The sequence below is a fragment of the Leptospira broomii serovar Hurstbridge str. 5399 genome, assembly GCF_000243715.2.
In the GTDB taxonomy this organism is placed as follows: domain Bacteria; phylum Spirochaetota; class Leptospiria; order Leptospirales; family Leptospiraceae; genus Leptospira_B; species Leptospira_B broomii.
The window spans coordinates 2,200,343-2,431,028 of record NZ_AHMO02000008.1 but is presented as its reverse complement, the minus strand read 5'-3'; the positions used below and the strand labels follow the sequence as shown (position 1 = coordinate 2,431,028).

The window sequence follows — 230,686 nt, the reverse complement described above, 5'->3', positions numbered from 1 at the left end:
ACTTACGGAAAATTTAGAAACATTCGCTTCTTCTAATCTTTCTAAATATAATTTTAATGTAAACCGACGCTTCATTGACAAAATTAAGGATGACGCTTCATAGGCAAATTCCGATTTAGAATCCTCAGAATCCTCGGGCCAGAATAATAATTTCTTTCCTATTTTCCAATTTTATGATATGATTCCCTTCGCATGTAATCCTTAATTTAGCGGGCAACGGCTTTTTTATGTCTCCCAATAAGAATCCCATCGTCGGTCTAGCGGAGTATAAATCCGAGTTACGGCAAAAAATTTTTCTCTGGAAGAACGTACCCGCTTTCTTTGAAGAGGTGTGTAAGTTAGCTCTTGAGAACGCAGTTTTTCAAAAAGCGATCATAATAGAATCGGACGAAAATAACGGAAAGTCGGCGATACGCATTTCAAAGTTATCGCCCAAGGAAGAGACCGCACCTCAATTGGTGAATTCTTTGATACGATTAGTGACAAACAAATGCGATTTTTCCTCCAATAAGCCGATTCTTTTATTCGGAAAAGATCAATTAGATGGAATTGAAAATCTAAGATCCGCCGTCTTTATACCTATTTTTGCAGCACATATGAAATTTCATGTCGCGTTACTTTTGCTTTCGGACCAGGAAACCGAATTCAACGCCGAAACCGAAGAATTATTATTGGATATTTCCTATTACCTTTCGTATTCGTTTGCGAATTTATTAGAGCAGGAAGGGAAAATTAGCGCGCTCAACGCGATGGACATCAGCGAAAGAAAATTTCTCGTCATTTTCGAAACGGTCGTTGATGCGATTATTTTGATAACCGAAAAAGCCGATATCCTAATGTTTAATTCCGCAGCGGAGAAAATGTTCGGATATCTTGAAGAGGAGGTAACCGGAAAGAACGTTCGAATACTAATGCCTGACCCGTTTCATAGCGAACATGATTCGTACGTAAATCGATACGTAAATACTTTAGAAAAAAGGATTATAGGAATCGGGAGGGAAGTATTAGCCCAGAAAAAGGACGGTCATATTTTTCCGATAGAACTTGCCGTTTCCGAAGTCTGGCTGGATGGTTCGAGATTTTTTGTCGGAGTAATCCGTGATATCACACGAAGAAAGAATGCGGAAGACAGCCTCGTTGCGAAGAACGAAGAATTGGCCACCTTAAACAAGAATTTAGAATTAAGAATAGAACAGGAAATGCACCTCAGGAGAGAAAGGGAGCGGATCTTGGAGGCGCAATCCAGAATGGCCGCAATGGGGGAAATGATCGGAAACATCGCCCATCAATGGCGTCAACCCCTGAACGCGATATCAATATTGGTCCAGGAACTGGAATATACTTCTCTTAACGATCAACTCGACAACGATTACATGCGGAATACGAGCTTACGCATATTCGATCTTTTGCAGTCAATGTCTCAGACTATCGACGATTTTAGAAATTTTTATAAACCCAATAAGGCAAAAGAAAATTTCAGCTTGAAAAATATCATCGAAAAAAGCTTGTCCTTGGTTTCAGCGAGTATGAAGCATCAGAATATTCGAATAGAGACTCATTTTGCCGGAGAAGACTCGGCTTACGGCTATCCGAACGAGCTTGCGCAAGTTTTATTGAATATTTTATCCAACGCTAAGGATGCCATCCTTCAACATAACCCGGAGGAACCTGCCATTCAGGTAAAAATATATTCCGAACTAGGAAAAAAAATCGTAAGCGTCAAGGATAACGGAGGCGGATTTGCGAACGAAATCAGCGAGAAGATTTTCTTACCGTATTTTTCCACAAAGGAACAAGGTTCCGGAGTCGGATTAGGTCTTTATATGTCAAAAACGATCGTCGAAAAGAATATGGGCGGGAGGCTATCCGCTCATAGCGACGGAACAGGCGCCGAATTTCGTATAGAGTTACCATGAAAAAGAGACCGATCAAAATTCTATTCGTTGAGGACGAGCTAATCGTCTCGATTTCGCTATCTAGAATTCTTGCGGGAACTTTTGAGGAAGTCATTACTGCGGATGACGGAGTAAAAGGATTACAAGCCTTTCAAAAAAATTCCCCGAACATTGTTCTTACCGATATCCGAATGCCCAAAATGGACGGTTTGGAACTTTCAAAAAGAATTAAGTTCTTAAATCCGAAAATTCCGATCATCGGCATCACAGCCTCTAACGAGGAAGAAACTTTATCCGCCTGTCGATCCGTAGGAATGACCGAAATTATCATAAAACCGTTAAATGCAACCCTGCTTATCAGCAAGATCTTACAGTTATTACCCGATTAAAGTTTCCAACGACCGAATTTTTATCCAAAATCGCTCCGAGTTACGATCGAAAGAGAAAATCGAACTTCTATCCTTCCTGAAGAACTTCCAAATGTTCGCGTGAAAGAATCCAAAGGGTCGTTGCCGGATCGATTACGACTCCGGCGATTTCCTTATTCCGTAGTCCCGTCCACCAAAGATCCCGAGCCGAAAGTCGAATCGTCGGCGTTTCTTTTCCGAAATACCGAATCACTTCTTTAGGATGTGAAAATGCCGGTAGGAAGATGCGCCCATTCTCATCGCTCACATAAAGTAAAACGATTTCATCCGCTTCCTTTTTCTTTTTCTTTGCGGGGGCTTTCTTCTTGGGTTTAAGTTTCTTTTTTTTCCCAGGAGGAAGTTTTCCGGCCTCTAAATGCGGAACGAGAAAGGAAGACTTAGTAAGCTCTTCGGAGAGCTTGGCTAAATTTTTCGGGTTTTTCTTTTTCCCATACTGCATCATCGCATAACGGAATGCGGAATCATCAGCCTCGGAATCGGAAGCATTAGGTGTCTCTCCCTTTAATAACGAGAGAATTTTTCTAAAAAAAGACATTCTTATTTTTGAATAGACTCCGATCGGCGCTCGAGAGTTATATTAGTCAGGTCCTTAGGTTGTAAAAAATACCATCCGACAAGAATAAAGACGAGACTCAGACCCGAGACGACGACGACTCCGTAGCTCGGCCTTACTTTTTCATCCTTGGAAATCTCTCCCGTTTCGGAACTCATGTATGCGGAAATTCCGACCTTCGCATAGTAATAAAGAGCCAAGGCCGAATTTGCGATGCCACCGATCAATAATAGCCTCGCTAAATTATTTCCTTGTTCCGCAATTTTTTGGAATAGGAATAGCTTGGCCCAAAATCCTCCCAAAGGCGGAATACCCGCTAAAGAAAGAAAAAATAGAAACAAGGCCAGAGCTGACCAGGGATGAGTAATCGATAATGATTGAATTGAGGCAAACGTTACCTGTCGGCGACCTTGCTCCAAATATGCTATGATTGCGAACGCTCCCAAACTCATGCAGGAATAAACCATTAAATAGAAGATCGCCTCTTCTCGGACTCCAAGACTAATCCCTGCGACGACGTAACCCGCGTGTGCTATGGAGGAATACGCGAGTAATCGTTTTAAGTTTTCCTGTTTTAGGGCCAGAAAATTTCCGTAAGTCATGGAAAGAAGAGCTAATATTCCGGTGATCCATGCCCATTCGCTGGAAAAAACCGGGATGGGCATATGCGCGAAAACGATTACCAAAAGCCCCATTGATGCGGTTTTCGATGCTGTAGCCATAAATCCGGTTACCGGAGTCAACGCGCCTTCGTATGCGTCAGGAGTCCAGGAATGGTAAGGGAAAAGCGCGATCTTAAATGCAATACCCGTTAATAAGAGAAGTAGTCCTATCTTCGTGAAATTCGCGTCGAAACCGCTTATTGCCAAAGGTTTTAAACTCTCGGATAGACTCGTGCTTCCGGAACCGCCGAATAAGAAAGCGATACCCATTAAGAAGAATCCCGAAGAAAAACTCCCGAGCAGGAAATACTTGAGACTCGCTTCCAACGAATACTCGTCGCTTCTTGCCATACCTACCAACACGTACAAGGCAAGACTCATCAATTCCAATCCGACAAAGATCGTGACGGTGTCCCGCCCGTCCGTCATTAAGAACATGCCCGCAGTCGAAAATAAAAGCAACGGATAGAATTCCGGAAATTGCATATTATGTTGTTGTAATGATCTTGGAGACGCCAAAATCGTTCCGAACGCCATGACTAAATAAAGCGCTCCGAACCAAAAACCCAGAGAGGTCACTTCGTAATGGTCGCCGAAATACTTTCCAGGACCGGGATATTCGAATTGGGTATGGAGCAACGCGATAAACGCGCCTACCAGCACCAGCCCGCTGGCAAATCGAACGACCCTAAACTCGGCTCCTTGAAATGCAAATTGAAGAATTAATAATAGAACTCCGCCTCCCGAAAGAATCAATATCGGGAGAATGGAAAGTAAGTCGTTCACACCTGGAATCAGACTCATTCTTCTTTCTCCTTCGCGGAACGTCGAGATCCCGGTATTCCCGTCCCTTTTGAGACAGGGATTCTTTCTTCGTAACTCGAAACTGCACCGCCGAGAGATCGATAATCCTTATATTTGCGTTCCACTTGTCGTAAAGATCCTTCTTTTTCCGAAAAAGCCCTCTCTTTTAGAGCCTCTTCACCTGCGCTATTCAACACAACCCGAGCGCTCGGTATTATGAACTGTAAAAATGGATTCGGAAAAACACCCATCACCAAAATAAATCCCGCAGTCACCGTCAGGATAAATTTTTCCCTAAAATTCAAAGGAACAAGGTTCGCCGTAGTTCTATTCGGTTCTCCGAATAGTAACGATTTTGCGAATATCAACATATACCCGGCAGCGAATATGATTGCCGTACCCGCTAAAACACCGTAAAGGATATGATACTTGAATGTCCCGATTAAGATTAAAAACTCGCCAACGAATCCGTTCGTTCCGGGTAGACCCGCGCTTGCAAATGCAGCCAATCCTATAAAAGCCGCTAAGGACGGCGCAATCTTTGCGATTCCTGAATAGTCCGCTAAATTATTCGTGCCGGTTCGTTCATGCAACATTCCTAATAAAAAGAAAAGAAGACCTGAAGTGAAGCCGTGATTCACCATTTGCAACATTCCGCCGGAAACCCCTTCTTCGGTTAAGGTGAGAATTCCCAAGATACAAAATCCCATGTGGGAAAGAGAGGAGAAAGCCACGAGTCTCTTACTATTAGTCTGCGTCAAAGCGACGACTGCTCCGTAAACGATTCCGGCAACGGCCAAACCCGCAAAGAAATCCCTATATTCCAAAAATACTTGAGGGAAAATCGGAATTACGACGCGAATGTACGCGAATAATCCTATCTTTAGTAAAATTCCAGCCAAATCCACGGAACCGACCGTCGGGGCCTCCTCGTGCACGTCCGGCATCCAAGTGTGAAAAGGAAACAAAGGGACCTTAATTGCAAACGCAAAACTAAATCCGATAAAGAGCCAAAAACGAAGGTCGGATGGAATATTAGATAAAGGTAATACTGCCAATTCTTCCAAATCGAACGTGGAAGAATAATGATAAAGAACGAGAATACTCGCCAACATAAACACCGATCCGGTAAATGAAAATACCAGATATTTCATAGAAGCTCGAATCCTACCCGATTCTCCCCAAATGCCCACCATCAATGCAAACGGCAGCACCATCCATTCCCAAAATACGTAAAATTGAACCAAATTGAACGAGAGAAAAACTCCAAGCACACCCGTCTCGACGAGTAAAAGAAGAATGAAGAATTCTCTGACTCGGTGTTTTACGTTGGAAACCGCCGATAACGAAGATAAGAAAAATAGGATGGCCGACATCGCGATTAGAAGCAAAGAAAAGCCGTCGATCGCAACGTAATAATCGAGTCCTCCCGGGCCTAAATCCAGGAAATTAGGAATTCGATGTACGAATTGCGGTCCGCTGTCTCCTTGAACGAATTCGAGAAACAGAGGGACGGTCATTCCAAAAACGGAAAACGTAATGAAAGACGCGACCGACCGAATCCAACTTTCGCGACTGGAAAAAAATAAGACCGGAATTCCTAATACGGGTAAAAAGAGAAGAATTGTGAGATAATACTGGGGCACTTACAATCCCCTCCAAAGGAACAAAGATAGAATCAAAATAGTACCAAGGATGATCATAAAAGCATAATCAACGATGGTTCCGGTCTGCAAACGCCTAAGCACCAGGGAAATGCCCGAAGAAAGCCTACCGGTATTAACGAGTATCTTATCTATGAACTGCTTTTCTACAATCGAAGAAAAGAATTCCGAAAAGAATAAAATGGGCCCGACAACTATGTTCGAAAAGAACTCGTCTACATAGTATTTCTTGGCGATCCATTTACGCCAACCTAAGTATTCTTCTTCCGACGGTGGAATCTCGCCTTTACGAAAATAGAAATTCCAGGCTAGGCCAAAACCGATCCCCACGGCTCCTAAAGACAACAAAGCCAAGGTCAGTTCGGCACTGGGACTTAAATGATGAACGTTTACCGAATGACGAATCGCGGATTGAGAGTATTCTTTTCCTAAAGCAAAAATCGGCTGGAAATAACGTTCTAAAAGATCGACGCCGCCTAACGATTCGGGAACGAAAAGAAATCCGCTGAAAGCAGCGCCGAAAGCTAATAAGATTAACGGAAGCGTAATCGTCCAAGGAGATTCATGCGGATGAACGCTCGGCGAGATTCTGGAAGATCCCGTAAACGCAAGAAATGTTAAGCGAAACATATAGAACGTCGTTAATAGGGCGGTCACGACTCCCAATCCGAAAAAAAGAGGATGGAAAAAATACGCTTTTTCTAATATTAGATCTTTGGAAAAGAATCCGCTAAACGGAGGAATCCCCGAAATCGCCAGGGTTCCCAATAAAAAAGTGAACCAAGTCACTTTCATCTGAGTTTTCAATCCACCCATTCTTCGTAGATCCTGTTCGTCGTGTAAAGAATGGATAACCGATCCTGAGCCTAGAAACAATAATGCTTTAAAGAATGCGTGGGTTAGCAAATGAAACAGTCCGGCAACATAAGCCCCCACGCCCATTGCGACGAACATATATCCGAGCTGAGACACCGTAGAATAGGCCAAAACTTTCTTAATATCGTTTTGAAAAATTCCGATCGTCGCCGCAAAAAAAGCGGTAAACGTACCGATGACGGTAATCCAAAGCCCGACCTGCGCGGTAAGAATGAAAAGAAAATTCAATCTTGCAATCAGAAAGATTCCCGCAGTTACCATTGTCGCCGCGTGTATCAATGCCGATACGGGAGTCGGTCCTGCCATCGCATCGGGTAGCCAAACATGAAACGGAAATTGTGCGGACTTACCCATAGCCCCAATGAAATAGCAAGTCGTTACGATAGGCAGAACGTACTGGAATCCGCGAAGTTCCGGAAGTATGGATGCGATTTGCGTAAAAGAAAGGGTTCCAGTATACCAATACGTCAACGCAATCCCGACAACCATCGCAAGATCCGCAATTCGGTTAGTAATAAAGGCCTTAATCCCTGCATTTGCCGCGGTTTCTTTATGCGTATCGAAACCTATCAAAAGATAGGAACAAAGCCCCACTCCTTCCCAACCGAAGAACAAGACAACGAGATTTTCGGCCAAGACTAGATGCAGCATTGAAAAAACGAATAAGTTTAAATAGGAAAAAAAGCGACCGTTACTCGGATTACCTTTCATATAACCGATCGAGTAAAGATGAATTAGACTTCCGATACCGGTTATGATTAAAACCATAAACAGAGAAAGTTGATCGATTTGATAAGCGACCTCTACGTTAAATCCGCCTACGTCCAACCAATGAAAAAAAGAAACGATCTCGGGAACCTGACGTTCCAGGGGTTTAAATGCGAGAAACGCATAGAGTCCGACGCCAAAAGAAGCGAAAGAAAAAATAGTTCCTAGTATGCCGGGCCAATTTCCTTTTAGCGTTCGTCCAAAAAAAGCGTTTAATACGGACCCGACTAACGGTAAAAGTACAAGGACCGGTATCCAAATATCCCAGGCCATATTTATCACCATTTCATTAAGTTCATTTCGTCGACAAAGCTGGTCTTTTTCTTCCGCTGAATCGCAACGACGAGAGCCAAACCGATCGCGGCCTCGGCCGCTGCGATGGCCATTACGAAAAATACGACCACTTCTCCTTGAACTTGATACAAGGCCTTAGAGAAAGTTACGAATACTAAATTTACCGAATTTAAAATGAGTTCGATGGACATGAATATCACTACGGCGCTTCTTCTAAAAAGAACTCCGGCGACTCCGATCGTAAAAACGATACAGGCCAAAATTAAGATATATTCCACTGGTATTCCCGAGATTGTCGGATTGAGCACGGCCGGATTCATTTTTCGCCTTCCTCGGGTTTTTTCCCTAAATTCTTCTTTCCTAATATAACGGCGCCCAACACTGCTGTGAGAAGTAAGATGGACAAAATTTCGAACGGAAGAAGGTAGTCCAAGAACATGGAAGTTCCGACTACTGCAGTATTTCCCTCCACTTTCGTGCTTTTTGTAGCTCCATTCTGCGTTATATCGTATTCATAATTTCCGGTTTTAGAATATCCATGCGGGGAAGATCGAGTATTCGGAATTCCTTCCCTTACCGAATTGATTAAAACGACTCCTAACAGAGCCACAAAAAACAAAAGAACGCCTTTCTTTAAGGGATGAGTCCAAAGTTTAAAGGCGCTTTCGTCGTGCAAGGATAGTAGCATCAGGACAAAGACGACCAATACCATAATCGCGCCGGCATAGACGAAGACCTGCATCGTTGCCACGAAGACCGAACCCAAGACCGCATAAATTCCACTTAACGCGAAGAAGGCGAGAACTAATAAGATCGCCGATGTGATCGGATTCGGATGAAATACGACGCCTAGAGCCCCCGCAATGATAATTCCGGAGAAAATAAAAAACAGTAGCAATTGAGGATTATCGAAGAGTCCTACCATTTCCAAAATCCATCCATACCTATGTAAGCGCTAGCGACTACGATATTGGCTACGGCCCAAGGAATCATCGTCTTCCAACCGATCGTCATGAGCTGATCGTATCTAAACCGGGGCAAAGTCCAGCGGACCCACATGAAAAGGAAGGCAAAAAAAAGTACCTTTATCGCAAAGAGCGCAATCCCGAACAACGCATGAAACGATGAGCCTTCCAAAATACCGAACGGGACGTTATACCCTCCAAAAAACAGAAGGGTAACGACGCAACTCATCGTGATCATATTCATATATTCCGCAATAAAGAAGAGAGCGAATTTAAAAGCTCCATATTCGGTATGAAATCCCACAACCAATTCGGACTCCGCTTCGGCTAAGTCGAAAGGAAGTCGATTCGTTTCGGCGAACATCGCCACCGCAAAGATGGAAAACGCGATGAACCCGGGAAGTTTGAAGATATTCCATTGCCCGATCTGTGCGTCGTTAATATCAGTTAATCGTAATGAACCGGTAAGAATAACGATCGCCGCCACGGACATACCTAACGGAAGTTCGTAACTGATCATTTGGGCGGTCGAACGAATCCCACCGATTAAAGAATACTTATTATTGCTGGACCAGCCGGCGAGAATAATCCCGTACACCGAAAGACTTGAAACTGCAAACAAGAACAGAATCCCGGTATCCGGATTGGCGATTTGTAAATCCAAAACGCTTAAACCGGTTTTTTCCGTCACCCAACTCGGTAAAGGCAAAACCCCGCCTAATGGAACCACGGCCCAAGCCATAATCGCGCAGGTCATCGAGATTGCCGGAGCAATCAGATACATTACCTTATTTACATTCTTCGGAAAAATTTCTTCCTTCGTAAGGAATTTAATCCCGTCAGCAAGCGGTTGTAAAAGTCCGAATGGCCCAGCCCGATTGGGGCCTTTTCGATCCTGGATATACCCTGCCACTTTCCTTTCTGCAAGCGTATAGTAAGCGCAGGCGGTGATAAAGACTCCGAAAAAGAGCGCACTTTTCAGTAACCAAAAAAGAATCTGGTTCCAATCCATTCTAATTTATACTCCTGATGCGGCGGAAGAAGGGGCGAGAGCCTTTTCCTTTAGTCTTGCCTCGAACTCGTGACGGAATTTCTGAATCGTAGGTCTGACAGCACCCACGCAAGCATCGGACAAGGGACAAATAGTAGTTCCTCCTTCCATATTTTTAGAAAGGGAAAGAATCAATTCCAAGTCCTCGCTCGTTCCGTCTCCTTTTCGAATTTTATCCAAAAGGTCTCGGACCCAATGAGTTCCTTCACGACAAGGGGTACATTGCCCGCAGGATTCATGTGCATAAAATCTTGCAAATCGATAAGTGGTTTCGACGAGATCAGTTCCTTCACCGATTACTATGACCGCTCCCGAACCTAGCATCGTTTTATGAGCCGCCATGGATTCAAAATCCATATTCGCTGTCTTACACTCTTCCGCAGTCAGGATTGGTACGGATGAACCCCCCGGAATCACGGCTTTTAGAGGTTTGTCATCCAACATCCCGCCGCAAAGATCGTTGATTAATTCCATCAACGGAGTTCCCAATACGATTTCATAAACCCCGGGTTTCTTTACATGTCCGGAAACTGAAAAGAGTCGGGTCCCCGGCGATTTTTCAGTTCCGATTTTGGAATACCAATCGGCGCCCTTATCCATGATATGAGGAACGGTAGAAAACGTTTCCACATTGTTCACGACAGTCGGGCATCGATATAATCCCGAAACTGCGGGAAAAGGAGGCTTTAGCCTCGGATGTCCTCTCCGACCTTCGAGGGAATTAATTAGAGCGGTTTCCTCTCCGCAAATATAGGCTCCGGCTCCGGCATACAGAACTAAATCGAAATCGAATCCGCTGCCGAGTATGTTTTTTCCCAGATATCCTTTTGCGTAGGCTTCGTCTATGGCCTTCTGCATAGAGTCGATGCCCTTGTTAAACTCTCCGCGAATATAAAAGAATCCTTTATTAGCGCTAATTGCTTTTGCGCCTATTACCATTCCTTCGATGATCTGATGCGGAAGTTTTTCGATCAACTTCCGGTCCTTAAAAGTGCCGGGTTCCCCTTCGTCGGCATTGCAAATAATGTATTTCGGTTTAGGAATATCCTTCGGGATGAACGACCATTTCATTCCGGTCGGGAAACCGGCTCCACCCCTTCCGCGAAGACCGGATTTCTTGACGATATCCACAATCTCTTCCGGTTTTAGCTGGAGGGCCTTCTTCATTCCGTCGTATCCGTGGACTGACTCGTAAAATTCGAGTTCATTGGATCGAGGATCGTCGATGTATTTGGTGAGAATTCTCATTTCGGCCATATCGATCCCCCTTAACCGAGACTCTGAAGAAGTTCGTCCACTTTTTCGAGAGTTAAATTTTCATAATATGCTTCGTTGATCTGCACCATCGGAGCATAACCGCAAGCCCCGAGGCATTCCACCTCTTCCACCGTGAACTTTTTATCCGGAGTAGTTTGGCCTAACTTGACTCCGAGCTTGGAACAGATATGCTTTTCTATCGCATCATTCCCGCGAATATAACAGCTCGAGGTGCCGCATATTTGAATATGAAATTTTCCGACGGGTTTTTTATTATAGAGAGTATAAAAGGTCGCCACTCCGTAAACTTGAGCTAAAGAGATCGGCGCTCCGATTTTTCCCGCAAGATATTCCATCCCTTCCCGATCCACATAACCTTTTTCCTTTTGAAGAAGGTACAATCCCGGAAGAATCACACTCCGCTTATCCGGAAACATCTCCAATAGTTTACCGAATCTTTTTTCGGATTCCTGGGAAAACTGATAAGGCATTAGCAATCTAGCTCCCCTGCAATAACATTAAGCGAACTCATTGTTGCGATCGTGTCCGCGAGTAGACCGCCCTTCACCAATTCCGGAAAAGATTGATAAAACCAAAAGCAAGGACGACGAACATGAACTCGCCAAGGAGATTTTTCTCCTTCCGAAACGATATAAAAACCCAATTCCCCATTGGCCGCTTCCGTAGCTTGATAATATTCACCCGGAGGAACCTTAATACCGTGCATAATGAGTTTGAAATGGTAGATCAACTCTTCCATATTATGATATACTTTATCTTTCTCGGGCAAATAGATATGAGGAAGATCCGCGTGATGAGGTCCTGCAGGAATTCCTTCCACTAATTGTTCTATGATTCGGATGGATTGGCGCATTTCTTCCATTCGAACCAAAGTACGATGAAAGACGGAACCATCCTCTCCGATCGGAACATCGAAGTCGACCTTATCGTAAAACATATACGGATCATCCTTACGGGCATCCCATGGAACTCCGGCCGCCCTCAAATTGGGACCGGAATATCCGTACGCAATCGCGTCTTCGGCGGCAATGCCTCCGATTCCCGCAGTTCGATCCATAAAGATTCTATTATTTACTAATAAACTCTGGAACTCTTCGATTGCGGGTTTGAGACCCTTACAGATGGTTCGAACTTCGTCGGCGAATTCCGGATAAATATCCTTCTCCAGTCCGCCGACTCGACAGAATGTGGTGGTCAACCTGGCTCCGGTCAGCTTTTCCAAAACCTGATAGATATTTTCACGATGGTGAAACAAATGCAGCATCCCGGAGAAAGCGCCCAAATCCACGCCGAGGATTCCGTTACAAATAATATGATCCATGATCCTGGACAGTTCGGATACTATCATCCGGACGTACACCACCTTATCCGGAACTTGGATACCCATCATCTTTTCTACGGTGAGAATCCAGCCGATATTGTTTAGCGGAGTAGAGACGTAGTTCATTCTATCCGTGCAAACTAGAAACTGGTTATAGGTGTATTTCTCGCCCAGCTTTTCAAAACTACGATGAACATATCCGATGACGGATTCAACGTCCACGACCCTTTCCCCGTCGAGTTGAATGACGTTCTGGAGAATTCCGTGGGTCGCCGGATGCGACGGTCCAAGGTTAACTAGCAAATGACCCTCGGGCAAATGCTTGAATTTGGAGCCGAAATGTTCGGCCGTCTTTTCATACATGATCGTCATCCTGCCTCCATATCATCCTTGATGTGAATCGTCAGTAGGTCTTCGATCAAATAATCTTGGCCGAATCCTTCTAACGGAAAATCTTTTCGCAAAGGATGTCCTTGGAAATTGTCGGGCATGATCAGCCTTTCCAACTGGGGATGATTGTGGAACGGGATACCGAAAAGATCGTAAACCTCTCGTTCCGGCCAGTTCGCACCTTTAAAAATAGTTACGATACTAGGAACTCCCTCTCCTTCCGAAAGAGGAATCTTGAATTGGACTCGAGTGGATGATTTATTTCCTGACCGCAAAAGATAGCAGACTTCGAACCTCGGCTCTTTCTTTCCTAACCAATCTATTGCGGTTAGGTCGTTCAGATAATTTAGTTCTATTCCCGGCGCCGTTTTAAGAGCGTTGAAGACGGGGACGATTCCTTCGGCTTTTAGGAAGAATACCGGGAGGTTGGAGATAACCTCTTCTTCCTTATAGACGTATTGGGGAAACTTGTCTTTGAGGAAGCGATCTATCGTTTCTTTCATCGGACGACCAAAGGTTTGTTTCTTTCATTGATCTCCCGAATTTTACTCATCACTTCCTGTCGTCTCGCTTCCAAGCCTTGGGTTTTAACTTTCTCTTGAAGCTTAATCACCGCATCCAGAAGAGCTTCCGGTCGAGGAGGACATCCAGGGACATACAGATCAACCGGAAGGATCCTATCGATTCCTTGGAGAACCGAATAGGCGTGAAACATTCCCCCGGAAGAAGCGCAGGCGCCGTAACTGACCACGAACTTCGGCTCCGAAAGTTGATCGTAAATCTCGCGAAGAACAGGCGCCATTTTATAAGTAATCGTTCCTAAGACAAGAATCATATCGGCCTGTCTCGGCGAAAACGAAGGACGCTCCGCACCGAATCTGGCGATGTCATAGTCGGAGCAGGAAGTACTCATATACTCGATCCCGCAACATGCAGTGGCAAACGGATACGGCCAAAGGGAGTAACTTCTACCCCAATTAATGATCGTATCCGCACTAGCGACTTGAACCATATCGCCGTACATCTGACCGGGCTGATTGAGTTGATCGTTCAATCCCATTCTAACGCCCCCTTTCTACGTATATAATATAAACCGACGACTAAAATAAAAATAAAGACGAACATCTCCACCAATAGAAACGGACCGAGACCGGCCTCCTTAAACGCTTTTAAGTTTACCGCGTAAGGAAAAAGAAAGACTGCTTCGATATCGAAGAGTATAAACAGAACAGCTACCAAATAAAACTTAATATTAAATAAACCTTTCGCGTCGCCGTAATACGGGACTCCGCATTCGAAAGTATCGTGGGGCTTGGATTTTTTCTTAGGATTTAAGAGAAACGCGAGGCCGAGGATAAGGGCGGAGAATCCTACTCCGAGAAGGAATTGTATCAGGAGGGGGCCTAAATGTTCGGGCGAGCTTCCCATATCTATCCTACTTCTATCGGAACCTGCGTGGCGGCAACTGTCAATCCTTTTGAAACATAAATAACGAAAAGAACGCAAATGAGATTTATTCTCCGACTTCCGGCCTGACGGACCTAAAAAGCACTCTCTATTCGAGACGATAAGCTGCGGTCTGGGGATAATTTTTTTACGGATTTGTATTCCCTCCTTCACATCACCGAGATGAAAAAGACCGATTCTTCCGAGTGGAAGGTTAGCAAAATGGAATATATTTTTCGCCCGGATATTATGATGATGGAAGGATTGATCGGCCTCTGCCTTTACCTTATGTATCAAGTACATCGAAAATTTGGCGATAGCCCTGCAAACAAAGTATAACCGACGTAACGACCGTTCTGTTTTTGATCTAAAAAGTTGGTGACAAAACCATCTACTTCCGACAGCTTCAATAAAATCCCGCGCGAGCGGTGGAGGAAGTCGCGATGGCCAAACTCGTTTTATCCAGTTTTGCGGAATTAGAAGCCTATGTCGGAAAGGAGCTCGGAGTTTCCGCTCCCCATGAAATTACGCAAGAGCAGATTAATAAGTTTGCGGAAGCCACCCTCGACCATCAGTGGATACATACCGACCCTGCTCGCGCTGCCAAAGAATCTCCCTTCGGGACAACCATAGCGCACGGATATCTGACTCTTTCTATGGCCCCCTACCTACTTTCCCAGATTTTAGAACTAAAAAATATCAAAATGGGAATCAATTACGGGATGGAAAAACTACGATTCCTGGATCCGGTGAAAGTCGGTTCTAAACTCAAACTCCGTGCAGAACTGATCGAGCTAAAAGACCTTCGGGGTACGGCAAGAATGACCCTAAAACTCAGCTTCGAAGTGGAAGGTGCGCCTAAGCCGGCGGCAATCGGAGAGGTCATCTACCTCTACCAATTCGCTTAACCGAAAACATCCCTAAGTTCTGCAGTTTCGAAGATAGAAAGATATAAATGAATCCCCGAACAATAATTTACTTAATTTCGCGTATACGAGACGAATTTCATCGGCACTTAAATCGGGAACTCAAGGAAAAAGGCCTCGGACAATTGTCCACTACTCACGCCGATATACTTTTTGCGTTAGCGATGTCTAAGAAAGTTCCGATGCAAGAAATTGCCAAAATGATCGACAGAGACAAATCGACTTTAACGGCGCTGGTCGATAAATTGGAAGATCTAGGATATGTGGAGCGTGCAAGGGATGACGAGGATCAGAGAGTAGTAAATCTCCAGCTTACGAAAAAAGCCTACTCGATACGACCCATTATGCTCGGTATTTCAAGATCGCTTCTTTCCGGATTGTATAAAGGATTCTCGGAACCCGAAAAAAAAGAACTAGTCCGACTGCTGGATAAACTTTATAAGAATTTAAAATAATTCCCGGAAGCGGATAATTCCGGTTTAAAATTTCGATTTTCGTTACAAATAGAAAAATTCCTCGATGGAAACGAGTAGTTGTCTTTCGGCGGGGTTCTTTCCGACTATTTGCTCCGGCTTTCTACGTCGACCCGGAGTCCAAGGATGGAGTAGTTCCCTGTATTTGGATAGAAGAGAACCGATTTTTTCTTTTTCCAATTCTTGTAACTTTCTGAAATCCGGCACGATTAAGGAATTCAAATCTCCCGGCTCCACTTTTCTCAAGCCTTGAGCGTATTCCCTAGTTCTGGATTCCAATTCCTTATGAGCGTGAGGCGTGATTAAATATGCGAACAAAAGATCCTCATACTCCTGGTATCCCGGCTTTGCAGTAAAACCGTGAAAACAGGTAAGATTTACCGCCGGGCTCGAATTCAGTACGAATCGAATATCCTCGCGATGAAAGGAAGTCGCTAAGATCCTGGAAGGTTCCCTGCTTTCTTGCGAGTGCCAGGGTCTTCTTCGAGAAGGAAGAAAACGATTAGGAACTCCTCGCTTAATTCCTTCCTCCAGATATTTCTTAATTCCTTTATGATTGTCTATACTTCGAACTTCCTTGGCGTCTAAAAGCCAGACCTTAGCGCCGCCCGATCGAAGTATATTCCAATCATCGCCGGTAAAGAAAGGAGAAAGTGCATATTGAGCTTTTGGAATAGAGGAACGAAGAAATTCGGACGGTATCTGTAAATTCAAAACTTCTTTTTCGGAAAGTAGAAAAAATCCATTGTCCCCTGTGGCGATTCCTCTGCGAAATTTTCCGAACTCAAGAATCGAAACTCTATCAAGTTGGTAACTCTTCGCCATACTCACATAATTATTGTTAGATGATATTTTCGCATCACTTTTTATTTTATAAATAATATCCTTATCTTTCCGTAGTAATCTAGTCCATTTGTCTCCCGCATTTAAGACTACTTCTCGCCATTCTAAACTTTCAATGGATGTTCCTTCGCCATTAAGTGCCGACGAAGGAACACGCGACCATAAAAATCCGGAAGATTCCGGTTTTAATTTTTCCAAAAACAGTATACAGGAGGAAGTTACGGCACCTGAAAACAAAGACCAGGACGAATCCAAGAAAAGAATTCTTCTAAGAGAATCAGATTCAAGAAGCGCACGTTTAACTGGGATTCCATATCCCGCGTTTAAGAATTCATAAGGAAGGAGTACCGCCGCTCTTCCCCCTTCCTTAAGTAAGGAAAGAATTCTCAAAAGAAAAAAAACGTATAAGTTCGCAGTGCCTGGAATCGAAACCCCTACCTGATTTTTGAATGTTTTTAGCAGATCGTTTCCGAGCTTCGAATGATTGAGTCGCTTGTAAGGCGGATTACACAGAATGGCGTCATAAAGAAAATCCACCCTCGCAGTTAAGAAATCCCCTAAAGTTAAGAACTTCGAGCCGCCTTCCGCTCCACTTTTGTCAAGAATTTGCTGACATTCCCGATATAGAATCGGATCAATCTCCCAACCGTGGAATTCCGTACGAAGGGAACAATCGGTCATGGAAAAAAAAATTCCTTTACCCGCTGCAGGATCTAAGACTCGAAACGGAGAATTAACTTCGAACTTCGATTTTGCGCCTGAAGTCCATTCAACCATTATCCTAGCCAAAGGAGCAGGCGTAAAAAATTGACCTAAGGCCTTGGAGGAAGTAATCAATGTATGTTTCGAAATATTGCCAGTTGACTGAATAAACATTTAGCTTAGCGAGCCGCCCGCCTATTTAGCGTTAATACGACGAATTCGGATTCGAAGATGCTTACAAGCCTTATTGGAGAAATAAAAAAAAGGAGGATTTTTTGCAGGAAATATCTGTAGTATACGCTTAGTATACAGTTGTAATCAGAAAAAAAATTTAAAAAGTGCGACTAAGGGGTTTTAGGTGAAAGTTTTTCGCCAATAAGACGTGCAACTGATTCCAGTTGTACTTCTTTTGCCAAGTCGAAGGCAGTTTTGCCTTCGATATCCGAAAGAGTAATGTCTGCGCCTAAAGCTATGAGCTTCTCCGCCGCGCCGACATTCTTTCGGTAAATTGCCTCTATCAGCGGAGTTTTACCTCGGGCATCCCGCTGATTCAGGTTCGTGCCCGCTTTTGCGAGGATATCGAAAATCTTCGGATCTGTGCCGAGCGTTTCCGTTGCATAGTGAAAGGCGTTTCGGGCTCCGATTTGTTTGGTCCCTTCAGGAGTTTGAATCTCTTTCAGGCGACTTGTAAAAACGGGCTTCGCTCCATTTGCCAATAAGTATTCGGTAATTGCAAGATCGGGGGAAGAAGAAGCTCCGCCGACCGCAAGAAAGAGCGGATATTCCTCTACGCCGCCCGGATCGTGATTCGGGTTTGCTCCGTTCTCAACTAAAAATTTTACGAGAGTTAGGTTCTTATTCCGTATTGCCATATTCAAAAGAGATACAGGATGCTGATCCTCCCCTTTTCTAGCCATGTATTCGACCTGTGCTCCCGACTCGATCAAACGCTTCGCTTCGGCCAGATCATCCATATCCGGGACCTTGACTTTAAGTAGAGGAAGAAGTCGATAGAAAAGGACCGAATTCCCGTCCTGATCCTGAGCGTTTAAGTTCGCTCCATTCTTGATAAGAAATTCGACGACGTCCTCGCCTTCCGCGAGCATAAGGGAGGTCCGACCTTCCTCATCCTTCGCATCGATTCTTGCACCTTGCGAAAGCAGAGCTTCCACTTTCTTTAGATTACCTTCCTTTACCGAAGAAAGAAATTCCCTATCTTGCTCAGGCGTAGCGGATACGGAGAGGGAAAGACATAACGCGAGTAAGATGAGATATCCCCAATGCCTTTTTAGATTTAGAATCATATTCTTCAAGTTCCCGTCAGGTATCCTAAGTGCCCATTTTGATGGGGGGGCTAATTCGGAAAATGAAAATTCCTCATAGTCCGAGAATTGCCTTGACCCGTCGATGTTCGTCCTTACGTTCCTTCTCTTTAGAGAATCGCGAGCGATTTCGTTCCCCTATTATTAGACCGGGTTCGGAAATTATCGGAGAATGAAAGAGGACTGATATTATGGCGAAAGATACGCAAGATTTCGAAGCATATGATGCATTGGGGCTTTCCGAGCTAATTCGCCGAAAAAAAGCTCACCCGAAAGAATTAGTAGAATTTTCAGCTAAGAAGATCGAGACTCTGAATCCTAAATTAAATGCAGTCGTCCAACAAACAATCGAACAAGCAAAAAGTCTCGCAGCTTCCGGCAAAAGCCCCAAGGGACCTTTTTTTGGCGTTCCCATATTACTTAAGGATATCATACATGAAGTCGGAGGGGAAAGAATCACTTCCGGCTCCAAGGCGTATCGTAAACATATCGCCGAATCGGACACGGAATTCGTTTCTAGATTTAGGAAGGCCGGATTCTTATTCTTAGGTACGACTAATACTCCGGAATTCGCTTTGATGGGAATTACCGAACCGAAACTTCACGGTCCGACCCGAAATCCTTGGGACCCGGAACGCACCCCTGGCGGTTCCAGCGGAGGATCGGCCGCCGCTGTCGCTTCCGGAATGGTTTCCATTGCGACGGCCTCGGACGGAGGAGGTTCGATTCGAATTCCAGCGGCTTATTGCGGATTATTCGGATTAAAACCGAGTAGAGGAAGAGTGCCGGTTTATCCGTTAGGAAGAGTTTGGCAGGGAGCCTCTGTTGATCATGTGCTGACAAAATCCGTACGGGATAGCGCGGCAATTTTAGACTTAGTTTCCGGAATCACTCGAGCGGAAGTTTTCTCTTTAGAAAAACCTAAATCTCCCTTTCTCTCCGAGACAAGAAAAGCGCCAGGAAAATTACGAATCGCTTATTCATTTCAATCTCCGATAGGCACAGGAGTGAATGCCGATCATTCGGAAGCGGTTTTAGAAACGGCTAAGTTATTGAAATCCTTAGGTCATAAAGTGGAGGAATCCGCTCCGAAAATAGACGGCAAAAAATTGGCTAAAGCCTATATCATGATGTATTTCGGAGAAGTGGCCGCAGAAATTCAAAAATTAGAAACCGTATTCGGAAGAAAAGCCAAGATGGGAGATGTAGAATCTACGACATGGATATTGGGTTTATTAGGTCGCTCTGTCGGTGCCGGTGAATTTGTCTCGGCAATCCGCTATTGGGATCAAGCGGCTTTTCTAACCGAGGAGTTCCATCGAGAGTACGATGTTTATCTCACACCGGCAACTGCGGAACCCCCCGCCAAAATCGGAGAATTAGCTCCGAAATTCTACGAAGAGATTGCAATGCAAATCATAGGTCGAGCCGGTTTAGGAAAACTTCTATTGGCTACGGGCATGGTGGATCAACTTGTGGAAAAAAATCTATCGCGCACTCCGTTTACTCAGCTCGCTAATTTAACCGGACAGCCGTCGATGTCCGTCCCTTTGTCTCGAACAAGATTCGGCTTGCCGATCGGAATGATGTTTACCGGAGCTCGAGGTCGAGAAGATATCCTAATCCGACTCGCCTCGCAATTGGAAAAAGCAAAACCTTGGGCGAGCATCGCGAAAGTATGAATTTTAAACTCTTCATTTTATTTTGAATCCTCCTGTAAGTTCAGGAATGAATTCGCGGGAAATATCGGCTCCATAAGGATACATATTATAATTTCGTAAATATGGCCTTGGATTTCTGGTACCGCATAGTGGAATAATGCGCTGTCGCATTCCGTTCGGAACGCGTTCACGATAGTCGTAAGAAAATGATAAAATCAAGATAAGTAGATCTCGTTTTTGTTTTTCTACAGGTCAAATTGACCGTATTTATTTCACCCTCAAACTAAATCGGAAAATCGAATGGAATCTTTAGTCGGTTCTATTTTAGAAGGAGTTTTAGTATAAAGCGGGAATTTGCCCGATTTGTACTAGTAAATCCTTCATATTCCAAGAAAGTCTCATAAATGATTTCATAAAATTTGCGACCAGATCTACTTAAAGAAGGGACATTCGGATACCTGTTACGCTTAATACTGTTACTTAAGTGACCATGGCAAAATAAATTTTGTAATTTTAGGTGACAAAGAGGGGCTATTATACTATCAAACGTTCTATAGTATTTTCTAATTTTAAAATAGTGATTTTAAACTGCGCAGCTCGGGATTTAATAGCGATGCGAACGTTGCCCGGATCTAACGTTAGCGGACAATTTAGAAGGCCGTCAGAAATAGCATGAAAATTCTCGAAGGAAGAGTCAATTGAATCAGACTTGTTACCTCTGCAATAGTCAAAGGAACGAAACTGTCTTCGTTGAAAACAGTATCGACATAGTTCGTTGTTTGCATTGCGATCATGTATTCTCGACATACGAGCAAGACGAACATTACGAAGGATATTGGGGTGAAGAAGAGACTTCCTATGATTTAAATTGGTGGGATCTCGCACACAGAGAAATTTACCAGGACTTTATAGAAAAATTTCTATCTTCGCCTAAAGGAAACATTCTGGATGTAGGTTGCGGGCTAGGTTTTTTTGTCAAAATGGTCAATAATAGCCGACCTGGCTGGGACGCTTTCGGCTATGAGATCTCAAACCAAGCGATAAAGTTCGCGAAGGAAAAAAACGGATTAAAAAATGTTTATTCCGGCATCGTCCAAACTAGTAATCTTCCTAAAGCAAAGTTTGATATTATCACGCTTTGGGACGTGATCGAACATATCCCGAAGCCTCACGGTTTAATTACCTATCTGTTCACTTTATTAAAACCCGGAGGGTTTCTATTTATTCAAACCCCTAACTTTCCGGTTCAGCTACGTAAGGCAAAGTTGAAAGTCTGGATCAATGGAATGAGGCCCGACTGTCATTACCTTGAGGCTAAAGACCATATAAATGATTATTCCGAAAAAACCCTAGCTATGCTATCAAAGCAATGCGGATTTTCTTCCGTAGATTTCACTATCCTAAAACCGATCTCCTCTGTTTCCGGTAGTAGTGCGAAATTGGGCGTTCTTTTGAAGAAATTATTTTATTATAGTACTTTAATAATTTGGAAACTAACGTTTAAACGGATCAACATAAATCTTACTCTTTTTGCATTATTTCATAAAAGTACAGAGGCAACTGTTTCTTCCCGATCGAAAACCCGGAGAAGTTAAGGGCGATTAGTTAAAATCGCTTTCGAGAAAGGGCATTTGTAATAAGCGATGACTAAGATAAAAGCGAGCCGGAACGGCGGATATTTGACCCGGATTTAGCGGAAAAATTCAACCGTGAATCTAACTCCAAAATTTATCCGGATCGATAAAAGGCTAAAAAATTCCGAGGCAAAATCTATCATTGCAGTCCACTCTCGACTTAGCTATCGTAAATTATGCTTATTTAAAGCCTGATACAAACTCGCGCCTCGACAAGCATAAAGAAATTCAACGGGCGCGTATTAGCAAATACTTTCTTCGTAATCCATTAATTGTTTTATAAAATACGCATCGTCAAGTCCAGTCCATCGACTTCTAACAATCTGATCGACGATAATTGAATATTTTCCGCTAGTTTTCTTCGTGGCGGAGAGCGCTAATTGAAAAACACCGTCTAAATCTTCATCGCCTTGATATATGTATTCCGCTCTTGGAAGTTCAAAAACTTTTCCAGGCAATCCCGAAATAGTCGTCTTAAATTTTCTTTTTTTCATCTCTTTATCCAGAACGCGATAAGAATCATTTTCCGTATTATGTCTTAGCCCGTTTTTAAGCTCAATTCTAACGGTGAAAAAGGTCATTGGCGGCTCCCCGTAAAGACTTTGCAATATAACATTTATTTATTATTTAGTAAATTATTAATTTCATTAAATTCGATCGAATCTACTACAAATTATCAACAAATTACCTTTCCCGATTTTTTCAAAATATCGGAAATAAATTATAAAATTTCATTCTGCACATTATTTAGGCAATCAATAATTTTCACACTATTATCCGAGATACGCCGATTGGATTATCAAAATAAAAATCTGTCGTCTTGGCCTATATCAAGATCTTCTAACTGAAATTTATTCTCAAATACTCACCGTCGGCCTTAAGCATTAATAAAAATTCGAATTACCTGAACGAAAGAAGCTAACATAGACCGAATGAATTAAAAAACTAGATATTAGAATCTTCGTATCTAAGCATTTTGATTTTTTCATCTAAACGCCTTTCCGAAATAGGTGCACTTTATTCCGAATATAGCATCCGCAATCTGAGAATAAAATTTTTTCCGTATCTAAAAGATACCGCCTGGGTTTCCCAACTGTCGACCCCGAGTAAAATTCACCCAAAAAGCTCATTGACCTCGGTCGGAGATATGCTTTGCATTCCGGAAATTCATTCAATCGATGGGAAGTAACACTTTACAAATCTAGAGAACCAAATCAAATATCCTCATGTCCTTAAGCCATGATGATTTTAAGAATGCTCTTTCTCATTTTTCTTCCGGGGTAACCGTGATTACGTATTCGGATACGACTCGAACGGGGGGGCTTACCGTAAGCAGCTTTACCTCTTTATCTTTGGATCCTCCGTTGATCTTATTCAATTTGCAAAAGAATATCTCCAGCCACGACCCGTTATTGGCCTCGGGAAAATTTACGGTGAATATTCTTTCTGCGGAGCAGGAGAAGTTATCCAACCAATTTGCCTCTGGAAAAATCGATAAACACGAGTTAATCCAAACCCTTGCATGTAGTCTGGGTCATAATGGAGTCCCTTACTTGGAAGGAACTCTATCACGGTTGGAATGCGATTTGGAAAAGCAGGTAGATGGAGGAGATCATACCATCGTAGTCGGCCGGGTTCTTTTTGCCGCTTCGGACGATTCAAAGCGACCTCTTCTTTATTATCGCAGAGCTTACTATGGAATTTAGAAATAAGAGTGAGGCAAGTGCCCGACCCCTTTAAAATTCAGGGTCGACAGCAAACTCGACCCCATTTCGCTTCTCCTAAGCCTTAGAATTTACTCGGTTTCGGAAATACAAAGTTCTTCGCACCGATCGGAGACCGGGCGTATTTAGGTGAAAGTGGTTTCCCTTGGGCCCAGAGCGGGAAAAACTGGTCCCGTAATGGAAAAAGAATCCGTTTCTCTCGAAGACGCCTTAGATCACGGGCTCACGGCGGAAGAATTCGCCAGGATCCAAGAAATATTGGGAAGAATTCCCAACTCGACCGAACTAGGGGTCTTCTCCGCAATGTGGTCGGAGCATTGCTCTTACAAGAATTCCATCCTGCAGTTAAAGACTCTTCCGACAAAATCGGATAAACTCCTGGCACAGGCAGGAGAAGAGAACGCTGGAGCGATGGATATCGGAGACGGACTCGCGGTCGTTTTCAAGATAGAAAGCCATAATCATCCCACTGCTGTCGAACCCTATCAGGGCGCGGCGACCGGCGTAGGTGGAATCATGAGGGACATTTTTACCATGGGCGCAAGGCCTATCGTCTCTTTAAATTCGCTTCGCTTCGGAAATCCGGATGAATCTCGAAATAAATATCTACTATCTCGGGCAGTAAAGGGAATCGGCGACTACGGAAATTCTCTCGGGATTGCGGTGTCCGGCGGAGAACTTTTTATCGATGAGTGTTTTTCCAAAAACCCGCTCGTAAATGCCATGACGGTCGGAATCGTGCGCCATGATCAAATGGCAAGCGCTACCACCGGAGGCAAGGTCGGGAACGCCGTATTTATCGTAGGCTCTACTACCGGAAGGGACGGAATTCATGGAGCTTCCTTCGCTTCCAAAGACCTAACCAAGGAATCCGAATCGAAGCGGTCTGCAGTTCAAGTAGGCGACCCGTTTATGGAAAAGCTCCTGATGGAAGCCTCTCTCGAGACCATTCAAAAAGGCTTACTAGTGGGAATTCAGGATATGGGTGCCGCAGGAATTTCCTGTGCAACCTCCGAAATGAGCGCCAAGGGAAAGACCGGAATGCGGATCGATTTGGATTTGGTTCCTTTTCGAGAAACCGGAATGAACGCCTACGAAGCGATGCTCTCGGAGAGCCAAGAGAGAATGCTCGTCATTCCGATCAAAGGCAAGGAAGAAGAACTCATTTCTATATTCAAAAAATGGAATTTAAATGCGGTTCAAATCGGAGAAGTTACGAACAACGGACTGCTGGAAGTGCATAAAGACGGGAAACTGAAAGTGAAGATTCCGGCCGAATCCCTCGTATTGGGCGGAGGCGCCCCTCGTTACGTTCGGGAAACAAAACGCCCGACATATTTGGATCAGGTGTCCGTTTGGACTCCCCACTCTTTACCGGACTTGCAGGAATCGGGAGAAATCGGTTCTATTTTCTCAAAGCTCTTAGGAGGTTGGAATATTTCCTCTAGGAGACCCATTATCGAGCAATATGACACCGAAGTGGGGCTGGTAAAGCTTATAGGTCCGGGATACGACGGCGGGCTCTCTGCGATTCCCGAGACTGATAGAGCGCTCGCGACCGCAACCGATTGCAACTCCAGATACACGTATCTGGATCCTTATCACGGTACTATATTTGCCGTCTGCGAGGCGGCGCGCAACGTCGCTGTAACCGGTGCCGATCCTCTCGGAGTGACGAATAACCTGAATTTTGCCAATCCATACATTCCGGAAAACTATTATATGTTTTCCGAATGTATCCGAGGGATGGGGGATGCTTGTCGTTTTCTCGGACTTCCGGTTACCGGAGGGAACGTCTCCTTTTATAATGAATCCCCCGAAGGACCCATTTTTCCGACGCCTACTATCGGAATGGTCGGAATTTTGAACAACAAGAAACTAGGAATACGGAATTATCCTCGGAAAGCCGGAATCAAGTTAGCCGTAATCGGAAAATTTCGCCCGTCGTTAGGCGGAAGCGAATTCCAAAAAATCCAGTGGCGGACCGTTCAAGGACGAATCCCTGAGCTTGATCTTTCCCATGAAAAATCGTTGTTGGATTTGATCGTTTCTCTTGGAAAAAATTCTAAGGTGGTTTCGGCCCACGATTTATCCTTGGGAGGAATTGGGATCGCTCTGGCCAAGACGGCAATCTTCTCCGGTTTAGGAATCGAAGCGAATCTGCAGGAACTCCGTCAAAATCGAATCGATTTGACTCTGTTCGGAGAGACTGCCTCTTGCATTCTAATCGGTTTCGAAATGAAAAACGAAATATCGATTCGGGAAGCGACTTTAAACGTAGGACTAGATTTCTTGCCCGTGGGAGAGACCGTTTCAGATGCGAAACTGCGAATCGCCGATTTTAAAGTGGAGATTCCAGTTTCGGAACTTTCAAACCGTTACGAAAGCGGATTAACTGAGGTGTTCAAATGAATTCAACGATTCGATTACTCGTTGTCCCGATTTTATCCGGACTTCTACTCTTCGGAAATTCCTGTAAAAGATCCGCAGAAGATATCCTTTCCACGGCTTCTCAAACTCCTTTGAAGATCGAAAAGTTGGATCTGGGGTTACAGAAATTAGGCACCATCCCTCAAGTATTATTTACGTTTCCGAATCTTAAATGGCTGGATATTCGATTGAATCGACTCGAAACACTTCCCGAAAATCTAGGGGATTTGGAGCAATTGGAATATTTAAACGTTTATGGAAACGACTTAAAGCAATTTCCGACTTCCTGCGCACGATTAGGAAAATTGCATGTCCTCTTTGCGGGAAATAACGACTTTGAAAGGATTCCGCCGGAATTAAAAGGACTTTCGCTCGAAGCTATCTATTTCGATCAAAACAAATTGACTTTGAACGAATCCGATATTGATTTATTAGGAAATTTGCAACAACTTCAAATTCTGGATTTGTCAAAAAACAGAAACATAATAGCCCTCCCTAAGAATCTAAACCTGCTCGCGAATCATCCGAAGTTGCGGGTTCTTATCCTGAAAGATTCGGGACTTAGAACTGCCGACGTGAATGCTGCGCGCAAATTACTCCCTAAGGTCCGTATAGAATTTTAAATATCCATGAAAGAAGAAGAGAATAAAAATCCGTATTCAAGCACAGTCATACTTCCGCAAACCGACTTTCCGATGAAGGCCGGTCTGGCCACCCGCGAACCGGAGCAGATCAAAGAATGGGAGGACGGACATCTTTTTCGTAGAATGCGAGAAAAGAGGAAGGATAAACCCCAATTTGTCCTTCATGACGGCCCGCCTTACGCCAACGGAAATTTCCACACGGGCCATTCGCTCAATAAAATCCTAAAGGATATGATCGTTAAATCCAAGGCTCTTTCCGGATTTAATACCGATATGATACCGGGTTGGGACTGTCACGGATTACCGATAGAGGTACAAGTTCTCAAAAATCTGGGGAAGAAAGCCAAAGAGATCGGCCCCGAAGAACTTCGAAAACTTTGCCGCGACTATGCGGAAGAATTCGTGATCAAGCAAGGACAGGACCTTTCTCGCTTTTTATGTTTTTGGGAAAAAGGCCGCATTTACAAGACGATGAGTCCCGATTTTGAAGCGAAGATTGTGGAGATCTTCGGCGCTCTATTCGACGAAGGTTATATTTATCGCGGGAAAAAACCGGTTTATTGGTGCATCGAATTAGCGACCGCCCATGCGGAAGCGGAAATCGAATATCACCCGCATAGATCCCCTTCGATTTACGTGAAATTCCCGGTAAAGGGGAAGGATAAAAGTTATTCCTTAATTTGGACGACCACTCCTTGGACCTTACCGGCAAACCTAGCGATCAGCTTTAATCCTAGATTCTCATATTCGTTCTATAAAACACCGGAAGGAGATTCCCTTTTACTTGCGGATGGATTGAAAGAGGCGGTTGAGAAAGCCACGGGAGTCTCTCTGGAAAAGTCGGCCGACGTTACGAATCAAGACCTTGAATCGATGGTATTTCAACATCCCTTTTTGGATCGAGATTCAATCCCTCTATTCGGAGAACATGTTACTCTCGATGCTGGAACCGGTGCAGTGCATACGGCTCCCGGACACGGACAAGACGATTATAAAGTAGGATTAGCAGCAGGATTGGAACCCTACTCTCCCGTAGACGACTATGGCAGATATACAGACGAATTCCCGATGATGAAAGGAACCAAAGTTTGGGATGCAAATCCTAAAATCGTGGAGCTTCTAAAAGAAAAAGGTTTATTGCTTCACTATTCCGAATTCGAACATAGCTACCCTCATAGTTGGAGAAGTAAAAAACCTCTCATCTTCAGAGCGACTCCCCAATGGTTCTTTCAAATCGATTACAAGGGCCTACGGGAAAAATCGCTTGAAGCGATTGATAAAGTCCAATGGATTCCTAGCTGGGGAATCAGCCGAATTCGGTCGATGGTGGAGACCCGACCGGATTGGTGTCTGTCTCGCCAAAGAAATTGGGGGGTCCCGATTCCTGCTTTTACCTGCGAAGAATGCGGGGAAACTCATTTGGATTCCGATTCAGTGCGTTTCTTCACGGAGATCGTAAGACAGAAAGGAATAGAGATTTGGTATACCGAACACGCAGACGTCTTGCTTCCCCCTGGTACAAAATGCGGAAAATGCGGTTCGTCATCCTTTAGAAAGGGAAAGGACATCCTGGACGTTTGGTTCGATTCGGGCGTGTCTAACTTTGCCGTATTAAGCGAACGAGGCTCCGAACCTCCGGCGGACCTTTATCTGGAAGGGTCGGATCAGCATAGGGGCTGGTTTCAATCGAGTTTGTGGCCGTCAATGGCTTTACGAGGAATACCTCCGTACAAATCCGTATTGACTCACGGTTATGTTCTGGATGAACAAGGACGAGCCATGTCAAAATCCTTAGGAAACGGAATCGATCCTACCAAGGATATTATCAACGTCTACGGCGCGGATATTTTAAGGCTCTGGGTAAGTTCTCAGGATTTTCGGGACGATGTTCGGGTCGGAAAAGAAGGCCTTAAAACGATCGCGGATAATTACCGGAAAATTAGAAATACGTTCCGCTATCTGCTGGGAAATTTAGCCGGTCATACGTCCGAGCAAAATTTAGCAATCAACGAATTAGAGGAAGTGGATCGATATTACTTATCCAGATTGGCGAATCTGACGGAAGAGCTGAAAGCATATTACGAAAGCTACCAGTTCCACCAAGTTTACCAAAAACTTCTTCTCTTCTGCACCGTTACGTTATCTCAGGATTATTTCGAGATGATACGGGATAGAATGTACTGCGATCGACGGGAATCGAAAACGAGACGTTCCTCCTCTACGGTTTTGCAAATTATATTGGATACTCTCTGTATTTATTCGGCTCCGATTCTAAGCTTTACGGCAGAAGAAGTATGGAAGGAAAACGATAAGAAAGACTCGGTCTTCTTGGAAGACTTTCCCGATTTATCGAAAGTTCAAGATCCTAAATTGGAAGCGGATTTTGAAAGAACCTTAGCTGCTCGAGAGATCGTTCATAAAGCCCTCGAAGTCGCAAGACAAGCGGGAAAACTAGGAAAGTCTCTGGAAGGTGCGGTCGAACTGACCGGGAATGGAAGTACCGAACTCAAGAATCGTTTTTCAAACGCCGCATTGGAACTGATTTTTACCGTATCTCAGGTTCGCTTCGATAAAACGGATCGAGAAATTCTCGCTGAACATTCCGACGAAGAGTTTGCGGTCAGAATCGTCAAACCGAAAGAAGGCGAATGTCCTCGTTGTTGGAGACACCCTGCGGAAGAACGGAAAGGAGAACTTTGCCTTCGCTGCGCTGAAGCCGTCTCGATCTAACTCAAGGGCGATCGTTTTCGTCCGTCAGTTTAACGGGGCCGTACTGCTTTCTCGGTAAAAATTTATACTTGGTCGGATTCTTTAGATCAAAGGAAACCCATTTGCGCTGAGGAACTCCTCCTGCGAGACCGAAGTCGAAATTTTCCCCTTCCACGATTTCGGTTCCGTCCGTCGATTGTTCCAATGGAATCTCTTCTATTCGAGTCCAACGATCGAATAAGAGAGTCTGATCCTTATCAACGATCTCGCGTTTAATTCTGCCAAAAACCACGTTCAGTCTGGCATCCGTTGCCCAAAGGATACAGGTGGTCAATTCGTCATAGGAAATGACCGATTGGGTATCGTCATACTTCGTGACGAGCAGTAATAGCTTGTCTTTTGGAAGAGCCTTTAGGGCGAAAGGCAAATCTCTCGCCAAAAGATCCAGCTCATGATCGGAAAAAACGAAATCGGAAAAATATCCGATAGCGGTTCGCTTGGAATATCTAAGATTTCCGAGGTAATCCTTCACTTTATTTTGATCCAACTGGATCGGATGATCGAGTGAATTGGTTTTTGTTATTTTGTAAAAACCGGGTAAATCTTTCGGGTCGATTTTGAAAAGGGCGATTCCTTCGGAACGGAACACGATCTCGCGATTGGAGTACGGGTAACAGTTTGAAATGCCAAAAACTGCGCAGGCGATAAAGAAACGTGTTAGGATCGGGAACGAAAGGAAGCTTTTTGAAAAAAACGTCTGTTGCATCGAGTCGGAAAAAAAGGGTCGGTTCATCTATATTTAAGAACGGATTCGGAAGAGAAGAGTTTCAGTCTCCCCGGAGAAATTCCGAAAAGTTCGGATATTTTTCCAGGAATTCTTCCATAGTGTAAAGGTTTACAATTCGATCCAGCCCGGAAAGCCTAAAAACGGAATGAAGCGACTTATTTAAGCCAAAGATGTTTACAATACCATTTCTATCCCGGATTTGGTTCCTGACTTTAATGATAATCCCTATCCCCGAGGAATCTATAAATTTGACCAGGCCGAGGTGAAAACTGATAGTTGCAGGGTATCCTGACCGGACGCTTTCCTCAAACTCCACGTAAAAGTCACGGGAATTATCCATCAGGATATCCTCTTGGACCGAGAGAACGAGATGATTGTCTCGGGTGAGACTTTTGAGAATCATGGGAAAATAACACGCATCGGATTTCGAAGTATGTCAAGAAATAAGTATCTTAGTTGATTTATTTCGGAACGACCGCCAGGATACTATTAGAGCGGTTTCTGGGGAATCCAAACCAATGTCTGAATTCGATAAAACCAAAAAAAGCATCGGCGTAAACAATCTGGACGATAAGGCCAGAAGAGAGATGTTTGATAAGTTTCAATCTGCCGGGGGCAAGGTTGTTTCCGAAAAAGACAAAAAACGGGATGACGCCCTTAAAAAGCAGAAAGAACAACCGCAAATCCGCCAAGGCGCCAGAAGCCAGGCCGGCAGCAGGGATCCAAAATCTCCTTCCGGCAGAGGATCGGCTGCTCCATCCAAGACCCAACAAGCCAAGCCTAACGCATTCCGGGATCGAAAAGCGATCGAAGCGGAGATGGGAAATTTCTTCAACAGAATGGCGGTTAAGTTTAAATGCTGGATATCTAGGGTAACTTCCTTTTCATCCAGTGACCTTCTCCCAGGATTTCTATCCGAACTTAATATCGCAGGCAAAAAAGCCATTCTTGAAATGAACTTTGTGGGGAACGATCTGCTTGGAAATCCCGCCTACGCCGCTAAGATAGCAAAAGAGTTGGACGGGCAAAATCCTCTTTACATCGAACTTCTCGGCCGGATGCACAAGGTTTACGATAACGTGGAGTTAAACCAGCTACTCGAAGCACATAACGCGGCTCCCGATATGGCCGTTTCTATTTCACGGGTGCGACAACCCTTATATTCTTTATTTAGGAAATTATATTATATTTATCCGTTCCAAGGATCGTACGTTAAGGCTGTTACCCTCGGATACCAAGCGCTCGAAAAACTGGAGGGAAAGCCTGCCACCGTTTATAATACGAAACGAAAACGTGCGCTCCAAGAATTCGACGTACTCTACGGAACCGTATTTGATAAATTATATTTGGCCATCCTTCGGAGTGAAGATAAAAATATTCCGCTGATCAGCTCTTATATGGAAGACATTTTAGGCGTCGTCCCTGAAGAAAAATTGGGACAACGTCAACCCGGACAGGAGTTGGACGAAATTTCCGGCGGAGCTCACGAGGAAGAGGAAGAAGTCCAAGAAGAGAAAAAAGAAGAACCGATAGATCCGGAGGAATCTCTAAGCAAAGAGCTAAAGTACGGATTAAAGCTTATGCGAATGATGACTTTGGAACAACTTCGGAAGAAGCACGACCCGAAAGGAGATTACGAAAGGATCCCCTCCGCAGACAAAGCTTTGCTTTCCTGGCTATTCTTTCGGGAGTTTGACGAGGAATATTCCTTTGTAATGACCACTAAGAAAATCGATTTGAAGCCGACGATCGTAGCGGGCGCAAAAATGGATTTTCGGGAAAAGCTAATCGATTTGTACGAAACGACTCGAGGCATCCAGGAGCAATTCCGAATCTATGATCAATATCACAAGGAATTGGATTCCCATCTAAAGAACCCGGGCGCCAACTACATCGAGTCATCCAAAAAAACATCGGCTTTAGAAACTAAAAAAAGCCAACAATCCAGAAATGTCCGAGTTACGGTGAAGGACTTCATTCAAAAAGGGTCCGATCTGCTCTCCAGACTCATTGCGGATATGAAAGGTAAAAAGGAAGTCGTTACGAATATGGACGACTTAATGACCTTCGATCTAATAGAGTCCAAAAAGCGACTGAATAAAAAACCGATCAAACAATGCATTATGGAAGCATACTGTTATTCTTTAGCTCTCTCAGAGCGATTGGAAAGCGGAGATTTGTTCGGAGGTGTTCCTGAAATGTCCCCTGAAGAGATGGAAAGGGAATTCGGTATTAAGGCAAACGATTCTCAGCCGGAAGCCGAGCTCATCGATCCGAACGTTTCCGCCGAAAAAGCCGCCGACGATAATTTCGGCGTCGACCCGTCCATTTTATCCGACTAAATCTACAAGCGCAGGTTACGCGTGGCTTCTGTAAAGATCACTCTATTCCAAAAGGAATTATCTCAGCCCATTTCTCCCGAACAAAGATCCAAGTTATCTAAAGAAAAATCGGATTTCCTGATCCTTCCAATGTATTTTCCCGGAGGCGGAGTCGCTTCTCCCGAATCGCTTGCGTCTCGCTCGAAAGGCTTTTTAGATGAACTACTGGCCGTTTCCGAAGTGTATAAAGGAGCCGTACTAGGCGGTTGTATGTTTCGAAAAGACGAGGAAGGCATATTGCGCCTCTCCGTCCCGATCGTTCAAAATATCGTGTTAGTCGATTGGTACGACGTGAAAGTACTAGGTGCGGAAGAAGCCCCGGCAAAACCCGGTTCAGGGGATGAAGCGATTATCCTAGGCGGATTCAGATTCGGTATTTTTGTGGGAAAAGAAATCGACGATCTTGCCAGGTTTGATCGTTTAAAATCGGAAAACATAAATCTCGCATTCCATATTGACTCTGTCTTAGAAGACGGCATCAACTATGCGGACGATCTCAAAAAATACGCAGAGTTATCCGCGAAATATAATCTATTTCTACTTCGTTCTTCGGGGCATGGCGCCCCTTTCGGAAAGAAGAGGATCGGGCGAAGCCTCTTATCTACTCCCACCGGAGTCACATGGAAGGTGGCCGAATCCGAAAAGGATAAAGAAATCATAAAAACAGTAAATATTAACGGAATCAACGGCCTGTTTTAAAAGACTTCGCTTTTGGAAAAAATGGGATACCGTTCTATCGCGCGAAACTATTTCCTACCGATAACAATCGCCTGCATTCATTCTATATTACAGTTTATAGATTTTCCGATATTAAGGATAGACGGTTACTGGCAGCTACCCTCTAAAGAATGCTGGTATAACCATCCGTTTCAGGCGCTCATAACTCTGAACGGTACAAGTCCTGCGTTAGCCCTTTTCCATTCCGCTTTGACACATTTAGGAAACGACGATCCTTATCCTTTGTATGCGGTTTTCCTTCCGATGCTGCATGCGATCGGTTGCTATCTTTTTCTATCGATTCTATCCGCAATGAGATTACGATACCGTAATATTTGGGCCGCACTCTTTTTTCTTAATCCGCTCGTATTCGCCTACTTTCGCTATCCGTTTTATTCCACTTATTTGTTCTTTCTTTCGTTAGTTTTATTATATTCCCTTTGGGTGGTTAAAAATAGAAACGGCAGGCTATTGTCCGTTTCGATGACGATTGCGCTTGCTTCGGCCGTCCGACCTTCTTGGCATTTAGGTCTTGCGATCTTCTGGGTCGGTTGGTTAGCCTGGCATGAACGTAAAAAGCTATCGCGCGCACCGGTGATAACGGCTTTCTTCATACTCCTATTCCCATTCGGATTATATCTGAAGAATTTTATTCTTTTCGACTCGTTTTCGGCCTCGTCCTGGTTGGGAATGAATCTGGCAAGATCTAGGTTGATAACTTTAGATTCGAACGAACATAAAAATCTAGCCCCATTCCAGCTCCCTACCACTCTCTATCGCGGAATTTATTCCGAAGATGATCCTCTTGTCTCGCGTTATTCAGAAACGATCTGTCTCAATGAAGACGACTATCATAACGTCCGGTTTATCGAAGTTTCGCGCAAGTACCTGTCTAAAGTTAAGGAAACCACAAATATTCAGCAATCCTTCAAGCTGCTAAAGTTCGGTATTAAGGTTTATTTAAGTAGCCCCTCCAATTATCCCTTTCTATTACCTCAATTCGAAGCGATCCCGGAATCCCTGCGCAAATATCCGGGGTTGGATTGGTTTGCTGCGGTTGATATGGGTTCCTTTGATAAAAACTTATATAGGATCGTATATCCTATTTCGCTATTATTACTCCTGCTGCGGTTTTCTTCCCTTTCCTACAAAGTTCGAATTATCGTCCTACATACCTTTTCGATGACGATTTTGTATTCGTTTATCGATCCTTTTGAAGCGAATCGAATGCGATTCGAATTGGAGCCTTTCTGGTATCTTTGCTTTTTATTCTCTTTTATCCGAATCAAAACTTATGTTGATCGAGGAATAAAAACGATCCGATCGAAATTAGCTCGCGAAAATTAATCATCAACCTACTTCGGATTTTTTCCGGAAGAGTATTTTTATCCTTGCGAACATAGGCAATTTTTCTAAAATCCTCGATTGCATTTATGCATAGGAGTCCGGGATGAAAGTCAAACCGCATCAACTCATCGAATCTCCCGAGTTTAAAAAATTAGTCAGAACGCGTTGGACCGTCGGTTTTATCCTCCTTTCCGTTCTTTTTATAAATTATTACGGCTTCATTTTGACGATCGCATTCAAGAAGGAGTGGCTAACCGAGCGTCTTGGACAGTTTGCCAACTACGGATTGATAGCCGGTGCCTTAGTCATAGTCGTTTCCTGGCTTTTAACGATCGTTTATGTCTATTGGGCAAATACCTCATACGACAAAGATACCGAACATCTAAAAGGTAAATTGGAAAAAGGAAGCGAAATCTAATGGAATCGTCTTTAGGGCAACCCAATATCGTCTCCGTTTTATTTTTCGTAATATTCGTTCTCTTAACGCTGGCGATTACTTACTGGGCGGCTAAGAAAACGAAAACGTCCAGCGAATTCTATGCAGCAGGAAGGAACATCACGGGATTTCAAAACGGTTTGGCTTTATCCGGCGATTATATGTCCGCCGCCTCTTTTTTAGGAATTTCCGGTATGGTCGCTCTAAAAGGATACGACGGAATCATCTACGCGGTCGGTTGGTTGGTAGGATGGCCTGCTTTAATGTTTTTAATCGCCGAACCGCTTCGTAATCTGGGTAAATATACCTTCGCAGACGTTCTTGCATTTAGGTTGCGACAAAAGCCGATACGAATCGCAGCATCGATAGGAGGTATATTAGTGACGCTTACTTACTCGATCGCACAGATCGTCGGTTCGGGGAAGCTGATCAATCTAATGTTCGGAATTTCCTACGAGTCCGCAGTCGTTTTAGTCGGAGGAGTGATGCTTTTATACGTTCTATTCGGAGGAATGATTGCGACTACCTGGGTTCAAATCGTAAAAGCAGGCCTACTTTTGTTCGGAGTTACGCTTTTGGCGATTCTCGCAATGGCCAAATTCGATTTCGATCTTTCGAATTTATACGGGGAGGTTGAGCGGTTGCACGGGAGGTCCGCTTTAGAACCGGGAGGATTAGTCTCCAATCCTTTAGACGCAATTTCGCTAGGGTTGGCTCTTATGTTTGGACTATTAGGACTTCCTCATATTCTAATGCGCTTCTATACTGTCCCTCACGCGAAAGAGGCTAGAAAATCCGTGGCTTATGCGACTACCTTTATAGGTTACTTTTATATTATTATTCCGATCGTGGGATTTGCCGCGGCGGTTTTGATCGGAAGAGATCAAATAGCCTCCATTGATAAGGGCGGCAATATGGCGGCTGCACTTCTTGCCGAATTATTAGGCGGGACTCCGTTCTTAGGTTTTATTGCGGCGGTGGCGTTTGCGACAATTTTAGCCGTAGTGGCCGGCTTGACACTGGCAGCCGCTTCTACGATTTCTCACGATCTTCATTTTAACGTTTTCAAGGACGGAAAGGCAAGCGAACAGGAGCAGGTTAGCGTTGCGAGACGAGCGACAGTGGCCTTCGGTATATTAGGAATCCTTTTCGGGATTTTATTCAAGGATCAGAATGTGGCTTTTATGGTCGGTCTTGCATTTGCAATCGCTGCAAGCGGTAATTTTCCGGCGCTTTTCCTATCCATCCTATGGCGGAATTTTAGTACAGCGGGAGGCGTCGCCTCCATACTAGTCGGTTCCATTTCAGCTACAGGCTTGATCATTCTTAGCCCCACTGTTTGGGTAGACATCTTCGGTTTTTCAACCGCATATTTTCCGTATAAGAATCCGGCGATCTTTTCCATGACTCTTTCGTTTTTAGCCGCGATCGTTTTTTCGAAACTTTTCCCGGAAGAACGAGCTCAAAAATTATACGAATCCGAAAAAGTAAGGGTTTATCTAGGAGTCGGCGCTGAATAGATGAGGAGTTTAATGAAGTTCGTGCTTCTCGAAAAACAGATTAGAGGTTTCCGCCCAAATATCTTCGGGCTTCTATCCTAGAGCAGGTTATGATCTTTCATGGACCGATATAATGTAGCGATCGTAACTTTCAGGATTGCGGCAAGCGGGACTGCGACTAGCATTCCGGCGATCCCCAATAAAGTTCCCCCTACGGTAACGGCACCGACGACGACGATCGGATGCAAAGACACCGCATCCGAAATAATCACCGGTTGGACGAAAAAATTATCCACTGCTTGCGCGATAACTATAACGATAAGAATAGCGCCCATCAGTTCGTACATCCCCATACCGTCGGTGATCCCTTTGGCATAAAAGATCGTCGATCCTTGCGTTAAGGTCATAAACAAAGGAGGAACCGCACCGATTATAGGTCCTAAGTACGGTATCGAATTTGCGATTCCTACAAAGAGCGCAAATATGTAAAAATATCTAAGTCCGATAACCGAAAAGCCTATCATCGCAACGATTGTAATGATTGCGCTTTGGATCACCAAGCTGCGTAAGTAATTCGTAATTTGCTCGTTGATATTAGCGGCGATCATGATGGTCATTTCAAAGTAGCGATTCGGGACCAAACTAACGATATTCTTATAGACTCCGTTTCCGTTCAATAGAAAGAGGAATGCAAACAAAGGAGTAACTACCAAGTAACCGATCAAAGTAGGAATGATTGAAACCAGTCCTACCACTTCCCCTTGCACCATATCCGCGATTTTCTGAACAAGTTCTTCCGGACGGATCGTCTCCTCCCACCCTGCCGGAAAATCATTGAATTGGATTTTAAATCCTACGACCAAATACTTGAATTTAGCGTCCTCCATATCCTGTCTCCAATTCTTCATTAAAGGTTCCAAAGTGGAAACGATAGGCGATGCTACTTCCGTCGCGATCCAATAAATCGGAATACAGACTAAAATCATCAATCCGGCAACGGATAGGATACGAGGGACTCCAAGACTTTCGAAATAGTTAATACTTCCGTTAAAAATATAGAATAAAATCAGGGATAAAGCGATCGGGATAATCAATAGTTTCAACCCGAGTACAAAGAATGCGATCGCCGCTCCTACAAGTAGGAAGAAAATGATACGAATTACATAGGTAGATAACGGCCTGGATTCAGACATTCTTTTGCTTGCCTTTGTAATAAGCTTTTTCAAGAAGCTGGTTTGTTTTTTGAAGACGTTCTACGATTACCCCTGTTAGACTTAGTAGAATCTCGATACCGATTTTAGGTTTGGTTTCGATGATTTCCTTTAAGTCGGGTTGAAAGAAACCTAGTAGAGTGGAAGGCTCCGACGCGATGGCAGTCGCAGTTCTCCGTTCCTCCGAAAAAAGGGAAAGTTCGCCAAAAAAGGAATGTTGGTCCAAGTGAGCCAGGTCCAATTCGATTCCGTCTCGAATCGAACGAATCGTCACCTTACCGTCAAAGATCATGTAAAAGCCCGCGCCGGCTTCTCCCTGGCGGAAGATTTCTTCTCCTTCCACATACTTGCGAACGTGGACTAAACGTGCGATTTCGTTTAACGTCCGTCGTTTTAATTTTCCAAAGACGGATGTTTCCCGTAGAAAACGGATAATTTCCGGGTTAGAAGTACCCTTCTTCTTGAATAACTTCTTCCAAATAGGAAGTTGCAGAGGGTTCAAAATTACTTCTTATCCTCCTCGAGTTTCATTGTCAGGATCAACAGAACCAAGCCGACGCTAACGCAGGAATCCGCAAAGTTAAAGGCAGGCCATCGATCGTAGATCAACCAATTAGGCCAATCGAAGTCTAGGAAGTCCACGACTCCGATAAATTTTCCGGCAAATTGGTTCTCGACAAAACCGAATTCGGCACCGACCCCGATCACTTTTACGAAGAATTTATCGATAAAATTTCCGAAGGCCCCTGACATAACTAGCGCCCAACCTGCCGGGTGTCCGAGATCCGGATTCTTCCAACGATATGCAATTAGAACCAGGATAGCGACGGCAGTCATAGCAAGCGATGTCCGAGGAAAGCCTTGGAAAAATCCCATTACGAAGCCGGTATTGAAGGTCAAAGTTAGCCGGAAAAAATTTCCGAGTACTTCGACCGGACTATGAGGATGAAGATAAAGAATGGCGATATATTTCGTAACCAGGTCTATAACAGTTCCCAGAACTACCGATATAAGGAAAAGAGGCGGGTATACTTCTAAGAATTTCTTTTCGAAAAATTTCACTGACGGTTCCTTTTTGAGCTGAATTTATTTTTTAGGACCGAGAGAGCAAGGAGGATTCCGAAGAAAATCGAAGTACCGAAGCTGATCGTCGCGTATAGCTCTTCTCCTCTATCCATTCTTTCCGTTCCATAATGGATTCCGAATAAAATGACTGCGAGAGAGATTGCCTGATGCCCCAGAGAATACATTTTTCGACTATGGGTTTCCAGATCGGGCAATCGATAGGCCTGCTTCCCTCGATTCAGATTCTTTATCGTTTGTAACAATTCGCCCGGAAGAGAGACCGCCTGTCCCCAAATTCCGCCTTCCTGCACGAGGGCCTTTTGCCAGTTATTTTCCCCTTGTAAAACCATGCCTTTAAAGGGTTTTTCTCCGTAGTCCAGAACGGTTCTGTACGGATCCAAGGTCGCCGTAATTCCGACCAATAACCCCAAGACTCTTTCCAATGGAATCAAAGTAACCGGCAACTGTACCATTCGGAGCAATTCTCTTAAGCTGGAATTGATCTCCTTTAAAAATTTCAAATCTTCGGGCGTATGAATTTGTTCGAATTTAATATTGCGGAAGGAATCGGTATCCGTTAGGAAACGAGAAAGTTTTTCCAAGGAATATCGGACGACTTCCTCCACTTTATCCCTATCGGCCTTACGGGAAAGTAGACCCAGCTCGTCCAGACCTTCCACGACCCCTCCGTAGTCTTTCGACATAGCGCATAAAAATATCTTGCGCAACACCAATGCCTGACTCGGCGGGATTTCACCCACCGCTCCGAAATCGATGAAACAGAGCTTTTCTTCGGGAGTATAAATCATATTTCCCGGATGAGGATCCGCATGATAAAATCGGTATTCGAATACCATTAGAATATAAGCGCGAATCAATAAATCGATAGGTCGAGATTTTGCCTGACCCTTTTTCAACGCGGCGACTTGAGTGATTCTTACTCCGTCTATGTACCGCGCAGTAAGAACACTTTTGCCGCTCCATTCTTTATGAATCTTAGGAAACACGTAGTCCGGCTCTTCCGAGAAATAACGCTCCATACGTTCCATCGATTCGGCTTCCAACCGTAAGTCAGTTTCACGACCTACTAATTTTGCGATTTCCTTATGAACGATTTTATAATCGAAGGTGACGAGTAAGCGATTGATTCTCTTTAAGAAAGTACGGATCGCTTTTAGGTCCTTAACGATAATCTCTTCGATACCCGGATACAATATCTTAATGGCGACTTTCTCTCCCTTAAAACTTGCAGAGTGTACTTGCGCGATGGAAGCCGAAGCGAGAGGGATCTCGGAAATATCGGGAAAAATCTCCGCGATATCTTTTCCGAATTCTTTTCTAAATCTTTCCTTAATTTCCGAAAACGGATGTGGAGGAACTCTATCCTGTAAGTCTTGAAGCGGGTCGGTAAAACTTTCCGGAAAGAGGTGGGAAAGACTAGCCAGATACTGACCGAGTTTAACGTAAACTCCGCCCATTCTTAAAAAGAATTCCCGGCATTCTCGTCCTAGATTCTGAAAGAACTCCGTCTCTTTTTCCTCATTTCGATAAGAGGGTAGAAAAAGCCTGGCAAATTTATAATACCAAAGAAGGCTGAAAATCTTCTTCCAGAGAAACCAGCTACCTCTATAATATCTGCCGCTCGCCGAATATTTTGGAAGATTGTTTCCGTTCTTAGTGGAGGAAGAATTAGACATAGATCCTATTCAGGTTCCGATACCATCCGGACATCCGCCTTCGTCTTGATCCGATCTAGGAGTTCCATAATTCCCAAATTCTCTCGGATATCTCCGGTTATATGGTCCGACTTATTCGCAAGAACGGATCGGATTTCCGCGTAGAGATTTTCAAAGGGATTCGGTCCGATGGAAGATTTTTCCGGAAACGAGACTTCCGTCAAACTATTAAATCCTTTGTATTTACGGGAAGGTTTGGATTCGAAGAGACTAAAACCGTCGTTAGAGAGAATCATTCGAGCGCAATCCGTCATAATATCCATCTCGAACTGAAAATATTTACGACCTCCTCCGGCCTCTAAAAATACGATAGGCCCGGAATCATATTCCAAAAGGGCAACCGCCTTATCTTCAACGGAAACTCCGTTTCGTTTTCGTAAACTAGAACGAACCCTATCCGGCTTTCCCAATAACCAATAAATCAAATCGATCGCATGAGTTCCGTCATGAAACAACGGCCCGGTCCTGTCATGAAAGGCCCGGCCAGGTGCCGCAGCGGATGTCAAAACGGAAGCCCGAATGGTACGAATTGTACCGTATTTACCGGATTCCAAGACGGACTTTGCCCACGAGTATTTAGGATGATACCTTCTCTCGTGATTTACCCAGATTCTAACTCCGTTTTTCCCTGCCATTTTTTCCAGAGATTTTGCTTGAAGGAAAGTTTCGCAAACGGGCTTCTCCACGACCAGGTTTTTGCATCCGAAGTGGATTGCCGAGCAAGCATCGAAATAATGCGATTCGGAAGGAGTGGCGATTATGGCAAGGTCCGGAATATTCCGAATCTTTGCGAAGGAATCCAAGTCGGAAAAGATACGATCTCCCGGAAATTTCCATTGCTTGCGAAACGATTCCTGCTTTTCCCGATTAGGATCCAAGACCCCGATGATTTCAAAATTCTTTTTGCCCCATACCGAAAGAAGAACACCTGAATGAGTGCAAGGTTTTTGCCGCAGAGGATCTTTTTCCAAGATGCTGGCAATTCTGCCCAGCCCTATGATCAATGTCTTTATCTTTCGCATTGAAAATAATGAATGCGGTTTTCGGCGGTTTCGCAAGACGATTTTTTCCAAAAATCGACTACCGCCGACGATGGGGATCTTTAATTCTGGTGCCTATGCGATCCGATTTCAGATACGATCCGGAAACTCTTAGACGAATTCTTTCATCCCCATCCAAGTTTTCCTTTATAAAGGAAACCGAGATTCTGTCAATCGCCACTGCCTCAGGAATGTGCGAGTCCGATTCTCTATTCGTACCGCTTCGAGGGAATCGGGACGGTCATGATTTCATTCCGGATGCTCTTTCCAAAGGAGCTACTTATTTTCTTTGCGAGTACGAACATCCGATCCTGGAAAAACTTTCGGAATCGGATAAAGAGAAGGCCATATTCGTAAAAGATACATTGATCGGTTTGGGAAAATTGGCGGCGTTTCATCGATCCAGGTTTAAGCCTATCGTAATCGCGGTAACAGGTTCCAGCGGTAAAACGACTACGAAAGAAATCCTGGGTTCCTGCCTTTCTCCATTGGAAGAATCTTTAGTCCTGACCGAAAAAAATTATAATAACGAAATCGGCGTGCCATTCACTTTATTTCAAATCGGGCCAAAGACTCGGTATGTGATATGCGAAATGGGAATGAACACGAGAGATGAGATATCCAGATTATCTTCGATGGCAAAACCGCAGTTGTCGATTATTACAACCATTGGTACCGCTCATATAGAATTTTTCAGATCCCGAAAAGGAATCGCCAAAGCCAAGGCGGAGGTGATGGAAGGAATGCCGAAAAGCGGAATCGTTTTTTATCCGGCTACAGGAGAATACAAAAGAGTTTTGTCTAAGAAAGCTCGGAAGTCCGGCGTTAAACTTAAATTTGTCCCGCTAACTTCTCGGATCAAAATCCTGGAGACCTTGCGAGAAGGCTTTCAATTGGAGATATCTAGTACGGTTTTGAACTGGAATCTTCCTGGTTCTAAATTACTGGAAAATCTATCTCTATGTGTCGAAGCATTGGAAGAAATCGGAACACCGGTAGATTGGATCATAGAAGGAATTCGTAATTTTAAAGCCAAAGATAAACGACTCGATCTTCAGGAAGGTAAGTATCGAATTCTAAACGACACTTATAATGCTAATCGGGAATCCATGTTCTCTTCTTTGGAAGCCTGCTCTCAACTTTCCGGATCGGAAGGGTTTTATGCGATTTTAGGAGACATGAAAGAGGTAGGTTCATATTCCTCTAAGTTTCATACGGAAGTCGGAAAATTCGCCGCATCGCTTTCGAACTGCAAAGGAATTTTTACGTTCGGCTCCGGATCTAGTTTCATATTCAAAGGGTTTCAAAGCAAAACGAAACCTCCTCGAATAGCATTCTCATTTTCCGGAGACGAAGCGGGACTCCAGTCTCTACTCGAATCGGTTAAAGAGAATGTCCAACAAGGATCTTATATATTGGCGAAGGCTTCCCGCGGAATGAAATTGGAGAGAGTTGTAGAAGCATTAAATTCGAATTCCAAGATGGACTAAATCGTTTCCTACTTGCCCGTATGCGGTTTCCGGAGGACCCTGCAAGCGTGCAACCGAAAGTAGCAGTGATTATGGGCAGCCAGTCCGATTGGGAAACAATGAAGGAAGCGGTTACAATTCTTCAAGAGTTGGGAATCGCTTCCCATAAGGAAATCATCTCGGCTCATCGCTCGCCGGAGATTATGGTGGACTTTGCCAAGAACGCAAAATCCAAAGGTTTCGAAATCATTATCGCCGGAGCCGGCGGGGCGGCGCATCTACCCGGAATGGTCGCATCCCTGACAACCCTGCCCGTCCTGGGAGTCCCCGTTAAATCTTCCAATTTAAAGGGACTCGATAGTCTTTTGTCCATCGTTCAAATGCCTGGAGGAGTTCCTGTTGGAACTCTTGCAATAGGTTCCGCCGGAGCCAAAAATGCGGGCTTATTGGCGGCAAGAATTCTCTCCCTCCATGACGAGAACCTTGCTAAAAAGTTGGAAGCATATCGGAATAAAATCCGCGAAGAAGCGTTGTCTAAAAACGATCAATTAATATGAGTAAAATCCTATTTCCGTCCGCTCGACTAGGCGTCATGGGTTCGGGACAACTCGGACGAATGTTTGCTCAAGAAGCCATTAGGATGGGCTATCGAGTCTCAGTTTATTCCCCGGAACGGAATACTCCTGCAGCGCTGGCGGGAGCGGAAGAAGTAGTCGTTCCTTACGAGGACGAAACATCGCTTCGGAAATTTTTAGCAAGCGTCGATGCGGTTACATTCGAATTTGAGAATATTCCGAATACCGAATTGACTTTCATCGAGAATTTTTCCAAAGAAACCGGACTCGTGGTATCTCCAAGGCCGGCGTGCATCCGGATCGCTCAACACAGAATCAGGGAAAAAACGATATTCCGAAATTTGGGTCTACCGACTGTGGATTTCTATCCGATTACGAATAAGTCGGACGCGGTCGAGGCTGTGGAAAAATGCAAGTTCCCTGCCGTTTTAAAAACTTCCACCTTCGGTTACGACGGTAAGGGACAAACAAAATATAATAGCAAAGAAGAATTTCGATTTTGGGCAGGCTCTCTCGGCAGCGAGCCTTTGGATCTTATTTTGGAGGAATGGGCTTTTTTCGATAAAGAGGCATCCGTAATTCTCGCCCGATCAAGGGATGGAAAATCATTTTGCTTTTCCCCTTCCGAAAACGTACATAAAAATCATATTCTGGATCTGACCATTCATCCGGGAAAATTTCCCGAAAAAACTAAAAATGCGATGGTCGCCGCCGCAGTTCGCCTGGCGGAAGGAATCGATTATGTCGGGGTTTTCGGGTTGGAGTTTTTTATAGTTGGCGAGACATTTCTATTAAACGAATTCGCTCCCCGACCGCATAACTCGGGGCATTTTTCCCAAGACGCCGCTTCGGTTTCCCAATTCGAGTTACAAGTAAGAACGTTAGTCGGTCTACCGATTCCGGATTTTATTTTGAGCTCCGATAGCTCCATGAAGAACATTTTAGGGCAGGACTTCGTTCCCGATTCCGAACAATGGCTAAAATACATGTCCGATGCGAGATATTCTCTTCATCTCTACGGAAAATCCGATCCTCGCCGGGATAGAAAAATGGGCCATTGGAATTACGTGGGTGAAAACCCGGAAAAGGCGTTTCTCTAACCTTGGATCGTTTCTATCCTATTGCGATGGGACATTTTCAAAGATGCAAGACCTCCCGAAATTCGCATAACCGAACCGAAAAAGGATATGATTCATTATAAATATATAATATTATAAATCGAAGGCCCGAACTCTATCCAACGATTCCGAAACGAGCAAACCTACGATTAAGGTCATTGAATGGACTATGATAAAAATTCCGTTCCCCAGTCTCTAACATTCCCCGCGCCCAAGGTCACCAGCTTGTCACCCGATCGAAGAAAATTCCGTAACACTGCACATCCCTCTTTAACGTCATCGGAAAGGAGAATCGGTTTATGTTTCATAGCATCGACGATCAATTCGGAGCTTACGCCTGGAATCGGATTTTCTCCCGCCGAATATATCGGCAGAAGGTAAACGATCTCTCCGAACTCTAGGCTCTCGGCAAATTCTTTGTATAGATTTTGTGTTCGAGTAAACCGATGAGGCTGAAAAAGGACCACAGTTCTTCCTTTTTCATCGGACATTTCCGCCATCGAGGAAAGTACGGCTTTCACTTCCGTCGGATGATGACCGTAATCGTCATAGACGTCGATTCCGGCTCTCGAACCCAAATATTCCAGTCTTCGTTTAACGCCAGAATAAGCGGAGATTGATCTCGCTGCTTCTTCAGCGGATATTCCCGCCTCTATACCTGCCATAACCGCCGCCAAGGAATTTCGCAAATAATGGGTTCCGGGAAACTTGGAACCGAAAGAAATCTCTTTACCGTTATAGTAAAATGTTAAACGACCTTTTTCGATCTTGTAGGAGATTACCGAATCGACTTCCAAACCGAATTTACCTTCTATAGAAGACGCATTTCCTTCTTTATTCCAATTTTCTGAACCGATTTCGGAAAATCCGAATATCGTTTTTCTAGATCGCACTAAAGAAATACACTCTTGAATACCGGGGTCGTCCAAATTTAGAATAATACGCCGTTTCGTCTTATCGACGAACTTTGCAAACGCATCTAATAGATTCCGTCGCGACTTATAATAGTCTAAATGATCTTCATCAATATTCGTTAATATACGGATGGGTGCATCATGATTCAAAAAGGTACCGTCGGACTCGTCGGACTCAAAAACGGCAAATTTTCCCTGCCCGAATCTTCCCCCTTTTCCGTCCAAAAAAGCGACTTCACCTCCGACCATTATGGAAGGTTTTAAGCCGACGGAATCCAAAAGAAATCCCGTCATAGCGGTGGTGGTGGTCTTGCCGTGAGAACCCGCAACTGCTATCCCGATTTGTGAAGAGAAGCAATCATGCAACACTTTTGAACGATGAAAGAAAGGAACTCCACGACCGTTTAGAATTTTTGCTATCGGATGCTCATCCAATCGAATCGCGGAAGAGTAGATAGCCGCGTCGAATTCGTCCGGAATTTCGTCTGATTTGGAATAAATTTTCGCGCCCTTCTCCTCCAACTTTTGCGTCGTAGGACTTTTCTTTCCGTCATAACCGACGACAGGCAATCCGATATCGAGTAGAATATGAGCTAGGCTCGACATTCCGGAACCGCCGATGCCGAGAAAAAAAGGTTTAGAAAAAGATAAATCTGGTTTGGAGAAATTAAATCCGGACATTAATCCTTTCCGAAGAAGAATCGAATCGTATCCTCTGCGGCATCAACATGAGAACACTCCAAAGATTTCACTGAAATATCGTTTAACTTTTTAGGGTCATCAGTGAGGTCCGAAAGAATTCTGAAGAGTTGGCTCTCGTCCTCGTCGCGTTGCTCGATCACAACCGCAGCTCCATTCCCCTCCATGTATCTTGCATTGGCGGTTTGGTGGTCGTCTTTCGCAAAAGGATACGGAATTAGAATCATAGGAAGAGCAAACGCTGCACATTCGGAAAGTACTCCGGATCCGGAGCGAGCGATGACCAAGTTCGCCCATTCGTAATGTTCCGCCATATTATCGGAGTATGAAATTAGATCCGCCGTTTTGGTTTTCTTAGAAACCTCGTCATACAAAGCAGCCCCGGTCAGCATTCGAAAACGAAATCTTTCCTGGATCATATCGTGCTTCATTAAGTTAACGACCATATTATTAATTTGACGAGCTCCTTGCGACCCCCCCATAACCAAGACATTGAACTGCTTCTTCTTTTTCGGATCCCATTTATCGCTGAATTTTAAGGCGAGTTTCGGAACGGTTTTGCTTCGAAGCGGATTTCCTAAAATTTCCCATTGGCAAGAAAGCTTCGTGTCCTGAGGAGGAAAGCTAAAGGCAACCTTGTCGGCAAAGCGAAAGAAGATTCGGTTAACGTTCCCCGGAATGCAATTCTGTTCGCAAAGAAAAATCTTTTTACGAAATAGTAATGCATAGAGAAGAGCAGGAAAGCTTGAGTATCCCCCCATCCCGACCACTGCGTCCACCCCGAGACGGGAGAATAATATCCAAGATTTTAATAATTGATAAACGTAGCGGAACGGTAAGAACAGATAATTCCCGGATAAGTTTGGAGTATTATGCCAAAGCACTTCGCAAGGTGCTTGTTTAAGGTCCGGATTATCTTTGTTTCGATAAAGTGAATGGATATAAATTTTATCGAAATCGAAGTGCGCTTCGGCGGCGATTAGTGTTTCCGCCAACGCGACCCCCGGAGAAATATGACCGCCGGTCCCGCCGGCCGCGATTAAGACGGATCTCATACGCCTAGGTTTTCTCTTCTAGTTATATTGACAAGAATTCCGAAAGCCGCCAGAACAACAAGTAGCGAGGATCCGCCGTAACTCATAAACGGAAGGCTAATCCCCGTAATAGGAAATAGTCCAGTTACCACATAACTATTAATCACGAACTGAGTGCCAAGGATAAATAGGAGGCCGGCTCCAAGGTAAAAACCGAACGGGTCGGTGACTTTCTTTAATAACACGTATGTTCGATACAAAAGAAATAGGACCAAACCGAAAAAGAAAAGAAAGCCTACGAATCCGAAGTCTTCCACAAAGGTGGCCAGCACGAAGTCCGTATGACTATAAGTCAAATACCTGTGAGCATATCCGCTGGCGAGTTTATTCCCGAACCATCCCCCATCCAAGAATGCTCTGAAGGAAGTCACCAACTGATGACCTTCATCGAAACGAAACTTATAGGGATCCAACCAAACTTCTACTCGCTTCTTTCTGTAACCGACACGATCCACCAGTAAATAAGCGAGAGGCAAAGAAACCAAACCGACTAAAACTAAATTGCGGAACGGAAATCCGAATAGGAATACGAACGCTAAGACAACGAATAGGATTTCCATCGTCGTTCCAAAAGCAGGTTCAGCTAGAATTAAAACTAGAACTGAGAGAAGCAGGGCTCCTGGAATCAAAAACTTTTTCGGTTCCCGATTTTCCTTTTCTTTCAATTTAGAAATCATCGCGGAGAGATAAATCACCACTGCGAGCTTTGCAATCTCGGACGGTTGAAGCTGGTATGATCCGATGCCTATCCAGCGATGAAAGTTTCTTCCGTAATATGTTCCGACGGATTTTCCTATTCCAGGAATGAATACTAGGATGAGTAGTAAAATGCTTACGATGATACCGGCCAAGGCGAATCGTTCCAAAAGGCGGTAGGGGAAATTAGCAAAAAAGAAAAAAACAAGAATTCCCATGAGCGCCCAAAGAGCTTGTTTTTTTAAAAAATATTCGGAATCATGAAAATCTCTCCATGCGGTGATGGAAGAGCTGGAATACATTACGCAAATTCCGAAGAGTAAAAGAAGGAAGATCGTTCCTACCATGGGTAGATCGAAAGGAGCCCCGGGTGACTCCCAGAATTCCTTCCATCTACGCCCAAGTTCTTTCATTGAATTTTCAGACTTGAAAGGGAGATGATCGCTAAAATGACGGCTACGATCCAAAAACGAATGACGACTTTCGTTTCGGAAATTCCGACCAACTCGAAATGGTGATGCAAAGGAGCCATTTTAAAAATTCGTTTTTGCGTTAATTTAAAAGAACCTACTTGCAAAATTACCGATAAAGACTCGGCTACGAAGATCCCGCCTAGTATCACGAGTAGGATTTCTTTTTTGAGCATAACACAGGTCATTCCGATCGTGGCGCCTAAAAAAAGAGATCCTGTATCGCCCATAAATACTTGAGCCGGATGAGTATTGAACCATAGAAAACCGATGAGAGCCCCGGCTAACGCGGAAAGGAAAACGCTGTATTCGTGAGCGCCGGGTAAATAAGGAATATTTAAATAATTAGCGGCAACGGGAGTTCCCGAAACGTAAGAAATGATCGCGAGCGTAGTTACAGTGATGCAGGCCGTTCCTCCGGCGAGACCATCCAAACCGTCCGTCAGATTCACTCCGTGGCATGCGCCTAGAATTACTAAAATTGAAAATGGAATCGACAAAATACCCAATGCAAGAACCGGTCCTTTCACAAAAGGCAGAAATAAATCCGTTAAATGAAATGGAATTCTGCCCGAAGAACCTCCGGGAGACTCGCCCGTATAATAGAAATATACGGCACAAAAACCTGCGGACAAAAGAATCGACAAAACGAATTTGGTTCGAGCTCTCATCCCCCCCTTGATCTTTTTTACCGATTTCATATAATCGTCGCCGAATCCAAGCGCGGAAAACAATACGGCACCGGCTAATAAAAGTAGCACGTTTAAGTTTTTAAGATTTCCCCAGAGTAGTACGGATAAAAGCAAAGCGCCGATAATCATCAAGCCGCCCATCGTGGGAGTTCCCGATTTTGCACTATGAGATTTAGGACCGTCATCTCGGACACTTTCACGAAATTTTAATCCGTATAGAAAACGGATCATCCTTCCGCCGAACCAAAAAGTGATGAACATGGACGTTAAGCCAGCCATTAATGCACGAAAGGTAACATAGCTGAAAATACGAAGGGAATCCCATTCCCGAAAAAAATACTCGTATACGTAATAGAACATAGTCCCCTTAGTCCGAATCGGAAGATCTCTTAAACCTATCGTCCTGATTCGGTAAACAGCCAAGCATTTTGTATCTCTTCGCCGTCGTCGAAATGACGTTTTTCCTTTCCGATAATCTGATAATCTTCGTGTCCTTTTCCCGCGACCAAAAGACATCCCCCCTCGTCTAAAACCGAGACTCCTCGCCGAATTGCGACAGCTCGATCCACTTCGCGAAGGAATGGGGTAAACCCGGGCGAAAAACCGGATTGTATTTCGTCCAAGATCGCCTCCGGGTTTTCCGTCCTGGGATTATCCGAAGTCAAAATAACCTTATCCGCGAGTTTCTCCGCTATTCGAGCCATTTGAGGTCGCTTCGTGCGGTCTCTATCTCCTCCACATCCGAATAAAACGATTAATTCCTTAGGCTTTGATTCCCGGACGCTCCGCAGAATATTTTCGAGGGCATCCGGAGTATGCGCATAATCCACCACCGCCATTCGCGACCTGTCCGGACTATAATACAATTGGAATCTTCCGGGAATTTGTGGAATAGAACGAAGCGCTTGTAGGAGAGAATTTCGAGGCCAGCCGAGCCCTAAAGCAGTCGTGAGAGCCAAAGCGGTATTACGAATATTAAATCCGCCTAATAAATTCGTGTGAATCCGTGCCTTCCCGCCCCATACGGATGGGATTTCGAAATCGTATTCGGTACCCTGTAGCGAAAATTCTTCTTTCGAAATTTTCAGTTCTCCGCTGCCGTCTTCAATCGCAAAGAGTTTCAATTCCGGACATTGATTACGGATCAAGTCATACATCTCTAAGCCCGACGGTGAACCTAGATCTAAAACTCCGAAGGCTTTCGGTTCCGCCTTCATCGATTGAAAGAGTAGACTTTTACTCCAGAGATAATCCTCCATGCTCGGATGAAAGTCTAGATGGTCCTGAGTAAGATTGGTAAAAACTCCTGCAGAGAAACGAACACCGTCGGTTCTGCCCAATTTCAGACCGTGAGAGCTGGCTTCCATAAAGACGTATTCGATTCCCGCATCCAGCATTTCCTTTAAAATCTCTTGAAGGGAACATGCATCCGGAGTCGTATAGCCGGTGTCTTTCTTCTTACCCAGAAACCTTGCACCTACGGTTCCGATAACGCCGCAGCTCGCTCCGACTGCTTCTCCCAGCGAAGCAAGTATGTAAGTAAGAGATGTCTTTCCGTTAGTTCCTGTAATGCCGATTACTTTCAAGAATTCGGATGGATTTCCGAGCAGAAAGGAGGCGATTTTTCCCGCATATTTTTCGGGATCTTGCGGACAGGTTAAGATTATCTTGTTCGGAAGATCGGAGATTTGAGCCCCTTCTTGAAACAAAAGAAAGCGTCCGATCGATTCGGCCGCATATCCGATTCCCCTGGCCCCTAGGGAATTCGGAACGCAAAACAGATCCTGAGCGGAAAGTTGACGGGAATCAGTACGAACAAATGCGACTTCTTCGGAATCGTCGAAAGAGGGAGAAAAAACTTTTATCCCGGGAAATGCTTCAAGGAGAACGGAAAGTTTCAAGATCGGTCTCGTTTCGTTCCGGAGGGAGCGTTACGGTAATAATTCTATCCCCCACGGTAATCGGCAAGTAATGATATGTTTTCCTATACAATGCCTCGATACGTCGGGCGGAAGTATAAGTGGCCATTCCGATTTTAAGATCATCGTTTTTCTTTAAAAGTAACTCTTTGGATTGGGAAGTCAGAGCTAATTCACGATTCAATCTGGCTACTTGTACGTTTTGCCATACAAATAAGAATAAAAAAAGACAAGGAAGAGCGACTTTTAAAAATACCAGCCCCAGAAAGGACAAGTCTCCCCAGATTCGATGATTCGCAAATTCATGGATTCGACTCATTCTTCCTCGTCCTCCTCTTCTATATCTATAGTATCGGACGGTAGAAGCTTATCTATGACTCGCAATTTAGCCGATCGAGAGGCATTGTTTTCGCGCATCTCTTCTTCGCCAGGAAGAACGGGCTTTTTCGTCACTACCTTAGCTTCCGACGAACGGGCGTAATCTCGAAACTTATTCTTGACGATCCTATCTTCCAAAGAATGAAATGAGATCACCTGAAACCGTCCGCCCAGGGCAAGCACTTCCAGGAGCTTGGATAAGCCGAACTCGATATGAAGTAATTCCTGATTCACCTCTATCCGCAAAGCTTGAAAGACTCTGGTTGCAGGATGACGTCCAGGAGGCCAGAATTTTCGGGGAATCACTCTGGAGATCAATTGAGCTAATTCGCCCGTATAAGAAATGCGACCGTGCCTTCTGCGCTCAAGCACAGCTTCCACGATTTTCTTGGTCCAACGCTCTTCGCCATATTCGTAGAAAATTTTACTAAGAGTTTTTTCGGGATACGTGTTAATTACGTCTTCAGCAGATATGCCGCCGCTGGAAGAAAGCCTCATATCCAACGGTTCGTTTTCCCTAAAACTAAAGCCACGCCCGGCGTGCAAGAGGTGAAATGTGGAAATTCCCAAATCCAGGAGAATCCCGTCCGGCCTTCGATCCACACCTGCTTCACGAAGGAATTCCTCGTCCACTTCTGAAAAATTCGCCTCAATAAAATGAGTGCGATCATGAAACCGTTCTAGACGAGCTTTTGCCCTGGTAAGCATCACGGAATCCCGATCGAGCAGGATAATTTTAGCTTGGGGAAAATTTTCTAAAAGGAGAAGTGAATGTCCTCCTTCGCCCGCCGTGCCATCTAGAAAAAGAATTTCCTGATCGGGAGCGAAAACGTCTAGAAAGAAGGAAAGGATCTCGCGGTATAGGACGGAATAATGGACCGGTTCCAACTTATGTTCCAACATCCCGTTATCGGCTTTTGCGGGCAACTGTAAAGCGAAACGCCGCCCTTAAATCGGAAGCAAAACCGTAAGAATTAACGGTACAGATATTCGAGAAAGAACAAATAATTGACTCTCCCGAAATTATCTTCAAAACAGGTCGTCTTAATAAATAATATTATATGAAACGTCAAAGTCTGATATTTATCCTACTTGCTTACAGTATTTCGATTATTGCCATTCTAGTCCTGACGATTTCCGGAGTGGCCTTAGGAGTTGGAAAAGACCAGATCGAAGAAACTTACTTTACTCAAATGAGAAGCGTAAGTCAATCCGCCGGTTTGGAAATCGAGAACTTTTACGATACACATTTAAGAATCGCGGAAATTCTTGCCGAAGATCCCCGAACCAAGGAAACCATTCGTAGCGGAAAGCCGATCGCTCAGGCGCTATATAAAGAAGTTCTCCAAAAATTCGGAACGTACGAGAACGTATTTGTTACCACGATGGAAAAAGACCCCGTGGTAATCACTGATGCCTTGGGAAAAGGGGCCGGTTTACGTCTGGGATTAAGAGAACAAAACATTCCGAATATAAAGGCAGCGTTGGAGGGAAAATTTCATTTAGGGAAGCCGCTTCGGTCTCCCATCACGAAATTACCGGTATCGTTGCTCACGGTTCCCGTAATGGATGCGGGAAAAGTAATCGGAATCGTGGCCTTCGCAGTATCCTTAGAATCACTTTCAGAAAAAGTAATTAAGAATTATAAGATAGGCCAGCAAGGTTATTTGGCGGCGATTACGACCGATGGAATATTATACGCGCACCCTAAAAAAGACATGATCTTGAATTTGGATGTGACAAAGGAGACCACGTACGGGAAGAAATTGCTGACTTTAGCGAACGGCGAAATGATGGAATTCGAATTTAGAGGTCAAGAGCGATATGCTACCCTCTTCAGACTAAAGAATTGGGATACTCTCGCCATTGTGATATTGCCCAAGGACGAGATTTGGAGTTCATTCAAAGGCATGCTTCTTGCCATACTAGCCGTCTCCACGTTGACCGCAATTATCGCTCTTTCCATACTTTATTTCCTATTAAAAAAAAGATTAGGTCCTCTAAGCAACGCCAGCCTCGTCTTTCAATCGATGGCTCAAGGCGATTTGACTACCAATGTCGAAGCTGCGTATAACGACGAGATCGGAACTATGAGCAAGGAAATGAACACGTTTATCGGTAGTTTACGATCCTCTCTTAACGATATCCAGCGTATCGCTCTCGAATTAGGCGCTGCTGCAGAACAATTGACCGGCTCATCCCAGGCCTTCGCTTCCGGAGCCCAATCGACGGCCGCATCTTCCGAAGAGATGTCTGCGACGATCGAGGAAATGTCGGCCGGGATGGAAAGCATATCATCGATTACGGATACGCAATATAGGAATATTCTTGAATTTCATTCCAAAATCAAAGAGTTATCGGCCGGAGTACGAAAGATCGGATCGGAAATTCAGGGAACTCTCGGGGTTGCAAAATCGATTTCAACGCAGGCACGTAAAGGAGAAGAATCGCTTAACGGGATGAGCAGAATGATCGGAAATATTCTGAAATCCTCCGGTGAAATGACCGCAATCATCGGGATCATAAACGATATTTCCGATCAGACTCAACTGCTTGCTTTGAATGCCGCCATCGAAGCTGCAAGAGCTGGCGAAGCCGGAAAAGGATTTGCCGTAGTAGCTGAAGAAATTTCCAAGCTTTCCGTTAAAACGGCTTCTTCGATCAAATCTATCGGAGATATGATCAATAAAAATAATTCCGAACTGGATGTGGGGGCCAAGGGAATACAGTCATCAGTGGAAATCATACATAGCATCATCCAAAGCGTCGATTCGGTCGCGGATGCTATGAATCATCTTTATGAAATAACTTCCGCGCAGGAAGGAATCAATCAAATCGTAGACAATCAGGCCGATAAGGTAGGATCGGAAGCGGAGTCCGTCAAACTTGCCACCGGAGAACAAAAACGTGCCGTAAGGGAAATAACGCAAGTAATTACTCAAATAAACGAGCATACGCTCAATACCGCCTCAGGTTCGGAGCAAATGTCCTCATCTGCCCAGAATCTTGCCACAACTGCGGAAACTTTAAGGAACATCACCGACAAATTCAAAATATAAAATGTCAATCCCGCATCCTCTTTTTTGAAATATATAGAGAGTATGTATTAGTATTTCTTTTCGTCTATAATATGGATTAGTAAATTTTCATTTCTGGTTGGAATTCCAAAAAGAGAAACAATGCGACGCAACAGTTTAAAACTAATTTTGTTATTTTCCAGTAGCGCGACGGTTGTTCTTTTAACAGCCGCATTATCTTCCTTCGCTTATTTTACTGCTAAGGGCTACATTGAAGAGACTTACATTGACGAAATGAAAAAAGTCTCTCGAGTAAGTTCCAGGGAAATTAAGGATTTCTTCGATACCCAGTTCAATTTGGCAAAATTCATCGCCAACCAACCTTCGATAATAAAAGCGGTGGCCGGTCAAGATCGCGCCGTTTTGAATCCTCTGTTAGTCGACCTAAATAGTAAATTTGCAGTCTACGAAAACGCTTTTTTTTCCACTCCCGAAGAGAATCCGCTGACGTTCGCCGACGCGACCGGACAGGGTTCTAATTTTCGTTGGGGAAAGCAGGGATTCGATGAAAACATCCAAGCCTCCTTGAAAGGAAAACCTTTCTTAAGTAAAGTAGGACAATCCCCGATTACAAAAGAACCCGTAACACTTCTTACTGTCCCGGTTATGGACGGCCCAAAAGTAGTAGGAATTTTGGGATTCGCACTCTCTCTGAACTCGGTAACGGAAGCGGTCGTCAAAGACGTAAAGATAGGATCCGACGGTTATATCGCAATCGTGGACGCGGCGGGGGTAGTCGTTGGACATCCCGACAAGTCTTTGATTATGAAACTCGATTTATCAAAGACCGAATGGGGACGTCGTATGTTGTCCTTGAAATCAGACGAACATACGGAGTATTTCTTTAAAAAAGATAAAATTGCTACCATTTATAGAATAGAAGAATACGGAATGTTAGTCGCTGCGGTGGTATCTAAGGACGAACTTGCAGACGTCGTTCACTCGATGTTATACAAGATCATCGCCTGTGCGGGAATATTTTTAGCAGTCTCTATTTTATTTCTTTCCAGATTATTAACCATTCGTCTGAAACCTTTGGAAGAGGCGCGTAATCTCTTCAAATCCATGTCACAAGGAGACCTTAGCAAAGATTTGGATATCGTCCACGACGATGAAATCGGAGACCTAAGTCGGGATACGAATGCATTCTTAGATAGTCTAAAGAATTCCTTGAAAGAGATACAGCGAGTATCTTCCGAACTCGCATCCTCCGCCGAAACTTTATCTTCAAATTCCGAGAATTTTTCCAATTCCGCTCAATCTACGGCCGCATCCACGGAACAGATGTCAGCCACTGTAGAGGAGATGTCGGCGGGAATGGAGACGATTTCCGGAACGACCGAAAATCAATACAGGAATATTTCCGATTTTCATTCCAAGATAGCGGAGCTTTCGAAGAGCGTTCGAAAAATAGGAGACGAAATTCAAAACACTTTAGGAATCGCTAAATCGATATCTTCTCAAGCTAAAAAAGGAGAAGAATCTTTGAATGGAATGACCGATATGATCGCAAACATTCTCAAATCTTCGGGGGAAATGAAAGCGATCGTAGGAATTATCAATGATATTTCCGATCAGACTCAATTACTCGCTCTAAATGCCGCCATAGAAGCCGCTCGTGCTGGAGAGGCCGGAAAAGGGTTTGCGGTAGTCGCGGAGGAAATCTCCAAACTTTCCGAAAAAACAGCCTCGTCCATTAAGTCCATTTCTTCGATGATCGCCAAGAATAACACCGAATTAGATTCCGGGGCAAAAGGAATTCAATCTTCTACCGAGATTATACATGCGATAATTCGCAACGTGGATAGCGTGTCCGAAGCGATGGACAAACTTTACTCGATCACTTCCTCGCAGGAGGAAGTAAATAGGATTGTGAACGAGAAAGCCGGTCAAGTTGGGGCCGAATCGGAGTCCGTCAAAATAGCGACGGCGGAACAAAGACGGGCAGTACGAGAAATCGCACAAGTCATCATTCAGATCAACGAGCATACGTTGAATACAGCTACCGGTGCGGAGCAAATGTCAACTTCCTCGAAAGGGCTTTCGAGCACCGCAGAAACTCTCAGAAGAATCGCCGAGAAATTCAAGTTTAACTGATGGTACAAACCCGAAAGGTCGGAGAATATGATTCAGATTTTGGGCTTTTTTTGGTAAATAGTGTGTCCCAGAAATTTATAAGCTTCCGAAATCCCGAATAAAGTCTCGGAATGTCCGATCACCATTAGCCCCCGGTCTTTAAGCGCCTGTTCGAAATTTTCGAAAATCTTTTTCTGAGTCTGCTTATCAAAGTAAATAATTACGTTCCGGCAGAAAATACAGTCCATCTTTTCCAAGAAAGGATAAGGTGTTTCCAAAAGATTAATTTTTCTAAATTCGATCATGGACTTTAATTCGGGTTTGACTTGGTATAAATCGTCGCCTCTTCCCGACAAATCCCTCACGCGTAAAAAATATTTTTTCTTTAATGATTCACTGACTGGCTCAAGTCTCTCGGATTTATAAACGCCTTCCTGAGCGGTCTTTACGACATTCGTATCGATATCGGATGCATAAATTTTAATATCCCATCCCGGCTTAAAAGCGAAGTATTCGGCACAGGTAATAGCGATCGAATACGGTTCCTCTCCGGTAGACGAAGCGCTCGACCATATGCGAAGACTTTTCTTACCCGTTTTAACGGCCTTTTCCTCCACCGACGGTAAAAAAACGTCTCTCAAAAATTCGAAATGATGGTTCTCTCGAAAAAAATCGGTTTTGTTAGTAGTAATACGATTAATAAGTTCCGTTAATTCGCTTTCGAAAAACTTTCGATCGGCCTGAAGGGCTCGGATATAATCGGAGACGCTCGCCATCTTATGGAATCTTGCCCTGGAATTCAGCCGAGATTGAACCATAATCTTCTTATGATCTGCCAAAAAAATACCCGTTTCACGGTACATTAAATCTTTAACGAATCGGAATTCTTCGTCCGAAATCTGGACTAAATGAGAAAATGTATCTTCCATGAATTAGCGAATCCCGAGCGCCTGGTCTAGGGAAACGAGTTTGATAATTTCTAATAATTTCGGGGTAACATTAATCGTTTCCAATTTCATTCCCTGGCTACGGAGTCGGTTTGCGAAGGCGACAAGAGCTCCTAATGCAATGGAAGTCAAAACCTGTACTTCCTTTAGATCGAGCACTATGTGCGTAGGACTTCCTTCCAAATGAGAATTTAGGAAAGCGCGTAAATCTTCATGGTCCGCATTAAGAACCTCGTAATTTAAGGTAATTACGATTTTATTTTTTTCGCTCATCTCTAATATCCGACGGGACTTTCCCATTTCGGAATACAGTCGAGAATCGACTCTGAAAAGAAAAGGAAAAAGCTAATTTTTCTGGCTGGGAATCCATGAATTGGTTTTTTGGCTATTAGAACCCTTCCAGAAGCAGATTCGGCAATCAAGAGTGAAAATCGGCATCGTTAAGCATTTAAATGCAAGACCCCTAACTTGGGGGTTCGAGCAACATTCGGAACATAAAGTGGTGCCTGAAAATCCATCGCTTTTAAAGGATTATCTACTGCGAGGGTTAATCGATGTGGGACTCATTTCATCGATCGAATGTCTTAGAAACGCCGAAGTTCTTTCAGTATCCATGAAAGTCGGAGTCTGCGCGACCGAACAAGTTCGCTCCATAAAGTTTTTTAAAAATAAAAAAGAACCCTATCCTCCGTATCGAATCCTAACTGATAACGGTTCGCGAACTAGTATGGCATTGGTCCGAGTCTTAGTTCATAATGAAACAGGATATCTGCCTGAAGTTTCTCCCACCGATCCTAGGATTATTAAAGAAGAAATTTCCATAGGTCGCGGATCGCATATGCTATTCGGCGACAATGCTTTGTTTGCGGAGTGGAATCCTGAAATTTATGAAGTTCGAGATTTAGCCGGTTGGTGGTACGAGACGACCGGAACTTCCTTTATTTTCGCTCTTTGGGCTTCGAAAAAACCGTTGGAATTGCCGGATTCATTCTTTATGGATTCGTTGAAATTTGGCCAAGATCATATAGAAGAAATAATCGCAAAGGAAACCCGTCTCCCGGAAGATCTTGTACGCAAATATCTGACGCAAGAACTACATTACGAAATCACTGAATCTGATAGGGCCGGTTTGGACCGCTTCGGTAAATACTGCGCTGATTTAGGAATTCTCTAGATTTGAATCGAGCTTTCAGTCGGGATTTTATTTAGAAGCGATACCGCTTAAGAATGGCGTTTTCTAAGTTCCGCGACGATATCGGAAAGGGAAAGTCCCCTTTCCACTAAAAGAACCTGCAAATGAAATAAAAGGTCCGCCGCTTCATGAGTGAGTTCCTTTTGATCGGCATTTTTTGCCGCGATAATCACTTCGCCCGCTTCTTCTCCGACTTTCTTCAGAATCCGATCAACCCCGCTACGAAAGAGGTCGGCGGTATAGGATTTGTCCGGGAGTTCCGCCTTTCGTTTCTTAAGGATTTCCTCGAGCTGAAGCAGAAATTCCATTTTTCCCCCTTGAGATAACTTCGAATTTCCGGGCTTCATTCCTTGGGTAAACTAAAAAACCGGCTTTTTCCGAATTCGCCATTCCGATACCTTGGAAAAAAGGTCTGATAATAAGGTTCGTCTTATGAATCTACGGAATCTAATACTTATTCCATTATTCTCCGCTGTACTTTCACTAGTTTCGACGGATATTGCCGCAGTCGGAGTGCAATGGGAGTCGTCCGTAGAAAAAGCATTCGCTAGAGCTAAACAAGAAGGAAAACCAATCTTCATCGATGTCTATGCGGATTGGTGTGGATATTGCAAGACGCTAAAAAAAGAAATTTATCCAAAAAAGGAAGTTCAGGCCGAGTTGTCACGTTTCGTACTACTTTCTCTAGATGGAGATAGATTTCCGAATTTGAAAAAAAAATACCAGGTCTCCGGATACCCCACCCTTCTATTCCTAGATCGAAACGGGAGCATAACCGAAAAAATTACCGGCATGCCCGATACAAAAATGGTCGTGAAGACACTTAAGAACGCCTATTCGAAACGCGATCAGGAAGGAAATCTTCTGGCCTCTTTAGAAAAGAATTCTGCTGATTCTAAATTACTTCTAAAAGTCGGAGAATATTATTTTGAAGCAAGAGATTATGCGAAGGCCGCTAATTACTTTTATAAGGCTTTCTCATCTGATGATAAAAGCGCTACGGAAAACCAGCATAGAGCCTTATTCAATTTAGGCGTTACCTATTCCGAGATGGAGAATTATGAGAAAACAGTAAAAACATTTACTCTATATCTGGAAAAATATCCCCCGGGTACCGGATACGCCCAAGCTGCTTTTTATTATAGAGGAATGGCCTTCAAGGAACTCGGCAAGAAGAATGAAGCAAAGCATGATCTGACAAAAGCATTGGAACTAAGCTCCGATCCAAGTGAAAAAAAAGAGCTGGAAGGTATTCTTCGATCATTATAAATATTGCAATTTCCTGCGGGAGAAAGCCCGCCCTTCCTGGGTGGGGGATGGAGGCGGTTTTACGGAGAAACCTGATATCAGAAATTATCCGAACTGTCGACTATTCTTTTGAAGCAAAAATCTGTGGGAGCTCATACAAACAATTCCCAAACAAAATCGCTTGCAAAAAAGGAAATGTTCTGATATCTGGACCCGGTACTTCCACCGCACCGGCCCCCGCCCAGGAAGGGCGGGGAGACCCCAATCTCATTCGATCGGTTGCTTCCCGATGGAAAAATACTGAAACCCTTCCTTTTTAAGGAGACCCGGTCTATACTGATTTCTTCCGTCGAAGATAATCGATTGTTTTAGTAGCTGCTTCATCCGAGGGAAATCGGGTTCACGAAATTCTCGCCATTCCGTCAAAAGTAGCAAGGCATCGGCTCCTTTTAGCGCCGAATACGCATCTTCAGAATACTCGATCTTTCCTTTGAAGTAATATTCCGAAGTCTCTTTCGCCACAGGATCGAAGGCTTGAATCTTCGCACCTTCCGAATATAATTTTAAAAGGAGAGGTATAGAAGGAGCTTCCCTCATATCGTCCGTACCGGGTTTGAATGCAAGACCCCAAACTGCGAATTTCTTACCTTTAACCCCTCCTTTCCCGAAGAAGGTTTCGATCTTTTCATACAACCGAACTTTTTGATCTTCGTTCACAGCTTCGACTTCTTGAATAATTCTTAACGGCTTTCCGAATTGTTCGGAAGTGCGAATTAAAGCCCTAACGTCTTTCGGGAAACAGGAACCCCCGTAACCGATACCTGCATATAAAAATTGGCGTCCGATGCGAGAATCAGTTCCCATTCCTTTTCGCACATCTTCGTAATCCGCGCCTACCGACTCGCAGAGATTCGCGATCTCATTCGCAAAGGAAATCTTCGTGGCAAGAAACGCATTACATGCGTATTTAGTCAGCTCGGCAGAAACGGTCCCCATTCTTAAAATAGGATTACCGTTCAGTACAAAAGGAGCATACAACTGCGCGACTAGATCTCCTGCTCGATCATTATCGGCTCCTATCACGACCCGCTCCGGTCTCATAAAATCGTCGATCGCCGCTCCTTCCTTTAAAAATTCGGGATTGGATACCACATCGTATTCGTATTTAGTGTGCTTTCCGATAAACTCTTTTACCTTGGCAGCCGTACCTACCGGAACCGTAGATTTATCGACGATGACTTTGTATCCGTTAATCGATTTTCCAATTTCTTCCGCGACGGCAAAGACTGCGGAGAGATCGGCAGATCCGTCCGATGATGTTGGAGTTCCTACCGCGATAAAAATCAGATCCGACTTTTCCACTCCTTCTTTTAAGGAAGTCGAGAATTCGAGCCGCTTTTCTTTCCAATTGTTTTGAACGAGCTCGGATAAACCCGGTTCATAAATAGGGATAATACCGTTTTTAAGATCTTCGATCTTTTTTGCATCCTTGTCCACGCAAATGACTTGGTTGCCGTATTCTGCAAAGCAAGCTCCTGCTACTAATCCGACGTAGCCGCTACCGATAACGCATACTTTCATACGAAGACCAAGTTAGGGAGCAAAGTCGAAGTGGGAAGGAATTTATCTAGGAATTTGGCCCTTTTTTCGTCTCTATTTCGACCGGAATCCAGGCGACTCCTTCGAACTTGGACATATCTAAACGCTCTAGTTCGAATTCTAAAATACCGTCCTGCCAAAGATACGATCCTTCCGCGTGACTATCTCCGGCATGCAATGCAATCCCTAAGGAATATTTTCCTGCGGAAAAATTCAGAGGAAATTTGAACTTAGCGTGAATCCAGTCGCCTGCGACGACGCCGAATAATTCGCTACCTAAATGAAAGGTATTCGTGCCGAAGGAACGAATACCTCGACTATCATCGATATGAAATCCTACCGTTAAGCGTTTCAAATCCTCTTTAAATTTGGCCGAAACGAATAACTCCACGTTCGCTCCCACCGGCAATAAACTCGGATTGATTCGATTTTCATGCGAAAGGCGAATTTGGACGGACTCTAAGATCGATTCATGAGGAGTTAGTTGAGCTCCTTCTTCGGCGGAAGAAGCCGCAATGATTTGCATATACTCCCTGAACCCGTGAACAGGATCCCCATCGTAAACGAGCTTACCTTTTTCTAATATTAGAATTCTAGTACATATAGACTTTAATAGCTCGAGATCGTGGCTGACGATCAATGTGAGGGTGCCCTCCTCGGAGAATTTTCGAAACCGACTCAAGCACTTCTGTTGAAAGCTCGCATCGCCTACTGCAAGCGCTTCGTCTACGATTAAAATATCCGGACGCTTTGCGGTCGCCAATGCAAAACCCAATCGCATCGTCATTCCGGACGAATAATTTTTTAAGGGATTCTTTTTGAATTCGCTAAGTCCGGAAAAACGAAAAATCTCGTCCATCGATGATTTTAATTCTGTCGGATCTAAACCCCAAACTAGACCATTATAGTAAAGATTTTCTTCTCCGGACAGTTCCGGATTAAAGCCTACGCCCAATTCTAAAATCGAACGGACCGTTCCTTTTTTTTCCAGTCTCCCGGAATCCGAACGGGAAACACCGGTTAAAAGCTTCAGAAGAGTGGATTTTCCTGCGCCATTCCGGCCGATAATCCCTAAAATTTCTCCCTTACGCGCCTCGAACGAAATTCCATCTAACGCCTTAAATTTAATATCGAAGCCGAAATATCCGAATGTCAGCGCATTCCAAAGTCTACGCCAAGGACGACTATAACCGGAATAAACTTTAGTAATGCCTTCTACACGTATCAAAGGTGATCCAACACGACCTGATTTAATTTAGCGCGGCTTAAAAAGAAAATTATGAAAAATAAAGCCAGGAACGGTAGGAAATCCGCAAAACTTGCTTTGGATTCGTAGTTAGATAATATGAAGGATCGAAAAAGTTCCAATGGAAAGAAAAATGGATTCCATACATTCAATTTTCCTAAAACTCCGGTTGACTGGTATAAAACCGGCAATCCCCAAAAAAGAAATTGAGAACAAAGGCGAACTAGGGGGGAAATATCCCTTAAAATTATATTGATCCGTGCGAAGTAATTGATGATACAAGCAAGAAATAACCCCGTCGCAATGATCGTCAACGATCCAGGCAATAACCCCGACCAATTTGCTTTCCCGAACCAAAATAGGAAGATAATCACTGGCACAGCCGTAATCAGCCAGTGCAATACATACTGAAAAAAAGGAATCCATAGAAAAATTTCCGGACCCAACGGGGATCGTTTGATCAGATGCCGATTGTCCGTTAAAATTCCGGTGCCGCGAATCAAGTATTCTTGTAAGGGGATCCAAAAAAGTAAACCACTCAGCATATAGGAAAAATAGTCGATCGGGTCTTCCCCATTCGTACGAATTCCTATAAAGTAAAATACGACGGTATAGATCAGAATCAAACTCAGATTTTGCAAAAACATCCAAGTTAATCCTAAAGCAGATCCGGCATATTGGAGAGCGTAATCTCTTCTTACCAGAACGAATAGAATTCGCATGTTTCGAAAAAATTTGGATTGGGTCACCTAATACCTAAAAATAGAAAAAGATTATTCTTCGTCTAGGCGAGTAGAATGTTTACAAGAAAAGATCCCGTCAATTCCAAAAATCCAATGATCTAATAGGTTCACATCTAGTTCCGATAGAATGGAACCAAGGCGAGTATAGACATCCCAATCTTCCCGACTCGGATCGGCGGTCATTCCGGGATGATTATGTGCGAGAATTGCTTCCGAGGCTTCGTCGTTAAGAACCAGACGAACTAAGTCACGTGGATGCACTCCTACTTCCTCTAGGCTTCCTTTGGAAACGATATCTGCACGAAGTAGATTTCCTGCCGGGGAAATCGTGGCCAATACGAAGCACTCTCTTCTCATCGGGAGAAATAAGGTTCGCATGTATCTAGACAGGGATACCGGGTCGAAAATGGCACCTTGTAAGGATTTGTATTTTAAGCGCCTGGCCAGCTCTACTGCAGCCATTAATACGGACGCTTTCGCAGTTCCAAGGCCGCTCACACGTAGGTTACGGGAGACATCTACGGAAAGAAGTCCGCTCAATCCTTTCGTAACTCTCAGAATCTCTCGACTAAGATCCTCTATAGAACGATTACGATCCCCTTTTCCCAAAAGGACTGCAATCAATTCCCAATCATCTAAGGCATCCGCTTCATATCTGATGCGTGTCCTCGGATCCGGGAGGGTTCCGCTAAACCGGCTCAGAGTCAGATCTTTCTTAGATTCTTTTTACTCAGCTCGGAAAGCGTTTCCGAAAACCAATTCCCGTCTTGAACGAGATCGCCTTGAAAGGATTCTTCCAAATAGTCCGCGAAGGTCTTTGAACCGGGCTCAATGGCTCGGTCCCTTTCCCTCCAGTCGAACCCGGCACCCGTTAAACCCTTACGGTTTCTCTCATATGTTCCGGTATCTTGTAGAGATCGAATCATCATACTTTCTCTCCCTGTTTAGTTAGACGACATAAATTAGGAAAAACACACCTATAATCTACTAAACGGATAGATACATACTAAACTAAATTATAGTAGTCGTCAAGCGTTTACTAAAAATTTTCTATAGGGATCGCGGCCTCTGCAGGTCCGCTTCTCTTTCCTTATGAAACTAATTTTACCGAGAGGCCGGACAAATAGAGCCTCCGAATCGGAAGAAAATTCAAAAAAAGGATTCCTTAGAATTTTTCGCGCACCGAACGAAATTGCCAACCCGTTCCTCCCATGCGCCGACTATTTTATCTCGGAACCTTGCTTCTCCCGATCAGCGCTTCTCCAGCACCTTCTCTTCCAATAGAATGGGTTGCACGCTCCTGGAATCAAGAAGGAGAGATTTCGCTCTTAGGTCGCTGGGAATCCGGCACTAAAACTATCGGCGGCGCATTATTGCAGGCGCCGTTCTCAGCCGGACAAAAAGGCGAGCTACGCCTTCTTGGAATTTGGCTGAACTCCCGAGATTTACATACATCTCCGCTGGAGTCAGTCGGCATCGGCTATCGATCCCCTACTTACGAATCGTTTAGAGTAACGTTCCAGGTCGGCGGTTCCCGCGAGGTTTTACATACTATTTTAGGATTTTCTAATCGATCCGGAAGTTTAGATTTCTTCCTTCGGAAAAGTTCCGAAGAAAGAGGATACGGCGGAATACTCAGAAGCGCCTACTCATCAAATACTCATTTAAGTCTGAGTATCGAGTTAGCTCAAGAAAGAGGAAAAGCTTCCGAAACAAGATTCACGATCGGCTTTGCTTGGAATTGGGACGGACTAACCGGAGATATTCTTCTCCGTGAAGCCAGCGGCGAGGTAAATGGAGCCGGATCCTTCGGAATCACTAAGGAATTTTTTAAAAACCGAGAACTATCCGAGAAGCCGTCGCTTCCGATCGGAACATCCGAAAGGACGCGCCTTCCCCTATCACCGCTAACGGTTGATGAACTCGTAAAGGCTGGATTTTCGATAACCGACGCGTTGCAAATTTCCAAATGGTCTCGTTCGGATGAGCGAATTTTTCGAGATAAGATAAACTCTTTCGCGCCCGCCGAACAAAAGAAAATTTTTCGTTTACTTTTCCAAAAAAAGCGAAAATTGGACGGCCGGTATTGAAGGCCGGGCTCTTTCTATTATTCTGCTTTGCTGCCGTCGTCCAAATTAGTGGCAAGGAAAATGAAATGCCTTTTCTTTCCTCAGGCGGCTCCTTTTCTTCCTATGAGTCCCGCTTTTATAGAAAATCCCAGGATACGGTCTGGCTTCGTGGAGATTTTTGCGGTTCGATAAGTGTATTCTCGATACGAGAAAAAGAAAACTGCCTAAACTCAAAGTTCTTTTTAGAAAAGCGAAATGAGCGTTTATTAACGTCGGTCGCGTTCGAAACAAATCGATTTTATCTTTCCTACGGAAACAGATTCAAGCCTTCTCGGCATTTCTTCTTTTTACGAGAGACCTTCGAATTTTCCTCTTTCTGGTTTTTGGAACAACCGTCCGTTCGCTCCGCCTTTGCAGGAACCTATATCGGACCATCATTCTTTAGTCTATATTACTCGGAACGAGGTGCATCAAAAAGTCCCGGCATCTTCGTTAAACCTTTTCAGGAATATCTTGAGTTAGCATATTCTCCCGAATCGAAAGAGGGCTTTCTGTTATTGGAAATCCCCTCTTATAAGGATAAAGGATTAAGTAAAAGTCCGTTCCGGTTGCGTTTGGAAGCGTTTGGATCTAAGGAAAGTCCATCCGGAATTTTTTCGTTCTATTGGCAAAATTCCGAATCGAATCAGAGATTCCTTTTTTCGGGTTACCAAGGGAAATCGTCCCAATTATTCAGTTTATCTTCTCCAACGGAGTCTAGAGATCGTGCACGATCTCTTAGGGTTCTTTGGGAACCGGGGCTATATAATCGATTAGCGGCCGTACAGTTCGAACGATTCGGCAATCCGATTGAAAACGAAATCGGGAACCTGCATTCCAAAGCGATTTGGGGAAGAATCGCTTTTTTCCAAACTAGTTGGGGGGCAGCACTTGCACAAATTAGGACTTATAAATTCGAAAATTCTAATTTATGGACTAGCGGAAGAGGATTGTACTACGGTTTTCAGAAAAAAGGTTGGATATGGGAGATCGGTCAGGAATGGAGAAGAAACGGGGATCGCATAGCGGAAGCGACGATGCATCTAACCTTCTTCGAAAACTGGAAACTTCAGTCTTCGCTTTTATTCGCAAAAGAAGGAAATCGGCTTCCCGCTTTCGTGGAAGAATCCCTTACGCCAGAAGAGACAGGTTTGCGAGTCGTAGATAAGTCCGTTTATTTATTTTTACGGATCTATCATCCGTATTTTGCTATTAACCTTCGGCATTCTCGAGGTGGAGAAGCGAAGGGGGACAGCGTTAGCGCAAGATTTCAAATATTTCTACCTTTATTAGAAAAATAGAAATCAATATCCGAATCTAGTTTAATCTAATTTTACGCGAAAATCCTGTAGAAGATGTATCAGGAAGGTAATTAAACCGGAAAATATATATAGAAAAATAAGACCATAAATCAACCAGGGCCAACGGTTAAACCCGACAAATACGAGCAAAATTGCGGCGGCGAGAAGCATCAGAGCGGCCTTTCCCGGCGTTAACTTGGATCGGATCGCCACCTGCGGCTTGCCGTATCGAACATTAGAGACCATTAATATTGCGATCAGCAAAAACAAGGGAATCGTAATCCAGTGCGGTATATTATCCCGATTGAGAAAGATGGGAAGGAATCCGATCGTCACTCCCGCTACGGGAGAAGGCAATCCGGTAAAAGACGCAGGATCGTGGGCAACATTGAATCTTGCGAGACGATAAGCCGCGCAAATCGGGAACACCGCAGCTAAGAGCATTCCGATGGGGAAGAGATCTTCCTTACCGAAGACGTCGATTTTATATTCGCTTAAAACCATATTATAAAAAAGGAATCCAGGTGCGATACCAAAGGCGGTAAGATCGGCCAAACTGTCCAAATCGGCCCCTAATTCGCTCGTGGCATCTAGAGCTCGGGCGACCATACCGTCGAGACCGTCGCATATGGCCGCTAAAAGTATAAAAAATCCGCTTAAGATATAAGCCTGGGGGCCGTTCCCGGTGGCTTCTGCCGCAATGAGAATGGAAACAAATCCCATGGTTAAATTTCCGAGAGTGATCGTGTTCGGGATCCAACTTAGCTTACGGTTCATACGTACGTCTCCTGTCTCACGGGACTAACCGTGAACTCCAAACTTTTAGAATAGCCTTTCTGAAATAAATAATAACCTAGAGCCGCTACCATCGCTCCATTATCCGTGCAGTAGATCTTTTTTCTGGGCGAAAAAAATTCCAGGGAATTTTTTTCCGCAAGATCCTCCAGTCGATGCTTGAGCGTCGTATTCGCCAAGACCCCTCCTGCTGCGAGAACTCTCTTAATCCCCGTAATTTCCACGGCTCGCTTAATATTTCGTTCCACCAATTCGAACGCAGTCTTTTGAAAATGATAGCAGACCTTGGAAATCGATAGGTCGGGTTGCTTCGCAATCAAATTTGCAACAGCCGTTTTCAAACCTGAAAACGAGAAAGCAACCCGCGAATGTTCCAAATTTCGTAATAAAGGCGGGAGCAAATCCTTCTCCCCTTTTTCAGGCCGGTAGGAGGACGCATATTCTTCTATTATCGGTCCTCCAGGATACGGCAATCCGAGCAGGCCGGCGACCTTATCAAATGCCTCGCCTAATGCATCATCCATCGTATCACCGATCGTCTCCATTCTGCCAAATTCGGAAATGCGATAAATTGCGGAGTTTCCGCCTGAAAGAAGTAAGCCTATGCTTGGAAAAATCGGTTCCACTCCTTCCAATTGAAGTACCGCAAAATGAGCCTGTAAATGGCAAAGAGGGATAATGGGAGTATTATAAACCGCATGAATACAACGCGCCAATTGTGCGCCGATCATCAAAGAACCGGTTAATCCAGGCGATCGAGTGACTGCAATGTATCCCAAATCCTTGAGTTCAAGACCGGATTCTTCCAAGACTTCCGAAAGCAAAATGTTGATTTTTTCCAGATGAGCGCGAGATGCTATTTCGGGAACAATTCCACGAAAGGGTTTATGAAGATCGATCTGACTAAAAATTTTTAAGGACAGAAGTTCTCGTCCGTCCTTGACGATTCCTAGACTAGTTTCGTCGCAACTGCTTTCTATTCCGAGTCCGATCATCTAAATGAATTAGGATTTTTTTTCCGAAAGTATTTCGATCGCTTTACGAAGTTGCGGATCCAAATCCAAATCCGTAGTAGTCCTTTCCTTTTCGGATTGAGTGCGATTCTTAAAAAGAATACGAGCCACGTCCGAGGAAAGCTTGATTCCAAGCTCTTTCAAAGCCTTTTCGAACAGTTGAAAATTTTGTTCGCTATAATCGGGAAATTTCAAGATTAACTGATCTAGGAGTTTCTTTTCTCCCATCTTACGAAGATAAAACCGATCGTCTTCCGTAGGTTCGATTGCCTTTACGACGATATCAGGTTGGATTCCTTTTCCATGTAGAGAACGACCCGACGGTGTATAGTATTTTTGAACGGTCAGTTTTACCGCATTACCGTATGAAAGAGAATACACAAACTGAACCGAGCCCTTTCCGTAAGATGTTGTCCCTAAAATTTTTGCTCTCGCATGATCCTGCATAGCCCCCGCAAAAATTTCCGACGCGGAAGCTGAGCCTTCGTTTATCAAAACTACCATCGGAATCTTAGTGAACTTATCGGGAGAATTGGAAGATTTTGCCGTGTCGGCTAACTCCCCACCTCTACCTTTTACCGAAACGATATCCAAACCGGGAGGAAGAAAAAGATCCGAGAGCGCCGACGCAAGAGGTAAAAGACCCCCCGGATTCATTCGCAGATCCACGACGAGTCCCTCCGCTTTTTTATCCACAAGAGCTTTAAGTTGTTTCTTAAATTCTTCCTGTGTATTTTCGCCCATAAATTGGTTTAAGCGAATATATCCCACTTTTTCCTTATTAAAGAAGTGGGATCGAACGTAACGAATTTGAATATTCTCGCGAACTAATGTAAGTTGAATCGGCTCCTTCTGATTTTTACGCTCTAGCTTAATCGATACCGAGGAACCGGGCTTACCTCTCATAAGTTTAATCCCTTCGGAATAACCTAGATTCGCCGTGCTTTTTCCGTCGATCTCGATGATTCTATCTTGGGGTAATATCCCAGCACGCATGGCGGGGGTATCTTCGATCGGAGAAACAACGACGATGGCTCCGTCCGCAAAAGCGACCTCCATTCCGAGACCGCCAAAGCTTCCTCGAGTCTCCTCTTTCATTTGTCTATATTCTTCCTCGTCCAGGAAGGTAGAATGAGGATCACCTAAAGAAGCGATGAGACCTTTTATTGCCCCTATAAAAACTTTTTCTTCATCGACTGGTTCTACGTACCCGTTTTGTACTAGTCCTAAGACTTCATGAAATAATTGTAGGTATTTCTCGGAGGTTTCCGAGATCGCCTTCACTGGAGTCGGACGAAACAGTAGGGCAAAAAGCAGGACTAATACGACGCCGGTCCAAGCTAGCCTTTCTTTAGTTTTCATAGGACTTGACCAGGCTAGAATAAATCTGCGGGTTTTTGACTTTCAAAATTTTTAAAACTGCATCTGAATCGAGCATATAGCGTTCACATGCCGTTAAGAAAATCTGTTTATCGTTCGGTATGGGCTTTTCCGATACGGAGGATAACCTCTCGCCGAATCTTGCCTCGGCAAGATAATCCAGTACCAATTTTAATTCTGCATCTCCGATTTCTTTCTTGGGAGAAGCGCAAAATGCAAGTAGGAGAAAGAGGAGGGAAACCGCGAATTTGCGGTACACTGACGGGGAATTCACTCTTTCAGAATTTTTTTCCCGTCAGAAGAAAGTGTCAACCAGGAATTCTTCCCTAAATCAATACACCCGATAAAGTCCGATGAGTTTACCGATTATCACGGCTTTCTTAGTTTTAATGGGCTTGTATTTTGCATTCCTGGCTTCGAGACGAACGTGATCAGCTTCCTTATAATACACTTTAAGCGTCGCTTCATCATCAATTAGGGCGACCACGATCTCTCCATTACGAGCAATATCTCGTTTCTGGATAATAGCAATGTCTCCGTCGCTGATTCCGGCTTCCACCATGGAATCGCCTTGCACTTTTAGAGCGAAAGTCATTCCTTTGGACGCTAGTTCTTCAGGGACAGGAATGTACGATTCGATATTTTCTTCGGCTAAAATCGGAAGTCCGGCCGCCACCCTTCCAATCAACGGAATACTAGGAGTCGGAACATTAAGAGTCTCGAACGGACTCTGCCTCATCAACTCAATCGCCCTAGATTGGTTTTTCGAAGTCTTTAGATATCCCTTCTTTTCAATCGCTTTAAGGTGATCGTAAGCGCCTTTGGCAGTAATACCAAATTCATCTCCGATTTCCCGGATTGTAGGAGGAAACCCACGTTCTTTGATTACGTTTGTGATAAAATGGAGCACTGCGAGTTGCTTTTCCGTCAAATCCTTCATGCTTAACAAGTTATTAGTGAATGGATGTTGTGCAAGTACTTTTTTGGGTTATGGCCGATTCGATCTTATCAAGGGTTGATTTTCCCTATCCAGGGGTGAAATCAGACTGGCACGCCCCACCCTTCCTGGGCGGGGGCCGGAGCGAAGCGGTGGAATAGCCATAAATCACAAAAATGCCGATTTGACCAGTAAGATATAAGAAAAAACCCGAGGGAGCTCCTACACAGATGAAAAAAAAGCGCGAACAATTCGTCGAAGGAGGTAATTTTAGCGTTCTATAATCGGAGGGAAATCTATCTATCAGATTTTCTAATTAATATTTGAGATACTCGCTTTTTAATACAAAAGAGCCTTTGGAAACGACTTGAATTCCATCCTGTAATCCGCTCAGGATAATCACATCTTCGCCGATCGTATCTCCAGTAACAACGTCCATTGCCTCGAAAGTACCATCGTCATGATGAACGAATACTACCGACCTACCTTCGATTTCATGAACTGCTTCCAAAGGTAAAGTTTTTCGTTTTCCTTCGCCTTTACTTACCACCAATCCGGCTACTTTAGCGGTAACTGTTTGCCCCGGCTTCAACTTGCCTCCGCGATTCGAAACCATGATTCTAATTTTGGCTGTTCGCTTAACGCTATCCAAAATCGCTCCGACATAGGCGACCCGACCTTGTATCTTGGTGCTTTCTTCGTTTCCGAACGGATAAATAGTGGCCTGTGCACCTTCTCTCACTCCTTCAAGATCCTTTTCATAAACGTCCAACAGGACCCAAAGGTTATTTAAATTTGCCACAGTAAATAACTCTTCGTTCCTTGAAGTTTGCTGGCCTATGATCGCTTTTCTCTCGGTAACTTCTCCGTTTATCGGGCTTCTTAAAACCAGATTTGAGGAGACGTATACTCCTCTCTCGATTCCTTCTATTTCGGAAGAAGTCAATCCGTAGTTTTCCAATTTTATTCGAGTCGTTTCCACTTCGGTTTTGGCTGTCTTATATTGCATAGTGGCGAGCTCATATTCCTTAGCGGAAGTGACTTTCATTTCAAAGAGTTCTTTTGCCCTGTCTGCCTGGAGTTTTAAAGCTTCTAGAGAGGCTCTCGCCTTTACGTAGGCGGCTTCGACTTCGCCTAATTGTACGGATGAAAGAATTGCAAGGGGAGAACCTTGATTCACTCGATCCCCTTCGCGGACCAAAACCTTCTTGATCTTAGCTTCCACCGTGGAGCCGACCCTAGCCATGCTCTCGGGATCGTAAGTGATGCGACCCGGGAGTGCAAGTTCCTCGAATTGGGAGACTTCTTTTAAGCTAACAAACGTTAAAGGATGTCGCTTTAAGATTTCCTCCGGCACGGTAAAAAAATTACGGGATACTTCCGTCATTTTTTTATCCGATTTCTTTTTATAATATTGTTTATAGCCGTACGCCGCACCCGAAACGAGAACGATCAGAAAAATAAGGAGTTTATATCGTTGTAAAATGGCTTTCATCGCTCGTCTCCTTTACTTTGCGTGCTGGCTTTAATATCGGAATTTTTTCCGGTCGCGGCCTTAAAGGCTTCGACTGCATTGAAATAAAGATAAAGAAGATCGTAATATTCGCGAAGAATTATAAGATAATTTTTTTCCGCTTGAAGGAACGTAACCTGATCGGAGGCGCCTCGCACATAGGCGATCCGCGATTTCTCCTCTAATTGTTTATTTTTTTGTAATAAATTAATTCGTTCGTACTTAGTGAGTAATTCTTCCCGGGCTAGTAGTTCCTTTTTAGCGGCTTCGATCTCGGCATCTACTTCCCTTTTTTTGGCATCCAACGCTAGTTCGAACTTGCGATATTCTTCCTTGGCTGCAAATACTTTTCCCTGACCCCGATCGTTCATAGGAATCGGAATCGTAGCGAACACTCCGCCGTAATTCTCGCCTCCTTTGATCCTCCATTCTCCGCCGACCTGGAGCCAGCCCAAGGCCTCCTTTCTCTGGAGTTCGATATTCATCTTCTTTTCTTGAAGCCTTTGTTCCAAAGCGACGATATCCGGACGATCGTTCGAGATATATTCCTCCCGCAAATGAAGCCCTAATTCTTCCAGGGATTTAAATCGCATGGAATCCACTTTAAAAGCAAAGACGCCCTCTTTTTCGGAAAGTCCGCTCAGAATTCGCAGATCCTTTTCGATCGATTGCCTATGAACGATCGCATCCCGGTAATATTTCTCCACCTGGATTCTTTCCAATTCCAGCCTTTCGAATTCCAATGGAGAAATATCTCCTTTCTGAACTCGAAATTTCGTGAGTTCCAGTAAGTCGCTATAATTCTCGTAAAATTCCTTGTTGGTATCGACAAGTAGAGTGAGGAAAACGAAAGCCCAGTAATTTTGTCGGAGACGCATCCTGAAAACTCGATCGAAGTTCTTAAAATCGGCAATCGAAGCTTCGAAAGATTTCTTAGCAACTCTAGTCCTTAACGGAACCACGCCATAGACGTCTAAATCCTGATAAAGAGCAGGAGCCGTTTCAGGACTACCGCCCTGCGTATTCGGATTTCCGCCGATGAATTGTTGCTGGAATTGCAATATAGGATTCCGATACAAGGAGGCTGTGATCACTGCGCCTCGGGAAATTCCCATATTTTGCCGCTCCGAAAGATAAAGAGGATTATTGGAAACGGCATATTCCGTTAATCGATCAATGTCCCAATCGATCAGTCGGATCGAACTTCCTTGGGGACCGGTCGGACTCTCCGAAACAGAAATAGGATTAAACTTTGGAATTGTGATTCCTTTTTTTTCCTCCGAAGAAGTTTCGAAGGGAATTGTTTCCGACAAAAGTAGACCCGCCGAAATTGGCAGAAGGAAAAGAGTCGGCAAGAGCAGGATACCGGCGATCGACATTGCCCTATGTCGAGCATTCAAGATGCGATTCTTATGTTGTATTAACAATGACTTGGATCGCATTCGCCGGCCTTATTTACTATTCCCGCATTTCCTATCGTTGCCCGCAAGTAGGTTTGTCTTCGTCAAACGCTAGATTTCTAGAATAGCCGATGAACGTACCATTTTCCGCGTATCTTGCTAAAGTACGGATTTATGAGTTCAGATTCCAACTTTCGATTTTCCTTAAATCGAAGTTTCACTTCGCATGCAGAAGGGGTTTCGAAGTAAAAGTCGGCTTCGATTCCTTTCGAAGAAAGTAGAAGATCTCGGACCGTTCTAACGTTCGAGTTTTTCTTTACCCTCTCTAGCGCGTCTCGATCAAAAAAATAAGTTCTGAAATAATTGTTTTCCGCGGAAAGTTCCTCGACCAGTTTCTTTCGAGTCCAATGGCCTTTTATATCCAGATAGATTCCTTCTTCCTCTGAAACTAAATTCGGTAGAAAGCTTAGATCTTTTTGAACGGTTCCTGCTATAAGTTTTCGCAAAATAGATAAGATTTCATCACTATCTTTCGAATATTCGCCGGTATGGCCGGCTAGGAAAATTTTGGATTTCTCGACGGAAGGACTACTCTCAACGACAGAGCTACGCACTATCCCTTCTTTCGAACAGTTCAGAATTGCAACAAGACCGATCAGTATTGTCGAAAAAAAAATAGATCCCGGCTTATTTTGACGGCTGCTGCTTTGTATAAATCTATCGGTTTTCAAAAGTTATCTTTCTCCTTCATTCGATTTTAGAAACCTTCTTGGAAACCGAGAACAATGATATAAAAAATAAAATGCAACGCTAGGATCGAATAGGAAAATGCTTAGAAATTAGAACCGGTTTCCACCGTCTTAGTTCCGAATTTACACTGAAGTTTTTAAGGCTTTTTTCAAAAGTTCCTCGAGATCTTTTCCATAGAGAACGGAGAGTCGTGACGAATTATCCGCCAAAAAACGTCGCGCGCCGTCGGTGAATTCCGCGTCCCCCACGATGAACGCCTTATCCAAACTTAAATCCTTCACTTGACTCAATGTATCTCTTAAAAAAATATCCGAAACTTTTGCGTCCTTCCATCTTCTGAATTTAAACAAGGCGCGAGTTTCTTTATCCGACTTACTTAATCCCATAAAGTTCAGGCCGTCTCCTTCCTTATTCGGGATCTCTCGACTAATCGTGTAGTTTAAAGCGAGTACTACTTTAACGCAAAGATTCTTGAATTCTACGCCCTTCAGGCTGCGGAAATGATCCAACGCGCTGATACCGATTTTATTAATGTCGGCGATGATTTTACCGCCCTCTTCGTCAATGATCCCTTTGATATGGAAGGACTTGGAAGATTTCAATCCTGAGATTTCGTAATATCGTTCCACTGGAAAAAGTTCGGGTAAGAGTCGGCCTATCTCTTCGTCGGGGGTGTAACCGCTCTTTGCAGGTTTGCCCGCTTCCAGACGTTTTGTTTCCAGCTGATACTTATAGTTTGCCAGCTCGATGATTCTGTCGTCGTCGACCCTCTCCGACTCGGCTTCGATGAGATATTCGCTGGCCTCTTCCAAACGACCCATTTTGACAGCAATTAAGGCGAAATGAAAATCGGAATCTATTAGCTCTTGCTTCCAGCCGTTATTTCTGGCGATTTCCATACAAAGCCTAGAATGCTTGAGAGCTTCGTTTAGATCTCCTTTTTGCAAAAACTCCAACATAATGAATTGGAATAATGTGAATCGAACGTATTCGTCCGTAACTATATCGACTACCGAATTAGCTATTCTAATCGCCTCGTCGTGCTCACCTGAACGAGCGAGAGTTAAGGAATACAGAAATCCTGCAACCGCCGATCCCGGTTCTTCGTCGAAGGCCTGTTTGAAGTAATGCTTGGCGTCCCCTTTTCTTAAGGTTGCGGCAACAACCCCTTTCGCGATAAACAAGGCGGTCATTTTTACCTTATCGTCCGGAACGCGCGAAAGAAATTTATCGGCGATCCCGAACTCTTTTTGACCCAAAGCCATAAAGGCTATCCTTATGTTCGCCTCGAGATTTTCCGGATCTGCAGATAAGGTATCCACATAATGAAACACGGATTCTTCGAATAAGTCCTGTTGATAGTAAATATCGGCGATCCGATTCGAAACCGCGACTTCCGAAATATCCTTATCATACGTTCCGATTTTCTTAATTTTCTCTAAATGCCTGGCTTCGTTGACGTGATCCCCTTCCATCGCGTAAATCTTAGCCATGATGTAATGGGCCCTCACGTTCGAGGGATTCGCATCCAAAATGTCTCGGATTAAAATTCGGGAATCCACGTAATTTCCCATAGCAGCAAGGGCAAGGGCCTTTTCAAACGAGTCCTTCTTGGACTGGATTAAAAAGGACCCTGCTGCGACGATCAGGATGATTCCTGCTGCGATAAGAATTACAAAGATCATGTTTCGGAATTTCTATTATTTACCAAATAAATGTTGGATAAAATCAAACCTTTTCAGTATCGTGCTTTCGATGGGAAGAATCACCTACCTGCGGTTCGCTTTCTCCCTTTTCTTTCGGGACGCAACTACAAGTCTGCTTCATATCTTCTTTTCCCTATTTTTTGCTTACAGTCTAGTTCTGAGTTTTTTTTCCATTCGGACCGACAAACTCTCATCCGATATTTCTAGTATCGATCTCTTCCGGAATTCTCCCTACCTGGTTTTAGCTCTTTCGACTGCGGCCTTGATTTTTATGGCGATTGTTCGGACTTCGAGTCGGTCGGGAGATACAGGAATTATGATGGCCGTGGGCGGAAATCGCTTCGGCTGCGTCCTGCTGGAAACGACGGAACTTTGGATCATTCATTCTTTCGGCTTTCTAATCGCAAGCGCAGTGAGTATTTTTCAACCACCTGGAAATCCTGCATTAGTTTCCTTCCTTGACTACGCCGGAGCCTATATCTATGAACTCGCCATCCTAGGATTAGCCGGTGGGACGACCGCATTCATTCACACTCTTGTGGACCCTTACAAATCGATTCGGAGGGGTAAATGATCCTACGGATCAACAATCTTTCCAGAACGTACGGCCCAATGAAAGCAGTTAATTCCGTTTCATTTGACGTAAACCAATCCGATTATGTCGCTATTGTAGGTCCTTCCGGATCGGGCAAAACCACTCTACTCTCGATGATCACCGGAATGCTCACTAGCACCGAGGGAGAGATTTATTTTGATACTCTGAAATTATCGAGTATGAGCAAAGGTCAATTGGCCGATTTCCGAGCTCGCTATATCGGATTGATTTTTCAATTTTCCGAACTCGTCTCCCATTTGACCGTCGAGGAGAATATTCTGTTACCCGCCTTATTGGTCGGGAAGTTCGGCGAACAAGAATATAAGGAAAAATGCGAATATCTTATTTCCAGCCTTAACTTGAATACGATCCGGGATCAATTACCGACCCGACTCTCCGGCGGACAAATTCAAATGACCGCAATCGCGAGGGCTTTGATAAACGAACCGGAAATTCTGCTGGCGGACGAACCATCCGGAGATTTGGACCCGGAAAATAGCGAATTAGTGCGGAAATTACTTTCGGATTTCAATTCAAGGGGCTTGACTGTCCTTCTTGTCACTCACGACATGAATCTTGCATTCGACGCAAAGACCATCTATGAAATGAGAGAAGGAAGCTTTACTCGAGTCGTGAAATGAAGTCCTTCCTCGGATTGGACATCGGCGCGCAAAGCGTCAAAGCCTGTAAGACCGACGAACACGGAACTCTTCTCGCAGAGTCTTCGATTTCCACTGGCTCGGACATAGACGCTGAATCTTTTCTTTCTTCCTTAAAAACGATCATCCGGAAATTAATGGAGGAAGGGGATTCTCGAATTTCCGGAATCGGTTTGGGAAGTCCCGGACCTATCGATAAGGACGCCGGAATTCTTATATCTTCCGCAAACCTTCCAAAGCTAAAGAACGTTCCTATCGTTTCTTACTTAAAGGATTCCTTCGGATTACCGGTTTATTACGACAACGATGCAAACTGTGCCGCTCTCGGAGAATACTGGTACGGCGTAGGCAAAGGATCCCAAAACCTTGTCGTTATCACGTTAGGTACCGGAATCGGAGGAGGTTGGGTCTATGAAGGTTCGCTCTTTGACGGTTACAAAGGAAATAGTATGGAAGTCGGGCACAACACGATACGCCCAGGCGGAACACTCTGCGGCTGCGGACATCGTGGATGCGCGGAAGCTTATTTCAGTACTAGCGGGTTCTCGACTCGATATAGAGAACTTACCGGCAGAAATTTTAGCGATGCGAAGGAATTCTTTTCTTTAGTGGAAAAAGGAGAAAAGGAAGCTACCTTGATTCTAGAGGAAGGGATCGAGATTCTGTCCGAATTGATTCGAAATTTAATTCATATTTTAAATCCGGAATGCGTTGTTCTCTCGGGCGGTCTAGTTAAATCCTATTCTCTTTTCGGAAAACAGCTTGAAAAGCGAGTTCGAGAAATCATCTTTCCGGTATTCAGAAGTTATACGAGAATTCTTGCTGGAGGCTCAGTAACGGGTGCTTTAGGCGCAGCGAGTCTTTGCTTAGGAAGGATCCAATGAACGAGCCGAATTGCCTTTTTTGTAAAATTATCCGAAAAGAAATTCCCGCAAAAATCGCCTATGAAGACGAAGAAATATTAGCTTTTCATGATGTTTCTCCCCAAGCCCCGATTCACGTACTGGTTATACCTAAGAAACATTTCGTATCCTTGGACGATATCGGATCCGAGGAAAAAAGACTAGCGGGAGAGATTCTTTTTCGGATTCGAGAAGTGGCCCGATCTCTGGGGCTGGAAAAGGACGGCTATCGAGTCGTCAATAATAAAGGTCCGCTCGGCGGCCAAACGGTTTTCCACTTGCATTTTCATCTGTTGGGTGGACGGCATATGACTTGGCCGCCCGGTTGAAATCCTAGGAGTAAACGACTTGAAAAAATTCTTCATCGGAATCATCATCAGCGCTTTCGCCTTAGGCCTTCTCTTCTGGAAACTAGATCTTTCAGGTTTTTATAATATTCAAGAAAGATGGAAGCCCTTATATTTGATTCCCTTTTTTATAGCCGTAATTTGGGGGTTATTTCTTTTTTCCTGGCGATGGTATTTACTTTTAGGAAGAAAAATCTCCTTCAAAACCTCCTTCCTATCGGCGTATATAGGCGTGGGAGCCAATCAATTCCTACCCGCAAGAGGAGGAGATATATTTCGACTCTATCTATGTAAAAAGGATGGAGATTCCAGCTACGGCTCTTTGGTAAGCAGTCTTTTTCTGGAGAAGGTCCTGGATTTCGCGTTTATTTTCAGCGCAGGACTGGGTGCATTCTTCTTACTTGGTATCCATCAGGATTTCGTACGTTTCATTTTGCCTTTGTTGGGAATTCTTTCCATCGTATGTACTCTGATTTTTGTGAGACTTTTTTACAAGAAGCTTGCTCGATTCGGCGAGAACGTTTCCGCCAAATTCGGAAAAAGGAATTTCTTTCAGGATAAACTCACCCCCCTCATCACCGAACTTGGAGAGTTCTTGACTTTGAAAAACGCAGGCAAGCATGGGGCTTTAACTGCAGCGACTTGGTTATTAGGTTACGGGATTCACTACACTCTCCTACAATATTTGGTCGGAATTCATCTTAGTCCGTTAGAAACGATTTTCATCATGTTCTGCGGTGCTGTCGGCGTCATGGTTCCTTCGGCACCCTCCGGAGCGGGAGTTTATCACGCGTCAATTACTTCTGGCTTCGTGTTGCTTGGAAGAGAAAGCTCGGAAGGTTTAGTATATGCGACTACCGTTCATCTCGGTCAAATGATGGCGTTAGGAATCATAACGGTAATTTTATATTCCTACTGGTCTTTTACCGGAGGAAGCGATCGGACAAAAACGGATCCGCGAACGATCTAACAAGATATCTAATTCGTTTATTAAACATTACAGCTAAACCGAAGTATTTCAAACTAGTCGTAACTTTAAAGTTCGAGATCGAAGAACTTTTTCGGGATTTCGCTGACTCGAACTTTAAACTAAATATGACACCTTTTGTCAGGCTTGAAATTTTTGCCGGCCAACTCCCCTCTAAGCAATATTTCTTTTTACTAAATCGAAATTGTTTTCGTTTGCAATTATCGGGGCTTCTTGTATACGAATCTTTCAAGAGACGATATCATGAAAAACCAATTTACGGCCTCGGCAAGCGTTCGCATTCACGCTAGTACTGCAAAAGTCTGGCAAGGATTGACTGATCCAAATTTAATTAAAAAGTATTTCTTCGGAACGGAAGCGATTTCCGATTGGAAGGTGGGGAGTCAGTTGCTTTTCAAAGGGGTGTGGGAGGGAAAGGAATATCTTGATAAAGGAACGATTTTACAAGTCGAACCTGAGCGATTATTTCGTTACAATTATCTCAGTTCGTTTTCCAATATGGAAGATAAGCCGGAAAATTATGCCAACGTCACTTACGAACTTTCAGACCAGAACGGCGAAACTTCTCTAGTTGTAACGCAAGATAATATTCTGTCGGACGAAGCGAGAAAGCATTCCGAACAAAACTGGCTCTTTATTCTAAACGAATTAAAAAAACTTTTAGAAGGAAACTGAAGAATGGCAAAGAACGTTGCTTGATCTTACGAGACGGATTCCGATGAAAAGAATCTTCACACGGAATCCGCCTTAAAATACTATAAATCGTTCGTTCAGTTTTTGGAGAACTTTTCCAAGCCTTCACAACCGGGAATCGTATGTTTCCCCTTTCCCTTATAAAGATCGCAAGTCGATTTTTCGACGGCATCAACACAAGTTTCGAATGCTGCTACCATGTCGGGAGTGACTTCCTGTTTCTTTTCCTGACGTTCCTTTCTGGATTTTTCAAAGCTTTCTTTGAAATGAGCGATGCATGCTTCCTCGGATTGCATAAAAGTTGGAATCATATTTCGGTATTGAGCCGGTACCTTGGCGATTTCGTCCTTAGTACATTCGATCGATTTCGAGCACATCGCTTTTTGAAATCTCGGAGCTAACTCCATTAATTTCTCCTCCGGCGATTTCGAGGACTTGCAATCTCCGAGGAAAGAAATACACAATGCGGATAATAGAGATAGGATTAAGAATCTCATCAAAATAATCTCCAGTAAATAAATTTCAGACAAACCTAACGTGAAGAGTTTGCCGGGAAATTCTTTTTCCTGAGAACAGGAAGAAATTTCTTTCAAATATCCGCTTTAATGGAGGACATCGACAATCGCTTAACGAAATGCTATGCGACTGCTGGAGAAAGTTTATGAACGACGGCTTTCTGCCCGACGCCCTTTAAGGAAGCTTCGGACGTTTCCCAATTATATCCTTTTTCGAGTAATAGTTCGTCGACCCCCGGCGTGTTTAAGACCGAATTAGTCACCCAAATTTCCCCGGCTTTCGCTAGGCCCTGAACTCTGGCCGCAATATTCACGCTATGCCCGAAATAATCCAAGCGCTCATCGTTAATTACCGCAAGGGAAGGTCCTTCGTTTAAACCTACTTTCAATCCGATCTCGAAATCATGCGCATGAGATCCGCGATTCATTTGATCGATCTTAGTCATCATATCCAAGGAGGCGAGTAAACCTTCCAGCGGTGAGGAAAAAGCCGCCATGATCGCGTCACCCATCGTCTTTACGATCGCCCCATTGTGTTTTTTTACGACATCCATTAGCAGGCGAAAGTGTTCCTTTACCAAACGATAAGCGACCATATCTCCGGCTTTATCGTACATTTCCGTCGATCCTCTTAAATCGGTAAACATGATGGTCAGACTCTTAACGTTTAGGTTTAAGTTTTGTCTTAATTGCTGAACTCGAAATAGATCCCGAAAGGTTTGGTTATTCAGTAGGTTCTTAGCCGTCAGAAATTTCTCTATTTTCGTCGGATGATCTTTTACTATCGCAGCGATTCGATTCATACTCGGAGTTAAATGTAATCCACCCGCTTTACCGATCGTATTATTCGTCACTTTAATATCGTATTTTCCCTTCGGAAGGTGCAATTCGGCCGGAGTGAATCCACTCGGAAGAAGATTTAGTTCGATCGAATTCGATTTTTGTGATCCTTCTTTATCGAAATAAAGAAACACGGCCGAGTTATTTTCCACGGAAGTAAACTGATAAGCCTTCAGCTTCTCCGCATCCACATTTACAACGGTCGACTCGTCAGGATCCAGTCGAAGAAGTCCATGCAGATTCGAGCGAATGAATCGAAGCAGTTGAGGAGATTTTTGGTAGTTAGCGGAAAAATGATACCGGTAGTAGGATTCTACGTCTTGCAGGGAGAGCGATACTACGTCGATTCGCTTAACGGAAGGATGAATCGTAAAAGTCACCTCTACTTGATCGTCAAGCGTAGTCGGAACATCCATATTACAGATATAACAATGAAAGTAGTCTTCATCGATTTGATCCAGAGATTTATGACTGGCAGCAACTCCTCCGCAGGCGGGGCAAATCATATTATAAGCGATATCGAATAAGCCGATTTTCGCTCCGTGCAAAAAGAGGTCTAACGCAACCTCGGGTTTGAAATCGGATGTCGAAGCGAATCGATACGGATTGATTCTTATCAAGTCCCAATCCCCTGCCTTACGCAAAACTCCGATAAACTTATTGATATCGGATTTGTTCAATGTGGGAAATCCTTCTAACGATTTCTCTTTTTGCTCTAAGTTAGCTTCCTGAAACATGATATTCTCCTTTCAAAGAAGCTTGCAAATGAATGCCTATCTTTCTTTGAACACAGATATAATTGTAATGAAAATAGTTACAAATAGTTGGACGTTCGGCAAACGGCTAGTTTGCGATAGAATTCGGAATTTTCCTCATTATAGGTGGCGAGAAAAGAATTTTTCCTTTTTTTTCCGTCGAAAAGCAGCAGGAATAATTTTTTTATTCCAATTTCGTGCAGGACCGCCATTCTTACGTCCCGACTCTTGCTATGGAAAAGATTAAAAACGGAAAAAACTCGAGAGTCGTAGTCACCGGCATCGGCGTTATTCTCCCTAATACGTTTAGTGTCCCGGACTTCTGGACGAACATTTCCGAAGGAAAATCCCAGCTTCAATTCATTACACGGTTTCCTGTCGATGATTTTCCGGTAAAAGTCGCGGGAGAAATGAATACTTTCGACTGGAAGCGCCACCTTCCGGATTTAAACGATAATTACGCTAAAAATTATAACACGGAAACTTTTGCTTTAATGGCAGCGATGGAAGAGGCAAATAAAGACGCCAAAATCGAAAAAGGGACTTTAGATCCTTCTCGCGTAGGCTTTATCGACTCTTCCTCCAGGGCGTCTCTGGCTTGGTGGGATTTTGCCTGGAGAAAGTATATAGAGGAAAAAGATCAAAGTATCTTTGACCGATACTCCGTATTAACGTCCATGGCTTCAAATCCGACTAATTTAACCGCCATCAATTCCAATATTCAAGGCTTCGTAACCACCATCTCGGCGGCTTGTGTCGGCGGACATCACGCCATCAGCCTATGTTATCAGGCGATCCGAAAAGGACGCGCCGAAATCATGTATGCAGGCGGACATGAATTCCCTCTCCTTAAACCCTTGATGATGATGTATTCAGATCCGGTAAGTCGAGTTATGTCTTTAGAAAAGGAGAACCCAAAACGAGGGATTCGTCCTTACGATAAAAACCGGGACGGTTTTCTTTTAGGTGAAGGCGCAGTCGTCCTCGTATTGGAAAGATTGGACCGAGCCTTGAATAGAGGCGCAAAAATCTATGCGGAAGTCATAGGTACGTACAGTTATAACGAAGCCGATCACGCGATGAGAATGGACTTAACCGGTAAAAAGGCTGCAAACGGATTAAAGCATTTAATGAAAATTAGTAATATCCATTTAGGAGATATCGACTATTTTTGCGGCCATGGAACCGCCACTTATAATAACGATCTGGCCGAAAGTAGAGCGATCTCATTATTGTACGAAGGAAAACCCAAATTTCATTGGGCTCCTGTCGGATCCATTAAACCTATTTTCGGACATACATTCGGCGCAGCGGGGATCATAAACGTGGCAGCGACTTCTCTAATGTTAAAAAATCAAACCGTCTGTCCGACCATCAATTTAACGGATCCGGATCCGGAATGCGATCACGATCATGCTGCCGAAGGCGCTCGCAAAACGCGGCTGAGGTACGCGATTTCCATGGCATTTGCGATCGGCAGCCAATCTTCCTTCGTTAGCTTGGCCGCTCCCGATTTTTGAGGAAAAATATGCAACTGTCAAAACAATATAATATTCTAAGAAAGACCGGTGTAGCCTTACTTTATAAAGGTCCATTTTCCGAAACTACGATCGCTTCCTTAAACGAGTTGCTAAAGGAAAAGCTTATTGGGGAAAAAAAGCGAAATCGGATTCTCACAGTCTTCGTTGAGATGGCTCAGAACGTAGCTCATTACTCGCAGGAAAGGGATGAAAAAAGCGGAATCGGAATTTTAGTGCTGAGAAGAAAAGCTCATAACTGGGAATTGAACTGTGGGAACTCGATCCATCCGGAAAAAGTCTCGTATTTAAAGGAGCGACTGGAAGAAACCAAGCATTTATCTCCGGAAGAATTAAAAGAAAAATATAATATTCAGATTCGCTCCGAAAGACCCCAGGATAGCAAGGGAGCAGGATTAGGATTTTATGAAATAGCTCGGAAATCGGATCTCCCGCTCGTTTTTCAATTCGAAAAAGGTGAAGACGGAGGCATATTCTTTCGGTTAACTGCAAGATTCCTTTTGATAGACAAGGAAGAATTTTCAACGGGAGAAGGAATTTAAATTTTCCTGTTCAGAAATTACGGGAAGTTTATAAACTATCCACTCGTATCACTAAAACGGTATGATTGTCTCGAGTCATTCTTAGATTAGCCTCTTCCGAGAGAATAGAGCAGATCTCCTTTAAATCATCGTGTTCCTTAATTACTTTTTCGATCGCGTCGATGTTTAAAACTTCGGTGAGACCGTCTGTGCAGAGCAGCAAATGATCTCCGGCGGAAAGCTTTCCCGTAAAATCAAAAAGATCCGCTTGCATATCCTTAGAACCGGCGCCTATGCAACTCGTCAGAAGATTCCTACCGATTCCCGTTCCCAATTCCTCGCCGATATTATGGTCGACCGTTACCTTGCTTAAGCCTTCTTTATTCATGTGATATAGTCGACTATCTCCTACGTTGAAGACCCAGGATTTCTTTTTTCCAAGAAGACAACCTACTAAGGTAGTGCCCATATTCGGTTTTCCGATGGATTGACCGTAAAAGTTAACTTCGGTATTGATTTTCCTAAGTAGATTCTTCCATCCTAGGGAAGGCAACTCTTCCAAAGGTTGAATGGCCCTTGCCATCCACGACAACTTCTCCAGAGCTGTCCGGCTCGCAACTTCGCCGGCCTCATGTCCGCCTAAGCCGTCCGCTAAAGCAAATAGTGCTGGAGATTCGTCGGTATTCGCATTTCGAACATCTACTAATCCGTCATGAACTTGACCGCATACAAGTTCTCCGTTTGCCAGAAACGAGTCTTCATTATGGGACCGAAAATTTCCCTTATCAGTGATTGCGTAATAATGAATGTTCATTTTTAGAAAATAAGAATATAACCTTTCGGTACCATTCTCGGTTATTGCTAAGATGACTAAGATTAGCGATTCTACAAGAAAAAAGAAACATTCTTTATGTTCTAGAAAAATCGTTCCTTGACACTATAAATGACCGAGCAGGGTTTATTTAGCCGTGTACCCGCCGTCTACAGGAAGCGCCGCACCGGTTATAAACGAAGCTTCATCGGAACAGAGCCAGATTGCCGCCTTAGCAACTTCTTCCGGTTCGGGAAGTCTATTCGCAGGATGTAATCGAGTAATTCTACGTTCCGCTTCGGCCGGATCGGAAGAACTCCGAAAAAGGCCTTCCAACATTTCGGTGCGAATGAAACCGGGACAAACCGCGTTGACTCGGATATTTTGCTCCGCATACTCGAGGGCGGCGGATTTGGTTAAGCCGATAATACCGTGTTTTGCGGCAGAATACGGTGCGACCTTCCAATCCGCACCCACAATCCCGGCTATCGAAGATATATTTACGATCGCACCTTTTCCTCTCTTTAATAATAAAGGAATCTCATATTTCATACAAAGCCAAGTTCCTTTTAAGTTTACGTTTACGACCTTCTCCCAGACTTTTTCAGGATAATCGTGAAGCGGTAAGGAAAGTCCTCCGACTCCGGCATTATTTACCGCAAAATCTAATCCTCCGTACACTGCTTCGGCCTTATCGATAAAATCTTTTACTTGAGCATCGTCGGAAACGTCGCAGGGGAAAAATCTTGCCTCTCCTCCCGATCGACGAACTTCCTCTTCCACTTTTTTCCCCTCTTCATCGCGTCTTCCGCAAAACAAGACCTTAGCCCCCCGAGCGGAAAATTCCAAAACAAGAGATCTTCCGATCCCCGCGTTTCCGCCGGTGACTATTGCGATTTTATTTTTCATGTTTACTCGAATTAGTTGAGTGACCCATCATACGACTGAATGGGCTTTCGGGGTGATTTTGCCGAGTTGATTGAATATCATGGGATTTCAGAGGCGTCAACTAAAAACTTTAGAAATCACATAAGTATGAATTCAAAGTCAGAAAACCCGACTATAAGAAGCTGCAATGGAGAGAGGAGTTTTACCTGATTTTTCTTGCTTCTCCGGTGCGAACTCTATTTAAGTATTTCTTTAAGTGCGAATTGATTTTAACTAGATCCGCAAGCTCTTTCTTGGGATCGGCTACGCCCAAATCGGAAACGAGAATCAATAAATATCTAAGTTCTTCAAGATGAACTTTTGCCCTTAGAATGTTACGAATTTTCTCCGAACGGATTCTCGCGCCCCAGGCACCTGCAATCCGGACAGGTAATAAAGATGCGACTGACCGAATGTGCTCGATCAAAGTCGCTTCGGCCTGAGGTTTCCAAATATCGCAAAGGTTAAATAATCGTAATACAAACTCGTGAGAAAGCTTCCAAACTTCCAGTTTGCGAAAACCGATTTCTCCCCCGTACGAATCGGCTCCCTTTGCGATAATACTACCTTCGCCGACATCGGGACTTACTCGAGCGGGAACTTTACCCGTTTCGAATTTATCCCGAAAGGCGCTCGGAATCGGAACCACTTTTCTTTGCTCATAATTGAAGAATAGAACCCGAATTTTTACTAGAGAAACTTTCTGTCTTCGGCGATCCTTAGAAAGACGAAAATACAAATCAAAAGACTTTTCTCCGATATTATCCAGGGAGACATCGATGACGACCCGATCCTTGAAAAGCAACTCACCTTGATAAAGAATCACCGCGTTCGCAAATATAATGCTGTTTCCGTGGATATCGGTCACCGAGTAGCCTAGAAATTGAAAGAATTGGAGATGGGCTTCCATGACCAAATCCAATACGCTTGCAAACGATACGTGGATGTCTAAACTCAGATCGATTTTACGAATCGGAATCTCCGTCGAAAAAAAATATTTTTTCGGAAACTCCACCTCAGGTCCGTTTGATGAATCGTCCGATTTCATTCGCTAAACCTGCTTCGAAAGCCTTCAGGAATTTCTAAGGTTTTACGCGAAACATAGTCGTAAAACACTAAGGAGATTTTAACCGTCGCGACCTCTTCCCCGTTCGGGTTTTTGGTCACTTGAAAAATGAGATCGCAGGACTTCCTACCGAGATTGGAAACGGCGATATCGAATTTTAAGATATCACCGGACTTCGCTTCGGACTTATAATCAGCCTCCAATTTAGGGATGATGATATTCGATCCGGCGATATTTGCCTTTGACCAAGAATAATTCTCGAGAAATGCGTCAAAGGCTTCGTTAATTAAAGGAATTAATGTCTCGTAAGTTAGATGAGAAACGAAAAGTCCGCCCACAACGGTTGCGCTCCGTGTATCGGATCTCCGAACCGGGATTTCGATCCGATAAGCGAAATTGGGCGGAACAGGGATTTGGGACATTTTGTTTCTCTTTGAGCGGAGCGTCCTTCTATCTATCGGATTTCCTATTGCGATTCTTGAAACTTAGTAAAGACGGAGAATCTACAGAATCCACTTTAGCGAGAATCTCAAGCCGGCCGGATTCGTTAGGCGAGACCAAATAATATTTACTGCGGCATATTTGCAAAAGTGAGAATTCCAAATGGAACCGGATTTTTCACTGGATTTCCAGGCGACTTCGTATGAATTTTCCTTTTTTTCCGTCGAAATAACATAAAATCTGTTGGGAGTTTGCTGCGATCCTTCCCGCGGCTAAAACTTTCTACGCGATAGTGCAATGCTTAGAGAGTCGTACCATCCAGAACCAACTAGAATTCTTCCTGACCCGGATAGCCTTGTCCGCGAGTTCATTAAACCTGGAATGTATCTTCATCTGGCTACGACGATGTCGCGTCCGAACGCACTAATATATTCTTTAGTTCGTAGCTTTAAGGGCAAAAATCCGGAATTCACTATCAGCGTAGCAGGAATTCACTCTAGCGCTCATGCTCTTGCTCTCTCCGGAATCGTAAAAAAAATCATAACAGGATTTGCAGGGGATAATTATCCCAAACCGAGTCCGAATTCTTTGTATAAGGATTTGCTTGAAGGTAAACCGTTTGAATTGGAGCTTTGGTCCCTTCTTACAATCGTCCAAAGACTTATGGCGGGAGCAATGCATCTTCCGGGTTTCATTACGAATTCCTTAGTCGGCTCGGATATGATCCTAGATAAATTGGGGACGACCGCATTTCTCTATAGTAAACCTACTCCCGGAAATCCCTTCGGCGAAGCTGCAAAGCACCACCTAACGAGTGAAAGCCGAGGTACCCGTGAGAAAGATCTAGTTTTCATCACGCCCTTGACTCCCGATATCACGCTCGTCCACGGTGTAGTCGCAGACGAAGACGGAAATATCGTCCTCTGCCCTCCTGCAGGCGAAGGGGCTTGGGGGGCATTAGCCGCGACAAAAGGTGTCATTGCCACCGTGGAGAAAATTGTACCGAGAGGAATGATTCCTCCGGAATTAGTGAGTATTCCCGGTGGAAAGGTTCTAGGATTGGCAATGGCAAAGTATGGTGCGCATCCGCAATCTTTACGGGTTCATGGACTCCCGGACGTTCCGGCATTTGAAGGAATCGAAACCTATTTGGACGATTACGAATTTCAAGTAGAAGCGAACGAGGCGGCCAGTGCTCCAAGTAAAGCAGATCGTTGGTTTAAGCAGTTCGTCGATTTGCCGGGCGGACATGATGATTATCTGGAGGAGATCGGAGATGTCAAATTACGAAGACTAAAAATGATTCCTCCGGAACATCACTTAACACAACCGGAAGATCCCAAAACCGTAAATGATTCCGAGCAGATGATCATTCTAGCCGCGAGAGCCATCGTCGAGAGAGTAAAGCAAAACGGTTATAAGACGATTCTAGCGGGAATCGGTGCCGCTCATATGGCCGCATGGACGGCTTCAAAGTTATTAGAGAAGGAAGGAATTCGTATTCGAATCATCACCGAACTCGGATTTTACGGAATGCGTCCGTTTCAAGGCGACATTTTTCTTTTTAGTCAATTACATGCACAGCAATGCTCGATGTTATCCGACACGGCCAATATTCTCGGGACGGTCGTACCCGATAATTGTTTGGGAGTGATCGGAGCAGCCGAAATAGACTGGTTTGGAAATATCAATTCCGTAATGGACGGCAAAGGTAAATTCTTAGTCGGTTCGGGCGGTGCAAACGATATCGTTTCTTCCGCAGATACTATCGTGGTCGCGAAAGCCAATAGATACCGCTTCGTGAGAAAAGTGAAACATATCACCTCTCCTGGAGAAAGAGTCGTGGAAGCGGTATGCCAGTTCGGTCGTTTCAAACGCCCTGCCTTTTCCGACCATCCGTTCGAACTTTCGTCCTGGATTCCGCCGGCGTCCGATGACGAAATGGAGGCTTTGGAAGCGGTGCTGCGGTACACCTTGTGGCTTCCGCCCGATGAAGACCTAACCATTTCGGAAGAACCTCCTATAAATTCGGAAGAACTTACGATACTCCGCGAATTGGATCCGGAAAGAATCTACACGGAGCAGTTTATGGTTTACACGCGATTGCCTTAATTTTGCAGCTCTGTAGCAAAAGAATGGAATTATGACTGGAAATTTATTATTCAACGGGAGAACTTAGAAGAATGGTTACTAATAAACTCCCCGCGTCCAACGGGGTCCGAATCACCGGCTTTGGACATTATCTGCCAGAAAGAGTGGTAACCAACGAGGAAATTCAAAGCAGACTTAAGTATCCGGAAATGCATCCCGCCGAGAAAGCGGTTATAGGAAATATCGGAGTAACAAAGAGACATAGAGCCTCGGAAACCGAAACTCCGATGTTCATGGCGGCAAAAGTTGCCGAAATGGCGCTGAAAGATGCAGGTAAAAAGCCGGAAGACGTTGATCTATTTATTTTAGCCAATTGGACGGACCGTTATTTTCTCCCCGATCTTGCACCCCAAGCATCAAAGTTAGCGAGAACCAAAAATGCCTTAGCTTTTGACATAAGTACTGCTTGCACCGGTTTCGTTCACGGTGTTCAAATGGCATCCGCATATTTAGGAACAGGAAAATTTAAAACGGCATTGGTAATCGGCAGCGAACGTTTTTCGGTACGGACTAGAATCGGCGGTTACGGAGAATTTACCGCCGGAGATGCCGCTGCAGGAGTGTTATTGGAGTTTACGGGAGAAAAAGAATTCGGAATTATTGATTCCTTTTTGAAAGACGATGGGGATCTTTCAGGTATTATCGTTACGGGTCCGCCTCCACAAAGCTATGTGAAAAGTTTTCCGGAATTGGTCACGAAGGCAGCAGACTTGACCCTTTCAACAATGGATGATCTCCTACAGCGAAACGGTTTGACTCCGGAGGATATCGACTGGGTCGTACCACATCCGGGCACGGATGTGGTGGTTCAGAGCGTTCTTAAGAGAACTAAGTTTCCTAAGGAAAAAATTCTTATGAACTTCGACCGAGTCGGTAATACTTCGGCGGCATCTATTCCAATCGTTCTTTCAGAATTTTATCAGAAAGGTGCCTTCAAAAAAGGGGATCTTTTTCTAACTCCCGCGGTGGGAGGAGGTTTTTATTGGGGAGGGCTTCTTTTCCGACTTTAACGGATTAGGGAAGAAGCAAATCATCAGGGATGGACCCCTTTTGATAAGATAAAAGAAAGGTGAAGTTGAATAAATGATCGTTACTGGATTCGAACTACGAGAAAGACTTAACGCTGAATCCGCTTCCGAAGTGTACAAGGCGGTACGCAAAGAAGACGGAAAATCAATCATCATAAAATTTCTCCCCGTGATGGACGAGCTACACCCGTCCATCGTTAACCTACGAAACGAGTATGAAATTTTAGGACTTCTTGACTCGGGAAAGTTCGTAAAAGCGATAAAATTCGAAAAGCTCCCGGACGGGTACGCGCTTTTCATGGATTATATTCCGGGAGGTTCTTTAAAACAGTACATCACTAAGAAACCTCTCGCTCTTTCCGAATTTTTTTCCATCGCCATTCAGCTCTCCGAAAGATTAGGCGAGATTCATTCCAAGAAGGTAATACACAAAGATCTTAAGCCTGAAAATATCATTTATAATCATGATGCGAAGGAAATCCGGATCATCGATTTCGGGATCTCGACGCGATTAAATAAAGAAGAAACTTCCTGGTCTTCTCCCAATATTTTAGAAGGTTCAATTCATTACGTCTCTCCGGAACAAACCGGAAGAATGAATCGTTCGATGGATTATAGGAGCGATTTTTATTCCTTAGGCGTCTCTTTTTACGAAATGCTAACCGGAAAACTTCCATTCGAAGGCGAGGATCTATTACAATTAGTCCATTCTCATTTGGCTAAAAATCCGGTTCCACCCAAGCAAATTCGATCCGAAATTCCCGTAGTACTTTCCAATATCATAATGAAACTTCTGGCAAAAACCGCCGAAGATCGCTATCAAACGGCAAGAGGTTTGCAAGCCGACCTGGAGAAAGTATATTCTCTATGGAAGGAAAACGTTGAAATACCCGATTTCCCTCTGGCTCAAAACGATTACTCTCAGGAATTCAAGGTTCCCCAAAAACTATACGGAAGGGGAGAATACATAAGCACTCTTCTCAACGAGTTTAAGGAGGTAGCGGCAAACGGTCGGACAAGAATGGTCCTAATCGGCGGTTACTCGGGTGTGGGAAAGTCATCCTTAGTTCGAGAAATTAACAAGCCGTTAACCGAATCCAAAGGTTACTTCGTTTCGGGAAAATTCGATCAGTACAATCGAAATCTCCCCTTTTCCGCCGTCATCCAAGTCTTTTCAAGCCTAGTCGAATTAATTCTAACCGAACCGCCGGAAAAAATCGAATCTTGGAAATCTAAGATTCGTAAATCGCTCGGAGCAAACGGAAAAGTAATTACTGACGTTATTCCCGAATTAGAGATCATCATCGGCAAACAGGAACCGATTCCGGAATTAGGACCTCAGGAAAATGCAAACCGTTTCTACGTAGTATTTCAAAATTTCATTAAAGTCTTTGCCGGATCGGAGCACCCGCTTGCGATTTTTCTGGATGATATGCAATGGGCGGACACGGCCTCTCTGGAATTACTGAAAAACCTAATGGAGGACGTAACAGTAAATTACCTCTTTCTAATGTTGGCGTATAGAGACAACGAAGTCGACGACTCGCACCCTTTTCAGGTCTTAATTGACGCATTGGATAAGGAAGGATTAGAACCGCACAAAATCGTTTTGCATCCTCTCCTTGTCTCGGACGTGAATGAACTGCTCTCGGATAGTTTACGCACACCTCAAGAACAAACGAAAGAACTCGCCGAAATAATACATGCTAAGACCGGCGGAAATCCGTTCTTCATCGGAGAACTTTTAAAACAATTATCGAAGGAAGATGCAGTTTATTTCGACCTCCGGTCCGGAAAAGCCGGAGAAGCTCGCTGGAAATGGGATCTCCCCAAAATTAAGAATACGAAAATTTCCGACAACGTCGTCGAGCTCTTGATCAATAGGATCCGGAAGTTGTCTCCCGTTGTTCAAGAAACTCTTAAAATGGCATCCTGTATCGGAAGTAATTTCGATTTATCGTTATTATCTCGAATTTTAGGAGTAAGCTTCAAGGAAACTCTTGCCTCTTTACAGGAATGTATAAACGAAGAGTTGATCGTCCCGATCGGGGAAAATTATCGGGTCGCGGAATCCTTTCAAGAAACGGCGATCAACAAGGATAAAAACGATCAAACTGCAAAAACAGTATTATTCCGCTTCCAGCATGACCGTGTACAGCAGGCAGCTTACGAGATCATAGACGAGGAAAAGAAACAGGAAATCCGCCTTAAAATAGGAAGATTCCTCTTGGAAGGTATCGAGGGTAAGCAGCTAGAGGATGCGATCTTCGATATCGTAAATCACCTCAACACAGGTTCCTCTCTAATCATAGATCCCGTTGAGAAAAAAAGATTAGCTGAACTGAATTTGTTGGCCGGGAAAAAAGCAAAAAACTCGACCGCATACAAGCCGGCATCCGTCTATATCGCCAAAGGCAGGGATCTCCTGTTTACCCTTCCGGAAGGAACGCAGGGAGACGATAAACTTTGGGCGACTTACTATGACCTCTGTTATTCAATTCACAAAGAACTTGCGGAGACCCAGTATCTTACGGGGAACTTCGAGGATTCCCAAAAAACGATCGATTTACTGCTCAAACACGGCAAGACAGCGGTGGAAAAAGCCGAAACGTATAATCTTTTGATCATACAGTATTCCGCATTGGGAAAATACGATCTAGCTCTCCCGACGATTATCAAGGCCCTCAAACCTCTTGGCGTCGATATTCCCGAAAAGGATTTTGACAAGGTTCTAACCGAAGAAATCGAAATCGCAAACAAGGCCTTGGAAGGAAAAACAATCGATTCCTTATTGGAACTTCCGCTCATTCAACAGCCCGAGCAAATCATGGCCGTCAATTTACTCATAGGAGCCATACCGACTGCGTATAATTTCGCCTTGGCCTTGTTTCCCGTTATCTGTCTGAAAATGGTTAACCTTTTTCTAAAATACGGCAACCTTTCCGATCCTTACGGATATTCGGCGTATGGAATCGTCCTATCTTCGGGATTTCAACAATATAGGAAAGGTTTTGAATTCGCCGAACTTGCCGTAAAGGTCAGCGAGAAACATAAGAACCCTAGTGGAACTACAAAAGCCGCGAATATTTTAGCAAATTACACGACCCCTTTCGTAAAACACCTGAAACTTTCCGAAGAGATCAATCAAAAAGGAATTCAATCCAGTCTAGAATCAGGGGAGTTTCTGCACGGAGGATACTGCGCGATGAACGACGCAGTCAACGTAGTTTTACAATCCAAGAATATAGAATTGGCTAAAACCAAAATAGACGCATTGCTCAAATTCTCGAGAAAGGTAAAAAACAACTTAGCCATCGATACTGTCTTGGGCGCCGCACTTATCGTATCAAATTTAAGAGGCAAAACGTCATCTCATTTGGAATTTTCCAACGAGGAGATGAACGAGGAGGAATTTTTAGAACTTTGTAATGCGCATCAAAGTCCGTTCCCGGTTTGTCTCTTTAAAATCATGAAGTCTAAACTTCTGATGGCATACGGAGAGTTCGCTGCCGCGTTGAAGGAACTCGACGAGGCGGAAGGATTATTGGCTTATATTTCCGGACAAATTTCGGTGGAAGAGCATGCGTATCTGCACGCGCTGGCAATGGCCGCAAATTATAAAGTTTCTTCCCAAGAACAGAAAGCTAAGTTCATGGAAAGAATTAAAAAGAATCTGGCAAAGTTAAAACTTCTCTCGGAGAGCGCGCCCGAAAACTTCGAACATAAATATTTACTAGTGGAAGCCGAACTTTCCCGTTTGGAATATAAAAACTGGAAAGCCGCGAAGACGTATGAACTCGCGATCCAACTGGCAAGTAGAAACGATTTTTCAAACGATGAAGCGCTTGCGTGCGAGTTCGCCGGAAGATTTTGGCTTGCGAAAGGTAGCGTTAAAATCTCCTCGCAATATATTAGCGACGCTTACTACCGATACGGAAAATGGGGAGCGATCAAAAAGCAGGAACTCCTTCGCGCAAAACATCCCGAATTCCTACGTGAGAAAAGCCGGGATACCTTTCGCACGACCTATACGATCGGCACGATGGGAACTCATACTGCCGCAGCGACGGAAGTTTATACCGGTCAGACCTTGGATTTCCAATCCATTCTCAAGAGCTCAACGGCCATTTCGGGCGAAATCAAACTTGAAGCCTTGTTGGATAAGCTTATGCAAATCTCCATAGAGAACGTGGGAGCCCAAAAAGGGATTTTGATTCTTCGCAGGGATGGAAAGCTGTCAGTCGAAGCCGAAGGAAGTATCTGGGATAACGAAGTTCGTGTTCTCCAAGGTATACCGATTCAAGAAAGCAAAAATATCCCGATTAGCGTTATTTACTATGTGGAACGAACGAAAGAAGACCTGGTCCTAAAAAATGCGCATGCCGACGAAAAATTCAATAAGGATCCGTATATTAGGGAACAGAAAACAAAGTCCGTCTTATGCTCTCCGATCATTAAACAAGGAGAATTAATCGGAATATTATATTTGGAAAATAATCTTTCCGAAGCGGCCTTTACGTCGGACCGGCTACAAACGATTTCCATCCTCTCTTCGCAAGCGGCGATTTCCATCGATAACGCCCTACTCTATGCCAATTTGGAAGAAAAAGTTACGGAACGAACCAAGGAATTAGCGAAAGCGAACGACGATTTAGCTTTAAAAAACCAGCATATTACCGATAGTATTACGTATTCTTTAAATATTCAACAGGCGATTCTTCCCGCACCGGAAGTTCTAGGTAAATTTCTACCGGAGTATTTCGTTCTTTTCCGTCCTAAAGACATCGTTTCGGGCGATTTCTATTGGTTTTCCAAGCAGGAGGATTCGATTTTCATCGCCGCAGTCGATTGCACAGGACATGGCGTTCCTGGAGCCCTCATGTCCATGATCGGAAACACCCTTTTAAATCAAATTATAAACGAATCCGGTATATCCGATCCGGGAACGACTTTAGAATATTTGCATAGAAGCGTCCGACAAGCCCTTAAACAGGATACCGAACAAACCAATTCGCGAGACGGAATGGATATATGTCTGTTGAAGATAGATAAAAACAATTTATACTTTGCCGGTGCAAAACGTCCTATTTTTATTGGAAAAGCAGGAATCTTGTCCGAAATTAAGGGGGATAGAGCTTCCATCGGCGGTAGGCAAAAAGAAGAAACGCGAAAATTTATAACACATACCATTCCTCTGGAATCAGGGGTTCGTACGAGTGTTTATTTGACTACGGACGGTTTTATGGATCAACCGAATCCGGATCGTCAGAAAATCGGGACAAAAGGATTCGTTAATTTTCTCGAAGGTATAGAACACCTCTCTTGCGAAGAGCAAAAGGAAAGGCTAGAGTCCTTCCTTTTGGCGCACCAAGACAATGAGACACAGCGGGACGACATAACACTGATCGGAGTAGTCCTGGACGGACAATAGGAGAAGTTTCTGAAAAAGGAAGATGCTAATGATGGACAATGAAGTCATAAATTTATTCAAAAGCTACAAGGATGCCAGCGAGTATAACCTACTCGTGTCGTTCAAAGGCAGGCTATCACAGGAGGTGCTCACGGAACTTGGTTCCATGATTCGGACCTCCTTGAGCTCCGAATCCAAGATTAAAAAAATCTTCGCAGTATTTATCGAACTCGCACAGAATATGCTACATTATTCGGCGGAGCGCCAAGTGAACGAAGAGATGAAGGATGCGGGTGTCGGGATTCTCATTGTGAGGGAAAATTCGGTTGGCTATCATGTTGGATCGGGAAATCTGGTCCAGAACGAGAAGCTCGAGTTCCTCTCGGAAAGGATCCAAAAGATCAACTCTATGAACAAGGATGAATTGAAATCCTTTTACCAGCAACAGCTCAGGTCGGAAAGACCCGAGGATAGTAAGGGAGCCGGGGTTGGATTAATAGATATTGCGCGGAAGTCAGACGGACCCCTTGTTTTCCATTTCGACTCGGTGGACAACAAAAACTCTTTCTTTACTATCTCCGCATTCTTTACGAAGGAAAACTAAGAATGGAATCCTTACATATACAACAAACTAAAACTTCACCTGAAGTTATTCTAGATTCAACCAAAGGCGTAGCCGAGATCATAGGCGAATCTTACCCGGAAAACGCGATGGCCTTTTATAAGCCGGTTTTCGAATGGTTAGCCGCAATGCAAGTTGCCGGAAAACATATCCAATTCAGATTTCAAATGGATTATTTCAATACCAGCTCGTCGAAAGTGATCATGGACATCCTCGATAACCTTCAAAAATTTCACGAGAAGGGCGGAAAAGTCGAAGTAGAATGGCTGTACAAAGAAGACGATGAAGATATGCAAGAGACGGGTGAAGAATTTTCTTCCGATCTTAGCCTATCCTTTCGGATGAAGTCTTACAAATAAAGTCTCCGGGCGGAAAAATCCGTGATGGAAAAAAACGATTCGCAAAAGGAAGTCAAAACTTTCTTCGAACATGAGTACCAACTCTTGTCCGACGCTCAATCTTTTCTAAGTAATTCTTCAAGCAAAGAACAAGCTAAGGATAAGTTACGCGCTCTCTCCGATTCGTACGAATCTCTACTCAAACAATCTTCTAAGATTATGAGAATAGGAGATTCCACCCAACATCGGTTACTTAAAACTCAAGATGAACTTACAAACTCCAACATAATGTTGGAAGCCGCTTATATGGACTTAAAGTTGGTCACCGAGGTCGGCAGAATCATCACTTCTTCCCTCGAGCCGAAAGTCATCATTCAATCGGTATATGAAAACACCAAATCGATGGTTCCAATGGATATCCTCGCGTTCGGAATTTACGAAGAGGATAAACACGCGATTAAGTATAAGTTTTGTGTAATCGACGGAAGATACACGCCTGCTCCCTCGGTCGATTCCCTAGATGAAGATAACCCCTCTTCCTTTTGTTTTAAGGAAGGTTCGGAATTAATTACGTTGGATATCGACAAGGATTATCCCCAATATGTCGACGAAATCCGTAAGCATTTCGGTGAAAATACCAGATCAGCAGTTTACCTTCCGTTAAAAGTCGAGGAGCGGTTTATAGGAATACTTACCGTTCACAGTTATACGAAAAACGCCTTCGCTGCGAACCAATTGAATATTCTTAGAACCCTGGCCAATTATGTGGCAATCGGGGTGGATAATGCGGACGCATATCGCGCTCTTTCCAAGCGAAACAGAGAGCTAAAAGAATCCTTGGAAAAGATCGAGGTCCTAAACAAAGGCATCGAAGAGGAAAGGCAAAAATCCGAAAACCTCCTGCTAAACATTCTGCCTCGCAGCATCGCGGACCGTTTGAAAGGAGGGGAAGGAGTTATAGCGGATTATTTCTCCTCCTCTACCGTTCTATTTGCGGACATCGTGGGGTTTTCGAAACTCACCGCTAAAATCGCTACACCTACAAGATTAGTCGAGATTTTGAATCGAATCTTTACCGAATTCGACGTAATCGCGGATAAATACCAACTCGAAAAAATTAAGACGATCGGCGACTGCTATATGATGGCGGGAGGCATCCCTGTTCCGGACGAAGATCATGCCGATAAAACCGCTCAGGCTGCCTTAGAGATGCTGGATCGGCTGGAAAAACTGAAACCCGATTTGGAGTACGAATTCAACGTAAGGATCGGACTTCATACGGGGGAAGTCGTCGCAGGCGTGATCGGTAAGAATAAATTCGTATACGATCTATGGGGGGATTCTGTGAATACCGCTTCAAGAATGGAATCGCACGGATCGACCGGTAGAATCCATGTCTCCGAATCAGTTTATCTTACTTTAAAAGATAAATACGATTTCGAAGACAGAGGGACCATCGAAGTGAAAGGAAAGGGTGCGATGCATACCTACTTCCTTTTAGGCAAGAAATAGGTCGAATCAACTATTCAATTAACCTAATGCTTTGATTACGTCCGCAGGAGCTTGGACAAGTTCGATCAAAACTCCTTCGCCGCAAAGTGGAAATTCTTCGTTTCCTTTCGGATGAATAAAAGTCACATCGTGACCTCCCGCTCCTTTTCGAATTCCGCCAGGCGTAAAACGAACTCCCTGTGAAGTCAACCATTCCACCGCCTTATGAATATCGTCGACCCAAAGGCCTATATGATTCAATTTCGGATCGTTAACTTTAGGGCTTTTTGAAGGATCTACGGGTTCCATTATATCCACTTCGACGGCATACGAGCCTTTCCCGATTCTTAGGATATCTTCGTTTACGTTTTCTTTTTCGCTGCGATATGTTCCTGTGTTTTCCAGGCCGAGGATATCCACCCAAAAGTTCTTTAACTTATCCTTACTATCTCCACCGACGGCAACTTGCTGGATTCCTAGAATCTTAAACGGTCTCATAATAAACCTTTCTTTGTTTTTTCCTAATTTTCCCGCTAGAAATAGGATGGCAAATCATTTGAGATACGATGAAAGAGTTCGAGCTTCGGGATAAAAATCAATCTCATGACTCCGATAAAATGGGCAATTCGACGAGCTCTCGAAACTTCTCTAAATAGAATCGGATTATTCGATAAATCGAAAAACGGCTTCCAACGGAAAATGATCGCTAGCGTCGGCCGCATCTCCGGATCGAATCACGGAATAGAAAATCTTAACCAGTCCTTTGGAAAAGAAAATGTAATCGATCGTTCTATCAGGCTTCGCAATCAACGGATCGTTTGGATAGTAGGTGAAAAATTTTTCCTTATCAGGCCCGTTCAATTCATCGGACGTTGCCCCCGCCGACCATCTATCGAAAAGGGGTTTTATCTCCTCGTCGTCGCTGTAATAGAAAGCCCCGTTCGGATGCAAAGAGGACCGCTTGAATCCGGGAGGTAGCAGGTTAAAATCTCCCGCTAAAACCCAATCAGCCTTCTCTTCGTCCAATCGAGATAACAGTCCCGCGAGAAAGTTCACCTGCTTCTGCATTGTGTCCGTTCCCATCGAAAACGCATCCAAATGAGTATTCAAAGCTACGAATTTTCCGCCTTCCGTAATCGGTAAATCGACTTGCAGGACGGCCCGCTTTAATTGAAATTGATTGCTAATCGGATCAAGCTCGGCAAGCGGTAATTGATGGCGAATGGCGGTGCTGATTTTGTATTTACTTAGAGTTACAAGTTTCATTCCGACAGATCCAAGAACTTTCGGGTGTGGAACAAATCCCGCCTTCCAATAAAATGCTTCCGCCCTACAAGGATACAAATCCGAAAGCAAGGGCAGGAGCCGTTCCGATTGATTTTCACCATGAGTTCTTCGCGCTCGGTCATCCACTTCCTGAAGCAAAATAATATCCGGATTTTTTTCTAAGATTACGTTAGCCACTTTTTTGAGCGTTGATTCGATCTCTTCGGATGTCGGCGCGGTATCCGGTCCGGATTCGTCGGGCACGTCATACCAAAAGACCTTTTCCTTACCTGCAAAATATTGGACATTCCAAGAAAGGATTTTTAATTGATTCGCCTTATGTAACGTAGGCGGATTCGATTCGCAAATGACTTCCATCTCTTCCAATGCTTTAGGATGGAAAGTTGAAAAATAAACCGCTGCCAGTAGCAAAGCGAATGCTATGAGTACCGTATATAATGCATTTTTCAGGATTTTCAAGATCCCTCCTTGGGGCACAACGAGAAGCGGCGCCAATTCCTTTCGGTGAGGCATCCTTTCTAAATATTTGGCGGGTTTCGTCCACAATTTTCGAATCGGATTTTCACTCTTGTAAGTAGTCGTAAAGGCTTTCCCTTTTTGGGGGGATTCAAGAGAATGGAATCGACCTCATGTATAAATACGCGATATCATCTTTTTTCCTTGTTTTAAGCTTATTTACCGCTTCACTTTCGGCGGAAGAAGTCGAACTACAGGTCACACTGAAAAACGGTACGACGGGCGGAGTTGGATCCGCGGAGAAAATTAAATTATTCGCGTTGGAAAGGCAGATGATTCCCCTTTCGATCGGAGATATCGGCCCCGTTAAAGGCAGTTTCCGTCTGCCGAAAGTAGAAGCGCCGGACGGTCTGCCCATACTTTTACAAGTTACGTATGGAGGAGTGAATTATAATAAAATTGTTCCACCCGTTCCGGTAATGAGAACACAACCACAGGAAGTCACTGTCTTTGAAAAGACTCAGGATCGCTCCTTGATCAAGGCTAAGTCCTTGTTACAGATCACGAGATCGAAAGACTCCTTGATTATATTTAAGGTTTTCATACTACAGAATAATACGATCCCTCCTCGTAGCTTCCAAAACGAGTCGGACCCAATCGAAATTTTTATACCTGCAGAAGCTTCCGACGTCTCTGCACAACTTACCCAGGGAGCAGGCATGGGAATTCCGTTACAGCTAAGACCCGGAAAGCAAGGTTTAGCATTGGATCGCCCGATTCTCCCCGGTTCCTCTCAATTATATATTTCCTATTCCGTTCCTGCCACTAATCTTGCATCCGCAACATTTAAGGATAAGCTTCTATTCGAAAAAAATGACGGAGAACGAGTAGTGTTCGCAAAACCGAAAGATATGGAGTTATCCTTCGGAGGCGCAAAGAACGTAAAGAAATTAGAGGCGGACGTACCCGAGGATGTAAAAGCATATTCGATTTCATATTCCGTTCCGCAACATGAAATAACGATTTCCGTTAAAGGAGGTCAGGCGGTAGAAACGTCCGCCGCCGACCAGGAAAGAGTAATTGAAAACGGTAAATTTTTCGTTTCAACGGAAAAGACGGCCTTGGGCGTAGTGGCGATATTGGGTCTTTTATTCACACTTTCTTTCCTGTTCGTTTATCGTAAATTCGCATAGAAAACTAAATTTAACGAATCCTGCAGTTTGCATACGATCGCAAACTCGATATCTTACTGAAGTAAAAACGGATTTTTGTTAAACGACAGGAAGTTTCCCAAGAACGGATTTTCCTGTTCATTCATTTTTTCCCAAGTATCCTTATTTCCGGATAATTTTACGATTTCGGAAAGACATTTAGTTTGACATAAAACTAAATTCGCCTATAATTTCTGTTTGGAGGCGAACATCGGTTCGATTCAACCATGGAAGAAAATCAGTATAAAGGCCAAATCATCGATGCGTGGGCTCAACCGGCCTTGGTTTCAATGTATCAAAAATTGCCGGAAGTCGCATCCCTCTTTAAACGATCCGGTTCTGGCGGGTATGCCCGAAAAAATCTTTCGCCGAAGGACACCGTCGATCTCCTCGACGAAGCCGGAGTCGAGAAAGTATTGTTACGAGCTTGGCGCCGTCCGGGCCAATGGGTATGTACGAACGATCAAATTTACGAATACACGAATCGTTATCCCGATCGCTTTGTCGGAATCGCGGCTGTAGATCTATCAAAACCGGTGGAAGCCGTTAAAGAATTGAGACGGGCAATCAAGGACTTAGACTTTAAAGGACTGTTTGTTCTTCCTTGGCTTTGGGAACTTCCCCCCAACCACAAATTATATTATCCTTTATATGTGGAATGCATAGAATTAGGAATTCCGTTCTGCACCCAAGTAGGACAAACCGGCCCGTTGATGCCCTCCGAAACGGGAAGGCCCGTCCCATATTTGGACGAGGTCGCCTTAACCTTTCCTACGTTGAAGATCGTAGGAGGTCATCTAGGTTTTCCTTGGACGGACGAGATGATCGGATTGTGCATGAAACACGAGAATGTTTACATCGATACTTCCGCATACTTACCTTCTCATTATCCGAAGCAGTTGCTGGACTATATGAAAACTTCCGGAAGAAGTAAGGTTCTATTCGGTACAAATTTTCCTCATCTCGAATTTAAAAAATGCGTAAATCAAGCGGTAGCCTTGGACTTACCGGAGCCGTCCTTAAAAAGATTTTTTTACGCGAATGCGAAGAGAATTTTTCAAATTTAAGAAAAAGAAGTTTTTTTTAAAGAGGAATCAATATAGATAGTCCGAACGATTATTTTAGTTCGGTCTTTGTTAAAGATGGATCGGACTGAGAACGTTCCGCCGACTTCCTGCGGCGGTGTTGAACTTCATTTAATATTCTTTTTCGTTATAGGTTGTTTTCGGGTCGATTTTTTTTTCGAAGCTATGCCGGTCTTAATTTTTTTTTTGACCGGTCTTTTCGGGAACCAGCGAATCCAAAAACTCTTTAATGTCTTTTAACACCGTTTCCTTGTCAGGAGAAACCTCGTTCATTGTCTCATGATAAAAGCCGGGATATGTTTTAATTCTTTTGTTCTTATAGACTAAATGATTATAAAATTCAAGGCTTCCTGCCGGATCCGCAATCTTATCTCCGAGGCCGTGTAAAATCAATATCGGCGTCCTCAAAATTGCCGCCTTCTTATTTGCGATCTCGCCTTGTTGAAAAAGCTCGTACCCCATTGAAAATGATATCTTACCGTGAACTAACGGATCTTCCACATAAGCCTTTACCACTTCGGGGTCGTGACTAATTAGGTTAACGTCCAGATTCGCATCCAAAGTCGTACCGGGAGATAGTTTACGTAAAAAACCGGCGACAGCAATTTGAAATTTCTGGAAAGTATTCGCAGGGATCTTTAATGCCGGGGAGCAAGCTACGACTGCATGCAGATAATCCTGATTGATACCTTCCAATGCATAGCGAATTACCACGACTCCGCCCATGGAATGACCCAGAAGTAAAATCTTATCTTTCTTTTCTCTACGGCGAACTTCTTGGATAAAATCGGCCAAATCATCCACGAATAATTCGAAAGTGTCGGCGTGCCCCCTCTTTCCGTCCGATTTGCCGTGGCCTCGCATATCGAATCCGTAAAAACTTACGTCACTATCTTTGAAATAATTTATTAAATTGCCGTATCGTCCGCTATGCTCCCCGAATCCATGATTAAACACAAGTACCCTATTTGCATCGGGTTTAATCCAAGCCTGACAATAGAGTTTAGTATTGTCTCGGGAAGATTGGATATAGAATTCCTTGTGTTGGTAGGCCATATGTGAAGACTCCGAAGAAGGGGACGATTCCGATCGAAGCTATCGATGCTTTAGCAGCGGGTCAAGCCTTTATTGAGAATAACGGTGACAAAGCCGAACGAATCGATTCTACGAAAAATCACCTACAATTCAATAAGCGAAAAGGGGTGAAAGCAGTTCTAATTTTGATGGAAGGAGCTCGGACGAGTATGTCGCCTTCCCTTCTTCCCGTCGAAAGTATTCGTTGACGATTCGTATTCTCCATGTTACAGAGTCCAGGCTTGTAAACTTTACTATCGAGTCCTCGGCAAGCAAACGGCCCCCATTCCCTATCGGGATTTTTGGATCGGTTACGAATAAGTAACGATCGAAGATAGTCGGATCATAAAATGTACAGGATTAAATAATCAAGGATCGGAGAAATCGGATGTCTCAGTCATCTTCCAAAAAAAGCTTATTACAATATATCGGGTTAGGCGAACTTGCCTCCTGCGGAGGCAACGCGGTCCTTGCCTTTTGGATGATTTTAGGAATGGCGTTTTTCCTATTCGCCGATCAAAATCTAATCGCGCCCAACCTTCGTAATATAGCGCGTTCCTTCGGAATAACCGAACAAAAGGAAATCGATTGGAAAATGGGAGGAGAAATTCCGATTTTCTTCTTCGTATTAGGAGGACTTGTCTCCGTAAATATGGGTTACCTGACCCAAAGATTTTCCAGGAAGGCCTTAGTGGTCGGAACCGTATTGCTAGGTGAAATTCCCTGCCTACTTTCCGGATTTGCGCAAACTTATAATGAGTTCCTGCTACTTAGAACTTTAACAGGCTTCGGGCTAGGGGGAAGCTTTCCTTTATTGTTCTCCATCTTAGGGGATTATTTTTCGGACAAGTCCCGGTCGATCGCCTCCGGTTATCTTTCGCTCGCAATGGGATTAGGAGTCGGCGTAGGCCAACTCTTCGGAGGAATAATAGGCCAAGCGGACTTAGAGAACGGATGGCGGATGAGTTTCATTTACATGGCGGCTCCTTCGTTCTTTTTTATGATAGTCTATGCCCTTTTTTGTAAGGAACCCGCCAGAGGCAGAACCGAAAAAGAATTCACCGAAATAGCAGGTGTGACCGGCGAGGCGGATGTTCGTTTAACGTGGAATGATTTAAGAATATTATTTGCAAACAAGACCAATATCGGAATTTTTTTGCAAGGGATTCCCGGATGCGTACCTTGGGGAGTGTTCTTTACGTTTCTAGCGGACTACTATGAAAACGATTATGGAATTCCGAAAGCCCGCGCCGCAGGTCTTATGACGTTTGCGGCGATCGGAATTTTTATAGGAACATTCCTAGGCGGAATCATCGGACAAAAACTTTATAATAAGAATAAATATTATATGCCGATCTTTTGCGCGGTAATGGTTTTATTAGGAACAGGTCCGAGCGTTTATCTTCTTCATGCGGGTTCGACCGCGCTTCAACCTTCGTTTATTTGGATAAACGTAATTACCGGATTTATTATAGCAGTGACGGGACCGAACGTGAGAGCCTTGATCCTGAACGTGAACACTCCCAAAAATAGAGCCGCCATGTTTTCGCTTTATAATCTCACCGACGATTTAGGAAAAGGATTAGGACCGGCGATGGCTGCCATTATTCTAGGTTTTGTCGCCGAGCGATCTACGGCCTTTACCATTGCGGTTCTTTTCTGGATACCTTGCGGTTTATTTTGGTGGATCATTTTAAAGAATTTCCGGCAGGACGAAGCGAATGTGCATAAAATCCTGTCCGAAGAAGCGCAAAGATTGCGGAGGACAGCTTAGTGTTTTTGGAAGATGCAAAAGTATTTTTATTCGATATAGAAGGAACAACCACGCCGATCGAATTCGTGCATAAAGTTTTATTCCCTTATTCTACGCGAAATTTTCTCCCTTTCTTTCAATCCGTTTCCCTTGAAAAAAAATTATTGGATGAATTGACCATCGCCTCGAAACAAGAATCCGAGTTTGGAAAAGTCTTGGACTCTCGACCGGAATCATTGGCCGATTTTTGCGTCTTTCTCGTCTCTAAAGATAGAAAATTGGGAGCATTGAAGGAAATTCAAGGTAGGATTTGGAAGCAAGGCTATGAATCCGGAGAACTAAAAAGTACGATCTTCCCCGACGTCCCGAAATTTTTACGGCGCATCGAAAAATCCGGAAAGGCTTCGGCGGTATATTCATCCGGTAGTGTGGAAGCGCAAATTTTAATTTTTCGATACTGCGAGGCCGGAGACCTTACTCCGAATTTTCGAGCGTACTTTGATACCTCCGTAGGCGGTAAACGAGAGGCTGAAAGTTATCGTCACATAGCCGAAATCTTAGAAGTCAATCCGTCTAAGATCGTGTTCTTTACCGATATTAAGGAAGAAGCGGAAGCAGCTCAGGTCGCCGGATTGCATCCTTATATTTTAGAACGTCCGGGAAACTATCCTCAGGGAAAACATTCTTTTCCAGTTTTATCTTCTTTCGATGGCCTATTGGCCGAATTTAGCTAAATTCGAGACTAGGGAGATCCTCGGTTTCGACCGAAATTCGTAGTATGGCCGTCCTACGTGTTCTGTTTCTTCTTACTATTTCTTATACTTTTTTTTCTCAGAATGTTCATGCCAAAGAAGTGATATACGCCTTCCGCGACCCTGGAATGCCCAAGAGCACCAAAAAAGACGATAAACCTAGAAAGGAGAAAATGATACTGATCGGAGAAACCATGATGTTCGATAAGGTAAAGCCGATCGAATACGAAGGTCAGTACAAGAATCTAGAATTGGGTTACGATATTCGCCCCGATATCGTAACCGTAAAGGTTCACTATGATCCCGGGATTCGTCCAGGTCAAATTCTCTATTTAATCGAAAAAGACTTCGACCATGAAACCTTTAAAGACGGGAATATCGTCGGGCAGATCGAAGTGAAATCCGTTTTTCAAACCGCGTTTATCGGAAAGCAATTACGCGGAGTCGGATACTTGGGAATAGCGAAAGAAAAAGTACTTTCCGTCGCTTATCCTTTATCATCGGAACAAGCAGGTCCCGCGCTAGTAGAACGTAAAAAGGGAGATTATTATTTTACGAGAAACGAGATCCCCGAGGCAATTCAAGCTTATCGGAAAGCAATTCGATTGGATCCGTCTTCTCCAACTGCTCATTTCCGTCTTGGATTACTTTATTTAAGCGAAGCTAATACCGACTCTAAAGACTCCTCCTGTTCCGGAATTTTACCGATGAGCGCCGGAGCCGAGTTCGCATCGGCTTGGAAGAAGAGAGGACGATTCGATTCCGACCAAGATGCCGTCCGATTCACTCGCGAATATATTTCCTTTTTAAACTGTAAATCGGAACAATCTCCCACATTCGCAAAAGGCGGCACAGCCCCTGAAGAATTGGACATAGCTCAGGACGTTGCGAGAGTCGGTTTTGAAATCTCAAAATCGGATTATGAACTTTTGGTTCGGAGCGCCGAAACCTACTATAGATTCTATCTAGCATATTCTCCGAAGAAGCTTGCTCCCAATATGCAAAATACTCAAGAATCGGCAAAACTAAGGAAACGCCAAGATAGAGCCTGGGAAATCTCGGAAAGACTTTTAAAAGAAGCCGGCCTCGATAATATTACCGATTATCGAATTCATCGCTTAACAGGATTATTATACGCAAAACGTTTTTTAGAAATTTCAGGGGGAATGCAAGCTACGACCATCAGCCCCGAGGCAGGTTTCCTTCGAACAAAAGCGCTGGAAGCGATCCAATCGTATAAGCAACACAAACCCAAGACCGTAGTCGGTGATCAGGAAATTCTTGCCCTGGAAAAGGATTTAGGTGGAACCTAATTCTTTCGGATCTACTCTTCGAAAAAAAATACGAGCGAAAATATAGACTCGCGTTCAACATCAAAGCAGTTCTGTAAAGCTGCGGAAGAGTTTTGACGTTCTCAATTTCAAAAATCGCTTCATAATCTAGACTCAAGCCTAAACTCGAACTTCAATAGCATAGAGAACTCCGGTCGAAAGCCTATCGATCGTAATTTCTATTTAAATTTTTAATAATACGTTTAAAACCGATAATTGATTCCCTGTCAATTCGCAGTTACTCCTCTCATTTTGCAGGTCCCCCTAGCTGCCATTGACGTTTTATCCAAAAAATGTTACCTTCCTCTCGGCAGATGGTCTAAGTAAAAGAAACAGAAAATGTTGGAGGATTGAATGCAAAAGAATATTTATTCTTTTCTTTTCAAAGCAAGTAATCAAATCCGAATGAAATCTGCAAATTTACGGATTAGTAAATTGAAGATACAGTCTAATTATTATAGTTTTGCGAGTTTCGTCGACGTAGACAGGGTCGAGGAGGTGCGATAATGGAACCTCGACAATCTATCCGAACCACCTTTTTTTTCTCCTTGATTTTTATCAGTTTATTCGCGTGCCAAAACATCGCCTTTCAAAATAATCTAATCAATTCCAATTCAAAGTCGGGGATTTCGTCAATCGATCCGGTACATAGTATTCTCCTCGCAGATTTGCTCCTCGATCAAATGGAATTAACGCCGGACGAATGCATGAATACTTATGTAGCGATGAACCTGAGTTGGCCGCTTCCAGATTACTATGGAAGAGTTTCATCCGACACTCGAGATTATGCGAACATTATCGGAATCGATTCGACAATGGATATTTCCAGGCAGTACGGCGGTTTCTTAAACCCGAGCCAATCCTTGTCTGTCGCCGTTATAGGAAATACCGCTTGCGATGCCATTACTCAATTTGGCGCGATCAAAACGCAAAATCCGCAGAATTTTATCATTTCAACCGCGGATGCAAACGGACTTCTACACGGGATAAACAACGATTATATAGTCTTTACTGTTCAGCGTTTGATTTCTAAAATTAGAGATCGTTGGCCGACCATTCGGATCGCAGTGATCGGTATTCATCCGACTCGCAATGCGGCAATCAATAATAACAAAGATTATACGAACTCGAAAGTCGGTGCATATGTGCAAACTCTGAGTAATTCCTGCTATTATGATCCGATGCCTCTGTTCGGAGTCGGCCCGGGAGAATCGGCTCCCACGTCTTTGATGTTGGATACGGTTCATTACAATGAGGCTATGTCTTTCCAGATCAAAAGCATGTTACAATCGGTTTGCGGAATTTCAATTTGATCTAAAGTAGGAATTCTTTTTAAGATCCTCATACGCAATGCAGATACAAAATTTCAGAAGCATGAAATAAGTTGACGCCTAGGAGAAGGTTCAAAGAATTAAAATCGAAACCGAACGTCAATCTGCTGCCGGGAAAAAATCGGATCATGGCTTTCAACTCGAAGCTACAAATGAAATTTAGCAAAAAATGAACGATTGCCATTCTAAAAATTTTGTAGGCAGTTTAGGGATACAAGTTAGGGCCGAAATTGAAGACATATCCTTTCCTGTTTTAATACAGTACCCTACTTTAGAACCTTCTACCTTAACGGCCTTCGGTCCGTACACGATGGATGTCAGTCCCGAAGCGAGCATAACTGAAGGACAATTTCCTCTAGTTATAATTTCACACGGCAACGGCGGGTCTCATCTTCTCTATCGAACAATCAGTACCTTTTTAGCAAAAAACGGGTATGTGGTCGGAATGTTAGAACATTACGGAAATAATCGCAATAATAATAAATTAGAAAATACGACCGAAAATCTCGTTAACCGACCGAAACATGTAAGCTTAACGATCGATGCGATACTTTCCGACAAACGATTCGGAGCGCGTATACTTTCGGATCGCATCGCCGTAATAGGACATTCAATGGGCGGTTACACAGCCTTGGCGTTAGCCGGCGGTGTCCCTTGGACGAAAGAAGGAAAAAAAATCGAAGTCCCTTCCGACTCAAGAGTGAAGGCTATCGTTTTAATGGCGCCGGGTGCGGGCTGGTTTATGAATTCATTGGGTGATGTCACCGCTCCTATCCTTATATTTATGGCAGAACACGACCCGATTACCCCGTCTTGGAATGCCGAAATCGTACTAAATAGCGTTCCCGATAGATCGCAAGTTACTCTTAAGACGATTAAGAATGCCGGACATTTTTCCTTCCTAAGTCCTTTTCCGACCACAATGAAAAATCCCAACTTTCCCCCTTCGATTGACCCTGAAGGTTTTGATCGGGAACAGTTTCATATGCAACTTCCGATGGATATATTAGACTTTCTAAATGAAAAACTGACTGTCACTCATTCAGAATGAAATCGATAACCGATTATGCCTGCCCGCTCGCCGGATGAATACTTTTATAGCTTCCCAATGCGTAAAGCATTAAATTTCTTTGAAATCGTTCCCAAGGAAAGTTAGGAACCGAGTCATTCCTAACTGGATGAGAGCGGCTCTCATGATCCTTCATTCGCTTGGCCTAGCAGGATGACGATGGGCTTCTTTGCAAAGTCAATTCAAGGAGATAGGACTCACAATCGCAGTTCTCATTCGCTCCGTTTAATCTGCGTTCGGAATCGGATACGTTTAATTTTAACGAAAGGAAAAACGATGATGACTATTATTCGTTTAATTAAGTCTTACTTGGCGCCGGAAATTTTAGTGACCAAATCATTTTCGTTGGCAAAAATCTGCAAGTTCTCATACCCGGCTCGAAGAACGAAAGAAAGATCGTTTAACAGCATATCGTTACCTATACGTGGGCATCGTGGCAAAGTGGACGGAGTCACCTTATTTCGCAAACATTGGAAGGGAGCAAACATTTTTCATTATGGAATTCCTGTTGGAGCTCAAACGGAATTCTCGATCTATACGACCTAAGTGACGACCTTCGTCCCTAATATCTAGTACAGAATGATCGGTAAATTCCCCACCCTTGTGGGCGGGGGCCGGAGCGAAGCGGTGGAGTCACCTTATTTCACAAAAATCGCGAGAACGCAAACATTTTTCATTATGGAATTCGTGTTGGAGCTCCAACAGACTCCGGGGGGATTTCGCCTCCCTAACAAATTTGTTTACATTTTGCAAGGTGTTTATAGCGCGAGCTTCTCCAGCTTCGATTTACTTAAGAAAAGTTTTCTTTCTTCCAGTTTGGCGAAGCGCCTCGTCGCAAAGAGGCTTTCTATCAATTTTTCTTTAAGCGTCTAACTGGAGCTGCTGATCTTGTAGATAACGATATGCGTTTAACAGTGATGACGATAGACCGACACAAAAGAAGGAATTTTAGGCAAAATAAATAAAAATATTTACATTTATTCTCATTTAGCGCATTGGTGACTCCACTAAGATTTGCTGCTTGGGACTAAGCCGACCGGAATGAAGAAAGAGACATATACAATTCTCGAAACGAACGTTCGCCTCTCGGAATCGAAAGTATGGGAATACCAGCGAAACTATTTCGAGCAAAGAGGTCAAAGAGCCTGGTTCGATGGCGAGGTTCCCTTTTACGGAACATCTAATTCCTTTGCCGCGTGTACTCAGGCTGAATTGACGCTTTCGCTAATAGAAGATCTCCCGGACCCGAAACGCAAAATAAGAATCATCGAATTGGGAGCGGGCACCGGTAAATTTGCCCATTTATTCCTCTGCGCCTTAGAGAGGATCCGACCCGAACTAATCCAGAAGAAGAATTTCCTATATATCTTAACCGATTTTACCCGCTCTAATATTCGAGAATACCCTATACAGCCTGCCCTCCGGCCGTGGTTCAAAAAAGAAATTTTAGATTCTGCATTATATGATCTCGAAAGACCCGAGGATATTCGTTTGCAATCGAACGGGTCTCCCCTTTTGGAGGAGCCGGACTGCCAATACGTTTTTATCGCCAACTATGTGTTCGACGGAGTTCCCCAGGATCTCTTCGAAGTCAGAAACGATCGCCTTTTCGAAGTCAGGGTTTGCACCACACATTCCGAATCGTCTTGGATCGAGGAGGATCCCTACAACCTCGGCAAAATCCAAATTCGACTAGAAGAAAGAGTTTGGAACGATGAACCGTATCAAGATATAAGCTGGAACGAAATTTTAAGGACCTATCGAACGGGAAGTAAGGAGCTTTTCCTTTCTTTTCCCACGACAGCGATCCGATGTATTGGGACTTTGTCCGAACGATTCCGAGATAGTATATTTATTATTTGTGATAAAGGAACATCTAATATAGAAGATTTGGACCCTACTCGCGCCCAAGGGCCGGTGGAACATGGAAGTATCTCAACACCCGTAAACTTTCACGCGATAGGACAATGGGCTCGAAATAAAGCTTGGCAGGTCTGGGAAGACAAGGAAGAGCGAGATTATTTGCGGTTGAACATTTATACCCCACTCGAATCGAAATTTGCAAACGTCGATCGAGAATACAATAGAATCAATCGCGCACTTTCTTTAGACGATTACGTTTATCTTCGAAGAAGCTGGGAAAAACTGACCGAGATAGTTCCATTACGAGAAATAATCTCTTGCTTAAAAATCAGTAGCTGGGATCCGAAAGTTTTCCTAATGTTTTATGATAAAATTATAAATCAGTTGGATAGTGGTCCGTCGGATGTTTCGCAAATCGAAGCGTTGAAGCGAGGGCTTTTTTTCATTCGCCAAAAGAACTTTTTCGATACCGAAGAAGACGTGTCCTTTGCCTTGGGAACTGTGTACGGAAAGATCGGGGAATCCTCGGAAGCGGCATCCGCCTACCGCGAATCCCTAGAAAGATACGGAGAGAACCTACATACGAAATTCAATCTAGCCTTATGCCTGATCGATTCTGGACAACCCGATGAAGGAATCATTCTTTTAAACGAGCTTCGCGCAAAACACCCCGATCTTCCGATTCCTGCTCGGACTCCGTTACGAAACGGAAACGAACAGGAAAACGTTTTTCAATAAGGAAAAGTACCGATGCCTACCAGCTTTCGTCCCTATTATATTGATGCAAACGATCAAAAGGTGATTTTAACAACCGATGCATCCGTAATACAGGCCACCGCAGCTCTGATTGCTCAATTTCCGCAAATTGCTACCATCGGGCAAGAATCAATTCGAACGAATCTAGTAACCCCGCTAGCGCAGGGAAATGTATCCCCGCTCCCGTTCTTACAATTAGCGTTCGCCGCATATGCATCGATCCAAGGGGACGAAAATCTCCCCGACGGAGACGCGACAACCAAGCTGAGATTAGATTTCTCCGCTGGCGATCCGTGTACTATTAAGATAACTGCAAGCTTACCGGATCCAACTTTAAGGCTCGCACAACTACAATACGTATTTACCCTCAGCGATCAAATCATGAATTTCTTTTCTTTCGAAGTCGTCAATTCGGCGGGGGAGAATCTCGTTTATGGAGCTTCGAAAGATGCGGTATTGGACTATTTAGTCATTTTCAATTTACTGAGCGCCTATACCCTTTCGACCGATCAAAATTTAATTCGGAAAATTTCGAGGCAGAATAGCGAATTCGCAAAGGGTTTGCAGCGGTTCGTTAATTTCTCCGACTTCAGCGGTGCGGCGACAAAGTACACTGAATTTACCATCACCAGAACTATCGCGAATGTATTGTTTGTCGATCGGGCAAAGCCGAGCGACTGGTACCCTGTTCGCCTCGAAGACAATACCGTGCTCGATCGAATCAACTTAATCGCGATAAAATCGAGCGGTCTTACTAAACAAGGAAAGGCAAAATTACAGACCACGATCTTTTTCTCGAAAGGAGGCAATTATTTACGCGCTTTAAGTACGATTGATATCATTAATTCCGAAGAATTTTCTTCGGATAAAATACCGTCTGAGATCAGCAGGATTCCGGACGACGCTAGTCCTCTAACGAACCGAAGAGTTTATTATTACAATGCTGGAGGAAACCTACTCGCTTACCTCGGGGAATATATACCGGAAACGTCCGGAGGCGTCGGTGGCAGGGGAAGAGCGGATTCCCCGGATGAAAACGAATTCCTATGGACCGGTAGTTTCCCTACCGGCTACGCGATCGGACTACCGTTAAAAAATCATCTTGGACTCTCCCGTATTAGCCTATCCGGATTTTTCATGACGAATACTCCCGTGGAAAAGTTTTTTACGATGGGCAGATCAAAATCGACGTCTTCCATTGCCCTGGCCGCAACTTACCCGTTACTGGAAGAACTTGGCTACTACAAGAAACAAAACATGGGGGTCCCGAGAAAAAATTTACCCAAGGAGTATAAAAAGCCCAAGGTTTTTAGCAATGTACCCCCTCAAAAAAATTTCAAATACATAGGAGAGAACCCAAACCAACTCCTCCTTTATAGAAAGATAATGAAAGGCGAAATCGCTCCCGACACGAAAGAAACAAAAGGATTACCGCTACAGCATAGCGAATCCCAGGAACGGGAGAACGCCGGATCGGTAATGAAGAAGTATTTATTTTCCACGAAATTCTCCGGCGGTATGGATGTAGACGGAGCCGATACGTTTTCAGCCAAGTTCACCGCCTATTATGCTAAACGGTATCCTACGCCTTTCCAGGGGAGTAGCTTATCCGCAACTGATTTCACCAATTACACGGTTAGCGAAGACGGGCAAACCACCGACGCCATCCAGAAGTTTCCAACCGACGTCCCTTATTTACTAAAGACAGATCCGTATTACCAAGTCGAAACGGACCAGGAATGGTGTCACTTATTCGGGCACGGAGATGGAGGTCCCGATATCCCTAAAAACTTCGTTTCAGGAAGCAAGCATTGTAATACCGAACAACTCGCCATCGAAACCGGGCAACGAAAGAGAAAAATCGCGGGGCTTACCGCCAAAATCACAGCTTATCTGCTTCCTGCCAGCGATATCTGGTTCAACCCCGATCCGGACGCAGGAACGGGAGCCGAAGTTAAGTCCGTAAAAGACAGTCTTCCCTTAGCGCACGTAATGCGATATAAGGTATATGACGCCAAAAAAAACAAAGTATTCGATCATTGGTATGACGCACAGGCGCAAAGCTTTGATTATAATGAATTTTTAATATTGGAGGAGTTCGTGGATCGAAAGACCTCGATCGGAGACGATGCGGGCCGTTTAGAATACAGGGGATCCCTTATCGCCAGGTTCTTGGATCGACTATTCAAAGACTGTAAGACCAACGACATACCGTACGGTGACGTCGCATTGAAGCCGTTCTACGACTTTCCTTCCGGGTATAAAAACGCGAAATCCAAAAAAACGGATCGGCAAAATACCGTCGTCCAATTTCTAGAAGGCGACGGAAAACCGGTATTGGAGCAATTCATTTTCGAAGAGAAACTCTCTTTATTGGCCACGAAGAGTCTGCCTCCGGACGTGCAACACCTATTCTCGCGAGTCATAGACAAGTCACTGCAACCGTAAACAAAAAGAAGATCCATGATAGTTAAAATATTCGTAAAGTTCTTTATTTTTATTTCGAAACGAACGCGTCTTCCTATCGATTCGAATAAGAAAATAACGAACGACCGGCTAGGATAAAACGATATGCCCTTTTCCGTTTACCCTTATTACGTTGATTCGAACTATTCCTCCGTATATCTTTATGAGGACCCCGACAGAATAACGGGAGATTTCATGAATGCCTTCCCGGAATTGGACGGAGTGGGAGGAATGAGTGCAGCCTACATCAAAGCGAATTTAATCCAGAAAATCGCGGCTAAATTCGTTCCTTCCTACTTTATCCAAATTACATTAAACTATTATAAAAATACCCAAAATATCGACGACCTACCCGCAACGGACGACGCCACAAAACTGAATCTCGCGGCTTTTAACCCCGAGGCAAACCCTTGCAAACTTACGATCGCTTCCGTCGGACCCAACTTGAACGAACTCGAAGCCGCTCAGTTGGAGTATATATTCGCGTTTACCGACCGATTGATGAACTTTTTTCTTTTTGAATTTTCTTCCGACGACGAACCGATCACGTACGGCGCTGCGGACAACCAAATCCTCGGGAACCTAACCATCTTGAATTTAGAAAATGCTTATGCTCTGGTCCAATTACCGAATCCTGAAATAGCGAATTTTAAGGAAAGATTAGCGGGATACGTCAATTTTACGAATCTGAAAGATCTGGTCTTCGGTAACCAAATATACACGAATTTATTCAGTTCCGGAATAGACCAGGGCACTTGGTATCCCATTGCAGGAAAGACAGGAATCGCTAAATATAATATTAAGAATCTATTAAATCCTAAGAATAAAGGAGATGTCAACCAAGGACTCCTTTTGCTGCGATGGCTGGATGGCACGGTAAAGAAATACGACGATTTACTCGCGATCGCGACTGCCATTCAAGTGTCTCCCAACTTGGATCCGGTAGAGATTGCGGCTCTATCGTTGAAAGCGACAACTGTAGGAGCCCTTGCCAAATCCGTACCGGCTAATCTGGCCAACAAAACTCCGTATTACTGGGTCGACCAGGCTGGCGTACTCGCCGGGATACTAGGACGTTTTATCCCGAGTCTCGGAGGAGGAGGCGTCGGAGGCAGGGGAAGAGCGGATAACGTAACTGAAAATGTGATTCTTTGGAGCGGAAATGCATTCATTGCCTATGCAATCGGATTGCCAATCGAAGTAAAAGATAAATCTGCGATCATGTCCACCAAAGCCGATCGAGTCTTCAAAACCAATACGCCTTCTTCGACGTATGAACCGGATGCATTTCTATCCAAGGATGCGGAAGCGATGGTTTACGGAATTATAAAGAATAAAACCGTACCGCCTATCAAGAAATTTTCCAATAAATTTCCTTCAATTTTTTATTTTAAACGATTCAAGGGAGCGGATGTAAAAAGAAAGAACAAGCCCCTGACCGGCTACGACCCTCCAAGGGTATTCGAAACACCTATTAAGAATTTTAAATATATCGAAAAACAAGCTTTGACCAGGAAAAAAATGAAAGGGAGCGAAGACGCCAAGCAAGCGTCCGGAGTCAAGTTAAGCCATAGGCAATCGATGGAGAGGGAAAACGCTGGAACCGTCATGGGCAAATTCCTTTTTAATAAAAAATTTAAGAAAGATCAAAGTGGAGACACATTTAAGACGGGCTATGATGTATACTTTACGCAAAATAACCCCGGCGATTCCGGAAGCAGTCTTCCGGCCACCGATTTGACCAATTACCTCGCTCAAAAAGATACGGTATTAAAGACTAAAATTTTAGATTTGTATAAGGAAGCGACTCCCTACTTTAAAAATCAGCTCGTCCCCAAAGGCGGATCTCAGGCCCTGAGAGTCATAACCGATCAAGAATGGTGCCACCTCTACGGTCATGGAGACGGAGGCCCGGATATCCCGCAAAATTTCGTATCGGGAAGCAAACATTGTAATACCGAACAGCTTGCGATCGAAACGGGTCAGAGAAAAAGGAAAATCGAAGGACTCACTGCCAAAATCACCGCGTACATGCTTCCCGCGCAGACGGTCTGGTATACCGGAGCCGACTCCGACGATGCACCAGCGGATCGAAAAGACGTTAAAAAGCCTCTTGCCGATTTCAAGGAATTTCCGCTACCGACTGCACACATGATGCGCTATAAGGTCTATCACGGCGGAAAGAAAGTGTTCGATCATTGGTACGACGCGCAAAGCCAAAGTTTCGATTATAATGAATTTCTAATTTTAGAAGAGTTTGTGGACTGGAAGGTATCTCTCTTGGATCCCTTGGCAAAATTCGAATACAATGCCTCTCTGATATCCAGATTCTTGGACAGATTATTTCGGGATTGTGCAAAGACCGTGCCCCCCATCGATTGCACCGCGGCGGATTTAGCACCGTTCAAAGCGTTTCCACCCGGTTATAAAGACGCAAACCAAAAGAAAAAAAAAGATCCGAAAGCGGTAGCCCTCTTCGTAACCGCAGGTACGGGTAAGCCGGTATACGACAAATTTAAGTTCGACGACGAAAGCGGAATCATACTCGGAGATCAAAACCAAATCCCGGAACCGATTAAAACGACCTTTGTCAAATTAATTAAAGTATTTCAGTCTTAACATGCCTACAGTAGAAACCCAAACCTTTGCTCTGAAACTTCTGACGGATCTTTTTAACCGTGTAAAAAACACGGCAGGAGATCTTCTCATCGACCAAAACTTACTCGGACAGGACCACCTTCCGAAGATTTGGAATACGGTGTTTAATGTGGACCATTTGAAACTCGGTTCCATCCAAGTAGGGGCGCAGGACAGCTCGACAGGCAATTTTACGGTAAGCGGTAAAATCGATCTGATCCCCTTCCAAAACAAGGGAATACAGCTCCAGAATTTGGGAGCGCAAATTCAATTTTATGCCTCTCGGGATTCCACCAAACCCACCGAAACCGTAATAGAATGCGTCATCGATTTTCAAGGTTTGCCCATCGAGTGGGACATCCTTTCCTTATATCCTTATCTTCCCCCATACGTAAATTATCAAACGGATATGCTCGCGGAAGGAGCCCAGGAATCATTCCTCAGAAAAATATCGTTTCAAGATATTCAAACCCGATTTAGTTCCTACGATTTTTGGCGGGTGCAAAACGAAGAGGCAGAGACTCCCGGACTGCAACTTCTTACGACTCTGCCTTCGGATCCCACATTAGGCCTGGAACTCCTACGAGCCGGATTCAATTTTTCTTCGACGATCAAGGCCGAAGGGGATTTTTGGGACGAGGTCAAACTCATTCGGCCGGATCTGAATACGCTTTCCATTTTCGGTGTCATCGGAGTAGACGACCAAGGATCCGGGAGCGTACTCATCGGTCATAGTCTTCAAGAAGTTGCTACTAAGCAGTATCCTTCCGTAAGTATCGGCGGATTAAAGATCGAACTGAGAAGACTTTGTATTTACTCCGGATTGGAGAACATCAGTGGAGCTCCTCCGGGATTCTTTTTCGAGGTTTATCTGGGTCCGGAAGGAAACGGTCTCGATCTGATCGTGCAAACCGGAATCGGCTCTACGAACGCTCGTATTTTAGGAATTTTTGATAAAGGAATCACTCTTTCTGAAATCGAAAATTTATTAGGTCTTTCTAATTTAGCTTCGATGCTACCGGCGGGGCATGAGTTAGGTCAGCTTACGCTGAACTACCTGGAGTTAGGAATTTCGATTTCTCCGATGCGATTGGATACTCTTGAGTTTCACATAACGACGGAAAAACCGATTTCCTTATTTCATGATAAAGTGCAGATCACCCCAACACTTATTTGGAACCGATATTATCCGCAAGGTTCGGATTCTGCGACCACGACGCTCTCGATCGCGGGAGATTGGATTTTAGGCGGAACGGAATTTTACACGTCTTTAGATCCTTCCTCCGGTGGATTTTTCGTATCCATGAAGGCGGACCAAAGCCTTAACGCCGGAGAGCTGATCAATCGTTTCTTTTCAACGAAAGAACTCCCCGACATCGATATAGTCGATTTCGAATTAGATGGGAATTTTAAGGATTCCTCATTTTCATTTGAAATAGACTGCACTACCGATTGGGAAATCGATTTCGGCGGAAACCTTCCGGTTGTATTCAGCCAGCTGGGAATCCAGGGCGAATACGCCCCTCCCGACGGAGACTCGTCGGGCGACCCTACAAGCACAGGCTCGATCGTGGGAATTCTTTTGATCGGCAATTGGAATTTGGATGTGGAGATCGATTGGGGGACTTCCCTCAGTATCGAAGTACAGATTCCGCAGATCAACGTATCCTGGCTGATCGATCAACTATTACATGAAATACATATACCGATCGAGCTTCCGGACTTTACGATCCAAAATCTGGACGTAAAAATCACGCCTAAAACGAAAGAATTTAGCATCCAGGGCGGATCTTCGGATACGATCGATTTCTTTTCGGGATTGGATTTAAAGATAGATTCGTTTCAAGCACAGCGCAAACTTACCGATCCGACCAAAGGCATTTATTCTAGTACTGCGAGCATCAGTATCACTCTGGACGTGGGTGGAGTCGGTCTCGTGCTTTCGGGGACGTACGATTCGAGCTCCTCTTCACAAAACGGAAAACCATCCACAGAATGGAATTTTAAATTACAACAACAGAATACGCCGATCCCGTTCGGGAAGCTTATCGAAAAATTCGGAAGCTGGATCGGCATCGACCTTCCGATGTGGGTAGGAGATCTGAATTTACAACAGTTCTATCTCGAATTCAACGTAGGCACCGCGAACAAATATTTCATCTCGTCCGGAGCCGTTTACGACGGGAGCACGCTGTTAGGAAGGTTCAGCCTCTTCGCCGAAAAAAACGATCCCGCAGATACATATTTGGGAAGCGTACAGGATTACCTAACTTCCATCAACTCAGGAACGTATCAATCTGCCCCGAATACATATTGGGATTACATACTCGACTTTGAAGTAGAGATCAATATTGATGCGGCTAATTTTCCTTTAGTCGGTTCGGAAATCAACTCTATACAAGCGATGAAATTGCAATCCATCGCTTGTGCGATCGCCTCTAGAAAATTCACCCAGGATGAAATCGGCACTCTCGTCAATCGATTGCCACAAGGTGCCTTAATCCCTCCCGTTAAGGATATCGATAAAGGAAAGAACTTTTCCACACACGTACAACTCGGAAGCTCCGTAATGTCGCTCGCTCTGCCTTTGGACGGGCCCCCTACAGGAGGTGGTGGAAATAATTTTCCAGTCGATCCGACCACTCCCCTTCCGCCGAATTATCCCATCACCCCTGCACAGCGAAGTACGGTTGATAAAACCAAATGGTTCGCGTTGAATATTCATCTCGGTTCCGTGACATTGCAAAGAATCGGAGTCCGATTTGAAAACTCGAAAGTCACTTTTCTCTTAGATGCGTACCTTAGTATGGGCGGTATAGAAATCGGCTTAGCCGGATTAGGCGTTACGAGTCCATTCGATCATTTTCAACCTAGCTTCATGCTCGAAGGACTAAGTATAACCTATTCCAATGCGCCTGTTACGATCGGAGGAGGATTCCTGAAAGCTGCCGAAGGATTGTATGAAGGACAGGCGATTCTAGGTCTCACGCAATTTGAACTTTCCGCGTTAGGCGCGTATTCGAACCGTAACGGAACGGTTTCCTTCTTCGTGTATCTGGATTATTCGGAGCCGCTCGGTGGACCTCCTTACTTCTATGTAATGGGTTTAGCCGGCGGGTTCGGCTATAACTTTACTCTGAATGTTCCGGACGTGGATCAAATACGGAATTTTCCGTTCGTACAGATTGCGGAAGGCTCGGAGTCTTCCGCGAATTCCGATCCAGTCGCGATGCTTCAGTATTTGGATGAAAATCGGATCACCGTTCCGAAATCGGGAGAATATTGGTTTGCTGCGGGTATACGATTTCTGACATTCCAGATGATCGATTCGTTCGCTCTCGCCACTGCGCAGTTAGGCGATCATTTCGAATTGGACCTCGTCGGATTATCAACCCTGACTATTCCTCAGGGTGTGTCGAATCCTATAGCGGAAGCGCAAATGGCGCTCAAGGCTTCTTTCGATCCCCAAAACGGGTTCTTCGGAATCAGTGCGCAACTAACTCCAAGTTCCTATGTGTTGTCGAAAGATTGTCACTTAACGGGAGGATTCGCATATTTCATTTGGCTCGGCGGGGACCACGCCGGGGATTTTGTAGTGACTTTCGGTGGATACCATCCAAGTTTCCAAGTCCCTTCCCATTATCCGAATGTACCGCGTCTAGGTATTTATTGGCAAATCGGATCGAATATTAGCATTCAAGGATATTCTTATTTTGCTCTGACTCCAGGATATCTGATGGCGGGAGGCGGATTAGAAGCAGTCTGGAGCTGCGGGGATTTAAGCGCTTGGTTTTCGGCTTACGTTGATTTTCTACTTCGCTGGAAACCCTTTCATTATGACGCGGATTGCGGTGTCGATATCGGAGTTTCTTATAGATTCTCGATCGACCTACTTTTCTATACTATACATATCACTATCACAGTCCACATCGGCGCTGATATTCATTTCTGGGGTCCCGATTTCAGCGGAGTCGCGGAAATTCATCTATGGATCGTTTCATTCTCGATTAGCTTCGGAGATAGCGGCCAACATCCGGATCCGATCAAGTGGTCGGAATTTAAAACGTCCTTTTTGCCGCAACAGAACGGGCAGACTCGCGGATTCGAAATATCCGCGACATCGGGAATCGTCAAAGATCTAAGCAAAGATACTTCTTCGAAAGTGCAATGGGTCATCAACCCCCATACATTACATCTTTCCTTTGCAACGTCGATTCCATTGAGAAAGACCTCGTTCGGAAAAGATACTCTTACTAGCGAGAATCCTACATTCGGCATCGCCCCGATGAATAGAAAAAGTTCCGACATTCTAAATTCGGCGGCGTCGATTACCATCACTAGGGATGGAGAAAGCGCAGAAGGAGATTTTGTTTTAGGACCGCTCTATAAGAACGTTCCGGATTCCCTTTGGGGACAATCCATAAACGCCGATCTGAATTCAAAGACGGTCCTTTCAGGAATTCTAATGGGTTATGAAATCGCTCCGAAGCCGATTCCCAATCCGGCGGTAACTGCAAATATCCCCGTATTCCGATTAGAGTTCGCGGATGACCCGATACTAAATGCCTATGCTTGGGAAACCGTAACGGAACCGAATATAGCAGATCTAAATCCGGAACAACGAAGAGAAAAAATTATTGCGACGATCTCCCAAACGGCTAGCGCTAGATCCGACTTATTTTCTGCCTTCGGTTTTGTCCCGGGAGATTTCGATTTATCGAACCTTTCGAAGGGTTCGGATAATGCCTTCTTGATCGCTCCGAAAATATATTCTTAACGAGAGAACTCATGTCAGATAACAGAACAGTGGAATTCATACAATATCATCGTCCGGATTTGAAATCGGGAGACTACACGATCCAAATACAACACCAAGTCGACTTGGGCTTTGGAGATACGGATTCGTTTTCGGAAACCAAGGTCCTTTCGGTAAGAGGAGAGCGATTCAAAATCGCTTCCGAGGAGATTGTCGCTTACTTTCCTCCCGATGGAAGTTTCGGAGACTTTTCCAATTGTTTACCTCACATTGTAATTTCCAAATCTACCTTACCTTGGGAAAGAACTGCAGGAACGGAAACCAGCGGCACTCCTTGGCTTGCCATTCTCTTAATCGATTCCTCGGAATTCGCACAGGTGAAAACGAATACGGTGACGATTGGAAACCTCGGGTGGCCGCTGGAATCCGGCGACCAGATATCGGATTCATGTCAAACTATTAGCTTACCCAAGAAAATTTTAGATTCGATCATTCCCCTCGAAAGTGAAATGAACCGACTCACTCATGTTCGACTCGTGGAGACTTCGGACAAAGCGACCGCAACGGAAGATGGACCCGGCGAATTTGCGATAGTCGTGGGGAACCGCATCGGGAAACCCGGCTCGGTTAACACCGCATATCTCGTTTCTTTAGAAGGATATTATGATTCTCTAATAAACTCCCGCTATGCTCCTGATTCAATGGGGAATGTCACGCTTGTTTTGCTAAGCAAATGGAGTTTTTCCGCGGAGTCAGAACAATTCACATTCAAGCATTTAGTTTCCAATCTGAATCGAAATCCTTCAACGCCGCGTTTGCCTGACCTTCCCGGACTCTCTACAGTTGCTCAAAACATGGTAAAGTCAGGTTGTCTACCTCTACCGCACCGTTTACGACAGGGGGACAAAACAGTCTCCTGGTATCGAGGACCGCTTGTGCCGTATGCCGTTCCGGTAACGGCCGCCTTTCCCGCCTCTTCCTCAGACGAATTGACTTTATACGATTCCAACAACGGAATCTTTAACCTGTCCTATTCTGCGGCTTGGGAGTTAGGTCGACTCTTAGGGTTGCAAAGTCGTTCTTTCTCTATAGCACTGTATCGCTGGAAACTTTCCCAAAAACGGCAGGATATTTTGGTCGCCGAAAAGGAGTTGATCAGCCAACTTTTCGGCGATCCATCCTTAGCTGCCGCCGATGCGCCCAGCGGATCAGACTGGCAGGACATTATAAACGGTTGGCTGGGAAAACTTTCTCTATTGATCGGAGTTCCCTTTTCCTATCTAGTGCCTGACGAACGAATGCTCCCGATGGAATCGATTCGGTTTTTCGAACTAGATACGAATTGGGTGGATTCCTTAATTGACGGAGCATTTAGTATCGGCCGCTCCACTGCCGGAGATCTTGCAAGCGACCAAAAAACTGCGACTTCGATTCGACAATCCGTCGTGCAAACCTCGATGAAAGTCAGGAAATTATCATCCGGTGCAAATCCCTCTCCTCAAGTTCCTCAAAAGATAGCGGGAGTGCTTCTTCGATCTTCCGCCGTTGCAGGTTGGCCCAATCTCGAAATCAGGGGTTACGCAACTCCGCAGAAAGATGCGAACAATCTCGCAACCGACCAGCTCATATGCCTGCGAATGGATCATCTGTCTAAGGACGTGATACTATGCCTTTTTGCGGGAGAATTACTTCAAGTGGATATCCAACTTCCTTCCGAGGGAGTTCATTTCGGATTAGACTTCGATCAGACATTTAGCAAGGAACTCAGGGATCCGAACGGAGATTTGGAAACTAATTTAATCTTGAATAATATTCCGTTTCGAGATTACACCGGCGTTCTAAATATCGACCTTCTTACGAACGAAATAGTGCAGAAATTAAACGTCACTGCAGATCAATTTACTTCCGCTCAATTCGCAATGCAGATGGTGGAAGGCGTGGATAAGATCAGCTTTCTCAAAACTCAGGAGTAATTCAATCGATGAGCCAGACAAATAATACGTCCTCTTTTTTACTCGTCCCGATTGATTTGGATGCTATGTGCATAGGAAAGGAAGATTCGGAGCAGCGGACCTCTCTCACCGCACCTGCGACTGCAAACTTCGTCACATTACCGTATATGGGCGGCCCACAAGGACCGAATCTTAGCGATCTGTTCGTGAACAAACCTTTTCAAACGGAAAGTTTGCCGTTAAAAATAGGCGTTCATCTTCATTGGGCTCTACCGGATGCACTTACGCAAGGAATGCAGATAAAAAATACGGACACAGGCGCCGTATCTATTCAGTTTCCGAATGTTCCGAATCGATGGTTAGTCACAAGAATACTAACAAGTTTGGATGGAGATGGATCGCAAACGACTCAAAAATCTTGGATCGTGGAATCCGATTTTCTATCTACGGACGCAAATACATATTACGATCACACGAATATTCCCTTTAATAAAGGCGGCAATTTCGCCTTCTCTCAAACGAATCCGCCTTTTCGATATATGGGAAGAGCGATAGAATTGGAAAAATGGTCCGAAAGTCCGGACCCGAATATAGAAAGATTAACTCCTCTTACTGCGATCGGATACGGGGAGCCTCGGTTTGCCTCGTACTATCCGAATTGTAAAACCGTATTCGGATTTCAAGATACATTCGCAGATCAGGTCAATTTTAACCCGGACAACTATTCGATCAGTTATGCTGTCATTGGCTGGTATAACGATCAAAACAATGATCCGATTCATTCATCCAACGATCTTGCTAAAACTTTAGATACCTTCCACTGGGAGCTCCCCGACAAAACTCAGATCGATTCCATTTCACAGATGGCATGCGTGGGAATGCTCGGAAACGTAAAATGGAATCCGACGACGAATTACATAAGTTCCAAAACGGATTTGAGCGCAACTCAAGTCGCCCTTGCAAATACGAACTCGGAAGGATTAGCGAGCCTTCTTTCCGCTTTGATCCAAATACCCGGTTTGAGCAGGAGCCAATTGGAGCGTTTTATCGAGGCTTTGCAGATCGGATATCTAGATAAATTAACGGACGTAGGGGCAATGGCCGACCTGCAACGAGTATTGCATAAAAGCTTTTTCGGTACTAAACAAACGGAAACATTATGGACCATCATCCCGGCCGATCCGAAAACCGAAGACGCAACCGGATTATCGGAGCAAGTCTCTAAAGATCTCAATCAATTAAATCGATATCAAATACAAGCGGATCAAAATTCCGCGCAGATCCTTTCCATAAAAAAACAGGTATTCGCGGATTGGTATAAGTTCATCGCGTCTTTGTATCCTGCAACCGGGAATCCGCCTCCGGTAAGTTCGAATGATATAAGACAATTCATCGAAGCGAATACGGGCGACCAATCGCAGTTTCAAGTTCTCTCCGATAATCTCTCCACGCTTACTTCCGAAATCCAAACCCTTTCGCAAAAAATTTCGGATGAGATCGGAAAAGGATATTCTCTAAAGGCAATCGAAGCGCCTAGATTTTACAAACCCAATGATCCGATAGTATTAATTTCCGGCAAAGATCTTCAGCCCTCGAGCAGGTACGGATTCGACGGCGCGTTTTCTGAGAGCGGTAAGTTACTCTGCCGACTCGACACGCAAACAATCACAGCATTTCAGTTCACGTCTTCGGGAAAATCTTATGCGATAGTATCCGGCCAATTGCCTAAGTACTCCGACATTTCCAATATTCCTTTGGGGAATCTACCCGATCTAGTTCTCTCGGAATTGTATTATTTGGATAAAAGTCAATGGGGAGTCCTTCTGAAAGCAAGTGAAGCATCTTCTATCCCTGGCATCTTGGAACAATTGCGGAGCGAATTCGACTCGAGTGGGTCGGAGACATTTTACAAGAATCATATCGCGTCCGGTGTAATACCTTCACCGTTACAATTTAATATATGGGATCGTCCTTGGCATCCGATTCTTCTCCAGTGGAATTTTGCATTTCGACCATACCAGACGATTGAAACAGTCACCCAAGGAATTGCGCTACCGAACTATATCCCCGATTTTATTCAAAAGAATTGTAAACTTCCTGACGGAGAAACGGACTTAAAATACGGCGGAGAAGGATTGGGACAGGAGCAAAACTATACCGGCGCTACGATACTGACTCCCCAAGCGATTAAGAATTTGAAAGATCGAGTAAACGACTATCAAAAGTATTCCTCGAATCCGATCGTTCAGAAGATCCTCGAACAGGCAGTGAATATTCCGGTTTTGTCGCAGGCACTTTCGGGATTCAACGAAGCATTGGGAATGCAAGCCCAAGAGATGCAATTTCAAGTACACGATCCTTTGGCGCGCGGACTCGAAAGGACATTTAACCAAAAAATACAGAGCTTCGTCAACGGAACGAACGACGCTAATCCCCTGACGGAAATCAACTTTAACCCGATCCGATGCGGGCTTGCGCGTATACAGAAACTAAGAGTGATCGACGCTTTCGGTCAATATCGCGATTATGACACCCCGCCTACGGTAGCCTCCCGTAGCCTTTCTGTTCAAAACGATATTTATCCAGCTTTCCTTCCTCCGCGCTTTGTTCAGCCGGCAAGATTGTTGTTTCGTTGGTTATCGACGTACGACGACGCGGAAGAAATGAATAGCATCAATTCGCCGATCCACGGCTGGATTCTACCGAACTATCTCGACGGGAGCCTGATTTTATACGACCAAGACGGAAATTCATTAGGATCGATCGCAGCTTACGATGATAGCGGTATCTTTTTCGAAAGTTCTCCGGGTAGCAATCCCCTAATTACGATACGAGTTCAGGATGCGGATTTTTCGCAAAAGATGAACCAAACATTCAAAAATTCGCATATTCTGGAATTCGTTTCTAATATTCTAAATAGGAAGGAAACCTTTTTGAAATCGTTCATAAGCACGCTGGACAAATCCCTGCAATTTATAGAACCGCAAAACTACAGCGAGACTACTAGCTTAGTTCAATTCATCGGTCGACCGATCGCGATTGTGAGGGCGAAATTAAAGGTGGAGTTAAAAGGAAATCCGGTTCAAAATCAAAGTTGGGCCTCGCTACATTATAATATTAGCAATCAGAACCGAAGCGATGTCGCGGGCTTCACCCAAGTTTCCTTTCCTCTTAGATTAGGAAGCGCCTTACAATACCAAGACGGATTACTCGGCTTTTATCCGGAAAAAGACGGCAAAACGGATTTCTCCGTTTTCTACTCCTCGCACTCCGACGGCTCCGATTCGACAATCACCATCCCTTCGGAAACAACAATTACCCTTAAACCGGATCCTGCAGAGGATCCTACGACGGTTCTACTTCTCGTCGATCCGCGAGCTTCAATTCATGCCACTACGGGAATCGTTCCCCAAAAAAGGATCGATATCCCGAGATATCATTATGCGCAGGCGTTGGAAAAGATGAGCGTAACGTTTCAAACGGCGCCCGTTTTGACTCCATCGGACCGTCTCCAAGTACCTATACCGCTTATAGCCGGAACGGACTGGACCTGGGTGGAAAAGGAGTCCGGCTCCTGGCAGAATCTTTCTTCGATCGAGAAGGTCCATACTGAGACGAATTTTTCCAGTAATCTGCTATTTAGAGAAGGATGGCTAAAAATAAAAGCTACCGACCCGAAACAAAATTCCAACGGAGAATAAACTTTATGACGATCACTGCAACTAACCGCCTAGCTCTTTCCATATCGCCCGTCGACTCGAATCAGAACGGAATATTATACGTTCCGAATGCGGACGGTGAGTCCGTTTCTAGCGAAAATTATTTTACCTTAACAATTACGAATAACGGAAGTGCACCGATTTCGCTGAAAGGCGGAGAGCCCGTACCCGACGGACAAACTTCGGGAGCGGCCTCCCTGCTCGTCATCTATCTACCGGAGAGCATCGGGGCGGATTCCCTTTCTTCCATCCGATTGAATTCCCCGGCGAACTGGAAGCTAAAGTCGTTTACGGACGACGGAAATTATCTAGTCATTTGCCCGGCTAGCGACTTAACGCTCCCGGCCGAAGGAATCATCTCGCTCACTTTAATCGGTTTCGTCGCCGCTCCGAGGCAAATTCCGCAAAAACTTGCGATCAACGTATTGAATGTGGACGCTTCGGCAATAGGTACCGGAGAATACGACTTCAATATATTCATCCAACAGGTCCCGAAAAAAGGAAATAAGGATCTTAGCATCGAATCGAGAACGATCGACGGGAACATAGTCTTTATCACACCGGGCGGGAATACTCCGAACAGCGAGAATACGGTTAATTTTTATATTCTGAATTCGGGTCGCTCGCTCAACGCAATTCCGGCTAAAGCGAACCAAACGTATATCAGAATTTCCTTCGATACGGGGAAGGGGATGGGGGACATAGCGGAAGCCGCGGATTTGGAAGGAATCACCGTAAATATTCAACGAGCGTACGAAAACGGCTTTACGTTAAATTTCGAACGCATCGGCCAAATTCCCACCTGGAAATTCACCGCGGCAACCGATGTTTTTCTAAACGGTGGAAGTAACGATAGAATCGAATTCAATATCCAGAAGCTGATCACCCATCTATCGCCGGGAATCGCAAAATGTTATATAGAATATTATAATATTCCAGGATACAACGACGGCTATTCCGATTTTACCTTGACAAAGGAATATCCCGAGGCGATTATTACCGGCTTTTTCGCTTCGTCGTACGCAATTGTCGGGGGTACTGAAATCGGGTTGCAATGGGAAACGGAAGGAGCTTCCTATTGCACCTTGGAAGCGGCCACCGGAAGTCTGCTTGACGAAAATAACCAGACAATCCCGGCCTTTCAATCCTTCCCGACTCTCGAATCGGGGATAAAAATCATCCCTGTTCCGCCTGCAGTGATTCCGGCTTCCGGAGGGATCGTCTTTTCCATTTCGCTGCATGCGTTTAGCTTAGATGGAAGAAGTAGCAGCAAAGAATTAGGCATCCAAATTCTTCCGCCCGGCTGCAATCTCTCCGCTTCCAACCTGAATCCGGTTCCACCCGGGACCTCCGTCACGCTCAGCTGGACATCCCAAAATGCACGGACGTTGACGATCGATCCGGGAATCGGTACCGTCAAAGACTCGGGAGATATTATCGTCTCGCCCAAAAATACGACTCGATACACGTTAACGGCTACGGGATTGCGCACGGTAACTTCTTCCGTAGTCGTAACCGTAGACGTCTTAGTGATCAACTATTTTAAGCCCAGCGCATACGTTGTCGGAATCGGGGAACCGGTTACGATCAGCTGGGACGTAGCCTTCGCAATCTCGGTAACTCTGAACGGATCTAAAGTAGCTAGTTCGGGATCTACCGATTTTCCCATGAACAATTTCCAAACCTTCACCTTAGTCTGCCAAGGAAAAGACGGAACCTCGCTAACGCAGTCTTTCGACGTTGAGGTCACGAGCGCAATGTAAGTAGCGAGAGAGAAATCGATTCAAACGCTATACGGCGGGACCACGGTGTAAGCTTGAGAGACGGGACCTCCCGGCCCCTGGGCCGTCACAACAAACGTCGTACTTTGCGGATTATCCCCCGTTCCTGCACCTACGGAAGCGCTTCCCGAAAGCGCAGTGGAGACCACTCCCCCGTTAACGGTGACTTGGCAGGAAACTGCGCGAAGTGTCGTCCAGTTGAAAACGGCCATGGCTTCTTCGAAATAGAATTTATTCGATTCCCATAAACCTCCGACGCTAGTGATCTCGACTCCATCCGTCGCCGTTATGGAAATGGATTGAGAGACAGGACCATTTCCCCCGTTGCAGGTTAAAGTGAAGACTTCGGTCGAACGACTTAAGAAAAGGTCGATGCTTCCTTTACCGGACGGCAATTGGGTTCCGTTAATATCGAGGGTGGTCGCGAATTCCGTATCCCATAAGAAGCCGATCGGATCGCCGATTTTGGCGCTGGACACATTCGCCTGAAAAAGGTTAATCTTAACGGATTGCACCTTCACGGTAACCGCAGAAGTGATCGGACCGTATAATCCCTGAGCGGTGAGCGTATATGTCGTGTCATGCGAAGGAGAAACGTTAACTGAACCGCTCGCGGCTACATTTCCGATCCCTTGATCGATCGAAAGAGAATGGGCGAATTGAGAACTCCAACTTAACTGAACCGAATCTCCTACTTTAATCGGACCGGTCACGGAAGACGCCAACGAGCAGCCCACAGGTTCGATTAAAATTCCTTCTTGCTTGCTATTGCTACGACCGTCCTGGGTAAACGCGGAAATTCCGACCGAGAACAAAATAGGTGAATTAGATTTTTGCAATTGAGGCAAAACAGGGGTGACTTTCAGGCCTGATTCCATTGCCGGAAAAGTTTGATAGGCCTGGATGGTTTGGCCGTTCTGATCCGAAAGACTGCCGATATTCGTACTTAAGGTACAATATTCAGCTCCTTGTGTCTGCCATTGCAACGTGATGGAATCCCCGTAAGCGAGTTGCGACGGCGAGATGAAAAAGGCGCTAATCACCGCGGCAGGGAGTTCTTTTTGTAGGGAGAAAGTCGCATAACCGTCGTTAAATCCTGGGATATTAAAAAATTCTAAATAAACATTGGCGATCCCGGGCTGGATATGACTGACTAAATTATCCAGCTGGAATTCTAAACGATCATTGCTTCCTCCGTTGAGAAAAACGTCCGTACTTGCGGTAAATTTCCAGGTGGGAATGTTCCGAATTCTTTCCACGGAAAGGGAGAATAAATTCTGGTATTCCCGTATCAGCGAAACATTTGCAAGTTCCGCATCGGCAGCGCCGGTCAAATCTCCCAAATCCTGTCCGGTATCAAAGGAAATCCTAATATAGGAGACGTTCGCTGTGGCCGGTATTTGAGCCGCGTTAGGATCGCGATTGGTCAAATAGAAACTGACGGAGTTCGTATTATTCGCGGGCGCATCGGACGGAGTTAAGTAGACGACCGGGGAATTTTCGGCATTTGCGATTAAAATCAAATCCTTGTTCCCCTGCTTCGGCACTTGGAGTATTTCTGCTTGAGTTGAATAGATTCCATCGCCGACAATGGGCGCGTCCAAATTATTCAAGTTAAGATTCAAGGCCTGCGGAATCTGACGAGGAGAGGAAGTTTTGAATCCTGAAAGTTTTAGCGTAAGGCTTCCGTTTGCCGGAATACTTGTATCCGAAACCGGAGCGAGCATTAAGTAGATTCCGTCATCCGAAAAGCATTTTATCTTCCAATTCTCCTGAGGGCTGACCATGACCTCCTCCAAATCGGAGGCGGTAAAAATTTCAGGAAGGAATATGCTAAGCAAAAACGAATTAGAGGGAATCGCCTGATCACCAACCGGATCCCCTTTTTTTAATAGGACAGCTTGCCCGCTAGTATTCATGAGCTGAATCTGGAATGTTTCGCCCGAGGATACCGGATCACCGGATTGGTTGGGGACATAGATGATAGTGTTACCTCGAGAATCTGTGGGAGAAAAAATTACATTTAACGTGCGGCTCATTTTATCCTGCCAATAATAAACGAAAGACTCCGCATCCGTGAAGTCTCTTCGATGACTCAAGCCACTCCGATAATGAAAATCGAAGACTGACTTTAAACCACGAGAATAAAATCATCATGCATGTTCAAATCAAGTCAAAAAAGAGAATTATGCGAAACTTTCAGGACATTATCAAGAGTTGCTTCGGAGTCCACGCAGGCGAGACGAGTGACAAAGTCGTGTTTGATGAATTCCAAGCGAGGGTTGAGAAGCGATCCCGCAGCGCAGTAGCCAAGCCGTACTTAGCCGACAGTCTCGTGTGTCTATAGTTAAAAATCAATCCAAGGATGGCGCCTCGGCGGCCGCTACACAGTGGGCATCTATTACTTACTATAATGATCAGTATATAAATCTAAGACTTTCTTAATCATTGTTTGATATGGAATTCCAGATTTCTTAGATTGATCCTTAAAGAATGAAATGCTCTTTTTACTAAGAATTATCGTAACCTTCGAATTTTCCTCCTTTAAAATAAGCTTATTTGGAGGAGGCAGAAAATCCTCAACAACGACTGAAGACTTTATAGACGAAGAAATTGAAGACGGCGCATCAGTGTATTTTATTTTCTTTTTCATAAATTTTCTTACCTTCTCTCCAGTATCCTGCTCCAAAAATCCGAATTTTATGATTTCTATATGTAAATCTTACCGTTGCCACGAACGAATCAACCAATCCGAAACAAAAGTATCTCTTTTCATTTTCAGACGAATGAGCTTCATCAATAGTAATTACTCGTCTGGCGTCCAAAAATGCTCGTTGGGCTTCGAAAAAATCTAAACCATGTTTTCGCAAGTTTTCATCGTTTTTCGTAGAATCCCACTCAAAATCCATGCACCTAAATAATAGATAGATAATAAATTGCCGTCAATACATATTTTTATACATATAATTATATGTATAAAAAAGGGCCTACCGACCGAGTTCATAAGCGCAGGCTAGGATGCCCGCAATGAATTAGCAAAGGATGTCCGAGCCGTTTCACCAAATCTTTAAAAAACTAAGCATGGACTCCAATCGCATCTAATTTTAAGTTTTATACTTTTTGAATAGAAGAATATTTAAAGCCGGAATTGAAGATATTGCCCGTGAAATTTCGCGCGGCTATTGAAACCTTCCCTAATATTCAACCATTGCATCAGTGTCCTAATCTGGAATTATAAGTTTGAATATAAGAAAAGAATATGTTTCCTCTCTCTCATATTCAAACCGATCTGATTTCTCCGCTAATAATGGGCGGAAACTCACTCTTTTAAACTAAAAGGTCCCGATCCGAAATGAGTAATTAGCAAAGCTCCGCCTAACATCGCAAGATTCTTCATAAACATTGCCTGCTGAATACGGACAGCCGTAGGATCGGTAACGTTCCAAAACTGATGCATCATAACCGTGACTGGTACGAGAAATAACACGATTAACCATGCGCCCCAGGTTGCCTTAAACCCAAGAACAATACTCAAACCGCCAAAAAATGCGATAATTCCCGAAAGAGGAACCGCGATGGAAGCGAACGGGACCCCTAGTTGCGCGGCATGTGCAATTCTTTCCGAAGAGAAATGTCCCGGTCCCGCAACGATAAAAATAGCCCCGAAAAGAATTCGTGCTAACAGTACAATTAATTCCATATTTTTCTCCATTTAATTCTCACGTTTAAAGGTAGTTTAAATGGTTTCAATATTCTTCCTGAGCTTTCTTAGGATTGTCATTAACATACGTTAACATTTTTTCCAGCAAATTGCGCCCGATACTCTAATAAACGCCGTGCTTTTCCGAATTTTTTCGCCATCTAAGCGGAATTTTTTCCTCATTATGCCGAGCAAGAACGTTCAAAATATTAAAGGAATTTAATTTTATATCTAATTCATCATTATCAAAAAGGAATTCGTTTAAACGGCGGTGTTTTCATTCCGCTAGTTTCAACTCCGGGACTGCAAGGGAATACAATCCTCTCGAAGATCGATCGAAAGAAGGAAAATAGACTCTTCCTCCAAAGGGAACAGCGACGGAAATGTCCCTAATCTTGGAACCGTCATGCAAAGAGTAATATAAAGCCTTCTCTGCTTTCGTGTCCAGAACGAGAAAGCCCGTTTTTTTAGAGATCGGCAAAATCCACTGCGGAAGAGGGAGAAGGACGGACTTCATCCAAGGATTACCATGAACAAAGTTGATAAGTCCGGATCTTCGCTTAATGATCCCGGTCCAGATTCGTCCTTTTTCATCCCGTTCGAGGCCATCCGCTAAACCGGGCAAATTTTCAAAGAGAACTTCCGATTTTCCTTCGTTCTTACCTGAGATAAAAGCTCGTAGAATTCTAAATTTGGAAGTCTCAGTAAAAATAACCGACTCCTCCATCCCAGAGGGATTTTCCTCCAAAAGGATTCCGTCTACGAAAGTGAATCCGTTTAAGACCAACGAGACGGATTCTGTTTTTCGGTCGTACATCCAAAGTTTACCATGAGGATACAAGCCGATCGCTTCCGGTACCGCGCCGCTCCCCATTGACGCTGCCGGTCTTTCGAACGGTTCGGTGATATAGATGCGATTTCCATCCGCAGATACGGCAAGATCATTGCAAAGGGAAAACGGTCTGGAGTTGGCGGAAGTTAGGTCTCTTAACAAAATAGGCCGTCTTTCGGAGGATGTATAAACTTTTTCGAATTCTTCTTTTTCCGTTTTCGGGAGATCCAATACCAAAGGTTTTAATTTCTTGGTAGCGATCTCAACCTCATAGAGACCGACCCGATCCGTTTCTTCGTAGGGCTCTCCTCCTAATCTAGAGGCGCAGACCAAAATCTTGTTCTTGTTACTGTCGGAATATTGCATGCCGGCAGGATTTACGGGAGGACGCAACCATTGAGAAGACTTTCCTCTAGCCCAGTCCAGTTTCCAGATCCAGCCGTCCATACTCGACGCATACCCCAGCTTTTTTTCCGAATCAAAAATCAAATCGTCGTGACCGGGCAGATCGGTCATTTCCACTTTCAACCCGTTCAAAAACGGATCCTCCTTTGCCTCTACTTCTAAGATACCCGGCGGGATATCTCCCAACTGATACGCTCCTCCGATTTTGATTTTTTCCGGATTACAGCCGATTACACACGAAATAAGGATAGATATAATAAAATTATGATTTAGTTTCATTTTGCTACTTGCAATTTCCTAACTTTCTTTACATGAGGAACATCTTCGTCCAGCCAATAGGCTCTCTCTTTTTCCACGACTAGGATCTCTTCGAACTTAAAGCCGGTCTTACCTTTGCCGAGATGAGGTTCGATCGCCCATAAGCCGGTTTTATCCCCTTCATGATCGGGAGTTAGAAGTTCCGGTAAGACCTTATGACTTAAAAATTCGAAAGATCCCTGAAAACTAAACCAACTGGCAAAACTGATCGGCAATAAAGGAAAGGATATATTAGGAAGATTTACTTTATATATTCGATGTCCTAAAACCGCGAACGGATATAATGAGTGCACGTTGTCAAAGCCGTTTTGCTTGGCTTCTCGATCGATTTTCCACCAAATCTCCGATGCACTCATAGAAGAGGTGAAGTACCCGGGAATCTCATTTCTAAGCTTCAGAAGATATTCCATTCCGGAATTCAATTCAGGATGTTCGCCTAAAGAGGAGGAGTAGCCTATATCTCCGATGTATCCGTCCACTACGGGAGAAACATCCAGGATAAAGGACTCGCTTGAAGTTAATCTTTTTTTACTGGGATGAAACTGAGTGTACCGTTTAAAACCGTCAAATCTTGCATGCTCTCCGAACCAGGCAAAAGGCCGGTGCAAAAATACCCTTACTCCATGATCCCTTAAAAAAGTATCCATACGTTTTACGGTTTGGATCTCTGTCCATCCTTCCTGCATTTCCTTTTCGATCTCGGTAACACATTGATAGGCAAGTCTTTGAGCTTTTCGAAAACCTTCCTTCTCCTCATCATTCGGAGTCTTGATTGATTCGGAGCGATATCGAGAGATCCTGGAGGATAATCTGGATAAGAATCCTTTTTCTGTTTGTACTGGCATACGTTCTTCTCTATGTTCGACTGAAAAATAGATTAGCAGAACCTGCGCCGTTTGTATTGAATGATTCCGGTATTTTAGAAAATTTTTAAGAGCCGAAGCCTTCGGATTCGCAGAATCGGACTTCGATCGATTTTAAATTACCGAAAAAAAAAGAGGGCACGAATCCGAAATTCTCCTTAAACGTGCGGGTAAAATGCGCAGAATCGGAAAACCCCGCGAAGTGCGCAGCTTCGGTGAGATTTTTTCCTTCCTTTAAAAGTTTCACCGTCCTCATAACCCGGACCCATAATAGATATCTTCTGAGAGGAATTCCTAAATTTTCCTTAAAGAGACGAATCAGTCGATCTTCGGAAATCGAAAAGTCCTTGCCTATCTCTTTCATCCGAATGCTATCCGGCAATTCCGTTCGAATTTTATGCGCGATCTTTTTGACTCTTTCGTCTATCTTCTTTTCCAATTTTCGAAAAGGATATACGCATTGCAACAAGTCAAGATGGAGTTCCCAAGCTTGAGCATCATTTAAATTTCCATAATATAATTCCCACAATCTTTCCATCAAAGGAAGGAACGCGGAAATTTCCAATCGTTTAACCTTTCCTGTTCCTATGAATTCGGAGATAGCTCCGTACTCGTACGTTTCAGGATCGATCAGCAAAGATACCATCTCCACTCCGGGGGAAACCGTTCGATGATAAGTATTCGGTGCGACCAAAGCAACCCTATATTCTTCTTTACCTTTGTCGGTCTCAATACATATGTTCGTTTTCAATGAAACCGCCAAGGTAGCTGCATAATGTTCATGAAAATCGGTTTGCATTGCATTCGTGGCGAATATCACGCGACTGTTCCATAGATAAAGAATGTCTTTACGAGGAAAGTCCATTTACGATTCCAAATCTTCTTCGAATGTTTTAGGCATATTATCCTTGGGATTAACTTCTAACAGAAAAGCTGGACTCCGAACTGTCTTGCGTATGCTGTTGCCGCTCCCAATAACGCACCTTCCATTCCTCCATTCTTTGAGTTAAGTGAGAATAAAGGTGAGACGATTGATGACGTAAGGAAAGATAAAAGAACGAATATGGCCGCGCCCTGGCGGACGGGCTGCTTCGGGTTCGGGCAGTCGCCCTCATCCAACACGCTCTCTCTTGTTATCTTACCTTTCATTTATTTATCCCGTGTTGGACAAAGCCCTGCGCATCCCTCGCGGGATGTGAGCGGCGAATCCATAGTTTTATGAAAGTCTCTGCTTCGAGAAAGCAATAGCCTTACGCTCAAATTCAGAAAGGTTATCCGATATTTTTTCAGCAAATTTTACAACTCCCGCGTAATCATTCCTTTCCCATGCTTTTTTAAGTTCTATATGAAACGGCTCAGAAATAACCGATTTTGTGTATGTAATCGCCATACTATTATATAAATCTAAATAGAAATCAAAATTATTACAAACTTCTTCAACTGCCCTAAGCCAAAAATCGAGATCGTTAACTGGATCTTTTATTTCAATATTCTCAGCAATATCCTGCAAATAAATCAATTGATCCTTCTTTCCGTTAATTCTCTCTATATAAAGATTCGCTTCGTAAGACAATCTATCTTTGAAGTATTTAAGTACAAATTGACCAGTCTTTTCAAATTCAATTGAGTTCGTATTTTTTGCTTTAGTCGTAAAGCCAGATCGGTTTAAAGATAATTCAAAATCGTTTAAACTTTGCTCATTCCATCGTAAAATCATAACTAAACTCATTGTTTTGGTGGCAGCCAGGCTTTTTGTAACGGATCATAAGTCCAACCTCTTGTCCTTAAAGTATATCTTTCTGCATTTAAAAAACTACCTGATTTTGTCGGTTTTAAATTCCCAAAACTATCAACAAATGATTCATATATTGGTTTACCTTTTACCATTTCTTCTCGTAACCGCGAGTAATTTTGTTCCCAGTTCGCCCTTGGATTTCCTTTATTTGGAAGAAGTAAGAAACGATCCCCCTGTTTCCAACCAGATGGATTCGTTGAAGTAGGATCATTCCATTTAAATAAGTTAAGGCCACCTGCTTCACCTTCCTTAGCGGCTGCGGTAACAGCTTTTTCAGCTTCCTTCGCTCCTTGCGCCGCAGCTTTTTCCGTTCCTTCCTTAGAAAGAGATTTAAAACCAAAGTTAAATAGTCCCTTAATTCCGGAGGCAAGGCGACCTAGAGGAATCAAGTCCATCGGGTCAAAAGGGGGATGTTCTATACCGGCAGGAACCCCATCCGCGGGATGAACGGCCACTTCTTTTCCTTTGTTAGTGGTTAACCAATCATGATCTCCACTACCATTGGCAATATTTACGTCTGAAACCCGATTCGGATCAATAGCTCGACCGCTAATATCTACAAACTGGCCACCTTGCTCGTTCGCAAGAAACGTTCTACGATACAGAACTTCATTTGTAAGTGTATTCCGTTCGCTTGGGGAAAGTTCCGAACCGTGTGCGGCTATTAGAGAATCTATATTGTTTAATTTGGATTTATAATCTCCGAAAGAATTAAGGGTTTCAGTATCCGAACCCGTAATCTCATTTTTAATCCACCTATATTTGTTCTCTAAATCTCTAACTGCAGCTACGTGCTCTTGACCCCGAGCGGATTCTAAATTAGGAAATATGCAATCATTGTGAACAAGCACACCGTCTATTCCAACGAAGTAAGTATGATTATACTCGACCTCGAAATTATAAACCTTAGTCTTTTCCTTAACCTCTTCTATCTTAGAAATCCCAAGGGTTCCATTATATTCGTTCGACCAAGACGCTGAGTTAGATCGGGAAGATTCGCTACCGATCGATGCTAAGGATGCTCCAATCGAAACGTTCGAACGGCTTTGGATTAAATGCGAATTACGGATACTCGCTACTGTAACGGACCTTTCATCCGAACCTATGTTTTTAACTTCGGTAAACCCTCTACCTCTCAAATAGAACGGGTGATTAGATGTCGTTGTTACTTCATAGCCATTTTCATACGTGAGTTTATTAACAGATTGAACTTCACGGACAAATAATTGTTTTACTCTCTGGTAAGAGAGCTTACCACTATTTTCATTGATCGATAATACATAATCTCCTACCTGTATTTTCTCTATCCCTTTTAAGCCATCCTTGGTCCGAATGAGTGTCCCTGCCGTAAAACAAGTCCTCTGAACATACTTGCCGGTGTTCTTATCTATAAACCCATTACTATCACTCGCACCTAAACCCGTGCTACCAAGGAAGCTACCCACGACATCCTGAGTTGTTCTTCCCAACCAAGTAGACGCCGAGCTAGGATCGGTTAGAAACTCTCCCGCTTTGGCAAGAGTCGCCAAGACTCCATGCTGATCTGCTGCACTCGCATTCTCATTGTTTAAGATCTCTTTCTGAGGTTCATTTCCCGTTTCTGCTATGGCATTTCTACCGGCCGTTAACTCTGCACGTCCAGCCGTTAAATTCTCGTCCGCTCGCTTCATCGCCAAGTTTTGGTTTAGATCATTATTAAAATTGTCGTTTAGTGCCAAATTTCCAAAACTGCTTGGGTTATGAAGATTCCCTGTGGCTGAAACGACTGTAGCGTTTCTATATGTTGCCGCTACCGTTGTATTTCCTTTACCGTCGATAGTAACTGATCCGCCTACTCCTGAAGCTTCATCCGTATTTTGATATGTTAAACTTGGACCAGTATGTTGGCCGACATTAACCATGAGGCCCTGTCCGCCTTCTGTTCCCCAAACATTTACACTACCGCTGAAGCCCGTATTCGGATTAAAGTTTATATTACCAGCTTTCGTTCCTAATGAAAAAGATGTACTTCCGTGTTGTGAAAAGTTCGCCCCAATATTTGCTTCAGAAGAGCCTATTCCCAAGCCACCGCTAAAACCTGTTTTGGAATTATATGCAACATTAACGTTTACACCGACCTTCCTTGCGTAAGCTCCTGCTGCCCCACTCACCGCTCCGACAAGTGCTCCTTCCACCCCTCCGCTTTCGTAGCCCTGTACCGCCTGTAATGCAGCTTGCCCTACTGCCATCATCTCTGGGCCTGCGATAAATGACGCTGCTATGCTTGCGACTGTCACAAGTCCGGAAGTAATCTCCTGTGTCCTAGCTTTGGCTTTTGCTTTCTTATCCGCCTGTTTTTTCTCAAACCAACTTACGAGTTGAGCTGCCATGTCCGGAGACATTCCAGTTGCGTTGGCTATAGCTGTTGCCATTGCGGTATTCACTTTGTCCTGGATTTGTCCCTTAACCCAGGACTCAAAATTTCCACCCTGGAACAATGCCTGAGCTAAGCTTTTCTGATCGGAAGCAAAACTAGCGGCAGCCTGAGCCGCGTCCTGAAAAGCTTTATCATTCTTTGCGTTTAAAGAATTTAATGCTGCTACTTGAGAATTTAGCGAATTAATTGTAGAGTTATACGAAACATTAAATGAATCAAGATTAGCTTGATTCTGAGAAATTACCGAATCTGTATTCCAAGTTTGAAACAAATCTCCCGCAGCTGCAATTTTAATTGTGGCTGGCGAGGAAAGAAATATATTTTGTTTAACAGTGGCTGCTTCATAGTCGCTCGCGTTTGTTGCATCGCCACCCGCCTTTAATCGAGCGTGTCCATCTTCTATCGAAGTAGTATAGACAATGTTTCCATGGCTATCGACAACCGCGTTACTCCCAAGTGAAGTTGCAATTTGTTGAATAGCGTTTTTATTCTCATCAATCGCTTGTCGATTCAGCTGATTTTCTAAAGCTATGTTAGACGCACCCATTAAAGATTGTTGAAAAATAGATAAAGTATTGTTTAAACTACTTTGATCTATCACTGGCGCTTGGGCAGCCGGAGAAAGAACGGAATTGTCGGAAGGTAAAAGTACCTGTGTAATCTTAGGAGAAACCGAATCTAAGAAGGAGGATTTTAAAGAATCCGTGGAACTACTTGCCACAGGGTTAGTATTAATGACTTGAAAGGAAGCCAATAAGCCATTTTGCCAATTATGTTCTTGAGAATTTAGATTTGCAACTCCTGTAGAATAGGATTGCTGTAAGCTATCAGTATAGATAGCTGCTTGTGCATGCCAAGTCGCGTATTGTGCTTGATAGGCAGAAATTTGTCCCTCCCAACTTGAAATTGATGAAGTGATTGAATTCCAACTATTTAATTCGGTGCTTAAATTGTTTTGGAACCCACTCCAAACTTGCGAATTCGATAATGCATTCTTGTCTTGAAGCTGAATATTAATGCTATAATCAAATTTATCTTCCGCGAAGAAGCCCGTTTGAAGAACAAAACCGCCGAGAAACCCTAAACCTGTAGCATTAAAATCGAATGCATTATAACCTGCTGAAGAATAATAAAGGTCATTGCCAGCATAGCCTGTTTGGATGGGATATACACTATAATTCGTGTAAGCAGTATTGTATCCTTTAAAATCTGCTGAATTTATCTTTAAAATACTGTAGTTGTTCGAGTTAAAATCGTTACCGTACAGATAGTTAATCAACGTGGGGTCTTGATTATTACTTCCACCATCGATGAAACCCTTAATAGCTCCGATAACAGGATTTGCAGAGGATACCCAATTCCCATAATTATATAGATCTTGTAGCCCGTTTAATACCTGCTCCCCATCGAGAACAGTTCCGGTTAGCGATAAATTGTACGGAGTAGCTTTTTGGCTCCAATAAGTGGCATTATTTTGTGCCTGAGTTTCTTGAGCTTGAAGATAAGAGACCATTTGATTTGCAAGTGCCGAGAGCGGACTTCCATTCGCGAGACCCTGACTTAAACTAGTAATCAAGTTTTGCAGATCTAATCCGGATTGGTTCATCGAATTCCAGTTCGGAGTTCCGTTTGGTTTGGTATTATAGAATAAAGCTGTAGTTTGGAGGGAAGTTTGAAGTTGTGAAACCGAAGTCTGCATACCCTGCTTTACAGTATTTTCGTAGCTTTGCAATTGCAGTAGATTCGTCTTATATTGCGCATCGGTTTGGTTTAAAGATGATAATTGTTGCTCATAAGTTCTTTGTAATGCAGTTAAAGAGTCGGAAAAACTTTGCAATCCAGTATTAAGTGCAGTTCTATAATCAGCAGAGTTTGCAATGGCTGAATTCACATTTCCGCTACTCGTAACTACCAGCTGCTGGTTTTGCGTCGTGCTATTCGAAATATTAATCGCTAACTGACCATTAATAAAATTGTCACGTGCATTAGAGAGTTGGGAATCAACCTGATTTAGCCATTGTGTTTCGGCATTATTTTCCTGTGCCCACAAGTAAGCCGAAACCGCATTTTGATAATCTTGTAAACTCGTACCGGAATTAGGGCTTGAGGTAATCGAACTGACGAGCGATTCTATTTCTAAAGCTGAAGCATTCTCCCAATTTGACTTAATAGCGCTGAGTCCTTGGCCGGAAATTGCTTCCCAGTTATTTAAAGAATTGGACTGATTTGCTAGGCTGACAACTTGATCAAGATTTTGTTGTTGAAACTGAGGGGCTACGAAGGTCGGGTAATTATTAAGGTTTTGGGAAAAAAGGGTAGAAAGCGGGAAAAAGAGAACCCAAAAATAGATTGAGAGCATGCTGCATGACATAAGCCTTTCAGGAATGGAATCATGACGAATATATCGCCCTTTTCTAATCATAAAATCCATTCTCCCTCTTCTCCGCGCTGACAGGTTTGAGTTATAAATTAGATTTTAAATAAATTGTATGTCGAGCAAATTTAGTGAGAAGAGGCCCTTTTTTCCCTTTACAGAATGGATTAACGGCGCAATAGAAGAACCACTCACTTAAGTCGCTATTTTCTTTTTAATAATATTCGCCATAACTATTATTCCAAAAGGAACTAACACCGCCTGAATAGGCATGGCAGTAAGAGTAAATCGATAATCCACAAAAAAAACTAAATGAACAAATAGAATGGATAAATAAGCCGAAGGGAGAATAAATTTTTTATGTTTGATTAGCCGAATTAAACCCACTAGCAAAAGCAAACTGATCGAGATCCTATAGAAATATTGAGAAATCAGCAATGGATGCTGATAATAATTTCCGAGCGGCCTTGGACCTCCAGCCCCAACAAACCATAGCATAAGCTTTTTATATAGGTTTGTAAAAACTAATTCCGGATTCTTTTTATATATTTGCATGAGGTAATTAGCCATCTCCTTGCTATTTACGTCCAACTTAGATTCCGCTACAAACGTTACCCAATGTCGAGTATATGTTCCTTGCGAATACGGATTATTTCCGATCACGAAATTCACTTGAGAGTTATTCGTAGCAATCAGGCTGTCGTCTTGTCCTCCGAGAAATCGTGGAGATAAGTAAGAGAAGCAAAATAAAAGCGCGATCAAGATAAGTTGGGCTTTTCTAAGAATGTTTCCGTTACGAGATTCGAAGCAATAGCCAGCCAAAAATACCAAGAACACTAAGGGAAACCAACTTCTAAGTAATGAAAAGCAAATACCAGCGAAGACCGTAATTAGAATTTGTAATATAATATATTTTATACCGCTCTTACGGAGTGCCACCAGATTTATGTAAATGAATATCGAGAATAGAGGATTAAATAAATTTTCGTTCCATAGCTGATTTGAAAAAGAAACATAATGACTTGAGGTAAGGTAAAATACTCCTGCTGCTATACCTGCAAATTTAGATTTTATAAATATTCTTGCTGTCTCGATTGAACAAAATAGCCCAAGCATGCCGATCAATGCCAAAAGTATTTTGGGAATTAACTGACCGATTCCGAAAATTTTAAAGCAGGCAAAAAGGAAATAGCTCATACCTGGGCTAAATCCTAAATTGGGTCTAATTCCATTTTCGTAGAGATTAATTGCCGACTCATAAAAAGTTTTAGGATCATCTCCGCTCTGTAATAACCCATCATCAAATTGCAAAGCAAGTAATCTTTGCAGGAGACCTAATAAAACTATTAAACCCACAAGAATCGCATATTTTTCATTCAGTATTCTGGCTACTCGGCGGCTTAATTCTTGGATAAAACTTCCCTTAAATACCAAAGCAATCGAAAATATTACAAGGAAAGCGATAATAACGTTCCTTTTACGCGAATCATAAAAAACGTCGGGTATATCGCGAAGCATTAAAGCCATACTTATAGAAATGAGCACCAACGCCGTCGTTACTATTTTATCGTCGAATAGCAGATTGAATTTGCTTAGAAATTTAAGAGTAACAAGAATAAGACTGATCCAAACTCCATAACCCAGTAGAAAATAAAATGAATCTCGGTAAATCCATTTTGTAACCAAGGGTGGATCGACGCTCATTGCCTGAATACTTGCGTTTATAATATTTGATTGCTCTGAATTCAAAAACCTGAAGAGCGCTGTAACTATAATGGAAAATAAAAATAGTGTTATGATTTTGGAAAATAATTTTTGAAGGAATTGAACTGTCACTCTATCTCCGGAAAATATATCGAAGGGTATTCTACTTTTCATGTTTAGCGTTTGCAGCGGTGCCTGAAACTGTTCGCTTCTTTTCTAATTCCGGATCAAATCCTAATACTTTCGCCTTTATTAGCTCCGCATCTCTTTGTTCGGAAGAAGCTACTCGAAGCAATTCCGATAACCTGAAATGAGCAAATCCGAGACGTTCATCATTTTTTACAACGTTTCGATAGCTTTCAATTGCATGATCAAGACGACCTAATTTTTCGTAAATCCGTCCGCGTAAAATCCAGGCTTCGATATTATTGGGATCATCCGAAATTATTTTATCAAGGCCGAGTACAATAGAATTCGGATCTTCGCCTACTATATATTTCGTCCGATACATCCAGATTGCCGATTCAATTCGAGTTGGGTTTTTAGAGTAATCCTCCTCAAATAGTTTCAAAGCCATTTTGAGATTATTTGAAAAGAAATACGTTTTTGCGAGCATCAGCCTAACAAGCAAATAATCCGGATGTTCTCTATAAAGTTTCTCAAAGGAAAATTTGGATTCAGTCAACTGTTTAGATTGGAATTGAGCTAGTGCCTGTTTATAACTTTCGTGTAACTTACTTGAATCATCTGAACAGCTCCAAAAAAAGGAAAATAGGAAAAAGTAAGATAAGAGTTTCACTATATAGTTCACAAAAAGAAGAAATTATCGTACGTCCTTTTTCCGTCAAACCTATTGATCCGATGTTAAACGTAAATTATCTCCATTTTTTCAATTAAAGGAAAAGTGGGCCACTTCCATTATTTCTCTTGGCAGAGAGTGAAAATACCTAAGTATCGTTTTGATATTCTTTCAAAAGGATTGATTCGATGTTAACCGGAATCAGCGTAAAGTTAAAGGAAACGGTCTGAAATCAGTTAGCCGAAATTAAAGAAATCATCCAAGAAAAATCGGAAATCGAAAGCTGGACAAATCCTAAATTTCAGGCAGGTTTGAAAATGTTTAGCTTTGCAAGTCTTTTGAATAGTATCAATTAGTTTCATGGGTTTACACTTATGATTTAAACAAAAATGCTTCGATCGAGAACCTCTAAGCCTAAAAAAAAATTAGCAGGCTGCTTTATTGCTTTTCTCATCTCCCGCAAAATATCTTCGTTGTTAACTTCCTTTGGGGACCCCTGCCTATGCTCGTATGTTCTCTCTGGTATTTCTCATTTATTTTTTTAAATGGAAAAGAAAAACAAGCAGCAAAGACGGCCCTTGCGTTACTATCATTGAACAGTCTTTCTATTCCTTTAGCGGGAATAGTCGCATCTTAGCTTCCCTTGGGAGCGGCTACTCTCGTTCCTAAATTGCTCGTACTCCTTTGGGTCTTACTCCCCCAAGCGGGAACGGAACGTTGAAAACCAGTAAAATTAACAAATACAGCAAAAAAGCCGTCTTTGCGTAATATGCTTTTCTTCCCGCTTCGAGCTCGCCAGTTCCAAACTCTTGGTTCTGATTCGACGTAAGGCCGGTATCTACCTGATAATATTTTGCCCAAATATTTCTTCCGGTAAAAAAATCCATCTGCATAAAAATATTCACAATTACATAACCGAATACAACTAGATAAATTACTATTCTGTTTAAAGTCATATGTATCTCTTCAATGATTCATTTTAAAACAGCGGAATCCATTTGGCTTGAATGATACCGGCATCATGTACCCAAAATTTTTTAACCGCGTCGGAATCATTCAAGCGGATTCCCTACAATTCGGATATCATAAATACAGTTCGAATCTGTTCCAGGTTCTATCTCATATGTACACTAATTTTTCGGTCCGATCTATTAAGGCAAATACGCGGGTTAATCGCGCGATACAAATTAAAGTTTTGATCGTTGCAAAGGAAATGCACTGCTATGAACGTCTATGAAAGAAAGCCGCAAATGAAAGCAAAATGAAAAAATTACTTATCGCAATCTGCATTTTGATTACCGGCATCTCATTTTGGTGGGCTATAACCTCATCTCAGAGCGACTATCATAAGATAGACAACATTGATTTTTCATATGCCACCTTGATTTTAAACAGCCCGAATCCGGAGCGACTTTCGGAATTCTATCGAAACGCCTTAGGAGCTCAAAGATCTAAGGAAGAGGCAGTATGGAGTTTAGACGGATCAATCAAGTCGGTTATATCTCTTAGAACAGCAGGCTATGACGAGCAAGGACCGTTATTGACCATCCTAAAAAGTGATAAATCGAATATCGAATCGCCTTTGCCGAATGATTTAGGTTACGCTCATATTTGCTTTGAGAGCGATGATATCCCCGGTTTGATCGAACAAATCTTAAAAAACGGCGGTAAAATACTCAGTTCATTCAAAGATTTGGAAAAAGTTCCCGCGGCATACGCAACTGATCCGGATGGAAATGTTTTCGAGATCCATCTACCATTTCCTGCGCCAGTAACTCCGCGCACAATATATCGATCGTTAAATTCGTTAGTACGGATTAGCTTCAAGTTGGCACCCGCGAAAGTCGACGCAATACGATTTCTTCACGTAAATATTAATTCAACAGATTGGATTAAGACAATGAATTTTTATACTAAAGCGTTGGGGACTTCCGCTACAGGATTCGAAAGGAATTACAGAGGGGAATTCATCGAAAATCTAACCGGCATAAACGGGGCTGTAGTGCGTGGTCGGCATGTTGAATTACCCGGTTATAGCGAAGGAGGTCCAACTTTCGAAATTTTCACTTATAACAAATCGTCCTCAAAAAAACCGCGTACGATGACCGAAATGGGGTTCGTTGCAACCGGCTTTCAAGTGCAAAACCTTGATACCGCAATAAAGAAAATAATCAGCGAGGGGGGAACTCTTGTGAGCCGAAGGGGAAGTCAATCTGCAATACTCAAAGATATCGACGGCAATATACTGATCTTAGCACCAAAAAATAAATTTTTGAGAATTAATCGATGATAAACAATCTACCTAGCAAAATGAAAGCACTTCGTCAACTCGGACCTTTGCCCGAAGAGGCGCTTTTAAATCCGGACAAAATAAGAAACTATATTACGATTACTGAAATAGATATTCCGAAACCGGGGCCGGGTCAGGTTCTTGTAAAAGTTAATAGAGGATCAATGAATCCTAACGATCTTTACCATATCAGGGGAGTCTATAGTTCGACTTTGGATTATCCTTATCCTCGTGGAGTTGGATTCGAAGGGGCTGGCGTGGTAGTCGCGGCTGGCAGAGGCATTATCGGTCGCTTGAGAATCGGTAGGCGCGTAGCTTTATATAGTAAAAATGGTGTCTTTGCCGAATACGTTTTAGCAGACGCATTGAAGTTAATCGTACTTCCAAACGACGTGCAATTTCAAGAGGCAGCATCGTCTGTCGCCAATCCAATCACAGGTGTCGGAATGGCAAAGTGGGCCAAGGCTTCCGGATCTAAATATTTTTTCATTACGGCTGCAGCCGGTGCAGTTGCCCGAATGACGATGCGTGTTGCCCATAGTTACGGATTGAAAAGCATCGCTATCGTTCGTAGGGAGGAGCAAGCTATTATCTGCAAGGAAGAAGGCGCTTCATACGTGCTTAATCAAGCGGACCCTGATTTCGAATTGCAACTTACCGAATTATGCAAAAAAGTAAATTGCGCATACGGCTTTGACTGCATAGGCGGAGAGATGCCTTTAATTCTGATTCGCTCAATGCCTCAAGGATCGACATTATGTATGTACGGCTATTTCAATACCGGGCCTATGCAATTCGAAGCCCAAAAATTGTTCAACGGCTGGAAAGTGGAATTCTTCGAATCCGAATACTACGTAAAATCTCTATCTCTATTCGCCAGATTTCGACTATCGCGAGAAGTCATCAATAATGTAAATGGAATTTTTAAGCCTAAGATTCGGAAGCAATTCAATTTGGCTCAAGCGGCAGAAGCTTACGCTTATTATAACCGACACATGACCGACGGGAAGATTCAAATTGTCGTAAATGAAAATCTATGATCAATTATTTCGGTGTTTAGCTTTTAGAAATGAAGTATGCGATATAACGAAACGATAATCTGACGGAAACTTTTACATTTAGACGTTATTTATTTGTTAAGGAGAAAATGGCACAACATCGACGACAAAAATTTTGACTGATTGAATGCATCAAATTAGTCTATACTTGATCGATGGTAATCGAATGCCTCGTATTTCTGCGATTATGCGAATGGCAGTTCAAAGATAATCTATTCTATCTCCAAGTTTTTGTCGCCATAACTAGACAATTCACCGTTTAAAAAGATGAATTTTAAATATATTTAAAATTCATCTTGAGATCGAATCGAAATATCGGCTCATTGCTTTAAATAGAATGCCGAAAAGCTGGTGGTCACCCACTCCTTTGATAAGTCCGTAAAAGCCCTCGTGAGCCATTACTATAAAATGTGCCGCTTCATTGGTATTAATCTCTTTTTTTATATATCCCGCCTTCTTAGCCCGTGTTAGAAATTTTTCCAGTTCATCGATCCACAACTTAAGAGCTGCCTGAAGACGAATCTTAAAACCCTTATCCACAGGCGACATTTCCTGTACTAGGTTATTCAACGGGCAACCGAACTTAAGAATCTCGGGCTTCGCATCGCCGATATGACGCTGCATGAGCTCCATAATTCCTATAATGGGATTTTCATACTCCTCAAGCGGCTTAACCCAACGATCGACGATAAGAGATGTTAAAACCTCGTCAACGACCGCATAACCTAGCGCAAGTTTGGTAGGGAATTGATGATAAAAGGCGCCTTTAGTCAAGGAAGTTTGCTCTACAAGGTCATCCATGCTAGTGCCCTGAAAACCGTATTTAAAGAAATTCATAAAAGCAACTTCTAGAATTTGCTTTCTTGTAATTTCAAGATTACGGGATTTCTTCAAAGTAGCCTTGGTTTCTTTCATGGCCGAATACGCTTTAATTCAATAACGAATCGATTAAATTCAAGTGCAACAAAAAATATATCGATAAAAAATTTTGTTTACAACATACCAATTAGTATGTAAATCTATTCCGACTTACGGTTTTCGAAGAATAATTTTAAAACCGACGATTACGATATTGGAGATATTATGTTACCGATCAATTTAATGGCTGTTAGTTTAGCCGCTCTCGCGGCGTTCATCCTCGGGTTTTTATTTCATGGGCCTCTGTTCGGGAAACTTTGGATGAAATTGGCCGACGTTCATCCGACCGGAAATGAAAAATTTTCCGATATGGTACCTCAATTATTGTGGAACCTATTATCGAATTTTATCACTGCTTACGGACTGGCCGTAATTTATTTGTTTGCATCTTCCTCTCCTTTCCTGAGCGGCGTTGGAATTTGGAGAGGTGTCATTTGCGCTCTTTGGGTTTGGTTCGGCTTTTTAGTAACTGCTACTTCGATCGAAGTTATTTGGATGGGCAGAAAAGCTAAGTTATGGTTATTCGAATGTGCTTGCTCATTTGTTGTAATGGCGGCAATGGGAGCCATTATCGCCAGTCTGTAATTACGTTTGAAACAATGTAAGTTTCCTCGAAACTTTCATAGATAACATAAGTTTAAAGACTCGAATTCGGGAAAATTCTATCGAAATATCCTTAACCCTGGTTGCGGTTTGGAGTAAGGATACGGATATTTCGATGGTTAATTCGGCAGGATAGCAGAGAGAATTTTATAAAGTTTTCCCTAAATTCGTTTAAAGAGTTTATGAAGAAATCGAAAAGTTGAGAAATTTCTCCTTAGACAATTTTTGATTCACAAAGGCTTGCTTCAAGGAGTCTCGGTTGGGCTGTCAGTCGATTCTGCTCCAATATACGAATTATGGGAGTAATATATGTATCAATCTTAATATTTAAACATCAAAATATTCTATATTAATTGTATTTTTAATGGAAATATATATTAGGATCCTTCGAAAAGACCTTCCATCCTAAAATTCCTTCACCCGAAATTCATATTTATCTATCGGAGGATTGTACATCGTAATAGCTATATGCATTTTGACCGTCTTGCGTTATCGTCTTTCCAAGTCGACCGAGATCAAACTGAGTTCCGATACTCCCAAAGACATAAGATTTTGCGCTTAAATTACGTAACGAGGAGAAAAACATTAGAACGAGAATCGTTTTACATTTGGTTTGCTTCATTTGTGATCCCAAAATTCCGCATTCGAAACGCTACCGGACTCAATGGGAGATGATTTTATAGGTAAGACTTCCTAACCTTTGTATTCAGTATTCATTCTTGCACGATTCCGAAGGATATTCTAAAATTATTAATGTAATCCTGAATCGAATTCTTGTTTCGTTTTATTTGTTTGCGCATAAATCCTTTCCCTATTCGAATTAAGAAGAGGGTAACATAACCGGAAATGTTCCGCTTGAACGATATCGGTATCTTATAAATTTTTCAGCAAAGACGACGAAATTTAATTAACTCCTGAAACTCCCGGACTACTGCAGAATCGGAGCGCGACGAATAAACCGTTACATCAGGTATCGCAAGAATAGAAGTGAAGACTATCGAAGCGTTACGAAAATTATAATTCTTTTGAATAATCGTCCCGGACCCGATTGCGTCAAAAAAGTCTTGATTTCTTAAACATTATTTTATGGCACGATCAAGGGCAAAAATAAGAACAAGTATGATCCCATAAGCGATTATTTCACCTGTATTGCACAAACAAAAGCCTTGCGGACCTTCGTTTCGGGCCATTTGCTCCTTCCCATTGAACTTTTAAAGAAATCATAAAGTCATCCTACTGATTTTAAGAACCGGAGAAGAATCGGAAAAAGCTGATCGAATCCGGATTTGATAGACTTTTTGCAGAATTCAATAAGAGGAGGATCTAAAAATAAGCTCTAATCGTCCGTAAATCCCGGGACTAAGCCCCGGTTTTTTGAGGATAAACTATGAACGAGCAAGTTCCTTTTTTTCAAGCCGTATCGGGTATAATTCCGCATATTCCAAAAATCTTTCTGATCGATTTTTTAAGATACTTCTTATCTGCGAGTATCGTCTTTACCGTATTGTACGTTTGGAAGCATCCTTTCCAGCATAGAAAAATCCAAGATAGGATCGCCAAATCGTCCCAGTTTAGAAAAGAGTTTTTATATTCCGTTTCTTCGGTGATAGTATATACGCTGGTAACTTTTATCGTCCTCACTCTAAAACAATACGGTTATTTTAAATTTTATGATAAAGTGGAAGATTACGGTTGGGGCTATTTAATTCTTAGCGTAATTCTTATCCTAACGATTCAGGACTTTTATTTTTATTGGACGCATCGCCTGATGCACACTCGCTTGTTCTTTAAAACGTTTCATAAAGTTCATCATGATTCTATCACACCGTCACCCTGGACTGCCTATTCCTTTAGTCCCTGGGAAGCGTTAATACACGCAATGATCATGCCGATTGTCGCGTCCTTATTTCCGGTTCATACGATAGCGCTCGTGATCTTTATGACATTTCAAATAATCAGAAATGTTTTAGGTCATAGCGGTTATGAGATGCTTCCCAGTTGGATTATATCGAACGGAATTTTGAAACATATCAACACAAACACTAATCACGATATGCATCATCAATATTTTAGATATAACTTCGGACTTTATACTACGATTTGGGATTCCATTTTCGGAACCGTCCATCCCGACTATGAGAAGACATTCAGAAAAATAACGGAACGTAAACCGTTGAATGTTCAGCAGGAGCTGAAAGCCTGATTTGATAGGTCTATCAAGATGTGGAACGTAGTGATTGTAGGAGTTTTAAGTTTGCTTAGTTTTAATTGTCAACTAACACAAAGATATTATCGCGCGCAGGGAATATTGGCGGGCGAGAAACGGGACTTCCTTGTTGATAGCGGAGCGGCAGCAGTGCGACTTCAGAATACGCCACCTGGCAGTGTAGCTATTCCATCGATGGAAGAACTTTCCTTGTTAGTAAAACAATACTCTCCGGACTACGCTACTATCCGGTTATTGCAAGCAATATACTCCGATAGTTTCCAAGCAAAATACCAGAAGAAGTATTTTGATCTCGTAAAACAACTTAGAACAAAGGCTCCAACAAAACGGGATCTTACAAAGCTAGAGAAATACCAAATTCTTTTTGTTCCTGGCTTAGCCTATCGTCTCGATAAATCTACGGGTGCCGATTTTTCCAGACAGCGCAATTGGTTCGGAAAAAGCGGTATTACGTCAAGCCTAATTGAAACCGATGAGTTGGGTCTCGCGAAGGACAACGCGATAAGAATAAAAGAATATATAGCGCTACATTCCGACGGACGCAAAGTAATAATTGTCAGTGCCTCTAAAGGCAGTCAGGACGTTTTGGAGTATTTTGCCATTGCCTCGCCAGAAGAAATTAAACATGTACACGCCTGGGTCAATATCGGAGGAATCAACCGCGGAACATTGCTTGCAAATGAATTTTGTAAATTTCCAAAATCGCTGTTACCGATAATTATGTTAGGGTTTCGTGGCCGTTCCGCTGCGCTTGTACGAGATTTACAAAGACTAGAGCCCTCAGACGGTTTTTTAGCTCAACGTGTCCCGAAGACTCTTAAAGTGATTCATTTCCAAGGAATATTATTCGACTCGCAAGTGAACGAGGAGATTCATTCTCGTTATAGGAAATTATCTCAGTTTGGGCCGAATGACGGGCTGACACTAACGGTGGATTCTATTGTTCCGAAAGGAATTGTCATCACTGAGATCGGACTCGATCATTATTTTCGCGATCCTGAAATAGATACTAAAACAGCGGCCCTTGCCTTACTAGCTGTAGGGGACTGAAACAAATATCGTTCGCTTCAGCTTATTCATAAAAGAAACTTTAAGAAAGAAATTAAGGAGTTCAAAATGAAAACATTCTCCGTATTTTTAGCCTGCATTACGATTTCTTGTGCCGGAATAGAGAAACTAAAATTTTCGAAAATTTATGCGAGAGCAGGATGGCAATATCCGGAGCAGGTTGTAGAAATCCTTGAAATAAAACACGGACAATTCATCGCAGATTTAGGAGCAGGATCCGGGTACTTCGCGAAGTACTTTTCAGACGCAGTCGGTGAAACCGGAAGAATATATGTGAATGAAGTCGATCCTGAATTAGTATTAAAGCTTCAAAATAAATTTCATGATCGAGATCCTAATAATGTCCGGGCAATTCTCGGAAATCAAGCAAGCGCTAACTTACCGGAAAAAGTAGATTTGATATTTTCCTGCAACACCTATCATCATTTAGAAAATCGGCCCGCATATTTTTCGGAATTGAAAAAATATCTGAAACCAGGCGGAAGAATTGCAATCATTGATCACAAGGATAACCTCACAGGAATATTAAGGATCTTCGTCACAAAGGGACATTGGTCTTCGGTGGAAATGATGCAAAAAGAAATGAAGGAAGCCGGATTTGAGGAAAGCAATAGCTTCGATTTTCTACCCACTCAAAACTTTTTGATATTCAAGCCTATCGGTGAAAAACGAAAATGAAAAACTAAACTCCACTTTTATAGCGTTCTAACTTTTGTTGTCCTAGACAAAGATCGTTCACTTATAAGCTATTAATCCATAATGGTAAGGAGGTAAATTGATAGGTTGATTCGACTCTATTTGAAAATTCGCTTCGTTAGCCCATTCATAAATTTGTAGCGGCTTAGGCCTTATTTCCATCTTAGGGCCTCTCGGCGTATTCGGATCGTAATTCCAGTGAACTAAGCCGGCAATTCCTCCAGGTTTTAAAATACGGTTAGCTTCTTTGAGAAGCGAAACCGGGTCTTCATAATGTAGAAGATTAAAAATCATTACGTAGTCGACGGATTCCGAAAGGAGCGAGGTCCCTTCTCCGATAATATCTTTTTCCGCTATAAAGATGTTCTCCAATCCCTGCAATGCCGATTTTTCTTTAAGATTCCTAACTAACTCTTTCTCGATTTCAAAGGCGATTATTTTGTTTTTCGGATTCTCAGCCAACGGTAGTGTAAAGGTCCCGTAACCGGAACCGAATTCCACTATCGTTCCGACATCGCGAAGCAATTTCATTCTATCCAAAATCAAGGGTACGTCGAAGAGGCTATCCCAATACTCGGCGTCCGGCATTCCACTATCCCTTACTTTCATGTTTTCATAAAAAAACGGGATTGACGGCTGTCAATTAAATATTCAAGTATATATTTGAATATTTGAGGAATTATGAGCACCCTAAGAACTGGACGCGAATTCAAGAGTTTTGTCTATTCCATGTTGGCAAAATACGGAAAAGCGATTTCCGATCCGAAACGGATAGAATTACTGGATCTTTTGGTTCAGTCGGAGAAGAATGTGGATCTTCTAGCAAAGGAAATCGGCATGAGCGTGGCCGCAACCTCTCATCATCTTCAAACCTTAAAAGAAGCGCGTTTGGTTCGAGACAGAAAAGAAGGTAGAAATATTTTCTATCAAATTGAGGATGCGGGTGTTTCGATTCTTGACGCGATTATTTCCGCAGGTAAAGAATTTAATTCTGAAATTAAGGTCGCGATGGATTCCTTTTTTGATTCCGAACAAGAACTAAGCGAACTTGAGTATAAGGATTTTCTAAAAAAGGTATTGGCAAAAGAAATAATACTCATAGATGTACGCCCGTCAAATGAATTTGATTCGGGTCATCTACCCGGATCTATTTCGATTCCTTTGAGTGAACTCAAAGCGAAGATAGATACTCTATCGAAACGAAAGAAGGTCGTCGCTTACTGTCGCGGTAAGTATTGCGTCTTATCAAAAGAAGCGGTCGAGATGCTAAGAAAAAGAGGGTTAAACGCTTATCGCATCTCTGAAGGCCCCCTGGAATTCGCAAACATGGGGATTGAATTAATAAAGGAAGGAGTGAATTAAAATGAAACGGGTCGTCATTATCAGCGTAGGCGCGACCGGAATGATGTAAGAGCTACTTCCTACGCTCTATCCCCGAAAGTTTCATACCCGACTTATTTCCCCTTACGAACTTGAATGTTTCGAAAAGATCGAATTATATCCGCGTGCCAATTAGAGTAGGAATCGCACCGAATCGACTGAATTCGTATCCTACACAACTTTCCGATCAACAATCAGTTGTGTAAAAAAGATATTTCGTTTTCAACAATCAGATCGAAGTCTCGAAAATATCACACATCTCTTTAAAATCGTTTCACATGAATGTTATTAAAATTCGACAAGGTGTACTGAATATCACGTTTCTTCAAGGCCTGGGAGAGTTATTTTTATGAAACTTGTATATACTTAAGTCCCAAAATGACTTTAAACTCCATATTCCGTTAATATTAAGTCAGTGGAATCGATATATTTTCGGAATTTTCTATTAACCAACGATTCTAGATTTATCGTTTTTTCCCCCTTTTTTAAGTCTACACTAACAAGCACGAAATTAAGCTGGGTGTATCCTATCGATAGATAGCCGATAGGATTTATTGAGCAGATTCAAAAGGGCTTTGGAAATATTTTAGGATTTTTCAGCGGGGACGGGGTTATGGAGCGTAGGAAAGCAGATCGGTATTTTTCTGAGGAAATCGGCAAATTCAAAGTTCGCGCTAAAATCGATGAGATCGGAATTAATGGGTTTCTATTCGATATCTCCGAATTGGGAGTCGGTATCGTTACGCAAATGCAGGATGCGAACAGAATATTGGCTGGCTCCAACATTTCCGGATTCGTATTAAGTCCGGATGAAAGAAAAAAAATTCACTTCGAAGGATCAATCGTTAGAAAAGAATTCATTTTACAGGGCGAAATAGAAAAGCTTCTGCTTGGCGTAAAATTTTCCGTCAAAATCTCTTTACCGGATTATTTAACCGTGCATGCACCACCTGTAGGATTTATGGTCGATTAAAATATGACCTTTTTCCTTCCGTATACGCGTTCCTCATTCGATCCTCGCCGAATTTTATTCAATTAGCATCAATCTTCCGTCTTCTCAATAAAACCGCTTCCGCAAACGTATTTAATTGAGAAGTTACGAAGTTAAAGTCCACCTTATCCTTAGTAAAAGTAAATAAAGTGGTCGATTTTTCTTCCAAAATATTATTCACATTTTTGATTGGAACTCGTCCGGCTTTGGTTATGCAAAGAAACATTGCGTGAGGATTTAGCGGAAAAAAGATTAAGTAAGCTCGGTCTTCGAATCGCGCGTCTACCCGGAGGCCCTTACTACGAATGAGCAGCCGGAAGCTTTAGCGGAATAATCACTAACTTTGAAAGGGAATCGATAGGCTTATGAAACCTACAGTTAAAGATTGCTTTCCGGGCGACATGAACCGTATAGTCCGCTATCTTCTAGGGTCTTAACGCGATCGAGTTTACCGTATTCGTATTCCCCGTCGTAGAAATTATCCAACTTCCGGGATCGCCGATAAGCGGTGAAAAAGCGAAATTTTCGTTCGTGCCGGCGGCTACCAATAACCCCGATTTAGGATTAGTAACGAGAGCATTCCAAGTCGTAGTCGTACATCCGCTCTGAATATTTGAAGGCGGATCAATATTCGTACCGCCCGTTGAGGAAAGCCCTAAAATACAAGAAGTACCTAACGCTACAAAAAAACCGGAGATCGGATTATAGACTCCGGCATTAAATCCCGTATTCGCACCAGCCGTCGAAGTTCTCGTCGTCCATGTGACCCCTAAATCATCCGTATAACTCCAACCAGGAATGAAACTCGGGTTGGTTCCATACACGATCAGCCTGGGTCCGGGCCCCGTAGTAATTTTTAGAGGAGAGCTAGTGCTCGAAGAATATGCACCCAAAGAAGTCAAGGAGGAAGAAAATTGGGCCCAACTTCCTCCGTTGGTTGAAGAATAAAATGAATCAATCGTCGAGATAGTAGCATAATACTTGCCAGCTACCGAGATTATCGAAGAAACGAAACCGTTGATAGACGTTGCACCGAAAGAAATCTGGGTCCAAGTCGAAGCACTTGCATCCGATTGTTGAATAAAATGAGTCATAAAAGTAGGATAATTATCCTCTGCTCCGGCGACAAAATTCGAACCGTTATAAGCGACTGAATGCAACGGAGTAGTCATCCCTCCCCCACATGTACTTTGAACCCATTTAAGGCCGTCCGTGCTAGTCCAAATTCCACAACCCACAGTGCTAGAACTAAGACTTCCTACTGCTACAAATTTACCGTTCCCGTATGCGACAGCATTAATTGTAGCGCCACTAGTACCTACGCAATTCGGGAAGAGAGTATTTGCCCGAGCGGTCCATTTTATTCCGTCCGTGGAGGTCCATAAAGTACAGTTGGTCCCGACAGCGACGTACAAACTATTTGAAGATAAAAGTGAAAAAAGGAATCCTCCCGGAGAATTGGGATCGAGCGAGTTTTCCTGGAACTTCATACAAGAAACCGTAAAAGAAAGCAAAATGGAATAAAAAAGAAATTTCATAGCGAATAAGGGAAGGCTATCCTAATTTCTTTTTTATCTAAGTCAAAGAAAAAAAAGAACCCATTCAATTTTATAATGAATTAAAAGCAAAATTGAACGGTTCTATTTCATTCAAAGCTATTGCCTAAAAATAACTGGGATTTCCTTTTCATTGGAATGTAAATATTTTAATGAATTTTGTATGATAATTTTATGGAAATAGCCGGAATGCCTTAGTTATCTCAAATAGTATATTCCTTTCAGAAAAGCGAACGCCCGATTCATCGCGACACGCGATCATCCACATCCGGAGTAAATGCATAAATACTAATAGAGCAAATGTTTCCATCCCGTCATCCATTGCAGCTTAATCTGTTACATCGACAAATCCGAACCGCTCAACGGATTTACGCGTTAAACATTTTTAAGCAGAAGTGCTTGCAATCCTTTACTTTAATGGGAAGATTCTGTCATGATTTCGAAGACAGAGCATCTTGATAAAACTAAGGAACACTGGAAGCAGAGATCGGAACCGGCCTGGGACCGTTTTCAATTCAATCAGCCGTATGAAAAGGGCTTGAAACGGCTCCGAGAAGAGATCCTTGGTAAAACAAATTTCGATCCGGCAACCTTATGGCAATGGGGAACAATGCAGGCAATGGCTGTCATCGGAATTCTAAAGAACGTGGAAAAGCAATTCGGCACGGAAGGCCAAGCCGTTATCTATGATAGTCTCCGTGAAATCGGGCATGATATTGGTGTGCAAATTATTAAAGGCACAACGATTCCGAATGATATGACTGATTCTGAATGGATAAGTTTTTATGCGACCGTTATCAATCGTATCGCTTATGCCTCCCTTGAATCACCTGCCATCGAGGATGAAAGTCGAGCGAACTTTCACATCGATTGGTGTCCACACCAAGATCACTACGGAGCGATGGATTGTAGAGTACAACGATATTTCGTGCAGGGTATGTTAGATGCGGCTATAGAATTTATGAAGACGCAAGGAAGGACCGGGAATTGGGACGTAATGTTCAAGAGCACAATTCCGGCAGGAGCGGAAACTTGCTATTTTCATGTGGAAAAAAACAGCGCCGAAGCCGGTGCGCGTTGGGAGAAATACACTCGGCTTCTAGAAACGAAAGCTTTGCGAGCAGCTCAAGCAAACCCTAATAATGATTAGACTAATTTTCCACAATTAGACTCCGCTACGGATATTGCCTAACATTAAACACGGACTTCTTCGTTCGTTTATTAAAAGAAGATCTTAAACGATTTTCTCACAAGATCACCCAGTTTCTGTATTCAATCCAAGAATTGCTCATAAAGCAAACTATCAGCATACTAACGGGTCGAGCGGACCGGTTAGTCGGTTTAACGCATACTCATTGATACCTCGTACCTTAGGCGATTCGATTAAGTGGGTAACGCGTAGCATCGGAGATGAGGAAATGAGAGTACGAAATAAGATTTTTACGGAAAGAAATTTATTTGCCGTACTCTTTATGGATAATCTATTTTAAACGGAAAGAAGCAAATGGACTTCTTATTTACGACCCTGCGCCCGATCTAAATCCTTTAATTCTTCGAGTTTCTGAAAGATTAAGGACCTGACATGATCTGCTGCCGACGGTTGATTGAGCGCATGAACTGCCCAATTGTAACTTATAACCAAGGCTAAAAGCTGATCGGATAACTCGGAAGACTTGGCCGGCGAAAGTTTCGATTTCTTTAATTCGTGTTTAAGAAATTGCCGAAAAGTTTGAAACAAACGCTTGATTTCCGCGTCGATTCTCTCGGGTAGCGAAGCTCCTTCGATGGAAATCCGGCCAAAGAAACATCCTCCCGGAAAAACCTTTCGATCAACATAACTCAACCAATTTTCGCAAAAAGCGACCACACGCTTATAACCCGAATCAATTTTTGCAATAGGCTGGATGACCTCACGAGTGAAAATCTCGGCAGCAAATTGAATCGTGCTCATTTGCAGATCTACTTTTGATCCAAAAGATCCGTGAAGACCTGCCTTGCTCATCCCTGCGGCAGTTGCCAACTTCCCGATCGTCAGATCATTCAGTCCATGTAATGACGCATAATTAGCGGCCAGTCGAAGGATTTCAAGTTGGGTCTCATTTTTTTCCATAATTCGCTGTAATTTCGAAAGGAGTTCTAAATTACATCTCTGGATTCTTTATGCAGAGGCGAAATAAAAAATTCCATGGCCGCCTTTATTCTACTTTACGAACGTTCGTACGTTTTTATTCTACTCCAATGGAACCAAAATTTCTTCTCATTTTCGCAACCACTATCGGCGCCATCATGGCCACTTTAGTTATTCGGGACATAATTCTAACCAAATCCGGTGGAAATAGGACTAAGCTTCTTCAATCCCTTTTGCTGATTCACGGCTATAGATTTGTCGGTTTAAGCATGTTTATACCTGGAATCACCTCCCCAAGTATGCCCGCCGACTTTTCGATACCCGCCGCTTGGGGAGATTATATCGCCGCAATTCTGGCAATTTCGTCTTATCTGCTTTTGGGAAGGAAAATAAAAGTTGCGATTCCGCTCGTTTGGTTTTTTAATATTTGGGGATTCGTAGATCTCCTGTATGCAAGTTATCAAGCATTAACGCTTCATATTTCGCCCCTAATGGGTTTTATGTTCTATATTTTTACAGGTTATGCGCCGCTATTAGTGATATCTCATCTCGTAATCTTTAAGATCCTTCTTCAGTCTCGAAAGAATTCTCCGGTGGAAAATATCTAAGATGCACAACTGGGAGAAACATTTTCGGAGCTTGGAGCAAATGTACAGTCAGGCCCCGATCAACCGCTTTTTCCAACCTAAGCTTTCCGTTTCAAAAGGATTCGCGGAATTAACGATTGAAATTCGCAATGACTTTCATCACGCGGCCGGTGCAGCTCATGGAGCCGTGTATTTTAAAGCCGTCGATGATGCGGCTTTTTTTGCGGCAAATTCCTTAGAGCCGGATTTTTTTGTTCTTACTTCAAGTATTACTATTTTCTTTTTAAGACCGATTCAATCGGGGACTCTGATTGCGAAAGGGAAAGTAGTTCAGAACTCTAAAACCCTAATCATTGCGGAAAGCAATCTCTTCGATAATCGAGGTAAGGAAATCGGCAGAGGAATCGGAAGTTTTGCTAAAAGCAAAATTCGGCTTACACCGGAAATCGGTTATTTCGCGCCGACTAACGAACAGAAGGAACTTTAAATAAATGTTGAATAAACTTCTTCGCTAAAACTCTTTCGATATTCACTAGGACACCCGGCTTTTTTCGGAAACGGAAGATTTCCGTTTTCGGAATTAGACCGTGAACAAAGTTTCATAGTTTGTTTTAAGTAAGAGCAAGGAGAAGCAACACCGTCAGAGAAAAGGATAGAATGTTATGCGATTTTAAAGAATAGTAACAATCAGCGATTGCATAGCCTTAAATTTTTAAAATCAGAATTTGCGAATTACACTTCTTTAAAATCGCATTAAAATGGGTTTGATCGGTATTCAAACTCGACTTGGCTAAAGTTCCGTAAAAATATGCGTTACTAATTGCATTCAATACGATGACGGTATTTTGCTCCGGAATCCGCGACAAAAATAGCGCCCAATACTGCATTGAAAACGACGTTTTCAGAATTTGCTACTGTCGTAAAAAGTGAGTTAGCGAGAGTTCCGAAAAGATATGCCCTTGGTTGTCGCATTCAAATAAGTTACCGAATTCGTACGTAATCGAGGATATACAATATAGGTCTAAGAATAAGCCTCTGGAAAATTTATCCCTATTTTTATACAAGGAGCGTCTAAACTTAAGTCGCAAAAATTGCGATTCTTATAATCCGAGAGAAGAATTATTTCAAAGACCTCACTGAATTGAAAGTCCCTTTCTATTCCGGCGTAGAACGAATTTTATCCTATTGATTTATTGCAATGAAGTTACACGGCTAAGACGGATATTCATTTCGGCATCGGACGAGATTAAAAAGTGCATAAATAAAGAGCAGTTTAATAAATAAGATTATCGGAACTCCCCACTCCCAATTCTTGAATGACTTTCTTGGAATTTAAATTATTGAAACTTTATGAAAAACACAAAAAAGAATCTATCCCTTCTCATTATAACCTCCATCTATCTATCCTGTTCCGCCTACAATCCGATTCGCATCGCAACGGGAGCAGCAAGTAAATACGTTTGTTCTGGTGTTTTTATTTCTAACTTAGATCCCGATCGGGTGTATGAAGAAACGTTAAGGCCGGCGACTGGAATGGGACTTGTGGATTGGGCTCTTCGATATCGCGTCGATCAAACACGGAAAGAAGTTACGGCAAACTTTGCCGGCGGTTCCGAAAGCAGATCTAGATATCGTGAAGGAATGGGTTGTCTTCTTGCGAACGATATTCCGGAAAATATTTCCGCAAAAAAGGTCACTCTTCCGAATTCCCCGGCAACGTTATCTGAAACCGCATGGCCGGAATTAGTAGAACCTGCTACGGCAGGACTCAGACTAGCTTTGGATCGCGCATTCGAAGAATCTTCGGACACACCGCATAGATGGACTCGTGCAGTAGTAATAATTCATAACGGAAAGCTCATCGCGGAGCGCTATTCTCCGGGTTACTCGATACGTAGCATATTCCCCGGCAATTCCTTAACAAAATCGACAATAAATGCAATCGCCGGTATTCTAGTTAAACAGGGAAAGCTTTCTATTGAAAGTCCGGTTAGAATTTCCGCTTGGCAAAAATCCGAAGATCCGCGATCTAAAATTACGACGGATCAACTTATGAGAATGTCGAGCGGACTGCCCCTCGACGAGCCGTCTTTTCGATTGTGGTTTACGGAATCCAATATGGATTCGTATGCCCAAAGCTTTTCCCTCGAGCAAGATCCCGGCACAAAATGGAATTACAGCAATGCCGGTTATCAAATTCTCTCTCGAATAGTCCGAGATTCTACCGGCCGCGATGCTCAGACTTTTATGGAATTCGTTCATCGTGAATTATTTGCCCCCCTCGGAATAAAAAAAGCCACCCTGACTTTTGATTCTTCCGACATTCCTGTGGGCTCCAACGGAATGTTTGCTAGTGCGCGAGACTGGGCTCTTCTCGGAATGCTATACTTAAATGACGGTTTCGCGGGCCGTAAACGAATTCTGCCGGACGGCTGGCTGAAATACTCAACGATGCAAACACTCGATACTGGTTACGGCGCCGGATTCTGGCTCAACGTCACAGACAATAAGATCCCCCAGTTTGGCATTCGATGGGGTATGCCTCATGCGCCTAAAGATACTTTTTTCGGTCGGGGACACCTGGGTCAATATATCGTTATAATTCCGTCAAAGAAGCTAGTGATAGTTCGCTTAGGAGTATCTCACGGGAGAGGTGGAGAAATAGAAAGTGTAGGCCAACTCGTATCCGATGTAATAGCGGACTTAGAGAAATAGTCCTAATCGAAAAGCAATATGATATTCCAATCAGGAAACCCGTACGACCGATACTCTCCATCGAATTCCGATAGAAAATACTTTTGTTATCCTATTTTGTTCCTGCTTTTCCTTTCAATAATAGTTCCAATTTATCTTTCGGAGGAATCATCTGTTTGTTTTCTTCCGGAGAAGGAGTCAGTTTTTTTTCCACATCCGAAGTGGTTATTCCCGAACAAGGATCTTCTTGGTTAGGTTGCATGTTTTTGATCGCTCGAATCCAGGAACAGGCCATTTTCATATAACCTAGTGCGCTCGGATGTATGCCGTCCGGAGAATAATCAGGGCCCGGTTGTAAGGTATGATGCATGTCTACGAGAGTCATCCTCGCTCTGTTCTCAGGAGGCTGATTGTACCAGTTATTCGAGATGTAATTATTATACTTAAAGATTACTTTATTAACGGTATTATAACCCTCTTTCGGAGGGGAGACCTTAATGATTTGAGCAACGAACACATGGGTCTTTAGATTTTTCTTGAGTAACGTATCTATCAAAGTAAAAAGATTGGCTCCAGCCGCGGAAGCAATTTGGTCTATCTGTGCATCAGTCGGATTCTTAATATTTAATACTTGCCACATGTCATTCGTTCCGGCGTGTACCAACGTTATATCGGCAAAACTGGAATAACTAGCTATAGGCGTCAGTTGTTCAATCGTCCAGCCGGGATATCCGTCATGAGTTTGGGTATTAAACCACCACTGTTGCACATAAGACCCGCCGCTTTGATAACCTTCCGTAGTAAATACGATACCATCTCCCGAAATAGAAAGAAGAGTCATCCATCCGCGATATCCTCCACCCTTTTGCCCTGGGGGCATACAAAGATACTGTCCGATCGGATAGACCGGGCATTTCCAGTCATCAGTAAAGCCGATGCCGTAAGTGATTGAATCTCCGAAGGGACGTATAAGAACAGGATTTACCAATTTATAGGGTGCAGGCTGGGCCCCAACCGACTGACTATAAAATATAGTAACAAGAATAAATACGAGGGTGATCGATTTTTTACATTTCATATTTATTTAATCCTTTTTGCCTGCAACGCTATCTAATTTTTGAACATGATCGTAGCTTCAAATCCATTTGTAAAGTATGGAAAAGCTATTACCGTTAGGATAACGATAAATAAATTATAGATTTTAACGATACTTTCATGGCGATCAGTTTTGTATTTAAGGTGTGAAAATGGCAAGAGTTTTCTAGATAAGCAGCTAATGAAACATACTGCCCGCAAGTTACGCTGGATCTTCGGACGAAGATATCTCGACACCTTTTTCCTATGATTTAAGTAAATCTCGAGGATAGACTTTCCTATTGAGTTTGTCCCGCTCGAGAATACTCACCTTCCGAATTGTTTATTACCAAGCCATTGATTAGTAACAAAGCATCACCGACCAGCTTGCTGTGGAGCGCGTGAAGATTTACTCCCCTAACCTGGACCATCCATCACCTGACGAACTTCGATCGGCATGTTAAGCGGAATACCGCCGCGTCCGGGTCCGGCCGAAGCGCGAGCCGCAAGCTCCAAGGCGCGCTGGGGACTCTTAACGTCGACAATCCAAAAGCCGGCGAGAAATTCCTTAGACTCGGCAAACGGGCCGTCCGTAATCAACGGAGCGCTTTCTTTTCCGGCACGCACGATCTTCGCCTCCTCGGGGCCGACTAGAGCCACGATATCGACCAACTCTCCTGCGTCGGTAAGCTCCCTATTAAATTGACGTAAAAAGTCGAGATGCGCTCTGACGTCCTCCGGCGGCCACTGACCGATGCTGTCGGTTTTCCAGCCCGAGTAAGGCAATTGCATCAACAATAGATATTTCATCGTTTTACTCCTTGATTCGATTTGAAATGAAGTTCAAACAAAGCTCGGTAGGACAATTTAACCTTCAAGGCTTCACTCCATACTTAAGAATAAGTACGCCTTTCGAAGTGACCGCAGAGGAAATAAGAGCGAAAGTTTGTTTCCTGTTATCTTCTTTGAAAAGCCGCTTTCCGGCGCCTAGACTCAGTGGGCTAATCATAATTTGATACTCATCGACAAGGTCATTTTGTGCCAGGACCCTGACGAGTTCTCCGCTGCCGATTACCAGAATATCATTGCCGACTTGCTCCTTGAGTCCGGCGACTTTTGCGGGGACTTCCCCCTGGATCAAAATCGAATTCTCCCAAGTAAGTATCGCGCCGTTCTTCGAGACAACGTATTTGGCCATGCTGTTCAGATTTCTAGCCACCCATTCATCCGGGTGCGCCGGCCAATAGGCGGCGAAAATATCATAAGTCTTCCGACCGAGCAATAGAGCATCCGCCGAGGTCACAGTTTTCGCGACAACCTCGGAAAAGACTTCGTCGAAATATGGTCCTTGCCAACCGCCTTGTTTAAATCCTCCCTCGGTATCTTCACCCGGAAAACCCGGCGACTGCATAATGCCGTCAAGCGTCAACCATTCCGAAACGATCAATTTCCTCATTTGAAGCGACCCTCACCTTGAAATTAACGAGGCTCCCGTCATAAGCTGCTCGTTTATTCGTAGTCGGATCCGCTGCGGACGCTTCGACACTTCTTGCGAATTTTTTTTGGCGCGCTTTACCTGAAAATTAGAATCGCCTAGAATCATTTGGGAATCGTTTAGCCAGGCAAGAAATTGTTGGAGCAAGAGTTCTGTAGTGTTCGGGTTTTAGATACGTTGGTTTGAGCCGGGAGAAAGTAAAAATTCTTGTCGGAATCGTTATCCTTCTCTGTCGATATCCTATTGCGATAGGATGAACCGGAGCTGAGTTTACCTCCTTGATCACTTTTCAGGAGGCTTTTATTTCACTCTATACTCGATGAGGTCCCACACTTTAAATTTGCTAGCTGCAAACTTTGGTCGGCAAAGAAACTTTCCTTTGAATTATCCGGATAAGCGAAAAATTTGAGACGGTGTCAAGCCTCTCCAAATTCAAGACTCCGTTTGGCGCTAATCTTAAATGAATTCCAACGTGGTGTACCGATAAAGATACGATCCTGTAAACCAATGAATATTTGATTTAATATACATCATCGATGGAAAAGGAAATGTTTAAACCAGAATTTATGTTATTTTTATGACGTAAAAATGTCATATACTTGTCAGCCAGAAATTACTTTTCAAGGCTGCTTATTATGTCTCTTTATTTTTGATTTTTCCCTGAATTTTTCTAATTTTCTACTAATTTCTATTGACTGCAGCTCTAGCTACTTATATTAATTGTAATTAGCATATTACCATGACAAACATAGTAGTATGCTAATTACAGTTATGGAGGTGATTATCTGAGCGAGAATAAGATTACATCCGATCTGCTGCGCGGACATACCGACACGATGATTTTACGGCTCTTATCCGAAGCCGATCGCTACGGTTACGAGATAGTCAAGCTGATTGCCGAGCGCTCCGGCGGCGAGTATGAATTAAAAGAAGCTACGATGTATTCAAGCGTCCGGCGGCTTGAAACAGACAGCGATATCGAGTGGTACTGGGGCGACGAATCTCAAGGAGGACGGCGTAAGTATTTTAGAATTACCGAAAGAGGTAAGGCTACTTACGCCCGCAACAAAAGCAACTGGGAGTACGCAAAGCGCGTGCTCGATAACTTAATGTAAGTAAAGGAAATTTGATATTATGAATGAGAAATTGATAAACTATTTAAACGGCGTTTTCGCACCTTACGACGGGGTAAAAAGCGTTGATGAATTAAAGGCCGATCTACTCTCCGATTTACTGGAGAGGTTCCGCGAACTCAAAGCCGAGGGCAAGGACGATGAAACGGCTTTTGAGATGACCATTGATAGCATCGGCGACATTGACCAAACGGTACAGGAGGTTGCTAACCTCTCCCGATCGCTGGAGCGGCAGGTGCTGATAAATTTCAGCGCGAGCAATCTGCTAGAGTGCGATTTCGCAGGTGTTAAAGTACATAAGGGAAAATTTGAAGCGAGCATGTTGCGCGGCTCCGACTTCTCGGATACGGACTTGACCGGTAGTTCGTTTAGGGCTAGCGATGTGCGCGAAGCCAATTTTGACGGCGCAAATCTGACAGACTGCACTTTTTCCGCAGTTGATCTGACGGGCGCGAGTTTCAAAAAAACCATTCTCGTGCGCACCGAATTCAGCAAGTCAGGGCTGATAGGAGTAAAATTCACCGACGTAAAACTGACCGATGTAAAGCTAACGATGACCGACCTTAGGAAAACGGTCTTCGAGAACTGTACCTTTGACGGTGTGGACTTCAAATACTGCGACCTGCGAGGCCTGTGCTTGGACGGATTGACCTTCATCGGCGTCAAGTTTGACAGGGTAACGCTGAACGAAGTTACGTTTAAAGGTGCGACACTGAGAAATGTATCTTTCCGTCCTGCGTTTGCTCTGACTAATAGAAACTATCTTGCCATCAAAACCATCAGCTTTGACGGCGCAATGATGGATAAGCTGACCTATGCTGCGCTAAAAGGCATGGGGGTCGATTTGAAAAACGTTAAAATTATATAATATTTTAAACTATTTGATTCAGGGGAAGGGGTGCGAAAGCCCTATAAGAAACTTCGTGTTCTAAAGGGCAGATATCTCAAGGCGGAAAAAGGGAGTATTTTCGCCCTCTTCGGCTCCATCGGCGCGAGCAAGACAACCACCAAGAAAATCCTAAATGACTTTTACCCCAAGCATTGCCCGACTCCTGAATGTAAGGGAAGAATTTTAGATAAGGAAATCTCCACTCGACCTGACTTAATACGGTGCCCTCAAATGTCGCCATTTAACTTCTCGTCTAAGTTATACACCCCTTCATCACTTCAAACTTCCTATATGGATGTTCGGATACGTTCTCTATGAATCTCTTCTTCAATACCCTAAGGTACTCACCGCAACTGAGATCAGTAAAAGGCTAAAAATAGGATATAAAGCAGCAAGCCTACTCAAGAGAAGATTCCAACTCTTCTCCTCTCAACAGCTACCTAAATATAAAAACCTCACCTACGAAGCCTTAAAGAATGAATTCCAAGACTTCTTACTACCTCCTAATGAGAATACTGACATTTCCAACAAAATGGCTAATAGGCCGTATACATGCGTAGATACAGCCGTTTTATACTCTGCTGGAGAAAGAGCAAATCAAGGTAGGAAACGATATAGTCATAGAGGACAAACCTCTTCTATCTATCTTTCTGAAAAACTAGGTGGAAGGCAGGTTGGAACTCTTGTACAAACAATCGCAATTAAACAAGGTCCCGTTTTCTTCACCTCTGTTAGAAATCAAAAAGCTGAAACTCTAGGACCGATCATTAAAGATCATCTACCGACTTCGACTCCCCTATTCACCGATCAAGGATACCCCTGGCTTTGGGGAATCTATAGAAATCATAGAAGCGTAAATCATTCTGCAAGATCTAAGGATAATCGATATAGATGGGCAAGGAATCGCTGGAGTAAGAATGGGGTTCATAGTCAAGTAGCCGAAGGAAACCATCGAGTTTTGAAAACCGCATTCGCTTCTTATGGGTGGATTCATCCTAAGTATTCAGCATTGTATCTGAATGAATTTAGTTTCATTAAAAATGCCGGTGTATTCGGTTTAGATGTGTTGCTTGAGTCGGGAGAAAGTGATAATTCTTATCGGAATAGTCATCCCTTTCCCCCCGAGAGCCGGGGGGAGTCTGGGAAAGCGGTTCGGATTGGAGGGAAAGGATTTAGCCCTAAAAATTCAAAAATAGAAACGGAAAATTGGCTTCAGAATACTTTACAGGGATTTCTATTTAAGCCGGAGATTCTCGGTCAAGACTCCAAAGTTCTAAATCATACAGGATATGGCCTTTTCAATTCGCCACTCAAAATTGAAAAGGCGAAGAAATATGAAAGAAGGGAGTTAGAAAAATACAATTCCTTTTGGATAGATAAAAAGACCAAAAAGTTTCAAAGGGACCGAGAAATTGAATATCAAAAGATCGCTTCTAAGATTTGGAATCTAATACATTCTGAAAAAGAAAGAGGAGAAAAATATTCGGTAACCCAGATCTGCGATGAATTACGAATCCACAAGCATACGGCAATGACCATTCTTCGAAAATGGCTTAAGCTGAAAATAATAGCAAAAAGACGAATAGGCTACAACGCCTACGATCATAGAATCAATTTCTATATAAAGATCGTCAAGGATCAGTTACCCTGCATACTCTATAGTAACTTTAGACCAAAGGCTTCTGCTCGGGTTACTAAAAATGAAAAATAACCCTAAAAAGAAGGACTATAAATTCGTAGTGAAAGACTTCTATAAGCTTCTCGAAATCCAAGAATGGAAATGCTTTCTCACAGGCAGAACTTTAGAACCTGAGAATACAAATGCAGAGCATATTCAGCCTCTCAGAAAAGGAGGAGAACATGAATTTAAAAATATTTGTTTCGTAGTTGAACCGTTAGCTAAACTAAAACGTTACTATACAGAAACTGAAATCGTTCAATTAGCCTATGAGATACTCCTATGGAAGGGAGCTAAATATGGATACAAAGCGCCTGAAAAACGAAGCAAGGCAAAATAGGAAAAAAGAAATAATGAAGAACAAAATCCCTTATTGGTTTGCCAAGAAAATTGCAGACATTATCAATTTTAAATACTATGCATTCAAAAGGGAAAGGATTCTTGATCACAATTGGACAGACTGGAAAGACTGTCAGAAATTTAATAGCAATAGATTTGAAAGTCTTCTAAACAAGAATCCAGATTCAAAGACAGAATTAAGTCCAGCCTGGAAATTTAGATCCATTCAGATTAAAAACCGACTACAGGGAACTTATCGTAATTCTCTCCCCTCGATCCGTGAATCCTATATAAAAAAATCCATAAATGATTTTGCTAAACAGAAAGGTACTTCTGAAAAGCTAACCCCAATTTTTATGGAAGCGGCTTACCTAAAGATGACAAGGCTCAATTGTTTCGCTCGAGATCTTCGTTATAAAGAAAATATGAACAGACCCACAAAATGGTATCTCTCCGCCAAAAGGAATTATTTAAGAATGAGATCTGGTTTATTTTCTCATATTGCTGATGATCATACCAAATGGGATCTATGCTTCTTAACGAATCGCAGGACTTTTAATAATGTCAAACTCAATCCTTGGGAATCGACTTTTGCTAAGGTAGAGAATTCCCTTAAAATAACTCTAAAAAATGAAAGATGATACCAATCTAATTAAACTAAAACTGGATAAGACGAATTCCTTGTTAGTTAGGAAAGAGGCTATCTTAAAATTTCTTTCCTACTTCGATTATCAGATATTAAAAGTAACCGCTTGGGATAATGGATCAGGCCTTGGATTATTTAATTTCTTTCTCATGAAAATTTTCAATCAGAAACAAATTTTATCAACCCATTTTGAATATGGAGAAATTCTTCTTTTCAATACCTATGGAGATATGCATATCTTTGAGCTTGAAGAAATAGAATCTATCGAAGTGATTTCAGATCCGGTCATATTAGCGTTATATGAAGAACATGAGATGGTTAGCTACTACGCATTTTAAGGAGGAACGCGAGTGATTTCCTTACTGACCAACCTATGCTTATTATGGGCGGCCCCCTTCACTTCGTTCCGGGTCACGCTGCTCCGGGCTCCGCTTTCGCTCCGGTCTCAGCGACTCTTTTCTCTTAACATAAACCGTTTTCCCCAGACGCTGCGACTGCTTCGCACCCTACACATCGTTGCCGCGGGAAAAGCGGCAGCTTCTCACGGAGAAGTTTCTTTACACATAAAGAAGATTTTAATTATGCCAATTCGACGAACTTTTTTCATTGACTATATGAAATTCTGTCTATTTCATTAATTACAAAGCCATTTTAGGCAATTATCAAAATTGTTCTGAAGTATTAAAGATGAAAAGAGTCCTGATACTAGTCACTTTGCTTTTTTTATTAAGCTGCAAGCAAGGAAGCAGTTCGAATACTACTACCGATCTACTTACATTGGCAGGAATTTCGGCGGCAACCAGTTGTGCCGGAAGTGTCACAGCTACCACTACGACTCAGACCATCCCGTTTGTTATTAAAAATATAGGATTTGTGATAACTAAACCTTATGTTAGTAGCAATGTATTCTTTAAGAATCTCACGATCGGACAAGCGGCAGTTTTTACTTCTCAGACTTCAAATTTAAATAATTATTCGTTTGGCGAGTATACGACGACCGATCCTTGTGCAAACGCTCAGCAATTGACGGGACTGTTTGGTCAAAATATTGGGATAGGCGGCGCAAATCGCTTTACTTATATGTTTTTGGGATCGGGAAATTTTCTCGTTAATCCAATGTCTGCGCAAAGCTCCACAGCAATTCCTACAGATATAAGTGTTTCGTTATCACCGACGATTCCTTGTCAAAGTGCGGTAACGACTGCAAGTGGAATCTCTCAATCGGTTACGATGGTAGCAGTTGGGCAAATGACTGCCGGGTATATCCTTGTAAATGGAATAACAACCAGCCAAACTCTAAAAGTAAGCTCTACATCGACAATTCTTCAAAACTACCAGTTCAAAGTCTACGACAACAGCAACGCCTGCAATATAACTTATCAACAGTATGACGGAAATGAAGGCGCTTCAATTTCCAATTATCTAATGCAGTTCCAACCGAACGTTTCTGGAACTTATGTTATTTTCCTATATTCTACAGTTAACCCAACTGCACCGACTGACTTGATGGTCCAAATTCAATAATATTCTTGAAGAGTAATTTTTCATCTACCTATTCATTAGAATTTTGTACCAAATGAAAGGTTAAGGAAAATTTTACCAGGATGGTTTTTCGTAGATGAGATTTGATATTGTTCGTAAAGCAGTGTATTAATAGTGGCCATCTGGATACCAGGAGAAAAAGCTCTTCCATCGATTTGAACTACTGCCGATCTATGTCCGGATAATTCCTTTAATGCACCTCCTTCTATTTGTAAAAAAAACCGTTCATTGAGCATCCATCTCCAGCCTAGACTTAGTACTCCAAAAGCTGCATTCGTTCTCTGAAAATTAATTGAAGTTGCCGATGAGGCAGAAAGTTGATTGTTTACATTTAAGTCTTGACCCAAATGTGTATCCACATTTAAATTCGGTTGCTTTCCTCCTGCAATAGAAATAAAAAATGATCCTGTTGTTGGGAAAAACTTTAAAAAAGCTAAACCGCCTAATTTCTTGGGATGATCGTATGTCTCGCAAGAATAGAATTGCATGAGTTTTGAACAAGCATCGTAAGCAGGATTATTCGATGACTCAAAATCCTTTAACGTATAATTTACGCTTAGTCCAATGGTGATTCTTTCTGAAATATATCTCTCGTAAGATATTGTTGCAGCACGTACAGGATCGACAACCGAAAGCCCGGCATAAATGGAGTTTTTAAAATTGGATTTTAGATTCGATAAATCTTCTGAATTTATCGCGCTTTGAAAAATTAATAGCGCGATAAAAAATATTTTTTGAATAGCTTTCAAGTCAATAATACCTCTCTATCAATATTGTTTTTTTTATTCAATTTTAACCATACTATATCTCACTAGTGCTCAGCCATCGCCGCCGGAATTGCCTGAACAGTTTTTATAAAGTAAGAAAGTATTTTCTATAAAAGTAATATTTCCTTCTGTATGCCGAATTGACCCGTCTTGCGGGTTAGGATAACCGGCCCCTTCAAAATCTTGAGATCCCCAATAAAATTCAGTAAATGACTTAGTAGTGCTACAAGCAGCATGAGCATTATCAGCAGAATCTTGTGCTTGGCCATCCTTAAACCTAAAGTGAATGTCCCATTTAAAGACTCGGTTCCAACCACCCTTGTTGAAAAATTTGTCTTTATCAATGCCATATTGATTCCAAAAATAAACCATAATTTGCCCGCAAACTTGAGGTCCAAATTGGTCATTGCAATCTCCGATTATACCCATTCCATATAGTGTTAAAGTGAAATCTATCGTCGCATTGGCAGTCTTTCTAAAATATGCATCTCGAGCTTTCCCTGTATTCCACCAATCGTTGAGGTTATACCATCTTGCTAATCTGCGCGCACCAAACCATGAATTCTTCGGGTCCCAAAAGAGTTTTCCCTTAGTAATAAAGGTGGCCTTACTTAAATTAAACTTTCCGATCTGGCTGGCAAATTTATTCCACCCAGCCCCATGATTAAAGCTCTTCCACATCATATGGCCGATAATTTGATCTAGCATGTGAATCGCTTGACTCCAATCTACATGCCCCGTTGGATCATTCGATCCGATAGGATTCCCGCTAACATACATGAATCGATTCGTACCATTAATCCCCGGATTGATTCGATCATCCGGTTGAACGAATCTACCTAAAACCGAATCATAATAACGGGATTTATAAAAATATAATCCTGTATCGGAATCATTTATTTGACCCGTATACTGGTATCTGAATATATTCGGACCGAAAGAATCATTTCTATCGATTTGACCATATGGCATGTAAGATACATGGCTCACTCCAGACTGGCCCGGTCCAGGAGCCGGATTTCCATTTCCATCGGTAATAAGAGTCGTCGATCCTAAATGATCCGGATGATAAAAATACATACCAGCGACAGGAGTTCCACCGGAGACAGCTCCGACACCGCTTGCAACAGGGCTATTAAAAGTAGGTGTATTCGGGTTCGTTGAACTTCCTAACGCTAATATCCAAGGAGCCTGACCGCTACCTCCGCCCCCTAAAAATCCGTTACAGCCTTGAACGGAAAACGCAACCACTAACGATAATAATAAAGCTGGAGATCCTAACCCTACAATTTTGGCTCTTTCTAAGAACTCGTTTCCTTTTTTCAAATACGGATAAAGGAGATACAAAAGTAAAAGAAGGAAAACATAATAATAGGAAGCAAAAAGATCGGAAGGAATTCCTTTCATAAAGAAAGAAGAATGAGTAAAGAATTTCGAAGATGGACCTGTTATTCGATTCTTCCAATATTCACCACAATCGCCCGCTACATCTTTACAGAATGGTTGCATGAACGCCGAAGCTAGAATCGGTTCCTTTTGATTCTCTAAACTGTTTGAAGTAATAAGAACCGCATTATTTCGAGTCAGTTGAGAAACTAAGTCCCCTTCCAAGCCCTTGATATATAAGGTATGTTGCTCGGAGGCGCTAGGCGCCCTTACGATCTCATAGAGATCTTCTAGGAAATACGTGACTGTCGCCGTATTCTGATTATTCGCCTTGATCCTATTACCGGCGTAATCATAGGTATATAAAATACTTCCTCCTCCGTTCGGATCATACTCTACCATTCTACTTTTAGAATCATAGATCAGAGTGTCACCATTTCGAGATATCATGTTTCCGGAAGCATCGTAGGTGTAATTCAGTGTGCCGGTGTTCTGGCTATACGCAGAAGTCACCGCATTCGCGTGAGAGGAGTTGCCATACGTGAGGGTATAGCCGTCTTTTTGGGTGATGTTTCCATTTGAAGTATAGGCATACGTCTGGGAACCATAAATTCCCGTTGCTGAAATGACTCGATTCCAAGAATCGTAAGTGAACGTTTGAGTTCGAGCCGTCGTAACCTTATCCTGAAGCGTTGTAATGTTTCCGGAGCCGTCGTAGGAGTAAACTATATCTCCATTGATTGTACTATTCGGAAGAGTCGTCTTTAATTCCAGGACTCTAAGTTTAATCCTATCGAATCCAATATTTTGAACGACCCCATTTCCGGTAGATCTCGTCACGGTAGGATATCCCGTCGTCGAATCAATCGTCGGACCGTTATAAGAAATTACTGTATAGCCCGTACTTGTTCCATCAGCCGAATCGAAGGTAATCGTATTTAAGTAATTATTAACGGAATAGCTATTATGGGTCTTACTCCCATCGGGATATGTTAACGTAAGAACCCTTCCTAAGGAGTCATACGATTTCAAAACTACGAAAGTCAAATCATCGATCGATTTTGTTTTCCGTATAACGTTTCCTTTTATGTCATACCCAAATGTGGAAGAACCGGAACTATCCGTAACTTTCGTCAATCGTCCGATCGCATTGGAAACGCTCGTATCGTCATAGGTAAAGGTCGAGGCGATCTCTCCGCCATTCGTAGTTTGCGAAATCAATCGTCCGAGTTGGTCATATTGATTTGTAACGCTACTCCCTCTTGCATCCGTTTGGGAAAGAACTCTTCCCATTAGATCATAAGTATAACTCACCGTTCCGGAATTGGAATCGGAATAACTCGTTTTTCTTCCCGCTATATCATAGGAATTGGTGGTTACAAGTCCACTTGGGTCAGTAATCGTTTTCTGTCCTCCGTGTGGATCATACGTATAGGAAACGGTTTTTCCATTGTCTACCGTAGAAATGATTTGATCCAACTCATTCTTTGTCTCGCTCTTCGTCTTACTCGATCCATCTGGATACGCGATGTTGGTATTTGTTGTAAGTCCGGAGTAGGATATCGTAGATACGATCGTTCCGGAAAGATCCGGTTCATCGATTTCCGTTAACAAATTATCAGGATCAGCGTATTTATACGTAGTGTAAGCCGGAGAATCATTACTCAAATACGCGTTCGACTTTTGAATTAAATTCCCCGTCGTATAATCATAGGTTTTCGTAGTAACGATGAATACGCTACTGACAGAGGTATTCACTTCGCTTCTAATTTCATTTCCCATTGGATCTGAATAAGAATTCGTGATAGTCGAATTTCCGGAGATATTATCTCGAACCTGCTTCGAAACGGATTCATTTTGTGATAAATTCGTTAAATTAAATCGTCCCGTATTATTGTATGTATAATACTCGTTCCAACTGGATTCTCCAGGATACATTACACTTAAAAGCCTTCCGTAGCCGTCATACAGCTTGGAAGTAGTTCCACCGTTCGGATCTGTCTCTGTAAGATTTAAACCCAGTGAATAATCGTACGTATAGGATGTAACCTGGCCAAGCGCATTCGTTTTGGTCACTGGCAATGAATTTGTCGTCGTATCGTATGCGATTTGGGTAGTCGCTCCAAGAGCGTCCGTAACGGAGCTAGGATTTCCAAAGGCGTCCGGTCCCCCAAAGCTCGTCGTTTGGGCAACATTGGTGCCTGGATATTTTGTCATGGAGGAAACGAAATCGCCGTTGTACGTGATTAAGTTATCCTCAACTAGACTTCCATCGACCGTCTTGATAGACTCCTGGATTCGACCCATTCTCCAAGCGTTTAGATCGTCCGCATAAATAATCTGAGTGTAGATCGTATGCGATCCTAAATAATCCGTCGTCGTTAACGGTTTACCGTAAATATCATACGTAATTGTTTTATTATCCGAAGTAAGTAGCATTCCGTTACGGTACGAGTTTTTTACGATGGATTGCGGAACAGCTATTTCGGTTCCAAAAGGATTCGGATAGTAAAAGTTGGATATAGTAGTTTGAGAAAGTAAATTTCCGGACGCGTTATAGCTACTTTGAATATTTGGCTGTCCCGCTAACCGATAACTACTCTGAAAATAATTGGTGACGGTATAAAAACTAGTAGCGAGATCCGTTTCCGTAATTGTAGCAAACCCTAAACCACGACCGATTCCAGGCAGCCCCATATAAAACTTACTATTCGTGTATGTATAAAGGGAAGTTTTCGCGGCACCGTTTGTTAAATCAGTTGTTAAAGAAGTTACGACGAAATCGGGAGACGTGTTCGGGAAGAAAGGGTAATTTCCGGTCCCAGCTATATAACCGTTTGTTTGAGTAGCGACGGTCCCGTAGGAAACTCCAACCTGTGCACCGGTTCCGTTTTGAACGGTCAAGATCGCATCTTCTGGAACGGTTCTCTTAACGCTTCGTACCCATTGAATTCCGCCGTAAGAAAGATCGCTTGCAAGAAATCCGATTACTACATCCGGATTTGAATCTCGATCCACGTCTGTAACGGTTATTTGATAAATGTCCGAAGCGACGTTTCCATATTGATCGGGCGCACTTTGGAATGTCGGGAGATTTCCGAAGGAATATTTGCTGGAGAGTGAATCGAATCCGTAGCCGTTCGATAGATACGTTTCTATGTTTTTGGAATCTTTGTTATAGAGAACTAGATCGGTAAAACCGTCCGCATTTACGTCCGCAAAATTGAATTGGACCAGACTCGTTCGAGTTCCGGAATTTAAATTGACGGACCTGCCGGAAGTAAATCCGAACCCGGTATTAAGATATGTAAAAGCGGTAATTACGTCGATTGTGACCAGATCCGGCTTCCCATCCGCATTTATATCGATTAAAAAGCTTCTAAGAGGATCGTACGAAGCGATGGGGTACGAGTATCCCGTTGAAGAGCTGTTTTTAAGATTAAAATAAGTTACGTTGATAGTTGAAATTTGTGAAGATGCGGCTTGAGCACTTGCAAGTTGCGCGTTTACGCTATTTATGTTTACTAAAACCGGACCGAGAAGCGTCGCGAATGCCGTTTGAAGATCCGTCGTTAAGGTAGAACTTTGGGTAGCCGTCGCAGCAGTTCCGCCGGTAATTTGAGTTACGAGCGTTTGGACCAGGGTTGCGTCGGAAGGAAAACTGTTATTTGTATAATAATTCTGAAGAGTAAGAAGACTCGCCGATGTCGGAAGATTCGAAGCGGAGGTCGCTTTTAGAAGCGTTTGTAAAACAGCGAGCTGATTATTATAATCCGTTTGGATTTGATTTTGTTGGGCGTTTAACTGGGCTAATTGCTGCTGCAAAAGAATGACATTCGGATTTGTTGATGTGGTTGAAAGAGAAACGTATTCCGCGACCCCGTCATTATTCATGTCCGTAAATTGATTCAAATACGGAGATACATTCGCGGCGATTACGATCGGATTTGCGAAACTTCCCTTTTGATTAATATAAATTCTAAAATTAAAACCGTCGTAATGTATAAAGTCGGCAAGACCGTCCGAATTCATATCCGCGAAATAATCGGAAGCTCCAAAATCAGATAACCATTGTTTATTTCCGGGAATAGAAGAGTCGAAAATATACTCATAAGGATCAAAGACCGTCATATTCCGATCCGCAGCTTTTAAAGAAACATTCGAAAACTGGACGGGTGATGAAAAAGAAGCTCCCCTCGAATAAATTGCCCATAATGTTCCACCGCTTTCATATACGAAATCGGACTTGCCATCTCCGTTAATATCCGAAAGAGAATAATACGTATTATAAAAAATGGGTAACGTAGTACTAGCGGGAAATGTGGTTCCTCCACTCGCATTTATTGTTCTTGCATACAAAGTAACGGCCCCGTCTGTCCCGGTTAAGGCGATAAAATCTAATACTCCATCACCGTCCAAATCGGCTGGTAACCAACTCGTTAACGCGGTTGGGATTCCGTATGCACACCCGTTTATACCGTCCCAACCTCCGAAAGCTTGGCAGGTAAACGCCAAATCGTTAAAGATCGAAGGATTATATCCGTAACAGACTGGAAGAGCCGCACAGATACAAGCGCCTGTCCCGATATTACACGAAAATCGATCTGGAACAGGCTCATTCACTAAATATTGCATAAGCGAGTTATAACGTGTTGTAGTACTTTGAGAGTTCGGCGGAAAATTATTTTGAGCTTCCGAACCGGTCACTGTTGCGAGTGGGCTTGCAGTAAAAACACTACCATTAGGTCTTTGCTGATTAGTCAAATCCGTCACTTGCTGCATTCCACTTACAGAAAATCCACCGCTCTGTTGAATGGACGTGTAAGTGAATTCAAGATCATCGAAGGATTCGGAACCGAATTGGTTACTCCCGTCTCTTCTGATGATTGTCAGTAAAGACCGGTTTGAGACTGGGCCTTGGGAATAACCGAATTCATATTCTCTCAATAGACTTCCGTTCACATTAATGATAAGATTATTCAGTCGATTTAATACTTTGACAGGTGCGCTTTGCGAATAATCGGTCACGTTTGTGGAAGAGAAATTAGCACCGTCGGGTCTAGTTTCGTAATTGAATTGTATCGATCTATTCAGATACGAAATTGTATTCGGATAATAGGCTCCGGTTCCGTCAGGCGGAAGGTATGAAATCGTATAACCGTTTCCAAACGAATCGGCCACTTTATTTAATGCCCAAACTCGAATCGAATTTGTTTGACCGATGGCTATTATTTGAGAGTCAGCAGACCCTCCAAACGTATAGGTAATTCCATTTTTATCAGTGACGATCCAAGTACACGGGCCGTCTCCGCATGTCCCTTGCGGTATAAATTGGAACAAATTTTCGACTCTAGAGTGAAAAACAGTTCTATTCCCAGAAACATCTACGAGTTGGCCGCCAAGACTGGATCTGAAGGAATCCGAGCCTCCGTAATTGACCCCAAAACTTGGATCTCTTTCAATACTGTGAATTCCGTTTAGTTGCCAACCCCAACCTAAAAACCCTTCACCTCCCGCAGAATTATAACTCAAGGACAACTGAGGAATGATTCCTTTTGTTCCAGGTGGCAGCTCTATCGGGACAGTAGTAACGGCTTTTCCATCCGATCCGACGATTACTTGAGGAAGTGGTTGTGGAGGAAGAGTTCCGAGCATCCGAAGAACACTCGTAACGATGCTAAAATTTGAGAGAAATAGGAGAATGAATACTGGAAGACCGATCCGAATTGTTAATTTCTTTAAAGGTTTTAAATTTAAACTTATTAAAAGACTCTTCTTAAAAAAGGACATAACGGACCCTAAATTTCATTCTTCAATGAATGCTATTTTGCTAAGAAACCGTGTTTACTTCATATCATTGAGTCAATGACAATTTTGTGGTTATTTTTCCCAATCTACTCGATAAAAATGACGCAAAATAAAAATATGGCACAGAAGATTCAAAAATATATTAGAAGCAATATTCCTACCATCTTGTAGCGGAAGTTATATAGGGTTTTTAAAAGATAAGGGGTTTTGTTTCAAAGCCATAAATGAAAAATAGAACCCACTCCTTTCGAATCCTAAATCTTTTCGCATTCTTACTTATCTTCCTATCCAACCGCCTCTTCGGAGCCGAGATCGTTTTCTCAAACGGTGAAGCATACATTGCTGAAACTGTGTCGGATACTGAAAAACAACTCAAAGTAAAATGGAAAGATAAGATATATACTCTTTATAAAAGCGATATCGCTCACGTTGATTATTCTAAGAAAGGGGAAGACACTTCTTACTATTACTCTACATTAGAATTGCATGATGGTTCTCGAATCAAAGGAGTATTCGCAGAAGAAAGCTCCGACGAAGTTACTCTCAAAACTGAACTTGGATTCTTAACGATTCCAAAAACTAATTTAAAGAATCCTTCCGCGTTAAGAAAAGGAAGTCCCTCCCTTTCCGATGCCTTGCTCGATCCGGAGGCCCAGCATCCGGAAACGAAGCTCGGAGTTTATGGGGATTTATTAATAAATTTCGGCCCGAACAGAAATCTGTTTCCTGCAAGCTATGGAGGTGGAGTCTTCATCGAGCCTGCCTTTCTAAACTGGAACAATAAATGGCAAATCGGATTTCGTTCTGATTACTTATCTGCTCCCGGTCCGAATGGAAACTTTTCCTTTTTAACGAACCAAGTATACGCTCAATACAATAAGGTTTATAAGAATGATCCGTTTCTAGATTTCTTTATTAATGTGGGTGCTGGTGTATCGGATGTTCGCTATGTTACTGGATATACTACTTCCGCAGGAATCGATCCCGCTCTTTCGTTTCAACTTGGATGGCAAGGGATCAAATTCAGTAATTTTCAAGTTCGATTGTCGTGGAAGAACCAATGTATCTTTGAGCGAACTTCGGATATCTGTATGTCAGGACTAGAAGCGGGGATATTAGTAAGATTATGAAAGTACGAATTTATTTACTGATTTTTATTTCTATTTTTCTATTCGCATCTTGCCAAGGAAGTCCAATTACGAACGGACAAGAAACAAGTGGTTTAAAGATTCAAGCCTTTGGACCGACTTCGATTACATCCACGACCGCTACAATCACCTGGTCTTGCTCTACCGAAGTCCAGGGAATCATAGGCTACGGAATATCAGGACCTACTAACTTTATTTTTGGACTCGTTCCGTCCAAGCTTCAATCGATTACTCTAACGAATCTGCAATCAAATACTCAGTACTCTTACTCCGTTTTCTGCGGAGAGTTATCTCCCAAGGCGATGGGGACTTCCATCTTTACGACGCTTCCTTCTAATCAGAATATCTTAAACCGTAGCATTTGGATTGTCGGCGGAATCGGTAACGGGAATACTCCTGTCGCCCAGGTCGATATGTATGATCCTGTCGCGGGTCAATGGTACAATGCAATCACGACTCTTCCCACTCCGAGAGCCTTCGCGGGAGTCGTTTCGTATAACGGTAAAATCTATGTAATGGGAGGAGTTGCTAAAATCGCTGGAGTCTTCACTGCGGTGAACACTGTAGAAGTTTATGACCCGATAGCTGGAACCTGGACCACCCTTGCTCCAATTCCGTCTTCCTTACAAGGAATGGTCGCGGGAACTGTAGGAACGAACATTTACTTAATCGCAGGCACTACGACTACGGACATGACGACCGGAACGATTTTAAATACCGTTTATAAGTTCTATCCCGACGTAAGCACAACCGGGGTCTGGCAATCTTACACTTCGAACACAAATATTTTTGCTCGGGTGGATATGGCCGGTTGTGCTGTGAGCGGAACCTTATTTTTTACAGGAGGTAGGCTTTACACCGACGGATCAGTCCTAAGCTCGACAGACGGTTACGCTCCTTCTTCTAACTCAACGACCGCATTCAATGAACCAGCTTTATCTGGAACAGGGAGCTATGGAGCGGCGAGTGCATGTTACCGTCCTCTACCTACAGATCCGCACCCGACCGACCCTCCGGCCCTTCTCGTTGCTGGTGGATCGAATTCGCAGGTCACGCCTCAACCAGTAACCGCCTTAAATTCTCTTCAGAGATACGACTACTATCCGGTGGGAAGTGCTACATTTCAAACAGGACCCGTTTTGCCCACGACGACGGCTTTCGCTGCGATGGAAATTTCTTATGATTTACGTAAAGCCTATATCTTCGGCGGAGAGAGTTCGCTTAATATTCCTACGAGCCTTGTTTATTGGATCGATCTAACGAACCCGATCGGTGGTCCTTGGACTGCTATCTCAGCTTCCATGCCTGTAGCTCGGTTTGGTCATAGAGCGGTTATCATTAGCAGGTGATTTGTATGCGATATTTTCTTACTCTACTTATACTTCTACTGATAGCTTTCGCCCCTTCTCTGGCTCAATCCTCGGAAGAAGTTTATATCCAAATTAAAGGACTCGTAGATTCTTCGCAGTGGGATAAAGCTCAAACCGAATTGGATCGAGTCCTTTCTAGAAACCCGAACGATGCAACGTTGCAGTTATACCAAAATTTCGTTTGGATCGGAAAAGCGGATCTTGCCTATTCAAATCGTAAATTTCTAACTGCATATGGATATTATGAGAAAGTATTCAAAGCTTGGCCGAGCCATCCAGGAGTTCGGAATCGGTATTTGGAATTAAGGGCTAAGGAAGATTTGAAGGATCTTCAAGAAGAACCGAAAACTACGGCAATTGTAAAGGAGGAGAGAGGCGTGAAAATTCCCCCGCAGAATCCTACAGGTAGCGGATCTTCGAAGGCTGTCTTTATTTTTGATCCAAGTTTGCAGGAAACTTCGGCAAGAGTAAAGTTCGAATATGACAAACTTTTGAAGTCGATTGAGGAAGCGAAGAAGAACGTTGTCACGAAAAACAATATTCAAGTTACAGAAAGTTTTAATCCTAAATTCCTATGGCTTGGGATCGCTGGACTCAGTATCCTAAGTTTAATAAATACATTCTTATTAATCCGGAAGTAGTCTTTAAATGAAACTCTTCCTGATAAATTTACAAAACGTTTTCTTTGTAACCATCTTAGCCATTTTCCTTTTGCCAATAAAAAATATAATGTTAGATGAGATAAGCGATAAAAATGAATATTGATACTGAAATAGTCTTAAAGTATACCGATCTCACTAAAATCTTAGAAGATATTGAAAAATTACAAACGAATTATTTCTTCTATACGCATGGAATCGTAATGCCAGCACATGACCAGGCAACTGCCATTGAATATTACTCGAAGACTGGTATCAATATAGTTCCAGAATGGTTTATTTTGGAAAAATTTATTTTTTTTGTTCAAAATAGTATTATTGAAGGTGAATTTGCTATAAAGAACAGTTTCATTGATGATTTTGATTTATTCGTTAGAAATGAAGAAGTAGCTATCCTAGAGAAAATGATCGCCAGCAGTAATGTCTGGAATATCGATAATACGTTTTCGAATCTAGATATTAAGTGGGATATCGCCTACATAGTCTTAGACTTTTTACGTTGTTTAAGTGGAAAAGATCGAAATAAAACAATTAATGAAATATATAAAAGAAATGCACCGCGAATAAGAACAATAGAAGAAAACAAAAAATTAACTGAGGAAGGATTTCTATATATAATTTCAAATTCAAAATATTTCAAAATTGGAGTTACTAGGGATCTTAATAGCAGATTCCAAACACTTAAGAGTGCCTCCTCTGTCGAACTACAAATTGTTCACTCAGAAAAAATAAATGGGTATCGTCTTTTAGAAAAGGAAATTCATAAAACATTTTCCGATAAGCGAGTATCACGAGAGTGGTTCGATCTTACCGACAAAGATATAGACGATATAAAATTGTTGATTAAAAACTGGATAGACCGTTCAAGTAACACTAACAAAGAAGCGACTTGCAGCTCTAACACGAAATCTGATTACTTTTGGGCTAAGTATATCTTTAGTTCTACTGATGACGCCTGATCATACCATAATGAGTTAGAAAACTTCAACCATTTGCGCTTTCTAGTGGGGTTCAGCAATTATGTGTAAAAGACGTAGTTACGTTTTTGGAGACACTTTTTAAGCAATTCATTCTTCAAATTCCGTATGACTCGGGCTTTCCGATTCGTATCGAAAGCAAACAAAGCAGGAAGCAGAAAATTTTGACGATTAACCAATCCGGAAAACGGAAGCTATATTTAGCGTCTCTTAAAATAGCAAATGAAAAACGATAGGAATTATAGTAAACTTAACCAACACCACCTCGATAAAAAAAGGGGGGTAGTCAAAACGCCCTTAAACAACAGACTGGGAGATAAACTAAACCTAAGTTCCTGGACTGAAAGTAGAATGCCGGAGTATCTTTGGCTAGGATTAATTCTCGCAAACTTAGGCAGGCACGAGGGATTAAACAAAACAACCGAAATCCTTTTCGATATTTCAAAATCTAACATCGCTCTGACAGGGCCGAAACTATCTTCCATTCTCCAACTTTCTATTGAAGAACAAGAGATTGTTTACAATATAATTCTCAACCATGTTGATGCCAAATTGATAGCTCCTTTAACAATATTATATAGAAACGATGAACACCAGACCTTCAATAAATACTTTTATGTACCCGAACTCACCTTCGAATACAGACTTCAAGTTCTTTCCAATTCAATAAACCTTTTCTCCCCCCATCAATCTAACGAAGCTACTGATTTACGCTTCTTGGCCATTTGTCTTCATATTTTCAACAAGAGAATTCAGATATCGATGGATTCTCGAATTACAACACAAGCCCTCCAAGAATATAGTAGAACTCATCATGATGACGAGAAAATGAGAAGCTATCGACCTGTCATACGGAGCATGGAAGGAATTACAGCAACAGACATAGATAAAAAATTTAGCAAAAAATTTTGGAGGGATATTGGTATGATGACTCCTTGTAAGCCAATGCAATTCAAATTTGATTTAAATTCAGATGACTATGAGTCTTTCGTTAGTAATTCAAAGAGATTATTGGAATATATTTTTCTGACAAATAAGGAAAAATCCCTTTTAGATGAAAAATTTGATGTCCTTATAGGATCGGCCAGTTATTCATTAAAAATACTAAATGAAATTGCCACTAAGTCTCTTGGAGACTGCATATTAGGAAGACATGGAACTCGTACAATTTTAGAAATTTATATAATTTTAAAGTATCTAATCAAAAAAGAATCAGAAATTCCGAATATCTGGGCTGATTACAAGCTATACGGTATTAGTAAATACAAACTCCTTCTACTGAAGGCCCGTGAAAGCGATTCAACAAACACGTCTCATTTTATACTTCCAATCGTCGAGGCATTAGTCAACGAAATTAAATGGGAAGAGTTTATTGATATTGATTTAAAATATTTCGATAAACTTGGAATAAGGGAAAAAAGCGTAGAAGTTGGAGAAAAAGAGCTATACGATTTATTATACGACTATGATTCAAATTTCTCTCACGGCCTATGGGGAGCCATTAGAGAAAGCTCAATGTTAATTTGTGACAACTCAGATCATCGGTATCACACAGTTCCAGATTTCAATTTAAACCAAAATCTTTCGGATGTAAAATCAGATATTCTAATGTTGACCAAAAAAGTCCTTTTTCTAATTGTCGAAAACTATGAAACACCAGAAGCTTTAACAAAATTTCTACAATAGTCCCAATGAATGAAAACTTGTTAATTAATACTAGAAAATCTCAAGAATGCTATTATCAAATATTGAAGAGACATGAGAACACTATTTTAAGTGAAGATCCGGGCCTTAAGCAAATCGCACAAATAATTGATGAAATTAATTTCTTTTGGTTAGAACAGTACCAAATAATTGAATTTGAATTAGAACGGTTAACAAAAAACTTTAAATGTTTCCTGCTCTCTGGTGCTGTTTATCTAGGAAATTTAAACGCCGAGCATTTTTATTTTAAATCTTTAGGTGATTATCACTTAATCTCAGAGCCATTTCTCAAAATTAACACTTACTTTAGAATGCCAGATGATAAAGACAAAAATCACCCATCAAAGGAATATTTTAAAAAGGTTTATATAGATGTTATAAATATATTAGAAAATTTTAAAGATCACTTCTACATTTTGCCGATAAAAATCATAGCATATGGCGACCAAAGTGAGCAATTCTCGAGATTGCAAGAATTATTCTTAAATATCATCAGTGCCTCTTTTGGGAAAGAATTCATAAGTGAAGAAACTTTTTGCGAAGAATTTTCAAACTTTGAAGAAATTGAAAAAAATATGCCGCTCCATTTTAAAGAGGCTTTAATTTTTGACACTTTGACAAGCCCGGACGCGCCTCTAAGGGAGAAAATCTTAAACTATTTAGGCCACCAGATGGGAACGTCGCATATACTCAAAAGCAACTCCGAACCAAAATTATTTCTTTTCGCATCCTTCGCATTGATTTCGCAAATGCTCGAAATTCTATTGACCTGTTCGTTGTTGAACTTGAATCCTTATATAAGACACCCTATTACATTTAACTATCTAATCACTTTCAGAGAGAATTTTGCAGATGATGAAGAGGTTAGAGAAATAATTGAAAATGCCATTCTTTCCTTTATCTTAACGAAAGCCATTAACAAAGAAAGGTTTTTGAATATCGATTTTTCAGAATACTGTAATCTAATGCAAAAAAAAGAGATGCTTGTATCCTTACGGAATGAATTCAAACGCAATGGAATCGATATATTCGCTTGCGAATTTAGAAAAATAGAAGGAGTAATTTTAGAAACTTTCAGTTCTATTGAACTGTAGTAAAATATATCGCAATATTAATTCATTCTATCCTTTAGCTTTGTTAGGTACTATACGTTAATTTGATAACGTTCTAAATTTTTTGCGTTTTTGGAAAGGCTCTCCTAACCGATTGAGATTGTGACCAAACAATTTAATAAGATAACGTCTTGAAAGTTTCCCGCAACTAGAATACTATACTTTCGAAGAACTGAACTTTAATATTTTTCGTCCCCGAATGAATCCTCAATAATTAAAATCGAACTTTCCTCTACTATAATTTTTAAGTGGGATAGTGTCATGACAAAATAGCTCTAGCCTAGTTGCGTTTTACAGAATCACTATTTAGGCTAACGAATTCTTAGAATTATTCATTAGCCAATTAACTAAAATTATCTTTAATATTCTTGAAAGTTTCCATTCCTCTCTCCTGCTTGAATTACTAACCGGATCAAATCGAAAATAACCCGGAGCTTCGTCGCTTGGCTGCAACCTAGCACCGTGGGCAATCTTACTTCGTATACTCCAAATTTCGCTGAATTCTTTATTAGTAAGCCAGTTTGCATTCTCTTTAAGCATTTTTCTTATATCAGAACTTCTCGATGAATAAAATTTCTTGCCACATTCAGAACAATTTTGTTCCACAACTTCGGGCGGCACCAAACTCTCGAGCGCATTGACTAAACTTTGATAATACAACGACCGTGAGTTTAAATAGACAAAATGTGCAATATTCACCCAATAAGATGCTCGAATAAATCTCTCTTTATTGCCCGAAGAAAGTGCATAGTATGCATTAACGAGATCCAAGAAATTGCTTGGTAACTTAAACTCCCACTCTTCCAAACGCAATCCTATTTGATTATAATAATCTTCATACGGGACTAAGGGAACTTCCCCGATTTGGGGGATAGAAGGTTCTTCGATTAATGAGTATCCTATTCGTCGATACTCGGGGATCGGTTTACCGATCTCAGGGAAGCTTAATGTCCATTCTTGTCTATCAAATTCAGGATAAAATTTCAAACTATCTCGAATAAGTGCATTAAGTAAAAATCTTATTTCGTATTGTATAAATCGTATACGATGCGTATTCAAAGCTTCAATAGGTGAGCCCTCAAATTTAACTCTAACGGCAAAGGGCCAGTCTCCAAAAAAATTTTTAGGCGTAACATTCGGTTCCGTAATCGGGAACAGAACGAAATGCTCAGATTCAAAACAACCTTTTAATGGCAATTGGGAAAAGAGAATAAAGTCTTCTTCTCTGGCAACTTTCTGATTTCGAAAATGATTAAAATCTAAAAGAGTTTGATCTAAATTTTCTTCTTTTCCTTCATACTCTAATTTTGAAATAAATCTATATTTATCATAATGAAGCTTAAAGAGACCCCGCTTGATAACATTCTTATCAACCTGAAATGCCGCAGGAAATATTGTTTCCAAATAGATTGCAAATTCCTCACCGATATGTTGATCCGGGAAAGGCATCGACCTCATTATTGTCATATTAATCTAATGTCTATCCGAATGCATTTCCGTGTCCACTTAATCGGGGAACTCCACAAAGACCCGAAAATATAGCATTCTGAGAAAGCTCTTGCCTACCTATTTTTTCACAAATTTAGCTCATAAGGAATATTCACATTGGTATAAAAACCTTTCTCAGTTCCGAAAATTTACGAAAATCAGAACTTGAAGGTTTTCTAATGTAATTTAGACCGCTTCAGAAACGCCCAAATAAAATTTCACGTTAGTCGCATTCATTTCAACAAATTTTACTTTGCGATTTGCCCTTATGCTACATATTAGTTTAGGATAAGAGTAAACAAAATGCAAACTCTTGCAAAAAACGTTATAGACCTGAAATTAGCAAGAAGGAAGAAAAATCTTACTTCAAAAAACGGTAAATCTCATCTTTCGATGGTAGGTAAAGGCTTTGCCGATCATACCATGATTGAGCTGAGCAATCGATTTTCAGTTCCTAGAACCGAAGAAGAATATCGTAATCGGGCGTTATTTTTACTCATGAGTAAAACAGGACTACGAGCGAAAGAGATCGTATCCTTAAGATTCTCTCAATTACTCGAAGCTCCGACGGGCGAAACTCTAATTTCCTATATTCGTAAAGGAGGAAAGATTTCCTACGCAGTAATAGACGATACGACATTCCAATCGCTTCGAGAATATCATTCAGCTTTCCAATTAAAATCGGACTTCTTTTTCCTATCCAGACCTAAAAGGAACCAATCAACTCGAAATCCGCTCTCAACTCGCGGCCTACAAAAAATAGTCAATTCCTGGAATGTGTTTACTTGTTCAGGAAAACTTGCTCACCCGCATGCCATGAGACATACGGTCGGACATAGATTGTTAAAAACTGTAGGCTCTATCGGCTGCCAAAAAGTTCTACAACATTCTTCTCCAGTCACCAGTTCCCTTTTTTACACTCCGCCCTACTTTGACGGTTCTAAGTATCTTTCCTGGGGCCTCTGAAGATGCACCGATAGAAGTCTTCGAGTTCATCTATGCGTACGGAGATTATCAATAAATAAAACTTAAGAGGAACTTATGAAAGAAGAAATCGAAAAGGAAGAACCTTGGAAAGAGATGGATGCAGAAGGAATCATCACTTTCAAACGTATCTTAAGCATACTCTATTCATACTACAATATGATCTGGGAACCGAAAAGTATTAGCGAAACTTGGGAATTCCGCAAGGAGTTAATTATCGCCCCTAATGCAAGAGTGTTCGTAAAGAAGTTCGGAGAATATGAATATCTAATCCGAGGAGAAATTGCCGACGGAAAAAATATTAAGACCGACGAATGGATTCACATAGACGGGATACAAGAAGAACGGGATGGATTTTCGGACTCTAAAAATCTTACTAACCCAGTCTTTAACATTCCGTGTCTTACGGATATTTATCTGAACCATTCAAAAGTAGCTGAAATTGATAATCCTTGAAGAAAAAGGCAATCCATTCCGATTAGCTATACTGTCGACTCATTTGTTACTCTCCTGTTATTTAACTCTTCAAAAAGAAAATTACCTTCATTGGTCTTCCTACTAGTAGTGTTGGTTCTTTTTCCAAAATTCGAATTCGAGCTAATGAATTAGTAGTAACTTGGAATTAAAGACATAAATTCCGAGAAAGTTGATATACGAATGTTTCATTTCAGCAACCTATCTCAATACTACAGTTTAGATTCCGAATATTCTAATTTCTTAATAATTTTCTACTTGACATTTTTAAAATTTAGTGCATAATTCAGGGGAAATAATTAGAATTATCGCTTTTCTTTAATATATCCTCTCTACCCCCCCCCTACATTCCGTTCAAATTAGCTTTTCCCAAAATCCTGTAATTTTTTTTGCTCTCGAGAATTATTTTTTAACTGACCCCAAGTAACCATCGATTCGTATCCCGTCTAACATTCGTGCCTGCTATCCGACGTACTGGAAAATAAAATGATAAAACTTGCAACATGTGTCAGAACAAAAGGATCGAAAATTTCAACAGATGGACTTCACAATAATAAAACCTAAACAAATCTATAGAAGAAAAATTACAATCGCGCCTGCAATTAACGATTCGAGAATCTCCTATTTCTCGAGCACACTCAAACATCACTCCATACTTTCAGGTGAGCTATTCCTCTCTTCCCTACCAGTTGGACTGTATATTACTAATACGATCCGGAGAATTCATTTCTTTAGCTTTAAACGCCGCTTACTTGACAAGCCATACACTAACCACCTCCGTTTATAACAATAACGTAAAACAATAACGTAAAACTTAAGATTTTATAAAACGTTTTCCTTACTATAACTATATGTGCCCAATTAAAGGATTAAAATACTATGTTAAATAGCTCTATTTATAAAGTTAAAGAAAAGAATAATATATTACCCGTTACTTTCTACAAATCTAATGATACGTTTAGCTCTGTTGGAATAGATTCCTTAACTCTCTATTGCGATAATTCTAATGTCGAGTTACTAAGCCATCATAATATGATGTTTAGAAAAAGAGCGACTGAGATGATAAGAAAAGGGGATAAAAGCCAAGGTATAAAATTGGAGTTCGTGAATAACATCTTCGTCTCTAAAAGTAAATATAATTCGAATGAGGCGAAAGTCTATTTCAAGTTCTCTATCCCTAAACTATTCAATGAGACTAATTTGGTTCCTTATCCTGTAATCAACCATGAAAGATTAATAGAGATAGTTAACTCTAAGTTAGAAGGAACTGGAATAAGGATAAAAGGTCCGTCGAAAATGATGATTTCCCGAATTGAGATATTCTGTAACCTCAGCTTATCGCAAAGCTACGATTCTTATTTCGGCCTATTCGATTTCCCTTCCCCTGTTAAGAAGAAAAAGAAATATTTCAAAAATACCCTCTACTACAAGAATAAGTCTGAATCTATTTCGATCTACGATAAGGCAAAAGAACTGAGGGAAAAGAAAAAGCCTATTAGAACAAGCCGCGTATACAACCCGACGGAAGAGGAAAATTCCAAAAATATAACCAAGAATGATAATATAGCTCGCCTTGAACTTACAATCAAAGGCGCTCGAATTGTCAAAAATAAGCTTGGATCTAAATATTTGCACGATCTCTCGCAGGACTCTATCAACGGCTATTTTAAAAAGAATACCGCAACGTTTTTCTCCTCTTTCCTAAAAATCAATAGGCCAATTCCGATTTCTAAAAATGAAACCCCGGCTCTTCTTGAATATTTTTCTACCGAAAAAGATCCCCTAAAGGAAATCGTTTTAATGAACCAATATAAAGATTTTGAAGAACGACTTAATAGTCCCGTTGTACTCGAAAAATATAGAGAAGTCCTAAGGAAACAAGGCAAGCCGGAAGAGAAAATCGAATCTTTGATAAATAAACATATCAAACTCGGAAAGAAATACTCGAATGAAATGAAATTATTCTCTATTCTAAAAAATGAGTCTCAACTCAAAAGGCTGAAGGAAATATTTTCTATTTTAAATTTCGAATTTGCAATACCGCAATATTCTCCCCTTTCTTCATCCCTTGATAATGAACCTCTATCTACAAGCGTAGTCAATACGAAGAATATAAGCCCATCTGAGAATTATTTCAATCATATGAGACCCGCAGAAACGCTGAGACTGAACCCATATTTTCCCGAAGTCCCGGATAGTATAAAGGAAAATGTTGGTCTTTATCTAGAGGCCGGGATTTTAGCAGTCGATCTAGTAAATGACGATAATTTCATACAAAATCTTGAGACTAATGAGAAAATTGATTTAGTAGGTTATTCATTCAACATTGGAGGCTTCTTTGAGTATAAATTAATACCTACCGAAAAGAAATTCATTCTGTTTGATTCCATTCTTCAAGACAAATTTGAAAATGGCAAAATTAATGTAGATAGCGATTATTTTCCGCCCCTTTTAAAACGAAATTCTATTTCATTAAATGCGATTAATCACTTTGAAGCGTATCTAAAAGATAATTCGTCCTCCTTTCCCCAGATTCTCTTCTCAAATGTGATCTTGTTTTTGGATCAATTTAAGCACCCTGCTAACGGAAAGCTTTGCAAAACGTATAACTTTATTCCCGAGTATGCAGACCGTAAACTTCTAGTTGATATTTTAAAATCTAAATTGAATGGCCTAACTAAGGAAACCCTTGGCTATAGCTTCCTTGATATATTATCTCTATTTAATGCTGATTGCTTCTTAAAGAATAACGATAATGTATATCACAGTAAACGAATATTTTTTTTACAGAGACTACCAATTAAGCCGCTCATACGTCTAATATAAGGTAGTTAGAAATAAGATCCGATTGAATAACTGAAAGAATTTTGAATGTTTAAAAATGGAGTAAATTTGCCAATGTTTAATAGGTCATCGCACGACTTAGCAATGTTAGGAGAAGTAATTGGAAATCGGAATGAGCTAAAAGATTTCATTCGCCAACTTGGAGTACCGGGAAGTTGGACTCTTTGTAAACGGTACGAAAGCCTCGTTTATGACAGTGATAGTGACAATGAGGGTTTCTGTTTTAGGCTGACCAACAACAATAAGTTCATCATTAGCGGAGATAGAAGTTGGGTTTCAGTCTTGAAAGAAATGTTTCTTCAGCCGAACTTACAGGATAAGCTAAAGGATTTGATATCCTTTGATCCCGATATCGAAAAAGAACCAATTTGCAATCCTGAGGAAGAAAAGGCGGAAGATCCTATTGAAGACTTCTTTAAACTACCTCCTCCACAGAAATCAAAGGTAACTCATAAACGATATAATCGCAAACCCCCAAGGTCTGTTTATGAGGATTGGCTATTCTGAACGGGATATAATCTCGAATTTAAATTCCATGCGTAATCCCGATTATACGATTATGCACGGAATTTCTTAGTTTCAATTTGAATGGCAAGGTAAGTAAGACGAATTTAATAGGAGAACCACTTTATGGACTCTAAATCATTATACAATCACACGTTTGGAAAAGTAAAAGGAAATCTTAACGAGTTTAAGAATTTTATCCTCGCCTATGGAGTTCCGGGGACTTGGGTTAAGCATAAATCCTTCGATCAAATTAAAGTTACTGATCAAATCGGAAAATTTAATTTCAATCTATACAAGAATGGTACTTTCCTGGTTCAAGGCGATGAGGAGTGGGTAAAAATTTTCGTAGAAACCTTCAATAAAGCAACGATGAAAGAAAAACTACGAAAAAATTTCGGCTTTGAGTATGCGGAGAAGACAACTATACAATTTTCTGAAGACGATTTCTTCGACATAGCCGGATAAAATGAAACCCTAATCTGTCGTTTTTGATGCGGCCAATAAAACGAAGATGGAGAAAATTAAGGTGCCTTTCGTAGCTAAAAGTTCATCATTTTTCTGAAGAACTTTCCGGCTTTCGTAGGGGCACCTTTTCCTTGCCCTCTACCTAAGCCCAATATAAAGAAATTATTGGGGTCTTTTATATTCCGGAGATTGGCGAGATTTGGATTTACACAGGTCGGAATTAAGAATCACGAAGAAAAGCTAGTATCTCTTGAGAAAATTCTTAAGAAACAAGATACGAATGAGGAGAAATCTGCGCAAATCGGATTTTATAATAACATCCAAGACCCTTCGATAATTCTTCGGAGGGTTATAGGTGTTTCTCAATAGTTCATCATTTTTCTAAAGAATTTTCCCGGAAGGGTATTAGCTCCTCTTCCATCGCTACCAATCCCTGTGATTATGAAGTTTGACTCAATTTTCTTATTCTGAGTATTCGCGAGATTCGGGTTCTTCTCAGAAGCCATCGTAATTACATGTTTTTCGACCCTTTTGATAACAGTTCTGTTAATTGCTCCCCGACCTGATTTCTCATAGACTAAGAATTGTATAAAGGGCTTATAGTCTCGGTCTCGTTTTACAATTTCGCCGTTGTAAGTGTTGAGGTTTCTATCAGTAAATACTTCCGAGAAAAAGGATCGGCGAGTTTTCCCAACGTAAATTGGAATCACTCCTCTCGCGATAATCATTCCGAAGATATAGATTCCAATAGCTTCTTTATATTCTTTAGGAACTTTAGCCCAGAAACTCTCCAAATCCTCTTTGGTTATTTGACGACCTCCTTTTAACCGGGAAACGTTAATTGGATATTCTTTAGATGGATTGAATTTTATCTTAGCCATCGTATTTTTAAAGAAGGGAAGTTAACAAATTGCCTTTGCCTACTAGGCTATTACGAGCGTCTCTGGTTTCGTTTCTTTTAGGATCGTAGGTGCCTTTCAGGCTGTTATGGGAATCCCTTAGCTCCAACTTGCCGCCACTAAGCTCTTTTATCTTTCCGAGAAGTTTGTTGTGTTTATCTCTTAATTCTTGCACTGCCATATAGAGCCTTCTTTCATTTGAATCCGTTAAGTTCCGAGTAGTTACTTCTCGATGAAACCCATATCTAGATTATCATCATTGGGAAAATTCCATCCACTCGAAAACAATTGGCTCGCTACAAAATTATAAGATTTTTCTTCTATAGGAAATTCTAAAGGTCCCTTCTTTTGAGTTATTTTAGATAATACCATTCTGTTCTTGAATGGCCTAAAATGTAGATAAATCCCTTCTTCCCCGTCCGCGATTAACCAAACAACTTCGCCACCCTTTTCTTTTATGATAGGAAGAGCCTTAAAACCTGTCTCGGGATTAATTCCTAATATGTAGGATCGGAAGAGATGATAGAACTGACTTTCCGAAGTTTCACCATCCGGGTAATAAACAATAGAATCGAAATATTTCTTAGCAAACGGGTATTTGGAAGATAGAAAGGATTTTACTTTCTGGTCTAGCAGGTTTGATTTTAATGAATTTGCCTCGGAGATTACTTTTTCGGATTTTGCACCTTTTAGGAATGCGAGGATCGCTTTTATGGACTTTTTGTTTATCTTCTTCCAGGCTTCGTTTTCCCCTTTGTCATTCTCTATATTTTCTTTCTCCTTACCTGTATTAGGAAAATATTTAAGAGATTCTGCATGAACTATCGGTGGAATTTCTTCATCAAGTTTATCATAGACACTTTTTTGCTGGTAGATATCCGCTAAATCGCTCCATCCAAATGGAAGCAAATTTTAAATGAGTATAGGAAGCCAAACGACTTTCTTCAGGGTTCCAGAATAAACATTACTTTTATTCTGTTGATTATCGTTTAAAAAATAATGAACTGTTACAGAAGACGAGTTTTCGAAATAGCACGGAATTACTAAGCACGCTGTAAATACACCGAGTAGAAAGTTACTTGGTTCATGCGGGTACGATCTATCTAACTCTATTCCAAATTTAGCCCCCTTATTTTTTTCGAAATAATTATAAAATTCTTTAGAGTCATTATCTATTTGATAAGAAGGGTCCGTTTGCCCAAAGCCTCCATTCCAGCGCCCTGCCCGAGTAGGAGAAATTTGAATCTTTAGTGGAGGCTTGTCGTAGGCGGGAAGAAATTGATAGTTGCTCTTGTAGAAGGTTATACAGTTTGAAAACAATATACTCAAGAGTGCAGAAAATATTAATAATTGAATTCTCATAAATATTACCTTTACACGATTTTCCGTGTAGGCCCAAATTCCGTCTACACGAATTTTCGTGTGTTATATTTGTTTCAAAAAGCACATAATTTTGTGCGTGGAATACGAGGAATTTATTCGGAAGGTTGGACAAAAAATAAAAGAAACCCGTATTTCTCGTGGAATTACTCAAGAAGCGATGGAGGAAGGAGAATACGCTATTTCATATCGAACCGTTCAAGATATAGAGAATGGTCAGTCGCATCCTTCGGTGCGCTCTATTTTTAAACTTTCAAAAAGACTGAAAGTAAAGCCGAAAGATCTATTGGACGTATAATAAAACATTAGACAAGATCTGACACATCCAATAGATCATTCAACGTTTCTTCGACTGAACCTCTTAAGAGTTCACTCAAGTCCTTCTTGAGTTGGATCTCATGAACTTGGATTACTTTCAGATGGCTTTTATCTTCTTCTGCCCTCATGGGGGGTTCTCCTCTTCTTGAAAATTGTTTGGTCACAATCTTAGGTAGGTTAGGAGAGCCTTTCTTTTTATCTCTAAATGTGCGAAAAAATTAGAACGTTATCGCGGGACGTTTTCTGCCTAATAAATCTTTATTAATTCTTAATGGATTCACAAGCTTACTTTCAATATTTATAATTTGCTTAAGGTGAGTCTCATTCATTTCTTTTTTAATTATTTTAGCATATTCATTGATTAAATAATTGCTATCATTCTTCAAATCTATTCAACCGATTTATGTCGCAAATTTCCTTTGTCATCAATATAATAAAATAGAGAACCGATTATAAGATTTATTGGAATTGATTCTTCTGCACCATGGTTAGAAACAACAATATACCCCTTTCCTTCAGATACGTCTCTTTGCAAAATAGAATATGGATTATAGATTAATCCTGAAATATTCTGAAATTTCTCTTTTAAAAACAAGTCGGTAGGAATCTCCGCCCCGCTCACTTTAATTATTCGATTTCTCGGTTCATGATTTACAAGATATCTTTCCGGGCCATCAAGTGGAACTGAATAGTATGAATTTCCAATTGGATAGACAGATTTTACAATATCGGGTATTCCTGTGTGAATATCCGATAAGCTTTGCAAGGCTCCTCCAATCGCGATAATACGAATTGAATTGGCGGGAATAAGTTTTTTCTCCGACCACTTCTCAAATTGCTTTCCTTTTTCTACGATCGCACCAGTATATTTTAGTATTTTATCTTCTTCATGGGAAGAATAGTAAGCGTTTCCTCGGCCTCCTTTTTCCCAGTTTTCAACTAACATACATTCTATTAAAAATGTTTTTCCATCTTTCTTACATATTATATCGGGACCTTCTAATCCTCCTCGTTGAAGTTCATATCCTTGATATTTCAGAAGATGCATTAGTTGAATCTCCCATAGAAACGAATGAATCTGATCCAAGGATTGATTGGCGATCTTATTTTCGGAATCCGGTAGGTAATCGAAAACATTCTCTATTAGAGATAAAAGAAGTTCTCTATTGTCATAGTAGGCAGGAAACTTAATAGAGAACTCTTTCGAATTGAATAATGTCCTGATTAAATTCATTTCCTACTTATATCCGATATACCAGGGACAATTTATTAGTCCGTACTAATCCAAATACTCCTCTCTAGTATCTCATCTTCAATGTCCGAGAATTCGATAAACTCGGACATAAGATTCCGTCACGCTCCCCTGAAATTCAACAATATTTTTCCTGACAGTTCAATCTATATAGTATATTTTGAAGAGGATATTCAACTTGGGTTATTCAGCAAAAATAATCGATATCAATTCTAAAAAACGAAATCGAGATAGGGGTCCAAGAGATCCTCATTCGACGACTTCAGCTTTTGGTAAAAGTCTTACAGATGTAGCAATGACTGAGCTAACCCGTCGCTTTTCTAAGCCCGTAACGGGAGAGGATTACCGGAATCGCGCCCTCTTTCTCTTAAAGAGTAAAACTGCATTGAGGCTAAAGAAACTGTATCACTTCAATTTTCTAGGATCCTAAGTTCACCCAGTGGAGAAACATTGATCGAGTATACAGCTAAAGGCGGTAAAACAAAATACGCAGTTCTTACGAATGAAATACTGAAAGCAATTAAGAAGTATCACAAGATTATAGAAATTAAATCCGATTACTTTTTCCTTTCAAGACCTAAGAGAAACCAAACCTCCCGAACTCTTTTAACTACTAGAAGCTTACAAAGGATCGTTAACTCTTGGAATGAGAAAACTTGCCAAGGGAAGTTAGTTCATCCTCATGCAATTCGGCACTCGGTGGGGCAAAGGCTTCTGGAGAAAGCGGGATCTATAGCTGCTCAAAAAGCCTTAGATCCTTCCTCTCCAATTACGACCGCTAAGTTTTACGCTCAACCTTATTTCGACGGACCTGCCCATTTAACTTGGGATTAATTTTTTCTAAGCTTCTGCTGCGTGACATGCAAATAAACACCTGGAAAGCAATCGATCCGATAGGAATCGAGAAATTTAAAAAGATCCTCGAATCTCTAATTATCTATTATGAAACAGCTTTAGGAAAGAAAGATGATCTTTAAGGAGATTTCAATATTCATAGTCCGATTCGAATCCATGAAATCTTATATTGTTAATTTCTTTCCTTACTCTTTCTTCCTCCTTTTTCTTTTGTATTAACCGTTCATATATTGACTCAGCACGGATAGACCAGTCAGATATCGCACCATTATAGCTTCGCTTTAATTGCGAAATTAATGTTAATCTTTTTTGCATGCAGTCGGATAAGTTCTCATCTTTCAATTTCAAACAATAATAGGAATTAAAAAACTTTGTATATTTATTTAACAAAATAACCGGATCTGGCGCTAATTCTAAGAGAGATAAAGAAAGGTTAGTCCATCGTAATTCTTTCTTATCTTCATTCATAGTATACGGACAAATTAATTCAGCAAGAATCAAGACCCTCACTGATACATTTACCGAACACCAATCGAGTAACTGCTGCGGATCAATTGAAGAAAAGGGATTATTAATCCAAGGACGAAGAAAATATCGATGCATTCTTTCGTTAAGTATTTGATTTTCGTTTGCAAAATTCTGAATGAATATTACTGGATGTTTTTCTGCTATGAGTCTTAGAGTTCGATCGCAATATTCGTATGAAACTTTCTTTTTCAATAAGGCCATGAAAATTCTTTTGCATAGCATATCTGCTATTTCTTGGGCATTCTTGCCAGATAAACTGTATTCAACTATTGTTGTAAAAGCACATTTGTCAAATTCATGCTTGTCTTCAAATTTGATTTTTACTAACAAGATTTCACCGATCATTCTCAATTGCGGGTCAGCATTGAGTTGTTCATTTTTCATCAAACTAGTATAAATATCTATAGCTACAGCCAATCCTTTCTGTAAATCCGATATTTTTAATATTAAATCTGAAATTGCATTTATATTGGAAATTGGATCTCCTATTTTTTCCTTTAAGCCTAACAAACTTTCAGGGCGAACATTCCCTGTATCAAGAAAAGCCTTCAGACGTTTTACTCCATTTTCATCTAAAGAAATTGCAAATTGTAAAAAAGGATATATATCGTAAGACCATTTTGTGGATAAAAATTCGTCTAAGATCGAATTCACTAATGGGAGGTTATTCTTAGATAAACAATGTAAAAAGCCACAAAGAACCTCAAATTTAGCTCTTTTGCGGATAGCAAACCATTTGCATAGTAACTTCCAGGTTACAATAGGATTCAAACAACCGTTCGCAACTCCTATTCCAAAATGATAGAGTTCGAAATCATTTCTCGTACTTAGTCGAGACAAAAATTGTTTAAGAATTCTCTCCTCGGCACTTGCCAATCTTCCAATCGTTTCAGCCTGTTGGTCGAAGAATTTTTTTTCATTCACGTTTAGGAATAATCTTTTATCTGAAGGCAGGAAGATCTGAATTTGATCGGCTAAGTTGACAGGTCGTAAAGAAATTTCAAGCTTCAGTAACCGAGTAAAACTTTCCGTAGGTATTTCATTCCTACTTTTGCCTAACATACTATAAACTGAAATCCAAATATCACTCCAAAACAGTATATTACTTATTTTTATTATTTCAAATTCCATTTCCTCGCCGATGAGCCCTTCATTCCAAAGGTCTTCAAATCGGCAGGCCAGAGTCTTTTTAACTTTCTCGCTTATCAAAAGAGTGCTTTTGGCAATTAAGATAGCAAAATCTAAGAATAATTTATACCAAAATTCTACATCATCTCGATTCTTCGGAGAATAGCCGTAATCTCTTACTCTAGCCCCGAAGCCGAAATGCGAATGAAGATTGGCTGAATTCCCCGTCATTAGTGCTCTTGACAACAATGAATTACCAATATAATGATCGCCAAAGTCATTCGTGGAGAACAGCCTCTTTATGAAATTAAGTTTTTGTATCGGATGAGCATGTGTACCGGAGTATTCCAAATAAAATAAAGAATCCAAAAAAGTGGATGCATTACCTCCTTCTCCAAAGTGGTCATCTTCGATTAAAGTAAATCTATAAAGTAAGTAAGCGCATCGCTCAAACAATTCCGAATCGTACGCGATCGATTTCAAAAGATCCAGAAGTCTATAAAATCGGTATGGCAAGGTAGATAGGTAATTATATTCTAATTTTTCGCTTGCCATCTCCTCTATCGCTTCAAGTGTCAAACTTGGAGCAATAGGCGCAATATTGATTAGTATTTCAAGTTTTAGACTATTTAAACGACTTAAACTATTTAATGGATAAAAAAAACCATTTGGCGAGAACCATTTTTTAACGATCGCAAAAGCAATTTCACTTTCGTGTAAATAATTTAGCCTCCTAGAGAAGGATATTAAAAGTCTTTTGGAGCCTCCATTTTCGAAGACTTCTAATAGATATTCAACCGGAATTGACTCTAACGCCCTAAGCGCTAATTTGTTTGCTATTGCTTGGGGTAAGACCGCTTTCCATATATTGCGCTGCTGAATTAAATCTCTCCTTTTAAGCTCCGCAATATCTTCAAACAATTCGTTAACCGACTTATTGGCTAGTTTACTCAATAATGCTAATTCAATATTCTTCTGTTTTGCTGTTCTGGAATCAAAAGAATATACGAGAGAGCAAACTTCTGCTGATTTCAATAAATTCGAATTTCTGTGGTTGCGTTGATAAAAAAGACGTTCGAATAAGTTCTCATCGCTAAGTTCAGCAATTTTATCTTTATCAATTGTTTTTGCAAGAGCAATAGCCATACGAGCATTTCCGCCCGAAAACTCAGCTATGTTTCGAATATTTACTGGATTAATATAAACGAATCGATTAGATAGAAGTTTCTCGATTAGATTTACGGAAACTGGTTCTAGCTTATAGACATCCGTATCTTCCGGGAGATCTTCCCTTATATCATATTCGACAGTTATTAAACTTCCAAGAATTTCTAGCGCAGCGAAATTTGAGGCAAGTTTCTTATGTAGATCAGAGGGACAGTTATCGATGATCAATATAAACGGAAGCTTAAATGAAATTAATTGATTGAGAAACTGCAACGGAGTCGGCTCCGGCTCGTCACCTAAATCTGTATAGTATACTTGCAATCGATTTAAAGGTCTCGCTCCAATTCGCTCATCAAATAATGCCGTAAGTAAGCGAGTTTTCCCTACACCGGACAAACCGGCAAGGCGTAGCGTTGAACGCGGTGTAATTAATAGTTTTCGTATACTATTAATTCCCTCTATAGCTGTCATTTCAATTCGATTAGAATAATTAATTCTAATCCTATCATCTATAAGAAATTCTTCGTCGATTCCTCCCGGTGAGTTTGACCAATTATCAAATGGCTTCCAACCCTGCATTGGCCGACCCATTTTATTTCTAACCCAAAGGACTATAGAAGGATGAGAACGAACCCAACTAGCAAGACGACCTTGGTCATAAAAATCGAGTTTTAAGTTTTCGTAGAATTCTAGTCCCGATACCGTATCATGCATTTCTGTTAAACGTTTTTTTAAATCAGAATCAGTCAAAAAATCTGACCCGCTAACTATTATATAGGCGCCACTCTCTTTAGCTAATTCTTTGATTGATTCTCTAAGAATTCCCGTAGAGGACATTTCCTTTTTAATTGATGAGGGAGGCATTTTCGATTTCTTTATTTGAAAACAAGTTGCTTGTCTCGGGATGTATTCATTAGTGAAATTTTCTAATAAAATATTTGTTCTGACGTCGATTCCACCATCTGGAGAGTTCTGCTTACCTCCCCAAGTAATTCCGACGGTTGAAATGCCTCTCTGAAGCATCTCAGCTTCACAAAGTAAACCGACTAACTCTCGAAGGTCTTCGCCATTCAGAAATCCGATGTCTTTACTAGTAATCTCTAACATATCAAGCACTCTAACGTAGTTACAATCATGAAGCTGCTAATTCCTTTTTCTCATTGCTTTTCGAATAAAAAGATAATACTATGAATTTCTTTAATCTTTGACTCATTTTTTAATGCTTAGATCATATATTATAAAGTGTTAGCCGGATGAAAGCTCATCAAACGAATATCATAAATTATTGCCACTTCGAATTGGCTAAATAATCGTATTAATCTATATAGCATATCAGCAGTACCGAATTGGTCGTTTTCTAGAATAGAAATAATCTCATCCATAACGAGAATAGGTTGATCTATCCTGATTGCAGTTACCCACCATTTTCTTCTCGACCAAATTCCGAAAAAAGGGAAAACCGTCCTTTTAGGGAACATTCATGCAAATTTCAAACATTATCAATCCTGCAAGTACTCTACAAAAAAACCGTCTTTTTAACGAATCTCCGACAATTTCCCTAAATTGGTCTGAAATCTCTATATCCCTTAGGTCGAATCCGAACTGCAGGCCCTTTTTCCGCGAAATCCAACCAAAAGAGACTAAGAAAAACCTTTGCAAATCCCTATCTCTAAATTCACCTAACAGTAATTATACTAATTCTAAGCAAAGCCTCCCCTCTATTACACATATCCGCAGAAACAATTCAGGAATCAACATCCCATACTTCACAGCAACCACCAAGAAAATCCTAAATGACTTTTACCCCAAGCATTGCCCGACTCCTGAATGTAAGGGAAGAATTTTAGATAAGGAAATCTCCACTCGACCTGACTTAATACGGTGCCCTCAATGTCGCCATTTAACTTCTCGTCTAAGTTATACACCCCTTCATCACTTCAAACTTCCTATATGGATGTTCGGATACGTTCTCTATGAATCTCTTCTTCAATACCCTAAGGTACTCACCGCAACTGAGATCAGTAAAAGGCTAAAAATAGGATATAAAGCAGCAAGCCTACTCAAGAGAAGATTCCAACTCTTCTCCTCTCAACAGCTACCTAAATATAAAAACCTCACCTACGAAGCCTTAAAGAATGAATTCCAAGACTTCTTACTACCTCCTAATGAGAATACTGACATTTCCAACAAAATGGCTAATAGGCCGTATACATGCGTAGATACAGCCGTTTTATACTCTGCTGGAGAAAGAGCAAATCAAGGTAGGAAACGATATAGTCATAGAGGACAAACCTCTTCTATCTATCTTTCTGAAAAACTAGGTGGAAGGCAGGTTGGAACTCTTGTACAAACAATCGCAATTAAACAAGGTCCCGTTTTCTTCACGTCTGTTAGAAATCAAAAAGCTGAAACTCTAGGACCGATCATTAAAGATCATCTACCGACTTCGACTCCCCTATTCACCGATCAAGGATACCCCTGGCTTTGGGGAATCTATAGAAATCATAGAAGCGTAAATCATTCTGCAAGATCTAAGGATAATCGATATAGATGGGCAAGGAATCGCTGGAGTAAGAGTGGGGTTCATAGTCAAGTAGCCGAAGGAAACCATCGAGTTTTAAAAACCGCATTCGCTTCTTATGGGTGGATTCATCCCAAGTATTCAACATTGTATCTGAATGAATTTAGTTTCATTAAAAATGCCGGTGTATTCGGTTTAGATGTGTTGCTTGAGTCGGGAGAAAGTGATAATTCTTATCGGAATAGTCATCCCTTTCCTCCGAGAGCCGGGGGGAGTCTGGGAAAGCGGTTCGGATTGGAGGGAAAGGATAACTATTCATTTAATACTCGGAATCCGAACCGAGGACCACCTTTCCTCCAATCCAGAACCGCTCGCTCCCCCCTCGCTCTAAAATTAGAAAAACTTCAAGTATAGAATTCTTCCCAACAAGCCTACCAAAACACCACAACCCAGCACTCAACACAGACTACTTCACTGAGATAACCAAGAAGATACTCAATGACTTCTATCCGAAACACTGTCCAACACCTGAGTGTAATGAGAGAATCTTAGATAAAGAAATCAGCACAAGACCAGATCTAATTAGATGTCCTCAATGTAGATATTTAATATCAAGACTAAGTTACACTCCTCTACATCACTTTAAACTACCAATATGGATGTTTGGCTACATCCTTTATGAATCACTGCTTCAATATCCAAAGGTAGTAACTGCAACAGAACTAAGTAAGAAATTAAGAATAGGATATAATGCCGCTAGTCTGCTCAAGAGAAGATTCCAACTCTTCTGTTCCGATCAATTACCAAAGTATAAGAAGCTCACCTACGAAGCCTTAAATGATCAGTTCAAAGACTTCCTATTACCTCCAAATGAGAATAGAGACATCACTAAGATCATGGCAAAGAGGCCCTACGTATGCGTAGACACTGCTGTATTATACTCTGCGGGTGAAAGAGCAAGCCAAGGTAGGAAAAGATACAGCCACAGAGGACAAACTTCTTCTATCTATCTTTCAGAAAAGCTTGGTGGGAAACAAATCGGAACTCTGGTTCAGACTATAGCAATCAAACAAGGACCGGTATTCTTCTCTTCTGTCCCTAATCAAAAAGCTGAGACTCTTGGACCTTTAATCAAAGAATATTTGCCTATTACCACTCCACTTTTTACAGATCAAGGCTATCCTTGGCTTTGGGGAATTTACAGGAATCATAGAAGTGTAAATCACTCTGCAAGATCAAAAGATAATAGGTTCAGATTTGCTCGTAATCGTTGGAGTAAGAATGGAGTCCACAATCAAGTAGCAGAAGGAAATCATAGAGTTCTTAAGACGGCCTTTGCATCTTATGGATACATTACTCCAAAGTATTCACAGTTGTATCTGAATGAGTTTTCATTCATTAAAAATGCTAATGTATTCGGACTGGATGTATTAGTTGAGTCGGTTAGTGGTGATGATTCTTGTTTGAGTAGGGATGCTTTTCTCTCTGGTACGAGAGCGACGGAACAAGGAGCGGTTCGGAAGGAGAGGAAAGGATTTGTCCGGAAAATCCAAAGTAAAAGAACTGAAAATTGGCTCCAAATTTCCTTAAGTGAAAACTCATACAAAGTTCAACCGCTTGAATCAGTTCCGAAGATTTTAAGTCACACTGGATATGGAATTCTCAATCCTTTAGATATAATTGAAAAAGAAACCAAAAGGAATAAGAAAGAACTCCTATCATATAACCGATTTTGGCAAGAAAACAATATAAAACGATTCCAAAGAAATCGTGAATTAGAATATCAAAAAATTTCACAGAAGATATGGCACTTCGTTCAGCATGAAAAAACAAAAGGGAATCAATGCTCAGTCAATCAAATTTGCGAAGAGCTAAGTCTTCATAAGCACACAGCTACAACAATACTCAATCGCTGGCTAAAACTAAAGCTGATTGTTCGAAGACGAGTCGGTTACAACTATTATGACCGACGAATTAATTTCTATATTAAGATCTTAAAGAAAGATCTCCCGCTCATCCTATACACGAAGTTTAGAAAGTATAAGAAACCATCAAGCCGGGTTAGCAATAATGAAATCTAACCCCGGAAACAGTAAATATAAATTTGTCGCCAAAGACTTCTATAAGCTATTGGAACTTCAGAACTGGAAATGCTATCTGACCGGTCGGAATCTCGAGCCGGAAAATACGAATGCTGAACATATCATTCCCCTGAGAAAAGGAGGGGAACATAAATTTATCAATATTTGCTTCGTTGTCGAGCCTCTTGCAAAACTCAAACGCTTCTACACTGAAGAAGAAATTATCAATTTAGCTGCAGACATTATTAAATTCAAAGGACTTAAGCATGGGCTTATTATCTCTCAGAAAAAAAAGAAGTAGAAAATCGCACCAAGCACCAAAGAGCTTATTTGAGATAAACATTCCTTATTGGTATGTAAAAAAGATATGTGACACTTTGAATTTCAAAATCGCAGCCGCAGAAAGAGAGCTCAAGGAACTAAAACCTTGGATAGATTGGCATGATTGCTATAAAATCAACTCAAAACATCTTTATCCTAATATTGGGATCAATAATTCAAAATTATTCTTTGATTCACCATATTGGAAATTTAGATCCATTCAAGTTAAGAACATTTTGCAGCAATTTGTTTTTTATCAATTCTCTTTCAAACGAGAAGAATATCTTAAAAAGATTATAGACTCACTCGCCACACGAACTATTGAGCATAAGTTAAATCCCGTCTTCATGCAGGCTGCCAAGATCAAAATTAACAGAATTAACTGTTACGCAAGGGATCTTCGAGATAACGATCGAACTTATAGGCCCCAAAAATGGTATCTATGTGCATCCAAACAAAGGCGACATTTTGATTTCAGTAATTTTATCCATATAGCCAAAGACTACAATAAATGGGACTTAGCATTTCGGCACTGCAAACGAAACCTCAATAACTTTCGAGCTAACCCTTGGGAGCAAACCTACTTCAATGTAATTTCCGGATTACAATTGCTTCGAAAGAACTCAATCAATCAAAAAGGACACTCTACCATTGAAATATAAAAAATTTTCAGATAGACTAAGACAGGCAAGATTGGATTCAAACCTAACGCAAGAAGCAGTTTGCCAAGTGATTAACAAAAGCCCGAACTATATGTCTAAGATAGAGTCGGGGAAAAAACGAATCCCTATGGATATTTTTATTAAACTACTGAAAATTTACAAGAAACCGCCAGAATACTTCTTTACCAACTTGAATGAAGAATAATGAGAAAACAGAATCAGGAAACTATTCAATTTCCGACAGAATCTTTCTAAGTGAACTTGTCCCTGTAAATTTGCGAATTAAAGTAATTAGGAAATTCCTGCGAAATTTTCAATTCAAGGTAATTCGAGTTACAACTTTCAATCTTAGAACAAACATTGGAATGTTTAGAAAGTTTTCTGATAAACCTCGAAGCATAAAAGATTTTTTAGACTCTTCGATCAAAAAAAATGAGCTCGTCTTACTTGAGATCCATAATTTATACAATGTATTTAATCTAAGCGAAATAGAATCCATTGAAATTTTTGGAGATCCAATTGTCCTAAGCCGATTTAAAGAGAATAGATTTTCATCATAGATCTGGAATCACATATAAAGGAGAAAATCCTCCGCCTGGAGTTCTAAAATTCGTAGTCTGCCCTTGGTATAGCCTGCTTGCCAAAAGAAGGATCTCATCTTTATAAATATAGGCTCTTACATCCATTTTCATTTCCACTTGAGTGCCGGAAATAGAAGTCGCTCGTATAGATGGTGGCACAAATTCTTGATAAATATAATTTCCTTTTAAAATTTCTTCAAACTTTCCTTTCGTCAATTTACCGCCATAGTAAGCAGCCTTACTTCCGAAGCCTTCTCTCGGTTTAAAGAAAAAGTTTTTTCTTTTATTCCAGATATCATCTGATTTTTCAGTATTTACAATATCGGATTTTGGAATAGCCCGTTGCAAAACTTTTAAATCCGAATCCGAGGCCCCAGCAGTTTTAAGGAATTCATCATTAGAGAGAATCGTTAAATTTGATTTCTTCGCATAAAGATCATAATCCAAAGGATTCGGCGTAAGAACAACTTCATCCTCTCTCCAAGCTGTATAAATATCCAAATTCGTTCGTTCAGTCAGATGAAAATCAGTTAGCCTATTATAAATAAGATCGATTTGTCGTTTTTTATAATATAACTTTCCATCCTTCATTTGAATCTGCTCTGGAGATAGTATTTCTGAATCAATGCCTTGGGATCGAAATAAATCTCGAAAGAAAATAAATTCTGGATATAAGAATTGATCTTTAGGATTTTCATCTACTATCGCAATCAGTTGAGGAAGTCCAGAACGATGGGCAGTTTTCCATTCTTCAATAAAAATGGATAGGAATTTGTTTTTTAATCTTTCAATCTCTTCAATACTCGGAAGGGCTATGTCCACGGCTTTGCAACATCTAATCTGGGCAGACATAAGCATTAACTGTAAAAAAGCGCCACCAGCATTTGTGTTGATCTCGATCAACTTGGGACCCGATGGAGTCTTATGAAAATCCAAACTTAAAAAGACTCCTCCTTCACTCTCTTTACCTTTCAATAATCTAGGATGGTTCTTTAAGAGTTCCTTTTTTACATTGGGTAACTGAATAGTTCTGCGAATCGAGTGAAGAACTTCTTTCATCTCAGCAACTTCAGAAGAACTTATAAAAGATGGTGTCTCTGAATAAAAATTTTCCCAAAGATTCTTCCTTTCTAACGTTTGAGAGAAAATAGAAAATTCTGTTTCCATAACGCTCTTATCCAGCGTAGAGCAAGAACAGCTTTTATTCAAGAATTCACTAATGGAAGTGTTGGCATTCATTTTAATCCCTGATCTTTAAGAGCCTTGTAAACTGTATTCTTGCCGCTTGTTTTTCTTTCGCTATATCGATCGACGAGGAAATCTGAAAAATCACGAGTCAGATATGTGAATTTCATTAGTTCTTCTAAAACGTCTACGACCCTATCTCGATAAGAAGAAGGTTTCATCGTTCCATCTTCGTTAAACTCGTCAAACGCTTGTGCTACTGAGGATTGGTTCGGAATCGTAATCATTCTCATCCAACGTCCAAGTATTCTCATACTATTTACGGCATTAAAGGACTGACTCCCTCCGGATACTTGCATTACGGCAAGGGTTCTTCCTTGAGTGGGCCTAACAGCATCCAAGGCTAAAGGAATCCAATCGATTTGGTTTTTAAAAACACCGGATAAATTCCCATGAATTTCCGGGCTAGACCAAACATGTCCTTCCGACCAAAGACTTAGGCTTCTTAGCTCCTGCACCTTCGGGTGACTGGCAGAGCGATTGTTATCAAAAACAGGAAGTCCATCTGGATTAAAAATTTTAACTTCTGCCCCGAATTGGGTAAGAATTCTCGCACTTTCTTCAGCGAGCAAACGGCTATAAGAACGCTCCCGAAGGGAGCCATACAGAACTAGAATTTTTGCAGGATGAGCTGAAGAGTATATGGAACTCCTATCTCCCTTTAATTCAAATGCCTGAGCATCTAAATACATATTACTCCCCTAAATTTATCTAAGAATCTATTTCGATACTATTAAAATAATAATCAACATTTAGACAGTGCATAGATTCGAAAGTATATCAATCTGTTGCGACCAGAAAGAATATTGACAAATTTAATCGTAAAAATACGATGAATAATAATGGCTCTAAATAAAAAAGCAGAATTTGAAATTGAAGAGCAAAATCTAGCTCAATTTGCAAAAGCAATCGCGCATCCGGCGAGAATCGCAATTCTAAACACTATAGCAGAACGAAAAGAATGCATATGTGGAGAAATCGTCGAGGTCCTACCTCTTGCTCAAGCCACCGTTTCTCAACATTTACGAGAACTAAAAGAGATTGGGCTAATAACAGGGGAAATAGAAGGAACCAAATCCTGTTACTGTATCAATTGGGAAAATCTAGAAAGATTTCAAGAGAGCTATAAAGAATTCTTTTCCAATATTAAGAAACATAAACCTAGAAGCAAGAAGGACTGTTGTTGATGAAAAAGCCAAATGTTCTCGTATTATGTACCGGAAATAGTTGTAGAAGCCAAATAGCCGAAGGTTGGCTTCGCGTTTATGCAAAAGATAAAGCGGTAATTTACAGCGCCGGAATCGAGACTCATGGAGTGAATCCAAAAGCGATCTTAGTCATGAAAGAAGCCGGGATCGATATATCAAAGCATACCTCGAATCATATTAATGAATATAAAGATGTCGAGTTCGATTACATTATAACTGTATGCGATCATGCCCAAGAGCATTGCCCTTATTTTCCCTCTAAAGCCGAAAGGTTTCACCAAAACTTTCCTGATCCTGCCAAAGCCACCGGCACGGAAGAAGACGTTTTAAATAAATTTAGAGATGTTCGAGAACAAATCAGAAAGTATTCCGAAGAATTCGCGCAAAAACATCTACTTTATAAAACCAATTCCTTTTAGCCTCAAGCTATATTAGGAATTAGATCTTATAAACCGAAAACACCGGATGATAATGGAGAAAATAGCGTGAGCGTACAAAACTGTAACCCTGCGATCAAGAAGAAAGAATTAAGTTTTTTAGATCGATATTTAACTCTATGGATCTTTTTAGCAATGGGGATCGGTGTTGCATTAGGCAACTTCATCCCATATGTTGCTACTTTTATCAATTCATTCTCCAAAGGAACAACAAATATTCCCTTAGCCATCGGATTGATTCTAATGATGTACCCACCTTTAGCAAAGGTTCGTTACGAAAACATGGGGGAAGTATTTAGAAATGTTAAGGTTTTAAGCGCCTCACTTTTACTTAACTGGGTCATTGGTCCTATCCTCATGTTTATTCTCGCTATTACTTTTCTTAACGGACACCCAGAATACATGATCGGTTTAATTCTTATTGGACTTGCTCGTTGCATAGCAATGGTAATTGTTTGGAACGAGCTTGCGGATGGAAGTCGAGAATATGCGGCCGGACTAGTTGCATTAAACAGTATTTTCCAAGTTTTATTATACAGCGTGTATGCTTATGTTTTTATCACGATTCTTCCGCCGCTATTCGGAATCCAAGGATTAGAAGTTTTTATCACTATAGGTCAAATAGCGGAAAGCGTCGGTATATACTTAGGCATCCCCTTCCTTGCAGGAATTATTAGCCGTTATCTATTAATCAAAATTAAGGGTGAGGTTTGGTTTCAGGAAAAATACGTCCCTATAATTTCACCCATTACGCTCGTTGCATTACTGTTTACAATCGTAGTTATGTTTAGTCTAAAAGGACAATTGATTATTCAAATCCCGATGGATGCGGTTTTGATCTCTATTCCTTTGGTGATCTATTTCGTTGTTATGTTCTTAGTTAGTTTTTTTATCGGTAAAATTTCTGGAGCCGATTACTCCCAGAGTGCCTCGGTCGCCTTTACCGCAGCAGGGAATAACTTTGAATTAGCTATTGCAGTCGCGATCGGAGTATTTGGAATTAACAGTGGTCAAGCTTTTGCAGGAGTGATCGGACCCTTAGTAGAAGTCCCTGCTTTAATTTTGCTAGTTAATGCAGCTCAATGGATTCGTAAGAAATATTATTCAACAAATAGTGCTGCGTAACAAACAAATAATTTAAAGAGATTCTCTTGGAGAAAAGTATATAATAAAAACTCCAATTAATGCTACGATAGCCCCGATTAAATCATATTTATTCGGGACAAAATTATCGAATTTCCAAGCCCAGATAAGTGACATTACGATAAAAATGCCTCCGTAAGTTGCGTAGGTCCGTGCAAAATTTGCAGGCTGAAAAGTTGCAATGATTCCATAAAGGGCAAGTATGATAAATCCGAAAATACCCAAAACCAGAGATTTATTATCTCTGTACCAAAGCCATACTAGATAACCACCTCCTATCTCACAAAGCCCCGCCAGAATAAAGATTAAAGTGGGCTTTATATATGTTATAAAAATTTCAGATTTCAACATGATATACATGACGGCATTTTATTTGTATAAGTACAATTAGGTGAACAGTCATTCTTAATTTTGTTCAATTTATTTTTAAGGTCGAGTAAGGATATGATCTGTAAATCTATTTTTTTTATGTTTTTATCAAGCGTGTCGGACAGATTTTCACACTCAACTAAATTAAATTGTCTGCTCCGAATTAACTCAGCAATATCAGAAATAGGAAAATTTAAATTCCGCAAGGTATGTATTAGATCAAGTTGTTCTAATACGTCAGTAGAGTATTCTTTGTAATTATTATCACGACGTAAAATTAAGCAATTTTTGAACAACCCTTCCTTTTCATAGTAGCGTATGGTATCCCGAGAGATACCAGTCTTCCTAACCAAATCTCCGATGAGCATAATTTTTTCTCGAGCCCCTATTGACAGTGGAGCTAACTCCACGGTTTAGACTGAACAAAAATAATTTAGAGGCAAAAAATGTCAAAAAAAATGAATCCTTTGTTAGCATGGGCAAGTAAGTTCTCAGTTCTTGGAATTGGGTTGTGCGGGCTTTGCTGTTTAGCTCCATTTATTATTGGAATTACTGGAATTTCAAGTTTATCCTTGTTTTTTAGAATATCGGAAATTGCAGGAATAATAGGGCTAATTGTTAGCCTTATGCTAATTATGTTTTGGTATTTTAGAAAAAGGCAGCACGCATGCTCAATTAATTGCTCGTGTAAAACTGAAAATATAAATAGTTAAAGTCGCTATTGACTTATAAAAATATTATTCGAAGCTATTTAAGATCCTAAAGAGCACTTTCAATCGGCATCTAAACGATGCCGTATACTAAAATTCTCCTTTCCCAGTTCATCTGTAATCAAAACTTAACAATAATTTTGTCGATTTAGATTACGAATATTATCGTATATTTACGATATACAAATATATCAAAAGCCGTGTGCCCAATGATAGATTCCAACAATTGACCAATTCATAAATCTAAGGAGAACAAAAATGAGAAACTCATTCACACATAAATTAATAAAAACGGCAACGGGATTGTTGCTTTACCTAATTCTACTCGTTCCGAATTTTTTATCTGCTGATGTTTCAAAATTAAATCCGAAATTAGGACAATTCGGATCAACAATTACGAAGGAATTCGGATCTATTCCAGAGGATAGAAATACAAATCTGAATAAACTTGCCTTATTCATCACTTCTAAAATCAAAGCTAAAGAAAAAGTAAATCTGGTATTTATCTGTACCCATAATTCAAGAAGAAGCCATATGTCTCAAATTATGGCAAAGACCGCTTCTATCTACTATGATATTCCTGGTGTCGAAACATATTCGGGAGGAACTGAAGCTACTGCATTTAATCCGAGAGCGATCAAAGCCTTACAAAAAGCTGGAGTCGATATTTCTACTAACGACGAATCAAAGAATCCAAAGTATAAAGTTAATTTAGGCAAACCTCTTCCAACTTTCCTTGCTTACTCTAAAAAATATTCGGATAGCAAAAATCCAAATTCTAATTTTGCAGCCGTTCTTACCTGCTCTCAAGCAGATAAAAATTGTCCGAATGTGGAAGGAGCTGTTATTAGAATCAGTCTTCCGTTTGAAGATCCAAAAGAATTTGATAACACTCCGGAAGAAGAAGCTAAATATGATGAAAGGTTAAAAGATATATCCAGAGAAATGTTCAAACTATTCGCTTTAGTAAAAGAGAATTTGAAGTAATGAAAGCAAGAGCTATTCTATTTCCCTTACTTGTATTTTTTCTATCCTCCGGCAGTTTATTTGCTCAATCCGGCGGAGATGTCATTAGTAATCTAAATACCTGGGTTGAATCCCAGGTTGTTGGAAATTCGATCTCATTTTCTTCTTTGATCGTTCTATCTATCGGAGGAATTTTAGCAAGCCTCCTGCCTTGCACCTACCCTCTCTATCCGATTACGGTAACTATCATCCAGAAACGAAGCGTGAATTCTAGACGTTGGAGCCATCCACTTGTTTATTATTCGGGTCTTGCCTTTATGTATATGGGATTCGGGTTCATAGCTGGGTTTACAGGAGGAGCTTTTAATTCCATTTTAAGACTCCCAGAAACAAACCTGATCATCGCAAGCTTCATCTTTATTTTAGGCTTAAGTGCAATGGAATTGGTCATGCTTCCTTTCTTTGGTGGAAGGGAGATGACGACAAGGTCCAATACAGGCTTTTTAGGTACCTTTTTACTCGGGATGGGTGCGGGATTGATTTCCTCTCCTTGCATAGGTCCGATAGTAGTATCTATTCTATTACAGATCACAACTTCAATAGAAACTGTTTCATTTCAGTCTGTTTCCATCGCCGCTCTTAAGATGCTTTTCTTTGGATTTGGGGTAGGAATTCCGTTTCTACTCATAGGAGCTTTCGGAATCTCTCTACCTAAATCAGGTAGATGGATGAAGTGGATACAATATTCCTTAGGAGCTTTGGTACTATACTACTCTTACTCATATTATGAAAAAGCCATGATTGGATTCGGATTTACGAATAAGGAATCTTTAAGTATTATCGGCGGGCTTGCTATAGTTCTCCTGTCCACTTACTTATTTCAAAATCCGGAGGTATTTAAAACAGAGAGAATGAAAAAATCTCTTACGATCTGTGGAGCTTTAGTCGGAGTGTTCATCCTATTCCATTCGGAATTGAAATCGACCACTCCCTTATTATCTAACGAGAACCCAGGTAATTTCCAAACCGTTAAAGAAGGAAATCTTACCTGGTTCCGTAGCAAAGAGGATGCGTTTCAAGTAGCTAAGATGAATAATCAAAAAGTCTTTATCGATTTCTATGCAGATTGGTGTACCAATTGTGTCGAGTTCAAGAAAATGACTCAAAGCAATCCAGTCCTAAATTCAGGTCTGCAAAAGGCAACGCTATACAAAGTCATGGACCATGATGAAGAATTCACAAACTATCTAAGCGATCCCAAACTTGCAGAGCTAAAATTGGGTCTTCCATTCTTTGCGGTATTTGATCATAATAAGAACCTTATATTTAAGACCAATGATTATCTGAAAATTCAGGAAATGATACAATCTATAGAAAACTAAATAACCAAGTAGGCGTTAAACTAAAAATAAATTAACGCCTATATCAAACTTTTAATAACTCCGGGTATAGAAATGAAAACAATTATCCAGAAAGTGAAATTTTCGGCTTCTGCTGAAACCATTTATAACTTGTATATGGATTCCAGGTTACACAGTGAATCCACAGAGTATTTCGCCCACATAGACCCTGTCACGGGAGGGGATATGAGTTCCCTAAACGGATATGTTCGAGGTAAATTCTTAATGATTAAACCAGGAAGGAAAATCGTACAAATCTGGAGAGGATCGGATTGGGACAGATCCGACTTAGATTCTATCTGTCTCTTATCCTTTGAAGACCGTATAGATGGATGCGTTGTAACATTGGTTCACGATGGTTTACCGGAAAATAAATACGAATCAATCAAAAAGGGATGGAAAGAATATTACTGGAAACCATGGCGAACTTATTTATTTAGCTATAATAAAGCACGAGGACTCAGAGGAAGAAGAGTCTATCTATAGATAATATCATAAGCTTGGTAAAAATGATTTTAGATCGTCTATGATATTCTCTAACGTCGGAGCCTCTCCATAATAAAGAGCTTTTGTATTTTCATATCGTTCTTCGATTTGCTTTCGTCGAGTTGAATCGCTAAGAATAAATGCTTCACTCTTCGTCAGGTTTTTTTCATCCTCAGGGCGAAATCTTTCCTTCTTGTGCTTTTGATACTCTTCCGTTCCTATAAATTTTTGAATCTCCTCCAGCTTTAGCAGCTTATGAATATCATAATAGTGCCTAGCGAAATTTGAAGGGTCTTCCCCGGCCATAAGCTTCCTATATTTTGTCGAAATAGCCTGAAGTTTTTCAACAAACGTATATTCCGGACGATAGCACCTGACCTTTAGAGCCCGATTGTCAAAATACTTTTCTAACTGTCCGGTTTTCTCTAAGAAATCGATAATCCAAGAGGAGACGGTTTTTTCTTCCCACGGCTCTACGTTATCAAAACCTATTTCAAGAAGAATCCCAGGTTTAACCCCTTGGCTAGTTTGCAAGGATGGATAAGATACTGTAATACCTGCGTTAATTAGATAATCACTATCGAACTCATTGTTTCGATAAATAATTGCGGATCCAGGGACTTTAATTTGTTCCACTAAACCGTTAAAGAATTTTTCCCTCTTTTTTACATTCGCGACTGACTTATCTTTCCGAGACGTTTTAGATTTCATAGATTCATCTTCTATCAATAAATCTATATCTTCGGAAAACCTGTCAATAACGTGGTAAGCCTTCGAAAGAGAAGTTCCGCCTTTCATAAAATAGCTTAAATCTGAATCAGTTAAAGACCATAGTACATGCATGATCCAATAATCTTTCTCGATCAATGTTGGAATAATATTCTTAGATTCGGAAACAATCTGAATTAGATTTTTCCATTCATTGTCTTGGTGAATAAAAGGCTTAGTCACGGAATTTTGGATAACAATTCGTTGAGTTCTTTCTTAACAGCAACTTTACCGAAGTTATCAGCATATTTCTTAAGTCGGCTCTTATTGAGTTTGTTTACTGCACCTTGCAAACGTTCCGTTAAATTAACTGGATTCTCGGCAAGCGCATTACGCTCATTCATAAACTCGACCACTAAGAATTCCGAATTTGTTGCACTTGGATATCCTGGCCTGCGCTTAAAATTAAACTTCAATCCACCAAGTTCTACTCGGCCATGTCGCTTTAGATTATACACTGTAAACTCATTATAGAGTTGAGTTAGTCCTAAGCCTATACCATTTAAAGAATTGTGATCAACTAAGAGAAAATCCTTAGTTTTAAGATATTTCTCAACCAACTGAGGGAGTTCTGCGGGAACTTCTCCAAATTTACTAAGCCTAGGACGTGAATATAGGCCAGTTCGGACTTTTCGTAAAAATCCCTCTTTAACCAGTTGTTTTAATTCACGATCAACACTAGGTGAAAAAGAAAGTAAATCACTGCGCCGATAAACCTTTCCGGGCTTCAAGTGGAGTTTTAGGGTGTGAAGACTCATGATATTATTTAGACGTTCTGTCAAAAAAGCGTCAACATTTTTTGTAATAATTCATGCACTTTTTGAAAAGAATAAACGACAAAGCCAGGTTTATTGCAAGTATTAGCGGTTTTAAAGTGTTACCTATGTGGTTGATCGTTCAAGTCTTGGGGGCTGGTATATGAGACAGATTGCCCATTATGGGGAAGCACCTGTTGACTCACGTAAGAATCTACTCCAAATGAATCTGGAAAATCATTTCATAAGTATTTTTAAATTCGCGATATCGTTTGCAATTAATAAAATTTCTTTCTCTGAATTCGAATAGCATTCAAAATTGCTAAGAAAGATACCCCCACATCTGCAAAAACTGCTTCCCACATTGTTGCCATTCCGCCTGCCCCAAGTATTAGCACGATAGCCTTTATAAAGAAAGCTAAACTTATATTTTGCCAAACAATACGTTTAGTTGCCCGTCCCACTCGAATTGCCATTGGAATTTTTCTCGGTTGATCATCTTGAATTACTATATCAGATATCTCTATTGTAGCATCACTGCCGAGTCCCCCCATAGCAACTCCTACATCACTTAAAGCGACTACAGGGGCATCATTAATACCATCTCCAACGAAAGCAACTGATTCATTTTGGGTTTTAATCAGCTTAATTTTTTCCACTTTATCTTCCGGCAAAAGATCTCCATGGAATTCGTCAATTCCGATTCTGCCAGCGACGAAACTCACCACGGATGATTTATCACCACTTAACATAATCGTTTTTACATTCAACTTTTGTAAGTCTTGTATCGCGGCTGCCGAATCTTCTTTAATTTTGTCTGAAATAGTAATATAGCCGACATATATTTTCTCTATAGCTATGACAATCACCGTAGAAATAAAAATTGAAGGATCTATATCATAGGTAATTTTAAATTTATCTAATAATCTGAAATTACCAACTAAAATTTCACTTTCATCTATGATGGCCCGCATACCGTAACCTGGAATTTCTCCAACATCTTTTAATATAAGATTGCCATTGACCTTACCAACGAAATCGTGAATTGCAGTAGCTACGGGGTGAGTAGATTTACTCTCTATGGCGTTAACATAATCCAGAATCTTTTCTTTTTCAAAACCGGCTTTAATATTCACTTCCTGAACTTCAAATACACCTTCTGTCAAAGTTCCGGTTTTATCCATAACTACGTTCTGAATTGAAGCAATCACATCCAAAAAATTTGATCCCTTAATCAAAATTCCGTTCTTTGACGCTGCCCCAATTCCACCAAAATAACCTAACGGAATCGATATAACTAAAGCGCATGGGCAAGAAATAACCAAAAACACCAATGCTCTGTAAAACCATTGATTAAAAATAAATCCTTCGACGAAAAAATAAGGCACTGTACAAATAGCTGTCGCAAGAAATACAACAACGGGAGTATATATCTTTGCAAATTTACGAATGAATTTTTCAGTAGGAGCTTTTTTACTAACAGCGTCTTCCATCAATTGTAAAATTTTTGAAAGTTTACTGTCTTTGTAACTGGTAGTAACTTTAATATTAGCAAGACTACCGAGATTGATCATCCCTGCGAGCACTACTTCGCCTTCTCTTTTTGTATCTGGCTTACTTTCGCCAGTCAGAGCAGCGGTATTAAAACTTGCCACCTCTGAAACTAAAACTCCATCAAGAGCTAATTTATCACCAGCTTTGAGTTGAATTATTTCTCCGATGGCAACTTCAAAAGCTTTCTTTTCTTTGATATCAGAACCGACAATTACATTTACAATATCTGGCCTCTGATCTAAAAGGTGTTTGATATTTAATTTTGCTTTTTTTACCGCAAGTGTTTGAAATATTTCTCCTACAGAATAAAACAGCATAACCGCTACTCCTTCAGGATATTCCGAAAGATAAAATGCCCCCATTGTGGCGATACTCATCAATAAGAATTCTGTAAACACCTCACCTTTAAAAATTAATTCTACAGCTTCTTTTAAAACAGGAAGGCCAACTGGGATATAGGCTATTAAATACCAAACAAATCTGACCCAACCATAAAACCATGCAGAAAAATAGTAATCAAAGATTATTCCCATACCCAAGAGGACAAGGGAACCGACCACAGGAAAAAACGTTTGATAATCTAAATTATTTGAAGAACTTGATATGTCCATTTCTTCATTCGAAGACCGATTACTCAGACATTCCATTTCATCGGAACAACATGATTTTTCTTTATTTATTTCTAAATTGGGGAACTTCTGCATTTTTATAAACCCTCTTTATTTGAAAACACAACTGACTGTAGAATTAAATATTGTTCGAACAAGCTCATCATTCTTTCTCCAACCAATAGTAGAATACGGGCAAGATGATCAAGGTAAGAATCGTTGATGAAATGATCCCTCCGATTACTACTGTTGCTAAAGGTTTCTGGACTTCGGAGCCAAGCCCTGATCCAAATGCCATCGGTAGAAAACCGAAGGAAGCAACAAGTGCGGTCATAACGACAGGTCTGATTCTACTCGTTGCCCCTTCAGTTACAGCCTCTTCCACGGTCACTTTAGGATTATCTCTTAATCGATGAATTGTGTCTAACTTTACCAATCCGTTCAACACTGCAATTCCTGATAATGCGATAAAACCTACGTATGCAGACACGCTCAGAGCCATTCCTCGTAAGAACAGAAACCATACTCCTCCAGTTAAGGCAAATGGAACGCAGAAAAATACAAGTATTGCTTGTCGGAATGACCCAAGACCCATGTAAAGTACAACGAATATCATGAAAAGTGTCGAAGGAATAATTACCAATAGTTTAGTCTTAGCACTTTCCAAATTTTTTATTTGCCCTCCCCAAAATATAGAGTATCCTTGCGGTATTTGTAGAGAATTTACTTTTTCTTTAGCTTCTTCATAGAAGCTCTCTAAATCTCTGCCTCTTAAATTCACTGAAACTGCAACGAAACGCCTCGCTTGGTTTCGAGAAATTGTCATCACCTTCTCTGTCTTTTCTATTGTAGACAATAAACTAATCGGAATCATTCCGCCGTCTTCTGTGCCGATGTTTATGTTTGAGATTTCTTTTTCGCTATTTCGGAAATCTTCAGAAAGCCACATTTTAATTGGAAATCTCAATTCTTCTTCATAGTAACCGCCTACTTCGAAACCGCTCATCGTTGCTTCAATAGATGCGTTCAAAGAAGGCAAAGGAACATCATAATAATTCAATTTAACTAAATCCGGAACGATATCGATTACCTTAGCCTTTCTCAAAGCCATAATCGGATCCAGCTCTACTTCTTCGGCACCTTGAATATTCTCTAACGTATTCTTTAATGATTCTTGTAATTCGAATAATACGTTCAGATCTTTACCTAAAATCCTCACGCTGATATCAGCCCGACTCCCTTCCATTAATTCGTTAAATCGTGCCTCCAATGGCTGACTAAGAGTTAACTCCGACTCTGGAAATTTTTCAGATACAGTTGTATGTATTTTATCTAAAAAGGCTTCCCATTTTTCAGTTGCTAACAGATCCGGCAGAGATTCCTTTTTTAAAATAATAAAAGTATCCGCGTTAAACGGTCCCATGGGATCATTGGCTACAGAACTCGTTCCTACCCTTGAGAAAACTCCTTGAATTTCCGGTAGAGCTAAAAGTAGTTTCTCAACCTCTTTCTGTTCTTTAATACTTTCCTCTAAGCTTACATTACCCTCTCGGACAATAACAAGCATCAAGTCGCCTTCAGTAAGTTTCGGTAAAAACACAGTCCCTAAACGAGTGTATAAAAATCCTGTAAGAAGAAAGAAAAACAATGAAGAGAAAGCAATCATCTTAGGCCTTTCCAACATTTTTGGTAAAAAATTTCGATACCATGTCACGAACTTACTTTCTTTTTCAGTATGAATACTCTTACTGTTCGGAGTCATAAAGAAATACAGCAAGGGGGGAAGGAAGAAAATAGCAAGAATCAAGCTAAATCCTAATGCTAATAGTACTGTCTCTGCCATTGGCCGAAACATCTTCCCAGGAATACCGTCCAAGCTCAAAATTGGAAGATATACCAACATAATAACAATAATTCCAAATGTCACAGGTTTCAAAACCTCGATTGAGGATTGAAAAATTATCTGTCTCTTCTCTGCGTTATTGGAATAGGATTGCTTTTCAAATCTAGATAATACGCTTTCAGCAATTACAATTGAGGCATCTACCAACAAACCAAAATCAATTGCTCCTAGACTCATTAAGTTTGCAGAGATTCCAAAGTATTTCATGCCTAAGGATGCCAATAGCATGGAACCAGGAATTATAGAAGCTACGATTAAAGCTGCTCTCCAATTTCTAAGAATGAAGAATAGCGTAATGATTACAAGAATCGCTCCTTCTCCTAGATTTTTTAATACCGTATCTATTGTTGCGTTTATTAGAAAGGATCTCTCCAAAAGTACAATTACTTCCACATCTTGAGGAAGAGTTAGTTTATGAATGGCTTGATTAAGTTCGTCATTGACCCTTTCACTATTCTCGCCTCTTAGCATTAACGCCGTTCCAAGAACTATTTCCTTTCCTCCAGCGGTCGCTCCTCCAAGCCTGAATTTACCGTGCTCTTTTACCTCGGCAATATCGGATACACGTATGGCTCCTCCGCTAGCCATTCTTTGCACAGGAATTTTTTCAATTTCCCGCAAATTGTTTTTTATCCCATTTATCCTAACGATCGCAATTTCCCTTTCCTTTGAGATGATTCCCCCACTAAAATTTTCTCCTAATGTAGAGAGATTCGAGATCAGTTTATCTATAGTAAGTCCCCATCTTGCCATCTTAGAAGGAATTAAATCGATATGTATTTCCTTTTCAAATCCACCGTTTGAATCCACCTCGACAATACCTGGGACCATAGATTTCAATTGAGGACGGACTATATAATCCTGAACAGTTCTCAGATATAATAGTCTCTTCTCTTCCGGCATCTTTTCTAATTCAGAACCGGATTTAGCTTGAACTGAATAGAAAAAGATTTCACCTAAACCTGTAGAGTTAGGTGCGACTTCCGAAGAAACACCTACAGGAAGTTTATTTTTGGCACTCGATAATCTTTCTAATACGAGAGACCTTGCCAAATAAATATCCGTACCTTCTTTAAAGATTAAAGTTAAGTTAGAAAGTCCGAATTTAGAGACAGAACGAATATCGATCAAGTTAGGCAAACCCATCAATTCTGTTTCTAGTGGAAATGTAACCAACTTCTCTACCCTCTCTGGATCTAACGGTCCGGTATTTGTAGTTACAATAACCTGGACATTCGTAATATCCGGCACAGCGTCTATCGATACTTTCTTAAGATTAAAGAAAGAATAAATAAAAAGAAATAATACGATCCCTATAGATAAAATCGAATTATTTAGAACTGTATTTAAAAGTCTGCTCAGCATCTTTTAATACCCCTATAATGTCTTTTTCGTTGGTGATATACAGAAGGTTAAGAAAAGCTTCTATATGCGTTAGTTGTGCATCCAATATAGAATGATATGTCTCGTGCAGTTGGCTCTCCAATTCTAAATAGCTCAGAATTTGGATACGAGACTTAGAAAATTGCGCGTCCGCAAAATTTAAATCATTTTCAATTCTTTCCAACTTAGACAAATCGAATAATTTAATATTAACTTTTGATTTTTCATACTCCAAAATAGTTTGCCGAAGATTCATCTTTATTAAGTTTTCTTGCTGCAAGAGGTTATTCGACTTTGCATCCATATTTTTCTCTGCAGCTGTAATTTTATTTTGAAATTGATCCCATACTGGAACCCTGAATTTTAATCCCACATCGAAATATCGGTTTGAAACCCCTGATTTATCTTCCCCCACTTGGCCAACAACTGAGTAGTCCGGATATTTTTCCAAACTAGCCAAGCGGTATTCAGTCCGGGCTTTCTCCACCTCTCCTCGGGCAGTTAACAATAGAGGATTTTGGTCGATGGCCTTTTTTTCCAGATCACTTTGGTCAAAACGAATTCCGTCTTTAAAAAAGGGAAGAGAGAGAGAGGGAATTGAGTCAAATCTAAGAAAAAAATTCATTGCCTCGTAATTTTTTGAGGAAAGTAACTCTAAATCATTAAAATGTTTCTTTAAAGCCAGTATCCTTCTTTCTAAAATGAATAGGTCTGTTTTCGCCTGGGGAGTTATGAACGGTCTAGATCTGATATAATTTTCAATTATAGCAAGCCTGCGTAACCTTTCTTTCACATGACTTCTATTTATATCAGCTATGAGATAGCGATATGCGAACTTTACCGCATTGAATCGCACCGAATTTGTTGCTTCGATGACTTGTATTTCTTTAATCTTGGAATCATTATTTACTAAGAGTTGTTTTAACTCCTTTCTCCCAGGATAATAAATAGGCTGCTCTACTTGAAAAGAATATTCCGAACCAGACTCGTTTGCGGCCTTTCTCTGTCCATAATCCATAGATAGAATGGGGTTCTGAGTCATGCCCTCTTGCTTCTTTCTGAAGTATAGGGTTTCTAAATCGGAATTTAAAGAGAGAAGCAATGGAGAATTACGTTCAGCAACTTCAACAATGCTCTCTATAGTAATCTTTACCGCTTTTTTTTCCACAGACTCAACTGCAAAATTAGGAACAGTGAAAAAAGAAAAAAATATAATCGATAAAACGAATTTGTTTATTAAAATAATTTTAAAGAGGTAAAAATTCCTCTCCAATGAATAGCAGTACACGGCCAACCTCCACGTTTTAAACTTAAGCTGTCTAAAAGCGTGGATTAGATAAGAATTCGAATAGTATTTATACTAAAGACAGGATCAGAATGACTATCAATCGGAAAGATTGAATCTCGCAAATCTGAAGCAGCAATTTCGATCTTTAATAGTGAATCTATGAAAAATATATAATTGCTTGAAAATGAAAGGTGTATAAATGAGCTAAAAAATTTCTCTTTGTAAGATATATTTAAACTACCAGTGTCCCATTCACAATCAGATTCCTCTTGCGGTGCGGTCGGTTCATGGGATAAATCTGAACTATGCAAGTCACTTGCTTCAATAGGACTTACCAAATCAAATTTGCATAATGTACTACAATTTATAGATAAAATACACGCAGAAAGAAACGACAAGCTTAACAGAATTTTACGCAAGCCCGGAATCATAATCAAGACTTTAGACGGTGCAAAAGTTTGTAAAGGACAAATTATCTGAAAAAACTTATAGCTGCAAGAAGCGATAATGATAATTCAGAATCAAAATTAAAATAAGCTTTAATAGAGAATATAGTATAAATCAATGAAAACGATCCGAATTATGAATCCCAGCATATATAAGGCAACTGAAGGGCCCCATTAAAGAAGTTACCTTAAGTATATCTTCTTCTCGCTAAACTCATAGTGCTCAATGCAATCGATTCTACTTGCTTTGAACCGAACCCAGATTACCTTCATTTTCATCTTTGATTGATATTTCCCACAAGTTTTCTAAAAACTATCACATAACTTCATCATAGGCGTATTAATAATTTCTGTTCTATCACAACTATAACTTACCGAAAAAGCAGATCAGTATTTTTTGTTTGACGGCAAGATCTCGACTAAGAATTTCTCTAATCATTCGGAATTATATTTGGATTTGTTTCTGCTGACTTTAATAAAAATAACTCTGCTCCGGCTTCTATTCTTTGTATTGGTTCCGAATCTACTAGTTCCAAATGAAGGTTTTACCTGGGAAAAATTGTTTTCGAAAATCCAAATCTGCCATTGCAATCATAATTCAAATCGAGAAATCCATATAAACGCAGAAGACGATTGCTTCTTTATCTGCTTTTGAATTTTCTCGTGCATTGAAACTTTCTATAATATGATTGAAAATAGTTAAACCTTCATCCATATAATCCAATACATCCTGAACTGCCCTGAGGAAAAATGGGAGAGTCAATGCCTCTTTTGTCTGCTCTTTTTGGGGCGCCTTCTCCGGCGTGTCCGGCAATTCCTGAAGGTAAATTTTTTCCGGGACATCAAATAAAAAATTTGGGAAATAAACTATCACGGGACGCAACTTTTCTAGATAATCTTGAATTGCTTTAAAACTTTCGTCAGATATTTCGACGTCCCTTTCCTTATTGTTCTTTCCATATAAAACTCTAAAGCTTCCTCTCCATGATCGGGTGGATTCACTTAATGCAGAATTTTTAAAACTTTGCCTTTTCTCGACTGTAAATACAATGCTGTCGCTTATTAATTTGAAATTAAAATTTTGCTTCAGGAAACCCCTAAAATCTAATTTGTCTTCCTCAGATAATTCCAATATGGCTTCTACAGTAATGGATTCGTTATAATTGTGTTTTTTAGATTTTGGTATATATTTATGATCATCCTTCGTTTCCAAAATTGAAAAATAATGAATTGCCTCCAAAATCGTAGTCTTACCACTCTCATTTAATCCAATTAATGTAAAAATATTAATATAGGGCTTCTTATTTAGATCAATCGATACTTCTCGTATTCCTTTGAAATTTCTAATATTAAAACCCAAGTATCTCATTATTTATCCCTGCCGTATCCTGTTTATTAAAAGTGCTTCCGCTTTCAGAAAAGAAACGGAATGTGTTTTATGTTTTCATAATATATATCAATCCGTTTTTTAAAGCAGAATTCAGAAAAATCCTTTTCTTTTAACCAATCGAAAGCTATACATCCGTTAGCCTTATTTTGGATTCGTTTTAAATCATGTCAATAAGAACTAACGTAATAAATCTCGCTGAGTTTCGGAATGCCAGAACTGGAACTCCAAAAAGGTCAGGCCCCGAATCTGGGCTGATGCTAGGCAAGGGCCTAACCGACCAGACAATGATCGATTTGATTAAGAAATTTTCGGATCCAGTATCAGAACGAGACTATCGAAATAGAGCTTTGTTGAATTTGATGTACCTTACCGCGTTACGTGCAAAAGAAGTTGTTTCTCTTAGGTTTTCCGACCTTTTCTTGGCTCCTTCTGGAGAAACATTAATCTCATATACCAAGAAGGGAGGGAAGATGGCTTTTGCCGTTATAGCTGAAGAAACACTAGGCTTTATTCGAGAATACCATTCCAGGTTCGAAGGCAATTATGATTATTTCTTCCTGTCCCTTCCGCGAGGAAATCAAAAGGAACGATCTAATTTATCTACGCGTGGACTCCAGTTAATCGTCAATTCTTGGAATGTTAGAACATGTTCTAATAAATTAATACACCCCCATAGTCTGAGGCATACAGCCGCTTCAAAGCTTATGGACCTCGCCGGATCTGGAGCAGTACGCTTGCTCCTGAATCATAGCACAGTAAACACGAGCGTGCTTTTCTACACAAAACCCTATTTTAACGCCTCAAGATTTCTCAAGTGGGAGTAAAACAAAGAAATGACCTTACTTGAAAAGATAGAAACTAATTCTCTTCAAGAATTGATCGAATCAGGAGAAATTGTAAGCCTTATGGTCCCCCCATATCGATACCGCGTAGAAGAATTCTATAAGTGTCAGGTATACGTTTCAAAAACAGTTTGGTCAGAGTTGAACACGGTATATAGCAAATCTCGAGATAAGAAATCTCCCTCACGGATTGTTTATAATCTAATGGCTGGTAGCGTGGGTCGTGTTATTGATAAAGTAAGCGAAGATATCGAAATATTCTTAGTTTATTTCAAGGGCCTACTACCCTCTCTAAATAGATATAGAGCTTTTAGAAAAATTTCATTACCGAAAGAATCGGAAGATCAATACTTACTCATCTTGAGCATAAACGAAGACTAATTTCTTTTTTATACAATCTCCAATTTTTTCCTTTCGGTATTTTACTGTTTTCGAATATTATTTCGGTGACTGAAATACGAAATCAAAAAGATAAATGGTTCCAAATCAATGAAGAAGGCTTAAAAATCTTCAATGATATTCTCCGTTCCTTAATCGCCTTCCATGAAATGATCCAAGGCAACACCAAAGTCTCAAATGAAACCTGGATATTTAAAAAGAGACTTGTTGAATCCGATTCGCCCGTAGTAGTGCTAAAAAAATTTGGGGACTACGAGTATTTAGTTTTCGCCAAGACTGAAGATAAGTACAATTCCTGGATCCACATTGATGGAATACAAATGGAAAGAATTGAATTAGAAAAGGCCGGGATACTAAAGCATGATGCCTTTGATATTCTCAATATGACGGACATCTATACGAACCATTGCGAGCCTTACTCCGGAGAAATTCCCGAAGATGTCTAAAAACAAAGCAGAGAAACGCAAAGGGATTGAGAGGAGATGTATTAATACTCTATAGGGGGAGTAGATGACTAGTATTTTTATTATAAAATCTAATCAACATCTACTCCCCTCCATTTTAGATAGACTGGAAATCCCAATCGAATGAATGCAATCAGTTGGTTTCGATACCAAGAATCATGAAACCTTTGATTACTTGGTAAAACTGACACTTATCAGACATTATTTTTGGTGACTAAACGAATCCATATTAAGCGTTCCGGACAGCCAGTATGGATATAGTCTTAGTAATTCCCCTCAATCCATGTAATAATTTTCAGACAACCAAGGGTAAACCCTCATAGACTCATCTGCAGCCCTTTGAGTTAGTAACGCAAATGCTTTGTCATTCTTTTTAATGAACTGATAACCCTCTCTGAGGGTTGTCATATACATCAAAACAAATTCACGGACGATTCCAATTATTGCATCAAAATCATTCTGAATTTTCTTATACTTTTTTTCACCATGAGTTTCTTTATACACAGTAACTGCAATAGGTATAAGCTCCTCCTTGGGCATCTTTTCTACTTTAATTGGAAATTTCTCAGCAAATTCCATTGGGCTAATTTCTTTACTTTTAAGTTGAAGAGAAAGTTCATCAATTTTCATCTCCACTTTGCTTTTCTTTTTAACCTTAGGCTCCTTTATTTTCTCACTCATTTTGATTTTACTTTAGCAGAGCTAACAAGCCCTACTATTTCTCCTTAAATTTAATTTTAAATTCCTTCAAATTTCGTTCGAAGAAATCGCAGAAACCATCTTGATTTCTTAATTATATTTTATGGGGTGTTTTCCCTTTCTCAAAATCAAAATGGGAAAAAAGTTTAACTTTTCAGATTTTTTTTTCTAATAGGTAAATAGATTAGTAAATTAGATATGCGTGATATGAATTATCACATTATGCTTTTCGATTATAGAAATCTTGAGATTGGAACTTTTTCTTGAAAATTGAAACTTTTTTCCCAAAGTCATTTTGAGGTTCAGCCTAGTTTTAAAAACCATGGTCATTTTAACCCTTGTTCATTACCAATTGCGGGGAGAGTAAGCATTCTTAATACAATGCGAACTCTCCCCGGCTACAGAATGATACTTCAGTTATTCGAACTGCTTATGTATCTTTCCTCTTCCTTACCTTCTTCTTCATTCCACATCCTGGAACTCCAACGCAAGTCCAGAACTTACCATACTTCCCTCCCAAGGCTTCCATTCTAATCTTGCAATTGCAAAAAGGACCGAGTTTAATCTTCTTTCCTTTAGCATCTGTCTTACGAGTGCCAAAGGGAAGCTCCATTTCACTTGTTTTATCTATCAGATAGTATTTGGTGGTGGTTAGCTCATCTCTTTGATAGACTGTAGTTCCACATTTTTTACAAGGAACGTCCACTTTCTGTGGCTGACGACCTCCTTTGTTATCTTGGCAGAGATCAAACTCTGCGAGACAATACGTACACGTTAAATTAGCCATTTCTGATTTCCTCCTAATTTGTTTAATTAGTGGAAACAGTTCCGAAAAGTTTCTATCAGAGTTAGAATTACTTAATCAAAGAGTAATACTCGCAAAACTACATTTATTTATTCTGAATTAATACAATCTCCTACTAATTCCTTAGAGAAAATAAATCTATGGAATTCAAACATATAACACATATTGAGGACTCTCCTAAAGCAACAGAAGGAAGACTCATAATTTCTAAAAAAGTTAAAGACGAAATCAATAAGGCCACTGATAAGAGCCGGCCTCCGAAAGATCCTGAAAGAATCTTACAAGATATAATTCGCGGAAGTAAGGAAGGTATTATTACGACCTTAACTCCAAAGATTAAGCTTTTCTTAGTTCGCTTTTCGCCGGTCCACTTATTTCAAATTCCTTTCCAAGTCTTTGTCGCTATATCTTCAACAGATGATTTCGGCCAGCCAGTTACTTATATCCGAACTCTCGACGAAGACGACTCAAAACCCGAAACAATTTCAATCCAATCTTAAGGAGTTTAATCTATGTCTATAGAATCGAATGTAATCTACCTATCCTCCCTTTATCCTAAGTCTGAACAAAAGGATCCAAACTTCTCGCTTACCGAAAATAGACTTTCAGAAGAGACTCTCGAAAAGCTGTATCAAGACTTCTCTGAACCTGAAACAGAAGAAGACTATCGAAACAGAGCCCTTTTCCTTGTAATGCAGGAATTAGGACTATTGGCTATGGAAATCGTCTCCCTAAAGCTCTCAGACGTGTCTAAAGGCCTCTCTGAGCAGTCCTACATCAGTTATATGGGAAAATGTGGAAGGCTCAAATCTTCAGCTATTAGCGAAGCTTCCCTAAGCGCTGTAAGGGAGTATCACGAGAAATTCGGAATCGACTCTGACTATTTCTTTGTAAGTCGTCCGAGAAAGAATCAAAAGGAAAGGAAGAACCTTACTACTCGCGGGCTACAATTGATTGTAAACTCCTGGAACGCTCGAACTCTTTCCGGAAAACTCATCCACCCTCAAAGCCTACGAAATACTGTAGGTCAAAGACTATTGACCGGGACCTACCCCTAAATGATCCCAGCCAACAATCACTCTAATTCCTTATAAACATAATTGCATTTACTTACTTTAGTACCTTAACTCAAAGGAGAACTCAGGACCTACTAACTCTTTGCCAAGCCTATCTATTGACT

General features: G+C 41.8%; 198 protein-coding genes and 4 pseudogenes (2 of these 202 cut by a window edge). 103 read left to right on the top strand and 99 right to left on the bottom strand.

Annotation, left to right across the window (positions count from 1 at the left end; translation table 11 throughout):
- The 3 genes from LEP1GSC050_RS16830 to LEP1GSC050_RS16820 all read left to right on the top strand — a co-directional run.
- Positions 1–36, top strand: the end of a protein-coding gene (locus LEP1GSC050_RS16830; RefSeq protein WP_010568919.1) for a DUF418 domain-containing protein. Its footprint begins 1,137 nt before the window's first position; only the last 36 of its 1,173 coding nucleotides appear in the window; its start codon lies off the left edge, out of view; it ends in the stop codon at positions 34–36.
- Positions 37–227: 191 nt separating this feature from the next.
- Positions 228–1,916 carry a sensor histidine kinase gene (locus tag LEP1GSC050_RS16825; RefSeq protein ID WP_010568918.1) on the top strand — a complete coding sequence of 563 codons (1,689 nt, stop codon included), beginning with the start codon at positions 228–230 and terminating at the stop codon, positions 1,914–1,916.
- Positions 1,913–2,284 (top strand): response regulator, encoded by a 372-nt coding sequence (locus LEP1GSC050_RS16820; protein ID WP_010568917.1) that lies wholly within the window; start codon positions 1,913–1,915, stop codon positions 2,282–2,284. The genes LEP1GSC050_RS16825 and LEP1GSC050_RS16820 overlap by 4 nt, the downstream gene beginning before the upstream one ends.
- A 67-nt stretch (positions 2,285–2,351) precedes the next feature.
- Here LEP1GSC050_RS16820 and LEP1GSC050_RS16815 read toward each other — a convergent pair whose 3' ends face one another.
- From LEP1GSC050_RS16815 to LEP1GSC050_RS16755, 13 genes are read right to left on the bottom strand one after another with little or no spacing between them, the layout of a single operon-like run.
- Positions 2,352–2,858, bottom strand: coding sequence for an SseB family protein (locus LEP1GSC050_RS16815; protein WP_010568916.1), 507 nt, complete (start codon positions 2,856–2,858; stop codon positions 2,352–2,354).
- A gap of 2 nt (positions 2,859–2,860) precedes the next feature.
- A complete protein-coding gene (locus tag LEP1GSC050_RS16810; protein ID WP_010568915.1) occupies positions 2,861–4,342 on the bottom strand; it encodes an NADH-quinone oxidoreductase subunit N in 1,482 nt (493 codons plus the stop codon).
- Positions 4,339–5,988, bottom strand: coding sequence for a complex I subunit 4 family protein (locus tag LEP1GSC050_RS16805; RefSeq protein WP_010568914.1), 1,650 nt, complete (start codon positions 5,986–5,988; stop codon positions 4,339–4,341). The genes LEP1GSC050_RS16810 and LEP1GSC050_RS16805 overlap by 4 nt, the downstream gene beginning before the upstream one ends.
- Complete coding sequence (gene nuoL, locus LEP1GSC050_RS16800; RefSeq protein ID WP_020987433.1) at positions 5,989–7,923, bottom strand: NADH-quinone oxidoreductase subunit L; 1,935 nt, start codon at positions 7,921–7,923, stop codon at positions 5,989–5,991. It lies immediately after the preceding gene.
- A gap of 5 nt (positions 7,924–7,928) precedes the next feature.
- Complete coding sequence (gene nuoK / locus LEP1GSC050_RS16795) at positions 7,929–8,264, bottom strand: NADH-quinone oxidoreductase subunit NuoK (protein ID WP_010568912.1); 336 nt, start codon at positions 8,262–8,264, stop codon at positions 7,929–7,931.
- Entirely contained in the window at positions 8,261–8,869 is a 609-nt protein-coding gene (locus LEP1GSC050_RS16790) for an NADH-quinone oxidoreductase subunit J (protein ID WP_010568911.1), read from the bottom strand. The genes nuoK and LEP1GSC050_RS16790 overlap by 4 nt, the downstream gene beginning before the upstream one ends.
- A complete protein-coding gene (nuoH, locus tag LEP1GSC050_RS16785) occupies positions 8,863–9,921 on the bottom strand; it encodes an NADH-quinone oxidoreductase subunit NuoH (RefSeq protein ID WP_010568910.1) in 1,059 nt (352 codons plus the stop codon). Before nuoH ends, LEP1GSC050_RS16790 begins: the two co-directional genes overlap by 7 nt.
- Before the next feature lie 6 nt (positions 9,922–9,927).
- Entirely contained in the window at positions 9,928–11,217 is a 1,290-nt protein-coding gene (gene nuoF / locus LEP1GSC050_RS16780) for an NADH-quinone oxidoreductase subunit NuoF (protein WP_010568909.1), read from the bottom strand.
- Between the two features lie 11 nt (positions 11,218–11,228).
- Positions 11,229–11,708, bottom strand: a complete 480-nt coding sequence (locus tag LEP1GSC050_RS16775; RefSeq protein ID WP_010568908.1) for an NADH-quinone oxidoreductase subunit NuoE family protein — start codon at positions 11,706–11,708, stop codon at positions 11,229–11,231.
- The gene (locus tag LEP1GSC050_RS16770) at positions 11,708–12,922 is read right to left on the bottom strand and encodes an NADH-quinone oxidoreductase subunit D (RefSeq protein ID WP_020987571.1); all 1,215 of its coding nucleotides are present in this window, start codon (positions 12,920–12,922) and stop codon (positions 11,708–11,710) included. The genes LEP1GSC050_RS16775 and LEP1GSC050_RS16770 overlap by 1 nt, the downstream gene beginning before the upstream one ends.
- 5 nt (positions 12,923–12,927) lie before the next feature.
- Complete coding sequence (locus LEP1GSC050_RS16765) at positions 12,928–13,452, bottom strand: NADH-quinone oxidoreductase subunit C (RefSeq protein WP_010568906.1); 525 nt, start codon at positions 13,450–13,452, stop codon at positions 12,928–12,930.
- Positions 13,449–14,009, bottom strand: a complete 561-nt coding sequence (locus tag LEP1GSC050_RS16760) for an NADH-quinone oxidoreductase subunit B (RefSeq protein ID WP_010568905.1) — start codon at positions 14,007–14,009, stop codon at positions 13,449–13,451. The genes LEP1GSC050_RS16765 and LEP1GSC050_RS16760 overlap by 4 nt, the downstream gene beginning before the upstream one ends.
- Entirely contained in the window at positions 14,000–14,377 is a 378-nt protein-coding gene (locus LEP1GSC050_RS16755) for an NADH-quinone oxidoreductase subunit A (protein ID WP_020987162.1), read from the bottom strand. The genes LEP1GSC050_RS16760 and LEP1GSC050_RS16755 overlap by 10 nt, the downstream gene beginning before the upstream one ends.
- Before the next feature lie 461 nt (positions 14,378–14,838).
- On the opposite strand from LEP1GSC050_RS16755, the gene LEP1GSC050_RS16750 reads away from it, so the two are divergent.
- Positions 14,839–15,303 carry a MaoC family dehydratase gene (locus LEP1GSC050_RS16750; protein ID WP_010568903.1) on the top strand — a complete coding sequence of 155 codons (465 nt, stop codon included), beginning with the start codon at positions 14,839–14,841 and terminating at the stop codon, positions 15,301–15,303.
- A gap of 47 nt (positions 15,304–15,350) precedes the next feature.
- The gene (locus LEP1GSC050_RS16745; RefSeq protein ID WP_010568902.1) at positions 15,351–15,776 is read left to right on the top strand and encodes a MarR family winged helix-turn-helix transcriptional regulator; all 426 of its coding nucleotides are present in this window, start codon (positions 15,351–15,353) and stop codon (positions 15,774–15,776) included.
- A 42-nt stretch (positions 15,777–15,818) separates the two neighbouring features.
- Here the strand turns inward: LEP1GSC050_RS16745 and LEP1GSC050_RS16740 are convergent, their stop codons facing one another.
- Positions 15,819–17,513, bottom strand: coding sequence for an HsdM family class I SAM-dependent methyltransferase (locus LEP1GSC050_RS16740; protein WP_084695328.1), 1,695 nt, complete (start codon positions 17,511–17,513; stop codon positions 15,819–15,821).
- A 170-nt stretch (positions 17,514–17,683) separates the two neighbouring features.
- The gene (locus tag LEP1GSC050_RS16735; protein ID WP_010568901.1) at positions 17,684–18,643 is read right to left on the bottom strand and encodes an ankyrin repeat domain-containing protein; all 960 of its coding nucleotides are present in this window, start codon (positions 18,641–18,643) and stop codon (positions 17,684–17,686) included.
- A 209-nt stretch (positions 18,644–18,852) separates the two neighbouring features.
- Between LEP1GSC050_RS16735 and LEP1GSC050_RS16730 the strand changes: the two genes are divergently transcribed.
- Positions 18,853–20,343, top strand: coding sequence for an amidase (locus LEP1GSC050_RS16730; RefSeq protein ID WP_010568900.1), 1,491 nt, complete (start codon positions 18,853–18,855; stop codon positions 20,341–20,343).
- 677 nt (positions 20,344–21,020) lie between these two features.
- Positions 21,021–21,917 (top strand): class I SAM-dependent methyltransferase, encoded by an 897-nt coding sequence (locus tag LEP1GSC050_RS16725; protein ID WP_040911421.1) that lies wholly within the window; start codon positions 21,021–21,023, stop codon positions 21,915–21,917.
- A 281-nt stretch (positions 21,918–22,198) separates the two neighbouring features.
- On the opposite strand, the gene LEP1GSC050_RS16720 is transcribed toward LEP1GSC050_RS16725, so the two are convergent.
- Positions 22,199–22,537 carry a hypothetical protein gene (locus tag LEP1GSC050_RS16720; RefSeq protein ID WP_010568898.1) on the bottom strand — a complete coding sequence of 113 codons (339 nt, stop codon included), beginning with the start codon at positions 22,535–22,537 and terminating at the stop codon, positions 22,199–22,201.
- Positions 22,538–23,182: 645 nt separating this feature from the next.
- Here LEP1GSC050_RS16720 and LEP1GSC050_RS16710 point away from each other — a divergent pair.
- The 4 genes from LEP1GSC050_RS16710 to ileS all read left to right on the top strand — a co-directional run bounded on the left by LEP1GSC050_RS16710 (position 23,183) and on the right by ileS (position 29,484).
- Positions 23,183–23,662, top strand: coding sequence for a flavin reductase family protein (locus tag LEP1GSC050_RS16710; RefSeq protein ID WP_010568896.1), 480 nt, complete (start codon positions 23,183–23,185; stop codon positions 23,660–23,662).
- A 195-nt stretch (positions 23,663–23,857) separates the two neighbouring features.
- Positions 23,858–26,092: a phosphoribosylformylglycinamidine synthase subunit PurL gene (gene purL / locus LEP1GSC050_RS16705; protein ID WP_010568895.1), complete on the top strand. Its 2,235-nt coding sequence runs from the start codon at positions 23,858–23,860 to the stop codon at positions 26,090–26,092.
- The gene (locus LEP1GSC050_RS16700; RefSeq protein ID WP_010568894.1) at positions 26,089–26,733 is read left to right on the top strand and encodes a leucine-rich repeat domain-containing protein; all 645 of its coding nucleotides are present in this window, start codon (positions 26,089–26,091) and stop codon (positions 26,731–26,733) included. The genes purL and LEP1GSC050_RS16700 overlap by 4 nt, the downstream gene beginning before the upstream one ends.
- 6 nt (positions 26,734–26,739) lie before the next feature.
- Positions 26,740–29,484, top strand: coding sequence for an isoleucine--tRNA ligase (gene ileS, locus LEP1GSC050_RS16695; RefSeq protein ID WP_010568893.1), 2,745 nt, complete (start codon positions 26,740–26,742; stop codon positions 29,482–29,484).
- A gap of 1 nt (position 29,485) precedes the next feature.
- On the opposite strand, the gene LEP1GSC050_RS16690 is transcribed toward ileS, so the two are convergent.
- Both LEP1GSC050_RS16690 and LEP1GSC050_RS16685 read right to left on the bottom strand, forming a co-directional pair.
- Positions 29,486–30,229 carry an LA_1326/LA_4305 family lipoprotein gene (locus LEP1GSC050_RS16690; RefSeq protein WP_040911824.1) on the bottom strand — a complete coding sequence of 248 codons (744 nt, stop codon included), beginning with the start codon at positions 30,227–30,229 and terminating at the stop codon, positions 29,486–29,488.
- Positions 30,230–30,290: 61 nt separating this feature from the next.
- The gene (locus LEP1GSC050_RS16685; RefSeq protein WP_010568891.1) at positions 30,291–30,653 is read right to left on the bottom strand and encodes an STAS domain-containing protein; all 363 of its coding nucleotides are present in this window, start codon (positions 30,651–30,653) and stop codon (positions 30,291–30,293) included.
- A gap of 115 nt (positions 30,654–30,768) precedes the next feature.
- Here LEP1GSC050_RS16685 and LEP1GSC050_RS16680 point away from each other — a divergent pair, with 115 nt between their 5' ends.
- The 5 genes from LEP1GSC050_RS16680 to LEP1GSC050_RS16660 all read left to right on the top strand — a co-directional run bounded on the left by LEP1GSC050_RS16680 (position 30,769) and on the right by LEP1GSC050_RS16660 (position 36,651).
- On the top strand, positions 30,769–32,592 hold the full coding sequence (locus LEP1GSC050_RS16680) for a hypothetical protein (RefSeq protein WP_010568890.1): 1,824 nt from the start codon (positions 30,769–30,771) through the stop codon (positions 32,590–32,592).
- Between the two features lie 21 nt (positions 32,593–32,613).
- On the top strand, positions 32,614–33,330 hold the full coding sequence (locus LEP1GSC050_RS16675; RefSeq protein WP_010568889.1) for a hypothetical protein: 717 nt from the start codon (positions 32,614–32,616) through the stop codon (positions 33,328–33,330).
- A gap of 21 nt (positions 33,331–33,351) precedes the next feature.
- Positions 33,352–34,695: a hypothetical protein gene (locus tag LEP1GSC050_RS16670; protein ID WP_010568888.1), complete on the top strand. Its 1,344-nt coding sequence runs from the start codon at positions 33,352–33,354 to the stop codon at positions 34,693–34,695.
- A 103-nt stretch (positions 34,696–34,798) separates the two neighbouring features.
- Entirely contained in the window at positions 34,799–35,113 is a 315-nt protein-coding gene (locus LEP1GSC050_RS16665) for a DUF485 domain-containing protein (protein WP_010568887.1), read from the top strand.
- Complete coding sequence (locus LEP1GSC050_RS16660) at positions 35,113–36,651, top strand: sodium:solute symporter family transporter (RefSeq protein ID WP_010568886.1); 1,539 nt, start codon at positions 35,113–35,115, stop codon at positions 36,649–36,651. The genes LEP1GSC050_RS16665 and LEP1GSC050_RS16660 overlap by 1 nt, the downstream gene beginning before the upstream one ends.
- Before the next feature lie 77 nt (positions 36,652–36,728).
- Here LEP1GSC050_RS16660 and LEP1GSC050_RS16655 read toward each other — a convergent pair whose 3' ends face one another.
- The 5 genes from LEP1GSC050_RS16655 to LEP1GSC050_RS16635 are packed head-to-tail and all read right to left on the bottom strand — an operon-like array spanning position 36,729 to position 41,664.
- The gene (locus LEP1GSC050_RS16655) at positions 36,729–37,823 is read right to left on the bottom strand and encodes an AI-2E family transporter (protein WP_010568885.1); all 1,095 of its coding nucleotides are present in this window, start codon (positions 37,821–37,823) and stop codon (positions 36,729–36,731) included.
- Positions 37,816–38,343, bottom strand: a complete 528-nt coding sequence (locus LEP1GSC050_RS16650; protein ID WP_010568884.1) for a cyclic nucleotide-binding domain-containing protein — start codon at positions 38,341–38,343, stop codon at positions 37,816–37,818. The genes LEP1GSC050_RS16655 and LEP1GSC050_RS16650 overlap by 8 nt, the downstream gene beginning before the upstream one ends.
- Positions 38,344–38,345: 2 nt before the next feature.
- Positions 38,346–38,903, bottom strand: a complete 558-nt coding sequence (locus LEP1GSC050_RS16645) for a lipoprotein signal peptidase (protein WP_010568883.1) — start codon at positions 38,901–38,903, stop codon at positions 38,346–38,348.
- Positions 38,900–40,603: an ABC1 kinase family protein gene (locus LEP1GSC050_RS16640; RefSeq protein ID WP_010568882.1), complete on the bottom strand. Its 1,704-nt coding sequence runs from the start codon at positions 40,601–40,603 to the stop codon at positions 38,900–38,902. The genes LEP1GSC050_RS16645 and LEP1GSC050_RS16640 overlap by 4 nt, the downstream gene beginning before the upstream one ends.
- 5 nt (positions 40,604–40,608) lie before the next feature.
- On the bottom strand, positions 40,609–41,664 hold the full coding sequence (locus tag LEP1GSC050_RS16635; RefSeq protein ID WP_010568881.1) for a Gfo/Idh/MocA family oxidoreductase: 1,056 nt from the start codon (positions 41,662–41,664) through the stop codon (positions 40,609–40,611).
- A gap of 95 nt (positions 41,665–41,759) precedes the next feature.
- Between LEP1GSC050_RS16635 and LEP1GSC050_RS16630 the strand changes: the two genes are divergently transcribed.
- The 3 genes from LEP1GSC050_RS16630 to LEP1GSC050_RS16620 are packed head-to-tail and all read left to right on the top strand — an operon-like array spanning position 41,760 to position 44,826.
- Complete coding sequence (locus LEP1GSC050_RS16630; protein ID WP_020987340.1) at positions 41,760–43,172, top strand: UDP-N-acetylmuramoyl-tripeptide--D-alanyl-D-alanine ligase; 1,413 nt, start codon at positions 41,760–41,762, stop codon at positions 43,170–43,172.
- 47 nt (positions 43,173–43,219) lie between these two features.
- The gene (gene purE, locus LEP1GSC050_RS16625) at positions 43,220–43,708 is read left to right on the top strand and encodes a 5-(carboxyamino)imidazole ribonucleotide mutase (protein WP_010568879.1); all 489 of its coding nucleotides are present in this window, start codon (positions 43,220–43,222) and stop codon (positions 43,706–43,708) included.
- On the top strand, positions 43,705–44,826 hold the full coding sequence (locus LEP1GSC050_RS16620; RefSeq protein ID WP_010568878.1) for a 5-(carboxyamino)imidazole ribonucleotide synthase: 1,122 nt from the start codon (positions 43,705–43,707) through the stop codon (positions 44,824–44,826). The genes purE and LEP1GSC050_RS16620 overlap by 4 nt, the downstream gene beginning before the upstream one ends.
- 185 nt (positions 44,827–45,011) lie before the next feature.
- Here the strand turns inward: LEP1GSC050_RS16620 and murC are convergent, their stop codons facing one another.
- Genes murC through rsmH form a run of 7 tightly spaced genes read right to left on the bottom strand, consistent with a single transcriptional unit; the run spans position 45,012 to position 52,609 of the window.
- Entirely contained in the window at positions 45,012–46,439 is a 1,428-nt protein-coding gene (murC, locus tag LEP1GSC050_RS16615) for a UDP-N-acetylmuramate--L-alanine ligase (protein ID WP_010568877.1), read from the bottom strand.
- On the bottom strand, positions 46,439–47,512 hold the full coding sequence (locus LEP1GSC050_RS16610; protein ID WP_010568876.1) for a UDP-N-acetylglucosamine--N-acetylmuramyl-(pentapeptide) pyrophosphoryl-undecaprenol N-acetylglucosamine transferase: 1,074 nt from the start codon (positions 47,510–47,512) through the stop codon (positions 46,439–46,441). Before LEP1GSC050_RS16610 ends, murC begins: the two co-directional genes overlap by 1 nt.
- Entirely contained in the window at positions 47,509–48,660 is a 1,152-nt protein-coding gene (locus tag LEP1GSC050_RS16605; protein ID WP_020987435.1) for an FtsW/RodA/SpoVE family cell cycle protein, read from the bottom strand. Before LEP1GSC050_RS16605 ends, LEP1GSC050_RS16610 begins: the two co-directional genes overlap by 4 nt.
- Positions 48,657–49,769 carry a phospho-N-acetylmuramoyl-pentapeptide-transferase gene (gene mraY / locus LEP1GSC050_RS16600; protein ID WP_010568875.1) on the bottom strand — a complete coding sequence of 371 codons (1,113 nt, stop codon included), beginning with the start codon at positions 49,767–49,769 and terminating at the stop codon, positions 48,657–48,659. The genes LEP1GSC050_RS16605 and mraY overlap by 4 nt, the downstream gene beginning before the upstream one ends.
- A 35-nt stretch (positions 49,770–49,804) precedes the next feature.
- Complete coding sequence (locus LEP1GSC050_RS16595; RefSeq protein WP_010568874.1) at positions 49,805–51,310, bottom strand: UDP-N-acetylmuramoyl-L-alanyl-D-glutamate--2,6-diaminopimelate ligase; 1,506 nt, start codon at positions 51,308–51,310, stop codon at positions 49,805–49,807.
- Positions 51,288–51,647, bottom strand: a complete 360-nt coding sequence (locus LEP1GSC050_RS16590) for a hypothetical protein (protein ID WP_010568873.1) — start codon at positions 51,645–51,647, stop codon at positions 51,288–51,290. Before LEP1GSC050_RS16590 ends, LEP1GSC050_RS16595 begins: the two co-directional genes overlap by 23 nt.
- Positions 51,644–52,609: a 16S rRNA (cytosine(1402)-N(4))-methyltransferase RsmH gene (gene rsmH, locus LEP1GSC050_RS16585; protein WP_010568872.1), complete on the bottom strand. Its 966-nt coding sequence runs from the start codon at positions 52,607–52,609 to the stop codon at positions 51,644–51,646. The genes LEP1GSC050_RS16590 and rsmH overlap by 4 nt, the downstream gene beginning before the upstream one ends.
- Positions 52,610–52,767: 158 nt before the next feature.
- Between rsmH and LEP1GSC050_RS16580 the strand changes: the two genes are divergently transcribed.
- Both LEP1GSC050_RS16580 and LEP1GSC050_RS16575 read left to right on the top strand, forming a co-directional pair.
- Positions 52,768–54,765, top strand: coding sequence for a methyl-accepting chemotaxis protein (locus LEP1GSC050_RS16580; RefSeq protein WP_010568871.1), 1,998 nt, complete (start codon positions 52,768–52,770; stop codon positions 54,763–54,765).
- 120 nt (positions 54,766–54,885) lie between these two features.
- Entirely contained in the window at positions 54,886–56,880 is a 1,995-nt protein-coding gene (locus tag LEP1GSC050_RS16575) for a methyl-accepting chemotaxis protein (protein WP_010568870.1), read from the top strand.
- Positions 56,881–56,912: 32 nt separating this feature from the next.
- On the opposite strand, the gene LEP1GSC050_RS16570 is transcribed toward LEP1GSC050_RS16575, so the two are convergent.
- On the bottom strand, positions 56,913–57,788 hold the full coding sequence (locus tag LEP1GSC050_RS16570) for a CheR family methyltransferase (RefSeq protein WP_010568869.1): 876 nt from the start codon (positions 57,786–57,788) through the stop codon (positions 56,913–56,915).
- Between the two features lie 3 nt (positions 57,789–57,791).
- Positions 57,792–58,079 carry an STAS domain-containing protein gene (locus LEP1GSC050_RS16565; RefSeq protein ID WP_010568868.1) on the bottom strand — a complete coding sequence of 96 codons (288 nt, stop codon included), beginning with the start codon at positions 58,077–58,079 and terminating at the stop codon, positions 57,792–57,794.
- 151 nt (positions 58,080–58,230) lie between these two features.
- On the opposite strand from LEP1GSC050_RS16565, the gene LEP1GSC050_RS16560 reads away from it, so the two are divergent.
- A complete protein-coding gene (locus LEP1GSC050_RS16560) occupies positions 58,231–58,980 on the top strand; it encodes a menaquinone biosynthetic enzyme MqnA/MqnD family protein (protein WP_040911819.1) in 750 nt (249 codons plus the stop codon).
- 47 nt (positions 58,981–59,027) lie between these two features.
- Here the strand turns inward: LEP1GSC050_RS16560 and hisE are convergent, their stop codons facing one another.
- Entirely contained in the window at positions 59,028–59,306 is a 279-nt protein-coding gene (hisE, locus tag LEP1GSC050_RS16555) for a phosphoribosyl-ATP diphosphatase (RefSeq protein ID WP_010568866.1), read from the bottom strand.
- A 124-nt stretch (positions 59,307–59,430) separates the two neighbouring features.
- Between hisE and LEP1GSC050_RS16550 the strand changes: the two genes are divergently transcribed.
- A complete protein-coding gene (locus LEP1GSC050_RS16550) occupies positions 59,431–60,267 on the top strand; it encodes a thioredoxin family protein (protein WP_010568865.1) in 837 nt (278 codons plus the stop codon).
- Between the two features lie 246 nt (positions 60,268–60,513).
- Here the strand turns inward: LEP1GSC050_RS16550 and LEP1GSC050_RS16545 are convergent, their stop codons facing one another.
- From LEP1GSC050_RS16545 to LEP1GSC050_RS16525, 5 genes are read right to left on the bottom strand one after another with little or no spacing between them, the layout of a single operon-like run.
- Positions 60,514–61,827: a UDP-glucose dehydrogenase family protein gene (locus LEP1GSC050_RS16545; protein ID WP_010568864.1), complete on the bottom strand. Its 1,314-nt coding sequence runs from the start codon at positions 61,825–61,827 to the stop codon at positions 60,514–60,516.
- A gap of 46 nt (positions 61,828–61,873) precedes the next feature.
- The gene (locus LEP1GSC050_RS16540) at positions 61,874–63,073 is read right to left on the bottom strand and encodes an ABC transporter ATP-binding protein (RefSeq protein ID WP_010568863.1); all 1,200 of its coding nucleotides are present in this window, start codon (positions 63,071–63,073) and stop codon (positions 61,874–61,876) included.
- Positions 63,070–63,813, bottom strand: coding sequence for an ABC transporter permease (locus LEP1GSC050_RS16535; RefSeq protein WP_020987619.1), 744 nt, complete (start codon positions 63,811–63,813; stop codon positions 63,070–63,072). The genes LEP1GSC050_RS16540 and LEP1GSC050_RS16535 overlap by 4 nt, the downstream gene beginning before the upstream one ends.
- Positions 63,814–63,864: 51 nt before the next feature.
- Entirely contained in the window at positions 63,865–64,542 is a 678-nt protein-coding gene (locus tag LEP1GSC050_RS16530) for a JAB domain-containing protein (RefSeq protein ID WP_408605408.1), read from the bottom strand.
- Positions 64,539–64,763 carry an LIC12298 family protein gene (locus tag LEP1GSC050_RS16525; RefSeq protein ID WP_010568860.1) on the bottom strand — a complete coding sequence of 75 codons (225 nt, stop codon included), beginning with the start codon at positions 64,761–64,763 and terminating at the stop codon, positions 64,539–64,541. Before LEP1GSC050_RS16525 ends, LEP1GSC050_RS16530 begins: the two co-directional genes overlap by 4 nt.
- A 282-nt stretch (positions 64,764–65,045) precedes the next feature.
- Between LEP1GSC050_RS16525 and LEP1GSC050_RS16520 the strand changes: the two genes are divergently transcribed.
- Positions 65,046–65,924 (top strand): hypothetical protein, encoded by an 879-nt coding sequence (locus LEP1GSC050_RS16520; RefSeq protein WP_010568859.1) that lies wholly within the window; start codon positions 65,046–65,048, stop codon positions 65,922–65,924.
- 65 nt (positions 65,925–65,989) lie between these two features.
- The gene (locus tag LEP1GSC050_RS16515; RefSeq protein ID WP_232225755.1) at positions 65,990–67,243 is read left to right on the top strand and encodes a hypothetical protein; all 1,254 of its coding nucleotides are present in this window, start codon (positions 65,990–65,992) and stop codon (positions 67,241–67,243) included.
- 21 nt (positions 67,244–67,264) lie between these two features.
- On the opposite strand, the gene pssA is transcribed toward LEP1GSC050_RS16515, so the two are convergent.
- The 9 genes from pssA to LEP1GSC050_RS16470 all read right to left on the bottom strand — a co-directional run bounded on the left by pssA (position 67,265) and on the right by LEP1GSC050_RS16470 (position 76,716).
- Positions 67,265–68,020: a CDP-diacylglycerol--serine O-phosphatidyltransferase gene (pssA, locus tag LEP1GSC050_RS16510; RefSeq protein WP_010568856.1), complete on the bottom strand. Its 756-nt coding sequence runs from the start codon at positions 68,018–68,020 to the stop codon at positions 67,265–67,267.
- Positions 68,017–69,033 (bottom strand): tRNA (adenosine(37)-N6)-threonylcarbamoyltransferase complex transferase subunit TsaD, encoded by a 1,017-nt coding sequence (tsaD, locus tag LEP1GSC050_RS16505; protein WP_010568855.1) that lies wholly within the window; start codon positions 69,031–69,033, stop codon positions 68,017–68,019. The genes pssA and tsaD overlap by 4 nt, the downstream gene beginning before the upstream one ends.
- 9 nt (positions 69,034–69,042) lie before the next feature.
- Complete coding sequence (locus tag LEP1GSC050_RS16500; protein WP_010568854.1) at positions 69,043–70,413, bottom strand: S41 family peptidase; 1,371 nt, start codon at positions 70,411–70,413, stop codon at positions 69,043–69,045.
- A complete protein-coding gene (locus LEP1GSC050_RS16495; RefSeq protein WP_010568853.1) occupies positions 70,403–70,705 on the bottom strand; it encodes an LA_1448 family UV-C exposure upregulated protein in 303 nt (100 codons plus the stop codon). Before LEP1GSC050_RS16495 ends, LEP1GSC050_RS16500 begins: the two co-directional genes overlap by 11 nt.
- A gap of 57 nt (positions 70,706–70,762) precedes the next feature.
- A complete protein-coding gene (lexA, locus tag LEP1GSC050_RS16490) occupies positions 70,763–71,371 on the bottom strand; it encodes a transcriptional repressor LexA (RefSeq protein WP_010568852.1) in 609 nt (202 codons plus the stop codon).
- Positions 71,372–71,684: 313 nt separating this feature from the next.
- Positions 71,685–72,863 (bottom strand): efflux RND transporter periplasmic adaptor subunit, encoded by a 1,179-nt coding sequence (locus tag LEP1GSC050_RS16485; RefSeq protein ID WP_010568851.1) that lies wholly within the window; start codon positions 72,861–72,863, stop codon positions 71,685–71,687.
- On the bottom strand, positions 72,860–74,260 hold the full coding sequence (locus LEP1GSC050_RS16480; RefSeq protein WP_020987551.1) for a TolC family protein: 1,401 nt from the start codon (positions 74,258–74,260) through the stop codon (positions 72,860–72,862). Before LEP1GSC050_RS16480 ends, LEP1GSC050_RS16485 begins: the two co-directional genes overlap by 4 nt.
- A gap of 140 nt (positions 74,261–74,400) precedes the next feature.
- Entirely contained in the window at positions 74,401–75,012 is a 612-nt protein-coding gene (locus tag LEP1GSC050_RS16475; protein ID WP_020987397.1) for a hypothetical protein, read from the bottom strand.
- A 141-nt stretch (positions 75,013–75,153) separates the two neighbouring features.
- Positions 75,154–76,716 carry a tetratricopeptide repeat protein gene (locus LEP1GSC050_RS16470; RefSeq protein ID WP_010568849.1) on the bottom strand — a complete coding sequence of 521 codons (1,563 nt, stop codon included), beginning with the start codon at positions 76,714–76,716 and terminating at the stop codon, positions 75,154–75,156.
- A gap of 70 nt (positions 76,717–76,786) precedes the next feature.
- Between LEP1GSC050_RS16470 and LEP1GSC050_RS16465 the strand changes: the two genes are divergently transcribed.
- The 6 genes from LEP1GSC050_RS16465 to LEP1GSC050_RS16440 all read left to right on the top strand — a co-directional run bounded on the left by LEP1GSC050_RS16465 (position 76,787) and on the right by LEP1GSC050_RS16440 (position 80,903).
- Complete coding sequence (locus tag LEP1GSC050_RS16465) at positions 76,787–77,311, top strand: hypothetical protein (RefSeq protein WP_040911811.1); 525 nt, start codon at positions 76,787–76,789, stop codon at positions 77,309–77,311.
- A complete protein-coding gene (locus tag LEP1GSC050_RS16460) occupies positions 77,308–77,973 on the top strand; it encodes an ABC transporter ATP-binding protein (protein WP_010568847.1) in 666 nt (221 codons plus the stop codon). Before LEP1GSC050_RS16465 ends, LEP1GSC050_RS16460 begins: the two co-directional genes overlap by 4 nt.
- Positions 77,970–78,875, top strand: a complete 906-nt coding sequence (locus LEP1GSC050_RS16455; RefSeq protein ID WP_010568846.1) for an ROK family protein — start codon at positions 77,970–77,972, stop codon at positions 78,873–78,875. The genes LEP1GSC050_RS16460 and LEP1GSC050_RS16455 overlap by 4 nt, the downstream gene beginning before the upstream one ends.
- Positions 78,872–79,222 (top strand): histidine triad nucleotide-binding protein, encoded by a 351-nt coding sequence (locus LEP1GSC050_RS16450; protein WP_010568845.1) that lies wholly within the window; start codon positions 78,872–78,874, stop codon positions 79,220–79,222. The genes LEP1GSC050_RS16455 and LEP1GSC050_RS16450 overlap by 4 nt, the downstream gene beginning before the upstream one ends.
- Positions 79,223–79,241: 19 nt before the next feature.
- Positions 79,242–80,210, top strand: coding sequence for a lysylphosphatidylglycerol synthase transmembrane domain-containing protein (locus tag LEP1GSC050_RS16445; RefSeq protein WP_020987173.1), 969 nt, complete (start codon positions 79,242–79,244; stop codon positions 80,208–80,210).
- 261 nt (positions 80,211–80,471) lie between these two features.
- Positions 80,472–80,903 carry an SRPBCC family protein gene (locus LEP1GSC050_RS16440; RefSeq protein ID WP_010568844.1) on the top strand — a complete coding sequence of 144 codons (432 nt, stop codon included), beginning with the start codon at positions 80,472–80,474 and terminating at the stop codon, positions 80,901–80,903.
- 95 nt (positions 80,904–80,998) lie between these two features.
- Here LEP1GSC050_RS16440 and LEP1GSC050_RS16435 read toward each other — a convergent pair whose 3' ends face one another.
- Together LEP1GSC050_RS16435 and LEP1GSC050_RS16430 are read right to left on the bottom strand one after the other, a co-directional pair.
- Positions 80,999–81,514: an LA_2478/LA_2722/LA_4182 family protein gene (locus LEP1GSC050_RS16435; protein WP_010568843.1), complete on the bottom strand. Its 516-nt coding sequence runs from the start codon at positions 81,512–81,514 to the stop codon at positions 80,999–81,001.
- Positions 81,515–81,558: 44 nt separating this feature from the next.
- A complete protein-coding gene (locus tag LEP1GSC050_RS16430) occupies positions 81,559–83,013 on the bottom strand; it encodes an adenylate/guanylate cyclase domain-containing protein (RefSeq protein WP_010568842.1) in 1,455 nt (484 codons plus the stop codon).
- A 251-nt stretch (positions 83,014–83,264) separates the two neighbouring features.
- Between LEP1GSC050_RS16430 and LEP1GSC050_RS16425 the strand changes: the two genes are divergently transcribed.
- Positions 83,265–84,551: a beta-ketoacyl-[acyl-carrier-protein] synthase family protein gene (locus LEP1GSC050_RS16425; protein WP_020987516.1), complete on the top strand. Its 1,287-nt coding sequence runs from the start codon at positions 83,265–83,267 to the stop codon at positions 84,549–84,551.
- 8 nt (positions 84,552–84,559) lie between these two features.
- Positions 84,560–85,111 carry a SiaB family protein kinase gene (locus LEP1GSC050_RS16420; protein WP_010568840.1) on the top strand — a complete coding sequence of 184 codons (552 nt, stop codon included), beginning with the start codon at positions 84,560–84,562 and terminating at the stop codon, positions 85,109–85,111.
- Between the two features lie 28 nt (positions 85,112–85,139).
- On the opposite strand, the gene LEP1GSC050_RS16415 is transcribed toward LEP1GSC050_RS16420, so the two are convergent.
- From LEP1GSC050_RS16415 to LEP1GSC050_RS16400, 4 genes are all read right to left on the bottom strand, one after another.
- Entirely contained in the window at positions 85,140–85,904 is a 765-nt protein-coding gene (locus tag LEP1GSC050_RS16415; RefSeq protein ID WP_010568839.1) for a PP2C family protein-serine/threonine phosphatase, read from the bottom strand.
- 144 nt (positions 85,905–86,048) lie between these two features.
- On the bottom strand, positions 86,049–86,810 hold the full coding sequence (locus tag LEP1GSC050_RS16410; RefSeq protein ID WP_010568838.1) for a glucose 1-dehydrogenase: 762 nt from the start codon (positions 86,808–86,810) through the stop codon (positions 86,049–86,051).
- A 181-nt stretch (positions 86,811–86,991) separates the two neighbouring features.
- Positions 86,992–87,876 (bottom strand): four helix bundle protein, encoded by an 885-nt coding sequence (locus LEP1GSC050_RS16405; protein WP_010568837.1) that lies wholly within the window; start codon positions 87,874–87,876, stop codon positions 86,992–86,994.
- Entirely contained in the window at positions 87,873–88,316 is a 444-nt protein-coding gene (locus LEP1GSC050_RS16400; RefSeq protein WP_040911416.1) for an acyl-CoA thioesterase, read from the bottom strand. Before LEP1GSC050_RS16400 ends, LEP1GSC050_RS16405 begins: the two co-directional genes overlap by 4 nt.
- 400 nt (positions 88,317–88,716) lie before the next feature.
- Here LEP1GSC050_RS16400 and LEP1GSC050_RS16395 point away from each other — a divergent pair, with 400 nt between their 5' ends.
- From LEP1GSC050_RS16395 to LEP1GSC050_RS16370, 6 genes are all read left to right on the top strand, one after another.
- Positions 88,717–90,447, top strand: coding sequence for a CoA-transferase (locus LEP1GSC050_RS16395; RefSeq protein ID WP_408605407.1), 1,731 nt, complete (start codon positions 88,717–88,719; stop codon positions 90,445–90,447).
- A gap of 71 nt (positions 90,448–90,518) precedes the next feature.
- Complete coding sequence (locus tag LEP1GSC050_RS16390; RefSeq protein ID WP_010568834.1) at positions 90,519–91,496, top strand: ketoacyl-ACP synthase III; 978 nt, start codon at positions 90,519–90,521, stop codon at positions 91,494–91,496.
- Between the two features lie 73 nt (positions 91,497–91,569).
- Positions 91,570–96,945, top strand: coding sequence for a protein kinase domain-containing protein (locus tag LEP1GSC050_RS16385; protein WP_020987549.1), 5,376 nt, complete (start codon positions 91,570–91,572; stop codon positions 96,943–96,945).
- A 28-nt stretch (positions 96,946–96,973) separates the two neighbouring features.
- On the top strand, positions 96,974–97,528 hold the full coding sequence (locus LEP1GSC050_RS16380; protein WP_020987665.1) for a SiaB family protein kinase: 555 nt from the start codon (positions 96,974–96,976) through the stop codon (positions 97,526–97,528).
- A gap of 2 nt (positions 97,529–97,530) precedes the next feature.
- Positions 97,531–97,905 (top strand): DUF1987 domain-containing protein, encoded by a 375-nt coding sequence (locus tag LEP1GSC050_RS16375; RefSeq protein ID WP_010568831.1) that lies wholly within the window; start codon positions 97,531–97,533, stop codon positions 97,903–97,905.
- Positions 97,906–97,929: 24 nt separating this feature from the next.
- Positions 97,930–99,396, top strand: a complete 1,467-nt coding sequence (locus tag LEP1GSC050_RS16370) for an adenylate/guanylate cyclase domain-containing protein (RefSeq protein WP_010568830.1) — start codon at positions 97,930–97,932, stop codon at positions 99,394–99,396.
- A gap of 18 nt (positions 99,397–99,414) precedes the next feature.
- Here LEP1GSC050_RS16370 and LEP1GSC050_RS16365 read toward each other — a convergent pair whose 3' ends face one another.
- A complete protein-coding gene (locus LEP1GSC050_RS16365; protein ID WP_010568829.1) occupies positions 99,415–99,873 on the bottom strand; it encodes a VOC family protein in 459 nt (152 codons plus the stop codon).
- A 165-nt stretch (positions 99,874–100,038) separates the two neighbouring features.
- Entirely contained in the window at positions 100,039–101,121 is a 1,083-nt protein-coding gene (locus tag LEP1GSC050_RS16360; RefSeq protein ID WP_020987510.1) for an endonuclease/exonuclease/phosphatase family protein, read from the bottom strand.
- Between the two features lie 170 nt (positions 101,122–101,291).
- Between LEP1GSC050_RS16360 and LEP1GSC050_RS16355 the strand changes: the two genes are divergently transcribed.
- Together LEP1GSC050_RS16355 and LEP1GSC050_RS16350 are read left to right on the top strand one after the other, a co-directional pair.
- On the top strand, positions 101,292–102,311 hold the full coding sequence (locus tag LEP1GSC050_RS16355; RefSeq protein WP_010568827.1) for a hypothetical protein: 1,020 nt from the start codon (positions 101,292–101,294) through the stop codon (positions 102,309–102,311).
- Positions 102,312–102,556: 245 nt separating this feature from the next.
- The gene (locus LEP1GSC050_RS16350) at positions 102,557–103,396 is read left to right on the top strand and encodes an amidohydrolase family protein (RefSeq protein WP_010568826.1); all 840 of its coding nucleotides are present in this window, start codon (positions 102,557–102,559) and stop codon (positions 103,394–103,396) included.
- Between the two features lie 192 nt (positions 103,397–103,588).
- On the opposite strand, the gene LEP1GSC050_RS16345 is transcribed toward LEP1GSC050_RS16350, so the two are convergent.
- Positions 103,589–104,470: an alpha/beta hydrolase gene (locus tag LEP1GSC050_RS16345; protein WP_010568825.1), complete on the bottom strand. Its 882-nt coding sequence runs from the start codon at positions 104,468–104,470 to the stop codon at positions 103,589–103,591.
- Positions 104,471–104,472: 2 nt separating this feature from the next.
- Here LEP1GSC050_RS16345 and LEP1GSC050_RS16340 point away from each other — a divergent pair, with 2 nt between their 5' ends.
- The 14 genes from LEP1GSC050_RS16340 to LEP1GSC050_RS16270 all read left to right on the top strand — a co-directional run bounded on the left by LEP1GSC050_RS16340 (position 104,473) and on the right by LEP1GSC050_RS16270 (position 130,636).
- Entirely contained in the window at positions 104,473–104,697 is a 225-nt protein-coding gene (locus tag LEP1GSC050_RS16340) for a hypothetical protein (protein ID WP_010568824.1), read from the top strand.
- Between the two features lie 179 nt (positions 104,698–104,876).
- Positions 104,877–106,262, top strand: coding sequence for an MFS transporter (locus LEP1GSC050_RS16335; protein WP_010568823.1), 1,386 nt, complete (start codon positions 104,877–104,879; stop codon positions 106,260–106,262).
- Positions 106,262–106,975, top strand: a complete 714-nt coding sequence (mtnC, locus tag LEP1GSC050_RS16330) for an acireductone synthase (RefSeq protein WP_010568822.1) — start codon at positions 106,262–106,264, stop codon at positions 106,973–106,975. The genes LEP1GSC050_RS16335 and mtnC overlap by 1 nt, the downstream gene beginning before the upstream one ends.
- A gap of 44 nt (positions 106,976–107,019) precedes the next feature.
- Positions 107,020–108,306, top strand: coding sequence for a tetratricopeptide repeat protein (locus LEP1GSC050_RS16325; RefSeq protein ID WP_010568821.1), 1,287 nt, complete (start codon positions 107,020–107,022; stop codon positions 108,304–108,306).
- Positions 108,307–109,031: 725 nt separating this feature from the next.
- Entirely contained in the window at positions 109,032–109,637 is a 606-nt protein-coding gene (locus LEP1GSC050_RS16320) for an SGNH/GDSL hydrolase family protein (protein ID WP_232225753.1), read from the top strand.
- Between the two features lie 187 nt (positions 109,638–109,824).
- Positions 109,825–110,706: an alpha/beta hydrolase family protein gene (locus tag LEP1GSC050_RS16315; protein ID WP_010568819.1), complete on the top strand. Its 882-nt coding sequence runs from the start codon at positions 109,825–109,827 to the stop codon at positions 110,704–110,706.
- Positions 110,707–111,000: 294 nt separating this feature from the next.
- Complete coding sequence (locus tag LEP1GSC050_RS16310; RefSeq protein WP_156895976.1) at positions 111,001–111,270, top strand: hypothetical protein; 270 nt, start codon at positions 111,001–111,003, stop codon at positions 111,268–111,270.
- A 495-nt stretch (positions 111,271–111,765) separates the two neighbouring features.
- Entirely contained in the window at positions 111,766–113,325 is a 1,560-nt protein-coding gene (locus tag LEP1GSC050_RS16300) for an SAM-dependent methyltransferase (protein WP_010568816.1), read from the top strand.
- 12 nt (positions 113,326–113,337) lie between these two features.
- Positions 113,338–115,791 carry a hypothetical protein gene (locus LEP1GSC050_RS16295; protein WP_010568815.1) on the top strand — a complete coding sequence of 818 codons (2,454 nt, stop codon included), beginning with the start codon at positions 113,338–113,340 and terminating at the stop codon, positions 115,789–115,791.
- A gap of 123 nt (positions 115,792–115,914) precedes the next feature.
- Positions 115,915–118,428: a hypothetical protein gene (locus LEP1GSC050_RS16290; RefSeq protein WP_020987356.1), complete on the top strand. Its 2,514-nt coding sequence runs from the start codon at positions 115,915–115,917 to the stop codon at positions 118,426–118,428.
- Position 118,429: 1 nt separating this feature from the next.
- The gene (locus LEP1GSC050_RS16285) at positions 118,430–123,223 is read left to right on the top strand and encodes a DUF6603 domain-containing protein (protein ID WP_010568813.1); all 4,794 of its coding nucleotides are present in this window, start codon (positions 118,430–118,432) and stop codon (positions 123,221–123,223) included.
- An 11-nt stretch (positions 123,224–123,234) separates the two neighbouring features.
- Positions 123,235–125,175, top strand: a complete 1,941-nt coding sequence (locus LEP1GSC050_RS16280; RefSeq protein WP_010568812.1) for a hypothetical protein — start codon at positions 123,235–123,237, stop codon at positions 125,173–125,175.
- Positions 125,176–125,183: 8 nt separating this feature from the next.
- Entirely contained in the window at positions 125,184–128,855 is a 3,672-nt protein-coding gene (locus LEP1GSC050_RS16275; protein WP_010568811.1) for a hypothetical protein, read from the top strand.
- 5 nt (positions 128,856–128,860) lie between these two features.
- Positions 128,861–130,636 carry a hypothetical protein gene (locus LEP1GSC050_RS16270; protein ID WP_020987453.1) on the top strand — a complete coding sequence of 592 codons (1,776 nt, stop codon included), beginning with the start codon at positions 128,861–128,863 and terminating at the stop codon, positions 130,634–130,636.
- Between the two features lie 20 nt (positions 130,637–130,656).
- Here the strand turns inward: LEP1GSC050_RS16270 and LEP1GSC050_RS16265 are convergent, their stop codons facing one another.
- The 13 genes from LEP1GSC050_RS16265 to LEP1GSC050_RS16200 all read right to left on the bottom strand — a co-directional run bounded on the left by LEP1GSC050_RS16265 (position 130,657) and on the right by LEP1GSC050_RS16200 (position 146,816).
- Positions 130,657–132,753, bottom strand: coding sequence for a hypothetical protein (locus LEP1GSC050_RS16265; RefSeq protein WP_010568809.1), 2,097 nt, complete (start codon positions 132,751–132,753; stop codon positions 130,657–130,659).
- Positions 132,754–133,055: 302 nt separating this feature from the next.
- Complete coding sequence (locus tag LEP1GSC050_RS21150; protein WP_084695326.1) at positions 133,056–133,343, bottom strand: CopG family transcriptional regulator; 288 nt, start codon at positions 133,341–133,343, stop codon at positions 133,056–133,058.
- Complete coding sequence (locus LEP1GSC050_RS16250) at positions 133,282–133,563, bottom strand: BrnT family toxin (RefSeq protein WP_020987615.1); 282 nt, start codon at positions 133,561–133,563, stop codon at positions 133,282–133,284. Before LEP1GSC050_RS16250 ends, LEP1GSC050_RS21150 begins: the two co-directional genes overlap by 62 nt.
- Before the next feature lie 410 nt (positions 133,564–133,973).
- A complete protein-coding gene (locus LEP1GSC050_RS16245) occupies positions 133,974–134,354 on the bottom strand; it encodes a DoxX family protein (protein WP_020987506.1) in 381 nt (126 codons plus the stop codon).
- 277 nt (positions 134,355–134,631) lie between these two features.
- Positions 134,632–135,870 (bottom strand): SMP-30/gluconolactonase/LRE family protein, encoded by a 1,239-nt coding sequence (locus LEP1GSC050_RS16240; RefSeq protein WP_010568804.1) that lies wholly within the window; start codon positions 135,868–135,870, stop codon positions 134,632–134,634.
- A complete protein-coding gene (locus LEP1GSC050_RS16235) occupies positions 135,867–136,754 on the bottom strand; it encodes a M24 family metallopeptidase (protein WP_010568803.1) in 888 nt (295 codons plus the stop codon). The genes LEP1GSC050_RS16240 and LEP1GSC050_RS16235 overlap by 4 nt, the downstream gene beginning before the upstream one ends.
- Before the next feature lie 85 nt (positions 136,755–136,839).
- On the bottom strand, positions 136,840–137,637 hold the full coding sequence (locus tag LEP1GSC050_RS16230) for a helix-turn-helix transcriptional regulator (protein ID WP_020987788.1): 798 nt from the start codon (positions 137,635–137,637) through the stop codon (positions 136,840–136,842).
- A 56-nt stretch (positions 137,638–137,693) separates the two neighbouring features.
- Positions 137,694–137,921: a hypothetical protein gene (locus LEP1GSC050_RS16225; RefSeq protein ID WP_010568801.1), complete on the bottom strand. Its 228-nt coding sequence runs from the start codon at positions 137,919–137,921 to the stop codon at positions 137,694–137,696.
- Positions 137,922–137,988: 67 nt separating this feature from the next.
- Positions 137,989–138,501: a hypothetical protein gene (locus tag LEP1GSC050_RS16220; protein ID WP_010568800.1), complete on the bottom strand. Its 513-nt coding sequence runs from the start codon at positions 138,499–138,501 to the stop codon at positions 137,989–137,991.
- Entirely contained in the window at positions 138,498–143,414 is a 4,917-nt protein-coding gene (locus tag LEP1GSC050_RS16215; RefSeq protein WP_010568799.1) for a TIGR04388 family protein, read from the bottom strand. Before LEP1GSC050_RS16215 ends, LEP1GSC050_RS16220 begins: the two co-directional genes overlap by 4 nt.
- A 138-nt stretch (positions 143,415–143,552) precedes the next feature.
- On the bottom strand, positions 143,553–145,193 hold the full coding sequence (locus LEP1GSC050_RS16210) for a glycosyltransferase family 39 protein (protein WP_020987508.1): 1,641 nt from the start codon (positions 145,191–145,193) through the stop codon (positions 143,553–143,555).
- A gap of 31 nt (positions 145,194–145,224) precedes the next feature.
- Complete coding sequence (locus LEP1GSC050_RS16205; protein ID WP_020988935.1) at positions 145,225–145,746, bottom strand: tetratricopeptide repeat protein; 522 nt, start codon at positions 145,744–145,746, stop codon at positions 145,225–145,227.
- Between the two features lie 779 nt (positions 145,747–146,525).
- Positions 146,526–146,816, bottom strand: a complete 291-nt coding sequence (locus tag LEP1GSC050_RS16200; protein WP_010568797.1) for a hypothetical protein — start codon at positions 146,814–146,816, stop codon at positions 146,526–146,528.
- 305 nt (positions 146,817–147,121) lie between these two features.
- Between LEP1GSC050_RS16200 and LEP1GSC050_RS16190 the strand changes: the two genes are divergently transcribed.
- Together LEP1GSC050_RS16190 and LEP1GSC050_RS16185 are read left to right on the top strand one after the other, a co-directional pair.
- The gene (locus tag LEP1GSC050_RS16190) at positions 147,122–148,150 is read left to right on the top strand and encodes a VOC family protein (protein ID WP_010568795.1); all 1,029 of its coding nucleotides are present in this window, start codon (positions 147,122–147,124) and stop codon (positions 148,148–148,150) included.
- Between the two features lie 20 nt (positions 148,151–148,170).
- Entirely contained in the window at positions 148,171–149,190 is a 1,020-nt protein-coding gene (locus tag LEP1GSC050_RS16185; RefSeq protein WP_232225750.1) for an alcohol dehydrogenase catalytic domain-containing protein, read from the top strand.
- Between the two features lie 309 nt (positions 149,191–149,499).
- Here the strand turns inward: LEP1GSC050_RS16185 and LEP1GSC050_RS16180 are convergent, their stop codons facing one another.
- Positions 149,500–150,123 (bottom strand): TetR/AcrR family transcriptional regulator, encoded by a 624-nt coding sequence (locus LEP1GSC050_RS16180; protein ID WP_010568793.1) that lies wholly within the window; start codon positions 150,121–150,123, stop codon positions 149,500–149,502.
- Between the two features lie 168 nt (positions 150,124–150,291).
- On the opposite strand from LEP1GSC050_RS16180, the gene LEP1GSC050_RS16175 reads away from it, so the two are divergent.
- Positions 150,292–150,711 carry a DUF1761 domain-containing protein gene (locus LEP1GSC050_RS16175; RefSeq protein WP_010568792.1) on the top strand — a complete coding sequence of 140 codons (420 nt, stop codon included), beginning with the start codon at positions 150,292–150,294 and terminating at the stop codon, positions 150,709–150,711.
- 451 nt (positions 150,712–151,162) lie between these two features.
- Here LEP1GSC050_RS16175 and LEP1GSC050_RS16170 read toward each other — a convergent pair whose 3' ends face one another.
- Positions 151,163–151,351, bottom strand: a complete 189-nt coding sequence (locus tag LEP1GSC050_RS16170; protein WP_010568791.1) for a porin OmpL1 — start codon at positions 151,349–151,351, stop codon at positions 151,163–151,165.
- Between the two features lie 765 nt (positions 151,352–152,116).
- Here LEP1GSC050_RS16170 and LEP1GSC050_RS16165 point away from each other — a divergent pair.
- From LEP1GSC050_RS16165 to LEP1GSC050_RS16155, 3 genes are all read left to right on the top strand, one after another.
- Positions 152,117–152,932, top strand: a complete 816-nt coding sequence (locus tag LEP1GSC050_RS16165; RefSeq protein ID WP_010568790.1) for a sterol desaturase family protein — start codon at positions 152,117–152,119, stop codon at positions 152,930–152,932.
- A 51-nt stretch (positions 152,933–152,983) separates the two neighbouring features.
- Positions 152,984–154,006 (top strand): hypothetical protein, encoded by a 1,023-nt coding sequence (locus tag LEP1GSC050_RS16160; RefSeq protein ID WP_010568789.1) that lies wholly within the window; start codon positions 152,984–152,986, stop codon positions 154,004–154,006.
- A gap of 66 nt (positions 154,007–154,072) precedes the next feature.
- Positions 154,073–154,702 (top strand): class I SAM-dependent methyltransferase, encoded by a 630-nt coding sequence (locus LEP1GSC050_RS16155; protein ID WP_010568788.1) that lies wholly within the window; start codon positions 154,073–154,075, stop codon positions 154,700–154,702.
- Between the two features lie 57 nt (positions 154,703–154,759).
- On the opposite strand, the gene LEP1GSC050_RS16150 is transcribed toward LEP1GSC050_RS16155, so the two are convergent.
- A complete protein-coding gene (locus LEP1GSC050_RS16150) occupies positions 154,760–155,308 on the bottom strand; it encodes a class I SAM-dependent methyltransferase (RefSeq protein WP_010568787.1) in 549 nt (182 codons plus the stop codon).
- Positions 155,309–155,401: 93 nt separating this feature from the next.
- Between LEP1GSC050_RS16150 and LEP1GSC050_RS16145 the strand changes: the two genes are divergently transcribed.
- Positions 155,402–156,082, top strand: coding sequence for a metalloregulator ArsR/SmtB family transcription factor (locus LEP1GSC050_RS16145; RefSeq protein ID WP_010568786.1), 681 nt, complete (start codon positions 155,402–155,404; stop codon positions 156,080–156,082).
- A 631-nt stretch (positions 156,083–156,713) separates the two neighbouring features.
- Positions 156,714–157,073: a PilZ domain-containing protein gene (locus LEP1GSC050_RS16140; protein ID WP_010568785.1), complete on the top strand. Its 360-nt coding sequence runs from the start codon at positions 156,714–156,716 to the stop codon at positions 157,071–157,073.
- 443 nt (positions 157,074–157,516) lie between these two features.
- On the opposite strand, the gene LEP1GSC050_RS16130 is transcribed toward LEP1GSC050_RS16140, so the two are convergent.
- Positions 157,517–158,581: a beta propeller repeat protein gene (locus LEP1GSC050_RS16130; protein WP_156896014.1), complete on the bottom strand. Its 1,065-nt coding sequence runs from the start codon at positions 158,579–158,581 to the stop codon at positions 157,517–157,519.
- A gap of 499 nt (positions 158,582–159,080) precedes the next feature.
- Here LEP1GSC050_RS16130 and LEP1GSC050_RS16125 point away from each other — a divergent pair, with 499 nt between their 5' ends.
- The gene (locus LEP1GSC050_RS16125) at positions 159,081–159,797 is read left to right on the top strand and encodes a hypothetical protein (protein WP_010568782.1); all 717 of its coding nucleotides are present in this window, start codon (positions 159,081–159,083) and stop codon (positions 159,795–159,797) included.
- Between the two features lie 363 nt (positions 159,798–160,160).
- Here LEP1GSC050_RS16125 and LEP1GSC050_RS16120 read toward each other — a convergent pair whose 3' ends face one another.
- On the bottom strand, positions 160,161–160,757 hold the full coding sequence (locus LEP1GSC050_RS16120) for a TetR/AcrR family transcriptional regulator (protein ID WP_010568781.1): 597 nt from the start codon (positions 160,755–160,757) through the stop codon (positions 160,161–160,163).
- 176 nt (positions 160,758–160,933) lie between these two features.
- On the opposite strand from LEP1GSC050_RS16120, the gene LEP1GSC050_RS16115 reads away from it, so the two are divergent.
- From LEP1GSC050_RS16115 to LEP1GSC050_RS16100, 3 genes are all read left to right on the top strand, one after another.
- Positions 160,934–161,383 (top strand): hypothetical protein, encoded by a 450-nt coding sequence (locus tag LEP1GSC050_RS16115; protein ID WP_232225747.1) that lies wholly within the window; start codon positions 160,934–160,936, stop codon positions 161,381–161,383.
- Between the two features lie 40 nt (positions 161,384–161,423).
- Entirely contained in the window at positions 161,424–161,849 is a 426-nt protein-coding gene (locus LEP1GSC050_RS16110) for a PaaI family thioesterase (protein ID WP_020987407.1), read from the top strand.
- A gap of 863 nt (positions 161,850–162,712) precedes the next feature.
- Positions 162,713–164,077, top strand: a complete 1,365-nt coding sequence (locus LEP1GSC050_RS16100) for a serine hydrolase domain-containing protein (RefSeq protein ID WP_010568777.1) — start codon at positions 162,713–162,715, stop codon at positions 164,075–164,077.
- Positions 164,078–164,168: 91 nt separating this feature from the next.
- Here LEP1GSC050_RS16100 and LEP1GSC050_RS16095 read toward each other — a convergent pair whose 3' ends face one another.
- From LEP1GSC050_RS16095 to LEP1GSC050_RS16085, 3 genes are all read right to left on the bottom strand, one after another.
- On the bottom strand, positions 164,169–165,134 hold the full coding sequence (locus LEP1GSC050_RS16095; protein ID WP_010568776.1) for a GDSL-type esterase/lipase family protein: 966 nt from the start codon (positions 165,132–165,134) through the stop codon (positions 164,169–164,171).
- A 413-nt stretch (positions 165,135–165,547) separates the two neighbouring features.
- Positions 165,548–165,922 (bottom strand): YciI family protein, encoded by a 375-nt coding sequence (locus tag LEP1GSC050_RS16090; protein WP_232225743.1) that lies wholly within the window; start codon positions 165,920–165,922, stop codon positions 165,548–165,550.
- 82 nt (positions 165,923–166,004) lie between these two features.
- Positions 166,005–166,586 (bottom strand): dihydrofolate reductase family protein, encoded by a 582-nt coding sequence (locus LEP1GSC050_RS16085; protein ID WP_010568774.1) that lies wholly within the window; start codon positions 166,584–166,586, stop codon positions 166,005–166,007.
- A gap of 875 nt (positions 166,587–167,461) precedes the next feature.
- On the opposite strand from LEP1GSC050_RS16085, the gene LEP1GSC050_RS16080 reads away from it, so the two are divergent.
- The 7 genes and pseudogenes from LEP1GSC050_RS16080 (at position 167,462) to LEP1GSC050_RS16050 (ending at position 172,834) form a co-directional block, all read left to right on the top strand.
- Positions 167,462–167,740 carry a PadR family transcriptional regulator gene (locus LEP1GSC050_RS16080; RefSeq protein WP_010568773.1) on the top strand — a complete coding sequence of 93 codons (279 nt, stop codon included), beginning with the start codon at positions 167,462–167,464 and terminating at the stop codon, positions 167,738–167,740.
- A 19-nt stretch (positions 167,741–167,759) separates the two neighbouring features.
- Entirely contained in the window at positions 167,760–168,626 is an 867-nt protein-coding gene (locus tag LEP1GSC050_RS16075; RefSeq protein ID WP_010568772.1) for a pentapeptide repeat-containing protein, read from the top strand.
- A gap of 138 nt (positions 168,627–168,764) precedes the next feature.
- Positions 168,765–169,723, top strand: a pseudogene (locus tag LEP1GSC050_RS21145) (transposase); the annotation flags it as partial.
- Between the two features lie 624 nt (positions 169,724–170,347).
- Positions 170,348–170,665, top strand: coding sequence for an HNH endonuclease (locus LEP1GSC050_RS16065; RefSeq protein ID WP_010568770.1), 318 nt, complete (start codon positions 170,348–170,350; stop codon positions 170,663–170,665).
- Entirely contained in the window at positions 170,625–171,305 is a 681-nt protein-coding gene (locus LEP1GSC050_RS16060) for a hypothetical protein (RefSeq protein ID WP_156895975.1), read from the top strand. Before LEP1GSC050_RS16065 ends, LEP1GSC050_RS16060 begins: the two co-directional genes overlap by 41 nt.
- Positions 171,295–171,648, top strand: a complete 354-nt coding sequence (locus LEP1GSC050_RS16055; protein WP_010568768.1) for a hypothetical protein — start codon at positions 171,295–171,297, stop codon at positions 171,646–171,648. Before LEP1GSC050_RS16060 ends, LEP1GSC050_RS16055 begins: the two co-directional genes overlap by 11 nt.
- A gap of 349 nt (positions 171,649–171,997) precedes the next feature.
- Positions 171,998–172,834: a hypothetical protein gene (locus LEP1GSC050_RS16050; RefSeq protein WP_010568767.1), complete on the top strand. Its 837-nt coding sequence runs from the start codon at positions 171,998–172,000 to the stop codon at positions 172,832–172,834.
- Positions 172,835–172,869: 35 nt separating this feature from the next.
- On the opposite strand, the gene LEP1GSC050_RS16045 is transcribed toward LEP1GSC050_RS16050, so the two are convergent.
- Positions 172,870–173,601 carry a hypothetical protein gene (locus LEP1GSC050_RS16045; protein ID WP_020987633.1) on the bottom strand — a complete coding sequence of 244 codons (732 nt, stop codon included), beginning with the start codon at positions 173,599–173,601 and terminating at the stop codon, positions 172,870–172,872.
- A 69-nt stretch (positions 173,602–173,670) separates the two neighbouring features.
- A complete protein-coding gene (locus tag LEP1GSC050_RS16040) occupies positions 173,671–180,795 on the bottom strand; it encodes a SpvB/TcaC N-terminal domain-containing protein (protein WP_010568765.1) in 7,125 nt (2,374 codons plus the stop codon).
- Between the two features lie 242 nt (positions 180,796–181,037).
- On the opposite strand from LEP1GSC050_RS16040, the gene LEP1GSC050_RS16035 reads away from it, so the two are divergent.
- The 6 genes from LEP1GSC050_RS16035 (at position 181,038) to LEP1GSC050_RS16010 (ending at position 187,765) form a co-directional block, all read left to right on the top strand.
- Complete coding sequence (locus LEP1GSC050_RS16035) at positions 181,038–181,943, top strand: LA_3334 family protein (protein WP_010568764.1); 906 nt, start codon at positions 181,038–181,040, stop codon at positions 181,941–181,943.
- The gene (locus tag LEP1GSC050_RS16030) at positions 181,940–183,310 is read left to right on the top strand and encodes a Kelch repeat-containing protein (protein WP_010568763.1); all 1,371 of its coding nucleotides are present in this window, start codon (positions 181,940–181,942) and stop codon (positions 183,308–183,310) included. The genes LEP1GSC050_RS16035 and LEP1GSC050_RS16030 overlap by 4 nt, the downstream gene beginning before the upstream one ends.
- Positions 183,311–183,315: 5 nt before the next feature.
- A complete protein-coding gene (locus tag LEP1GSC050_RS16025; RefSeq protein WP_010568762.1) occupies positions 183,316–183,972 on the top strand; it encodes a tetratricopeptide repeat protein in 657 nt (218 codons plus the stop codon).
- 113 nt (positions 183,973–184,085) lie between these two features.
- The gene (locus LEP1GSC050_RS16020; protein WP_020987471.1) at positions 184,086–184,949 is read left to right on the top strand and encodes a GIY-YIG nuclease family protein; all 864 of its coding nucleotides are present in this window, start codon (positions 184,086–184,088) and stop codon (positions 184,947–184,949) included.
- A gap of 240 nt (positions 184,950–185,189) precedes the next feature.
- Positions 185,190–186,653 (top strand): DUF5677 domain-containing protein, encoded by a 1,464-nt coding sequence (locus LEP1GSC050_RS16015; protein ID WP_010568759.1) that lies wholly within the window; start codon positions 185,190–185,192, stop codon positions 186,651–186,653.
- 5 nt (positions 186,654–186,658) lie between these two features.
- The gene (locus tag LEP1GSC050_RS16010) at positions 186,659–187,765 is read left to right on the top strand and encodes a hypothetical protein (RefSeq protein WP_010568758.1); all 1,107 of its coding nucleotides are present in this window, start codon (positions 186,659–186,661) and stop codon (positions 187,763–187,765) included.
- A 324-nt stretch (positions 187,766–188,089) separates the two neighbouring features.
- Here LEP1GSC050_RS16010 and LEP1GSC050_RS16005 read toward each other — a convergent pair whose 3' ends face one another.
- Positions 188,090–189,250, bottom strand: a complete 1,161-nt coding sequence (locus tag LEP1GSC050_RS16005; protein ID WP_020987333.1) for a hypothetical protein — start codon at positions 189,248–189,250, stop codon at positions 188,090–188,092.
- Positions 189,251–189,574: 324 nt separating this feature from the next.
- Between LEP1GSC050_RS16005 and LEP1GSC050_RS16000 the strand changes: the two genes are divergently transcribed.
- The 5 genes from LEP1GSC050_RS16000 to LEP1GSC050_RS15980 all read left to right on the top strand — a co-directional run bounded on the left by LEP1GSC050_RS16000 (position 189,575) and on the right by LEP1GSC050_RS15980 (position 194,545).
- On the top strand, positions 189,575–190,237 hold the full coding sequence (locus LEP1GSC050_RS16000) for a tyrosine-type recombinase/integrase (protein ID WP_010568756.1): 663 nt from the start codon (positions 189,575–189,577) through the stop codon (positions 190,235–190,237).
- Between the two features lie 75 nt (positions 190,238–190,312).
- Complete coding sequence (locus tag LEP1GSC050_RS15995) at positions 190,313–190,711, top strand: LIC_13246 family protein (RefSeq protein WP_010568755.1); 399 nt, start codon at positions 190,313–190,315, stop codon at positions 190,709–190,711.
- An 897-nt stretch (positions 190,712–191,608) separates the two neighbouring features.
- Positions 191,609–193,555: a hypothetical protein gene (locus LEP1GSC050_RS15990; RefSeq protein WP_010568754.1), complete on the top strand. Its 1,947-nt coding sequence runs from the start codon at positions 191,609–191,611 to the stop codon at positions 193,553–193,555.
- Positions 193,556–193,627: 72 nt separating this feature from the next.
- Positions 193,628–194,080, top strand: a complete 453-nt coding sequence (locus LEP1GSC050_RS15985; protein ID WP_156895974.1) for a hypothetical protein — start codon at positions 193,628–193,630, stop codon at positions 194,078–194,080.
- A 123-nt stretch (positions 194,081–194,203) separates the two neighbouring features.
- The gene (locus tag LEP1GSC050_RS15980; RefSeq protein ID WP_010568752.1) at positions 194,204–194,545 is read left to right on the top strand and encodes a hypothetical protein; all 342 of its coding nucleotides are present in this window, start codon (positions 194,204–194,206) and stop codon (positions 194,543–194,545) included.
- Positions 194,546–194,907: 362 nt separating this feature from the next.
- Here the strand turns inward: LEP1GSC050_RS15980 and LEP1GSC050_RS15970 are convergent, their stop codons facing one another.
- The 3 genes from LEP1GSC050_RS15970 to LEP1GSC050_RS15960 are packed head-to-tail and all read right to left on the bottom strand — an operon-like array spanning position 194,908 to position 196,353.
- On the bottom strand, positions 194,908–195,426 hold the full coding sequence (locus LEP1GSC050_RS15970) for a hypothetical protein (protein ID WP_010568750.1): 519 nt from the start codon (positions 195,424–195,426) through the stop codon (positions 194,908–194,910).
- Between the two features lie 7 nt (positions 195,427–195,433).
- Complete coding sequence (locus LEP1GSC050_RS15965) at positions 195,434–195,625, bottom strand: hypothetical protein (protein WP_010568749.1); 192 nt, start codon at positions 195,623–195,625, stop codon at positions 195,434–195,436.
- Between the two features lie 41 nt (positions 195,626–195,666).
- On the bottom strand, positions 195,667–196,353 hold the full coding sequence (locus LEP1GSC050_RS15960; RefSeq protein WP_010568748.1) for a hypothetical protein: 687 nt from the start codon (positions 196,351–196,353) through the stop codon (positions 195,667–195,669).
- A gap of 550 nt (positions 196,354–196,903) precedes the next feature.
- Between LEP1GSC050_RS15960 and LEP1GSC050_RS15950 the strand changes: the two genes are divergently transcribed.
- Entirely contained in the window at positions 196,904–197,122 is a 219-nt protein-coding gene (locus LEP1GSC050_RS15950; RefSeq protein ID WP_020987495.1) for a helix-turn-helix domain-containing protein, read from the top strand.
- 25 nt (positions 197,123–197,147) lie between these two features.
- On the opposite strand, the pseudogene LEP1GSC050_RS21020 reads toward LEP1GSC050_RS15950, so the two are convergent.
- Both LEP1GSC050_RS21020 and LEP1GSC050_RS15940 read right to left on the bottom strand, forming a co-directional pair.
- Positions 197,148–197,270: pseudogene (locus tag LEP1GSC050_RS21020) on the bottom strand (IS256 family transposase); the annotation flags it as partial.
- 260 nt (positions 197,271–197,530) lie between these two features.
- A complete protein-coding gene (locus LEP1GSC050_RS15940) occupies positions 197,531–198,190 on the bottom strand; it encodes a hypothetical protein (protein ID WP_156895973.1) in 660 nt (219 codons plus the stop codon).
- A 382-nt stretch (positions 198,191–198,572) separates the two neighbouring features.
- Here LEP1GSC050_RS15940 and LEP1GSC050_RS15935 point away from each other — a divergent pair.
- Positions 198,573–199,228: pseudogene (locus LEP1GSC050_RS15935) on the top strand (tyrosine-type recombinase/integrase).
- Positions 199,229–199,378: 150 nt separating this feature from the next.
- Here LEP1GSC050_RS15935 and LEP1GSC050_RS15930 read toward each other — a convergent pair.
- On the bottom strand, positions 199,379–203,179 hold the full coding sequence (locus LEP1GSC050_RS15930; protein WP_010568742.1) for a hypothetical protein: 3,801 nt from the start codon (positions 203,177–203,179) through the stop codon (positions 199,379–199,381).
- A 373-nt stretch (positions 203,180–203,552) separates the two neighbouring features.
- On the opposite strand from LEP1GSC050_RS15930, the gene LEP1GSC050_RS20705 reads away from it, so the two are divergent.
- The 5 genes and pseudogenes from LEP1GSC050_RS20705 to LEP1GSC050_RS21330 all read left to right on the top strand — a co-directional run bounded on the left by LEP1GSC050_RS20705 (position 203,553) and on the right by LEP1GSC050_RS21330 (position 207,862).
- Positions 203,553–205,007: a transposase gene (locus tag LEP1GSC050_RS20705; protein WP_232225741.1), complete on the top strand. Its 1,455-nt coding sequence runs from the start codon at positions 203,553–203,555 to the stop codon at positions 205,005–205,007.
- Positions 205,008–205,030: 23 nt separating this feature from the next.
- Positions 205,031–206,035: pseudogene (locus LEP1GSC050_RS21140) on the top strand (transposase); the annotation flags it as partial.
- 628 nt (positions 206,036–206,663) lie between these two features.
- Positions 206,664–206,975 (top strand): HNH endonuclease, encoded by a 312-nt coding sequence (locus tag LEP1GSC050_RS15910; protein WP_010568738.1) that lies wholly within the window; start codon positions 206,664–206,666, stop codon positions 206,973–206,975.
- Positions 206,941–207,657, top strand: coding sequence for a hypothetical protein (locus tag LEP1GSC050_RS21015; protein ID WP_010568737.1), 717 nt, complete (start codon positions 206,941–206,943; stop codon positions 207,655–207,657). Before LEP1GSC050_RS15910 ends, LEP1GSC050_RS21015 begins: the two co-directional genes overlap by 35 nt.
- Positions 207,647–207,862, top strand: coding sequence for a helix-turn-helix domain-containing protein (locus tag LEP1GSC050_RS21330; RefSeq protein ID WP_010568736.1), 216 nt, complete (start codon positions 207,647–207,649; stop codon positions 207,860–207,862). Before LEP1GSC050_RS21015 ends, LEP1GSC050_RS21330 begins: the two co-directional genes overlap by 11 nt.
- Positions 207,863–208,211: 349 nt before the next feature.
- On the opposite strand, the gene LEP1GSC050_RS15890 is transcribed toward LEP1GSC050_RS21330, so the two are convergent.
- Both LEP1GSC050_RS15890 and arsH read right to left on the bottom strand, forming a co-directional pair.
- Positions 208,212–209,405, bottom strand: coding sequence for a circularly permuted ATPgrasp domain protein (locus tag LEP1GSC050_RS15890; RefSeq protein ID WP_020987247.1), 1,194 nt, complete (start codon positions 209,403–209,405; stop codon positions 208,212–208,214).
- A gap of 68 nt (positions 209,406–209,473) precedes the next feature.
- Complete coding sequence (arsH, locus tag LEP1GSC050_RS15885; RefSeq protein WP_010568733.1) at positions 209,474–210,175, bottom strand: arsenical resistance protein ArsH; 702 nt, start codon at positions 210,173–210,175, stop codon at positions 209,474–209,476.
- Between the two features lie 150 nt (positions 210,176–210,325).
- On the opposite strand from arsH, the gene LEP1GSC050_RS15880 reads away from it, so the two are divergent.
- The 3 genes from LEP1GSC050_RS15880 (at position 210,326) to arsB (ending at position 212,253) form a co-directional block, all read left to right on the top strand.
- The gene (locus LEP1GSC050_RS15880) at positions 210,326–210,670 is read left to right on the top strand and encodes an ArsR/SmtB family transcription factor (protein ID WP_010568732.1); all 345 of its coding nucleotides are present in this window, start codon (positions 210,326–210,328) and stop codon (positions 210,668–210,670) included.
- Positions 210,670–211,110 (top strand): arsenate reductase ArsC, encoded by a 441-nt coding sequence (locus tag LEP1GSC050_RS15875; protein ID WP_010568731.1) that lies wholly within the window; start codon positions 210,670–210,672, stop codon positions 211,108–211,110. The genes LEP1GSC050_RS15880 and LEP1GSC050_RS15875 overlap by 1 nt, the downstream gene beginning before the upstream one ends.
- A 66-nt stretch (positions 211,111–211,176) precedes the next feature.
- Positions 211,177–212,253: an ACR3 family arsenite efflux transporter gene (arsB, locus tag LEP1GSC050_RS15870; protein WP_010568730.1), complete on the top strand. Its 1,077-nt coding sequence runs from the start codon at positions 211,177–211,179 to the stop codon at positions 212,251–212,253.
- A gap of 12 nt (positions 212,254–212,265) precedes the next feature.
- Here the strand turns inward: arsB and LEP1GSC050_RS15865 are convergent, their stop codons facing one another.
- Complete coding sequence (locus tag LEP1GSC050_RS15865; protein WP_010568729.1) at positions 212,266–212,631, bottom strand: YnfA family protein; 366 nt, start codon at positions 212,629–212,631, stop codon at positions 212,266–212,268.
- A complete protein-coding gene (locus tag LEP1GSC050_RS15860; RefSeq protein ID WP_010568728.1) occupies positions 212,616–213,008 on the bottom strand; it encodes a helix-turn-helix domain-containing protein in 393 nt (130 codons plus the stop codon). Before LEP1GSC050_RS15860 ends, LEP1GSC050_RS15865 begins: the two co-directional genes overlap by 16 nt.
- Positions 213,009–213,608: 600 nt before the next feature.
- On the opposite strand from LEP1GSC050_RS15860, the gene LEP1GSC050_RS15855 reads away from it, so the two are divergent.
- From LEP1GSC050_RS15855 to LEP1GSC050_RS20415, 3 genes are all read left to right on the top strand, one after another.
- On the top strand, positions 213,609–214,337 hold the full coding sequence (locus tag LEP1GSC050_RS15855; RefSeq protein ID WP_010568727.1) for an arsenate reductase/protein-tyrosine-phosphatase family protein: 729 nt from the start codon (positions 213,609–213,611) through the stop codon (positions 214,335–214,337).
- Entirely contained in the window at positions 214,337–215,698 is a 1,362-nt protein-coding gene (locus LEP1GSC050_RS15850; protein ID WP_010568726.1) for a protein-disulfide reductase DsbD family protein, read from the top strand. The genes LEP1GSC050_RS15855 and LEP1GSC050_RS15850 overlap by 1 nt, the downstream gene beginning before the upstream one ends.
- 72 nt (positions 215,699–215,770) lie before the next feature.
- Positions 215,771–216,202: an SRPBCC domain-containing protein gene (locus LEP1GSC050_RS20415; protein WP_010568725.1), complete on the top strand. Its 432-nt coding sequence runs from the start codon at positions 215,771–215,773 to the stop codon at positions 216,200–216,202.
- Positions 216,203–216,208: 6 nt separating this feature from the next.
- On the opposite strand, the gene LEP1GSC050_RS15840 is transcribed toward LEP1GSC050_RS20415, so the two are convergent.
- The 6 genes from LEP1GSC050_RS15840 to LEP1GSC050_RS15815 all read right to left on the bottom strand — a co-directional run bounded on the left by LEP1GSC050_RS15840 (position 216,209) and on the right by LEP1GSC050_RS15815 (position 226,276).
- Positions 216,209–217,153, bottom strand: coding sequence for a nucleotidyl transferase AbiEii/AbiGii toxin family protein (locus LEP1GSC050_RS15840; RefSeq protein ID WP_010568724.1), 945 nt, complete (start codon positions 217,151–217,153; stop codon positions 216,209–216,211).
- Positions 217,150–217,728: a hypothetical protein gene (locus tag LEP1GSC050_RS15835; protein WP_010568723.1), complete on the bottom strand. Its 579-nt coding sequence runs from the start codon at positions 217,726–217,728 to the stop codon at positions 217,150–217,152. Before LEP1GSC050_RS15835 ends, LEP1GSC050_RS15840 begins: the two co-directional genes overlap by 4 nt.
- Positions 217,729–218,003: 275 nt before the next feature.
- Positions 218,004–219,983, bottom strand: a complete 1,980-nt coding sequence (locus LEP1GSC050_RS15830) for a heavy metal translocating P-type ATPase (RefSeq protein WP_010568722.1) — start codon at positions 219,981–219,983, stop codon at positions 218,004–218,006.
- A 67-nt stretch (positions 219,984–220,050) separates the two neighbouring features.
- Positions 220,051–223,155 (bottom strand): efflux RND transporter permease subunit, encoded by a 3,105-nt coding sequence (locus LEP1GSC050_RS15825; RefSeq protein WP_010568721.1) that lies wholly within the window; start codon positions 223,153–223,155, stop codon positions 220,051–220,053.
- Positions 223,121–224,461, bottom strand: a complete 1,341-nt coding sequence (locus LEP1GSC050_RS15820) for a TolC family protein (protein ID WP_020987241.1) — start codon at positions 224,459–224,461, stop codon at positions 223,121–223,123. The genes LEP1GSC050_RS15825 and LEP1GSC050_RS15820 overlap by 35 nt, the downstream gene beginning before the upstream one ends.
- Before the next feature lie 1,044 nt (positions 224,462–225,505).
- Positions 225,506–226,276: an AAA family ATPase gene (locus LEP1GSC050_RS15815; protein ID WP_010568719.1), complete on the bottom strand. Its 771-nt coding sequence runs from the start codon at positions 226,274–226,276 to the stop codon at positions 225,506–225,508.
- A gap of 185 nt (positions 226,277–226,461) precedes the next feature.
- Here LEP1GSC050_RS15815 and LEP1GSC050_RS15810 point away from each other — a divergent pair, with 185 nt between their 5' ends.
- The 3 genes from LEP1GSC050_RS15810 to LEP1GSC050_RS15800 all read left to right on the top strand — a co-directional run bounded on the left by LEP1GSC050_RS15810 (position 226,462) and on the right by LEP1GSC050_RS15800 (position 227,984).
- Positions 226,462–227,121 (top strand): tyrosine-type recombinase/integrase, encoded by a 660-nt coding sequence (locus LEP1GSC050_RS15810; RefSeq protein WP_010568718.1) that lies wholly within the window; start codon positions 226,462–226,464, stop codon positions 227,119–227,121.
- 9 nt (positions 227,122–227,130) lie between these two features.
- Positions 227,131–227,520: a hypothetical protein gene (locus LEP1GSC050_RS15805; RefSeq protein WP_010568717.1), complete on the top strand. Its 390-nt coding sequence runs from the start codon at positions 227,131–227,133 to the stop codon at positions 227,518–227,520.
- Between the two features lie 65 nt (positions 227,521–227,585).
- Complete coding sequence (locus LEP1GSC050_RS15800) at positions 227,586–227,984, top strand: LIC_13246 family protein (RefSeq protein WP_010568716.1); 399 nt, start codon at positions 227,586–227,588, stop codon at positions 227,982–227,984.
- 294 nt (positions 227,985–228,278) lie between these two features.
- Here the strand turns inward: LEP1GSC050_RS15800 and LEP1GSC050_RS15795 are convergent, their stop codons facing one another.
- On the bottom strand, positions 228,279–228,683 hold the full coding sequence (locus tag LEP1GSC050_RS15795; protein WP_010568715.1) for a hypothetical protein: 405 nt from the start codon (positions 228,681–228,683) through the stop codon (positions 228,279–228,281).
- Between the two features lie 448 nt (positions 228,684–229,131).
- A complete protein-coding gene (locus LEP1GSC050_RS15790) occupies positions 229,132–229,488 on the bottom strand; it encodes a hypothetical protein (RefSeq protein WP_010568714.1) in 357 nt (118 codons plus the stop codon).
- Between the two features lie 158 nt (positions 229,489–229,646).
- On the opposite strand from LEP1GSC050_RS15790, the gene LEP1GSC050_RS15785 reads away from it, so the two are divergent.
- Together LEP1GSC050_RS15785 and LEP1GSC050_RS15780 are read left to right on the top strand one after the other, a co-directional pair.
- Positions 229,647–230,006 (top strand): hypothetical protein, encoded by a 360-nt coding sequence (locus LEP1GSC050_RS15785; protein ID WP_010568713.1) that lies wholly within the window; start codon positions 229,647–229,649, stop codon positions 230,004–230,006.
- 12 nt (positions 230,007–230,018) lie between these two features.
- The gene (locus LEP1GSC050_RS15780) at positions 230,019–230,564 is read left to right on the top strand and encodes a tyrosine-type recombinase/integrase (RefSeq protein WP_010568712.1); all 546 of its coding nucleotides are present in this window, start codon (positions 230,019–230,021) and stop codon (positions 230,562–230,564) included.
- A 57-nt stretch (positions 230,565–230,621) separates the two neighbouring features.
- Here the strand turns inward: LEP1GSC050_RS15780 and LEP1GSC050_RS15775 are convergent, their stop codons facing one another.
- Positions 230,622–230,686, bottom strand: the 3' portion of a protein-coding gene (locus LEP1GSC050_RS15775; protein WP_010568711.1) for a hypothetical protein. The gene runs 961 nt beyond the window's last position; 65 of the gene's 1,026 nt are visible here — the last part of the coding sequence; the start codon falls outside the window, past its right edge — the gene reads right to left on this strand; its stop codon occupies positions 230,622–230,624.

What these genes read in the sequence shown, in the direction of transcription:
- LEP1GSC050_RS16825 (WP_010568918.1), top strand. Translation starts at nt 228, where the DNA reads ATGTCTCCCAATAAGAATCCCATCGTCGGTCTAGCGGAGTATAAATCC.
- LEP1GSC050_RS16820 (WP_010568917.1), top strand. Translation starts at nt 1,913, where the DNA reads ATGAAAAAGAGACCGATCAAAATTCTATTCGTTGAGGACGAGCTAATC.
- LEP1GSC050_RS16815 (WP_010568916.1), bottom strand. Translation starts at nt 2,858, where the DNA reads ATGTCTTTTTTTAGAAAAATTCTCTCGTTATTAAAGGGAGAGACACCT.
- LEP1GSC050_RS16810 (WP_010568915.1), bottom strand. Translation starts at nt 4,342, where the DNA reads ATGAGTCTGATTCCAGGTGTGAACGACTTACTTTCCATTCTCCCGATA.
- nuoL (WP_020987433.1), bottom strand. Translation starts at nt 7,923, where the DNA reads ATGGCCTGGGATATTTGGATACCGGTCCTTGTACTTTTACCGTTAGTC.
- nuoK (WP_010568912.1), bottom strand. Translation starts at nt 8,264, where the DNA reads ATGAATCCGGCCGTGCTCAATCCGACAATCTCGGGAATACCAGTGGAA.
- LEP1GSC050_RS16790 (WP_010568911.1), bottom strand. Translation starts at nt 8,869, where the DNA reads ATGGTAGGACTCTTCGATAATCCTCAATTGCTACTGTTTTTTATTTTC.
- nuoH (WP_010568910.1), bottom strand. Translation starts at nt 9,921, where the DNA reads ATGGATTGGAACCAGATTCTTTTTTGGTTACTGAAAAGTGCGCTCTTT.
- nuoF (WP_010568909.1), bottom strand. Translation starts at nt 11,217, where the DNA reads ATGGCCGAAATGAGAATTCTCACCAAATACATCGACGATCCTCGATCC.
- LEP1GSC050_RS16775 (WP_010568908.1), bottom strand. Translation starts at nt 11,708, where the DNA reads ATGCCTTATCAGTTTTCCCAGGAATCCGAAAAAAGATTCGGTAAACTA.
- LEP1GSC050_RS16770 (WP_020987571.1), bottom strand. Translation starts at nt 12,922, where the DNA reads ATGTATGAAAAGACGGCCGAACATTTCGGCTCCAAATTCAAGCATTTG.
- LEP1GSC050_RS16765 (WP_010568906.1), bottom strand. Translation starts at nt 13,452, where the DNA reads ATGAAAGAAACGATAGATCGCTTCCTCAAAGACAAGTTTCCCCAATAC.
- LEP1GSC050_RS16760 (WP_010568905.1), bottom strand. Translation starts at nt 14,009, where the DNA reads ATGGGATTGAACGATCAACTCAATCAGCCCGGTCAGATGTACGGCGAT.
- LEP1GSC050_RS16755 (WP_020987162.1), bottom strand. Translation starts at nt 14,377, where the DNA reads ATGGGAAGCTCGCCCGAACATTTAGGCCCCCTCCTGATACAATTCCTT.
- LEP1GSC050_RS16750 (WP_010568903.1), top strand. Translation starts at nt 14,839, where the DNA reads ATGGCCAAACTCGTTTTATCCAGTTTTGCGGAATTAGAAGCCTATGTC.
- LEP1GSC050_RS16745 (WP_010568902.1), top strand. Translation starts at nt 15,351, where the DNA reads ATGAATCCCCGAACAATAATTTACTTAATTTCGCGTATACGAGACGAA.
- LEP1GSC050_RS16740 (WP_084695328.1), bottom strand. Translation starts at nt 17,513, where the DNA reads ATGTTTATTCAGTCAACTGGCAATATTTCGAAACATACATTGATTACT.
- LEP1GSC050_RS16735 (WP_010568901.1), bottom strand. Translation starts at nt 18,643, where the DNA reads ATGATTCTAAATCTAAAAAGGCATTGGGGATATCTCATCTTACTCGCG.
- LEP1GSC050_RS16730 (WP_010568900.1), top strand. Translation starts at nt 18,853, where the DNA reads ATGGCGAAAGATACGCAAGATTTCGAAGCATATGATGCATTGGGGCTT.
- LEP1GSC050_RS16720 (WP_010568898.1), bottom strand. Translation starts at nt 22,537, where the DNA reads ATGACCTTTTTCACCGTTAGAATTGAGCTTAAAAACGGGCTAAGACAT.
- LEP1GSC050_RS16710 (WP_010568896.1), top strand. Translation starts at nt 23,183, where the DNA reads ATGTCCTTAAGCCATGATGATTTTAAGAATGCTCTTTCTCATTTTTCT.
- purL (WP_010568895.1), top strand. Translation starts at nt 23,858, where the DNA reads ATGGAAAAAGAATCCGTTTCTCTCGAAGACGCCTTAGATCACGGGCTC.
- LEP1GSC050_RS16700 (WP_010568894.1), top strand. Translation starts at nt 26,089, where the DNA reads ATGAATTCAACGATTCGATTACTCGTTGTCCCGATTTTATCCGGACTT.
- ileS (WP_010568893.1), top strand. Translation starts at nt 26,740, where the DNA reads ATGAAAGAAGAAGAGAATAAAAATCCGTATTCAAGCACAGTCATACTT.
- LEP1GSC050_RS16690 (WP_040911824.1), bottom strand. Translation starts at nt 30,229, where the DNA reads ATGCAACAGACGTTTTTTTCAAAAAGCTTCCTTTCGTTCCCGATCCTA.
- LEP1GSC050_RS16685 (WP_010568891.1), bottom strand. Translation starts at nt 30,653, where the DNA reads ATGATTCTCAAAAGTCTCACCCGAGACAATCATCTCGTTCTCTCGGTC.
- LEP1GSC050_RS16680 (WP_010568890.1), top strand. Translation starts at nt 30,769, where the DNA reads ATGTCTGAATTCGATAAAACCAAAAAAAGCATCGGCGTAAACAATCTG.
- LEP1GSC050_RS16670 (WP_010568888.1), top strand. Translation starts at nt 33,352, where the DNA reads ATGGGATACCGTTCTATCGCGCGAAACTATTTCCTACCGATAACAATC.
- LEP1GSC050_RS16665 (WP_010568887.1), top strand. Translation starts at nt 34,799, where the DNA reads ATGAAAGTCAAACCGCATCAACTCATCGAATCTCCCGAGTTTAAAAAA.
- LEP1GSC050_RS16660 (WP_010568886.1), top strand. Translation starts at nt 35,113, where the DNA reads ATGGAATCGTCTTTAGGGCAACCCAATATCGTCTCCGTTTTATTTTTC.
- LEP1GSC050_RS16655 (WP_010568885.1), bottom strand. Translation starts at nt 37,823, where the DNA reads ATGTCTGAATCCAGGCCGTTATCTACCTATGTAATTCGTATCATTTTC.
- LEP1GSC050_RS16640 (WP_010568882.1), bottom strand. Translation starts at nt 40,603, where the DNA reads ATGTCTAATTCTTCCTCCACTAAGAACGGAAACAATCTTCCAAAATAT.
- LEP1GSC050_RS16635 (WP_010568881.1), bottom strand. Translation starts at nt 41,664, where the DNA reads ATGCGAAAGATAAAGACATTGATCATAGGGCTGGGCAGAATTGCCAGC.
- LEP1GSC050_RS16630 (WP_020987340.1), top strand. Translation starts at nt 41,760, where the DNA reads ATGCGATCCGATTTCAGATACGATCCGGAAACTCTTAGACGAATTCTT.
- LEP1GSC050_RS16620 (WP_010568878.1), top strand. Translation starts at nt 43,705, where the DNA reads ATGAGTAAAATCCTATTTCCGTCCGCTCGACTAGGCGTCATGGGTTCG.
- murC (WP_010568877.1), bottom strand. Translation starts at nt 46,439, where the DNA reads ATGTCCGGATTTAATTTCTCCAAACCAGATTTATCTTTTTCTAAACCT.
- LEP1GSC050_RS16610 (WP_010568876.1), bottom strand. Translation starts at nt 47,512, where the DNA reads ATGAGATCCGTCTTAATCGCGGCCGGCGGGACCGGCGGTCATATTTCT.
- LEP1GSC050_RS16605 (WP_020987435.1), bottom strand. Translation starts at nt 48,660, where the DNA reads ATGAAAGAACTTGGGCGTAGATGGAAGGAATTCTGGGAGTCACCCGGG.
- mraY (WP_010568875.1), bottom strand. Translation starts at nt 49,769, where the DNA reads ATGTTCTATTACGTATACGAGTATTTTTTTCGGGAATGGGATTCCCTT.
- LEP1GSC050_RS16590 (WP_010568873.1), bottom strand. Translation starts at nt 51,647, where the DNA reads ATGAGTCGAATCCATGAATTTGCGAATCATCGAATCTGGGGAGACTTG.
- rsmH (WP_010568872.1), bottom strand. Translation starts at nt 52,609, where the DNA reads ATGTTGGAACATAAGTTGGAACCGGTCCATTATTCCGTCCTATACCGC.
- LEP1GSC050_RS16580 (WP_010568871.1), top strand. Translation starts at nt 52,768, where the DNA reads ATGAAACGTCAAAGTCTGATATTTATCCTACTTGCTTACAGTATTTCG.
- LEP1GSC050_RS16575 (WP_010568870.1), top strand. Translation starts at nt 54,886, where the DNA reads ATGCGACGCAACAGTTTAAAACTAATTTTGTTATTTTCCAGTAGCGCG.
- LEP1GSC050_RS16570 (WP_010568869.1), bottom strand. Translation starts at nt 57,788, where the DNA reads ATGGAAGATACATTTTCTCATTTAGTCCAGATTTCGGACGAAGAATTC.
- LEP1GSC050_RS16565 (WP_010568868.1), bottom strand. Translation starts at nt 58,079, where the DNA reads ATGAGCGAAAAAAATAAAATCGTAATTACCTTAAATTACGAGGTTCTT.
- hisE (WP_010568866.1), bottom strand. Translation starts at nt 59,306, where the DNA reads ATGGAATTTCTGCTTCAGCTCGAGGAAATCCTTAAGAAACGAAAGGCG.
- LEP1GSC050_RS16550 (WP_010568865.1), top strand. Translation starts at nt 59,431, where the DNA reads ATGAATCTACGGAATCTAATACTTATTCCATTATTCTCCGCTGTACTT.
- LEP1GSC050_RS16545 (WP_010568864.1), bottom strand. Translation starts at nt 61,827, where the DNA reads ATGAAAGTATGCGTTATCGGTAGCGGCTACGTCGGATTAGTAGCAGGA.
- LEP1GSC050_RS16535 (WP_020987619.1), bottom strand. Translation starts at nt 63,813, where the DNA reads ATGCGAATTCTATTCGTTCTGGTAAGAAGAGATTACGCTCTCCAATAT.
- LEP1GSC050_RS16525 (WP_010568860.1), bottom strand. Translation starts at nt 64,763, where the DNA reads ATGATGATTCGATCTCTACAAGATACCGGAACATATGAGAGAAACCGT.
- LEP1GSC050_RS16520 (WP_010568859.1), top strand. Translation starts at nt 65,046, where the DNA reads ATGCGCCGACTATTTTATCTCGGAACCTTGCTTCTCCCGATCAGCGCT.
- LEP1GSC050_RS16515 (WP_232225755.1), top strand. Translation starts at nt 65,990, where the DNA reads ATGCCTTTTCTTTCCTCAGGCGGCTCCTTTTCTTCCTATGAGTCCCGC.
- pssA (WP_010568856.1), bottom strand. Translation starts at nt 68,020, where the DNA reads ATGAACCGTAAGCTAAGTTGGATCCCGAACACGATCACTCTCGGAAAT.
- tsaD (WP_010568855.1), bottom strand. Translation starts at nt 69,033, where the DNA reads ATGATCGGACTCGGAATAGAAAGCAGTTGCGACGAAACTAGTCTAGGA.
- LEP1GSC050_RS16500 (WP_010568854.1), bottom strand. Translation starts at nt 70,413, where the DNA reads ATGAAAACTAAAGAAAGGCTAGCTTGGACCGGCGTCGTATTAGTCCTG.
- lexA (WP_010568852.1), bottom strand. Translation starts at nt 71,371, where the DNA reads ATGAAGGATTTGACGGAAAAGCAACTCGCAGTGCTCCATTTTATCACA.
- LEP1GSC050_RS16485 (WP_010568851.1), bottom strand. Translation starts at nt 72,863, where the DNA reads ATGAAAGCCATTTTACAACGATATAAACTCCTTATTTTTCTGATCGTT.
- LEP1GSC050_RS16480 (WP_020987551.1), bottom strand. Translation starts at nt 74,260, where the DNA reads ATGTCGATCGCCGGTATCCTGCTCTTGCCGACTCTTTTCCTTCTGCCA.
- LEP1GSC050_RS16470 (WP_010568849.1), bottom strand. Translation starts at nt 76,716, where the DNA reads ATGATCTTTGTAATTCTTATCGCAGCAGGAATCATCCTGATCGTCGCA.
- LEP1GSC050_RS16465 (WP_040911811.1), top strand. Translation starts at nt 76,787, where the DNA reads ATGGGAAGAATCACCTACCTGCGGTTCGCTTTCTCCCTTTTCTTTCGG.
- LEP1GSC050_RS16460 (WP_010568847.1), top strand. Translation starts at nt 77,308, where the DNA reads ATGATCCTACGGATCAACAATCTTTCCAGAACGTACGGCCCAATGAAA.
- LEP1GSC050_RS16455 (WP_010568846.1), top strand. Translation starts at nt 77,970, where the DNA reads ATGAAGTCCTTCCTCGGATTGGACATCGGCGCGCAAAGCGTCAAAGCC.
- LEP1GSC050_RS16450 (WP_010568845.1), top strand. Translation starts at nt 78,872, where the DNA reads ATGAACGAGCCGAATTGCCTTTTTTGTAAAATTATCCGAAAAGAAATT.
- LEP1GSC050_RS16440 (WP_010568844.1), top strand. Translation starts at nt 80,472, where the DNA reads ATGAAAAACCAATTTACGGCCTCGGCAAGCGTTCGCATTCACGCTAGT.
- LEP1GSC050_RS16430 (WP_010568842.1), bottom strand. Translation starts at nt 83,013, where the DNA reads ATGTTTCAGGAAGCTAACTTAGAGCAAAAAGAGAAATCGTTAGAAGGA.
- LEP1GSC050_RS16425 (WP_020987516.1), top strand. Translation starts at nt 83,265, where the DNA reads ATGGAAAAGATTAAAAACGGAAAAAACTCGAGAGTCGTAGTCACCGGC.
- LEP1GSC050_RS16420 (WP_010568840.1), top strand. Translation starts at nt 84,560, where the DNA reads ATGCAACTGTCAAAACAATATAATATTCTAAGAAAGACCGGTGTAGCC.
- LEP1GSC050_RS16415 (WP_010568839.1), bottom strand. Translation starts at nt 85,904, where the DNA reads ATGAACATTCATTATTACGCAATCACTGATAAGGGAAATTTTCGGTCC.
- LEP1GSC050_RS16410 (WP_010568838.1), bottom strand. Translation starts at nt 86,810, where the DNA reads ATGAAAAATAAAATCGCAATAGTCACCGGCGGAAACGCGGGGATCGGA.
- LEP1GSC050_RS16405 (WP_010568837.1), bottom strand. Translation starts at nt 87,876, where the DNA reads ATGAAATCGGACGATTCATCAAACGGACCTGAGGTGGAGTTTCCGAAA.
- LEP1GSC050_RS16400 (WP_040911416.1), bottom strand. Translation starts at nt 88,316, where the DNA reads ATGTCCCAAATCCCTGTTCCGCCCAATTTCGCTTATCGGATCGAAATC.
- LEP1GSC050_RS16395 (WP_408605407.1), top strand. Translation starts at nt 88,717, where the DNA reads ATGTATCTTCATCTGGCTACGACGATGTCGCGTCCGAACGCACTAATA.
- LEP1GSC050_RS16390 (WP_010568834.1), top strand. Translation starts at nt 90,519, where the DNA reads ATGGTTACTAATAAACTCCCCGCGTCCAACGGGGTCCGAATCACCGGC.
- LEP1GSC050_RS16385 (WP_020987549.1), top strand. Translation starts at nt 91,570, where the DNA reads ATGATCGTTACTGGATTCGAACTACGAGAAAGACTTAACGCTGAATCC.
- LEP1GSC050_RS16380 (WP_020987665.1), top strand. Translation starts at nt 96,974, where the DNA reads ATGATGGACAATGAAGTCATAAATTTATTCAAAAGCTACAAGGATGCC.
- LEP1GSC050_RS16375 (WP_010568831.1), top strand. Translation starts at nt 97,531, where the DNA reads ATGGAATCCTTACATATACAACAAACTAAAACTTCACCTGAAGTTATT.
- LEP1GSC050_RS16370 (WP_010568830.1), top strand. Translation starts at nt 97,930, where the DNA reads ATGGAAAAAAACGATTCGCAAAAGGAAGTCAAAACTTTCTTCGAACAT.
- LEP1GSC050_RS16365 (WP_010568829.1), bottom strand. Translation starts at nt 99,873, where the DNA reads ATGAGACCGTTTAAGATTCTAGGAATCCAGCAAGTTGCCGTCGGTGGA.
- LEP1GSC050_RS16355 (WP_010568827.1), top strand. Translation starts at nt 101,292, where the DNA reads ATGTATAAATACGCGATATCATCTTTTTTCCTTGTTTTAAGCTTATTT.
- LEP1GSC050_RS16350 (WP_010568826.1), top strand. Translation starts at nt 102,557, where the DNA reads ATGGAAGAAAATCAGTATAAAGGCCAAATCATCGATGCGTGGGCTCAA.
- LEP1GSC050_RS16345 (WP_010568825.1), bottom strand. Translation starts at nt 104,470, where the DNA reads ATGGCCTACCAACACAAGGAATTCTATATCCAATCTTCCCGAGACAAT.
- LEP1GSC050_RS16335 (WP_010568823.1), top strand. Translation starts at nt 104,877, where the DNA reads ATGTCTCAGTCATCTTCCAAAAAAAGCTTATTACAATATATCGGGTTA.
- LEP1GSC050_RS16325 (WP_010568821.1), top strand. Translation starts at nt 107,020, where the DNA reads ATGGCCGTCCTACGTGTTCTGTTTCTTCTTACTATTTCTTATACTTTT.
- LEP1GSC050_RS16320 (WP_232225753.1), top strand. Translation starts at nt 109,032, where the DNA reads ATGAATACTTATGTAGCGATGAACCTGAGTTGGCCGCTTCCAGATTAC.
- LEP1GSC050_RS16315 (WP_010568819.1), top strand. Translation starts at nt 109,825, where the DNA reads ATGAACGATTGCCATTCTAAAAATTTTGTAGGCAGTTTAGGGATACAA.
- LEP1GSC050_RS16310 (WP_156895976.1), top strand. Translation starts at nt 111,001, where the DNA reads ATGATGACTATTATTCGTTTAATTAAGTCTTACTTGGCGCCGGAAATT.
- LEP1GSC050_RS16300 (WP_010568816.1), top strand. Translation starts at nt 111,766, where the DNA reads ATGAAGAAAGAGACATATACAATTCTCGAAACGAACGTTCGCCTCTCG.
- LEP1GSC050_RS16295 (WP_010568815.1), top strand. Translation starts at nt 113,338, where the DNA reads ATGCCTACCAGCTTTCGTCCCTATTATATTGATGCAAACGATCAAAAG.
- LEP1GSC050_RS16290 (WP_020987356.1), top strand. Translation starts at nt 115,915, where the DNA reads ATGCCCTTTTCCGTTTACCCTTATTACGTTGATTCGAACTATTCCTCC.
- LEP1GSC050_RS16285 (WP_010568813.1), top strand. Translation starts at nt 118,430, where the DNA reads ATGCCTACAGTAGAAACCCAAACCTTTGCTCTGAAACTTCTGACGGAT.
- LEP1GSC050_RS16280 (WP_010568812.1), top strand. Translation starts at nt 123,235, where the DNA reads ATGTCAGATAACAGAACAGTGGAATTCATACAATATCATCGTCCGGAT.
- LEP1GSC050_RS16275 (WP_010568811.1), top strand. Translation starts at nt 125,184, where the DNA reads ATGAGCCAGACAAATAATACGTCCTCTTTTTTACTCGTCCCGATTGAT.
- LEP1GSC050_RS16270 (WP_020987453.1), top strand. Translation starts at nt 128,861, where the DNA reads ATGACGATCACTGCAACTAACCGCCTAGCTCTTTCCATATCGCCCGTC.
- LEP1GSC050_RS16250 (WP_020987615.1), bottom strand. Translation starts at nt 133,563, where the DNA reads ATGGATTTTGAGTGGGATTCTACGAAAAACGATGAAAACTTGCGAAAA.
- LEP1GSC050_RS16245 (WP_020987506.1), bottom strand. Translation starts at nt 134,354, where the DNA reads ATGGAATTAATTGTACTGTTAGCACGAATTCTTTTCGGGGCTATTTTT.
- LEP1GSC050_RS16240 (WP_010568804.1), bottom strand. Translation starts at nt 135,870, where the DNA reads ATGAAACTAAATCATAATTTTATTATATCTATCCTTATTTCGTGTGTA.
- LEP1GSC050_RS16235 (WP_010568803.1), bottom strand. Translation starts at nt 136,754, where the DNA reads ATGCCAGTACAAACAGAAAAAGGATTCTTATCCAGATTATCCTCCAGG.
- LEP1GSC050_RS16230 (WP_020987788.1), bottom strand. Translation starts at nt 137,637, where the DNA reads ATGGACTTTCCTCGTAAAGACATTCTTTATCTATGGAACAGTCGCGTG.
- LEP1GSC050_RS16225 (WP_010568801.1), bottom strand. Translation starts at nt 137,921, where the DNA reads ATGAAAGGTAAGATAACAAGAGAGAGCGTGTTGGATGAGGGCGACTGC.
- LEP1GSC050_RS16220 (WP_010568800.1), bottom strand. Translation starts at nt 138,501, where the DNA reads ATGAGTTTAGTTATGATTTTACGATGGAATGAGCAAAGTTTAAACGAT.
- LEP1GSC050_RS16215 (WP_010568799.1), bottom strand. Translation starts at nt 143,414, where the DNA reads ATGGATTTTATGATTAGAAAAGGGCGATATATTCGTCATGATTCCATT.
- LEP1GSC050_RS16200 (WP_010568797.1), bottom strand. Translation starts at nt 146,816, where the DNA reads ATGACTTTAAACAGAATAGTAATTTATCTAGTTGTATTCGGTTATGTA.
- LEP1GSC050_RS16190 (WP_010568795.1), top strand. Translation starts at nt 147,122, where the DNA reads ATGAAAAAATTACTTATCGCAATCTGCATTTTGATTACCGGCATCTCA.
- LEP1GSC050_RS16185 (WP_232225750.1), top strand. Translation starts at nt 148,171, where the DNA reads ATGAAAGCACTTCGTCAACTCGGACCTTTGCCCGAAGAGGCGCTTTTA.
- LEP1GSC050_RS16180 (WP_010568793.1), bottom strand. Translation starts at nt 150,123, where the DNA reads ATGAAAGAAACCAAGGCTACTTTGAAGAAATCCCGTAATCTTGAAATT.
- LEP1GSC050_RS16175 (WP_010568792.1), top strand. Translation starts at nt 150,292, where the DNA reads ATGTTACCGATCAATTTAATGGCTGTTAGTTTAGCCGCTCTCGCGGCG.
- LEP1GSC050_RS16170 (WP_010568791.1), bottom strand. Translation starts at nt 151,351, where the DNA reads ATGAAGCAAACCAAATGTAAAACGATTCTCGTTCTAATGTTTTTCTCC.
- LEP1GSC050_RS16165 (WP_010568790.1), top strand. Translation starts at nt 152,117, where the DNA reads ATGAACGAGCAAGTTCCTTTTTTTCAAGCCGTATCGGGTATAATTCCG.
- LEP1GSC050_RS16155 (WP_010568788.1), top strand. Translation starts at nt 154,073, where the DNA reads ATGAAAACATTCTCCGTATTTTTAGCCTGCATTACGATTTCTTGTGCC.
- LEP1GSC050_RS16150 (WP_010568787.1), bottom strand. Translation starts at nt 155,308, where the DNA reads ATGCCGGACGCCGAGTATTGGGATAGCCTCTTCGACGTACCCTTGATT.
- LEP1GSC050_RS16145 (WP_010568786.1), top strand. Translation starts at nt 155,402, where the DNA reads ATGAGCACCCTAAGAACTGGACGCGAATTCAAGAGTTTTGTCTATTCC.
- LEP1GSC050_RS16140 (WP_010568785.1), top strand. Translation starts at nt 156,714, where the DNA reads ATGGAGCGTAGGAAAGCAGATCGGTATTTTTCTGAGGAAATCGGCAAA.
- LEP1GSC050_RS16130 (WP_156896014.1), bottom strand. Translation starts at nt 158,581, where the DNA reads ATGAAGTTCCAGGAAAACTCGCTCGATCCCAATTCTCCGGGAGGATTC.
- LEP1GSC050_RS16125 (WP_010568782.1), top strand. Translation starts at nt 159,081, where the DNA reads ATGATTTCGAAGACAGAGCATCTTGATAAAACTAAGGAACACTGGAAG.
- LEP1GSC050_RS16120 (WP_010568781.1), bottom strand. Translation starts at nt 160,757, where the DNA reads ATGGAAAAAAATGAGACCCAACTTGAAATCCTTCGACTGGCCGCTAAT.
- LEP1GSC050_RS16115 (WP_232225747.1), top strand. Translation starts at nt 160,934, where the DNA reads ATGGCCACTTTAGTTATTCGGGACATAATTCTAACCAAATCCGGTGGA.
- LEP1GSC050_RS16110 (WP_020987407.1), top strand. Translation starts at nt 161,424, where the DNA reads ATGTACAGTCAGGCCCCGATCAACCGCTTTTTCCAACCTAAGCTTTCC.
- LEP1GSC050_RS16100 (WP_010568777.1), top strand. Translation starts at nt 162,713, where the DNA reads ATGAAAAACACAAAAAAGAATCTATCCCTTCTCATTATAACCTCCATC.
- LEP1GSC050_RS16095 (WP_010568776.1), bottom strand. Translation starts at nt 165,134, where the DNA reads ATGAAATGTAAAAAATCGATCACCCTCGTATTTATTCTTGTTACTATA.
- LEP1GSC050_RS16090 (WP_232225743.1), bottom strand. Translation starts at nt 165,922, where the DNA reads ATGCAATTGCCTTACTCGGGCTGGAAAACCGACAGCATCGGTCAGTGG.
- LEP1GSC050_RS16085 (WP_010568774.1), bottom strand. Translation starts at nt 166,586, where the DNA reads ATGAGGAAATTGATCGTTTCGGAATGGTTGACGCTTGACGGCATTATG.
- LEP1GSC050_RS16080 (WP_010568773.1), top strand. Translation starts at nt 167,462, where the DNA reads ATGATTTTACGGCTCTTATCCGAAGCCGATCGCTACGGTTACGAGATA.
- LEP1GSC050_RS16075 (WP_010568772.1), top strand. Translation starts at nt 167,760, where the DNA reads ATGAATGAGAAATTGATAAACTATTTAAACGGCGTTTTCGCACCTTAC.
- LEP1GSC050_RS16065 (WP_010568770.1), top strand. Translation starts at nt 170,348, where the DNA reads ATGAAAAATAACCCTAAAAAGAAGGACTATAAATTCGTAGTGAAAGAC.
- LEP1GSC050_RS16060 (WP_156895975.1), top strand. Translation starts at nt 170,625, where the DNA reads ATGGATACAAAGCGCCTGAAAAACGAAGCAAGGCAAAATAGGAAAAAA.
- LEP1GSC050_RS16055 (WP_010568768.1), top strand. Translation starts at nt 171,295, where the DNA reads ATGAAAGATGATACCAATCTAATTAAACTAAAACTGGATAAGACGAAT.
- LEP1GSC050_RS16050 (WP_010568767.1), top strand. Translation starts at nt 171,998, where the DNA reads ATGAAAAGAGTCCTGATACTAGTCACTTTGCTTTTTTTATTAAGCTGC.
- LEP1GSC050_RS16040 (WP_010568765.1), bottom strand. Translation starts at nt 180,795, where the DNA reads ATGTCCTTTTTTAAGAAGAGTCTTTTAATAAGTTTAAATTTAAAACCT.
- LEP1GSC050_RS16035 (WP_010568764.1), top strand. Translation starts at nt 181,038, where the DNA reads ATGAAAAATAGAACCCACTCCTTTCGAATCCTAAATCTTTTCGCATTC.
- LEP1GSC050_RS16030 (WP_010568763.1), top strand. Translation starts at nt 181,940, where the DNA reads ATGAAAGTACGAATTTATTTACTGATTTTTATTTCTATTTTTCTATTC.
- LEP1GSC050_RS16025 (WP_010568762.1), top strand. Translation starts at nt 183,316, where the DNA reads ATGCGATATTTTCTTACTCTACTTATACTTCTACTGATAGCTTTCGCC.
- LEP1GSC050_RS16020 (WP_020987471.1), top strand. Translation starts at nt 184,086, where the DNA reads ATGAATATTGATACTGAAATAGTCTTAAAGTATACCGATCTCACTAAA.
- LEP1GSC050_RS16015 (WP_010568759.1), top strand. Translation starts at nt 185,190, where the DNA reads ATGAAAAACGATAGGAATTATAGTAAACTTAACCAACACCACCTCGAT.
- LEP1GSC050_RS16010 (WP_010568758.1), top strand. Translation starts at nt 186,659, where the DNA reads ATGAATGAAAACTTGTTAATTAATACTAGAAAATCTCAAGAATGCTAT.
- LEP1GSC050_RS16005 (WP_020987333.1), bottom strand. Translation starts at nt 189,250, where the DNA reads ATGACAATAATGAGGTCGATGCCTTTCCCGGATCAACATATCGGTGAG.
- LEP1GSC050_RS16000 (WP_010568756.1), top strand. Translation starts at nt 189,575, where the DNA reads ATGCAAACTCTTGCAAAAAACGTTATAGACCTGAAATTAGCAAGAAGG.
- LEP1GSC050_RS15995 (WP_010568755.1), top strand. Translation starts at nt 190,313, where the DNA reads ATGAAAGAAGAAATCGAAAAGGAAGAACCTTGGAAAGAGATGGATGCA.
- LEP1GSC050_RS15990 (WP_010568754.1), top strand. Translation starts at nt 191,609, where the DNA reads ATGTTAAATAGCTCTATTTATAAAGTTAAAGAAAAGAATAATATATTA.
- LEP1GSC050_RS15985 (WP_156895974.1), top strand. Translation starts at nt 193,628, where the DNA reads ATGTTTAATAGGTCATCGCACGACTTAGCAATGTTAGGAGAAGTAATT.
- LEP1GSC050_RS15980 (WP_010568752.1), top strand. Translation starts at nt 194,204, where the DNA reads ATGGACTCTAAATCATTATACAATCACACGTTTGGAAAAGTAAAAGGA.
- LEP1GSC050_RS15970 (WP_010568750.1), bottom strand. Translation starts at nt 195,426, where the DNA reads ATGGCTAAGATAAAATTCAATCCATCTAAAGAATATCCAATTAACGTT.
- LEP1GSC050_RS15965 (WP_010568749.1), bottom strand. Translation starts at nt 195,625, where the DNA reads ATGGCAGTGCAAGAATTAAGAGATAAACACAACAAACTTCTCGGAAAG.
- LEP1GSC050_RS15940 (WP_156895973.1), bottom strand. Translation starts at nt 198,190, where the DNA reads ATGCATCTTCTGAAATATCAAGGATATGAACTTCAACGAGGAGGATTA.
- LEP1GSC050_RS15930 (WP_010568742.1), bottom strand. Translation starts at nt 203,179, where the DNA reads ATGTTAGAGATTACTAGTAAAGACATCGGATTTCTGAATGGCGAAGAC.
- LEP1GSC050_RS20705 (WP_232225741.1), top strand. Translation starts at nt 203,553, where the DNA reads ATGCAAATTTCAAACATTATCAATCCTGCAAGTACTCTACAAAAAAAC.
- LEP1GSC050_RS15910 (WP_010568738.1), top strand. Translation starts at nt 206,664, where the DNA reads ATGAAATCTAACCCCGGAAACAGTAAATATAAATTTGTCGCCAAAGAC.
- LEP1GSC050_RS21015 (WP_010568737.1), top strand. Translation starts at nt 206,941, where the DNA reads ATGGGCTTATTATCTCTCAGAAAAAAAAGAAGTAGAAAATCGCACCAA.
- LEP1GSC050_RS15890 (WP_020987247.1), bottom strand. Translation starts at nt 209,405, where the DNA reads ATGGAAACAGAATTTTCTATTTTCTCTCAAACGTTAGAAAGGAAGAAT.
- arsH (WP_010568733.1), bottom strand. Translation starts at nt 210,175, where the DNA reads ATGTATTTAGATGCTCAGGCATTTGAATTAAAGGGAGATAGGAGTTCC.
- LEP1GSC050_RS15880 (WP_010568732.1), top strand. Translation starts at nt 210,326, where the DNA reads ATGGCTCTAAATAAAAAAGCAGAATTTGAAATTGAAGAGCAAAATCTA.
- LEP1GSC050_RS15875 (WP_010568731.1), top strand. Translation starts at nt 210,670, where the DNA reads ATGAAAAAGCCAAATGTTCTCGTATTATGTACCGGAAATAGTTGTAGA.
- LEP1GSC050_RS15865 (WP_010568729.1), bottom strand. Translation starts at nt 212,631, where the DNA reads ATGTATATCATGTTGAAATCTGAAATTTTTATAACATATATAAAGCCC.
- LEP1GSC050_RS15860 (WP_010568728.1), bottom strand. Translation starts at nt 213,008, where the DNA reads ATGCTCATCGGAGATTTGGTTAGGAAGACTGGTATCTCTCGGGATACC.
- LEP1GSC050_RS15855 (WP_010568727.1), top strand. Translation starts at nt 213,609, where the DNA reads ATGAGAAACTCATTCACACATAAATTAATAAAAACGGCAACGGGATTG.
- LEP1GSC050_RS15850 (WP_010568726.1), top strand. Translation starts at nt 214,337, where the DNA reads ATGAAAGCAAGAGCTATTCTATTTCCCTTACTTGTATTTTTTCTATCC.
- LEP1GSC050_RS20415 (WP_010568725.1), top strand. Translation starts at nt 215,771, where the DNA reads ATGAAAACAATTATCCAGAAAGTGAAATTTTCGGCTTCTGCTGAAACC.
- LEP1GSC050_RS15835 (WP_010568723.1), bottom strand. Translation starts at nt 217,728, where the DNA reads ATGAGTCTTCACACCCTAAAACTCCACTTGAAGCCCGGAAAGGTTTAT.
- LEP1GSC050_RS15830 (WP_010568722.1), bottom strand. Translation starts at nt 219,983, where the DNA reads ATGCAGAAGTTCCCCAATTTAGAAATAAATAAAGAAAAATCATGTTGT.
- LEP1GSC050_RS15825 (WP_010568721.1), bottom strand. Translation starts at nt 223,155, where the DNA reads ATGCTGAGCAGACTTTTAAATACAGTTCTAAATAATTCGATTTTATCT.
- LEP1GSC050_RS15815 (WP_010568719.1), bottom strand. Translation starts at nt 226,276, where the DNA reads ATGAGATACTTGGGTTTTAATATTAGAAATTTCAAAGGAATACGAGAA.
- LEP1GSC050_RS15810 (WP_010568718.1), top strand. Translation starts at nt 226,462, where the DNA reads ATGTCAATAAGAACTAACGTAATAAATCTCGCTGAGTTTCGGAATGCC.
- LEP1GSC050_RS15805 (WP_010568717.1), top strand. Translation starts at nt 227,131, where the DNA reads ATGACCTTACTTGAAAAGATAGAAACTAATTCTCTTCAAGAATTGATC.
- LEP1GSC050_RS15795 (WP_010568715.1), bottom strand. Translation starts at nt 228,683, where the DNA reads ATGAGTGAGAAAATAAAGGAGCCTAAGGTTAAAAAGAAAAGCAAAGTG.
- LEP1GSC050_RS15790 (WP_010568714.1), bottom strand. Translation starts at nt 229,488, where the DNA reads ATGGCTAATTTAACGTGTACGTATTGTCTCGCAGAGTTTGATCTCTGC.
- LEP1GSC050_RS15785 (WP_010568713.1), top strand. Translation starts at nt 229,647, where the DNA reads ATGGAATTCAAACATATAACACATATTGAGGACTCTCCTAAAGCAACA.
- LEP1GSC050_RS15780 (WP_010568712.1), top strand. Translation starts at nt 230,019, where the DNA reads ATGTCTATAGAATCGAATGTAATCTACCTATCCTCCCTTTATCCTAAG.